The sequence below is a fragment of the Pseudonocardia sp. NPDC046786 genome (genome assembly GCF_040645415.1).
Classification (GTDB): domain Bacteria; phylum Actinomycetota; class Actinomycetes; order Mycobacteriales; family Pseudonocardiaceae; genus Pseudonocardia; species Pseudonocardia kongjuensis.
This window is the reverse complement of record NZ_JBEYYF010000013.1, coordinates 1-182,630: the sequence shown is the minus strand read 5'-3', so window position 1 is coordinate 182,630 and position 182,630 is coordinate 1. Positions and strand designations below refer to the sequence as shown.

At 74.4% G+C, this 182,630-nt stretch carries 185 protein-coding genes, 4 tRNA genes, 1 other RNA gene and 5 pseudogenes; 114 read left to right on the top strand and 81 right to left on the bottom strand.

Features of this window, described 5'->3' with window-relative positions:
• Nucleotides 1-91: 91 nt before the first annotated feature.
• The 6 genes from ABZ881_RS18185 to ABZ881_RS18160 form a co-directional block, all read right to left on the bottom strand.
• Entirely contained in the window at nucleotides 92-1,735 is a 1,644-nt protein-coding gene (locus tag ABZ881_RS18185; protein ID WP_358485922.1) for a cation acetate symporter, read from the bottom strand.
• A gap of 5 nt (nucleotides 1,736-1,740) precedes the next feature.
• Complete coding sequence (locus ABZ881_RS18180; protein WP_358485909.1) at nucleotides 1,741-2,094, bottom strand: DUF485 domain-containing protein; 354 nt, start codon at nucleotides 2,092-2,094, stop codon at nucleotides 1,741-1,743.
• 189 nt (nucleotides 2,095-2,283) lie between these two features.
• Nucleotides 2,284-3,951 (bottom strand): cation acetate symporter, encoded by a 1,668-nt coding sequence (locus ABZ881_RS18175; RefSeq protein ID WP_358485907.1) that lies wholly within the window; start codon nucleotides 3,949-3,951, stop codon nucleotides 2,284-2,286.
• Entirely contained in the window at nucleotides 3,948-4,445 is a 498-nt protein-coding gene (locus tag ABZ881_RS18170) for a hypothetical protein (RefSeq protein WP_358485904.1), read from the bottom strand. Before ABZ881_RS18170 ends, ABZ881_RS18175 begins: the two co-directional genes overlap by 4 nt.
• Nucleotides 4,442-5,287 carry a LytTR family DNA-binding domain-containing protein gene (locus tag ABZ881_RS18165; RefSeq protein ID WP_358485902.1) on the bottom strand — a complete coding sequence of 282 codons (846 nt, stop codon included), beginning with the start codon at nucleotides 5,285-5,287 and terminating at the stop codon, nucleotides 4,442-4,444. The genes ABZ881_RS18170 and ABZ881_RS18165 overlap by 4 nt, the downstream gene beginning before the upstream one ends.
• Nucleotides 5,284-6,414, bottom strand: a complete 1,131-nt coding sequence (locus ABZ881_RS18160; protein WP_358485899.1) for a histidine kinase — start codon at nucleotides 6,412-6,414, stop codon at nucleotides 5,284-5,286. The genes ABZ881_RS18165 and ABZ881_RS18160 overlap by 4 nt, the downstream gene beginning before the upstream one ends.
• A 128-nt stretch (nucleotides 6,415-6,542) precedes the next feature.
• Between ABZ881_RS18160 and ABZ881_RS18155 the strand changes: the two genes are divergently transcribed.
• From ABZ881_RS18155 to nudC, 10 genes are all read left to right on the top strand, one after another.
• Complete coding sequence (locus tag ABZ881_RS18155) at nucleotides 6,543-7,538, top strand: potassium channel family protein (protein WP_344022808.1); 996 nt, start codon at nucleotides 6,543-6,545, stop codon at nucleotides 7,536-7,538.
• A gap of 48 nt (nucleotides 7,539-7,586) precedes the next feature.
• Complete coding sequence (locus tag ABZ881_RS18150) at nucleotides 7,587-8,294, top strand: transketolase (RefSeq protein ID WP_358485897.1); 708 nt, start codon at nucleotides 7,587-7,589, stop codon at nucleotides 8,292-8,294.
• A complete protein-coding gene (locus ABZ881_RS18145; protein ID WP_358485895.1) occupies nucleotides 8,294-9,247 on the top strand; it encodes a transketolase in 954 nt (317 codons plus the stop codon). Before ABZ881_RS18150 ends, ABZ881_RS18145 begins: the two co-directional genes overlap by 1 nt.
• Before the next feature lie 9 nt (nucleotides 9,248-9,256).
• Nucleotides 9,257-10,120, top strand: a complete 864-nt coding sequence (locus ABZ881_RS18140; RefSeq protein WP_358485892.1) for an exodeoxyribonuclease III — start codon at nucleotides 9,257-9,259, stop codon at nucleotides 10,118-10,120.
• 103 nt (nucleotides 10,121-10,223) lie between these two features.
• On the top strand, nucleotides 10,224-11,144 hold the full coding sequence (locus ABZ881_RS18135; protein ID WP_358485890.1) for a DUF4142 domain-containing protein: 921 nt from the start codon (nucleotides 10,224-10,226) through the stop codon (nucleotides 11,142-11,144).
• Entirely contained in the window at nucleotides 11,141-12,013 is an 873-nt protein-coding gene (locus tag ABZ881_RS18130) for a class F sortase (RefSeq protein WP_358485887.1), read from the top strand. The genes ABZ881_RS18135 and ABZ881_RS18130 overlap by 4 nt, the downstream gene beginning before the upstream one ends.
• 49 nt (nucleotides 12,014-12,062) lie before the next feature.
• Nucleotides 12,063-13,343, top strand: a complete 1,281-nt coding sequence (locus tag ABZ881_RS18125; protein WP_358485885.1) for an aldehyde dehydrogenase family protein — start codon at nucleotides 12,063-12,065, stop codon at nucleotides 13,341-13,343.
• A gap of 39 nt (nucleotides 13,344-13,382) precedes the next feature.
• Complete coding sequence (locus ABZ881_RS18120) at nucleotides 13,383-14,705, top strand: pitrilysin family protein (RefSeq protein ID WP_358485883.1); 1,323 nt, start codon at nucleotides 13,383-13,385, stop codon at nucleotides 14,703-14,705.
• 130 nt (nucleotides 14,706-14,835) lie between these two features.
• Nucleotides 14,836-16,221 carry a pitrilysin family protein gene (locus ABZ881_RS18115; RefSeq protein WP_358485880.1) on the top strand — a complete coding sequence of 462 codons (1,386 nt, stop codon included), beginning with the start codon at nucleotides 14,836-14,838 and terminating at the stop codon, nucleotides 16,219-16,221.
• A complete protein-coding gene (gene nudC / locus ABZ881_RS18110; RefSeq protein ID WP_358485878.1) occupies nucleotides 16,218-17,267 on the top strand; it encodes an NAD(+) diphosphatase in 1,050 nt (349 codons plus the stop codon). Before ABZ881_RS18115 ends, nudC begins: the two co-directional genes overlap by 4 nt.
• A gap of 65 nt (nucleotides 17,268-17,332) precedes the next feature.
• On the opposite strand, the gene ABZ881_RS18105 is transcribed toward nudC, so the two are convergent.
• Entirely contained in the window at nucleotides 17,333-17,572 is a 240-nt protein-coding gene (locus tag ABZ881_RS18105) for a mycoredoxin (RefSeq protein WP_358485876.1), read from the bottom strand.
• 104 nt (nucleotides 17,573-17,676) lie between these two features.
• Between ABZ881_RS18105 and ABZ881_RS18100 the strand changes: the two genes are divergently transcribed.
• The 6 genes from ABZ881_RS18100 to ABZ881_RS18075 all read left to right on the top strand — a co-directional run bounded on the left by ABZ881_RS18100 (nucleotide 17,677) and on the right by ABZ881_RS18075 (nucleotide 22,093).
• A complete protein-coding gene (locus ABZ881_RS18100) occupies nucleotides 17,677-18,117 on the top strand; it encodes a hypothetical protein (protein WP_358485873.1) in 441 nt (146 codons plus the stop codon).
• Nucleotides 18,107-18,454, top strand: a complete 348-nt coding sequence (locus ABZ881_RS18095) for a transcriptional regulator (RefSeq protein ID WP_358485871.1) — start codon at nucleotides 18,107-18,109, stop codon at nucleotides 18,452-18,454. The genes ABZ881_RS18100 and ABZ881_RS18095 overlap by 11 nt, the downstream gene beginning before the upstream one ends.
• A 200-nt stretch (nucleotides 18,455-18,654) precedes the next feature.
• A complete protein-coding gene (locus tag ABZ881_RS18090) occupies nucleotides 18,655-20,748 on the top strand; it encodes an ATP-dependent DNA helicase UvrD2 (RefSeq protein ID WP_358485869.1) in 2,094 nt (697 codons plus the stop codon).
• A gap of 202 nt (nucleotides 20,749-20,950) precedes the next feature.
• Nucleotides 20,951-21,214 carry a hypothetical protein gene (locus ABZ881_RS18085; protein ID WP_358485867.1) on the top strand — a complete coding sequence of 88 codons (264 nt, stop codon included), beginning with the start codon at nucleotides 20,951-20,953 and terminating at the stop codon, nucleotides 21,212-21,214.
• A 257-nt stretch (nucleotides 21,215-21,471) separates the two neighbouring features.
• Nucleotides 21,472-21,762: a WhiB family transcriptional regulator gene (locus ABZ881_RS18080; RefSeq protein ID WP_344022473.1), complete on the top strand. Its 291-nt coding sequence runs from the start codon at nucleotides 21,472-21,474 to the stop codon at nucleotides 21,760-21,762.
• Nucleotides 21,763-21,847: 85 nt separating this feature from the next.
• Nucleotides 21,848-22,093, top strand: a complete 246-nt coding sequence (locus ABZ881_RS18075) for a hypothetical protein (protein ID WP_358485865.1) — start codon at nucleotides 21,848-21,850, stop codon at nucleotides 22,091-22,093.
• A gap of 160 nt (nucleotides 22,094-22,253) precedes the next feature.
• Here ABZ881_RS18075 and ABZ881_RS18070 read toward each other — a convergent pair whose 3' ends face one another.
• Entirely contained in the window at nucleotides 22,254-22,673 is a 420-nt protein-coding gene (locus ABZ881_RS18070; RefSeq protein ID WP_358485862.1) for a VOC family protein, read from the bottom strand.
• Nucleotides 22,674-22,753: 80 nt separating this feature from the next.
• On the opposite strand from ABZ881_RS18070, the gene ABZ881_RS18065 reads away from it, so the two are divergent.
• Nucleotides 22,754-23,344 (top strand): TetR/AcrR family transcriptional regulator, encoded by a 591-nt coding sequence (locus ABZ881_RS18065; RefSeq protein ID WP_358485860.1) that lies wholly within the window; start codon nucleotides 22,754-22,756, stop codon nucleotides 23,342-23,344.
• Between the two features lie 30 nt (nucleotides 23,345-23,374).
• On the opposite strand, the gene ABZ881_RS18060 is transcribed toward ABZ881_RS18065, so the two are convergent.
• Nucleotides 23,375-24,703, bottom strand: a complete 1,329-nt coding sequence (locus ABZ881_RS18060) for an AarF/UbiB family protein (protein WP_358485858.1) — start codon at nucleotides 24,701-24,703, stop codon at nucleotides 23,375-23,377.
• A complete protein-coding gene (locus ABZ881_RS18055; RefSeq protein WP_358485855.1) occupies nucleotides 24,700-25,674 on the bottom strand; it encodes a hypothetical protein in 975 nt (324 codons plus the stop codon). The genes ABZ881_RS18060 and ABZ881_RS18055 overlap by 4 nt, the downstream gene beginning before the upstream one ends.
• Nucleotides 25,675-25,899: 225 nt before the next feature.
• On the opposite strand from ABZ881_RS18055, the gene ABZ881_RS18050 reads away from it, so the two are divergent.
• A complete protein-coding gene (locus ABZ881_RS18050; protein ID WP_344022485.1) occupies nucleotides 25,900-26,523 on the top strand; it encodes a M48 family metallopeptidase in 624 nt (207 codons plus the stop codon).
• An 11-nt stretch (nucleotides 26,524-26,534) separates the two neighbouring features.
• Here the strand turns inward: ABZ881_RS18050 and ABZ881_RS18045 are convergent, their stop codons facing one another.
• Together ABZ881_RS18045 and ABZ881_RS18040 are read right to left on the bottom strand one after the other, a co-directional pair.
• Complete coding sequence (locus ABZ881_RS18045) at nucleotides 26,535-28,109, bottom strand: zinc-dependent metalloprotease (protein ID WP_358485852.1); 1,575 nt, start codon at nucleotides 28,107-28,109, stop codon at nucleotides 26,535-26,537.
• Nucleotides 28,110-28,234: 125 nt separating this feature from the next.
• A complete protein-coding gene (locus ABZ881_RS18040; protein ID WP_358485850.1) occupies nucleotides 28,235-29,242 on the bottom strand; it encodes a S16 family serine protease in 1,008 nt (335 codons plus the stop codon).
• A gap of 242 nt (nucleotides 29,243-29,484) precedes the next feature.
• Between ABZ881_RS18040 and ABZ881_RS18035 the strand changes: the two genes are divergently transcribed.
• The 3 genes from ABZ881_RS18035 (at nucleotide 29,485) to ABZ881_RS18025 (ending at nucleotide 32,877) form a co-directional block, all read left to right on the top strand.
• A complete protein-coding gene (locus tag ABZ881_RS18035) occupies nucleotides 29,485-32,397 on the top strand; it encodes a UPF0182 family protein (RefSeq protein WP_344022491.1) in 2,913 nt (970 codons plus the stop codon).
• A 129-nt stretch (nucleotides 32,398-32,526) separates the two neighbouring features.
• Nucleotides 32,527-32,603 (top strand) — tRNA-Met (locus ABZ881_RS18030).
• 197 nt (nucleotides 32,604-32,800) lie between these two features.
• Nucleotides 32,801-32,877, top strand: a tRNA-Met gene (locus ABZ881_RS18025).
• 42 nt (nucleotides 32,878-32,919) lie between these two features.
• Here ABZ881_RS18025 and ABZ881_RS18020 read toward each other — a convergent pair.
• Nucleotides 32,920-33,525: a methyltransferase gene (locus ABZ881_RS18020; protein ID WP_344022493.1), complete on the bottom strand. Its 606-nt coding sequence runs from the start codon at nucleotides 33,523-33,525 to the stop codon at nucleotides 32,920-32,922.
• Between the two features lie 44 nt (nucleotides 33,526-33,569).
• On the opposite strand from ABZ881_RS18020, the gene ABZ881_RS18015 reads away from it, so the two are divergent.
• Nucleotides 33,570-33,794, top strand: a complete 225-nt coding sequence (locus ABZ881_RS18015) for an RNA-binding S4 domain-containing protein (protein WP_344022495.1) — start codon at nucleotides 33,570-33,572, stop codon at nucleotides 33,792-33,794.
• Between the two features lie 4 nt (nucleotides 33,795-33,798).
• Here the strand turns inward: ABZ881_RS18015 and ABZ881_RS18010 are convergent, their stop codons facing one another.
• Nucleotides 33,799-35,862 carry an acyltransferase family protein gene (locus ABZ881_RS18010; RefSeq protein WP_358485846.1) on the bottom strand — a complete coding sequence of 688 codons (2,064 nt, stop codon included), beginning with the start codon at nucleotides 35,860-35,862 and terminating at the stop codon, nucleotides 33,799-33,801.
• 144 nt (nucleotides 35,863-36,006) lie between these two features.
• Complete coding sequence (locus tag ABZ881_RS18005) at nucleotides 36,007-36,816, bottom strand: transglycosylase SLT domain-containing protein (protein WP_358485844.1); 810 nt, start codon at nucleotides 36,814-36,816, stop codon at nucleotides 36,007-36,009.
• A gap of 429 nt (nucleotides 36,817-37,245) precedes the next feature.
• Between ABZ881_RS18005 and soxR the strand changes: the two genes are divergently transcribed.
• A complete protein-coding gene (gene soxR, locus ABZ881_RS18000) occupies nucleotides 37,246-37,716 on the top strand; it encodes a redox-sensitive transcriptional activator SoxR (protein ID WP_358485920.1) in 471 nt (156 codons plus the stop codon).
• Nucleotides 37,717-37,770: 54 nt separating this feature from the next.
• A complete protein-coding gene (locus tag ABZ881_RS17995) occupies nucleotides 37,771-38,529 on the top strand; it encodes a tyrosine-protein phosphatase (protein ID WP_358485842.1) in 759 nt (252 codons plus the stop codon).
• A gap of 9 nt (nucleotides 38,530-38,538) precedes the next feature.
• Here ABZ881_RS17995 and ABZ881_RS17990 read toward each other — a convergent pair whose 3' ends face one another.
• The 3 genes from ABZ881_RS17990 to ABZ881_RS17980 all read right to left on the bottom strand — a co-directional run bounded on the left by ABZ881_RS17990 (nucleotide 38,539) and on the right by ABZ881_RS17980 (nucleotide 40,222).
• Complete coding sequence (locus tag ABZ881_RS17990; protein WP_358485839.1) at nucleotides 38,539-39,510, bottom strand: zinc-binding dehydrogenase; 972 nt, start codon at nucleotides 39,508-39,510, stop codon at nucleotides 38,539-38,541.
• Nucleotides 39,511-39,578: 68 nt separating this feature from the next.
• Entirely contained in the window at nucleotides 39,579-39,971 is a 393-nt protein-coding gene (locus ABZ881_RS17985; RefSeq protein WP_358485837.1) for a hypothetical protein, read from the bottom strand.
• Nucleotides 39,972-39,979: 8 nt separating this feature from the next.
• Nucleotides 39,980-40,222, bottom strand: a complete 243-nt coding sequence (locus ABZ881_RS17980) for a hypothetical protein (protein WP_344022507.1) — start codon at nucleotides 40,220-40,222, stop codon at nucleotides 39,980-39,982.
• Nucleotides 40,223-40,346: 124 nt separating this feature from the next.
• On the opposite strand from ABZ881_RS17980, the gene ABZ881_RS17975 reads away from it, so the two are divergent.
• The 12 genes from ABZ881_RS17975 (at nucleotide 40,347) to ABZ881_RS17920 (ending at nucleotide 50,487) form a co-directional block, all read left to right on the top strand.
• Entirely contained in the window at nucleotides 40,347-41,546 is a 1,200-nt protein-coding gene (locus tag ABZ881_RS17975) for an acyl-CoA dehydrogenase family protein (RefSeq protein ID WP_358485834.1), read from the top strand.
• Between the two features lie 10 nt (nucleotides 41,547-41,556).
• Nucleotides 41,557-42,639: an acyl-CoA dehydrogenase family protein gene (locus ABZ881_RS17970; protein ID WP_358485832.1), complete on the top strand. Its 1,083-nt coding sequence runs from the start codon at nucleotides 41,557-41,559 to the stop codon at nucleotides 42,637-42,639.
• 171 nt (nucleotides 42,640-42,810) lie between these two features.
• Complete coding sequence (locus tag ABZ881_RS17965; RefSeq protein WP_344022513.1) at nucleotides 42,811-43,320, top strand: helix-turn-helix transcriptional regulator; 510 nt, start codon at nucleotides 42,811-42,813, stop codon at nucleotides 43,318-43,320.
• Between the two features lie 32 nt (nucleotides 43,321-43,352).
• The gene (gene prfB / locus ABZ881_RS17960; protein WP_344022515.1) at nucleotides 43,353-44,459 is read left to right on the top strand and encodes a peptide chain release factor 2; all 1,107 of its coding nucleotides are present in this window, start codon (nucleotides 43,353-43,355) and stop codon (nucleotides 44,457-44,459) included.
• Nucleotides 44,456-45,160, top strand: coding sequence for a hypothetical protein (locus tag ABZ881_RS17955; RefSeq protein WP_358485830.1), 705 nt, complete (start codon nucleotides 44,456-44,458; stop codon nucleotides 45,158-45,160). The genes prfB and ABZ881_RS17955 overlap by 4 nt, the downstream gene beginning before the upstream one ends.
• Before the next feature lie 54 nt (nucleotides 45,161-45,214).
• Nucleotides 45,215-45,904, top strand: a complete 690-nt coding sequence (gene ftsE / locus ABZ881_RS17950; protein ID WP_358485828.1) for a cell division ATP-binding protein FtsE — start codon at nucleotides 45,215-45,217, stop codon at nucleotides 45,902-45,904.
• Nucleotides 45,904-46,806: a permease-like cell division protein FtsX gene (ftsX, locus tag ABZ881_RS17945; RefSeq protein WP_358485826.1), complete on the top strand. Its 903-nt coding sequence runs from the start codon at nucleotides 45,904-45,906 to the stop codon at nucleotides 46,804-46,806. Before ftsE ends, ftsX begins: the two co-directional genes overlap by 1 nt.
• A 28-nt stretch (nucleotides 46,807-46,834) precedes the next feature.
• A complete protein-coding gene (gene smpB / locus ABZ881_RS17940) occupies nucleotides 46,835-47,320 on the top strand; it encodes an SsrA-binding protein SmpB (protein ID WP_344022523.1) in 486 nt (161 codons plus the stop codon).
• Nucleotides 47,321-47,458: 138 nt separating this feature from the next.
• The gene (locus ABZ881_RS17935; RefSeq protein ID WP_344022525.1) at nucleotides 47,459-48,406 is read left to right on the top strand and encodes an amidohydrolase family protein; all 948 of its coding nucleotides are present in this window, start codon (nucleotides 47,459-47,461) and stop codon (nucleotides 48,404-48,406) included.
• The gene (locus ABZ881_RS17930) at nucleotides 48,400-49,659 is read left to right on the top strand and encodes a saccharopine dehydrogenase NADP-binding domain-containing protein (protein WP_358485822.1); all 1,260 of its coding nucleotides are present in this window, start codon (nucleotides 48,400-48,402) and stop codon (nucleotides 49,657-49,659) included. Before ABZ881_RS17935 ends, ABZ881_RS17930 begins: the two co-directional genes overlap by 7 nt.
• Nucleotides 49,660-49,824: 165 nt before the next feature.
• Nucleotides 49,825-50,209, top strand: a transfer-messenger RNA (tmRNA) gene (gene ssrA, locus ABZ881_RS17925).
• A gap of 86 nt (nucleotides 50,210-50,295) precedes the next feature.
• Nucleotides 50,296-50,487, top strand: coding sequence for a ferredoxin (locus ABZ881_RS17920; RefSeq protein WP_344022529.1), 192 nt, complete (start codon nucleotides 50,296-50,298; stop codon nucleotides 50,485-50,487).
• A 170-nt stretch (nucleotides 50,488-50,657) separates the two neighbouring features.
• Here the strand turns inward: ABZ881_RS17920 and ABZ881_RS17915 are convergent, their stop codons facing one another.
• The gene (locus ABZ881_RS17915; protein WP_358485821.1) at nucleotides 50,658-51,386 is read right to left on the bottom strand and encodes a VIT1/CCC1 transporter family protein; all 729 of its coding nucleotides are present in this window, start codon (nucleotides 51,384-51,386) and stop codon (nucleotides 50,658-50,660) included.
• A gap of 338 nt (nucleotides 51,387-51,724) precedes the next feature.
• On the opposite strand from ABZ881_RS17915, the gene ABZ881_RS17910 reads away from it, so the two are divergent.
• Nucleotides 51,725-53,251, top strand: a complete 1,527-nt coding sequence (locus tag ABZ881_RS17910) for a cryptochrome/photolyase family protein (protein ID WP_358485820.1) — start codon at nucleotides 51,725-51,727, stop codon at nucleotides 53,249-53,251.
• A gap of 68 nt (nucleotides 53,252-53,319) precedes the next feature.
• Here ABZ881_RS17910 and ABZ881_RS17905 read toward each other — a convergent pair whose 3' ends face one another.
• On the bottom strand, nucleotides 53,320-54,984 hold the full coding sequence (locus ABZ881_RS17905; RefSeq protein WP_358485818.1) for a DUF222 domain-containing protein: 1,665 nt from the start codon (nucleotides 54,982-54,984) through the stop codon (nucleotides 53,320-53,322).
• Between the two features lie 282 nt (nucleotides 54,985-55,266).
• Between ABZ881_RS17905 and ABZ881_RS17900 the strand changes: the two genes are divergently transcribed.
• Both ABZ881_RS17900 and ABZ881_RS17895 read left to right on the top strand, forming a co-directional pair.
• Entirely contained in the window at nucleotides 55,267-55,893 is a 627-nt protein-coding gene (locus ABZ881_RS17900) for a MauE/DoxX family redox-associated membrane protein (protein ID WP_358485815.1), read from the top strand.
• Nucleotides 55,894-56,171: 278 nt separating this feature from the next.
• Nucleotides 56,172-56,906 (top strand): thioredoxin domain-containing protein, encoded by a 735-nt coding sequence (locus ABZ881_RS17895; protein WP_358485813.1) that lies wholly within the window; start codon nucleotides 56,172-56,174, stop codon nucleotides 56,904-56,906.
• Nucleotides 56,907-56,945: 39 nt separating this feature from the next.
• Here the strand turns inward: ABZ881_RS17895 and ABZ881_RS17890 are convergent, their stop codons facing one another.
• Entirely contained in the window at nucleotides 56,946-57,536 is a 591-nt protein-coding gene (locus ABZ881_RS17890) for a hypothetical protein (protein ID WP_358485811.1), read from the bottom strand.
• 112 nt (nucleotides 57,537-57,648) lie between these two features.
• Between ABZ881_RS17890 and ABZ881_RS17885 the strand changes: the two genes are divergently transcribed.
• On the top strand, nucleotides 57,649-59,094 hold the full coding sequence (locus tag ABZ881_RS17885; protein ID WP_358485808.1) for a PLP-dependent aminotransferase family protein: 1,446 nt from the start codon (nucleotides 57,649-57,651) through the stop codon (nucleotides 59,092-59,094).
• A gap of 4 nt (nucleotides 59,095-59,098) precedes the next feature.
• Here ABZ881_RS17885 and ABZ881_RS17880 read toward each other — a convergent pair whose 3' ends face one another.
• Entirely contained in the window at nucleotides 59,099-59,617 is a 519-nt protein-coding gene (locus tag ABZ881_RS17880) for a gluconokinase (RefSeq protein WP_358485806.1), read from the bottom strand.
• Nucleotides 59,618-59,751: 134 nt separating this feature from the next.
• Here ABZ881_RS17880 and ABZ881_RS17875 point away from each other — a divergent pair, with 134 nt between their 5' ends.
• The 3 genes from ABZ881_RS17875 to ABZ881_RS17865 all read left to right on the top strand — a co-directional run bounded on the left by ABZ881_RS17875 (nucleotide 59,752) and on the right by ABZ881_RS17865 (nucleotide 61,787).
• Nucleotides 59,752-60,486, top strand: a complete 735-nt coding sequence (locus tag ABZ881_RS17875) for a FadR/GntR family transcriptional regulator (protein WP_358485804.1) — start codon at nucleotides 59,752-59,754, stop codon at nucleotides 60,484-60,486.
• A gap of 141 nt (nucleotides 60,487-60,627) precedes the next feature.
• A complete protein-coding gene (locus ABZ881_RS17870) occupies nucleotides 60,628-61,464 on the top strand; it encodes a helix-turn-helix domain-containing protein (protein WP_358485801.1) in 837 nt (278 codons plus the stop codon).
• A gap of 250 nt (nucleotides 61,465-61,714) precedes the next feature.
• Nucleotides 61,715-61,787, top strand: a tRNA-Ala gene (locus tag ABZ881_RS17865).
• A 680-nt stretch (nucleotides 61,788-62,467) separates the two neighbouring features.
• Here the strand turns inward: ABZ881_RS17865 and ABZ881_RS17860 are convergent.
• Together ABZ881_RS17860 and ABZ881_RS17855 are read right to left on the bottom strand one after the other, a co-directional pair.
• Nucleotides 62,468-62,843: pseudogene (locus tag ABZ881_RS17860) on the bottom strand (ATP-binding protein); the annotation flags it as partial.
• 109 nt (nucleotides 62,844-62,952) lie between these two features.
• Entirely contained in the window at nucleotides 62,953-63,780 is an 828-nt protein-coding gene (locus ABZ881_RS17855) for a MerR family transcriptional regulator (RefSeq protein WP_358485799.1), read from the bottom strand.
• A gap of 139 nt (nucleotides 63,781-63,919) precedes the next feature.
• Between ABZ881_RS17855 and ABZ881_RS17850 the strand changes: the two genes are divergently transcribed.
• The 3 genes from ABZ881_RS17850 (at nucleotide 63,920) to ABZ881_RS17840 (ending at nucleotide 66,107) form a co-directional block, all read left to right on the top strand.
• Nucleotides 63,920-64,261 (top strand): nuclear transport factor 2 family protein, encoded by a 342-nt coding sequence (locus ABZ881_RS17850; RefSeq protein ID WP_358485797.1) that lies wholly within the window; start codon nucleotides 63,920-63,922, stop codon nucleotides 64,259-64,261.
• Nucleotides 64,258-65,103, top strand: coding sequence for an SDR family NAD(P)-dependent oxidoreductase (locus tag ABZ881_RS17845; RefSeq protein WP_358485795.1), 846 nt, complete (start codon nucleotides 64,258-64,260; stop codon nucleotides 65,101-65,103). Before ABZ881_RS17850 ends, ABZ881_RS17845 begins: the two co-directional genes overlap by 4 nt.
• Nucleotides 65,104-65,600: 497 nt before the next feature.
• On the top strand, nucleotides 65,601-66,107 hold the full coding sequence (locus tag ABZ881_RS17840) for a helix-turn-helix domain-containing protein (RefSeq protein WP_358485792.1): 507 nt from the start codon (nucleotides 65,601-65,603) through the stop codon (nucleotides 66,105-66,107).
• A gap of 65 nt (nucleotides 66,108-66,172) precedes the next feature.
• Here ABZ881_RS17840 and ABZ881_RS17835 read toward each other — a convergent pair whose 3' ends face one another.
• Both ABZ881_RS17835 and ABZ881_RS17830 read right to left on the bottom strand, forming a co-directional pair.
• On the bottom strand, nucleotides 66,173-67,156 hold the full coding sequence (locus ABZ881_RS17835) for a glucosyl-3-phosphoglycerate synthase (protein ID WP_358485790.1): 984 nt from the start codon (nucleotides 67,154-67,156) through the stop codon (nucleotides 66,173-66,175).
• A 59-nt stretch (nucleotides 67,157-67,215) separates the two neighbouring features.
• Nucleotides 67,216-69,177 (bottom strand): acetoacetate--CoA ligase, encoded by a 1,962-nt coding sequence (locus ABZ881_RS17830; protein ID WP_358485788.1) that lies wholly within the window; start codon nucleotides 69,175-69,177, stop codon nucleotides 67,216-67,218.
• Between the two features lie 170 nt (nucleotides 69,178-69,347).
• Between ABZ881_RS17830 and ABZ881_RS17825 the strand changes: the two genes are divergently transcribed.
• Nucleotides 69,348-70,337: an LLM class flavin-dependent oxidoreductase gene (locus ABZ881_RS17825; protein ID WP_344022555.1), complete on the top strand. Its 990-nt coding sequence runs from the start codon at nucleotides 69,348-69,350 to the stop codon at nucleotides 70,335-70,337.
• A 31-nt stretch (nucleotides 70,338-70,368) separates the two neighbouring features.
• Here ABZ881_RS17825 and ABZ881_RS17820 read toward each other — a convergent pair whose 3' ends face one another.
• On the bottom strand, nucleotides 70,369-70,788 hold the full coding sequence (locus tag ABZ881_RS17820; RefSeq protein WP_358485785.1) for a hypothetical protein: 420 nt from the start codon (nucleotides 70,786-70,788) through the stop codon (nucleotides 70,369-70,371).
• A 22-nt stretch (nucleotides 70,789-70,810) separates the two neighbouring features.
• Here ABZ881_RS17820 and ABZ881_RS17815 point away from each other — a divergent pair, with 22 nt between their 5' ends.
• From ABZ881_RS17815 to ABZ881_RS17795, 5 genes are all read left to right on the top strand, one after another.
• Entirely contained in the window at nucleotides 70,811-71,248 is a 438-nt protein-coding gene (locus tag ABZ881_RS17815; protein ID WP_358485783.1) for a hypothetical protein, read from the top strand.
• Nucleotides 71,249-71,444: 196 nt separating this feature from the next.
• Complete coding sequence (locus ABZ881_RS17810; protein WP_358485781.1) at nucleotides 71,445-72,176, top strand: DUF3159 domain-containing protein; 732 nt, start codon at nucleotides 71,445-71,447, stop codon at nucleotides 72,174-72,176.
• Complete coding sequence (locus tag ABZ881_RS17805; RefSeq protein ID WP_358485779.1) at nucleotides 72,173-73,483, top strand: MFS transporter; 1,311 nt, start codon at nucleotides 72,173-72,175, stop codon at nucleotides 73,481-73,483. Before ABZ881_RS17810 ends, ABZ881_RS17805 begins: the two co-directional genes overlap by 4 nt.
• Before the next feature lie 72 nt (nucleotides 73,484-73,555).
• Complete coding sequence (locus ABZ881_RS17800) at nucleotides 73,556-74,272, top strand: MerR family transcriptional regulator (RefSeq protein ID WP_358485776.1); 717 nt, start codon at nucleotides 73,556-73,558, stop codon at nucleotides 74,270-74,272.
• A gap of 382 nt (nucleotides 74,273-74,654) precedes the next feature.
• A complete protein-coding gene (locus ABZ881_RS17795) occupies nucleotides 74,655-75,188 on the top strand; it encodes a helix-turn-helix transcriptional regulator (protein WP_358485774.1) in 534 nt (177 codons plus the stop codon).
• Here ABZ881_RS17795 and ABZ881_RS17790 read toward each other — a convergent pair.
• Nucleotides 75,157-75,510 (bottom strand): nuclear transport factor 2 family protein, encoded by a 354-nt coding sequence (locus ABZ881_RS17790; protein ID WP_358485772.1) that lies wholly within the window; start codon nucleotides 75,508-75,510, stop codon nucleotides 75,157-75,159. The genes ABZ881_RS17795 and ABZ881_RS17790 overlap by 32 nt on opposite strands.
• A gap of 541 nt (nucleotides 75,511-76,051) precedes the next feature.
• On the opposite strand from ABZ881_RS17790, the pseudogene ABZ881_RS17785 reads away from it, so the two are divergent.
• The 3 genes and pseudogenes from ABZ881_RS17785 to ABZ881_RS17775 form a co-directional block, all read left to right on the top strand.
• Nucleotides 76,052-76,177, top strand: a pseudogene (locus ABZ881_RS17785) (hypothetical protein); the annotation flags it as partial.
• A 121-nt stretch (nucleotides 76,178-76,298) separates the two neighbouring features.
• Nucleotides 76,299-76,820, top strand: a complete 522-nt coding sequence (locus ABZ881_RS17780) for a hypothetical protein (RefSeq protein WP_358485770.1) — start codon at nucleotides 76,299-76,301, stop codon at nucleotides 76,818-76,820.
• Nucleotides 76,813-76,995 (top strand): hypothetical protein, encoded by a 183-nt coding sequence (locus ABZ881_RS17775; RefSeq protein ID WP_358485767.1) that lies wholly within the window; start codon nucleotides 76,813-76,815, stop codon nucleotides 76,993-76,995. Before ABZ881_RS17780 ends, ABZ881_RS17775 begins: the two co-directional genes overlap by 8 nt.
• A gap of 24 nt (nucleotides 76,996-77,019) precedes the next feature.
• Here ABZ881_RS17775 and ABZ881_RS17770 read toward each other — a convergent pair whose 3' ends face one another.
• Both ABZ881_RS17770 and ABZ881_RS17765 read right to left on the bottom strand, forming a co-directional pair.
• Nucleotides 77,020-78,189, bottom strand: a complete 1,170-nt coding sequence (locus tag ABZ881_RS17770) for an acetyl-CoA hydrolase/transferase C-terminal domain-containing protein (protein ID WP_358485764.1) — start codon at nucleotides 78,187-78,189, stop codon at nucleotides 77,020-77,022.
• A gap of 37 nt (nucleotides 78,190-78,226) precedes the next feature.
• Nucleotides 78,227-78,658, bottom strand: coding sequence for an ATP-binding protein (locus ABZ881_RS17765; protein ID WP_358485761.1), 432 nt, complete (start codon nucleotides 78,656-78,658; stop codon nucleotides 78,227-78,229).
• Between the two features lie 139 nt (nucleotides 78,659-78,797).
• Between ABZ881_RS17765 and ABZ881_RS17760 the strand changes: the two genes are divergently transcribed.
• The 7 genes from ABZ881_RS17760 to ABZ881_RS17730 all read left to right on the top strand — a co-directional run bounded on the left by ABZ881_RS17760 (nucleotide 78,798) and on the right by ABZ881_RS17730 (nucleotide 83,994).
• A complete protein-coding gene (locus ABZ881_RS17760; RefSeq protein ID WP_358485759.1) occupies nucleotides 78,798-79,625 on the top strand; it encodes a SigB/SigF/SigG family RNA polymerase sigma factor in 828 nt (275 codons plus the stop codon).
• A gap of 217 nt (nucleotides 79,626-79,842) precedes the next feature.
• A complete protein-coding gene (locus tag ABZ881_RS17755; protein ID WP_358485757.1) occupies nucleotides 79,843-80,316 on the top strand; it encodes a hypothetical protein in 474 nt (157 codons plus the stop codon).
• 182 nt (nucleotides 80,317-80,498) lie between these two features.
• A complete protein-coding gene (locus ABZ881_RS17750) occupies nucleotides 80,499-81,200 on the top strand; it encodes an energy-coupling factor ABC transporter permease (RefSeq protein WP_358485754.1) in 702 nt (233 codons plus the stop codon).
• Nucleotides 81,197-81,499, top strand: coding sequence for an energy-coupling factor ABC transporter substrate-binding protein (locus ABZ881_RS17745; protein ID WP_344022592.1), 303 nt, complete (start codon nucleotides 81,197-81,199; stop codon nucleotides 81,497-81,499). Before ABZ881_RS17750 ends, ABZ881_RS17745 begins: the two co-directional genes overlap by 4 nt.
• Nucleotides 81,499-82,230, top strand: coding sequence for a cobalt ECF transporter T component CbiQ (cbiQ, locus tag ABZ881_RS17740; protein ID WP_358485751.1), 732 nt, complete (start codon nucleotides 81,499-81,501; stop codon nucleotides 82,228-82,230). The genes ABZ881_RS17745 and cbiQ overlap by 1 nt, the downstream gene beginning before the upstream one ends.
• Nucleotides 82,227-83,111 (top strand): ATP-binding cassette domain-containing protein, encoded by an 885-nt coding sequence (locus ABZ881_RS17735; protein ID WP_358485749.1) that lies wholly within the window; start codon nucleotides 82,227-82,229, stop codon nucleotides 83,109-83,111. Before cbiQ ends, ABZ881_RS17735 begins: the two co-directional genes overlap by 4 nt.
• Nucleotides 83,112-83,178: 67 nt before the next feature.
• On the top strand, nucleotides 83,179-83,994 hold the full coding sequence (locus ABZ881_RS17730) for an SAM-dependent methyltransferase (RefSeq protein ID WP_358485747.1): 816 nt from the start codon (nucleotides 83,179-83,181) through the stop codon (nucleotides 83,992-83,994).
• Here the strand turns inward: ABZ881_RS17730 and ABZ881_RS17725 are convergent.
• Complete coding sequence (locus ABZ881_RS17725; RefSeq protein ID WP_358485744.1) at nucleotides 83,982-84,797, bottom strand: crotonase/enoyl-CoA hydratase family protein; 816 nt, start codon at nucleotides 84,795-84,797, stop codon at nucleotides 83,982-83,984. The two genes, ABZ881_RS17730 and ABZ881_RS17725, sit on opposite strands and share 13 nt — an antisense overlap.
• Nucleotides 84,798-84,876: 79 nt before the next feature.
• Between ABZ881_RS17725 and ABZ881_RS17720 the strand changes: the two genes are divergently transcribed.
• The 6 genes from ABZ881_RS17720 (at nucleotide 84,877) to ABZ881_RS17695 (ending at nucleotide 90,723) form a co-directional block, all read left to right on the top strand.
• A complete protein-coding gene (locus tag ABZ881_RS17720) occupies nucleotides 84,877-86,058 on the top strand; it encodes an MFS transporter (protein ID WP_358485742.1) in 1,182 nt (393 codons plus the stop codon).
• A 30-nt stretch (nucleotides 86,059-86,088) separates the two neighbouring features.
• Nucleotides 86,089-86,889, top strand: a complete 801-nt coding sequence (locus ABZ881_RS17715; protein ID WP_358485739.1) for a TrmH family RNA methyltransferase — start codon at nucleotides 86,089-86,091, stop codon at nucleotides 86,887-86,889.
• A 39-nt stretch (nucleotides 86,890-86,928) separates the two neighbouring features.
• On the top strand, nucleotides 86,929-88,023 hold the full coding sequence (locus tag ABZ881_RS17710; protein WP_358485737.1) for a histidine kinase: 1,095 nt from the start codon (nucleotides 86,929-86,931) through the stop codon (nucleotides 88,021-88,023).
• Nucleotides 88,020-88,688 carry a response regulator transcription factor gene (locus tag ABZ881_RS17705; RefSeq protein ID WP_358485734.1) on the top strand — a complete coding sequence of 223 codons (669 nt, stop codon included), beginning with the start codon at nucleotides 88,020-88,022 and terminating at the stop codon, nucleotides 88,686-88,688. Before ABZ881_RS17710 ends, ABZ881_RS17705 begins: the two co-directional genes overlap by 4 nt.
• A gap of 120 nt (nucleotides 88,689-88,808) precedes the next feature.
• Nucleotides 88,809-90,308 carry a multicopper oxidase domain-containing protein gene (locus tag ABZ881_RS17700; RefSeq protein ID WP_358485732.1) on the top strand — a complete coding sequence of 500 codons (1,500 nt, stop codon included), beginning with the start codon at nucleotides 88,809-88,811 and terminating at the stop codon, nucleotides 90,306-90,308.
• Nucleotides 90,301-90,723, top strand: a complete 423-nt coding sequence (locus tag ABZ881_RS17695) for a hypothetical protein (RefSeq protein ID WP_358485730.1) — start codon at nucleotides 90,301-90,303, stop codon at nucleotides 90,721-90,723. Before ABZ881_RS17700 ends, ABZ881_RS17695 begins: the two co-directional genes overlap by 8 nt.
• A gap of 30 nt (nucleotides 90,724-90,753) precedes the next feature.
• Here the strand turns inward: ABZ881_RS17695 and ABZ881_RS17690 are convergent, their stop codons facing one another.
• Nucleotides 90,754-91,983, bottom strand: a complete 1,230-nt coding sequence (locus tag ABZ881_RS17690; RefSeq protein WP_358485727.1) for an MFS transporter — start codon at nucleotides 91,981-91,983, stop codon at nucleotides 90,754-90,756.
• Nucleotides 91,984-92,028: 45 nt separating this feature from the next.
• On the opposite strand from ABZ881_RS17690, the gene ABZ881_RS17685 reads away from it, so the two are divergent.
• Together ABZ881_RS17685 and ABZ881_RS17680 are read left to right on the top strand one after the other, a co-directional pair.
• Complete coding sequence (locus ABZ881_RS17685; RefSeq protein ID WP_358485725.1) at nucleotides 92,029-93,213, top strand: ROK family transcriptional regulator; 1,185 nt, start codon at nucleotides 92,029-92,031, stop codon at nucleotides 93,211-93,213.
• 457 nt (nucleotides 93,214-93,670) lie between these two features.
• A complete protein-coding gene (locus tag ABZ881_RS17680; protein WP_085913989.1) occupies nucleotides 93,671-93,826 on the top strand; it encodes a hypothetical protein in 156 nt (51 codons plus the stop codon).
• A 194-nt stretch (nucleotides 93,827-94,020) separates the two neighbouring features.
• Here ABZ881_RS17680 and ABZ881_RS17675 read toward each other — a convergent pair whose 3' ends face one another.
• The gene (locus tag ABZ881_RS17675) at nucleotides 94,021-94,953 is read right to left on the bottom strand and encodes a 3-keto-5-aminohexanoate cleavage protein (protein WP_358485723.1); all 933 of its coding nucleotides are present in this window, start codon (nucleotides 94,951-94,953) and stop codon (nucleotides 94,021-94,023) included.
• Between the two features lie 120 nt (nucleotides 94,954-95,073).
• On the opposite strand from ABZ881_RS17675, the gene ABZ881_RS17670 reads away from it, so the two are divergent.
• From ABZ881_RS17670 to ABZ881_RS17640, 7 genes are all read left to right on the top strand, one after another.
• The gene (locus ABZ881_RS17670; RefSeq protein ID WP_358485720.1) at nucleotides 95,074-95,694 is read left to right on the top strand and encodes a hypothetical protein; all 621 of its coding nucleotides are present in this window, start codon (nucleotides 95,074-95,076) and stop codon (nucleotides 95,692-95,694) included.
• Nucleotides 95,695-95,794: 100 nt separating this feature from the next.
• Entirely contained in the window at nucleotides 95,795-96,841 is a 1,047-nt protein-coding gene (locus ABZ881_RS17665; protein WP_358485718.1) for a leucyl aminopeptidase, read from the top strand.
• Nucleotides 96,838-97,584 carry an Asp/Glu racemase gene (locus tag ABZ881_RS17660; protein ID WP_358485715.1) on the top strand — a complete coding sequence of 249 codons (747 nt, stop codon included), beginning with the start codon at nucleotides 96,838-96,840 and terminating at the stop codon, nucleotides 97,582-97,584. Before ABZ881_RS17665 ends, ABZ881_RS17660 begins: the two co-directional genes overlap by 4 nt.
• Nucleotides 97,585-98,159: 575 nt before the next feature.
• Nucleotides 98,160-98,870 (top strand): GntR family transcriptional regulator, encoded by a 711-nt coding sequence (locus tag ABZ881_RS17655; protein ID WP_358485714.1) that lies wholly within the window; start codon nucleotides 98,160-98,162, stop codon nucleotides 98,868-98,870.
• Nucleotides 98,867-99,886 (top strand): ADP-ribosylglycohydrolase family protein, encoded by a 1,020-nt coding sequence (locus tag ABZ881_RS17650; RefSeq protein WP_358485713.1) that lies wholly within the window; start codon nucleotides 98,867-98,869, stop codon nucleotides 99,884-99,886. Before ABZ881_RS17655 ends, ABZ881_RS17650 begins: the two co-directional genes overlap by 4 nt.
• Before the next feature lie 9 nt (nucleotides 99,887-99,895).
• Nucleotides 99,896-101,338 (top strand): cytosine permease, encoded by a 1,443-nt coding sequence (locus ABZ881_RS17645; protein ID WP_358485712.1) that lies wholly within the window; start codon nucleotides 99,896-99,898, stop codon nucleotides 101,336-101,338.
• The gene (locus ABZ881_RS17640; RefSeq protein ID WP_358485710.1) at nucleotides 101,335-102,276 is read left to right on the top strand and encodes a PfkB family carbohydrate kinase; all 942 of its coding nucleotides are present in this window, start codon (nucleotides 101,335-101,337) and stop codon (nucleotides 102,274-102,276) included. The genes ABZ881_RS17645 and ABZ881_RS17640 overlap by 4 nt, the downstream gene beginning before the upstream one ends.
• Nucleotides 102,277-102,693: 417 nt before the next feature.
• Here ABZ881_RS17640 and ABZ881_RS17635 read toward each other — a convergent pair.
• The 12 genes and pseudogenes from ABZ881_RS17635 to ABZ881_RS17580 all read right to left on the bottom strand — a co-directional run.
• Nucleotides 102,694-104,244 (bottom strand): annotated as a pseudogene (locus ABZ881_RS17635) (cation acetate symporter); the annotation flags it as partial.
• 35 nt (nucleotides 104,245-104,279) lie between these two features.
• Nucleotides 104,280-104,666: a DUF485 domain-containing protein gene (locus ABZ881_RS17630; RefSeq protein WP_358485708.1), complete on the bottom strand. Its 387-nt coding sequence runs from the start codon at nucleotides 104,664-104,666 to the stop codon at nucleotides 104,280-104,282.
• Between the two features lie 78 nt (nucleotides 104,667-104,744).
• Nucleotides 104,745-105,596: an alpha/beta hydrolase gene (locus ABZ881_RS17625; protein WP_358485706.1), complete on the bottom strand. Its 852-nt coding sequence runs from the start codon at nucleotides 105,594-105,596 to the stop codon at nucleotides 104,745-104,747.
• A complete protein-coding gene (locus tag ABZ881_RS17620) occupies nucleotides 105,593-106,246 on the bottom strand; it encodes an isochorismatase family protein (protein WP_358485704.1) in 654 nt (217 codons plus the stop codon). Before ABZ881_RS17620 ends, ABZ881_RS17625 begins: the two co-directional genes overlap by 4 nt.
• Nucleotides 106,243-106,788: a (2Fe-2S)-binding protein gene (locus tag ABZ881_RS17615; protein WP_358485702.1), complete on the bottom strand. Its 546-nt coding sequence runs from the start codon at nucleotides 106,786-106,788 to the stop codon at nucleotides 106,243-106,245. The genes ABZ881_RS17620 and ABZ881_RS17615 overlap by 4 nt, the downstream gene beginning before the upstream one ends.
• Nucleotides 106,785-109,154, bottom strand: coding sequence for a xanthine dehydrogenase family protein molybdopterin-binding subunit (locus ABZ881_RS17610; RefSeq protein ID WP_358485699.1), 2,370 nt, complete (start codon nucleotides 109,152-109,154; stop codon nucleotides 106,785-106,787). Before ABZ881_RS17610 ends, ABZ881_RS17615 begins: the two co-directional genes overlap by 4 nt.
• Nucleotides 109,147-109,962, bottom strand: a complete 816-nt coding sequence (locus ABZ881_RS17605) for an FAD binding domain-containing protein (RefSeq protein WP_358485698.1) — start codon at nucleotides 109,960-109,962, stop codon at nucleotides 109,147-109,149. The genes ABZ881_RS17610 and ABZ881_RS17605 overlap by 8 nt, the downstream gene beginning before the upstream one ends.
• Entirely contained in the window at nucleotides 109,959-111,368 is a 1,410-nt protein-coding gene (locus ABZ881_RS17600; RefSeq protein WP_358485696.1) for an MFS transporter, read from the bottom strand. The genes ABZ881_RS17605 and ABZ881_RS17600 overlap by 4 nt, the downstream gene beginning before the upstream one ends.
• Nucleotides 111,369-111,380: 12 nt before the next feature.
• Nucleotides 111,381-112,649 carry an FAD-dependent monooxygenase gene (locus ABZ881_RS17595; protein WP_344022654.1) on the bottom strand — a complete coding sequence of 423 codons (1,269 nt, stop codon included), beginning with the start codon at nucleotides 112,647-112,649 and terminating at the stop codon, nucleotides 111,381-111,383.
• A 139-nt stretch (nucleotides 112,650-112,788) separates the two neighbouring features.
• A complete protein-coding gene (locus tag ABZ881_RS17590; RefSeq protein ID WP_358485918.1) occupies nucleotides 112,789-113,202 on the bottom strand; it encodes a MarR family winged helix-turn-helix transcriptional regulator in 414 nt (137 codons plus the stop codon).
• 167 nt (nucleotides 113,203-113,369) lie between these two features.
• Entirely contained in the window at nucleotides 113,370-113,630 is a 261-nt protein-coding gene (locus ABZ881_RS17585) for a hypothetical protein (protein ID WP_358485694.1), read from the bottom strand.
• Between the two features lie 89 nt (nucleotides 113,631-113,719).
• Complete coding sequence (locus ABZ881_RS17580; protein WP_358485693.1) at nucleotides 113,720-114,313, bottom strand: TetR/AcrR family transcriptional regulator; 594 nt, start codon at nucleotides 114,311-114,313, stop codon at nucleotides 113,720-113,722.
• Between the two features lie 274 nt (nucleotides 114,314-114,587).
• Between ABZ881_RS17580 and ABZ881_RS17575 the strand changes: the two genes are divergently transcribed.
• Nucleotides 114,588-115,484 (top strand): SDR family NAD(P)-dependent oxidoreductase, encoded by an 897-nt coding sequence (locus ABZ881_RS17575; protein WP_358485691.1) that lies wholly within the window; start codon nucleotides 114,588-114,590, stop codon nucleotides 115,482-115,484.
• A 94-nt stretch (nucleotides 115,485-115,578) separates the two neighbouring features.
• Here the strand turns inward: ABZ881_RS17575 and ABZ881_RS17570 are convergent, their stop codons facing one another.
• Nucleotides 115,579-117,273: a glycoside hydrolase family 13 protein gene (locus ABZ881_RS17570; protein WP_358485689.1), complete on the bottom strand. Its 1,695-nt coding sequence runs from the start codon at nucleotides 117,271-117,273 to the stop codon at nucleotides 115,579-115,581.
• A 90-nt stretch (nucleotides 117,274-117,363) separates the two neighbouring features.
• On the opposite strand from ABZ881_RS17570, the gene ABZ881_RS17565 reads away from it, so the two are divergent.
• The gene (locus ABZ881_RS17565; RefSeq protein ID WP_358485687.1) at nucleotides 117,364-118,374 is read left to right on the top strand and encodes a LacI family DNA-binding transcriptional regulator; all 1,011 of its coding nucleotides are present in this window, start codon (nucleotides 117,364-117,366) and stop codon (nucleotides 118,372-118,374) included.
• Between the two features lie 19 nt (nucleotides 118,375-118,393).
• Here ABZ881_RS17565 and ABZ881_RS17560 read toward each other — a convergent pair whose 3' ends face one another.
• Nucleotides 118,394-119,518, bottom strand: coding sequence for a DUF418 domain-containing protein (locus ABZ881_RS17560; protein WP_358485686.1), 1,125 nt, complete (start codon nucleotides 119,516-119,518; stop codon nucleotides 118,394-118,396).
• A 74-nt stretch (nucleotides 119,519-119,592) separates the two neighbouring features.
• On the opposite strand from ABZ881_RS17560, the gene ABZ881_RS17555 reads away from it, so the two are divergent.
• The 6 genes from ABZ881_RS17555 (at nucleotide 119,593) to ABZ881_RS17530 (ending at nucleotide 124,996) form a co-directional block, all read left to right on the top strand.
• Nucleotides 119,593-120,174, top strand: a complete 582-nt coding sequence (locus ABZ881_RS17555; RefSeq protein ID WP_358485684.1) for a TetR/AcrR family transcriptional regulator — start codon at nucleotides 119,593-119,595, stop codon at nucleotides 120,172-120,174.
• 237 nt (nucleotides 120,175-120,411) lie between these two features.
• Nucleotides 120,412-121,848 (top strand): NUDIX hydrolase, encoded by a 1,437-nt coding sequence (locus tag ABZ881_RS17550; RefSeq protein ID WP_358485682.1) that lies wholly within the window; start codon nucleotides 120,412-120,414, stop codon nucleotides 121,846-121,848.
• Entirely contained in the window at nucleotides 121,848-123,749 is a 1,902-nt protein-coding gene (locus ABZ881_RS17545) for an ABC transporter ATP-binding protein (protein WP_358485679.1), read from the top strand. Before ABZ881_RS17550 ends, ABZ881_RS17545 begins: the two co-directional genes overlap by 1 nt.
• A 171-nt stretch (nucleotides 123,750-123,920) precedes the next feature.
• Nucleotides 123,921-124,133 (top strand): hypothetical protein, encoded by a 213-nt coding sequence (locus tag ABZ881_RS17540; protein WP_344022676.1) that lies wholly within the window; start codon nucleotides 123,921-123,923, stop codon nucleotides 124,131-124,133.
• 16 nt (nucleotides 124,134-124,149) lie between these two features.
• On the top strand, nucleotides 124,150-124,521 hold the full coding sequence (locus ABZ881_RS17535) for a cupin domain-containing protein (protein ID WP_358485677.1): 372 nt from the start codon (nucleotides 124,150-124,152) through the stop codon (nucleotides 124,519-124,521).
• Between the two features lie 49 nt (nucleotides 124,522-124,570).
• Complete coding sequence (locus ABZ881_RS17530) at nucleotides 124,571-124,996, top strand: hypothetical protein (protein WP_358485675.1); 426 nt, start codon at nucleotides 124,571-124,573, stop codon at nucleotides 124,994-124,996.
• Between the two features lie 16 nt (nucleotides 124,997-125,012).
• On the opposite strand, the gene ABZ881_RS17525 is transcribed toward ABZ881_RS17530, so the two are convergent.
• Together ABZ881_RS17525 and ABZ881_RS17520 are read right to left on the bottom strand one after the other, a co-directional pair.
• The gene (locus ABZ881_RS17525; protein WP_358485672.1) at nucleotides 125,013-125,789 is read right to left on the bottom strand and encodes an alpha/beta hydrolase family protein; all 777 of its coding nucleotides are present in this window, start codon (nucleotides 125,787-125,789) and stop codon (nucleotides 125,013-125,015) included.
• The gene (locus ABZ881_RS17520; RefSeq protein ID WP_358485670.1) at nucleotides 125,789-126,844 is read right to left on the bottom strand and encodes an alpha/beta hydrolase; all 1,056 of its coding nucleotides are present in this window, start codon (nucleotides 126,842-126,844) and stop codon (nucleotides 125,789-125,791) included. Before ABZ881_RS17520 ends, ABZ881_RS17525 begins: the two co-directional genes overlap by 1 nt.
• Before the next feature lie 248 nt (nucleotides 126,845-127,092).
• Between ABZ881_RS17520 and ABZ881_RS17515 the strand changes: the two genes are divergently transcribed.
• Complete coding sequence (locus ABZ881_RS17515) at nucleotides 127,093-128,697, top strand: alpha/beta hydrolase (protein WP_358485668.1); 1,605 nt, start codon at nucleotides 127,093-127,095, stop codon at nucleotides 128,695-128,697.
• A 113-nt stretch (nucleotides 128,698-128,810) separates the two neighbouring features.
• The gene (locus ABZ881_RS17510) at nucleotides 128,811-129,422 is read left to right on the top strand and encodes a hypothetical protein (protein ID WP_358485666.1); all 612 of its coding nucleotides are present in this window, start codon (nucleotides 128,811-128,813) and stop codon (nucleotides 129,420-129,422) included.
• Nucleotides 129,423-129,455: 33 nt separating this feature from the next.
• Here the strand turns inward: ABZ881_RS17510 and tgmC are convergent, their stop codons facing one another.
• From tgmC to tgmA, 3 genes are read right to left on the bottom strand one after another with little or no spacing between them, the layout of a single operon-like run.
• Entirely contained in the window at nucleotides 129,456-130,643 is a 1,188-nt protein-coding gene (gene tgmC / locus ABZ881_RS17505; RefSeq protein WP_358485665.1) for an ATP-grasp peptide maturase system methyltransferase, read from the bottom strand.
• Nucleotides 130,640-131,596: an ATP-grasp ribosomal peptide maturase gene (tgmB, locus tag ABZ881_RS17500; protein ID WP_358485662.1), complete on the bottom strand. Its 957-nt coding sequence runs from the start codon at nucleotides 131,594-131,596 to the stop codon at nucleotides 130,640-130,642. Before tgmB ends, tgmC begins: the two co-directional genes overlap by 4 nt.
• Before the next feature lie 7 nt (nucleotides 131,597-131,603).
• Nucleotides 131,604-132,029 (bottom strand): putative ATP-grasp-modified RiPP, encoded by a 426-nt coding sequence (gene tgmA / locus ABZ881_RS17495; protein WP_358485660.1) that lies wholly within the window; start codon nucleotides 132,027-132,029, stop codon nucleotides 131,604-131,606.
• A gap of 125 nt (nucleotides 132,030-132,154) precedes the next feature.
• Here tgmA and ABZ881_RS17490 point away from each other — a divergent pair, with 125 nt between their 5' ends.
• Entirely contained in the window at nucleotides 132,155-132,616 is a 462-nt protein-coding gene (locus ABZ881_RS17490; protein ID WP_358485658.1) for a hypothetical protein, read from the top strand.
• 100 nt (nucleotides 132,617-132,716) lie between these two features.
• Here the strand turns inward: ABZ881_RS17490 and ABZ881_RS17485 are convergent, their stop codons facing one another.
• The 4 genes from ABZ881_RS17485 to boxC all read right to left on the bottom strand — a co-directional run bounded on the left by ABZ881_RS17485 (nucleotide 132,717) and on the right by boxC (nucleotide 138,087).
• Nucleotides 132,717-134,207: an NCS1 family nucleobase:cation symporter-1 gene (locus ABZ881_RS17485; protein ID WP_358485656.1), complete on the bottom strand. Its 1,491-nt coding sequence runs from the start codon at nucleotides 134,205-134,207 to the stop codon at nucleotides 132,717-132,719.
• Nucleotides 134,208-134,281: 74 nt separating this feature from the next.
• Nucleotides 134,282-134,920 (bottom strand): XRE family transcriptional regulator, encoded by a 639-nt coding sequence (locus ABZ881_RS17480; protein WP_344022696.1) that lies wholly within the window; start codon nucleotides 134,918-134,920, stop codon nucleotides 134,282-134,284.
• Nucleotides 134,921-134,938: 18 nt separating this feature from the next.
• Nucleotides 134,939-136,351 carry a benzoyl-CoA 2,3-epoxidase subunit BoxB gene (gene boxB / locus ABZ881_RS17475; RefSeq protein ID WP_358485654.1) on the bottom strand — a complete coding sequence of 471 codons (1,413 nt, stop codon included), beginning with the start codon at nucleotides 136,349-136,351 and terminating at the stop codon, nucleotides 134,939-134,941.
• A gap of 14 nt (nucleotides 136,352-136,365) precedes the next feature.
• Nucleotides 136,366-138,087 carry a 2,3-epoxybenzoyl-CoA dihydrolase gene (gene boxC, locus ABZ881_RS17470; RefSeq protein WP_358485651.1) on the bottom strand — a complete coding sequence of 574 codons (1,722 nt, stop codon included), beginning with the start codon at nucleotides 138,085-138,087 and terminating at the stop codon, nucleotides 136,366-136,368.
• A 235-nt stretch (nucleotides 138,088-138,322) separates the two neighbouring features.
• Between boxC and ABZ881_RS17465 the strand changes: the two genes are divergently transcribed.
• Complete coding sequence (locus ABZ881_RS17465) at nucleotides 138,323-138,586, top strand: hypothetical protein (protein ID WP_358485649.1); 264 nt, start codon at nucleotides 138,323-138,325, stop codon at nucleotides 138,584-138,586.
• Between the two features lie 13 nt (nucleotides 138,587-138,599).
• Here the strand turns inward: ABZ881_RS17465 and ABZ881_RS17460 are convergent, their stop codons facing one another.
• Both ABZ881_RS17460 and ABZ881_RS17455 read right to left on the bottom strand, forming a co-directional pair.
• Nucleotides 138,600-139,043, bottom strand: coding sequence for a GNAT family N-acetyltransferase (locus ABZ881_RS17460; protein ID WP_344022704.1), 444 nt, complete (start codon nucleotides 139,041-139,043; stop codon nucleotides 138,600-138,602).
• Nucleotides 139,044-139,160: 117 nt separating this feature from the next.
• Nucleotides 139,161-140,768, bottom strand: coding sequence for a benzoate-CoA ligase family protein (locus ABZ881_RS17455; protein ID WP_358485647.1), 1,608 nt, complete (start codon nucleotides 140,766-140,768; stop codon nucleotides 139,161-139,163).
• A 144-nt stretch (nucleotides 140,769-140,912) separates the two neighbouring features.
• Here ABZ881_RS17455 and ABZ881_RS17450 point away from each other — a divergent pair, with 144 nt between their 5' ends.
• A complete protein-coding gene (locus ABZ881_RS17450) occupies nucleotides 140,913-142,823 on the top strand; it encodes an AAA family ATPase (RefSeq protein ID WP_358485645.1) in 1,911 nt (636 codons plus the stop codon).
• A gap of 26 nt (nucleotides 142,824-142,849) precedes the next feature.
• Complete coding sequence (locus ABZ881_RS17445; protein WP_358485643.1) at nucleotides 142,850-143,662, top strand: PIG-L family deacetylase; 813 nt, start codon at nucleotides 142,850-142,852, stop codon at nucleotides 143,660-143,662.
• Here the strand turns inward: ABZ881_RS17445 and ABZ881_RS17440 are convergent.
• Nucleotides 143,648-144,784, bottom strand: coding sequence for an acyltransferase (locus ABZ881_RS17440; protein ID WP_358485641.1), 1,137 nt, complete (start codon nucleotides 144,782-144,784; stop codon nucleotides 143,648-143,650). The genes ABZ881_RS17445 and ABZ881_RS17440 overlap by 15 nt on opposite strands.
• Nucleotides 144,785-145,142: 358 nt before the next feature.
• Here ABZ881_RS17440 and ctaD point away from each other — a divergent pair, with 358 nt between their 5' ends.
• Genes ctaD through ABZ881_RS17425 form a run of 3 tightly spaced genes read left to right on the top strand, consistent with a single transcriptional unit; the run spans nucleotide 145,143 to nucleotide 148,883 of the window.
• Complete coding sequence (ctaD, locus tag ABZ881_RS17435; protein ID WP_358485638.1) at nucleotides 145,143-146,897, top strand: cytochrome c oxidase subunit I; 1,755 nt, start codon at nucleotides 145,143-145,145, stop codon at nucleotides 146,895-146,897.
• Nucleotide 146,898: 1 nt separating this feature from the next.
• Entirely contained in the window at nucleotides 146,899-148,164 is a 1,266-nt protein-coding gene (gene serB, locus ABZ881_RS17430) for a phosphoserine phosphatase SerB (RefSeq protein WP_358485637.1), read from the top strand.
• Between the two features lie 56 nt (nucleotides 148,165-148,220).
• Nucleotides 148,221-148,883 (top strand): peptidyl-tRNA hydrolase, encoded by a 663-nt coding sequence (locus ABZ881_RS17425; protein ID WP_358485916.1) that lies wholly within the window; start codon nucleotides 148,221-148,223, stop codon nucleotides 148,881-148,883.
• Nucleotides 148,884-148,904: 21 nt separating this feature from the next.
• On the opposite strand, the gene ABZ881_RS17420 is transcribed toward ABZ881_RS17425, so the two are convergent.
• Nucleotides 148,905-150,440, bottom strand: a complete 1,536-nt coding sequence (locus ABZ881_RS17420; protein ID WP_358485635.1) for an FAD-dependent oxidoreductase — start codon at nucleotides 150,438-150,440, stop codon at nucleotides 148,905-148,907.
• 89 nt (nucleotides 150,441-150,529) lie between these two features.
• Between ABZ881_RS17420 and ABZ881_RS17415 the strand changes: the two genes are divergently transcribed.
• On the top strand, nucleotides 150,530-151,087 hold the full coding sequence (locus tag ABZ881_RS17415; RefSeq protein ID WP_358485634.1) for a TetR family transcriptional regulator: 558 nt from the start codon (nucleotides 150,530-150,532) through the stop codon (nucleotides 151,085-151,087).
• A 38-nt stretch (nucleotides 151,088-151,125) separates the two neighbouring features.
• Here the strand turns inward: ABZ881_RS17415 and ABZ881_RS17410 are convergent, their stop codons facing one another.
• From ABZ881_RS17410 to ABZ881_RS17400, 3 genes and pseudogenes are all read right to left on the bottom strand, one after another.
• A complete protein-coding gene (locus ABZ881_RS17410; RefSeq protein ID WP_358485632.1) occupies nucleotides 151,126-152,031 on the bottom strand; it encodes an alpha/beta fold hydrolase in 906 nt (301 codons plus the stop codon).
• A gap of 78 nt (nucleotides 152,032-152,109) precedes the next feature.
• Nucleotides 152,110-152,355 (bottom strand): annotated as a pseudogene (locus tag ABZ881_RS17405) (Ohr family peroxiredoxin); the annotation flags it as partial.
• An 87-nt stretch (nucleotides 152,356-152,442) separates the two neighbouring features.
• Nucleotides 152,443-154,407 (bottom strand): ATP-dependent DNA helicase, encoded by a 1,965-nt coding sequence (locus ABZ881_RS17400; protein ID WP_358485914.1) that lies wholly within the window; start codon nucleotides 154,405-154,407, stop codon nucleotides 152,443-152,445.
• A gap of 258 nt (nucleotides 154,408-154,665) precedes the next feature.
• On the opposite strand from ABZ881_RS17400, the gene ABZ881_RS17395 reads away from it, so the two are divergent.
• Nucleotides 154,666-155,556 (top strand): thioesterase family protein, encoded by an 891-nt coding sequence (locus tag ABZ881_RS17395; protein ID WP_358485630.1) that lies wholly within the window; start codon nucleotides 154,666-154,668, stop codon nucleotides 155,554-155,556.
• A gap of 90 nt (nucleotides 155,557-155,646) precedes the next feature.
• Here the strand turns inward: ABZ881_RS17395 and ABZ881_RS17390 are convergent, their stop codons facing one another.
• Together ABZ881_RS17390 and ABZ881_RS17385 are read right to left on the bottom strand one after the other, a co-directional pair.
• Nucleotides 155,647-156,210, bottom strand: a complete 564-nt coding sequence (locus tag ABZ881_RS17390; protein ID WP_344022726.1) for an isochorismatase family protein — start codon at nucleotides 156,208-156,210, stop codon at nucleotides 155,647-155,649.
• 8 nt (nucleotides 156,211-156,218) lie between these two features.
• Entirely contained in the window at nucleotides 156,219-157,523 is a 1,305-nt protein-coding gene (locus ABZ881_RS17385) for a nicotinate phosphoribosyltransferase (protein WP_358485629.1), read from the bottom strand.
• A 37-nt stretch (nucleotides 157,524-157,560) separates the two neighbouring features.
• Between ABZ881_RS17385 and clpS the strand changes: the two genes are divergently transcribed.
• Nucleotides 157,561-157,869 (top strand): ATP-dependent Clp protease adapter ClpS, encoded by a 309-nt coding sequence (gene clpS, locus ABZ881_RS17380; protein WP_344022730.1) that lies wholly within the window; start codon nucleotides 157,561-157,563, stop codon nucleotides 157,867-157,869.
• A 22-nt stretch (nucleotides 157,870-157,891) separates the two neighbouring features.
• Nucleotides 157,892-158,443, top strand: a complete 552-nt coding sequence (locus ABZ881_RS17375) for a DUF2017 domain-containing protein (protein ID WP_358485627.1) — start codon at nucleotides 157,892-157,894, stop codon at nucleotides 158,441-158,443.
• A gap of 16 nt (nucleotides 158,444-158,459) precedes the next feature.
• Here ABZ881_RS17375 and ABZ881_RS17370 read toward each other — a convergent pair.
• Both ABZ881_RS17370 and ABZ881_RS17365 read right to left on the bottom strand, forming a co-directional pair.
• Nucleotides 158,460-159,449 (bottom strand): annotated as a pseudogene (locus ABZ881_RS17370) (5'-nucleotidase C-terminal domain-containing protein).
• Nucleotides 159,425-159,745: a hypothetical protein gene (locus ABZ881_RS17365; protein WP_358485624.1), complete on the bottom strand. Its 321-nt coding sequence runs from the start codon at nucleotides 159,743-159,745 to the stop codon at nucleotides 159,425-159,427. Before ABZ881_RS17365 ends, ABZ881_RS17370 begins: the two are co-directional and overlap by 25 nt.
• Nucleotides 159,746-159,878: 133 nt before the next feature.
• On the opposite strand from ABZ881_RS17365, the gene ABZ881_RS17360 reads away from it, so the two are divergent.
• The 10 genes from ABZ881_RS17360 (at nucleotide 159,879) to ABZ881_RS17315 (ending at nucleotide 166,388) form a co-directional block, all read left to right on the top strand.
• Nucleotides 159,879-160,373, top strand: a complete 495-nt coding sequence (locus tag ABZ881_RS17360; protein ID WP_358485622.1) for a M67 family metallopeptidase — start codon at nucleotides 159,879-159,881, stop codon at nucleotides 160,371-160,373.
• A gap of 112 nt (nucleotides 160,374-160,485) precedes the next feature.
• Complete coding sequence (locus ABZ881_RS17355; protein ID WP_344022738.1) at nucleotides 160,486-160,761, top strand: MoaD/ThiS family protein; 276 nt, start codon at nucleotides 160,486-160,488, stop codon at nucleotides 160,759-160,761.
• 65 nt (nucleotides 160,762-160,826) lie between these two features.
• Nucleotides 160,827-161,774: a cysteine synthase gene (locus ABZ881_RS17350; protein ID WP_358485619.1), complete on the top strand. Its 948-nt coding sequence runs from the start codon at nucleotides 160,827-160,829 to the stop codon at nucleotides 161,772-161,774.
• 107 nt (nucleotides 161,775-161,881) lie between these two features.
• On the top strand, nucleotides 161,882-162,496 hold the full coding sequence (locus tag ABZ881_RS17345; RefSeq protein WP_358485618.1) for a rhomboid family intramembrane serine protease: 615 nt from the start codon (nucleotides 161,882-161,884) through the stop codon (nucleotides 162,494-162,496).
• On the top strand, nucleotides 162,493-163,365 hold the full coding sequence (gene murI / locus ABZ881_RS17340; RefSeq protein WP_358485615.1) for a glutamate racemase: 873 nt from the start codon (nucleotides 162,493-162,495) through the stop codon (nucleotides 163,363-163,365). The genes ABZ881_RS17345 and murI overlap by 4 nt, the downstream gene beginning before the upstream one ends.
• Nucleotides 163,362-163,727 (top strand): hypothetical protein, encoded by a 366-nt coding sequence (locus tag ABZ881_RS17335; protein ID WP_358485612.1) that lies wholly within the window; start codon nucleotides 163,362-163,364, stop codon nucleotides 163,725-163,727. Before murI ends, ABZ881_RS17335 begins: the two co-directional genes overlap by 4 nt.
• Nucleotides 163,720-164,130 (top strand): hypothetical protein, encoded by a 411-nt coding sequence (locus tag ABZ881_RS17330; protein WP_344022748.1) that lies wholly within the window; start codon nucleotides 163,720-163,722, stop codon nucleotides 164,128-164,130. The genes ABZ881_RS17335 and ABZ881_RS17330 overlap by 8 nt, the downstream gene beginning before the upstream one ends.
• 8 nt (nucleotides 164,131-164,138) lie before the next feature.
• Entirely contained in the window at nucleotides 164,139-164,924 is a 786-nt protein-coding gene (locus ABZ881_RS17325) for an MBL fold metallo-hydrolase (protein ID WP_358485610.1), read from the top strand.
• Between the two features lie 22 nt (nucleotides 164,925-164,946).
• Nucleotides 164,947-165,750 carry a ribonuclease PH gene (gene rph / locus ABZ881_RS17320; RefSeq protein ID WP_358485608.1) on the top strand — a complete coding sequence of 268 codons (804 nt, stop codon included), beginning with the start codon at nucleotides 164,947-164,949 and terminating at the stop codon, nucleotides 165,748-165,750.
• Complete coding sequence (locus ABZ881_RS17315) at nucleotides 165,747-166,388, top strand: non-canonical purine NTP pyrophosphatase (RefSeq protein ID WP_358485606.1); 642 nt, start codon at nucleotides 165,747-165,749, stop codon at nucleotides 166,386-166,388. Before rph ends, ABZ881_RS17315 begins: the two co-directional genes overlap by 4 nt.
• Before the next feature lie 41 nt (nucleotides 166,389-166,429).
• Here the strand turns inward: ABZ881_RS17315 and ABZ881_RS17310 are convergent, their stop codons facing one another.
• Nucleotides 166,430-166,834 carry a carboxymuconolactone decarboxylase family protein gene (locus ABZ881_RS17310; protein WP_358485604.1) on the bottom strand — a complete coding sequence of 135 codons (405 nt, stop codon included), beginning with the start codon at nucleotides 166,832-166,834 and terminating at the stop codon, nucleotides 166,430-166,432.
• A 131-nt stretch (nucleotides 166,835-166,965) separates the two neighbouring features.
• Here ABZ881_RS17310 and ABZ881_RS17305 point away from each other — a divergent pair, with 131 nt between their 5' ends.
• Complete coding sequence (locus tag ABZ881_RS17305) at nucleotides 166,966-167,592, top strand: VTT domain-containing protein (protein WP_358485602.1); 627 nt, start codon at nucleotides 166,966-166,968, stop codon at nucleotides 167,590-167,592.
• Nucleotide 167,593: 1 nt separating this feature from the next.
• On the opposite strand, the gene ABZ881_RS17300 is transcribed toward ABZ881_RS17305, so the two are convergent.
• The 3 genes from ABZ881_RS17300 to bcp all read right to left on the bottom strand — a co-directional run bounded on the left by ABZ881_RS17300 (nucleotide 167,594) and on the right by bcp (nucleotide 168,834).
• Nucleotides 167,594-167,667 (bottom strand) — tRNA-Leu (locus tag ABZ881_RS17300).
• Complete coding sequence (locus tag ABZ881_RS17295; RefSeq protein WP_358485600.1) at nucleotides 167,667-168,173, bottom strand: HNH endonuclease; 507 nt, start codon at nucleotides 168,171-168,173, stop codon at nucleotides 167,667-167,669. Before ABZ881_RS17295 ends, ABZ881_RS17300 begins: the two co-directional genes overlap by 1 nt.
• 193 nt (nucleotides 168,174-168,366) lie before the next feature.
• Nucleotides 168,367-168,834: a thioredoxin-dependent thiol peroxidase gene (bcp, locus tag ABZ881_RS17290; RefSeq protein WP_358485598.1), complete on the bottom strand. Its 468-nt coding sequence runs from the start codon at nucleotides 168,832-168,834 to the stop codon at nucleotides 168,367-168,369.
• A gap of 243 nt (nucleotides 168,835-169,077) precedes the next feature.
• Here bcp and ABZ881_RS17285 point away from each other — a divergent pair, with 243 nt between their 5' ends.
• Complete coding sequence (locus tag ABZ881_RS17285) at nucleotides 169,078-169,299, top strand: DUF3618 domain-containing protein (RefSeq protein WP_358485596.1); 222 nt, start codon at nucleotides 169,078-169,080, stop codon at nucleotides 169,297-169,299.
• 15 nt (nucleotides 169,300-169,314) lie between these two features.
• On the opposite strand, the gene ABZ881_RS17280 is transcribed toward ABZ881_RS17285, so the two are convergent.
• The 4 genes from ABZ881_RS17280 to ABZ881_RS17265 all read right to left on the bottom strand — a co-directional run bounded on the left by ABZ881_RS17280 (nucleotide 169,315) and on the right by ABZ881_RS17265 (nucleotide 172,423).
• Nucleotides 169,315-170,511, bottom strand: a complete 1,197-nt coding sequence (locus tag ABZ881_RS17280) for an FAD-dependent oxidoreductase (RefSeq protein ID WP_358485593.1) — start codon at nucleotides 170,509-170,511, stop codon at nucleotides 169,315-169,317.
• A 139-nt stretch (nucleotides 170,512-170,650) separates the two neighbouring features.
• Nucleotides 170,651-171,427: a SigB/SigF/SigG family RNA polymerase sigma factor gene (locus ABZ881_RS17275; protein WP_358485591.1), complete on the bottom strand. Its 777-nt coding sequence runs from the start codon at nucleotides 171,425-171,427 to the stop codon at nucleotides 170,651-170,653.
• Entirely contained in the window at nucleotides 171,424-171,855 is a 432-nt protein-coding gene (locus ABZ881_RS17270) for an ATP-binding protein (RefSeq protein ID WP_358485589.1), read from the bottom strand. Before ABZ881_RS17270 ends, ABZ881_RS17275 begins: the two co-directional genes overlap by 4 nt.
• Nucleotides 171,856-172,003: 148 nt before the next feature.
• Nucleotides 172,004-172,423: an STAS domain-containing protein gene (locus tag ABZ881_RS17265; RefSeq protein WP_344022775.1), complete on the bottom strand. Its 420-nt coding sequence runs from the start codon at nucleotides 172,421-172,423 to the stop codon at nucleotides 172,004-172,006.
• Between the two features lie 167 nt (nucleotides 172,424-172,590).
• On the opposite strand from ABZ881_RS17265, the gene ABZ881_RS17260 reads away from it, so the two are divergent.
• Nucleotides 172,591-174,867, top strand: coding sequence for a SpoIIE family protein phosphatase (locus ABZ881_RS17260; RefSeq protein WP_358485587.1), 2,277 nt, complete (start codon nucleotides 172,591-172,593; stop codon nucleotides 174,865-174,867).
• A gap of 276 nt (nucleotides 174,868-175,143) precedes the next feature.
• Nucleotides 175,144-175,695 (top strand): hypothetical protein, encoded by a 552-nt coding sequence (locus ABZ881_RS17255; protein ID WP_358485585.1) that lies wholly within the window; start codon nucleotides 175,144-175,146, stop codon nucleotides 175,693-175,695.
• Between the two features lie 110 nt (nucleotides 175,696-175,805).
• On the opposite strand, the gene ABZ881_RS17250 is transcribed toward ABZ881_RS17255, so the two are convergent.
• From ABZ881_RS17250 to ABZ881_RS17240, 3 genes are all read right to left on the bottom strand, one after another.
• Nucleotides 175,806-176,129 carry a WhiB family transcriptional regulator gene (locus ABZ881_RS17250; RefSeq protein WP_358485582.1) on the bottom strand — a complete coding sequence of 108 codons (324 nt, stop codon included), beginning with the start codon at nucleotides 176,127-176,129 and terminating at the stop codon, nucleotides 175,806-175,808.
• A 241-nt stretch (nucleotides 176,130-176,370) separates the two neighbouring features.
• The gene (locus ABZ881_RS17245; RefSeq protein WP_358485580.1) at nucleotides 176,371-176,817 is read right to left on the bottom strand and encodes an STAS domain-containing protein; all 447 of its coding nucleotides are present in this window, start codon (nucleotides 176,815-176,817) and stop codon (nucleotides 176,371-176,373) included.
• Between the two features lie 147 nt (nucleotides 176,818-176,964).
• The gene (locus ABZ881_RS17240) at nucleotides 176,965-178,278 is read right to left on the bottom strand and encodes a hypothetical protein (protein WP_358485578.1); all 1,314 of its coding nucleotides are present in this window, start codon (nucleotides 178,276-178,278) and stop codon (nucleotides 176,965-176,967) included.
• A gap of 381 nt (nucleotides 178,279-178,659) precedes the next feature.
• On the opposite strand from ABZ881_RS17240, the gene ABZ881_RS17235 reads away from it, so the two are divergent.
• Nucleotides 178,660-179,709, top strand: coding sequence for a PLP-dependent cysteine synthase family protein (locus ABZ881_RS17235; RefSeq protein WP_358485911.1), 1,050 nt, complete (start codon nucleotides 178,660-178,662; stop codon nucleotides 179,707-179,709).
• Nucleotides 179,710-179,715: 6 nt separating this feature from the next.
• Here ABZ881_RS17235 and ABZ881_RS17230 read toward each other — a convergent pair whose 3' ends face one another.
• Complete coding sequence (locus ABZ881_RS17230; RefSeq protein ID WP_358485575.1) at nucleotides 179,716-180,924, bottom strand: hypothetical protein; 1,209 nt, start codon at nucleotides 180,922-180,924, stop codon at nucleotides 179,716-179,718.
• Nucleotides 180,921-181,313 carry an STAS domain-containing protein gene (locus ABZ881_RS17225; RefSeq protein WP_358485573.1) on the bottom strand — a complete coding sequence of 131 codons (393 nt, stop codon included), beginning with the start codon at nucleotides 181,311-181,313 and terminating at the stop codon, nucleotides 180,921-180,923. Before ABZ881_RS17225 ends, ABZ881_RS17230 begins: the two co-directional genes overlap by 4 nt.
• A gap of 237 nt (nucleotides 181,314-181,550) precedes the next feature.
• Here ABZ881_RS17225 and ABZ881_RS17220 point away from each other — a divergent pair, with 237 nt between their 5' ends.
• Nucleotides 181,551-182,015, top strand: a complete 465-nt coding sequence (locus ABZ881_RS17220; protein ID WP_358485571.1) for an acyl-CoA thioesterase — start codon at nucleotides 181,551-181,553, stop codon at nucleotides 182,013-182,015.
• Nucleotides 182,016-182,057: 42 nt separating this feature from the next.
• On the opposite strand, the gene ABZ881_RS17215 is transcribed toward ABZ881_RS17220, so the two are convergent.
• On the bottom strand, nucleotides 182,058-182,630 hold a 573-nt coding region (locus ABZ881_RS17215; protein ID WP_358485570.1), incomplete at its 5' end, for a glycosyltransferase family 2 protein.

Here is a 182,630-nt window from a genome sequence, read left to right as displayed (position 1 = left end):
GGCTCCACGAGTACAACCACCACCGGCCCCACTCAGCAATCGGGAAGGCCGCGCCCATCACCAGGTTGACCAACCTGGCTGGGCATCACAGCTAGTGCGCGCTCGCCTTCGCGATGCCGACACCGGTCAGCGACCGGACCTCCATCTCGGCGTACTTGCTGCCGTCGTGCCGCTTCTGCCCGACGTAGGTACCGATAGCACCCAGCAGGAACGACGCCGGGATCGACACCAGGCCCGGGTTGGACAGCGGGAACAGCATGAAGTCCGCGTTCGGGAAGACGGACGGGGTCGGTGCGTCCGGCCCGCGTCCGGAGACCACCGGCGAGAACACGATCAGCAGCAGCGTCACGGACAGACCGCCGTAGATCGAGAACAGCGCACCGGTGGTGTTGAAGCGCTTCCAGAACAGCGAGTAGAGGATCGTCGGCAGGTTCGCCGACGCCGCCACCGCGAACGCCAGCGCCACCAGGAACGCCACGTTCTGGTTGCGGGCGAGGATGCCGCCCAGGATCGCGACGACACCGATCACCATCGCGGTCCGGCGGGCCACCTTGACCTGGGTGGCCTCGGTGTCCTCGACGTTGCCGCGCTTGATGACGTTGATGTACACGTCGTGCGCGAACGACGCCGACGCGGTGATCGTCAGCCCGGCGACGACCGCGAGGATCGTCGCGAAGGCGACGGCCGCGATCACGCCCAGCAGGATCGGGCCACCGAGCTCGAACGCCAGCAGCGGGGCGGCGGAGTTGACCCGGCCCGGTGCCTCGAGGATCGTCTGCGGGCCCACCAGCGCACCGGCGGCGTAGCCGATGACCAGGGTGAACAGGTAGAACAGGCCGATCAGCCAGATCGCCCACTCGACCGACTTGCGGGCCTCCTTGGCCGTCGGCACCGTGTAGAAGCGCATCAGCACGTGCGGCAGACCCGCGGTGCCGAGCACCAGGGCGAGGCCGAGCGAGATGAAGTCGATCTTCGACAGGGTGGTCGCGCCGTACTGCAGGCCCGGCGAGAGCAGGCCGGCGCCGTCCTCGGGGTTGGCCTCGACGGCCGCGCCGAGCAGGGCGGAGAAGTTGAAGCCGAACAGGGCCAGCGCCCAGATCGTCATCACCAGGGTGCCTGCGATCAGCAGCACGGCCTTGATCATCTGGACCCAGGTGGTGCCGCGCATGCCGCCGATGAGCACGTAGGCGATCATCACGACACCGACGACGGCGATCACCGCGCCCTGTGCGAACGCACCGGACACGCCGAGCAGCAGCGAGACCAGCGCACCGGCACCGGCCATCTGCGCCAGCAGGTAGAAGAACGACACGGCCAGCGTCGAGGTGGCGGCGGCCGCGCGGACCGGGCGCTGACGCATCCGGAACGCCAGCACGTCACCCATCGTGAACCGGCCGGTGTTGCGCAGCAGCTCGGCGACCAGCAGCAGCGCCACCAGCCAGGCGACCAGGAAGCCGACCGAGTAGAGGAACCCGTCGTAACCGTTGATGGCGATCGCGCCCGCGATGCCGAGGAACGACGCCGCGGACAGGTAGTCACCCGCGATCGCGAAGCCGTTCTGGGTTCCGGAGAACCCGCCACCGGCGGTGTAGAAGTCGGCCGCAGTCTTCTTGGCGTGCCGGCTGTTGACGTAGAAGACGATCGCCAGCGTCCCCACCACGAAGACGAGGAAGATGGAGATGTTGAGGATCGGGCTGGCCGCGGCCCCCGGGTCCTGTGCCAGTACCGCGTTCACGCCGCTCACTTCGCCCCCTCGATCTCGTCACGGATCTTCGACGACAGCGGGTCGAGCTTGCGGTCCGCGAAGCGGATGTAGACCACGGTGATCGCGAACGTCGACACGAACTGCAGCAGGCCGAGGATCAGGCCCAGGTTGATGTTTCCGGCCACCGGAATCGCCATGAAGTCGGGCGCGAAGCTGGCCAGCAGGACGTACAGCAGGTACCAGGCCAGGAACCCGGCAGTGACCGGGAAGACGAAGCCTCGGAGCCGCTTGCGCAGCTCCTCGAAGTCGGGGCTGGCCTGCACGGCCGCCCAGTCGGGAGTCGGCGGTGGTGTCCCGCCGGACTGCTCGTCGGACTCGGTCGTACTCACGTATGCCTCCTTGCATAAATCCGCGCGCGGCCACGGACTGCGCACTAGGAAAGGGCTTTGCGGGCGGGGGCGGAACCCCGGATGTCGCTCTCACCCGGACCGTGATGCAAACGGCCGACGACCGGACGATCGGGCGCGGGAGAACTCGACCAGCGGTCTTGACAGTGATGGGGAGGTTGTGCGGTCGGCCTACTCGCGATCGGCCAGATGGAGCCGCAACATCGTATCCTCCGCCCACGCGGGGACAGCGTTCGTCCACGAAATCGTGATCATGACGACGAACGCGAGCGGTACCGAGAGCAGTGCGGGCTGGGCGAGCAGCATGCCCACCGTGCCGTCCAGGCCGAGCAGGGCGCCGAGTGCCATCGCGCCCACCGACGACGCCAGCCCGGTGACCATCCCGGCGTACGCCCCGCGCGCCGTCAACCCCTTCCACCACAGCCCGAGCACGAGCAGTGGGCAGAAGGTGGACGCGGCGACGGTGAAGGCCGAGGTCACGGCGGCGCTGACGTCGATCCGGACCATCAGCAGCGCGGCCGGGACGACAGCTGCCGAAGCGGCCAGGGCGGTCAGCCGCAGCCGGCGCAGACCGGACGGCATGAGGTCGTGGGCGAGCGCGCCGGACAGGGCGAGCAGCAGCCCCAGCGAGGTGGCCAGGAAGGCGGCGAACGCGCCGGCGGTGAGCAGTGCGGTGAGCACCGCGGCGGTGCCGCCGTCGGTGACCCGGCCGGGCAGCGTGACGATCGCGGTGTCGGTGCCCTGGGAGAGGTACAGCTCCGGGGTGAGGACCGTCCCGAGCAGGCCGTAGACGATCGGGAACAGGTAGAACGCGCCCAGCATGGCGACCGTGATGGCGGCCGTCCGGCGGGCACCGCGGCCGTCCGGGCTGGTGTGGAAACGGACGATGATGTGCGGCAGCCCCATTGTCCCGAGCGCGGTGGCGACCAGCACCGACCAGGTCGCGAGCAGCGGCGCCGCGTCCCCGGTGCCGAGCAGCGGCAGCGCCCAGTCCTCCCCGCCGGGCACCGGCAGCGAGGCCCGGTCGCCGCCGAGCTCGGGCACCGCCGCGCCGGCCGGGAAGGTCCAGACCTGGTCGGCGAGCGCCTCGTGCGGCCCGGGGGCGAGCAGGGTGGGCACGCCGTCCACGGTGACCGTCGTCGGTTCGGTGACGACGAGATCGGTGTCCAGCCGGAAGTCGACCGGCGTCTGCTGGGTGAAGTGGGTGAACTCGGGCGGCGCGGCCATGTCGGCGCGCAGCTGCGGTCCGGCGAGCAGCAGCAGCCAGATCGCCGGACCGGCGAAGAGCAGCAGCTTCAGCGCGAACTGGAACGCCTGCACGTAGGTGGCGGCCCGCATCCCGCCCAGCGCGAGCGTGACGCCCACGGCCAGCCCGGACACCACGACACCCACCCAGTAGTCGACGCCGGACACCAGCGTGAGCAGCTGGCCCGCGGCGACGATCTGCGGGACGAGGTACAGCACCCCGATCACCACGACGACGACCGCGCAGAACCGGCGCAGCGACCGCGAGCCCAGCCGGGCCTCGGCGAACCCGGGCACGGTGAGTGCCCCGGTCCGCCGCATCGGAGCCGCGACGAGGGCCAGCATCAGCAGGTAGCCGGCGGTGAACCCGACCGGGTACCAGAGCGCGCCGGTGCCCTCCTTGATGACGAGCCCGGCGACCCCGAGGAACGACGCCGCCGACAGGTACTCGCCGGACACGGCGGCCGCGTTGAGCATCGGCGAGGTGCGCCGGGAGGCGACCAGGAAGTCCGACGTGGTCCGCATCGCGGCGACCCCGCGGGCGCCGATCAGGACCGTGACGAGCAGCAGCGTGACGACGGCGGCGACGGTCACGGGGAGGGGGCCCGGTGGTCGGCGGTGGGCCGGGGCGCGGCGCCGGGGGAGCCCGCGGGGGCGCCGTCCGGGTCGCTGTCCGGCAGCGTGCCGCCGGGGGCTGCGACGGTGTCACCGGCGGGCTCGGTTCCGTCAGGCTCGTCCGGCCCGGCCCGCTCGGCCCGCTCGGCGCCGCGCAGGTGCCACCACGCCAGCAGCGCCAGCAGCGGGTAGGGCAGCCAGGCGACGACGATCCAGCCGAGCGGCAGCCCGGCCACCCGCCACTCCGACAGGCCGGGGGCGACCCGCAGCAGCACCGGAACGCCGAGCAGCAGCAGCGCGCCGCACACCAGCGTCAGCGTGGCCCGCCGCACCTGGGCGCGGCGGGTGCGCCGGGCCAGCTCGGCGCGGGCCGGATCGAGGAGCGTCTCCGGCACCGGCCGGGACGGCACCGGGCGGGACCGCACGCCGGGTTCCGGCGGCGCGGTCACGGCGACCCGGCGCGGGCGGTTCATCGAGGTCCCCGGCCCTCGCCGCCGTCGTCCGCGGCACCGTTGGCGTGCGGGTCGAGCGCCCCGGAGGTGGCCGCCGCCATCAGCTGGTCGCGCAGGTCGCGGGCGTGCCGGCGGCTGACCGGCACGTCCCCGGCGTCGGTGTGCGCGAGCAGCCCGCCGCCGGCGTCGCTGCGCAGCTCCAGCACCGCCGGCAGGTAGAGCAGGAAGCTGCGGTGCACCCGGACGAAGCGGTGCGCGTCCCAGTGCTCCTCCAGCCGGGACAGCGGGATCCGGACCAGGTGCGAGCCGCCGGGGGTGTGCAGTCGCACGTAGTCGCCGTGCGCCTCGACGAACCGGACGTCCTCCCGGCGCACGTACCGGGTGCGCCCGGCCAGTTCCACCGGGAGCACGGCCAGCTCGTCGACCCGGGGGAGCGGCGGCCCGGTCTCGCCGTCCGGCGGTGCGGGCGCCGAGCTGCTCGCGGTCCGCCCGGCGCGGGCCCGGTGCACCCGTTCCAGCGCGTCCGCGAGCCGGTCCGCGCCGACCGGCTTGAGCAGGTAGTCGACCGCGCCGAGGCCGTAGGCGGCGACCGCGTGCTCCTCGAACGCCGTCACGAACACGATCTCCGGCGGGTTCGCCATCGCGGCCAGCACACCGCCCAGCTCCAGACCGTCCATCCCGGGCATCGTGATGTCCAGCAGCACCGCGTCGAACGACCCGGCCGGGATCATGCGCAGCGCCTCGACGGCGTCCCCGGCCCGGGCGACGTGCCCGACGTCCGGGGCGTCGGCCAGCAGCGCGCAGATCTCGTCGAGTGCCGGGGCCACGTCGTCGACGGCGAGTACCCGGAGCCGGTCGGTCACGCGACCACCCCCGGCTGGAACCGCGGGACGCGCAGCACGATGCGGGTACCCGCGCCGGGCGCGGTCTCGATCACCAGGCCGTGCTCCGGCCCGTAGACGGCGCGCAGCCGCCGGTCGACGTTGACCAGGGCGAGCCCGGCCCCCTCGGCCGTGCCGGCGAGCACCGCACGGGCGTGATCCGGGTTCATGCCCGGGCCGTCGTCCTCGACCGCGATCACGCAGACATCGCCCTCCGCCTCGCCGCTGACCTGCACCAGTCCTCCGTCCGGGGTCCGCTCGACGCCGTGCTGCACGGCGTTCTCCACCAGCGGCTGCAGTGCCAGTACCGGGATCGGCACCGGCAGCACCTCCGGTGCCACGCGTACCTGTACCCGCAGGCGTTCACCGAGCACCGCGCGGGCGAGCGTCAGGTACGCCTCGACGGAACGGAACTCGTCGGCCAGCGGCGTGTAGTCGCCGCGTGCGGCGAGCGAGTGCCGGATGAACTCGGCGAAGGTCTCCAGCAGGTCCCGGGCCCGGGACGGGTCCGAGCGGACGAACGACGCGATCGTGGTCAGCGCGTTGTAGACGAAGTGCGGCGAGATCTGCGCGCGCAGCTCCCGCAGCCGGGCCGCCTCGGCGTCGGCGGCGCCCGCCTCCAGCGCCGCGCGCTCCAGGGCGTCGGCGACGAAGCCGGCCGCGCGCCGGGCGGCTGGCAGCCCGACGGCGCCACCGAGCACCAGCACCGGGTCCAGGGCGGCCGGTTCCGGGTCGACCGGCACCGGCAGCGCGAGCAGGTCGCCCTCGGAGAGTCGCCGGCCGCCGGTGCGCGCCCGCAGGCCGAGCGCGAGACCGTCGTCGCGGCCCGGGCCCCACCAGGACTCGCCGCGGCCGGGCACCAGCAGCCCGGCGGCGTCGGCACCGCAGAGCCCGGCGAGCCGGCGCAGCGCGTCGACGGCGGCCGGGGAACCGGCCGGCGCGCGCAGCCCGGTGGTGACGATGACGCCGGTCTCCAGCACCTCGGTGAGGTCCGGCTGCGCGGTCTCGCGGGGCGGCGCGGTGCGGAACCGGTCGGCGAACCGGGGCCGCAGACCGGTGCGGCCGCCGGACGCGCGTCCGCCGCGTTCGGAGTCCCCCTCGGCCGGCACCCGGTCAGAATAGGGTGCGGCGCGCCCCCGCGCGGCGCCCGTCACCGCCCCCGGGCGCTAGCCTGCGCCACGTGATCGGCTCATCCCGCCTCGCCACCCTCGATCCGCAGGTCGAGGGTGCGTTGCGGATGCCGGACGCCCGGTCGGGCCCGGTCCGCTCGCTGGTCACCCGGCTGCTGATCGCGCTGTTCGCGCTCGGTGCGACGACACTGATCGTGTACTTCGGGCGGGACGGGTACCTCGACAACAACGGCGCCGGTGACATCTCGCTGATGGACGCGCTGTACTACGCCACGGTGTCGCTGTCGACGACCGGCTACGGCGACATCGTCCCGGTCACCCCGAGCGCCCGCGCCGTGAACATCGCGGTGATCACCCCGCTGCGGGTGCTGTTCCTGATCGTCCTCGTCGGGACGACCGTCGAGCTGCTCACCGAGCGGTCCCGGCAGTCCTTCCGGATCCAGCGCTGGAGGTCCCGCGTGCGCGACCACACCGTCGTCGTCGGCTACGGGACGAAGGGCCGGGCCGCGGTCGAGACGCTGCTGGGCGACGGCGTCGAGCCGGAGAAGATCGTGGTGGTGGACACCGACCGGGCCCGGCTCGACGTCGCGTCCGGGCTGGGCCTGGTGACCGTGTCGGGCAACGCGACCCGGTCGGCGGTGCTGCGGATCGCCGGGGTGCAGCTGGCGACGACGCTGGTGGTCGCGCTGGACCGGGACGACACCGCGGTGCTGGTCACGCTGACCGCCCGCGAGCTGTCCCGGTCGATCTCGATCGTGGCGGCCGTCCGGGAGGCGGAGAACGTGCACCTGCTGCGCCAGTCCGGGGCCAGCTCGGTGATCGTGTCGGACGAGACGGCGGGCCGGCTGCTGGGCGTCGCGACCCGGTCCCCGGCCGTCGTCGAGGTGGTGGAGGACCTGCTGACCCCGGACGCCGGGTTCGCCATCACCCAGCGCCAGGTGGAGCCGGCCGAGGTCGGCGGCTCGCCGCGGCACCTGCCCGACATCGTGCTGGGCGTGGTGCGCGGCGAGCAGCTCTACCGGGTCGACGCGCCCGCCGTGGACGCCCTGGAACGCGGCGACCAGCTGCTCTATGTGCGCAAGGCGACGCTCCCGGACGACTGACCGGGAAAGCTTGACCTGAACTGAACTTCATATAGCACGGTGGTCGGCATGAGCCCTCCACCAACCACCCCCACCGCGTTCCGCTACGACGACCTGCCCGGGCTGCTGGCCCGGATGACCGGCGACGAGAAACACGATCCCGCCGCCCTGTCCACCCTCGACGTGCTGTGGGTGCTGTACGACCGGGTGCTGCGCGTCGGGCCCGGCCTCGCCGACGACCCGGGCCGCGACCGGTTCCTGCTGTCGAAGGGGCACGGCCCGATGGCGCTGTACGCCGTCCTCGCCGCGCAGGGCCTCCTGGACCCGGACGAGCTGTCCGGCTTCGCCCGGTTCGGCTCCCCGCTCGGGCACCATCCCGACCGCACCCTGGTGCCGGGGGTCGAGATCTCCTCCGGCTCGCTCGGGCACGGCCTCGGCCTGGCCGTCGGGACGGCGCTCGGGCTGCGGCTGGCCGGCCGCGCCGCGCGCACCGTCGTGCTGGTCGGCGACGCCGAGCTCGACGAGGGCTCGAACGCCGAGGCCGTCCAGTACGCCGGCCGGGCCGGTCTGGACGGGCTGACCACGGTCGTCGTCGACAACTCGTCGGCGACCCACGGCTGGCCGGGCGGGATCGCCGCCCGGTTCGCCGTCGAGGGCTGGGCGGCCGTCGACGTCGACGGCCGCGACCACGACGCGCTGCACCGCGCCCTCACCGTCCCGCACGCCGGCCGGCCGCTGGCCGTCGTCGCCCACGTCGAACCGGAGGAGGCCCGCTGATGGCCGCCCCTGTACCTGTCCCTACCCCCGTCCCTGTTCCGTCCTTTGCTCTGCTTACCGGCCCGCAGCGGCCCGCCGACCAGCGGGAACGCTTCTACCACCTGCTGCCCGAGCTGCTCGCCGCCGATCCGCGGGCGGTCGCCCTGCTCGCCGACATCGGCGCCGGACACGTCGACCTGCCGCCGTCGGTCGCGGACCGGATGGTGAACCTCGGGATCCGCGAGCAGCTGCTCGTCTCGGCCGCCGGCGGGCTCGCCCTGACCGGGATGCGGCCGATCGTGCACACCTTCGCGCCGTTCCTCGTCGAGCGCCCCTACGAGCAGCTCAAGCTGGACCTCGGGCACCAGGGGGTCGGCGCGCTGCTGGTCTCGGCCGGCGCGTCCTACGACATGGCGGGCGCCGGCGAGACCCACTTCGGGTCCCGGGACGTGCCGCTGCTCGACACCCTGGACGGCTGGACGGTGCACGTCCCCGGGCACGCCGACGAGGCCGAGACGCTGATCCGGGCCGCGCTGCCCGGCGACGACCGGGTCTACGTCCGGCTCTCCGGCACGTCGAACGCGCGCCCGCTGGGCACCGGGCCGGGCCCGTCGGTGCTGCGCCGGGGGAGCCGGGGCACGGTGGTCGCGGTCGGGCCGCTGGCCGACCGGACCCTGGCCGCCGTCGCCGATCTCGACGTCACGGTGCTGTACGCGGCGACCGTCCGCCCGTTCGACGCCGGCCCGCTGGTCGCGACCCTGTCCGAGCCGGACGTCGTGCTCGTCGAGCCCTACCTGGCCGGCACCTCGGTCGGGCAGGTGTCCGGCGCGCTGGCCGGGATCCGGCACCGGGTGCTCGGGCTCGGCGTCGGGCCCGCCGAGCTGCGCCGCTACGGCACCCCGGCCGAGCACGACGCCGCGCACGGGCTGGACGTCGCGGGCATCCGCCGGTCGGTCACCGCGTTCCTCTCGTAGGGTCGCGGGGTGCGCCTCGCCACCTGGAACGTGAACTCGGCGAAGTCCCGGCTGCCCCGCCTGCTGCCCTGGCTGGACGAACGGCAGCCGGACGTCGTCTGCCTGCAGGAGACCAAGCTGTCCGACGACGACTTCGCCGCCACCTTCGACGATGAGCTCGCCGCCCGCGGCTACGCCGTCGCCCACCACGGTGAGGGCCGGTGGAACGGGGTGGCGGTGCTGTCCCGGGCCGGGCTCGACGACGTCGTGCGCGGCCTGCCCGGCGAGCCGGTGTTCGCCGAGGGCGGGCGCACCGGGCCGGACGCCCGAGCCGTCACCGCGACCTGCGGGGGGCTGCGTGTGACCTCGGTGTACGTCCCGAACGGGCGCACCCCGGACGACCCGCACTACGCCTACAAGCTGCGCTGGCTGGACGCACTGCGGGCGTTGGTCGCGGCCGGCGATCCGGCGACGACGGTGGTCGCCGGGGACATGAACATCGCCCCCACCGACGACGACGTGTGGGACCGCCCGGCGTTCGACGGCGCCACCCACGTCACCCCGCAGGAGCGGGCCGCGCTGGCCGCGCTGACCGCCACCGGGCTGCACGACGTGGTGCGGGACCGCTGGCCCGCCGAGCGTGTCTTCAGCTACTGGGACTACCGGGCCGGCCGGTTCCACCAGGACCAGGGTATGCGGATCGACCTGGTGCTGGCCGGGGACGGTCCGGCGGCCCGCCGCGCGGCGGCCTGGGTGGACCGCAAGGCCCGCAAGGGCAAGCTGCCCAGCGATCACGCGCCGGTGCTGCTCGACCTCGACGAGGCCCCGGACGGCGACATCGGCCCGATGGTGCCGCCGCCGTCGTCCCCGGCACCACTGGTCCGAAAGAAGTAGCCACTCACCGAGACCGCTTGCGACAGGGTGTGGTTCGTATTGCAACGTTCGGAGCAATGCTGATAGCCCACCGCATGTGGATCGCTACTCTCGGGGGAAGACCATGAACCAGAACCGCATCGGCCGCACCGTCGGGGCGTCCGTCGCCGCGTTCGCGCTCGTCGGACTCACCGCCTGTGGCGGCGAGACCCCGTCGATCCCGACCGACCTGCCGGAGGTGCCCGGCATCGGGGACCCGCGGCAGGCGTTCGGCGACGCGCACCAGAAGGCGCTCGGGCTCGCCGCGCTCGGCGGCGTCGGTCTGGAGCAGGGCGTCGGCGAGCAGGTGCAGAACCTCGCGCCGCAGGTCCAGCAGGAGGGCCAGCAGGTCACCGAGCGGCTGCGCGGGCTCGCGTCCGGCATCGGCGTCTCGCTGCCGGACCAGGTCTCGCCCGAGATCCAGGCCCAGGTGGACGACCTGGCGGCCCGGACCGGCGAGCAGTTCGACCAGGGTTGGCTGCAGGCCGCGCAGGAGCAGGTCGGGCAGCTGAACGAGCAGGCGCAGGGGCTGCTGAACGTGCCCGGCCTGCCGCAGGAGCAGATCGACCAGGCCCGCGCCCAGCTGACCAACCTGGGTGAGCTGAAGACGCAGCTGGACGAGGCCGCGGCGGCCGCGGGCGCGGCGACCCCCGGCGGCGACGGCGCGGGCGCTGACGGTCCGGGCACTGATGGTTCGGGCGCTGACGGCACTGATGGTTCGGGCGGCACTGACGGTTCCGGCGGCACTGACGGTTCGGGCGGCACTGACGGTTCCGGCGGCGCCGACGGCCGCTCCGGCTCCGGCGGGGACGGCCAGGCCGCCGGACCGGACGCCGGGGGGCAGGCCGGCGACGGCTCCGGTTCCGCCGGCGCTCCCGCGGTCGACGCGGGCACCGGTGGCCAGGCCGCGTCGCCGTCCGACGTCGCACTGCCGGTGGCGCTCGGCGGCGCCGGGCTCGCACTGCTGGTCGCCGGCGCGGTCCGGCTGCGCCGCTCGCGCGCGTGAGCCCGCGGCGCCGGCGCCCGCGCGAGGGTGCCCGGGGGGCGGCGGTCCTGCTGCTCCTGGGCACCGCGCTGCTGGGCACCGGCGCCGGGCTCGCCGCGGGCGGTGACGGCCCGCGGATCACCGCCGAGGCACTCGGCGAGGTGCCCGCCGGTGCGGCGGCGCCGCTGCGGCCGGTCCCGGCCGCCGCGGCCCTGCCGGTGCTCGCTCCGCCGCCACCGTCGGTCCCGGAGCTCGCCGGCCCGGCAGCCCCGGGCCGCACCGGGGTTGCGCCGCCGCCCGGCGTGGTCCCGCCCGACGGCACCGGGCCCGTCCCGCCGCCGCCCGCCCGCCTGCTGCAGGGCCCGGGCGGCCCGCCGCCCGCATCCCCGCCGCCGCCGTGGCTGGTCTCGGCGGTGCACCCGCTTCCCGCGTCGGCCACCTCCCGCCCGGTGCTTCCGGCGACCCTGGAGCTCCCGGACCGCGGGATCACCGCCCCCGTCGAACCGGTCGGCACCGGGCCGGACGGCGGGATGGTCGTCCCCGAACAGGTCCGGCACGTCGGCTGGTGGGCGCCGGGCGTCCTGCCCGGCGGCGCGGCCGGCAGCGCGGTCCTCGCCGGACACGTCGACTCGCGGACCCAGGGCGTCGGCGTGCTGGCGGTGCTGCCCGAGCTCGCCGACGGCGAGCCGGTCGTCGTCCGCGGCCCGGACGGCCGGTCCGCGACGTTCCGGGTCGTCGCCCGCCGCGAGTACGGCAAGTACGACCTGCCCCGCGACGTGTTCCGCCGCGACGGCGCCCCGCAGCTCGTCCTGATCACCTGTGGCGGCACGTTCGATCCGGTGGCCGGCGGCTACGACTCGAACATCGTGGTCTACGCCGTCCCCGCGTGACCGGGTGTCCGGGTCCGGGGCCCGGCCGGGAGCGCCTACCCTGACCTGCGTGAGCACCTCCACCGCGACCGACACCGCCCTGTCCGGAGACTCCGAGGCCCCGGAGCCCGCCGCCGTCCGGGACGCCGCGCAGCGCGCCCGGGCCGCCGCCCCGGCGGTGCGGGCCGCGGGGGAGGGCCGGATCGACGACGCGCTGCGGGCGGCCGCCGCGCTGATCCGCGGCCGCGCCGTCGAGCTGCTCGACGTCAACGCCGCCGAGGTCGCCGCCGCGGAGCGCAACGGAATGGCCGCCGGGCTGCTCGACCGGCTCCGGCTGGACGAGGAGCGCCTCGCCGGCATCGCCACCCAGCTGGAGGTGCTCGCCGCGACCCCCGAGCCGCCGACCGAGTGGCCGGTCCGCACCCTGGAGACCGGGGAGCGGGTGTTCGAGCGGCGGATCCCGGTCGGCGTCATCGGCGCCGTCTTCGAGGCCCGCCCGAACGTCACCGTCGACGTCGCCTCGCAGGTGCTCAAGGCGCGCAGCGCCGCCGTGCTGCGGACCGGCTCGGCCGCCCTGGCCAGTGCCACCGCGCTCGTCGAGCAGGTGCTGCGCCCCGCGCTGACCGAGGCCGGGCTGCCCGCCGAGGCGGTCCAGCTCGTCCCGCTGCCCGGGCACGCCGGCGCCGAGGCGCTGGTCGGGCTGCCCGACCTGGTCCCGCTGGTCGTCGTGCGCGGCTCCGGCGAGGTCACCCGCAGGCTGACGCTGCTCGGCGCGACCGCGGGCACCCGCGTCCTCGCGCACGCCGACGGCGGCGGCGTGCTCTACCTGGACTCGTCCGCCACCCCGGACGACGTCACCCGGCTGGTCACCGACTCGACCGACCGGCTCGGTGTGTGCAACCGGCTGAACCTGCTGCTGGTCGACCGGCCCGTCTACGACACCCTGCTGCCGGTCGCGAGGGCCGCCCTGGACGCCCGCGGCATCACGCTGTCCGAGCCGCCGCACAGCCACCGGCTCGGCCACGAGTGGGCGCTGGACTCCGGCGCCGAGGCGCACGTGACCGTCGCCGCCGTCGACGGCCCGGACGACGCCGCCGACACCGCCGCCCGGGAGACCTCCGGGCTGGCGGCGACGATCTGCGCGTCCGACGCCGACGTCGCGCAGCGGTTCATCGACCGCTACACCGGCACCGGGGTGTTCTGGAACACCACCTCCCGGCTGCTCGACGGCTACAAGCTGCTCGGCCTGCCGGAGACCGGGATCAACGTCGACCACACCCCCGGCCCGCGCGGCCCGGTCACCTACCGTGACCTGGGTCTGCGCCAGTTCGTGGTGCTGCCGCCCGCCTGAGCGCGGCACTCTGTCGGTGCCGCGGGTTAGCCTCGCCGTGTGTCCGTGACTGATCAGCCCGCTGCCACGCTCCCGCTGCACCGGGCGACGCTTCCGAACGGTCTGCGCGTGCTCGTCGTGCCGGACCCGGCGACCCCGGCGGTCGGCGTCGCGGTGCACGTCGACGTCGGGTTCCGCTCCGAGCCGGAGGGGCGCACCGGGTTCGCGCACCTGTTCGAGCACCTGATGTTCCAGGGCAGCGAGAGCCTGGAGAAGCTGGAGCACTTCCGCCAGGTGCAGTCCGCGGGCGGCATCTTCAACGGCTCCACCCACCAGGACTACACCGACTACTTCGAGGTGCTGCCCGGCGCCGCGCTGGACCGGGCGCTGTTCCTGGAGGCCGACCGGCTGCGCGCGCCGAAGCTGACCGAGGAGAACCTGCGCAACCAGGTCGACGTCGTCAAGGAGGAGATCCGGCTCAACGTCCACAACCGCCCCTACGGTGGCTTCCCGTGGATCCTGCTGCCGCCGGTCCTCTACGACTCCTTCCCCAACGCGCACAACGGCTACGGCGACTTCTCCGAGCTCGAACAGGCGAGCCTGGACGACGCGGCGGCCTTCTTCGACACCTTCTACGCCCCGGGGAACGCGCTGGTCACCGTGCACGGTGACCTCGGCGGGCACGGGGTGGACGGCACGCTCGCACTCGTCGAACGGCACTTCGGCGACATCCCGGCCCGCCCGGTGCCGCAGCGGCCGTCGTTCGCCGAGCCGGTGCCGGGCACCGAGCGGCGGCAGAGCGTGACCGACGCGCACGCCCCGCTGCCCGCGCTCGCCCTCGGCTACCGGGTGCCGGACCCGACCACCGATCCCGACGGCTACCTCGCGCACGCGATGCTGGCCTCCGTCCTGACCGACGGCGAGGCCGCCCGGCTGCAGCGCCGCCTGGTGCACCGGGACGGCTCGGTGACCGACGTGTCGGCGTCCAACGGGCTGATGGGCGGCCCGTTCGACGCCCGCGACCCGGACACGTTCACGATCACCGCGGTGCACCCGGCCGAGGTCACCCCGGACCGGGTGACGGCCGCCGTCGACGAGGAGCTCGACCGGCTCGCCGAGCAGGGCCCGGACACCGCCGAGCTGGCCCGCCAGTCCGCCCGCTGGACGGCGGCGCTGCACCGGGAGGACGACCGGGTGATGTACCGGATGCTCGGGCTCGGCGCCCGGGAGCTGCTCTACGGCCGGGCCGAGCTCGCCCTGGAGCTGCCCGCCCGGCTGGCCGCGCTTGGCACCGCCGACGTCGCGGCCGCGGCCGCGCGGCTGCGCAGCGCGGGCCGTGCGGTGCTGACCGTCGAACCGGCCTCGCCCGGGGTCGCCGAGTGAACCGGGCCAGGCACCGCGCCGCCGCCCGGCCGCCCGGGGGAGCCCGCGCCGTCCACCACACCCGTCCACCCGGCGCCGCCCGCCCCGTCGGGGGCCACGGCACCGCCTACCACCGAGAGGGAGCCGCCGCGTGACCGCCGTCCGCACCCACCGCAGTGCCGAGGAGATCGGCCGCACCGAGCGGGGCCCGCGCGAGCTGCCCGCGCTGGGCCGCACCAGGCCGGTGCCGCTGCCCGAGGTCGTGACCGGGACACTCCCGAACGGGCTGACCGTGATCGCCGCCCGCCGGCCGGGAGTGCCGCTGGTCGAGACCGTGCTGCGGATCCCGGCGGCGTCCCCCGCCGACTCGGCGGACGCCGGATGGACCGCCGGGATGGAGCTCGTCGCCGAGACGATGCTGACCGGCACCGCCTCCCGGGACCGGGTCGGTATCGACGACGAGCTGGCGGGTGTGGGCGGCGAGCTGGGCGTCGGCGTCGATCCGGAGTGGCTGCAGATCGGCGGCTCCGCGCTGGCGTCCGGGCTGCCGGTCGTGCTCGACGTGCTGGCCGACGTGCTCACCGGCGCCACCCACCCCGACGACGAGGTGCTCCGCGAGCGTTCCCGGCTGGCCGAGCGGATCGCGGTGGCCCGGGCGCAGCCGCGCACGGTCGCCCGCGAGGCGCTGATGCGCAAGCGCTTCGGCGACCATCCGATCGTCTCCGAGATGCCCACCGCGGCCGCGGTCGCCGAGATCACGCCGGACCGGGTGCGGGAGCTGCACGCCGGCACCGTCGTGCCCGGCGGGGCCCGGCTGGTGCTGGTCGGCGACATCGACCCGGAGGCCGCGATCGCCGAAGTCACCGCCCGCCTCGGCGACTGGTCCGGCGCGCACCCGGCCCGCCGGCTGTCGCCGCCGCCCGCGCCCGCCGCCGGCGATCTCGAGCTGGTGCACCGGCCCGGGTCGGTGCAGTCCCAGATCCGGCTCACCGCGCCCGGCCTGGACCGCACCGACGAGCGCTACACCGCGTTCCAGCTCGCCAACCTGGTGTTCGGCGGCTACTTCTCCTCGCGCTGGATGGAGAACGTGCGCGAGGACAAGGGCTACACCTACGGCGCGCACTCCGGCCAGGAGTTCGTGCCCGGCGGGGCGGTGCTGGGGCTCGACGTCGACGTCGCGTCCGACGTCACCGCGGCCGCGCTCCTCGAGACCCGCTACGAGCTGGGCCGGATGATCGCCGTCCCGCCCACCGAGCAGGAGGTCGAGTCGGCCCGCCGGTACGCGATCGGGTCGCTGCTGATCTCGCTGGACAGCCAGTCCGCGCTGGCCGGGACGCTGTCCGCACTCGACGCCGTCGGGCTCGGCGTCGAGTGGCTCCGGGACCGCCCGCAACGACTGGAGGCGGTCACCGTCGACGAGGTCGGCGAGGCGGCCGCACAGCTGTTCGCGCCGGCCCGGTTCACCGGCGTGGTCGTCGGCGACGCCGAGGCGATCGGCTCCCGGCTCGCGGCGCTCGGCGGGGTGAGCCTCCGGTGAGCGGCGACCCCTCCCGCCGGGGTGACTTCACCCTGGTCGAGCAGCCCGTGCTCTCCCGCAACGCGCTGGTCCGCGACGAGAACCTGCGGCTCGACCCGGACTACGTGCGCGACTCCTGGCCGAAGGCCCGGGTGGTCGTCATCGACGAGTCCGGGCGCACCCCGGTCGACTGGCAGGTCGACCCGGCCCGCGAGTTCCGCGAGGGCGACGCCGCCGCCTGGGACGCCGCGGCCGGCCGCAACGGCCGGGTCCGCACCCGCACCGGCTCGGACATCGCCCCGGAGCCCCCCGAGGAGGCCGTCCTGCTCGGGGAGGCCGACGGAGTCCCGTACTGGGCGGTGCGGATCGGCTCCGCGAAGACCGCCGACAGCGACGTGTTCGCGGGCGGGCCGGGGGAGTGGACCGACCTGCGGGCGGCCGGGGCGTTCCTCGACCCGCTCGGCTCCGGGCTCCTCACCGGCGCGGTCGCCACCCTGAACTGGCACGACCGGTCCCGGTTCTGCGCCGTCGACGGGACCCGCACCCGTCCGCAGAGCGCCGGCTGGGCCCGCCGCTGCGAGAACGGGCACGAGGAGTACCCGCGCACCGATCCGGCGATCATCTGCCTGGTGCACGACGGCGCCGACCGGGTCCTGCTCGCCCGGCAGCCGGTCTGGCCGGTCGGCCGCTACTCGGTGCTCGCCGGCTTCGTCGAGTCCGGCGAGTCGCTGGAGGCGTGCGTGCAGCGGGAGATCGCAGAGGAGGTCGGGATCGAGGTCACCGACGTCCGCTACCTGGGCAGCCAGGCGTGGCCGTTCCCACGGTCGCTGATGGTCGGCTTCCACGCCATCGGCGACCCGGACGCCCCGCTGCAGCCGGCCGAGGGCGAGATCGCCGAGGCACTCTGGATCACCCGCGCGCACCTGCGGGCCGCGCTCGCCCGCGGGGACTGGGGCAGCCGCGACGACGACGCGGCCGGTCCCGACACCGACCCGGTCGTCATGCTGCCGGGCACGGTCTCGATCGCCCGCACCATGCTGGAGTCCTGGGCGGCGGCCGGGGACTGACCCGCCGACGCACGACGGCGGCCCGGGCAGTACCCGGGCCGCCGTGCCCTCCCCGGTGGCCGGGATCAGACGCCGAGGCGCTGCCTGACCTCGGCGAAGCTCGGGTTGGTCGCCACCGACTCGTCGGGGAACACGACGGTCGGGACGGTGCGGTTCCCGCCGTTGGCCTGCTCGACGAACGCGACCGCATCCGGCTCGCGCTCGATGTCGATCTCGCGGTAGCCGATGCCGGCCTCGTCGAGCTGGAGCTTCAGCCGGCGGCAGAAGCCGCACCAGCTGGTCGTGTACATGGTCAGGTCCGCCATGACCGGTGCAACGGCACGCGAACCGCGGATCTTCCCGGCGCCATCGCTTTCCGATCCGGCAAAACACTTGACTTGCCGACATGGCACATGATTTGGTTGCCGCTATGGAAAACGAATCGGTCGCCCGTGACGCGTTGCGGGATCTGGAGTCCGACCGTGCCGCGCTCGCCGGCCGGATCGTCGCGCCGGCCTGGTTGCACGCCGCGTTCGCGCTGGCCGCCGCGTGGTACGTGCTGGTGCCCGCGTTCGGTGAGTCCGTCCGCGCGCCGGCGGTGTGGGGCCTGGCGCTCGTGCTCCTGGTGCTGCTGTGGCTGCACCGGCGGATCACCGGCATCCGCCCACGCTCCGTGGGCGGCCGGGGATGGGCCGTGTTCGCCGTCGCCTGCGTGGCGGTGCTGGTGCTCCTCGTCGTCTCGCTGGGGCTGGTGGCGTCGCTGTCACCGTGGTGGGCGTTGGCCCCGGCGGTCGTCTGCTTCGGCGTCGTGTACTGGACCAACGTCGCGTTCGAGCGTCTGACCAGGGAGAACCTGCGCCGTGGAGCCTGATCGGAACGAATCGGCCGAACTCGGTTTCGACGACACCATCCACGCCCCCGTGCGGCTCCGGATCAGCGGGCTGCTGCGGCACGTCGAGCAGATCGACTTCGCGGTGCTCCGGGACACACTCGGGATCACCGACGCCACGCTGTCCAAGCATCTGCGGATCCTGGTCGAGGCGGGCTACGCGACCACCACGAAGTCCCGCTCGGCGACCCGGTCCGACGCCCGCCGGATCACCTGGATCGCGCAGACCCGCAGCGGGCGGGCCGCCTTCGACGCGCACGTCGAGGAGCTGCGCCGGATCGCGGCCGGCACGATCAGCGAGTCCGCCCCACCGCCCTGACCGAGTCCGTGGCCTCGCCGAGTGCCGGCGCGATCTCGTACAGCGATCCCGCGCGTCCCCCGGGACCTCGCGCCCTCGACGCCCGCGCCCCCGGCAGCCCGCGGTCCCACCCCCACGTCCCGCCGCGCGCGCGAGCGACCGCGCCGACACCCACGGGCGGGTCCGGCGGAAGTGTCGGAGCCGGGTGTCAGGATGGGCACGTGCCGTCCCGAACCTCCCCCCGCCCCGCCCGCACAGGACAGGTCCCGGAGAGTGCGGACGGGCTGGACCCCGATCAGCGGGCCGCCGTCATCGCGCCGCGCGGCCCGGTCTGCGTCCTGGCCGGCGCCGGCACCGGCAAGACCCGCACGATCACCCGGCGGATCGCGCACCTGGTCGGGCAGGGCCACGTCGCCGCGGGCCAGGTCCTCGCCGTCACCTTCACCGCGCGCGCCGCGGGGGAGCTGCGCACCCGGCTGCGCGGGCTGGACGCCCCGGGCGTGCAGGCCCGCACCTTCCACGCCGCGGCGCTGCGGCAGCTGCGCTACTTCTGGCCGCAGGTGGTCGGCGGGCAGCCGTGGCCGCTGCTCGACGGCAAGTTCCGGCTGGTCGGCCAGGCCGCCGCCCGCGCCGGGGTGGGCACCGACTCGGACGCGGTGCGCGACCTGTCCTCGGAGATCGAGTGGGCCAAGTCGTCGTTGATCGCCCCGGTCGACTATCCGGCCGAGGCGGCCCGGCGCAAGCGCGACGTCCCCGGTTCCGCCGCGCAGGTCGCGCAGGTCTACGCGGGCTACGAGGAGCTCAAGAACGCCGCGCAGGCGCTCGACTTCGACGATCTGCTGCTGCACACCGCCGTCGCCCTGGAGGAGCACGCAGGGCCCGCCGAGGAGTTCCGCTCCCGCTACCGCTGCTTCGTCGTCGACGAGTACCAGGACGTCACGCCGCTGCAGCAGCGCCTGCTCGACGCCTGGCTCGGCGACCGGGACGACCTGACCGTCGTCGGCGACGCCAACCAGACGATCTACACCTTCGCCGGGGCCTCGCCGCGCTACCTGCTGGAGTTCCCGCGCCGGTTCCCCGGCGCCGCCGTCGTCCGGCTGCAGCGCGACTACCGGTCCACCCCGCAGATCGTCTCCTGCGCGAACCAGCTGATCGGCGCTGCCCGGCACCGGCCGGCCGGGTCCCGGCTGCAGCTGGTCGGGCAGCTCCCGCCAGGGCCGGACCCGGACTTCTCCGAGCACGACGACGAGCCGGCCGAGGCCGCCGCGGTCGCCGGCCGGATCCTCACCCTGCTCCGCGACGGCACGCCCGCCTCCGAGATAGCGGTGCTGTTCCGGATCAACGCCCAGTCCGAGGCGTTCGAGCAGGCGCTGTCCGACGCCGGCGTGCCCTACCAGGTGCGCGGCGGCGAGCGGTTCTTCGCCCGCCCGGAGATCCGCCGGGCGATGGTCGAGCTCCGCTCCGCCGCGCCGGAGCAGCGGCCCGGCACCGACCTCGTCGACGTGACCCGCGCCGTGCTCGGCGCCCGCGCCGGGCTCAGCGACGAGCCGCCGAAGGGCGCCACCCTGCGCGCCCAGTGGGAGTCGCTGCTGGCACTGGTCGGCGTCGCCGAGGAACTCGCCGCCGCCGAACCGGACGCCGACCTGGCCCGGCTGTGCACCGAGCTGGACACCCGCGCGGACTCCGCTCAGGCACCCGTCGTGCAGGGCGTCACGCTGGCGTCGCTGCACGCCGCGAAGGGCCTGGAGTGGGACGCGGTGTTCCTGGTCGGGCTGGCCGACGGGACCCTCCCGATCGGCCACGCCGGCGACGACGAGCACGCGATCGAGGAGGAGCGCAGGCTGTTCTACGTCGGGATCACCCGCGCCCGGCGGGTGCTGTCGATGTCCTGGTCGCTGTCCCGGGCGTCCGGGCGCGGGCCGAAGCGGCGGCGCTCCCGGTTCCTGTACGGGCTGATCCCGGACTCGCACCCGGCGTCGCGGGTGGCCGGCGAGCGCCGCCCGGGCGGCGCGCGTCCCCGCTGCCGGGTGTGCGGCACGCCGCTGTTCGGCGGCACCGCGACCAAGCTGATGCGCTGCGACGACTGCCCGTCCGATGTCGATCTCGAGCTGCTGGACCGGCTCAAGCAGTGGCGGGCCGGGGAGGCCAAGCAGCAGGACGTGCCGGCGTTCGTCGTGCTCACCGACGCGACGCTGACCGCGATCGCCGAGCAGCGTCCGGCCGATCCCGCGGCACTCGTCGGCATCCCGGGGATCGGGGCGGCCAAGCTCGACCGGTACGGCGACGCGGTGCTGGCCCTGCTCGCCGAGCGGTAGCCGGACCCCTCTTCGGTCAGCCCCTCGTGAACTTCCGGAGAGAGTTCGGGAAAACCGGTTGCACCCCTGTGCGCGGCACTTCTAGTGTCGACGGCACCGAGTGGAGCACATCGCTCCACCGAGACATGCGCCGTGCGGGAGATCGCACCGTGCGGACACGCCGCAGGCACTGCGACACGGAGACATGGAGGAGGTGGCCGGGATGAACGACTTCGATCTGATCATCCGGACCGGCCCCGCCCTGCCGTGCCCGCCCGCGAGCACCGTCCTGCACCGCGTCGCGCACGCGACGCTCGGCGAGCGTTCCTGGCAGCGGACCGAGGTCGTCGGCGGCCCGTTCCGTACCCGGGAAGACGTCTACGTCCAGCCGGTCGGCAAGGCCACCGTGATCGCCATGGACTTCGGTCCGACCGTCGATGACAAGTCCACATCAGCGTCCGTTCCCGGGCGCCGAGGGGGAACCTGACCCTCAGCGCTCGCGCCGAGTCCCGATCGGGGCCGCGGAACCCACGCACACGGGTTCCACGGCCCCGATTTTTTTGTCCGCATGTCCGTCCCGAGGAAAGCAGATCTGTGCAGAACGCAGGTCCGACAACCGTCCGAGAAGTTCGATCGAGGAGGTCGATCGTGTACGTGAGATCCGCTCCGTGTGACGGCGGAGTGATCCAGGCCGAGAGCGGTGGCGGCTGCTCGTCACCCGCGGGCGGGCATCCGCCCGCCGAGGTGACCGGAGCAGCCGGGCAGTGGTCGGCACTGCCCTGCCGCAACGGCGACGCGGACCTGTGGTTCGCCGAGTCGCCGACCGAGCTGGAGCAGGCGAAGGCGCTCTGCACCGGCTGCCCGGTGCGGGACGCCTGCCTGTCCGGCGCGCTGGCCCGCGGCGAGCCGTGGGGGGTGTGGGGCGGTGAGATCTTCGACCGCGGCCGGGTGATCCCGCGCAAGCGGCCGCGAGGCCGTCCCCGCAAGGCCGACCTGGAGCGCGACCGCGCCTACGCGCTGGCCGCGGGCTGCTGAGACCGACCCCGACAGATCCCTGACAGATCCCGACAGAACCCGACAGATTCCGACCGACGAGGAGACGACCGAGATGAGTCACCTGATGACCGCACCGACGGTGCCCGCCGAGCGACCGACCACCCACGCCGCGCACACCGATCACCTCGTGAACCCGGAGAACGCAATGACGCTCATCCATGAAGCACTGGCGAGATCCCATCAGCAGCAGGCGCAACGGGAGGCCGCGGAGTACCGGCTGGCCCGGCGGCTGTGCGCGGCCCGGCGCTGGACCCGGCTCGCGAACTGGGTCTCCGCCCGCGCCGAGCGGGCCCGGGCCCGCGTGACCTGATCCGGAGCCGCACGGCTGCGACACATGACACCGCCCCGCCCGGACCGGTTCCGGGCGGGGCGGGGCGGTGTTCTCCGGGGCGGCGGGACCGGGGCGGCGCTGCGCCGGCCCGGCACGAGGCGCCCGGACGGTGCGCGTGCCGGCCGTGGTGCCGCCCCGGTCAGCCCGACGCCCCGCCCTCGGCGAAGGCGCCGGCGAACTCCGGTGACGGCGGGATCTCGGTGATCACGTCGACGAGCACCCCGTCCGGCCCGGCGACGATGAAGTGTCGCTGCCCGAAGTCCTCGTCGCGCAGCTCCAACGCGAGCGGCAGACCGCCCTGCACGACCAGCCGCGTCCACTCGGCGTCGACGTCGTCCACCTCCAGGTTCACCAGCACGCCCGCCGCCGATCTCCCGCGGTACGCCTCGGGGATCGTCGGATGGTCGCGGTCGAGCACCGCGATCTCGTGACCCTCGCGTCGCAGGCTCACGTACCAGTCGGCGTCGAAGGTGATCTCGAAGCCCATCGGGCCGGTCCAGAACGCCCGCGCGGCGGCGACGTCGTCGGTGGCGAGCACGGGATAGCAGCTGCTCAGCACGGTTCCTCCCGAGATTTACATACCGTTGGTATGCGAAAAGCTACTGACGTACCATCGGTATGTCAACGACGGGAGACGGCATGGGTGTGCGGGTAGAGCAGCGGGAGCGGACCCGGCGGGCGCTGCTCGACGAGGCGGAGCGGCTGTTCGCGCGGGACGGCTACGGCGCGGTCGGGCTGCCGGCGGTCGTCGGCGGTGCCGGTGTCACCAAGGGTGCGCTCTACCACCAGTTCGACGGGAAGGCGGCGCTCTTCGCGGCCGTCCTGGAACGGGTGCAGGAACGGGTCGCCGAACGGGTGCTCGATGCGGCCCGCGGGCACCCGGACGACCCGTGGCAGCAGATGCTGGCCGGCTGCCGGGCCTTCATCGAGGCCAGCACCGGCCCGGCCACTGCCCGGATCATGCTGGTCGACGGGCCTGCGGTTCTCGGCTGGCCGGCCTGGCGGGAGCTCGACGAGCGCACCTCCGGCCGCCATCTCGCCGCCGCGCTGCGGGTGCTGGTGCAGCACGGCGACCTGGCGCCGCAGCCGATCGAGCCGCTGGCCAGGCTGCTGTCCGGGGCGATGAACGAGCTCGCGATGTGGCTCGCCGGGCCCGGGACGACCGACGCCGACCGGGACGCGGCGCAGGCCGCGCTCGAGCGGACCCTGGCCGGGCTGCGGTCCCGGTGACGGCGCGGCTGCGGTCAGCGGCCGCGCCCGTCAGGAGGCCGCCGGCCCCTCGAACATCTCCGGCTGCCAGTGCTCGACGATCTCCCGCAGCCGCACCCGGGCGTCGAGCTGGCAGAGGATGCCGAGCGTCCCCATCGTCACCCGGTGCACCAGCAGGAAGCGCGGCGGCAGGTTCAGCGACCGCCCGATCGCGGCCTCCGGGCTGCGCAGGTCACCGACCCGCTCGGCCTGCGACTGGATCCAGCGCCGGCTGAAGTGGAACTCGTCGTTCTCCAGCGGCTCGGTGAACGGCGCCAGGTAGCCGAGGATCTGCTCCTGGTCGATCCGGGCGCCGTCGCGGACGAACCCGGCCGAGCGCATCAGCGTCATCAGCTCGGCGCCGCGTCCCTCCAGCGCGTACTTGGTCATCGCCACCAGCTCGGGCGGCATGCCGTCCGGCATCCGGGCGACCGCGCCGAAGTCCAGCACCAGCAACCGGCCGTCGTCGAGGATGCCGAAGTTGCCCGGATGCGGGTCGGCGTGCAGCAGGTGCGTGCGGTCCGGGGCCGAGTAGTGGAACCGGGCGAGCCGCTCGCCGGCGTGGTCGCGCTCCTCCCGGGTGCCGTCCCGGATGACCGAGGACAGCCTGCGCGCCTCGACCCACTCGGTGATGACGGCCTTGGGGGCGGACCCGACCACCCGGGGGACCTTGACGTCCGGGTCGTCGGCGAAGAAGGCCGCGAACTCGCGCTGGTAGCCGGCCTCGTCGCGGTAGTCGAGCTCCTCCTCCATCCGCTCGCGAAGCTCGTTGACCAGGGGCTTGATCTCCATCCCGGGGACCAGCGGCTGCAGGATCCGGCTCATCCGCCCGAGCTGGCGCAGGTCCGAGCGCAGGGCCTCCTCGGCGCCCGGGTACTGCACCTTGACGGCGACCTCGCGGCCGTCGCGCTTCCACACGGCGCGGTGCACCTGGCCGATGCTGGCCGACGCGGCCGGGGTCTCGTCGAACTCGGTGAACCGGGAGCGCCAGGAGCGGCCGAACTGCTGGGTGAGCATGTGGTCGACATCGGCCATCGGCATCGGCGGTGCCGCCGTCTGCAGCTTGGTGAGGGCCTCCCGGTACGGCTCGGCGTACTCGTCCGGCACCGCCGCCTCGAACACGGACAGTGCCTGCCCGAACTTCATGGCGCCGCCCTTGAGCTCGCCGAGCACCGCGAACAGCTGCTCGGCGCTCTTCGCGGCGAGCTGCGCCGAGATCTCGTCCCGGTCGCCACCGGTGAGCCGGCGGCCGAAGCCGGCCGCGGCCCGCCCCGCGACGCCGAGCGGGATGCCCGCGAGCTTGGCGGTACGCGATGCGGTCCGGCGGGGAATGTCGCTCACCCCACGATTGTCCACCCGGGGCGGGGCGGAGCGCACCTCGCGGTGGGTGTTGTCATGGGTGCCGTCCTGCGGATCACCGCTGCATCGCAGGGGCAGCCGGGGCGCCCGCGGAGCGGACGGGCGGTGATCGACGCCAGGTCCGCGGCGAGTTCCAGCTCGGTCCGCCACGACGCGGGCGGGGGGCGCCCGGCCGCCGGGCCGTCCAGCGCGGCGAGAACCTGGGCGACGGCCAGCGCGGCGGTCGCGGCGACGACGTGCGGATCGCCCGTGCGGGGCGCCGGGAGCGCGGCGGACGGGTCGCGGTCGCGGTCCCGGCACTCCGGGCAGGGGCCACCGCCGGGCAGGAGCAGCGGCCCGACCACCCCACGTCCGTTGCGCAGCGTGACGACGAGGTGGACGGCCGCGCTGTCCGGGGCCGCGTCCCGCGCCCCGGCGAGGACCACCAGATCGGGCGGGACCCGCCCGGCCGGCCCGGACCGGACACCCGCGGCGGCGAGCAGGTCGTGCAACGCTCGGGCCCGGCGGCCGTCCCCGGCGGGGAGCCCGGCGGCGACGTCCGCGCCGTCGACCGTCCCGGTCACCCGCGGCAGCACGTGGCCGACGCCGCTGCGGGCCAGCCCGGCGACGACGGCGCTGCCGAGCGCCGAGTCCCCGCGGACCTCCACCAGAGCCGATCCGCGCCGTCGCAGCATCCGGTCCCCGTCGTCCGGGTCGGCGAGCAGCCCGGCCCGCAGCAGGGCGCCGAGCAGCACCAGCAGCGCCGCGCGCCGGCCCGGCGGCAGCGCCGCCCGCAGCTCGGCGACCGTGCGGGGACCGGCGCCGAGCCGGTCCAGCGTTGCCGCGACGGCGGGGGACAGGTCGTCGAGCACCCGGGTCCCGGCGGGCCCGTCGCCGATCCGGCGGGTGCGTGGTCCGGTCGCCACGATGGCGTGATGCGGTGCGAGCGCCAGCCGGCGCGGGAGTTCGCTCATCGGGCCACGGTGGCGGGTGCGGCCGGGTGCGCGTGGCGGAATCCGGCCGGCGTTCGCAGAAGCACACGGGGCAGCACACGGGGCGCCGGGGGCCGGTTCCGCGGCGCGGTCCGGCCGGGGGAGGACGGGACGCCGCGGCCGGCCCGTCGTCCGGAGCCGGCAACCGGCCGGATCGGCCCGTACCGGCGGCTCACATCGGATGTCAGGTCGGCTTACTCTTGTCCCATGGCGAGCTCCCCGGTCGAGGTCCGACGCAGCGCCCGCCGGAAGCGGATGGTCAGTGCGCGCCGCGAGGGCGATCGCGTCGTCGTGTTCATCCCCGGCTGGATGTCCGCCGAGCAGGAACGCGACTGGGTCGCCGAGATGGTCAAGCGGATCGAGGCCAGCGAGGCCCGGCGGCGCTCACCGGGCCGCCGCGGCGACGAGGCCCTGCTGCGCCGGGCGAACGAGCTGTCGGCGCGCTGGCTGGAGGGCCGCGCGACGCCGGTGTCGGTCCGCTGGGTCCCGACGATGCGGACCCGCTGGGCGTCCTGCACGCCCGACGACCGCACCATCCGGATCAGCGAGCGGCTCCGGGACGCCCCCGGCTGGGTCGTCGACTACGTCCTGGTGCACGAGCTCGGGCACCTGCTGTCCGCCGCGCACGACCAGGTCTTCTGGTCGTGGGTGTACCGCTACCCGCGCACCGAGCGGGCGATCGGCTACCTGGAGGGGCTCAACGCCGCCGCGTCGCTCGGGATCACCGGGGTGGACGGCGACCCGGCGACGGCCGACGCGTCCCCGGAGCCCGCCGACGACGCGCCTGCGGTCGCGCTCCAGGACCCCCCGGCGGCCGCCGCGGGCGGCTGAGCCGGACCACTTCAGGAGTCGCGCTTCGGCCCCTCGTCGCCGTCGGACGAGCCGGACGCGTCGGAGCCGCCGGAATCATCGGACGAGCCGGACGCGTCGGAGCCGCCGGGCGGGTCCTGCTCCTTCCGCGCGTCCTCGGCCATCTGCCGCTCCAGCTCGGCGATCGGGTCGTCCGGCACCCCGCCACCGGAGCCACCGCGGACGAACGCGGCCGGGTCGTCCAGGTCGTCCGCCGACGGGATCAGGTCCGGGTGCGCCCAGACCGCGTCCCGGCCGTCGATCCCGCGCTCGTCGCGCAGCAGCTGCCACAGCTCGGACGCGGCCCGCAGCTTGCGCGGCCGCAGCTCCAGCCCGACGATCGTCGCGAACGCCTGCTCGGCCGGACCGCCCGAGGCGCGCCGGCGGCGCATCGTCTCGCGCAGCGCGCCGGCGCCGGGCAGCCGCTCGTCGAGCGCCTCCGCCACGACGGTGTCCACCCAGCCCTCGACGAGCGCGAGCAGCGTCTCCAGCCGGGCCAGCGCGGCCTTCTGTTGCGGGGTGTCCTCCGGCTCGAACATGCCGGACTGCATGGCCTCCTGGATCGACTCCGGGTTCGACGGGTCGATGCCCTGGGCGAGCTCCTCGATCCGGGAGGTGTCGACGGTGATGCCGCGGGCGTAGTCCTCGACCGCGCCGAGCAGCCGCTCGCGGAGCCAGTGCACGTGGGTGAACAGCCGCTGGTGGGCGGCCTCGCGGGCGGCCAGGTAGAGGGTCACCTCGCCGGCCGGGCGGTCCAGGCCCTCGGTGAACCGGGCGATCGCCTCCGGCAGCAGCGCCGCGGTGCGCTCCGGGCCGACCGGGATGCCCAGCTCGGTGGAGGTGAGCACCTCCTTGCCGAGCTGCGCGAGACCCTGGCCGAGCTGGCTGCCGAACGCCATCCCGCCCATCTGGCCGAGCATCGCCAGCATCGGGCCCGCCGCGCTGCGGACCTCCTCGGGCAGGCCCTCGACCCAGGCCGCGGACAGCCGGCGCGCGACCGGGTCGCACAGCCGCTTCCAGGTGGGCATGCCCGCGCGCACCCAGTCGCTGGGTGTCCACGCCTTGACCTCGCCGCCCGCGGACGGGAACTCGGTGGCCGGGTCCAGCCACAGCTCGGCGAGCCGGACGGCCTCGGTCACGGCGGTGCGCTGGTCGTCGGTGAGCGACGACGTCGTCTGCGCGAGCTGCTGGGTGGCGAGCTGGGCGGCGAGGTCGTAGTTGACCGGCCCGCCGTCGCCGGACCCGGTGCCCGCGTGGCTGAGCATCTGGCCGAGCTGGGACAGCATCTGCCCGAGCTGGCTCATGTCGAAGTTGCCGCCCGCGCCGCCCGGCATCCCGGGCATGCCCGGCAGCCCGCCCGTGCCGAACGCCGCGAACGGGTTCTGCTGCTGGCCGGCCGGGGTGTCCCCGGACGCCGGGTGCGACCCGAAGCCGAACGGATCCGGCGGTCCCTCCTGCTCGCCGCCGGACCCGTCACCGGAGCCGGCGGAGGAGTCGGGGCCGCGCCCCTCCTCGTCCTTGTCACGGTCACGGTCGGCGGGGCCGAAGCCGAACGGGATGTCGCTCATGCGTCCCACCGTACGCGGGACGGGGTGTCCGACGCCTCCGCCCGCGGCACCGCGATCCGGTGTCGGCACAGGTCGCCGGGCCTGTTCGCGGGCGGCGAACCGGTACGGGCCGTTCCGTGCCGGGCCTACTCCGTGCAGGACGCCGGCGTGCCACCGGCGTCCAGCGTCTCCAGCGCGGCGACGGCCTCGTCGAGCGTGCCGACCCGGACCAGCTGCAGGCCGTCGGGGGCGTCCGCGGCGGCCTCGGCGCAGTTCGCGGCCGGGACCAGGAACGTCTCCGCGCCGACCTCCTGCGCCTTGATCATCTTGAACCGGATGCCGCTGATCGGGCCGACGACGCCCTCGGCGTTGATGGTGCCCGTCCCGGCGACGAACCGGCCGCCGGTGAGCGGGCCCGGCGTCAGCTTGTCCACCAGCGCCAGGCTGAACATCAGCCCGGCGGACGGCCCGCCGACGTCGCCGAGGGTGATCGACAGCCGCTGCCCGTCGGCGGGCGTCGTCGCCGGGGTGATGCCGAGGAACGCGCGCTCCGGGGCCTCGGGGTGCGGCGCCGGGGTGACGGTCACCTCGCGCGGGGCGGCGCCGTCGCGGGACACCGTGAGCTCCAGCGGCTCGCCGGGGCGTGCGGTGCCGAGCGCGTCGAGCAGCGCCTGGACCGAGGCGACCGGGGCGCCGCCGACGCCGCGGATCTCGTCGCCCACCTCCAGCACCCCGGCGGAGGGGGAGTCGTCGGTGAGCGCGCCGACCGTCACCCGGGTGGGCAGCCCGAGGTGGTTGAGCGCGGCGGCCTCGGCGTTCGCGATCGAGCCGTCGAACTCCTGCTGGTTCTCGGCGGTGACCTCGTCGGTGCTGCGCCCGGGCGGGTAGAGCGAGGACCGCGGCGCGAGCCGGTGCGTCCCGGATGCCCACAGCCCGAGCGCCCGGATCGTGGTGATCCCGTCGGTGACGCCGACGGTGGTCATGTTGAGGTGTCCCTCGGTGGGGTAGGTCGGCAGCCCCTGGGCGGACACCACCGGGGTGCCGTCGACATCGCCGAGGGTGTCGAACGTCGGGCCGGGACCCAGCGCGACGACCGGTGCGGGCAGCACCGATCCGACGACGGTGAGACCCAGCAGCACCAGCAGTGCCGTCACCCACGTCGATGATCGAAGGCCCACGCGCGCACCTTACGGTCGTGATCGGTCCGGGACGCGGCTGGGTGCCGGGCGGCCTGTCCGAACTGTCGTTTTCGTGGTGGGATGGCGGAACCGCCGGGGCTCAACCGGGAACTCACGCCGTCGCCGTAGAGTTGACAGTCGGAGAACCTGCCGTCGCTCCCCGCCGGCCGAATCTCTGCGATGTCGTACCCGAGCTGTGGAGCGTGCCCGTGTCGTCCATGCGGCCCCCTGTGGGAGCGCCGTCGCTGACCCGCCGAACCCGGATCCTGCTGGCCGCCGCGGGCGTCCTCGTAGTGCTTCTGCTCGGTGGCTCGCGGCTGCTGAACTTCTATGTCGACTACCTGTGGTTCGGTGAGGTCGGCTTCCGGAGCGTGCAGCTCACCCGGCTGTTCACCCAGATCGTGCTGTTCGGCGTCGTCGGCCTGGTGGTCGGCGGTCTGGTCGCGCTGACCCTGTGGCTGGCCTACCGGTACCGCCCGGTGTTCGTCCCGGTCTCCGGCCCGGAGGACCCGGTCGCCCGCTACCGCACGACGATCATCCAGCGGCTCCGGCTGTTCGCCGTCGGGGTGCCGGTCGCGATCGGCCTGATCGCCGGCCTGGCCGCGCCGGTGCAGTGGCAGACCGTGCAGATGTTCCTGCACGGCACGCCGTTCGGGCAGGTGGATCCGGAGTTCGGCAACGACATCGCGTTCTACGCGTTCACCCTGCCGTTCATGCGGATGGTGCTGAACTGGCTGTTCGTCGCGATCGCGCTGTGCTTCGTGCTGGCGCTGGTCACCCACTACATCTTCGGCGGCATCCGGCTGACCGGCCGGTCCGGCTTCGTCTCCACCGCCGCCCGGGCCCAGCTGGCCGTGCTGGCCGGCGTGTTCGTGCTGCTCAAGGCGGTCGCCTACTGGTTCGACCGGTACGACCTGCTGTGGTCGAACCGGAACTCGCAGACGTTCTACGGGGCGACCTACACCGACCTGAACGCGGTGCTCCCGGCGAAGCTCATCCTGCTGATCATCGCGGTGGTGTGCGCGCTGGCGTTCTTCGTCGCCGCGTTCCGGCAGAACCTGCAGATCCCGGCCGTCGCCGTGGTCATCCTGGTGATCTCGTCGATCCTGGTCGGCACGGCGTTCCCGCTGGTGCTGCAGCAGTTCGTGGTCGCACCGAACGCGAACGAGCGCGAGGCGCCATCGATCGAACGGAACATCGCGGCCACCCGGGACGCGTTCGGCATCGGCCCGGACAACGTCAACATCGTGCCCTACGCCGGGGAGTCCGAGGCGACACCGGCGCAGGTCCGGGCGGACACCGACACCATCCCGAACATCCGGCTGCTCGACCCGGGCAAGCTGAACCGGACGTTCACCCAGCTCCAGCAGCGACGGAACTTCTACGGCTTCGCGCCGAACCTGGACATCGACCGGTACACGATCGACGGCGAGACCCAGGACTACGTCGTCGCGGCCCGCGAGATGGACGCGAACGCGCTCGTCGGCAACCAGCAGGACTGGATCAACCGGCATCTCGTCTACACGCACGGCAACGGCTTCGTGGCCGCACCGGCGAACCAGGTCAACGAGGCGCTGGAGGACGCGGGCGGCCAGGGCGGCCTGCCGCTGTTCACCGTCAGCGACACCCAGACCCAGGGCCGGATCCCGGTCGACCAGCCGCGGATCTACTACGGCGAGCTGCTGGACAACCAGTACTCGATCGTCGGCGCCGAGGAGGGCACCCCGCCGCGGGAGTACGACTCCGACGAGGCGCAGTACACCTACACCGGCGCCGGCGGCGTCCCGGTCGGCGGGCTGTTCAACCGGGCCGTGTTCGCGCTGGCCTACGGCGAGCGGAACATCCTGTTCAACAGCTCGATCAACTCCGAGTCGAAGATCATGTACGTGCGGAACCCGCGGGACCGCGTGCAGGCCGTCGCCCCCTGGCTGACCCTGGACAACGACCCGTACCCGGCCGTGGTCGACGGGCGGATCCAGTGGATCGTCGACGGCTACACCACGCTGCGGGACTACCCGTACGCCGAGCGGGTCGAGCTCGGCGACGCCACCGCCGACTCGCGGCTCGGGCCGGACGGCCAGCAGCTGCCGAACGAGACGATCAGCTACCTGCGCAACTCGGTGAAGGCCACGGTCGACGCCTACGACGGCACCGTGCGGCTCTACGAGTTCGACGAGAACGACCCCGTCCTGCAGACCTGGGAGAACGCGTTCCCGGGCACCGTCACGCCGCGCTCGGAGATCAGCCCGGACCTGGAGGCGCACCTGCGCTACCCGGAGGACCAGTTCAAGGTCCAGCGGGAGCTGCTGACCCGCTACCACGTGGACAACCCCGGCGAGTTCTTCTCGACGGTGTCGTTCTGGGACGTCCCGTCCGACCCGACCGCGGCCGGCGGCACCGAGGGCGGTGCGCAGGACGCGCAGCCGCCGTACTACCTCTACGCCGGCCTGCCGAACCAGGAGGGCGCGTCGTTCCAGCTCACCAGCGCGCTGGTGAGCCTGCGCCGGCAGTTCCTCGCCTCCTACGTCTCGGCCGCCTCCGATCCGGAGAACTACGGCCAGATCACCGTGCTGCAGCTGCCCAACGAGACCCAGACGCTGGGTCCGCAGCAGGTGCAGGCCCAGTTCCTGGGCTCGCCGGAGGTCTCGCAGGAGCTGAACCTGCTCCGGCAGAACCAGACCACGATCGACTACGGCAACCTGCTCACCCTCCCGGTGGCCGGCGGGCTGCTCTACGTCGAGCCGGTCTACATCGAGCGGGCCGGGCAGGACTCGTCCTATCCGCAGCTCGCCCGCGTGCTGGTGAGCTACGGCGGCCGGGTCGGCTACAACGCCAGCCTGTCCGCGGCGCTGGACGAGGTGTTCGGTGCCGGTGCCGGTGACGCGGCGGGCGGTGCGGCGCCGACCACCGGTGAGCAGCCCGCCCAGCAGGAGCCGCCGGACCCGAACGGTGCGGAGACCCCGGCGCCGCCCGCCGCACCGACCGGTGCCCAGGCGACCGCGGCGCAGGAGATCCGGGACGCGCTGAACGACCTGCGGGCCGCCCAGCAGGCCGGTGACTTCGCCCGCCAGGGCGACGCGCTGGCCGAGCTGGACCGCGCCGTCGAGCAGTTCCAGAACTCCGGCGGCTGAACACCACGCACCCGGCGGGCCCGGGACCCCGGTGGACGGGGTCCCGGGCCCGCGGTGTACGGTGGGGACACAACACAGACGGAGCCACGGGGTCGAGGCCACACGGTCGACACGGCCGGTTCCGTTCGGCGCGGGGTGGAGCAGCTCGGTAGCTCGCTGGGCTCATAACCCAGAGGTCGCAGGTTCGAATCCTGCCCCCGCTACCACCACACGACGGCCCCCGGGATCTCCCGGGGGCCGTCGTCGTGTGCGGGTCGGATGCGCTCGGGCGCAACGGATCCGGTGCACGCGTGGGCCGGCGCCGGGACCCGGACCCCCCTGTGCGGGCGCCGGGAGCGGCGAGGTACTGTGGGGACACAACACAGACGGAGCCACAGAGGTCGAGACGACCGGTTCCGGACGGCGCGGGGTGGAGCAGCTCGGTAGCTCGCTGGGCTCATAACCCAGAGGTCGTAGGTTCGAATCCTACCCCCGCTACCACGATGCGAAGGCCCCCGGAGAGATCCGGGGGCCTTCGTCGTGTCACGGCTCGCGCGGCGCGACCTCCAGCACCCGGTAGCCCTTCTCGGAGACCAGCCGGACCGTCGGGAACCCCTGCTCGTGCTCCAGCCAGCGCTGCAGCGAGTCCGATCCCAGGTTCTTCGCCACGACCAGCCAGGCCCGCCCGTCCGGCATCAGCCGGGGCAGCCAGCGCAGCAGCAGCGCGTGCAGGGCCGGCTTCCCGGACCGGATCGGCGGGTTCGAGTAGATCCCGGCGAACGACAGGTCGGCGGGCACCTCGTCCGGCAGGCAGGCCGTCACGTTGCCCAGTCCGGCGCGCTGCGCGTTCGCCCGGGTGAGGCCCAGCGCCCGCTCGTTGAGGTCCACCGCCCACACCGGCAGCCGCCTGCGGCGCGCGGCGAGGGTGAGCGCGATCGGGCCGTAGCCGCAGCCGACGTCCAGCATCGGCCCGCGGACCGGTGGCATCGGCGCCGCGTCCAGCAGCACCCGGGTGCCCCGGTCGATCCGGCCGCCGGAGAACACGCCGGTGTCGGTCGCGAGGGTCAGGTCCACGCCGTCGGCGTGCAGCCGGACCTCGCCCGGCCGGCTCGCGACCGACGGCGTGGCCGTGAAGTAGTGGTCTGCCACGCCGGTCGATGCTACGGACCCGGGGACCGGCCAGAATGGGGGCCATGACGCCCCCGAGCAGCCCGGCCGACGTCCCGATCCGCGACGAGCCGATCCGGATCGGCCAGTTCCTCAAGCTGGCGAACCTCGCCGAGGACGGCGGGCACGCCCGCGAGCTGCTCGAGTCCGGCCTGGTGACGGTGAACGGCGAGCCGGAGTACCGGCGCGGCGCTCAGCTGCGCCGCGGCGACGTGGTCGCCGTCGACGGCCGGAGCGTGCGCCCGGTGTGAGCCCTCACCAGCCGAGCCGGTGGGTGAAGTGCTCGTCGAACAGCGGGGCCATGCTCTCGGCGTAGGTCGCGGTCAGGTGGTTGTCGTCCATGTAGACGAGCACGTTCCCGATCTCGCTGGGGCAGAAGTCCGGCTCGCAGATCGCCGGGGCGGTGTCGACGAACGAGACGTTCGGCGGGACGTCCGGGAGCAGCGCGTACGGCGGCAGCGGGGCGTAGACGTCCTCGCGGGGCATCCCGCACGCCTCCGCGTGCCTGCCCTCCCGGCCGACGCACTCCGGCACGAAGAACGGCGGCCGCGGGTTGTCCCGGACGGCCACCACGGCCACGCCGGCGTCGTCCATCTTCTTCCAGGCGTCCACGAAGCCCTGCGGGGTGACCTCGGTCAGGCCGGGCCGGACCTCGCGGGTGGCGAGCGTGACGACGGCGTCCGGCTGCTGCTCGGCCAGCTCCTCGGCCACCTCGGCGTTCCACTCGGCGCAGCCGTTCTCGGCCCACTCGGACTCGGCGGTCGTCGAGAACGGGCAGGCGCCGCGGAACATGCCGATGATCTCCCAGTTCCGCTCGGCGGCGACCGGCATCAGCGACGCGACGTACTGCTGGGCGTGCGAGTCGCCGACCACAGCGATCCGCCGCTCGGCCGGTTCCGGGCCGGGCGCCGGGATGGTGCACAGGTGCACCTCGGGCCGTTCGATCGGGTCGCACAGCCAGGTCCCGCGCCGGTAGCTCCAGTCGTCACCGGCCTGCACCAGGGACGGCGCGAGGGCGACCTCCGAGCCCGGCTCCTCGCCGAGCCCGGCGTACTGCACCCCGGCGGTCAGCGCGGCCGCCCCGGGGTGGGTCGGCGACCCGATGTCGACCTCGACCGACGAGCGGGCGGCGGCCACCCCGTACCAGGCGCCGGCACCGAGCAGGACGACCAGCGCGAGCGCGCCGCCGGTGCGCAGCGCCCGCCGCACGTCCAGCGCCGCGATCGGCTGCTCGACGAACCGGTGGGTGAGCCAGGCCAGCACGAACGACGCGGCGATCACCGCGGTGCCCGCGGCCGCCCCGAGCCGGTCGGCGCCGGTGTACACCAGCGTCAGCACCAGGATCGGCCAGTGCCACAGGTACAGCGGGAACGAGATGTCGCCGATCCGGCGCAGCACCGGGCCGGACAGCAGCCGGTCCACACCCAGCGGGTGCCCGGAGCGCCCGGCGACGAGCACCATCGCCGCGGCGAGTGTCGGCCACAGCGCGGCCCAGCCGGGGAACGCCCGGTCCACCTGCAGCAGCACGCCGCAGGACACCAGCGCGACGACGCCGAACCAGCCGAGCGCAGCCCGCGCGGGCGGGGTGAGCTCCGGCCGGTACTCGATCCGGGAGATCCACAGCGCGAGCAGGCCGCCGAGCGCGAACTCCCAGAGCCGGGTCAGCGAGTGGAAGTAGGCGAGCGGCTGGTTGACCAGCGTCAGGTACACCGAGTACGCCAGCGACGCCCCGCCGACGACGACCAGCGTGCCGGTCAGCCGGGCGTGCAGGTCGGCGCCGTCCCGCCGGGCGGCGACCGCGACACCGGCCACCAGCAGGGGCGCGACGAGGTAGAACTGGCCCTGGATGGACAGCGACCAGAAGTGCTGCACCATGCTCGCCGCGTTGTTCATCGCGGCGTAGTCGACAGCGTTGTTGGCCAGCTCCCAGTTCTGCACGAACAGCAGCGACGCGACGGTCTCCCGGACCGTGGGCAGCCACCGGCTCTCCGGGAGCAGGAACGCGCCGGCCGCGATCCCGGTGCCCAGCACCACGGTGATGGCGGGCAGCAGCCGGGACAGCTGCCGCCGCCAGGTCGCGAGCAGGTCGATCCCGCCGCGGCCGGCCGCGCGGTACAGCCCGCCGACGATGAGGAATCCGGTGATCAGGAAGAAGACGTCCACGCCGCCGGAGACGCGATCGAACCAGATGTGGTAGACGACGACCAGGAGGACCGCGAGTGCGCGCAGTCCCTGGAGCTCGGGCCGGAACCGAGACCTCGAACCGTCGCCGCTCGTGGCGGCGCCGGTGCGGGCGTGCGCTCCACCGGGGGAGGTCACGAGCGGGGAGCTCCTCTCGGCCACGGACGTTAAAGCAGATATTACTTTCCACAACGGGAAAGGCGGCCGGCAGGTTCCCCCTGCCGACCGCCGTCACAGTCGTGGCCCGGAACGACACGCCACACCGATGGGGTGAACCGCCGGTCAGTAGCCGATGTACCCGCCGTTCGCGCCGGTCCGGCCGCCCGCCGCGAGGGTGTCGATGCCGTACCGGTCGATCATGTACCGGACGCCGGCGGTGATGTTCGCGATCGGGTGGGTGATGTCCTCGTGCGCGAAGTCCGGGTGCACGTACGCCGCGAACGTCGACGGGATGACCTGCATCAGGCCCTCCGAGGGGGTGCCGCGCAGGGCGTTGGAGTCCCAGTTGTTGATCGCGTCGGGATCGCCGTTGGACTCCTTCATGATGATCCGCTTGAGCCCGGTCGCGTAGGACTGCGACAGGCCCATGTGGTCGAGCGCCTCGGCGATCCAGGCGTCCACGCCGCCCTGCGCGATCAGCTCCTGGAGCCGGGCCTGCTCGGCCTCGCGCTGGGCCTGCGCCTCGGCCGCCAGCCGGTGCTCCTCGGCGATCCGGTCGGCGATCTCGCGGGCCTTGCCCATCGAGGCGATGTCGCCGTCGTCTGCCGGGGCGGCCGCCTGCAGCGCACCGGTTGCGGCACCGGAGTGCTCGAACGAGACCGGGCTGAAGTACCCGGACGGGCTGCCGTCGGAGGTCGCCGTCGCCGACGGGATCGTCGCCGAGTACGCGGCGAGGGTCGTCGCGGCGGTCGACTCCTCGGCCTCGGCCTCGGTGGCAGTCCCGTCCAGCGTGGTCGGGACGATCGTGGCGAACGCGCCGGAGGCGAGCACGCCGAAGGCGGCGCCGGTGGCCGCTGTCGCGGTCCCGGCACGGCGGGCCGCGTGTGCGGCCCCGGGGGAGCGGACGGTGCGGGCACCGGGTGTTGCTGTCACTGCGGGATGGGTCGCCACGGGTCGGGGGAACACGCGGCGGCCACCGGGGGAGCGGTGTCCTGGCAAGGGTTGCCCTTTCACGATCAACGGACGGCACCGAGCACCGAGCGGCCGGGTCGGGGGTCCCGGGCGAGCCGGTCGGGGATTCCGGCTCCTGGCCCGCTCGTGATCGGACCGTGATGACTTGCGGATCACCGTAGAGGGGTCCGCCCGGCAGGTCCAGCCCCGGGGGTGTCGGTCGCCGCGCCGCAGGCACCGCTCACCGAGAAATCGATCTTGAGAGCGGCTGCGGGGCAACCCGGCGGACGGCCGGTCCGCACCGACGGGCGGATGTCGCCGCAGGTGGCCGGAGCGCGACGAACGGCATGATGGTGAACTGAGCTTCAGGATCGGACCGGGAGCCGGACGGTGTCGGAGGGGGTGGAGGAGATGGAGTCGGGCGATCTCCTGACGATCGGCGAGATCGTGGAGCGGAGCGGCTTCCCGCACTCGGCGCTGCGCTACTACGAGCGGGAGGGGCTGATCTCGGCGAGCCGCACCTCGGGCGGGCAGCGCCGATACCGCCGCAGCGTGCTGCGCAGGCTGGCGTTCGTCCGGGCGGCCCGCTCGCTCGGCATCGGGCTGGACGAGGTGCGGGCCGCGCTGGACTCGCTGCCCGCCGAGCGCACGCCGACCCGCGCCGACTGGTCGCGGCTGTCGAAGGCCTGGCGGGGCAGGCTGGACGAGCAGATCGACGCGCTGACCGCGCTGCGCGACGGCCTGGACGGCTGCATCGGCTGCGGCTGCCTGTCCATGACGACCTGCCGGCTGGTCAATCCCGACGACGCGGCGGCCGTCCAGGGCGACGGCGCGCGCCGGCTGCCGCCCGCGCTGCGCAGGCCGCCGGTGCACGGACGGTGAGCCCGGTCGCCGGGGCCTCCCGCGGGAGCGTCCGGCTGCCTAGGCTCGGTGACCGTGACGGATCTGGTGCCGGACCGCTGGCTGACCTTCGACGGCCTCGCCAACGCCCGTGACGTCGGCGGCCTCCCGCTGGCGGGCGGTGGCCGGGTGCGGCCGGGCGTGCTGCTGCGGACCGAGTCCCTGGAGGGGCTCAGCCCGGCCGACGTCGCCCGGCTGACCGGCGAGCTCGGCGTCGTGCAGGTGCTGGACCTGCGCAAGGACGAGGAGCTGCTGATCAGCGGGGCGGGCGCGCTGGCCGGTGCCGGGATCACCGTGCACCGGCTCAGCTTCATCCCCGACTCCGGGCGCGGCCTGCCCGAGCTGGGTGAGGACGCCGACCCGATGGTCGGTCACTACCTGGCCTACCTCGGCGACCGGGGCGCGAACGTGGTGACCGGCGTCCGCCGGATCGCCGAGCGGGAGACCGGCGCGACCGTGGTGCACTGCGCGGCCGGGAAGGACCGGACCGGGGTGCTCGTCGCGCTGGTGTGCTCGGCGGTCGGCGTCCCGCGGGACGAGGTGGTCGCCGACTACGCGCTCTCGGCGACCCGGATCGACGCGCTGTTCCGGCGCTGGACGACCGCCGCCGGGCAGCCGATGCCGGCCTCCGAGGAGATCGACCGGCACCGGCCGCGGGCCGAGGTGATGCAGACCTTCCTGCAGCTGCTCGACGAGCGGTACGACGGCCCCGTCGGCTGGCTGCACGAGCACGGCCTGACCGAGGGCGAGCTGGCCACGCTCCGTTCCCGGCTTCGTGACGATAATACCGGTTGAGCTGCCGGTTCAGGGCACCAGCACGACCTTCCCCCGGGTCCGCCGGGCCTCCAGGTCGGCGTGCGCACGGGCCGCGTCGGCCAGCCGGTAGCGGCTCACCACCGGTGACCACCGGCCGTCGGCGAGCCGGGCGAGCGCCCGCTCCTCGAGCCGGCGCAGCCCCAGGGCGAGGACCGGTGGCCCGAGCGCCACGGTCACGGTGAGCGCCCGCTCCCACAGCTCGTCGGCCCGGAACGGCGTCGGGGCGCCTGCCGACCAGCCGTGCAGCAGCACCCGGCCGCCGGGGGCCAGCAGCTCGAACGCGCCGCGGCCGGCGTCGCCGCCGACGCCGTCGAACACCAGATCGACGCCGCGGTCCCCGGTGTGCCCGCGGGCGGCGTCGGCCCAGCCGGGCCGGTCGTAGGCCAGCGGGACCACCCCGTCCGGCAGCGGTCCGTTCAGCCGGCCGGAGCCGGCCGCGGCGAGCACCGTCACGCCGTCGGCGGCCAGTGCCTGCACCAGCAGCGTCCCGATCCCGCCGGCCGCGGAGGTCACCAGCGCGGTCTCGCCGGCCCGCGGCCGGGCCAGCTCCAGCAGGCCCTCGGTCATCCGCCCGGTGCCGAGCACGGCCACCGCCGCCGCGGCGTCGACACCGGCCGGTAGTCGGTGCAGGTCGCCGGCCGCGGCGACCGCGACCGCGGCGTACCCGCCGGACCCGCCCGGGCCGAGATGGCTGCTGACCCGGGCGCCGAGCAGGCCCGGATCGACGCCCGGCCCGATCGCGTCGACGATGCCGGCGACCTCCCGGCCGGGGACGATGGGCAGGGCGGGCGCCGGGAACGGTCCCCGGTCGTCACCGGCGCGCAGCGTGGTGTCCACCAGGTGCACCCCGGCCGCCTCGACCCGGATGCGCACCCGGTCCGGGCCGGGCTCGGGATCGGGGACCTCGCGCGGGACGAGGACCTCGGGTCCTCCGTGGTCGTGCTGGACGATGGCGAGCATGCGGACCTCCGGTCGTCGCGGGCTGACCGGAGGAGCGTGCGACCTGAAGTCGACGTCAGGTCAAGGGATCAGGGCAGTTCCTCGATCGGGACAAGCGGGTCCAGCTTGCGCAGGGTCCCCGGGTCGCCGGTCACCGCGGGCCAGCCGCGCCGGCGGGCGGCCGAGACGACCTGGCCGGTGGCGATGTCGTCCAGCCCCTGGGAGGCGAGCAGCAGGCCGGCCTCCTGGGCGCTCTCCGGGGAGAGGTCGTGGATCACCGTGTTCGGCAGGCCGAGCAGGACCTGCAGGGCAGCGTGGTGCTCGGCGTCGACCATCGACCAGGCCCTGCCGAGGGCGGTGCTGGGAACCGCGAGCACGATGCCCTCCTCGACGGCGGCCCAGACGAGGGCCCGCATGTAGACGGGGCGGCCGGTCGCGAAGGCCGCCAGCGCTGAGGCATCGAGAACTCGTCCGCCGATCATTGCGCGGCTCAGCCGACGGCCACGGGCGGGATCGGCCGCAGCGAACGCCGCGCCGCATCCAGCTCATCGGCCGGCGGCGGGCCGCCGTAGAGGCTCGCCAGTGTGGCCAAGGACCGGTCCCGGTCCTGCCGGGCCTGGACCGCCTCCGCCACGTAGGCGGACAGGCTCGCTGCTGATCCGCGGGACACCGCGTCCCGCGCTTCCGCTACCAGCTCGGCCGGCAGCGTGACCGTCACCCGCTCGCTGCGCATACCGGAATGGTACTCGCTGCATACCGGACCGGCCATGGCGGCACGCCGGGGTGGCAGGTTACCGGCGGGTATGCAAGATTGCGGCGAGGGACAGCGGCGACTCAACGCAGAACGGGTGCGACACATGGACCTGACCTTCACCCCCGCCGAGGAGGAGTTCCGCAGCGAGCTGCGCTCCTGGCTCTCGGCGCACATCCCGCAGGAGTGGACCCGGCCCGGCTTCTGGGAGTCCCTCGGCGACGACGAGAGCTTCCGGCTGCGCCGCGACTGGGAGCGGGACAAGGCCGACGCGGGCTTCGCCGGGATCCAGTGGCCGACCGAGTACGGCGGCCGCGGCGGCACCCCCGGCATGAAGGCGATCTACGACGAGGAGACCGTCCGCGCGCACGCCCCGCGCACCGTCAACCCGCTCGGGCTGGCGTTCCTCGCGCCGACCGTGATGGCGATCGGCACCGACGCGCAGAAGAAGGAGATCATCGGCCCGCTGCTGCGCAACGAGGTGATCTGGTGCCAGGGCTTCTCCGAGCCGGGTGCCGGGTCCGACCTGGCGGCACTGTCGACACGGGGCGTCCGGGACAGCGACGGCAGCAGTGACGACTTCGTCGTCAACGGGCAGAAGGTCTGGACCACCAACGCCGTGCACGGCGACAAGATCTTCACCCTGGTCCGCACCGAGCCCGGATCGGCCAAGCACCGCGGCATCAGCATGCTGCTGATCGACATGGACCAGCCCGGCGTCACCGCGCGCCCGCTCAAGCAGATGAGCGGGGCCAGCGAGTTCGGCGAGGTCTTCTTCGACGACGCCCGGGTCCCGGCCACCGACTGCCTCGGCGAGATCGGCGACGGCTGGCGGACCGCGATGCTGCTGCTCTCCTTCGAGCGCGGCGCGTCCGGCATCTCCCAGTACACCGAGTTCCGCAGGCAGTACGACGAGATCGTCGCGGTCGCCCGCGCCCTCGGCCGGGACACCGATCCGGTGGTCCGCAACGAGCTCGCCAGGGTGCTCACCGAGCTGGAGTGCCTGCGGCTGCACTCGATGCACGTGCTCACCCAGGTCGAGCAGGGCCGTGATCTCGGCTTCGAGGCGTCGATGACCAAGCTGCAGTGGTCGGAGACGTTCCAGGACCTCTGGGAGGTCTACGACCAGATCCTCGGCGCCGACGCGACCCTCGACACCCTGGGCGGGTGGGACGGCGGCCCGGTGACCGACCTGCGGGCGATGCACGCCCAGGCCATGTGGTCCCGTTCGGTCACCATCTGGGGCGGCTCGTCCCAGGTCCAGCGCAACGTCACCGCCGAGCGCGTGCTCGGCCTGCCGCGGTAGAGGGGTCACCGTGTACTTCGCACTCACCGACACCCAGCGCGAGTTCGACCGGGCCGTGCGCGACTACCTGGCGCAGCGGTTCGACCTGGCCGCCGTCCGCGAGGTGGTGGACGCCGGCACCGCAGGCTCAGCCGGCACAGCCGGTCCGGCCGGCACCGCCGGCACCGCCGACCCTGCTGACACAGCCGGCAACCCGGCGTCGCTGTGGGCCGCCGCCGGCGAGCAGGGCTGGCTGGCCGTCACCGTCCCCGAGGAGCACGACGGTCTCGGGCTCGGCCTGGTCGAGGCCCAGGTGATCGCCCGGGCGCTCGGCGCCGGGGTGGCGCCCGGGCCGTGGCGGGGCACCGTGCTCGCCGCCGAGGCGATCCGGCTGGCCGGCTCCGACGAGCACCGCGCGGCCTGGCTGCCGCGGCTGGCGTCCGGGGAGGCGGTCGGGGCGTTCGCGTCCCGCGGCTCCGCCGCCGGCGGCCTGCCCGCCGTCGAGTACGGCGCGATCGCCGACGTCGTGGTCGCCCCCGCCGAGGACGGCGTGCCCGGCCTGGTGCTCCTCACCGGCGCGTCGGCCACACCGGTCGGCTCCTACGACGGCACCACCCGGCTGGCCAATCTGACCGGCGGCCGCACCGAGCCGCTGCCGGGGGCCGGCATCGACGTCGCCCGCGAGCTGGCGGACCGGGCGACCGTGCTGGTGGCCGCCGACCTGGTCGGCGTCGCGCGCGAGGCGCTGGACCGGACCGTCGCCTACGACCGGGAGCGCGAGCAGTTCGGCGTGCCGGTCGGCTCCTTCCAGGCGATCAAGCACGCGCTGGCCGACCTGCACGTCGGCGTGACGATGGCCGAGCACGCCGCGCTGTACGCGTCGTACGCGGTGCAGGAGGGGCTCGACGGTGCCGATCTCGCCGTCGCCGTCGCGAAGGCCAAGGCCAACGACGTCGCGCTGCAGGCGACCGCGGCGATGATCCAGTACCACGGCGGAATCGGCTACACCTGGGAGCACGAGGCGCACTTCTTCTACAAGCGCGCCCGCCGGCTGGCCGGGCAGTGGGGCGATCTCGCGGTCACCCGCGAGCGGATCGCGGCGCTCACGCTCTGACGCCGCCGGCACCCGGCCCGTCGACAGTGGACCGGGTTCGGCGGTTCGCGCCCGGTGTCCGAAATCGACCCCGGCGAACGGCGGCACCGGCTGGGCCGGAGGGACCGCCGCCCCCGGATCGGGTGCAACGTGGACTCGCGGAGCGGCCCGGTCCGTGGGACCGTCGATGTCATGGCCCCTGTCACACCGGTCAACGCGACCGCCGCCGCACTGCTCGGCCTGCTGCACGGCGGCCCGATGACCGGCGGGCAGCTGGTCACCGCCGCCGGCGAGCGGTTCGGGCTGTTCTTCTCGGTGACCCGCAGCCAGGTCTACCGGGAGCTGCCCGCGCTCACCGAGGAGGGACTGCTCCGGCTGGGCAAGCAGGGCCCGCGGGCCAGCCAGCAGTACGTCGTCACCGCGGCGGGCAAGCGGGCGTTCAAGGCGTGGCTGGCCGCCGGCGGCGACGCCGACGCGGTCCGCAGCCCGCTGGTGCTCCGGCTGCTGCATGCCGGCTCGCTCACCGTGAAGCAGCGCACCGAGCTGCTGCGCGCCGCCCGCGAGGCCTACACCGAGCGGCTCGCCGAGGCGCGCGCCGCCGCGAAGGCCACCACCGACCCGTACGGCAGGCCGGTCGCCGACTTCGCGGTCGCCCACACCCGCGCGATGATCAAGCTGATCGACGCGGTGCCCGAGGACTGAGCGGCCCCGCACGCCGCGTACCCTCGGTCGGCGTGAACCCCGACGTCCAGGCCGACCTGAAGGACCTCGACACCACGCTGTCCAGCATCGAGGCCGTCGCCGACGTGCCCGCGCTCCGGCAGGAGATCGAGGAGCTGTCCGAGCAGGCGGGCCGGCCGGACCTCTGGGACGACGTCGACGCCGCCCAGAAGATCACCAGTCGGCTCGCGCACGCGCAGGGCGAGCTGCGCAGGCTCGACGACCTGCGCCGCAGGCTCGACGACCTCCCGGTGCTCTACGAGCTCGCCGAGGACGAGGGCGACGCCGCCGCGATCGCCGACGCCGACGCCGACCGGGCCCGGCTGCGGTCCGAGATCGCCTCGCTGGAGGTCCGGACCCTGCTGTCCGGCGAGTACGACCAGCGCGAGGCGCTGGTGACCATCCGCGCCGAGGCCGGCGGGGTGGACGCCGCCGACTTCGCCGAGATGCTGCTCCGCATGTACCTGCGCTGGGCCGAGCGGCACGGCTACGGCACCGATGTCTACGACACCTCCTACGCCGAGGAGGCCGGCATCAAGTCGGCCACCTTCGCGGTGCACACGCCGTACGCGTTCGGCACGCTCTCGGTCGAGGCGGGCACCCACCGGCTGGTCCGGATCTCGCCGTTCGACAACCAGGGCCGCCGGCAGACCTCGTTCGCCGGGGTCGAGGTGGCCCCGGTCGTCGAGGTCACCGACCACGTCGAGATCGACGAGAAGGACCTGCGGGTCGACGTGTTCCGCGCGTCCGGCCCGGGCGGCCAGGGCGTCAACACCACCGACTCCGCGGTCCGGCTCACCCACATCCCGACCGGAATCGTGGTGGCCTGCCAGAACGAGCGCTCGCAGCTGCAGAACAAGGCGTCGGCGATGACGGTGCTGCAGGCCAAGCTGCTGGAGCGGCGCCGGCAGGAGGAGCGCGAGCTGCGCGACTCGTTCAAGGACGCCGGCTCGTCCTGGGGCAACCAGATGCGCAACTACGTGCTGCACCCCTACCAGCTGGTGAAGGACCTGCGCACCGAGCACGAGGAGGGCAACCCCTCCCAGGTGCTCGACGGCGAGATCGACCAGTTCATCGAGGCCGGCATCCGCTGGCGCCGTCAGCAGGCCGACGCGTCGTGAGCCGCGGTCCCCGGCCGGCGCTCGCCGTCCTCGGCGCGGTGCTGGCCGTGCTGCTCGCCGGATGCACCGGCGGCGGCGGAGCGGCCGGCGACCCGCCGCCGCCCACCCCGCAGGAGATCGTGACCGCGGCCGGGACGGCGCTCGCCGAGGCCGGGACGGCCCGGGTGGCGGTCACCCTGGACGGGCCGACCGGTCCGCTGAGCGGCGGCGGCCCGGTCCGCTTCGACCCGTTCGCCGCGGACCTGACGGTCGCGCTCGGCACCCGCGGTGCGCACGTCCGGGTGGTCGACGACGCCGCCTGGCTCCGGCTCGGCGGTGCCGAGCAGTGGCAGCCGGTCTCCACCGGGCTGCTGCCGGTCGGCGCGCTGACCGGGGCGCTACACGCCACGTCCGGCCTGCGCGAGGTCACCGAGCAGGGCCCGGCCGAGGTGGACGGCGTCCCGGCGCTGCACTACACCGGCACCGTGGACCTGGCCGCGGCCCGGGACGCCGCGCCCGGACCGGCCGAGGCGACCCGGCTCGACGAGCTCGCCGGGCTGGTCTCGCCGCATCCCGGGTTCGACGCCTGGCTGGGCGCCCCCGGCACCCCCGAGGAGGGCCGGCTGCTGCGGCTGCAGCTGGTGCCGGCCGAGGCCGCCACCGGCGCGATCACCCTGACGTTCGCCGAGCCCGGCCTGCCGGTCGACGTCACCGCACCCTGATCCCCGCGTGTCGTCACCGCTCGTGCACAGCGGGCGGCGGTACCGTCCCGCTCCGTGATCGAGCTGCAGGACGTCACCAAACGCTATCCGGCGTCCGGACGTCCGGCGCTGGACCGGATCTCGCTGACCGTCGGCGCCGGTGAGTTCGCGTTCCTGATCGGGCCGTCCGGATCCGGCAAGTCGACCCTGCTGCGGTTGTTGCTGCGGGAGGACGTGCCGACCTCGGGGACCATCCGGGTCGACGGCCGCGACGTCGCGCGGCTCCCGCGGCGCAAGGTGCCCGGGCTGCGCCAGCGGATCGGCTGTGTCTTCCAGGACTTCCGGCTGCTGCCCAAGCGCACCGTGGCGGGCAACGTCGCGTTCGCGCTGGAGGTGCTGGGGCGCAGGCCCGGCGAGATCCGGGCCGCGGTCCCCGAGCTGCTGGAGATGGTCGGGCTGCAGGGCAAGGCCGAGCGGATGCCGCACGAGCTGTCCGGCGGCGAGCAGCAGCGGGTCGCGATCGCCAGGGCGTCGGTGAACCGCCCGCCGCTGCTGCTCGCCGACGAGCCCACCGGCAATCTCGACCCGCACACCAGCCGGGAGATCATGCAGGTGCTGGAGCGGATCAACCGCGGCGGGACGACGGTGCTGATGGCCACCCACGACGACTCCATCGTGGACGCGATGCGCCGCCGGGTGATCGAGCTGTCCGACGGGACGGTGCTGCGCGATGAGTCCCGCGCCGTGTACGGGGCGGGCCGGTAGTGCGCCCCGCCCTGCTCACCCGCGAGGTCTCCGCGGGCCTGCGCCGGAACGTCACGATGACCGTCGCGATGGTGCTGACCACGGCGGTCACCCTGATGTCGGTCGGGGCAGGCCTGCTCGTGCTGCGCACCATCGACGACATCTCCGCGCTCTACACCGACCGGCTGGAGATCCAGGTCGCGCTGACCGCCGACGTCTCCGGCTCCGATCCGGACTGCTCCGGTCCGGCCTGCGCGTCGATCCGGTCGGCCGTCGAGACCGCGCCGGGCGTCGCCGCGGTGACGTTCGAGTCCCAGGAGGAGGCCTACACCCGGTTCCGGGAGCTGTTCGCCGGGCAGTCGGTGGCCGACGTCGCGCGGCCGCAGTCGCTGCCCGCCACCCTGCGGGTGACGCTCACCGACCAGGAGGCCGGCCCGGCCGCCGTCCGCGCCGCGGTCGCCGAACGGCCCGGGGTGCGCGGCGTGATCGACCAGCGCGACGTCGTCGGGACGCTGTTCGACTTCCTGAACGGCGTGCGGAACGTGGCGTTCGCGCTGGCCGTCGTGCAGGCGTTCGCCGCGGTGCTGCTGATCTCCAACACGGTGCAGGTGTCGGCGTTCACCCGGCGCACCGAGGTGGGGGTGATGCGCCTGGTCGGGGCCACCCGGTGGACGACGCAGCTGCCGTTCCTGGTGGAGGCCGCGATCGCCGGCGCGATCGGCGGCGCGCTCGCCGGGCTCGGGCTGGTGGCGGCCAAGTACGCGGTCGTCGACGACCTGGTCGCGGCGATCGGGCAGGCCGGGGTGATCCCGCCGGTCCGGCTGTCCGACGTGCTGCTGGTGTCGGCGCTGCTGGTGCCGGTCGGCGCCGTCGTCGCGGGCGTCACCGGGTACGTGACGCTGCGCGCTTATGTGAAGGTCTGACGTCGGTGGTCACGGGTACCCTGGCCGCATGAAGGAACAGGGCCGGAAGGTGATCGCGCAGAACCGTCGGGCCCGGCACGACTACGCGATCCTGGAGGAGTTCGAGGCCGGGGTCGCGCTCAAGGGGACCGAGGTGAAGAGCCTCCGTCTGGGCCGGGCGTCGATGGTGGACGCGTTCGCCACCATCGACGACGGCGAGGTATTCCTGCGCGGACTGCACATCCCGGAGTACGTCCGCGGCAGCTGGACCAACCACGAGCCGCGGCGCACCCGCAAGCTGCTGCTGCACCGCGGCGAGATCGACCGGCTGATGGGCAAGACCCGCGAGGGCGGGCTCACCCTCGTCCCGCTGTCGCTCTACTTCAACGACGGCAAGGTCAAGTGCGAGCTCGCGCTCGCCCGCGGCAAGAAGGACTACGACAAGCGCCGTGACCTCGCCAAGAAGGACGCGCAGCGGGAGATCGCCCGCGCCGTCGGCCGTGCGGCGAAGGGGCGGGCGCGGAGCCTGCGCTGAGCGGCGGCGCCGATCCGGCACTGCGCCGGTGGCCCGGCCGATCCGGCACTGCCGGGCCGCCGGTGGCCCGGCCGATCCGGCACTGCCGGGCCGCCGGTGGCCCGGCCGATCCCCGCGCACCGGCCTAGGGTGGACCCCGTGGATCTTCCCGCACCACCCCGCGATGACGCCGACGTCCCGCGCTGGACCGCCGAGCTGGGCCTGCCCGGCCTGGTCGACGTGCACGTGCACTTCCTGCCGGAACGCATGCTGGACAAGGTGTGGGCCTACTTCGACCAGGCCCGCACGCACTACGGCACGGACTGGCCGGTGCAGTACCGGCTGCCCGAGCAGCAGCGCTACGAGGTGCTGGAACGGCTCGGCGTGCTCGCGTTCGCGCCGCTGACCTACCCGCACAAGGCGGGCATGGGCGAGTGGCTGACCGGCTGGGCGGGCGAGTTCGCCGACGCCCACCCGCGGGCGGTCCGGACCGCGACGCTGTTCCCGGAGCCGTCGGTCACCGACTACCTGGGCCGGGCCGTCGAGGCGGGCGCCCGGATGGTCAAGGTGCACGTCCAGGTCGGCGCGTTCGACCCGCGCGATCCGCTGCTGCGCGACGCCTGGGGCCTGCTCGCCGAGGCGGGCGTCCCGGCTGTCGTGCACTGCGGGGACGGCCCGATCCCGGGGAAGCACACCGGGCTCGGGATCTTCGCCGAGGTGCTCGAGGCGCACCCGTCGCTGCGGATCGTGCTGGCGCACGCCGGCATGCCGGACTTCCGCGGGGCGCTGGAGCTGCTGGAGCGGTTCCCGAACCTGGTGCTGGACACGACGATGGTCGGCACCGCATTCTCCGAGCGGATCGCGCCGCTGCCCGCGGACTGGCCGGCCCGGCTCGCCCGGTTCCCCGGCCGCGTCGTGCTCGGGTCCGACTTCCCCAACATCCCCTACCCGTACGCCGAGCAGCTGGCCGCGATCCACGACTGGGCCGCCGCCGAGCCGCGCCTCGGCGCGGCCTTCCTGCGCTCGGTGCTCTACGACGCGCCGGCCGAGCTGCTCGGCGTCCGTGACCGGCTGCCGTCCCCGACCTCCCAGGAGCACCCGTGGTGAACCCGCAGAACGACCCGGCCGGCGGCGCCGCGCCGTCGGAGCCGGTGGACGTCGCGATCTACGGGGCCACCGGTTTCGTGGGTGGGCTGACCGCCCGTCATCTCGCCGAGCACGCGCCGCCCGGGCTCCGGATCGCGCTGGCCGGCCGATCAGAGGTGAAGCTCGCCGCGACCAGGGCGGGTCTGCCGGCCGCAGCCCGGGATTGGCCGTTGATCGTCGCCGACTCCGCGGACCGGGCGGCGACCGACCGGCTCGCCGGCGCCGCCCGCGTCGTCCTGACCACGGTCGGCCCGTACGCGAAGTACGGCAGCCGGCTCGTGGAGTCCTGCGCCCGGGCCGGCACGCACTACGCCGACCTGACCGGCGAGGTGCTGTTCGTCCGGGACACCATCGACCGCTGCCACGGTGTCGCCGAGTCCACCGGGGCCCGGATCGTGCACTCCTGCGGCTACGACTCGATCCCGTCCGATCTCGGGGTGTGGCTCGCGCACACCGCGGCGGCGGCCGACGACGCCGGCGGGCTCACCGAGGTCCGGACGGTCGCCACTATGCGCGGCGGGGTCAGCGGCGGCACCATCGACTCGCTGCGCGGGCACATCGACGCCGTGCGCGCCGATCCGGCGCAGCGGCGGCTGGCGGCCGACCCGCACACGCTCAGCCCGGACCGCTCCGCCGAGCCGACCCCGTCCCAGCCGTCCGACGCCGGACGGCCCGCGCGGCTCGACGACGGCACCTGGACCGCGCCGTTCGTGATGGCATCGCACAACACCCGCATCGTGCGCCGCTCCAACGCGCTGCTCGGTCACGCCTACGGGGCCGGCCTGCGCTACGGCGAGCTGCAGGGCTGCGGGAAGGGCCCGGCCGGTGCGCTCGCCGCGGCCGGGATCACCGGCGGGCTCGGTGCGCTGGTGGGCGCCTTCATGGTCCCGGCGGTCCGGCCGCTGCTCGACCGGGCACTGCCGTCGCCGGGTGCGGGACCCTCGGAACGGACCCGGGAGCGTGGCTGGTTCCGGATGGACGTCCGGGCCCGGACCGAGTCCGGCCGCCGCTACCGGGTGACGGTCGCCGGACCGGGCGATCCCGGCTACGCAGCGACCGCGGTGATGCTCGGGGAGAGCGGGATCGCGCTCGCCACCGGCGGCGCCGCACTGCCCGGCCGGGCGGGGTCGCTGACCCCGGCGACCGCGATGGGGGACGTGCTCGTCGACCGGTTGCGGGCGGCCGGGCACACCTACCGGGTGGCGCCGGGGTGAGCCGGGACGGGGGCCGTGCCGGCCGGTCGCCCGGTCCATCGCCGCACCCCGGCCGGGCCGCCGCGCCCGGAGCGGAACCGGAATGATCCGCGGGGCGCGGGGCGTTATGCTGTGTGTCCGCGCGGGTACGCCCGGGCGGACACCAGGTGGACACCTACCTGACCAGGGGGTGAACGGTTTCGACTCCGATCGTTGATCGAGGTGAAGCGTGCCGAGGAAGGCGACGATGATCTCGTTAACCATGCGTCGCAAAAAAATAAGTGCCGACAACAGTCGCACTGCCCCGCAGAGCGCTTACGCGCTCGCTGCCTGATCACCAGGTAGGGGCTGTCGGGCCGGAGGCGTCCCCGCTCCGGATCCCGGCATCATTCAGGGGACTCACCCTGCGGCTCGGCCGCGGAGCCGCAGGGGACATCTCACAGCGGCTGGGATCGTCACACCGGCTTGTTCGCGTGACCGGTGGATCCGAGTAGAGACGAAGCGAACTGCGCACGGAGAAGCCCTCGTGAACCGACGGAGGACCCGGGTTCGATTCCCGGCACCTCCACCACCAGTGCGGCGGCCCCGTCCCGGACCATCCGGGACGGGGCCGCCGTCGTTCCTGCGGGACGGGTGGTGCGGTGGGACCCTGGTGGCATGCATGTCTCCGTGGACAAGGATCTCTGCATCGGTGCCGGGCAGTGCGTCGTCACGGCACCGGACGTGTTCGACCAGGACGACGACGGCATCGTCGAGCTGCTGACCGAGCACCCCGCCGAGACCGACCGGGACGCGGTCAAGGAGGCCGAGCACGTCTGCCCGGCGCGGGTGATCGCCGTCGAGGACTGAGTCCGTCGGAGCCCGGGCCTCGGCCGGGTACCGGGTTCTGGTGGCCGCGCGGGTACCCCGTGCTGCCCCGGTTGCCCGGTCGCTGTCGTGCGCCGTGCTGCCGCGGTTGCCGGGGCTGTCATCCGTGGTGCTGCCCGGTGCTGCTGCCGGTGGTGCGCTGCTGTGCTGCGTCAGGCGATCCCGACGCCGATCAGCATGCCGACCAGGTAGGTCGCGCCGGCTGCGATGGCGCCGAACGCGAGCTGGCGCAGGGCCGCACCCCACCACGTCCGCGAGGTGAACCGCGACGTCAGCGCCCCCGCGACGAGCAGGCCGAGACCGCCGATGGCCAGGCCGAGGGCCAGCGACGAGAAGCCGAGCAGGAACGTCACCAGCGGGATGATCCCGCCGACCACGAACGCCGCGAACGACGACGCCGCGGCCACCCACGGCGACGGCCTGCTGTCCAGGCTGACGCCCAGCTCCTGGGTGAGGTGCACCCGCAGCGCCAGCTCGGGATCGGCGTGCACTTCCCGGGCGACGGCGGCGGCCGTCTCCTCGGACAGGCCCATCTCGCGGTAGGCCCGGGCGAGCTCGTACTGCTCGGCGCGCGGGTGCCGGCCGAGCTCCCGCCGCTCGACCGACGCCTCGGCGTCGACGGCGTCGTTCTGGGTGCCGACCGACGCGAACTCGCCGAGCGCCATCGAGAAGGCCCCGGCCACGACCCCGGCCATCCCGGTCAGCACGATCAGGTCGCGGTCGGCGCCGCCGCCACCCACCCCGGCGATGAGCGCGATCGTGGTCACGAGGCCGTCCATCGCACCGAACGTCGCCGCCCGCAGCCAGCCGCCGGACACGTCCCGGTGACCGTGGTCCTGTTGGTGCTCGGCGAGTTCAGCGGCCAGTTCCGGATCCTCCATGAGCCGTGATGATAGGCCGGTGACCTGCGCGGACAAGGTCGTGAACGGGTGGCGTCGATGCCGCGGAGGGGCCGGCTGCCAGCCCCGGCGTCGGTGTCCGGGGCTCCTGCCCGGCGTCGTCACCGGCGTCCGGCCACAGCCGCGCCGGCGGCACCGTCGCCGGCACGCCCGGCACGCCCGGGCGTCCCCAGCGTCCCGCGATTCTTAGTGTCCCCGTCGTCCCCGTCGTCCCCGCCGTCCCTGTTGTCCCGTTGTCCGTGTTGTCGCCGGTGTCCGCTGTGGCATCGCCCGGGCCGGTCCGGCGCGCGGTTCCGCTCGGCCGGCTCGACACTGGATCGATGGCGAGCACCTCCCGCACCCCGGAGCGTCGGTCCGGCCCGGACGACGACCGGGCCCCGTTGTGGCTGTTCGCCGACCAGCTCGGACCCCACGTGTGGGACACCGACGAGCACGCCGGCCGGGAGATCGTCCTCGTCGAGTCGGCACGGGCGCTGGGCCGCAGGCGGCACCACCGGCAGAAGCTGCACCTCGTCCTGTCGGGGATGCGGCATCTCGCCGACGAGCTCGGCGACCGGGTGACCCTCCTGCGCACCGAGAGCTACCGCGAGGCGCTCGAGCGGATCGGCAGACCCGTCGTCGTGCACCAGCCGACGTCGTTCCCGGCGTCGGACATGGTGCGCCGGTTCCGGACGGAGGGCCTCGTCGCCGGGATCCGGCCGACACCGACGTTCGCCCTGTCGAAGGAGGAGTTCGACGACTGGGCCGGTGACCGGGACACCTTCCGGATGGAGGAGTTCTACCGGGCGCAGCGGGAACGGTTCGACGTGCTGGTCGACGGCGACGGTCCGGTCGGGGGAACCTGGAACCTCGACCGGGAGAACCGCGAGCACCCGCCGAAGGGTGCGACGACGCTCGGGGTTACGCCGCCGTGGCAGCCGTCCGAGGACGGGATCGACGAACAGGTCAGGGCCGAGCTCGACGCGACACCGTGGCCGATGACCGGCTCGGACGGTCCCCGGCGGTTCGCCGTGACCCATCGCGAGGCGACGACCGCGCTGCAGCACTTCGTCCGGCACCGGCTCGACCCGTTCGGCCCCTACGAGGACGCCGTGCTGGCCGGGGACTGGGCGATGGCGCACTCGCTGCTGTCGGTCCCGATGAACCTCGGCGTGCTGCACCCGCTCGACGCCGTCCGCGCCGCGGAACGTGCCTATCGCGACGGCACCGCCCGGCTCGCCAGCGTCGAGGGGTTCGTCCGGCAGGTCCTGGGGTGGCGGGAGTACGTGTGGCAGCTGTACTGGCGGTTCGGCCGCGGCTACACCCGGCGCAACCAGCTGCGGGCGCGCTCGCCGCTGCCGGACTGGTGGGCCGATCTCGACGCCGACGCGGTCACCGCGAGATGCCTGTCGTCGGCACTCGCCGACGTCCGGGACCGCGGCTGGACCCACCACATCCAGCGCCTGATGATCCTCGGCAACCATGCCCTGCAGCGCGGATACCGGCCTGCGGAGCTCAACGAGTGGTTCGCGACCCGGTTCGTCGACGGTTTCGCCTGGGTCATGCCGGCCAACGTGATCGGGATGAGCCAGCACGCCGACGGGGGCCGGATGGCCACGAAGCCGTACTCCTCGGGCGGCGCCTACATCGACCGGATGACCGACTTCTGCGGTGGCTGCGCGTTCGACCCGAAGGTGCGGGTCGGGGAGAACGCCTGCCCCTACACGGCCGGCTACTGGCAGTTCGTGCACCGGCACCGTGACCTCATGGCTGCGAACAACAGGACCGCGCGGGCCGTCGCCACGATGGACCGGCTGAAGGACCTCGACGACCTGCTGGAACAGGAGTCCGCCCGCGAGCAGTACTGAGCCCCGGAGACGGGGTCGGTCGCACCGGGAGCGCCGGTCCGGACGTCCGGTCGCGCATGGCCCGTGCATCAGAACGGTGCCTCGGCGGTGCCCTGGGCGAGCCGCGCGGCCAGCCCGGGATCGCGCAGCAACGCGAGCACTCCCGGGCCGCGCCCGCCGGCGCCATCCGGACCGGCCCCGCCCGGGCCGTGTGCGAAGGAGCCGGCCGGCTCCGGCTCGGACCGGTGGACGTGGCCGGACGGAGTGGTCCACTCGGTGGTCCCGTCCGGCATCAGCACGGTGCGCCATCCGGGCAGGTGCTTGAGGACGTGGTGCGAACGGCACAGTGGATGCAGGTTGTCGGCGCTCGTCGGGCCGGCGCCGGACCGCGGATCGTGCGGGACCACATGGTCGAGATCGCACCGATGTGCCGGCACCCGGCATCCCGGATGTGCGCATCTGCCGTGCCGGGCACGGACCAGCTCGGCCAGGGCGACGCCCGGCCGGTACGCGGTGGTGTCCCGGTGCACGACGTGCCCGGCCGGATCGGTCAGCAGCCGGTACCAGACGCAGGCCGGATCGAAGGCCAGCGCGCGGGCGTCCGAGACGGGGAGCGGCCCGTACCCGGCGAGCTCGGCCGGCCCCTCGGACCGGCCGAGGAGCGCGTCGAGCGGGACGGTGACGTTGATCCGGACGGACACCGAGTTACGGACGGGGTCGTAGCCGCCGGAGGGTGCGGCGGCCGGCCCGGCGCTGCCCGCTCCGGCGCTGGTCGGTCCGGTGCTGCTTGGTCGGGCGTTGCTGGGTTCTGTTCTGGCCGGGTCGGCGCCGCTCGTGGTGGCAGCGCCTCCCGGTCGGCTCGCCGTGGTGCCGGCCCCCGGGCCGGGCCATCCCGTCTCGCGCAGGACGAGATCGGTCAGCACGTCGGTCCGGCGCTGGTCCATCGTGCGGGGATCGGAGGTCCCGCACCGGCGGGCGTGCTCGTCGAGCACGGCGTAGACACCCACCGCGGCCGCGGCCGGGAGGAACACCCGCAGTGTCGCCATCCCCTGAGGCTCGGCCTGCAGCTCGACCGACCGCGAGCGGATCGCGCGGTCCCGGCGCCGCGCCGGGAGCTCACGATCGGCGAGCGCCGTCAGGAAGCGGTCGATCGCGACCCGCAGCTGCCCGACCGTCTGTCGTGGGGCGGCCGGGAGCACCGCGGCCTGGAGCCGCGCGGCCTGCTCGTCGGTCAGGTCGGCGGTACCGTCGAGGATCTTCCTGGCCTTCACCGGGGTCAGCAGCCCGGCCCTGGCCAGCTCGGTGGTGGGGCCGTGCACCGGCTCGTGCAGACGGCGGGCGTGCTCGAGGCGACGCAGCATCGCGGCACCGGTGAGATGCAACATCAGCTGGATCTCGGCCGTCGCCGACCGGGAGGCGTGACCGACCGTGTCGAAAGGCCCCGGGGGTCCGTCGGCCGAATCCCGATCGGTGAGGAGCCGGGCCATCGCGGCCTCCGCGTCGGTGACGAAGGAGGCCATCTCGGCATCCTGAACGGTCTGCAGCCAGCCGATGACGCGTTCGAGGGCACCGATGCGCTCCAGGCGATCGCCGCCGGTCGCGGACCGGTCGGGTGGTCGCGCCAGGACCGTGACGAGCGCGGGACCGGGGACGCGCTCGGAGAGGCGGACGGGCCCGGTCACGGTGGTGGTGAGGGTGGCCGGGGACGCATCGGTGTCGGCATCACCGCAGGCAGTCGCCATGTCATCGAACATGTGGTCGATTCTCGCGTACCGGACCGACAGTTTCGCGACGATCTGACGGCCTGTGGACAACTCGGCGATTGTTCACCCGGATGGAGTGAGAGGGCTCCGGCGCCGCTCATCCAATGGGGAGCCGGTCGGTGGAGAGGTCTGGCCGGTCCGTTCGAGGGCGGGCGGGCGTGCGCGGCCCGGTGGGACCCGGTGCTGCCGGTGTCCCGCCGGGAGCAGCCGGCCCGGTGTCGTCCGCCCGGACGTGTGAACCGGCCGGCGGGAGCCTCTCGCTAGGCTCCCGCCGTGAGATCCGCCCGCCTGCTGGACGTCGTGGGCACCGCCGTGCGGCTCGGTCTGGCAGTCGTGTGGCTGGTGTCCGGTGGCGCCAAGCTGGCCGATCCGTTGCAGGCGGCGGTCGCCGTCGACGCGTACGAGATCCTGCCTGCGGGTGCCGTGCCGGTCGTCGCGACCGTGCTGCCGCTGCTGGAGCTGGCGCTCGGTGCGCTGCTGCTGCTCGGCGTCGGCACCCGGCTGGCCGGGGTGGTCAGCGTGCTGCTGCTGCTCGGGTTCGTCGCCGGTCTGGTGCAGGCGTGGGTCCGCGGCCTGTCCATCGACTGCGGGTGTTTCGGTGGCGGCGGACCGGTGGAGCCGGGGGAGGAGCGGTACCTCTCGTCGCTGTTGCGCGATCTCGGCTTCCTGGCGCTCGCGCTGTGGGTGTCGGTGCGTCCGCGCACATTGCTGGCGGTGGACCGGATCTGGGACGGAGGTGGACCTATGAGCGACGCGGACGGTGACCGGGTGCCCGACGAGACGGTGGTCGGCCGGCGCGCACCCGGCTCGTGGCCGGATGTCGACGGCACCGCGGTCGACGACTGGCCGGGTGCGGACACGGCGGATCCGGAGCATGCGGGGGACGACCGGGGCCGGTGACGGGCCGACGTGGCCCAGGTGAGCAGAGCAGCGGCCGGGTGGGTGCGGACGGGTAGCGCCGGCCGGCGGGCGGGCCCGGTGGGTGAGCCCGGTGGGTGAGCCCGGTGGGTGAGCAGAGCAGAGCCGGTGGGTCCGGGAGCGGCGGGCGCGGTACCGGCCCGGTGGTGAGCAGAGCAGGAGCGGGTCCGGACCGGGACCGGGGCGGGGGACCGCGACCGGCCGGCTCCCGGGACCGGTGACACGTCCGGTGCGAACGGCGGCACGGAGAGGGAACAGCGATGGGACAGTCGGAGCGGGAGCGGCGGGCAGCCGCACAGGCGCGGCTGCAGGCGGCCGGGATCACCCCGCCGAAGGAGCCCGGCGGCGCCACCCGCGCCCTGGTGATCGGCGCCGTGGTCCTGGTGTTCGCGCTGGTCACGGGCCTCTACCTGGCGTGGCAGAACTTCACCGCCGGTGCCGAGCCCGCGTACCCGGTCGCCCGGGACGGCGCCGTGGTCAGGGCGGGCGACCAGGCCGCGCCGGTCACAGTCGACGTCTACGAGGACTATCTCTGCCCGACCTGCCAGCAGTTCGAGCGCATCTACCGCGACCAGCTCACCCGGGCCATGAACGACGGCATGGTCAAGGTCAACTATCACACGATCGCCATCCTGGACGACCGTTCGGCGCCCCCCGGCTACTCCACCCGGGCCAGCAACGCGGCGCTCTGCGCGGTCGACGCCGGGATCTACCCGGCGTACCACTCCCGGCTCTACGTCGACCAGCCGCGCCAGGGCACCGCGGGCCTGTCGGTCGAGCAGCTGACCGCGCTCGGCACCGAGCTGGGCGCGACCGGGGACTTCGACGGATGTGTCGCGGGCCAGGCGGGGACGCAGTCGATCGTCGACGCGACGGAGGCGGCGATCGCGAACCCGGCGGCCGCCCCCGGTGGCCGGTTCGCCACCCCGACCGTGCTGGTGGACGGCCGGATGGCCGATCTCACGAACTCCGACTGGCTGTCGAACATCACCTGACCGTCACCTGGCCCGACACCGGCCACCGGCTGACGCCGCTCACCGGGACGTCCGGACGGTGAACCAGGGCAGGAACCACTGGACCAGCGGTCCGACGCCGAGCGCGTAGACCACGGTCACCAGGCCGAAGGTGCCACCGAGTAGCCATCCCGAGAGCACCACCGTCACCTCGATCCCGGTCCGCGCCGCGCGCACCGAGCGCCCGGTGCGGGCCGCGAGGCCGGTCATCAGGCCGTCCCGCGGGCCGGCCCCGAGGCCGACCCCGATGTAGGCGGCCGTCGCGGCGGCGTTCAACACGATCCCGGTGACCGCGAGCCCGGCCCGCGCCCAGAGCCCGTCCACCACCGGTACGACGGCGAGCGCGCCGTCGACCGCCAGCGCGATCACGACGACGTTGGCGAGGGTCCCGATACCCGGCCGCTCCCGCAGCGGGAGCCACAGCAGCAGCACGACCACCCCGGTCACGGCGACGACGACACCGATCGAGAGGCCGGTGCGCAGCGCCAGCCCCTGGTGCAGCACGTCCCACGGCATCGAGCCCAGACCGGCGCGCATCATCAACGCCATCGAGAGCGCGTACCCGACCAGCCCGAGCACGAGCTGCACCAGCCGCCGGCGTCGCCGGGGCATCCGCAGAGACCACCGCGTGCCGTCCTTCCATCCGATCGTCACGTCACGGCATCCTGCCCCTGAATTGGTGTGTCGTCTGCAATCCAATCGAGCAGAAGTGGACTGAAGCAAGATGGACGGAATCGGAGCGGCCGCGCTGGCCGAGCTGTGTGGCGAGGTCCGGGGCGGGCGCGGGCCGGCGTACCGCACGCTCGCCGACGCGATCCGGGTCCTGGTCGGCGACGGGCGGCTGCCGGCCGGCACCCGGCTCCCGGCCGAGCGGGCGTTCGCCGAACGGCTGCGGGTCAGCCGGGTCACCGTCACGCACGCCTGCCGCGAGCTGCGCGAGGAGGGCTGGGCGGACGCGCGGCAGGGATCGGGCACCTGGGTCCGGCTCCCGGACGGCCAGGCCGGCGTCGACGGGGCCTGGGTGCCCGGCCCGCCCCGCGGCGGTGTCATCGACCTGGCGCACGCCGCCCCGGCCGCCCCGCCGGGCATGTCCGGGTTGGTGCAGCGGGCCGTGCGGCGGCTCGACGGCGAGCTGGCCGGGCACGGGTACGGCCCGGACGGCCTGCCCGAGCTGCGCGAGCGGATCGCCGCCCGGTTCACCGCCCGCGGCGTGCCCACCGATCCGGACCGGATCGTCGTCACCGGCGGCGCGCTGCACGCGATCGGGATCGCGGTCGCGGAGCTGACCGGCGCCGGCGACCGGGTGCTGGTCGAGCACCCGACCTACCCCTCCGCGCTGGACGTCCTCGCCGACGCCGGCGTCCGGCCGGTCCCGGTCGCGCCCGGGCCCGGCATCGAGGACGCGTTGCCGCGGGCCGCCCGGCAGACGGCCGCGCGGGCGGCGTACCTGATGGCGGACTTCCAGAACCCGACCGGCCGGCTGCTCGGCGACGACAGCCGCGCCCGGCTGCTGCACCGGCTCGCCCGGCAGGGGACCGTGGCGATCGTCGACGAGACGTTCGCCGAGCTGGACCTGCGGGAGGGGGTGCGCTCACCGCTGCCGTGCGCGGCGCACGCGCTGCGCGACGACGACGTCGTCACCGTCGGCGGGGCCAGCAAGATCGCCTGGGGCGGGTTGCGGCTGGGCTGGATCCGGGCGGCCCGGGAGCCCGCCGCGCGGATGCGGCGGCGGCTGGCCCGCGCCCAGATCGCGCAGCCCGTGCTCGAGCAGCTGATCGCGGTCGAGGTGCTGGACGCGATCGACGGCATCCGGGCCGAGCGGACCGCCGAGCTGCGCCGGCGCCGGGACCGGCTGGTCGGCGAGCTCGCCGCGGTGCTGCCCGAGTGGCGTCCGGTCGTTCCCGACGGTGGTCTGGTGCTCTGGTGCGATCTCGGCGCGGAGCTGTCGACGGCGTTGACGGCGGTCGCGCCGCGGCACGGGCTGACGCTCGCGCCCGGCCCGAGGTTCGGTACCGGTCACGCCTTCGAGGACCGGCTCCGGTTGCCCTTCACCCATCCCGGCCCGGTGCTCGCCGAGGCGGTCCGGCGGCTCCGCCGGGCGCACGACGAGATCGCCGGGACGTCCGCCGGTGCCGGACGTCCGGCCGGGCCGGCACCGGTCGTCGTGTAGCGCCTCAACCCAGGTCGGCGGCGCCGGCCTCGACGAGCTCGCCGACCGGGGCGTCGATGTCCAGGGTGGTGCCCGCCTCCCCGGCGGCGAGCGGCTCGAGCGTGTCGAGCTGGGAGGTGAGCAGAGCAGGCGGCATGAAGTGCCCGGCGCGCCCGCCCATCCGGGCGGCGAGGACCTCGCGTCCGCCGGCCAGGTGCAGGAAGGCGGTGCGCGGGGCGTGCGCCCGGATCCGGTCCCGGTAGCTGCGGCGCAGCGCCGAGCAGGCGACGACCAGCCCGTCGTCGTCGTGGCCGGCCAGCTCGGCGCCGACGGCGTCCAGCCAGGGCCACCGGTCGTCGTCGGTGAGCGGGACACCGGAGCTCATCTTCGCGACGTTCGCCGGGGGGTGCAGGCCGTCGGCGTCGGTGAAGGCGAGGCCGAGCCGCTCGGCGAGCGCGGCCCCGACCGTGGACTTGCCGGATCCCGACACCCCCATCACCACGATCAACGGTGGTCGCTGGACGTCCTGCGGCTGGTGCGTCACTGCAGCGGCTCCTCGGGGTGCGGCACCGGACGCGAGCCGGACTGCCCGGCCGGTACCGACCAGCCTGCGTCATAAGTACTACTTATTCAAGATCGTATCGATTCAGATATGCCGAATGTGCGAGCATGCGGGGGATGAACGACGGGAGCGAGATCGGTGCGGGTCTACATGCCGACGTCGTCGACCGGCTCGGGGCGCGCGTCGCGGGTGGCGGGATCCCGCCGGGCACCGTCCTGCGGGCCGACGAGCTGGGCGAACGCTACGGGGTCTCGCGGACCGTCGTGCGCGAGGCCGTGCGGGTCCTCGAGTCGATGGGGCTGGTGCAGAGCCGCCGCCGGGTCGGGACGACGGTCGCCCCCCGCGAGCACTGGAACGTGCTCGATCCGCGGGTGATCCGCTGGCGGCTGGACGGGGCGGAGCGGGCCGGGCAGCTGCGCTCACTGTCCGAGCTGCGGCACGGGATCGAGCCGGTCGCGGCGCTGCTCGCGGCCACCCGGGCGACCCCCGAGCAGTGCGGCGAGCTGGTCGGTGCGGTGATGGACATGACCGTGCACGGCCGCAGCGGCGATCTCGCCGCGTACCTGGGTGCCGACGTCCGGTTCCACCGGACCCTGCTCGCCGCGTCCGGCAACGAGATGCTCGCGGCGCTGGGCGACACGGTTGCGGAGGTGCTCGCCGGCCGGACCCGGCACCACCTGATGCCAGACCGGCCGGAGCCGGCGGCGATCCGGCTGCACGGCGACGTCGCCGACGCGGTCCGGTGCGGCGACGGCGCCGCCGCGGAGACGGCGATGCGGGCGATCCTGACCGAGGCCGCGTCGGCGATGAGGACGGACGGCATGGACAGCGGGGCGGCGCCGGATCAATGATTGTGATGAAGGGGAGCAGTGCCCCGTAGCACTCGATCGTTCACGATCGATTCATTCGCGGGCCCTGCGTGCCGGGGCCGCGTCGCGGTGATGGCACCGGACGCACGACGGCGTCGAACGATTGATTGAGATGATCCCGCAATGTCCGTGCAGCACGTGACCGGAGAGCTGCAGCGCCTCGGCATGTCCGGCTACGAGGCCAAGGCCTACGTGGCGCTGGTCCTCGCCGCCGAGCCGGTCAACGGCTACGAGGTGGCCAAGCGCTCCGGGGTTCCCCGGAGTACCGTGTACGAGACCCTCGGCAAGCTCGTCGGGCGCGGCGCGGCGTACGAGGTGCGCACCGACGACGACTCGGTCGGCTACGTCCCGCTCCCGCCGCGCTCGCTGCTGGAGCGGATGCGCCGCGAGTTCGACCGCACCATCCAGGTCCTGGAGGACGAGCTGCCCCGGCTGGCGACACCGCCGCCGGTCCGGCTGGTGCACTCCCTCGCCGAGCGCAGCACCCTGATCGAGCGGGCCGAGGACGTCGTCACCGCGGCCGAGGGCGAGCTGTACATGTCCGGCTGGCCCGACGACCTCGACGCGCTCACCCCGGGCGCCCGCCGCGCCGAGGAGCGCGGCGTCGCCGTGCGCCGGGTGGTGTTCGGTGACGACGGCGACCCGGTCGGCTGGACCACCGAGCACCGCTACTCCAGCCCGGAGGCGGTCGAGGAGAACCTGGGGCAGCGGCTGCTGGTCGTCGTCGCGGACCGCAGCCAGGCGGTGATCGGCGGGCTGACGGCGGACCGCACTTGGGGGCTGTACACCGACGACCCGGCGGCCGTCCTGCTCGCCGTCGACTACGTGCGGCACGACATCGCGATGCACGTCGTGGCCGACCGCTACGCCGATCACGGGTTCGACGAGTTCTGGACCGGTGACCAGGCGCTGCGGCGGCTCCGCGGGTCCGCCGGCCCGGACCGGGGGTGTACCGGCTGATCCGGTCCGGGCCCGGTTCCCGCCGACGACGCCGGGGCCGGCGACGGCCTCCCGGCGCCGGGGGGCCGGCCCGGGGCCGGAGTGTCACCGGCGATCGCCGTGCCGTCCGGGGAGGCCGCGGGGAGCGGGGGTGGACAGGGTCGTCCGAGGTCGGAGCGCGGTGGCGGCGGCACGCCGGCGGGCCCCCGCGGAACAGGCACCCCCCTGTCCGGGGCCGGGACGGCGCCGTGTACTGTTCTGCATGTCGCAAGGGGCTGTGGCGCAGCTGGTAGCGCACTTGACTGGCAGTCAAGGGGTCAGGGGTTCGAATCCCCTCAGCTCCACCCTTCTTCACCAGCCAGAACTTCGGTTCTGGCTTTTGTTGCCCGCTGGACAGCTACGGCGGACAGCAACGTTCTCGGCAGTCCAGCGCGTCATCGAGCTGTTCGAGTGCGACGCGTTGGGTCTCTGGAATCACGTGGCCGTAGACGTTCATGGTCATCTCGATTGCGGAGAGACGTGCTGGAAAGCGCGGCCCCTCAGTACAGCTTGATCGCAGGCCGGAACCAGTTCGATGGTTCCGGCCTTCTACGTTTCCGGCCCGTCCCGGCCCGTGGTTCCGGCCGGTGTGCCCGTCGGCGCCGGGTGTCGGAGGGGGCCCACGACCTGGCGCGATCTCACCGCGATACGGTCCAGGAGATCGATCTCGTGGAGGTGCCGCACGATGCGGGTCCCGGCTGGCGACATGCAGGCGGGGGAGCCGGAGCCTCCGCCGGCCCACGACATGGAGTGTGCCCCGGGTGCTGCCCGTGACGACGAGGAGCAGGTCGGCTCCGCTGCGGATCGGCGTCAACCACGGGGCGCAGGTGGACGCCGTCGTCCCGGCGCTCCTGAAGGGCGACGCCGACGACCGGGAGGTGCGCCGGGTGTCCGGGGACGGGCTGTGGTGTCGGTTGGTGGACGACCTGACGTGTCGTAGGCCCGGGCGGGATCATGACACAGCTGCGGGGACAGCGGACAGGGTTCTGTCCTTGAGCCGGTAGCTGGGTCCGTTGATGGCGACGACGTCGCAGTGGTGCAGGAGCCGGTCGAGGATGGCGGTGGCGATGACGTCGTCGGTGAGACTGGCCCCATTCGGAGAAGGTCTTGTTGCTGGTGAGGATGATCGAGTCGCGTTCGTAGCGGCGGCTGATCAGCTGGAACACCATGTTCGCCGCGGCCCGGTCGCAGGGCAGGTAACCCACTTCGTCGAGGACCAGGACCGAGGGCCGTAGGTAGGTCTGGAGCTTGCGGGCGAACCGGCCGGCGGTTTCGGCGGCGCGGAGTTGACGGACGCAGTCGTCGAGGCTGGCGACCCCGGCACCGAGGCCGAACGCGGTGGCGTTCGCCAGGCCGAGCACCAGGTCCTCGAGTTGGGGGGCGTAGTGGATGCGGGCGGCATCACCCGGTGCGGGGTTGAGCCAAGCCCCCGTAGCTGCCGAATCGCTCGTGCAAGCTACTGATCTCCTTTCACGTCGATGACGCAGTGGTGTTGAAGATCGGCCAGCAGATCTCGGTGGCGGTGAACCGGGCCGGATCTGTGGGGGTGCCGCCGAAGTAGTGTTCGCGGATGGGCCCCGGGCTGCTGATCAGGTGCTCGTTGACGTAGATTCCCAGGGCTGCGTAGCTGCGGTCGATGCTGTCGTGGCCGCCCGGGTGGGTGAGCACCGCGAACTCCGTGCGGGGAAGGCTCTCGGCCTGGACACCCTCGGGCGGATCGCCGGCGGGTGGTGCGGGGACGAACATGGTCGCGCGGCCCTGCTCCTCCAGAAACAGTGCTCTCTCGTAGAGGCCGCCGGGCACCACCGCGGTCGGTGTGCCCGCGGCGGTGGCGACAGCCCGGTGCAGGGTCCTCAGCGTCGTTGCGAACCAGTCCTCGATCTCGGAGACGTCGATGGTGGCGCTGACGGACCAGACGACGGATGCCGGCTCGTGGCGCAACGTGACGTCGGTGGGAGGACTCGCCGGGGCGAGCAGCTCACGCAGCGCTCCCACGGTGTCGCGGGTCTGCGCGAGCGCGGCCTCCATCCGTTCGAGATGGACGGTGATGATCTCAGTGCGGGCCCCGGCGTCGTCAGTGCTCAGGAGCGCCTTGATGTCGGGGATGGACATGCCCAGCGAGCGGAACCGGCGGATGATGTGCGCATGATCGACCTGGCTGGTGTCGTAGAAGCGGTAGCCGGTGTGGGGGTCGACCTGGGTCGGTTCGAGAATGCCGATGTCGTGATAGTGGCGTAGCGCTTTACGGCTCAGACTGGTCATCAGTGCGAAGTCACCGATCGAGACCTGGGCTCCCATGGCTTCCTCCTCTACGTTGCGTCGTCCACCTCGGATGAGAGCGATCCTGAAGCCTTCCCCTAGGGCAAGGTCAACGTCACTGCGGGCTCGCAATCACGGGGTTGACCTTCCCCTCACGGGAACCTTCATCGTCGGGCCCATGACCACAGCAGAATGGGACGCGCTCCCAGGAACCGTGAAGACCTTCATGGCCGCACTCGACGCCCAGGAGTTCGATCGGGCGCTCGCCACCTTCACTTCCGATGCCGTGGTGACCGATGACGGCCGAGACTACGCAGGCACCGACAAGATCCGGACCTGGCTGGCGACGGCAGTCACCGAGTACACCTACACGGCCACGTTCACCGGTGCGTCGGCTACCGACGGAGGCGTCGACGTCGGGCAGCATCTGGAGGGCGACTTCCCGGGTGGGGTCGTCGACCTGAACTACCGCTTCACGCTGGATGGCGCAGCGATCCGTCGGCTGGTGATCGAGCCGTGACGCGACGGTGGTTCATCACCGGCGGCACGCCGGGCAACTTCGGGATGGCCTTCGCCGAGGCGGCGCTCGACACCGGTGACCGCGTGGTGTTGACGTCCCGCCGCCCGCAGGAGTTGGCCACGTGGGCGGACAGATACGGCGACCGCGTCCTCGTCGTGCCGCTGGAGCTCACCGATGCAACACAGGTGCGGCGCGCGGTCAAGACAGCCGAGGAGCGCTTCGGCGGTATCGATGTGCTGGTCAACAACGCAGGCCGTGGGTGGTACGGATCCATCGAGGCGATGGACGAGTCGGCCATGCGAGCGATGTTCGAGCTGAACTTCTTCGCCGTGCTCTCCGTGACCCGTGCGGTGCTGCCAGGGATGCGTGCCCGCGGTGACGGGTGGATCGTCAACGTGTCGTCGGTTGCCGGACTCGTATCGGCGCCCGGATTCGGCTTCTACAGCGCAACGAAGCACGCGATCGAGGCCATCACCGATGCGTTGCACGACGAGGTCGCCGCACAGGGGATCTCCGTGTTGACCGTCGAACCGGGAGCGTTCCGAACCAACGCCTACGCTGGATTCGCCAACGAAGCCGTCGAGGAGGCGATCCCGGTCTATCACGAGATGCTGGAGGAGGTCCGGGCCGCCTTCATCGGGATGGACGGCGAGCAGCCCGGCGACCCGCGCCGCGGTGCCCGCGCGGTGATCACGGCGATGTCCCAGGACCCGCCGCCCCGCCGGCTGCTCCTGGGCAACAGCGGATACGACGCCGTGGTCGATGCGCTCGAGAAGAACCTTGCCGACATCCGGGCGAGCGAAAGCCTCTCTCGCAGCGCGGACTTCCCCGCCCAGCCGTGATGCCCTGGAGGTTGCATTGCCTGGCATCGGCTGGTGATGCCAACGGACGAAGGTCTCCGGTTGTGTGAAGTGGAACCGTCTAGGAGCCGCCTCACTGACCGGAGGCCTTCGTGTCTCACGCCCCACGTTGGTCGTCCCCCGTCTCGTGGAAACGCTGATTCGGGCCCGGCGAGGAAGCGGGACAATGTCTGACCATGTCCCCGCAGGAACGACTCCGATGTGGACTACGGGCGGGCCGTCGAGCTGTATGAACCCACTCAGGGTGCCTCGGTGAGGGCGTCGCCGCCGACCTGGTCGTCGACACCCTGACAGTCGCCGCTCGGGCGCGCGGAGCCTGACTCTGGCGACCTTCCAGCCCGACCGCGGCAAGGGGGTCTACGCCTCATTACGCCAGACTGAGCTCGGAGCAAACTGGGCGTGACCCGCTCGATGGGTGCGGTCGGGTCCAGCGCCGACAACGCTCTGGCCGAGTCGTTCGCCGCCCAGAAGCGGGAAACGTGCTCGTCGACGCGGAGTGGACCGACGCGGTCGGCATCGACCGGATCCTCGAGGAGTCCGGGGTCGCCAAGGGCTCCCTCTACTACAACTTCAGCGGCAAGGCGGAGCTGGTCACCGAGTACTACCTCCGCCAGCACGCCCGGTGGGTCGGGCGGATCGCCGACGCGGCGCAACGGCAGGAGCACCCTCGATCGACGACCCTCGCGATCTTCGACGAGCTCGGCACCATCTTCACCGAGCCCGATTTCCGTGGCTGCGCGCTGAACAACTCCTCCGCCGACACCCGTTCCGGGAGCCCGAAGGACCTGGCCGTCCGGAAGTTCCGTTCCTGGCTGCACGCGCTGTTCCGCGAGCCGGTGACGGAGCTCGGCGTCGACGATCCCGATCAGCTCGTCGCCCAGCTGGTGCTGCTGCTCGACGGCGCGAACGTCGCCGCGAACTCCGGCTCCACCCGCACGGCCGCCGGCTGCGCGAAGGCGATCGCGGAGGCGATCCTGCCCGGCTGACCCGCAGACGACACCGGGCGGGCACAGGTGCTGCGCGCGGTGCGGGCGTCCGGGGTCGCGTACTGCTACGAGGAGATGACGGTCGGCGCGGTCCCGGTGGCCGCTCCGGTGCCCGCCGGCCGGAGATCGCACATCGGGGGCCGGTCGGTGCCGTCCACCCGGTGCTCCTGCGGAACCCACCGCCCCCCGGACCGGCCGAACTGGACGATGCTCGGCGCACCCCCCGGCGAGCCGGTCCCGTCGCGGCGCAGCACCGTGTCGACGATCTGCCGGGCCATCACGCCGAGCTCGAGCAGCGTCCGGTTGCGGTGCTTCCGCACGCCGAGATCGACCTGCGCGATGGCGTCCAGCCCGCGCCGGTGCAGGGTGTCGATCAGCAGGCCGATCTCGACGCCGTAGCCGGCCGCGAACGGCAGCGACTCCAGCAGTTCGCGGGTGGCCGCGTACTCGCCGCCGAGCGGCTGGACCACCCCGGCCAGATCGGGCTGCAGGGCGGCCAGCAGCGGGCGCACCGTGAGCTCGGTGACCCGGCCGCCGCCGGTCGCGGCCTCGATCCCCGCCAGCCGCAGCGGGCGCCGGTAGAAGCCTTTGACCAGGGCGATCCGGTCGTCCTGGAACAGCGGTTCCAGCAGCGAGCCGACGAGCGCGGCCGGGTCGGCCTCGACCAGGTCGGAGTCGACGAACACCAGGACGTCACCGGTGGTCGCGGCCAGCGAACGCCAGAGCACCTCGCCCTTGCCGGGGCGGACCGGCACGTCCGGCAGCGCCTCCTCGCGGGTGACCACCCGGGCCCCGGCGGCGGCCGAGACCTCGCGGGTGCGGTCGGTGGAGCCGGAGTCGACGACCACCACCTCGCCGACCAACGGATCCGGGCCGCGGGTCAGCGGCACCAGCCCGGCGACGAGCGCGCCGACCGTGGCCTCCTCGTCCAGCGCCGGCAGCACCACCGAGACGGTCCGGCGGTGCCGGGACGCCCGCAGCCGGTCGACCGGCATCCCCGAGTCGTGCCAGGTCCGGCGGCCGAACCAGCTCCGGACGTGGTCGTCCACCGTGCAGTCCTCCTGGACGGGATGACGGGAGGGACGACGATCGTATCGGCGCGCGCCGGTCAGCCCGTCCGCCGGGCCCGGCGCCGGGCGAACCCGGCGTACCAGCGCAGGGTGTCCGGGTCGTCGACGGAGGCGATGTTCGCGGCCTTCTCCAGCGGCCGCCCGGCCAGCAGCTTCTTGATCGGGACCTCGAGCCGCTTGCCGCTGAGCGTGTGCGGCACGCCGGGCGCCTCGATGATCTCGTCGGGGACGTGCCGCGGGGTGAGCCGGGACCGCAGGGTGTCCACGACGGTGGCCCGCAGCGCGTCGTCGAGCACGTGCCCCTCGGCGGGGACGACGAACAGGCCGAGCCAGTAGCCGTCGTCGGGCTCCTCGACGCCGACGACCAGGGTCTCGGCGATCTCCGGGAGCGTCTCCAGCACGTCGTAGAAGTCGCTGCTGCCCAGCCGCACACCGTGCCGGTTCAGGGTGGAGTCGGACCGGCCGTGGATGGACACGTCCCCCTCGGGATGGAAGGTCACCCAGTCCCCGTGCCGCCAGACCCCGGGCCAGGTGTCGAAGTAGGACTCGGTGTAGCGCACCGCGTCCGGGTCGTTCCACAGGTACACCGGCATCGACGGTAGCGGCTGGGTGAGGACGAGGTCCCCGACCGTGCCGACCACCGGCCGCCCGTCCTCGTCCCAGGAGGCGCAGTCGACGCCGGCCAGCCGCCCGCCGATCCGGCCGACCCGCACCGGGGCGTACTCGTTGCCGCCGACGAACGCACCGGAGATGTCGGTGCCGCCGCTGGTGGAGTCGATCCGCACGTGCGGGCCGACGTGCTCGAGGATCCAGTGGTAGCCCGCCGACGGCAGCGCCGAGCCGCTGACCATGACGTGCCGCAGCCGGCCCAGGTCGTGCTCGGACCGGGGCGACACCCCGGTGCTCGCGGTCGCGGTGACCACGGCGGCGCCGAGCAGCAGGAGGTCCGTGCGGGTGCGGGCGGCGACCTCGAACACGGCGCCCGCCGGGTGACCGGGGCTGCCCTCGTACAGCACGATCGTCGCGCCCCGGGTGAGCGCGCCGAGCTGCATGTTCCACAGTGCCCAGCCGGTGGAGGTGAAGGCGAACATCCGCTCGCCCTCGCGCAGGCCGCAGTACAGCCCGGCCCACCGGAGGCCCTCCAGGGTGATCCCGCCGTGCCCGTGCACCAGGCCCTTGGGCAGCCCCGTGGTGCCGGAGGTGAACAGCACCCAGAGCGGGTGCGAGAACTCGACCTGCGCGAACTCGAGCGGGGCGGGCTCGGCGAGCAGCTCGGCCCACGGCGTGCTGCCGTCCGGGGCGGGCCGGTCGGACAGGTACGGGACGTGCACCACGTGCCGGACCGTCGGCAGGTTCGCCCGCAGCTGCGCGACGACGTCGCTGCGGTCGATCTCGCGGCCGTTCCAGTGGTACCCGTCGGCGGCGACGAGCACGGTCGGCTCCAGCTGGGCCAGCCGGCCGATCGTCCCGTCGGCGCCGAAGTCGGGGGAGCAGCACGCCCACACCGCCCCGACGGCGGCCGTGGCGAGCACGCCGATCACCGCGTGCTCGGTGTCGGGCAGGTAGGCGGCGACCCGGTCCCCGGGCCGCACCCCGGCCCGGCGCAGCCAGGCCGCGGCCGCGGCGACCGAGCCGCGCAGCTCGCCCCAGGTGATCTCCCGGGCGGGCCCGCCGCCCTCCTGCAGGCACACCAGCGCGGCGGCGTCGTCCGCCCCGTGGCGCAGCGCGTGCCGCGCCCAGTTCAGCCGGGCCCCGGTGAACCAGCGGGTGTGCGGCATCGGATCGGCGGTCCGCACCTGCGTCCACGGCGTGGACAGCTCGACCCGGTAGTACTCGACGACGGCGGTCCAGAACCGGTCGATGTCCGCGACCGACCACTCCCAGAGGGCGTCGTGGTCGGGGAAGCCCCGGCCCTCGCGCTCCTGCAGCCAGTCGAGGAATCCGCGCAGCGCGGACGACTCGACGCGGGCGTCGGACGGGCTCCACAGGATGTCGGTCATCCTCGGAACATAGGGCTGCGACGCCGTCCGACGGCCCCGGTTGAGAATGCGTTGAGATCCACATGACGCGGGGTTGAGCGGACCGCGGGAAGGTCGGTCCTGCATCCGCGTGCGCCGGTCCTGCAGGCCCGGACCGGGCGCCGACGACGACGTGTCGAGGGGACCGACCGATGAAGCTCGCTCTCTACCTGCCCAACTTCCGCGACCACGTCACGGTGAAGGAGCTGGAGGACCTGACCGTCCTCGCCGAGGACCTGGACTTCGACTCGGTCTGGACACTGGACCGGATCATCGTCCCGGAGAGCTCGGACCGCCTGGAGCTGCAGTACCCGTTCGGCATGATGGACGACCTGCCCAGGGGGCTGCCGGTGGTCGCGGCCGGCAAGTGGTTCCAGGGCATGACGCTGATCCCGTGGCTCGCCGCGAAGACCGAGAAGGTCCGGATCGGCATGAGCATCATCGACACCCCCTACCGCTCGCCGGGCGTGCTGGCCGCCGAGCTCGCCACCCAGGACCACCTCGCGAACGGCAGGCTGAACGTCGGCGTCGGCTCCGGCTGGATGCCCGAGGAGTTCGCCGCCGCCAGCGCCGCGCACCTGTTCCCACGCCGGCACGCGCACGTCCGCGAGACGATCGAGATCATGCAGGGCATCTGGTCGAACGAGCTGTTCGAGTACCACGGCGAGTTCGCCGACTTCCCGCTCTCCGGCTTCGGCCACAAGCCGGTCCAGCAGCCCGGGCCGCCGATCTTCTTCTCCGGCCTGAAGGACCCGAAGCGCTCGGCGAAGCGGATCGCCAAGTACGGCCTGCAGGGCTGGATCGGCATCCAGGACTCGCCCGAGGACATCCGCCGCTGGAAGGGCGAGATGGAGCGCGAGCTGGGCGAGCTCGGCCGCGGCTTCCCGGACGGCTTCGAGATGTGCAGCATGATCTGGTTCGTCATCACCGACGAGCCGATGGACCAGACCCCGGCGGGCAAGGCGACGAACCTGCTGGCCGGCAACGCCCAGCAGATCGAGGACATGCTGAAGCGCTACAAGGAGGCCGGGATGACGATGCCGCTGCTGTGGCCGCCGTTCCGCGACGTCCCGACCAGCAAGACCCTCGACGACCTCAAGCGGCTGAACGAGGAGATCCTGCCGAAGGTCAACGCGAGCTGAGCACCGGCCTCGCAGCGGCCGGCGGGGTGGCTCACCGGAGCCCCTGCCGGCCGACCAGGACCGCGAGCACCGCCTGGACGACGACGTAGCCGACGACGAACGGCAGCATCACCAGCGCCGGGTGCGCCGCGCCGGGATCGGGCAGCGGCACCAGCCAGGCGACGCCGACGACCAGGCCCGAGTTGAGCAGCGAGAGCCGCGCGTAGCCGAACCCGTCGCCGTCGGCCTGGCGCCGGGCGAGCTCGAACACCACCATCAGCCGGAACAGCACGCCGACCAGCAGCGCCGCGAGGACCGGCGCGCCGACGGTGTAGCCCTCGCCGAGCACCCGCAGCACCGGCCACCCGAGTGCCGCGCCGAGCACGAGCAGCGGGACGAACACCGTCAGCATCCGGCGGCGGGTGGACCGGGCGAGGTCGGCGGCCCGGTGCGGCTCGCGGGCGGTCTGCACGGCCGGCGACCAGCACGAAGTCGTGGACGACGAACACGCCCCAGCCGGCGCAGCCGAGCACGAGCAGCAGCAGTCCCCAGCCGAACGGGGCGTCACCGGCGGCGATCTCGGCGACCCGCGGGACGACGAGCCCGTAGCCGAGGCCCACCAGCCCGGACAGCGGCATGATCAGGAGCAGGCTGCCGAACACCAGGCGGACCGACCTGCGCCCGGCGCCCGGGAGCCGGCGCATGAGCCCGATCCTGAGGTCGAGCTGGGCGGCGCCGCCGATCAGCTGCATCGCCGAGACGAACTCGGTGGCCCGGCCGACCTCGTCCTGCGGCATCAGCCAGGTGGCGATCACGACGCCGAGCAGCCCGGCGACGGAGTTGAACGCCGACGTCAGGGTCAGGGCGAGCGAGTCACCGGGCCCGCCGCCGCCCTGGTCGACGGCCGGGGGCGGGGGAGGCACGGAGCGTGACGCTACGGGAGGGCGCGGGACCGCGACCGTGACCCCGCGGCGGTGTGCGCCGGTCCCGCCCCGCCCGGCCCGGCCGGGGAGCGCGCACCCGGCCCGCACGCGTCGGTGACCTGGGTCACTGGCGGTTGAGTGTGCCGCGACGGCATCGACTCTCCTGGTTCCCGGATCACCGGGACGAAGGGGAGGACGAATGTCCATGACCGGACGACAGGACGACACACGGCCGGACGACGAGGCCGGCACGGGGCCGCTGCCCGTCGTCGGGCAGGCCGGGCAGGCCGGGCCGGGCCGGCCGGGCGGCCGGGCCGGGGCGCCGAAGGACCCGGCCGAGATGACCCTGCTCGACCACATGGGCGGCCCGATGGGGTTCGTCTACTCGGCGATCCCGGTCGTCGTGTTCGTCACCGCGAACGCGTTCCTGTCGCTGTCGCTGACGATCGGCATCGCGGTCGGATCGGGCCTGGCGCTGTTCGGCTACCGGTTGCTGCGCGGTGAGCGCTTCGCGCAGGCCGTCGGCAGCCTGCTCGGGGTCGTGCTCGCCTCCGCGCTGGTCGCGGTCACCGGATCGGCACGGGACTTCTTCGCGATCGGCATCTGGGTCTCGCTCGCCGGTTTCGTGTTCACCCTCGGGACCGTGCTGGCCCGGCGGCCGATCACCGGGGTGGTGTGGAACCTGGTGCACGGCGGCACCCACGACTGGCGGGCCGACCGGCCCACCCTGCGCGCACACGACATCGCGACGCTGGCCGCGGCGCTCGTCCTCGGCTCCCGGTTCGCGATCCAGCAGTGGCTCTACGTCACCGAGGCCACGACCGGGCTGGGCGTCGCCCGGGTGGTGATGGGCACCCCGCTGACGATCGTGGCCGCACTCGTCGTCGTGTGGGCGTTCCGGCGCAGCACCAAGCGCCTCGTCCCGTCCGGCCGATGAGCGTCGCCGGTGTCCGGCGCAGCCCGGCGGTGTGGCTGACCTCGTACGGGCTGTCGTTGCTGGGCAGGGGCATCGCCGCGGTGGTGCTGCCCCTGCTGGTGCTCGACCGCACCGGCGACGTGCTCGCCGCGGGCGTGCTGGCATCGGTGTCGACGGCCGCGTCCGCGCTGACCGGGCTGGTCTCCGGGCTGCTGGTGGACCGGGTCGACCGGCGGACGGTGGCGGTCGCGTCGGACCTGCTCGCCGCGCTCGCGCTGGCCGCGCTGCCGCTGGTGGACCTGCTGTGGGGGCTGAACCTGGCCTGGTTCCTGGTGTTCGGCGTGCTGCTCGCGATGATCCGGATCCCGGGGATGACCGCCCAGGAGACGCTGCTGCCCGCACTGGTGCGGCTCGGCGGCACCGCCCCCGGCCGGTTGGAGCGGTGGATCGCGATCCGGGAGAACCTCGGCAACGTGCTGCTGCTCGCCGGGCCCGGCGCCGGTGGGCTGCTGATCGCGCTGCTCGGCCCGGCGCCGTCGGTGCTGTGGGTGACGGCCGTGTCGAGCGTGCTCGCCGCGGCGACGACGCTGCTGCTGGACCCGCGGGCCGGCCTGATCGCCGGCCGGGCCCGGCAGGCCGCGCGCGGCGCGCTGCGCGGGGCGATGTCGGACCTGGTCGCGTCGTGGCGGTTCCTCGCCCGCACCCGGCTGGTGCTCGGCGCCACGCTGGTGTCGGCGGCGCTGGTGGCGGTGCTCGCGTCGCTGCAGACGACGGTGCTTCCCGCCTACTTCGTCGAGATGGACCTGCCAGCGCTGACCGGGCTGACGCTGAGCGCGCTGGCCGGCGGCGGCGTCGTCGGGTCGGCGCTGTACGCCGCGCTGGCCGGACGGGTGCCGCGCCGGGTGTGGTTCGTCGTCGGGATGATCGGGTTCGGTGTCGGGTTCGGGCTGGTCGGGAGCCTGGCCGCGCCCTGGCTGGTGCTCGCCGCCGCCGCGCTGGTCGGGCTCACCAACGCCCCGGTCGCCGCCATCCTGGGCGTGCTGACGATCGAGGCGACCCCGGACCCGATGCGCGGCCGGGTGCTGGGCGCCCAGAACACCCTGGTGCTGGCGGCGCCCGCGCTGACCGGTGCGCCGGTCGCCGCGGTCGCCTCGTTCGCCGGGCTGGGCGTCGCCGGGATCGTGCTGGCCGCCGTCGCGGCGGGCACCGCGGTGGTCGCGCTGGTCGCGCCGGCCTTCCGGCGGCTGGACGACCTGCCGGACCCGGACGACGCCGCGCCGGGCCCGGACGCGGGCACCGTCCCCCCGGTCCCGGCCGCGGGTTCCTGACGGTGGCCGCGGTGCGCCGCCGTGCGCGCGAGGGCTTGACCATGCCGTCGGGGCACGGTGTGGAGTGGGGTCATGGCCTGGAGCACCCGTGAGATCGCAGACCTGGCCGGCACCAGCCTCCGGGCGGTTCGGCACTACCACGAGGTCGGGCTCCTCGCCGAACCCGAGCGGCTCTCGAACGGATACAAGCAGTACGGCGTCGTGCACCTGGTCCGGCTGCTGCGCATCAAGCGGCTCGTCGACCTGGGCTTCTCGCTCGGCCAGATCGCCGGTATGGGCGACGACGACCACCATCCCGCGCAGGCGCTGCGCACCCTGGACGCCGAGCTCGCCTCGACCATCGAGCAGCTGCAGCGGGCCCGGGTCGAGCTCGCCCTGATCCTGCGCCACCGCACCTCCACCGACCTGCCGCCCGGGCTCGTCCCGACGGCCGGGATGTCCGAGGCCGACCGGTCGCTCGTCGCCGTCATGAGCCGGGTGCTCGGGTCGCAACGGCTGGACGCGTACACGGAGCTTCTGCGCTCCGCGACCTCCGACCCGACCGACGGCGAGTTCGACGAGCTCCCCGCCGACGCCGACGCCGACGTCCGCAGCGACCTCGCCCGCCGGATGGCCCCGCACATCCGGCGGATCCGGAAGGAGCATCCGGGGGTCGGCGCACCGCTGGCCGGGGACCGGCCCGAGGACCGGCTGGCCGCGCGGACCGCGGCGACGGCGATGCAGGAGCTCTACAACCCGGCCCAGCTCGACGTGCTGCGCCGGGTCCGCGAGCTGATCGAGGACGCCTGACACGGCCGGTGGTGACTCCCCGCCCGGCCGGCGATGACACGTGACCTGCACGGACGGCAACTTCCCCGGTCATGCGGCTGCGCGGCCGGACGACCGGCTCCGAGCCCTGTCCCGGCTCCTGGACGCTGTGCCTGCCCGAGCCGGTCCGGGTCGCGCTGGCCGTGGTCGCCGCGGATCCGACGGGTGACGCGGAGCTGGTCACCCGGGCGCTGGCCGGGCTCGACGTCACCGCCGTGCCCGCGCTCGACGCGGGCGGGCCCGCGGCCGGGCCGGCTACAGCGCCGAGTCGGCGTTCCTGGCGGCGGCCGCCGATCTCAGCACCGATCCGGAGCTGCGGGCGGAGCCCCGGTTCGCGGCCGGTGTCGCGGCCATCCGGGCCGGGATGCCGGAGCGGGCGGACGCCGTGCTGCGGCAGGTCCCGTGCGGTGCGGGCACGCTGCCCGCGGACGTCGTGACCCGGTGGGTACCGGTGGGCGGCGCCCAGGTGCAGCTGGTCCGGACCGCCTGGGCGCACCTGCTGTACGGCGAGTGGCTGTGGCACAGGCGCCGGCGCACCGACGCCCGGTGCGAGCTGGCCGCCGCGCAGGCGCTGTTCACACAGATGGGGGCGCCGCGGTTCGCCGAGCGCGCCCGCACCGAGCTGGCCGCTGCCGGGGCGGCCACCCGGCCCGCCGCGGACCGGTCGATCGCCGGACGCCCGGAGCTGACCCCGCGGGAGCACCGGATCGCCCGGCTGGCGGCGGCCGGGTCGACGAACTCGGAGATCGCCGCCGAGCAGGTGATCAGCGCGAACACCATCGAGCACCACCTGAGGAAGGTGTTCGGGAAGATCGGCGTGCGGTCCCGCCCCGAGCTCGGGGCGGCCGGGTTCGTAGCCCGTGAGATCAGCCGCCGAGCAGGGTGTACAGCCCGCTGATCCGGCCGTCGGTGACCAGCACGACGTCGGTCCCGGTGACGACCGGATCGCCGCCCTCGGGGCCGAACCGCCAGTCGAGCACGCTCAGCCCGCCCGGGTTCTCGCGGACCTGCGCCAGCGCGAACCGGAACCCGGGCGCCCCGTCGAGCAGCGCGCCGGCCTTGGCCACGACGGCGGCGGGCCCGCGGACGGTCCCCTCGGGATCGTGGAAGGCCACATCGGCGGTGTAGATCTCGTCGCCGGCCCGGGCCCGCGCGGCGGGATCGCGCTCGTCGAAGACCTCGAACAGGTTGCGCTGGGCGAGCTCGGCTGCGGAGGTCATGACGGTTCCCCTCGGTCGGCGGGCACCCTGGGTGGCGTGACCGGGCCGCACCATCCCAGGGCCGCGGCGGCCCCGTGTCAAGCGCCTCACCCGACCGATCCTGTCAGCGTGAACATCCGGTGGTCACGGGGTCCGTCCGGACCTCGCCAAGGCGGTTGATTCAAGAACGGCGACACGACGACGAGGTGGTGGGCGTGCACGAGCTCAGGGACTTCCCGCGCCGGGAGAAGCGGGCGGGCGCCACCCCGTGAGGGGCGTGCGGGCGCTGGTCGTCGAGCGACCCGGTGAGCTGCGGGTGGCCCCTGTGCCTCAGCGGGTACGACGAGACCGGCTTCACCCGCCCCGGCGCGTGCGCCGACGAGCTGCGGCTCCCGGCCCGGCTGCTGCACGTGCTGCCCGACGACGCCGACCTGCGCGGCGCCGCGCTCATCGAGCCCGCGGCCTGCGTGGCCGAGGCGGTGCTCCCTGATGAAGGTGCTGTCCGGGGTGCACCCGGCGGGGAGCTACGAGGGCGAGATCCCGCACGCACCGCGGGGCGGCGGCGCTGCTCGGCGAGGTCGGGCTGGACGAGAGCCCGTCCACCCCGGTCGGCCGGCTCGGCGTCGGCAAGCAGCAGCTCGTCGAGATCGTCAAGGCGATGGCGAAGGACGTCCGGCTGCTGATCCTCGACGAGCCGACCCGCGGCATCGACGTGGGCGCCCGCTACGAGATCCAGGTGATCATCAACCGGCTGGTGGAGGCCGGGAAGGCGGTCCTGGTCATCTCCTCCGAGCTGCCGGGTGGTGCTGGTGATCCTCAGCGTGCTGGTGCTGGCCCACGGCCTGATCACCCGGCGCACCGTGTTCGGCAGGCACGTCTACGCGATCGGCGGGAACCTGGCCGCGGCCCGGCTGTCCGGCGTGAAGGCCAGGGCCGTCACGTTCTGGATCTTCGTGAACATGGGCTTCCTGGCCGGGATCGCCGGGGTCATCTACTCGGCCCGGTCCAACGGCGCCCAGCCCGCGGCCGGGACGATGTTCGAGCTGGACGCGATCGCCGCCGCCTTCATCGGGGGCGCGGCGGTGACCGGCGGCGTCGGCACCGTGGTCGGCGCGCTGGTCGGTGGGCTGATCATGGCGGTGATGAGCAACGGAATGCAGCTGATGGGCGTCGACCAGTCGATGCAGTCGGTCGTCAGGGGCTGGTGCTGCTGGCGGTCGCGTTCGACGTCTGGAACAAGCGCCGCGCGCGCGGCACCGGGTCGTAACCCACCCGTCAGCCGGGAGCGGTGTGGACGGAACACGGGCCGGGCACAGTGCAGGTATGAGTGAGAGCAGCAACCAGCACGCCGACGTCTCCTGGCCGCACCCGGGCAGCGAGTCCGCCCGCCTCGGCGGGCACTACGCCCCGGCCGACGGTGCCGCCGACCGGTCCGCCCGCGAGCACGACGGGCGGCCGGCCGGCGACCGGGCCGGCCGTGCGGTCCGGCCCGGTGCGCGCGGCTGACCGGCCGGTCCGTCCCCGGCACCCTCAGCCGGTCGCGCCGTCCCACAGCGCCAGCAGGGCGCTCCGGCGCTCGGCCCGGTCCAGGCCGCGCAGGTCGGCGGTGCCGCGCTCGGTCACGACCACGTCGACGTCCTGGGACGGGGTGCTGACCGGCCGGGACAGCCGCCGCACCAGCGTCGGCGCGCCGCGGTGGGCCGAGGCGAGCGCGATCACCGACAGGCCGTCGCCGCGCACCCCGGCCGCGGCGAAATCCGGGTGCCCGCCGATCATCCCGGCCGCCGAACGGCCCAGACCCTCGACGTTGACCTGCCCGTCGACGTCGATCTCCAGCGCCGCGTTCAGCGCGATCAGCGGCGGCGCCCCGGCCGCGGAGAGCCGGCCGATGTCGTGCGTGTGCTCCACCGGGTGCAGCAGCGCCCGCCCGTCAGCCCAGTCGTAGAGCCGCCGGGTCCCGGCCAGGTAGGTGCTGACCGGCCGGTCCAGCAGCAGCCCGCGGGCGTCCAGGTCGACCACCGGATCGGGCAGCAGGCCGGAGTCGAGCCGCACCGGGACCTCGATGGCGGCGGCCATCGCGGCGGCGAGCCGGCCGGGGCCGACCTGGATCCGGGCCCCGGGCGGGACGAGCGCGGCGACCCGTCGGGCGATCGCCCCGTCGTCCGCGGTGGGCGGCGGCACGGTGAGCTCGGCCGGGCCGTCGCCGGTCTCCGCGACGACGGTCACCGCGTCCGCGGGCAGCGCGGGCCCGGCGTCGGCGCACGGGCTGCCGTGCGACAGCACCGCCGCGACCGGCACCCCGGCCGCCACCAGGCCGCGCAGGTAGCCGACCTCGGCGCCGAACCGCAGGCCGTCCGGGCCGCGGACCACGGACGCGACGAGCACGTCGGGGCGCAGCGGACCGCGCAGCAGCGCGGGCACCGCCGACAGCCGGGCCGGGACGAGGTGCGCGGCGCCGGACTCGACCGCCGCCCGGGTGCCGGGCCCGCCCATCACGACCCGGACGTCGTCGAACGCAGCCGGATCGAGATCCGGCGTCGGCACCGGATGCCAGCCCAGCACGACCGACACGCCGCGGCCCGCGGCGACCCGGGACAGCGGCCCGTGCAGCGCCCGCGGGGTGCCGCAGCCGTCGGCCAGCGCGACCCGGCTGCCGGGGCGGACCAGTGCGGCGAGTGCGGACTCCGGACCGTGCGTCATGGGAACAGCATCGGCCACCGGGCGCCGGGGCCCGCGGTCAGGTCGTGCAGACGCCCGGGCAGCGGCCGAGCGTGCGGTGCAGCGTGACGGTGGTGCCGTCGGCGCCCGGCCGCACGGAGACGTCCTCGGCGCAGGCGGTGATCATCAGCAGTCCGCGGCCGCGGTGGCCGTTGTCCTCCGGCGGGTCCCGCCAGCAGCCGTGGTCGGACACCTGTACGCGGACCCGTGGGCCCGGCCGCTGCACCTCGGCGCGGAGCGTGACGGTGCCGTCGGCGCCCAGCGGGTCGTCGCCGTAGGCGTGCTCGACGCTGTTGGACACCGCCTCGTTCACCGCCAGCACCAGGTCCGACGCCGTCTCGCAGGCGTGCTCCGCGCCGCACAACGACGCCAGCCACCGGCCGACCTCCCGGCGGGCGCGGCGCGCGGCGCGCGGCTCGGCGGTCAGTTCCAGGACGAGGTGCGCGGCCATGAGTCGGCGTACCCCGCCGGGCGCCCGGCAACGCGTCCGTTGCGGGACGGGGTGCATCACATCCGTTCGACTCGCGGGCCGCGGGGCGTGGGCATACCGTCGCAGACGATGGGTACCTGTCGTCGCCGCGGGGAGCGGCATGGCTGAGGTCGATACCGTGGGCCGGGACGATACCTACGCGCACCTCGAGGCCCCGCTGCGCGCCTTCGCCGCCGCCGCCCCGGACGATCCCGACCGCGACCGGCTGCGCGACGAGCTGGTGCGCGGGTTCCAGCCGGTCGTCACGCACATCGCGAACCGGTACCGGCAGCGCGGCGAGCCCGTCGACGACCTGGAGCAGGTCGGCGCGATCGGCATGATCAACGCGCTGGACCGGTTCGATCCGGCCCAGGGCACCCCGTTCCTGGCGTTCGCGGTCCCCACCGTCACCGGCGAGATCCGCCGGCACTTCCGGGACCGTACCTGGTCGATGCGGGTGCCGCGGCGGCTCAAGGACGTCCAGGCCCGGCTGGGCCGGGCCCAGGAGGAGCTGTCGTCGCGGCTGGGCCGCGCGCCGCGGGTCTCCGAGCTCGCCGAGCACCTCGGGATCGGCCGCGAGGAGGTCATCGAGAGCCTCCAGGCGCGGGAGGGCTACCGGGCCGACTCGCTGGACCAGCTGGTGGGGCAGACCGACAGCCCGCTGGGTGACGTCGTCGGCGGGATCGACACCGGCCTGGACGCCGTCGACGCCCGCGAGTCGCTGCGCCCGGCCCTGCGCAAGCTCCCGGAACGCGAGCGCACGATCCTCATGCTGCGCTTCTTCGGCAACCGCACGCAGACCCAGATCGCCGAGCAGGTCGGGCTGTCCCAGATGCACGTCTCGCGGCTGCTCGCGCGCACCCTGGTCACGCTGCGCGGGCATCTCGCCGAGGAACCGGCGGCGGACGCCGGCGACCGGGACCGGCCACGGCTCCCGGAGGCCGGCTGACCGGATCGGGTGCCGTGTTTCGGCGCGGTGACCGTGGGTACTCTCCCGAGTTCCACGCACGTCGCCGTCCGTTCGTCAGCGCGGCCGGTCGTGCCATACCGAGTTGGTCCGTGCCGGAGTGCCGAGCGCGCCGCCGACCCGGCGGTACCGGCCCCGGTCCGGCACCGCCGGCGCGTCGCCGCGCCCGGCCCCGCCGTCGGAGCAGGGGAGGACCGTGATGGCCAAGAAGGCAGACAAGAACAAGAAGGCCGAGAAGGCCGAGAAGGACAGGAAGAGCAAGAAGATCGAGTCCGCGAAGAAGGACGTGAAGAAGGCCCGCCGCGCGGAGGAGAAGAAGGCCGAGCAGGCCGTCCGCGACGCCGCCAAGGCCGAGAAGAAGGCCAAGGAGCAGCGCAAGGAGCAGGAGCGCGCCGCGAAGGCCGAGAAGAAGGCGGCGAAGAAGGCCAAGGCCGCCCGGCTGGAGAAGGTCACCAGCGCGAAGGCCGCGGAGAAGGCCGAGCGCAAGGCCGCCGAGAAGGCGAGCGAGAAGGTCGTCGCGGAGAAGCCGGGCACCGGCGTGGGCACCCCGGAGACGGACCCGTCGGCGAAGGAGGCCCGCCGCCGCGAGGCCGAGGCCGCCGCCGCCCGGATCGCCGAGGCGGTCAGCAGGAAGGTCAACGGCAGCCGGCCTGCGAAGGCCGGAAAGGCCTGATCAGGCCCGGAAAGGTCCGGGCCGCACCGGTACCGCCGCGCCCGGGTCCGCACGAGCGGGCCCGGGCGCGGCGGCGTCCGGGTGATCTTGCGCGACCAAACGCATGAGTAAATGTTCAGTCTTGCACCTTTACATCTCGCAGTCGTAGCGTTCCCTCGTCCGAGCCCACGAGGAGAACTGCCGTGCACATCGCCGAGGGATACCTGCCACCGCTGCACGCGGCGGCCTGGACCGTGGTCGCCGCCCCGTTCGTGGTGCACGGCGCACGCGCCGTCGTCGTACGGGTGCGTGAGGACCCGGACGCCAAGCTGCTCCTCGGCGCCGCCGGGGCGTTCACCTTCGTGCTGTCCGCGCTGAAGATCCCCTCGGTGACCGGCTCGTCGTCGCACCCGACCGGCACCGGGCTGGGGGCGGTGCTGTTCCGGCCCCCGGTGATGGCGCTGATCGGCACGGTGGTGCTGGTCTTCCAGGCCCTGCTGCTCGCGCACGGCGGGCTCACCACGCTCGGCGCGAACGCGTTCTCGCTGGCCGTCGCCGGTCCGTGGATCGCCTACGGCTCGTACCTGGCGGTCCGCCGGCTGGGTGGCACGCTGGGGCCTGCGGTGTTCGTCGCGGCGTTCCTGGCCGATCTCGGTACCTACACCGTCACCAGCGCGCAGCTGGCACTCGCCTTCCCGGACCCGACGTCCGGCTTCGGCGGCGCGTTCCTGGCCTTCGCCTCGATCTTCTCGATCACCCAGATCCCGCTGGCCGTCGCCGAGGGCCTGCTGACCGTGCTGGTGGTCCGGCTGCTGGTCCGGATCACCCCCGACGAGCTGCGCAGGCTCGGCGTGCTGCGCCCGCGCGACACCACCGGAACCGAGCAGACGGAGGCCACGGCGTGAAGCGTTCGACACTGGTCAACCTGCTGCTCGTCGTCGCCGTCGTGGCGCTGTTCGCGATCCCGGCGCTGTTCGTGCCCGGCGAGTACTCCGGCGCCGACGGCCAGGCGGGCGACGCGATCGACGCCACCGGGTACGAGCCCTGGTTCGAGCCGGTCTGGGAGCCGCCGTCCGGCGAGATCGAGTCGGGCATCTTCGCGATCCAGGCCGCCGCCGGCGCGGGCGTGCTCGGCTACTGCCTCGGCGTCGCCCGGACCCGCTCGCGGCAGCGCAGCGGCTCCGCGCCCGCCGCCGAGAGCTGATGCTGCTGATCGACGAGACCGCGTACGCCGGCCGCTGGCGCTCCCGGCACCCGGGGGAGAAGGCGTTCCTGGCGCTCGGCCTCCTCGCGCTGGCGGTGCTGCTCCCTCCCTGGCCCGGCGCCCTGCTCTGCGGCGCCGCCGCGCTCGGCCTGCTGCTCGCCGGCGCCCGGATCCCGCTGCGCACGGTCGGCAGGCTGCTCCGGCTGCCGCTCGGGTTCGTGCTGGTGGGGGCGCTGCCGCTGCTCGTGACGGTCGGCGGCGATCCCTGGCTCGCCCCGGCGCCGGGCGGCCCGCTGCGCGCCGCCGAGCTCGTCGGCCGGGCGATGGCCGCGGTCGGCTGCCTGATCCTGTTCGCCGCGACCACCCCGATCGCGGACACCCTGCCGCGGCTGCGGTGGCTGCCGCGGGCGGTCACCGAGATCGCCCTGCTGATCTACCGGATGCTGTTCCTGCTGCTCGACTCGCTGCGCGCGGTCCGCGAGGCGCAGACCCTGCGGATGGGGTTCCGCACCCGCCGGGCGACGTTCCGGTCGCTGGCCGGGCAGGGCGGCGCGGTGTTCGTCCGGGCGTTCGACCGGGCCCGCAGGCTGGAGGCCGGGCTGGCCGTCCGCGGCTACGACGGCGAGCTGGCCGTGCGGGTCACCTCCCGGCCGGCGTCGCGGGCGTTCGTCGCCGCGAGCGCGGTGCTGCTCGCCGGGATCGTCGCCGCCACCGTGGTGGTGCTGCGGTGACCGCGCCGGTGCTCGAGGCCCGCGATCTGGTGTTCGGCTACCGCGGCGGCCCCCCGGTGCTCGACGGCGCCGATATCGCCGTGTGCCCGGACCGCAGGCTCGCCGTGCTCGGCCCGAACGGCGGCGGCAAGACGACGCTGTTCCGGCTGCTGCTCGGGCTGCTCCGGCCGCGCAGCGGGGAGGTGCTGCTCGACGGCGAGCCGCTGGACCGCAGCCGGCGCGGGCTGGTCCGGCTGCGGGAGAGCGTGCAGCTCGTCCTGCAGGACCCCGACGACCAGCTGTTCGCCGCCGACGTCGGGCAGGACGTCTCGTTCGGCCCGCTCAATCTCGGGCTCGACGACGACGAGGTGGCCCGCCGGGTGGCCGGCGCGCTGGCCGCGGTCGGTGCCACCGAGCTGGTCGACCGGCCCACCCACCAGCTCTCGTTCGGGCAGCGCAAGCGGGTCGCGATCGCCGGCGCGCTGGCGGTGCGGCCGCGGGTGCTGGTGCTCGACGAGCCGACCGCCGGGCTGGACCCGGCCGGCGTCGAGGAGCTGGTCGCCGTGCTGGCCCGGCTGCACCGCGACGGGACCGCCGTCGTGCTGTCCACCCACGACGTCGATCTGGCCCACCGGTGGGCCGACGACGTCGCCGTCGTCGCCGGGGGCCGGGTCCGGACCGGTCCGGCGGACCAGGCGCTGGGGGACGCCGCGCTGCTCGCCGGGGCCCGGCTCGGGCCGGCCTGGGCGCCCGCGGTCGCCCGGCTGCTCGCCGAGCTCGGCCACGACGGGCCGCCGCCGCGTACCGCCGCGGAGCTGCACGACCTGCTCGACGGTCCGGCCGGTCGCACGGGGCGGGCGGAGCGCAGTGCCGCGGACGGACGGCCGGCCACCGGGCGGTGACCGGGGGCGCCCCGCCGCGAGCTGCTCCGGTTGCGTGGTGAGGTGTTCGGGCGAGAGGGTGACGCAGGTGAGCGTCCCGGAGTCGGCCGACGAGCCGGACCTCAGCCTCCCGAGCTCCGCCCGGATCTACGACTTCCTGCTCGGCGGCGGGCACAACTTCGCCGTCGACCGGCAGCTGGCCGAGCGGATCCTGCAGGTGGTGCCCGCCGCCCGGGACACCGCGGTGGCCAACCGGGCGTTCCTCGGCCGGGCCGTGCGGGCCTGCCTGGACCGCGGCTGCCGGCAGTTCCTCGATCTCGGGTCCGGCATCCCGACGGTCGAGGCGGTGCACGAGACCGCCCAGCGGTACGACCCGTCCGCCCGGGTCGCCTACGTCGACACCGATCCGGTCGCGGTGGCGATCTCCCGCGACGTGCTCGCCGGCTCCGATCGCGCGACGGTCACCGCGGCGGACCTGACCGACCCGGACGCGGTGCTGTCCGCGCCCGGCGTCGCAGGCCTGCTCGATCCCGCGGAGCCGACCGCCGTGCTCGCCGTCTCGGTGCTGCACTACGTCGCCGACGACGACCTGGTGGCCCGGCTGATCGGGCGCTACTGCTCCGCGTTCGGCCCGGGCAGCATGATGGCGCTCTCGCACGGCAGCACCGACGTCGACGATCCGGCGGCGGTCGCCGGGACGGTGGGCATGCAGCAGCTGGCCCGGGACAGCGGCCATCCGCTGGTGCTCCGGGACCGGGGCGTCCTGCGCCGGGTCACCGCGGCGGTGGACCCGCTCGAACCGGGCCTGGTCGACATCAGCCGCTGGCGCTGCGACGAACCGGTCCCGGGGCCCGTCCTCGGGATGTACGCGCTGGTCGGGGCGGTGCGCGCTCAGTCCCGGTAGACCCCGGGGCGCTTCTCCAGGAACGCGGTGACCGCCTCCTGCAGGTCCGCCGAGACCAGCGCGCCGCTGTTCCAGGTGGCGATCTGGTCGAGACCGTCGGCGATCGAGTGGTCCCGGGCGTAGGTGATCGCGTGCTTGGTGCCGCGCAGCGCCAGCGGCGACTTCGCGGCCAGCTCGGCGGCCAGCGCGGTGACGCCCTGCTCGAGTGCGTCGGCGTCGTCGAACACGCTGTTGACCAGCCGCAGCTGCTGCGCCTCGGTGCCGGACACCGGGCGGCAGGTGTAGGCCATCTCCCGGGCGATGCCCTCGCCGACGATCCGCGGCAGCCGCTGCAGGACGCCGACGTCGGCGGCCAGCCCCATGTCCACCTCCTTCAGCACGAACGACGCGTCGGCCGTCGCGTACCGCAGGTCGCAGGCTACGGCCAGGTCAAGACCGGCGCCGAGACAGACGCCGTGCACCGCGGCGAGCACCGGCTTGCGGCAGTGCTCGACGGCGGTCAGGCAGTCCTGCAGGTCCAGGATGGTCCGGCGCAGCTTCTCCGCGCCGTGCCCCGGGGAGGGATCGGACGCGGTCTCCTTCAACCCGCCGAGCATCGCGACGTCGATCCCGGAGCAGAAGTGCCTGCCGTTCCCGCTGATCACGACCACCCGGGCGGACGGGTCGGCGTCCAGCTCGTGCATCGCGTCGCGCAGCCCGGACCACATCGGCCCGTGCAGCGCGTTCGCCGCCTCCGGCCGGTCCAGGCGCACCCGCGCGATCCCCTCGGTCACCTCGACCGCGATGCCCGTCGGCTCGCCCATGGAGTGCACTCCCTCGTGTCCGGTGTCGGTTCCGGGCCGAGGCTACCGCGGAGTAACCCGCGACTGACAGGATGCGCTGGTGCAACGGGGCAGCGCGGCCGGCCGGCCGGACCGGATGTGGTGGGTGGCCTGCGGGCTGTTGTTCGCGGCCGCGTTCGGCACCAACGTGCCGACCCCGTTGCTGCTGGTCTACCGGGTCGAGCTGGATCTCGCACCGAGCACCCTGGCCGCGATCTTCGGGGTCTACGCGCTCGGGCTCGCGCCGTCGCTGCTGCTCGGCGGGCCCGCGTCGGACCGGTACGGCCGGACCCGGGTGCTGCTGCCCGCCGCGGTCGGCGTGGCCGGGGCGTCGCTGCTGTTCCTCGGCGGCGCGTCCGCGCTGTGGCTGCTGTTCGTCGCCCGGTTCGTGCAGGGCCTGGCGTCCGGCGCGATCTTCTCGGTGGGCAGCGCCTGGCTGCAGGACCAGGCCGGGACGGCGGGCGCCGCGCGGGCGGCCCGGGCCGCGTCGGTCGCGCAGAGCGCGGGATTCTGCCTGGGCCCGCTGTGCTCCGGGCTGATCGCCGCCTACGGGCCGTGGCCGCTCACCCTGCCCTACCTGGTGCACGTCGCGCTGCTGGTGCCCGCGGCCGGTGCGGTGCTGCTGGTCGCCGGTGTCACCCGCCCGGTCGGCGACGGGCCGCGGCGCGGGCTGCTGCCCCGCCCCGGTCTGGCAGCCCCGGCCCGGCGGACGTTCGCCCGGGTCGTCGTGCCGACCGCGGTGTGCGTGTACGCGTTCCCGTCGGTGGCGGTCACCGTGTTGCCGCTGCTGCTGCCCGGGATCACCGGGCTGGTCGCCTTCACCGGGCTGCTCGCCGCGCTCACCCTCGGCACCGGCACGCTGGTGCAGCCGTTCGCGCACCGGCTCGGCGTGCGCACCGGGCCGGTCGGTGCCGCGCTCGGCGCGCTCGGGTTCGGCGTCGGGGCGCTCGCCGCGCCCACCGGATCGGTGCTCGCCGTCGCGGTCGCCGGGGTGCTGCTCGGCGCCGGCGGCGGACTGTGCCTCAACGCCGGGCTGACCCTGGTCGGGCGGCTGGCCCCGGCGTCCGGCCGGGGCGCGGCGAACGGGGTCTTCTACACCGCCGCCTACGTCGGGTTCGCGATGCCGTTCCTGGCGACCGCGTTCGTCGGGGTGGACGCGCTGATGTGGCCGCTGCTGGTGCTCGGCGCCGCGGCCGCGGTGACGGCCGGCTGGCTGGCGCTGCGGATGCGCGCCGCCTGCTGAGCGGGCCGCACCGCGTCCTACCCTCGTCGGGTGCCCGACCTGACCAGCACCGCCAACCCGCGCGTCAAGAACCTGGTCCGGCTGCGCACCCGCCGGCACCGCGACGCCGCGGGCGTCACCCTGATCGAGGGGCACGACGAGCTGGCACTCGCGCTCGACGCCGGCGTCCGGCCGACCGAGGTGTACTGGGCGCCCGACCTGGTGGCCGATCCCGGGCTGCTGGAGCGGATGCCCGGCGCCCGGACGATCTCGGTCAGCCCCGAGGTGTTCGCCCGGATCGCCTACCGGGAGTCCCCGGACGGCTGGCTCGCCGTCGCCGACGCCCCCGGCCGCCCGCTGGACGAGCTGGAGCTGCGCCCGGACGCGCTGGTGCTGGTCGCGGAGGGGATCGAGAAGCCGGGGAACGTCGGCGCGATGCTGCGCACCGCCGAGGCGTGCGGGGTGGACGCGGTCGTGATCGCGACCGCGGACCGGGCCGGCACCGACTTCGCGAACCCGAACGTGGTGCGGGCCTCGAAGGGGACGGTGTTCGCGGTGCCGGTCGCCTCGGCGTCCTCGGAGGAGGCGCTCGACTGGCTGCGCCGGCGCGGGCTGCGGGTGCTCGTGACGACCCCGGCGGGCCGCACCGAGCTGGGCGCCGCCGATCTCACCGGGCCGTCCGCGCTGGTCATCGGCACCGAGGCGACCGGCGTCACCGAGCTGTGGCACGACGGCGCCGACGAGACCGTGGTGATCCCGATGCAGGGCGCCGTCAACTCGCTGAACGCCTCGATCGCCGCCGCGGTGGTGCTGTTCGAGGCCGTCCGGCAGCGCCGGGGTACGTCGGCGTGATGACGCGCCGGGCCCTCCCCGCTGCGTAGCCTGCGCGGCATGCCGACCGCGCGCGATGTGCTGGTGGCGGCGGTCACCGCCGCCGTGGCGGTCACCGGTGCGCTGCTCGGCGACCCGTCCGGGCGGCCGCTGCTGCCCTGGGGGATCGTGCTGATCGGGGCCGCGACGGTGGCACTGTGCTGGCGCAGCCGGTTCCCGGTGCCGGTGCTCGGCGCTGTGATGGTGCCGACCGCGCTCTACTACTGGCTCGACCATCCCGACGGGCCCGCGTCGCTGCTCGTCGCGGTCGCGGTCTATACGGTCGCCAGCCGGGTGAGCTGGCCGCGCGCCGTGCTGACCGGGCTGATCGTGGTGCTGGCCTGGGCGGGCACCGAGGTGCTCGTCGTACGGAACCCCCCTGATCCGGTCGACCACTACGGGTGGATCGCCGTGACGGTCGCGCTCGGCGTCGCGGTCGGCGCGGTCCGCCGCGCCGCGGAGCTGTCCGCGGAGCAGGCCGAGGAACGGCTCGCGCGCCGCGTCGAGCAGGAGCGGCTGCGGATCGCCAGGGACGTGCACGACGTCGTCTCGCACAGCCTGTCCATGATCGTCGTGCAGGCCGGCGTCGGTGCGCACGTCGCGGCCCGGCGGCCGGAGGAGGCGGTGGCGGCGCTGCTCCGCATCCGGGACGCCGGCACCGACGCGCTGCGCGAGCTGCGCGGCACCCTGGAACTGCTGCGTGAGGGCCCCGAGCCGCCCGCCGACCCGCCTGCGCACGGCCTCGAACGGCTCGACGAGGTCATCAGCGCGGGCCGGTCGGCCGGGCTGGACGTCACCGTCACCGGTGACCCCGGACCGCTGCCCGACGGCGTGGACCGCACGGTGTTCGCGATCGTCCGGGAGGCGGTCACCAACACCGTGCGGCACGCGCCGGTGGCGTCCCGGGTGGAGGTGTCGATCATGCGCGACGCCGGCCTGCTGCATGTGCGCGTCGCCGACGACGGCGGGCCGCCCGGGCGCCCGGCCCGTCCGCCCGGCCAGGGCCTGCGCGGTCTCGCTGAGCGGGCCGAGGCGTTGGGCGGGCGGGTGCGGGCCGCGCCCGCCGCGGAGGGTTTCGTCGTCGAGGCGGAGCTGCCGGACGGGAGCCGGGCGTGACCGGGGACGTCCGGGTGCTGCTCGCCGACGACCAGCCGCTGATCCGGGCCGGACTGCGGGTGCTGTTGGAGACCGAACCCGGCTACGCGGTCGCCGGCGAGGCCGCGGACGGCGCGGAGGCGGTCCGGCTGGCCCGGGCGCACCGGCCGGACGTGGTGATGATGGACGTCCGGATGCCCGGCACGGACGGCCTGGACGCCCTCGAGGCGATCGCCGCGGATCCCGCGCTGGGTGGCACCCGGGTGGTCGTGCTGACGACCTTCGACCTGGACGTCTACGTGTACCGGGCACTGCGCGCCGGGGCCAGCGGCTTCCTGCTCAAGGACACCGAACCGGTGGCGCTGCTGCGCGCGATCGACCTGGTGCACGCCGGCGAGGCGCTGCTCGCACCGTCGGTGACCCGGCGGCTGATCACCGAGTTCGCCCGGCACGGCCCCGCGGCGCCACCGGGCCAGGATCGGCTCGCGGTCCTGACCCGCCGGGAACGGGAGGTGCTCGCCCTCGTCGGCACCGGCCGGACCAACGGTGAGATCGCCGCCCAGCTGGTGATCAGCCCGGCCACCGCGCGCACCCACGTCGGGCGGCTGCTGACCAAGCTGGACGCCCGGGACCGGGTGCAGCTCGTGGTGATCGCGCACGAGGCCGGGCTGGTCGGCCGCCGCTGACGCGCCCGGCCGGTGGGGTGACCCCGGGGCCGGCCCCGGGGTCGTACGTCGGTGCGGGTAGCGGTGGGTGACGTCGTCGCGCCGACGCGCCGGACCGGTGCTGCGGCGAGGCTCGTCGCCATGACCCGACGGATCGGACGCCGTGGCTTCCTCGGCCTCGCCTGCGCCACCGCCGGCGGAGTGGTGCTGGGCGGCTGCGCGGGCGTCCCGGCATCGCCGCTGCCCGCGCCGGCGCCCCGCCCGCTGGCGATCCCGCCGCTCGCCCCCTCGACCACCCGCGACGGCGTCCGCACGTTCGCGCTGACCGCCGCGCCCGGGACGAGTGCGTTCCACCCCGGTGTGCGGACCCCCACCTGGGGCTACGGCGTGGCGTTCGGCGGACCCACGATTCGCGCATCCCGCGGTGAGCGGGTCCGCGTGCACGTCACCAACGGCCTGCCGGAGACCACCTCCACGCACTGGCACGGCATGACGCTGCCCGCCGAGCACGACGGCGGACCGCACGCCCCGATCGAGCCCGGCGCCACCTGGAGCCCGGAGTGGACGATCGAGCAGCCGGCCGCGACCCTCTGGTACCACCCGCACCCGCACGGCGTCACCGAGCGGCACGTCCACCGGGGGCTGGCCGGACTGTTCCTCGTCGACGAACCGGACGGTGCCTCCCCGCTCCCGCACCGGTACGGCGTCGACGACATCCCGCTCGTCGTGACCGACCGGACCTTCACCGCGGACGGGGAGTTCGAGACCCGCCGGCGCAGCGCGCACGGCCTGGTCGGGGACACGCTGCTGGTGAACGGGACCGTCGCGCCGTACCTGGCGGCGTCGTCGTCCCGGATCCGGTTGCGGGTGCTCAACGCGTCACCGGCCCGCTGCTACCGGTTCGCCCGGTCCGACGACCGTCCGATGGTGCTGGTCGGGACCGACTCCGGGCTGCTGGCGGCTCCTCGGACGGTCGGCTCTGCTCTGCTCACCCCCGGTGAGCGGGCCGAGCTGCTGCTCGATCTCGACCCCGGCCGTCCGGTGACGCTGCGGTCGCTGCCGCAGGATCTCGGTGCGGTGTCCGGCACGGAGCGCTCGATCGGTGCCATGGACACCCTCGACGTCCTGCGGATCCGGCCGGCCGGTGTGCTGGAACCGTCGGCACCGCTGCCCGGCGCGCTGCCGCACGAACCGGATCCCGACGAGTCCGCGGCGAGCCGGGTACGCCGCTTCGAGCTCGGCAACGACGTGATCAACGGCCGGGCGATGGACATGACCCGGATCGACGAGATCGTGCACGCCGGCGCCACCGAGGTCTGGGAACTCGCCAACGTGCACTCCCGTCCGCACAACATGCACGTGCACGACGCGCGCGGCCAGGTGGTCGAGGCGGACGGGCGGGCGGTCCCACCGGGGCAGCGGAGCTGGAAGGACACCTTCTACGTCCCGCCGCGGACGGTGGTGCGGGTGCTCCTGCGGTTCGGCAGGCACCCGGACCCGGCCCGGCCGTTCATGTACCACTGCCACCTGCTGTACCACGAGGACCAGGGGATGATGGGCCAGTTCGTGCTCGTCCCGGAGGGCACCGATCCCGGTTCGGTGCCGCGCACCCCGGTCACCCACGGTGCGGATCATGGGTGAGCGCGCCCGCCTGCTCGCGACCCTTCCGTTCCGGGTGTGGGCCGTACTGCACGCGGTGCTGGTGCTGGCCCAGGTCGGCCTGGCCGGGGCACTGCTCGACGCGGCGCTCGGCGCACTGGCCTGGCACGGCGGGATCGGCGGCTCGCTGATCCTGGTGGCGATGGTGCAGACCGTGCTCGCGGTGCCGGCCGCGTGGCCGGGCCGGATGCCGGGATGGCCGGTCGCCGTGAGCGCGGTCCTCGTCGTCGCCGACACCGCGCAGGTCGCCGTCGGGCACCTCGGTCTGCTGGCGGTGCACGTGCCGCTGGGGGTGGCGATCGTCGTCACCCAGGTGGTCCTCGCGGCACGGGCCCTGCTGCCCGCCGACCGCCGAGATGCGCGTCAGCGTCCGGGAACGATCTCTGCGGAACACTGACGCGCATCTCGGCGGTGCCGGACGCGGGGATCAGCCGGTGCGGGCCGGGATCCGGTGCTGGGCGGCGAGCTCGGTGCGCTCCATCCGTACGGCGACGTACAGCGCGGCCAGCCCGAGCAGCGGCAGCACGGTCGCGACGGCGGCGGGCGAGGTCCAGCCCCAGCCGGCGGCCAGGACCAGGCCGCCCAGCGCGGCGCCGAGCGCGTTCGCGACGTTGAACGCCGCGTGGTGCAGGGCGGCGCCCAGCGTCGGGCCCTCCCGGCCGGCGTCCATCAGCCGGGTGGCCAGTGCAGGGGTGGTCGCGGTCGTGGTGAACGCCAGGGTGAACAGCGCGACCAGCGCCATCACCGCCGACGACGCCGTCGCCGCGGACACCGTCATCGACACCGCGGCCGAGCCGAGACCGGCGGCGATGGTGCGCACCGGGGCGATCTCGGCGAGCCGCCCGCCGACCTGGTTGCCCAGCGTCATGCCGATGCCGAACACCGCGAGCGCCACCGGCACCGCGGCCTCGGCCAGGCCGGACACCTCGGTGAGCACCGGCGTGATGTAGCTGTAGACGGCGAACGAGCCGCCGAAGCCGGTCGCGATGACCGCCATCGTGATCCACACCTGGCCGCGGCGCAGCGCCGACAGCTCGCCGAGCACCGAGCCGCGACGCTCGTCGCGCACGTCGGGCACCAGCCACCAGACCGCGGCCATGGTGACGACGGCGATCGCGCCGGTCGCCAAGTACGCGGCGGGCCAGCCGGCGGCCTGGCCGAGCCAGGTCGCGCCCGGGACACCGACCACGTTCGCGATCATCAGGCCGCTCATCACGGTGGCGATGGCGCGCGGGCGGCGCTCGCGCGGCACCAGCGAGGCGGCGAGCACCGATGCGGTCCCGAAGTAGGCGCCGTGCGGGAGCCCGGCCAGGAACCGGGTGGCGACGAAGGTGCCGAACGTCGGCGCGAACGCCGAGGCGATGTTGGTCAGCGCCAGGGCACCGGCCAGCGCCAGCACCAGGTGCTTGCGCGGCCATCGGGCGCCGAGCACGGCGAGCACCGGCGCGCCGACCACGACGCCGAGTGCGTAGGCGCTGATCGCGGTGCCGGCCTGCGGCACGGTGGCGCCGAGGTCCGCCGCGAACGCGGGCAGCAGGCCCATCGAGGCGAACTCGGTGGTGCCGATGGCGAGCCCGCCCAGCGCCATCGCGAACAGCGCGGGGCCGGGCTTTCCGGTGGTGGGAGAGTGGTGAGAGGGTGTGGGCAGGGTTTTCATCGCCCCACGAGAATAAAGAGCGCGGGCCAGGAGGTGTCAAACGAGATGGCGTCGGTGTCAGCCGATTCACGTCCCGGTCGCGCCGAGACCGACCGCTGGCGGGCCAGCGCCGAGGTGCTCGCCGAGATCCGCCGCGAGCCCGGCCTGACCCGGGTCGAGCTGGCCCGGCGGCTGCGGCTGGCCGGGGGATCGGCCACCGAGATCACCGCGCGACTGCGCGAGCTGGGCTGGGTCACCGAGGAACGGGCGCCCTGCGGCGGCCGCGGCCGCCCGACGACCCGGCTGGTCCCGAACCGCGCCGGACCGGCGGTCGTCGCCGTCGACGTCCGGTTCGAGGGCTGGCGGGCCGGTCTCGTCGGGCTGGACGGCGAGCCGGTCGCGGTGCGGTCCGGCCGGCACGCGCGCCGGGAGCCGGACGCCGTCGCCGCCGAGCTGGACGGGATCGTCGGGACGCTGGTCGCCGAGCACCCAGGCCCGGTCGCCGCGGTCGGGATCGGGGTCGCGGCGACGCTGCTCGACGAGCACCTCGCCCAGGCCGCCGGGCAGGGCTGGAGTCCGCTCGACGTCCGCCGGATCGGCGCCGGGCAGGGGCTGCCGGTGCTCGCCGGCAACGACGCGAACCTGGCCGGGGTGGCCGAGGTCCGCGACGGCGCCGCGGCGGGCGCCGGGACGGCGCTGTACCTGACCGTCGAGGTCGGGATCGGCGGTGCACTGCTGCTGCGCGGCCGGCCGCAGTCCGGGTCGCGGGGCGCGGCCGGGGAGTTCGGCCACCTGCCCTTCGGCGATCCCGGCCGGGACTGCCCGTGCGGGGCCCGCGGCTGCTGGAACTCCGAGGTCGACGGCCGCGCGCTCGCCCGGATGCTCGGCGAGCCGGAGCCCGACGACCCGCACGGCTCGGCGGTCGCCGTGCTGGACCGGGCCGCGGCGGGGGAGGAGCCCGCGGCCCGCGCCGTCGCGCATGCCGCCGCCCGGCTCGCCGCCGGGACCGCCGGCCTGGTCAACGCGCACGACCCGGAGATCGTGGTGCTCGGCGGGCTCGGGACGGCGCTGCGCGGGGCCGCGCCGGACCGCTTCGCGCAGGCGTACCGGGCCGGGCTGATGACCTTCCACCGGGAGGATCCGCCGCCGGTCGTCGACGCCGCGCACGTCACCGACGGGGTGCTGCGCGGGGCCGGGGCGATCGCGCTGGACCACGCGACATCGGCGGCCGGGCTGGCGGCGCGGGCGTAGGCCGGGCCGCCTCGCGCCCCGGGGAATCGCGCCCCGTCGGATCCGCTAGTGCCCCGGCCACGTCGCCGCACCCCGGCCATGTCGCCGCACCTGCTGTACACGGTGCGGGGCCGGTGACGGGGTGCGTTGTTGCGGGCCCGGTGATGGGCTCGCACCCCGGTCGTGACGTCGCACCCCGTTTCGGATGTCGCACCGTGGACAGCAGGTGCGACGACGTCACCGGGGTGCGATGACCCCGCCGGGTGCGCCGCTGCGCCGCTGATGGGTGGCGGGACGCTGCTCGGGTGTGCCGCCGCCGCCGGGGTGCGCCGCCGCGCCCCCCCGGCGATCGCTCGCCGACGGAGTCCCGGAAAACCCCGACCGAATGTCACGATCCGACCATCGGAACCGTTCCCCGTGCTGCGCGCCGGGCCCGCCCCGGGTACTTTCCTCCCACATTCTCGGGAGGGAACTGGAAATGATCATTCTCGGCATCATTCTGCTGCTGGTGGGCTACTTCACCAGCATTCCGCTGGTCACCACGATCGGCACGATCCTGGTCGTCGTCGGCGTCGTCCTGCTCATTCTCGGGGCGATCGGCCGGCCGGTCGGTGGTCGCAAGGCCTGGTTCTGACCAGGCCGGTCGCGACCGGAGGGCGGCGCCCGACCGCCCGCGGGAGCAGACCGGCAGCGCAGCCGCACAAGGGGTGCGGCCCCGGACCGACCGGGGTCGCGCCCCTTGTTGCGTATCGGCTCGAAAACATCACCCGAATCAATGTTTCGGCCCGGCCCGAGTGGGTACCGCGCCGGATTTCCGGGAAATCCGGATCATGAATTCCCGGCGTCCGTCGGAAGACCGAGGATGCGACGTGCGGTAACCGGGTCGGCAGGGGTCGCACCGACCCGGTCGAGCAGCCGCAGCGCGTCCTCCAGGAGCTCCCGGTTCGACGGCGTCGCGGGGCCCGCGTAGTCCTCCAGGCCCACCCGCAGGTGCCCGCCGCGGCGCACCGCCGCCTCGGCCAGTCCGGACGCCACCACGTCCCCGCCGAGCACCGCGACCGACCACGGCAGCCCGGACGGCTCGAGCAGCTCCAGGTACGCCTCCAACGCGGCCGGGGTCGGCGGCAGGCCGAACTGCAGCCGGTCGGCGAAGTACAGCTTGACGATCGCGCCCGGCGGCACCCGGCCGTGCCGGTGCAGGGTCAGCGTGGTCCGCAGGAAGCCCGGCTCGAAGATCGAGATGCTCGGCCCGGCCGCCAGCTCGGCGGTGCGCGCGAACATGTACTCCGTGTCGGCGAACGAGTTCTGGTAAGGCTCCGGCGCGGCGGCGTCGGGGCAGCGGCCGTCGTCGAGCAGGCCGACGTTCACCGAGCCCGGATCGACCAGCGTCAGCCCGCCCATCCGGCGTCGCGCCAGCTCCTCGACGTGCGCCCACCGGCGCCGCACCGGGATGTCGCGGGCGCCGGCCGCCATCGTCGGGTACAGCAGCGCCGCCGGGTGCCGGTCGAGCACCGGCTGCCACGCCGTCAGGTACGGCTCGACGGCGTGCACCCCGTCGATGGTGAACATCGGGTCGTCGTTGTGGTTGTGCACGATCGCCGCGCCGCGGCCGAGCGCGTCCAGCGCCTGCTCGGTGACCTCCGCGGGCGAGCGCGGAACGTACGGGTTCCGTTCGCGGGTGGTGCTGCCGTTCAGGGCCACTTCCAGGATCACCGTCGAGTCCACGCCCGCCAGCATCACCGGCGCGCGGGGCCCGCGCATCTCCCGTCCATGATCCCCGTCCCGGGGGCGTCGAGGCTCCTCGCGCGCTCCTGCACTCCCGGGATGGGGATCATGGACGGGCCTGCTCGCCCGGTCTGCAGGGGTCGTAGGGTCGGACGCGTGAACGGGAGCCGTGCACCGCTGCCGCGTCGACGTCTCCGCGGGGTCCGGTACGGCCTGGCCGCCGTCGTCGCGGCGCTGATGCTGTCCGGCTGCGCCGACCAGCCCGATCCGCTGAGCCAGGGGCCCGAGGGGGCCGCGCCCGCCGACGGGCTGACCCAGGTAGTGGAGCTCACCGCGCAGCGGGCCGGCCTCGCCGGGCAGGCCGCCCTCGCCGAGCTCGACGCCGGCGCTCCGGTGCCCGACCCGGGTGCGGACGCCGCCGTAGTCCAGGAGGCGGCGGAGCGGGCGGGCGTGGACCGGCAGTGGGTGGCCCGCGTCGTGGCCGACCAGGTTGCGGCGAGCGCCCAGGTGCGCGACGGGCTGCTCCGGCAGTGGGCCGAGCGTCCGGAGTCCCGGCCCGGCGGGCCGGCCGACCCCGCCCGGGTGCGCGGCGAGTTCGGCCGGATCGACCAGGAGCTGATCGCCGCGCTGGCGGTCGCGGCCCCGGCGCGGGTGCACGAGGACTGCCCGGCGTCGCTGGCGCAGGCCGCCGTCGCGCAGGCCGAGGGCCTCGACGACCTGCACCGCGGTGCGCTCGGCCGCGGCCTGACGTCGGTCTGCGACGGCACCCCGGACTGACCGGCATCCGCGTGACGGTCGTGTTTCCCTCGCCCTCAGGTATTGCGTACCCGGATAGTACGTGCTCGGATTAATAGCCGGAGACACGGAGGTGGCCGTAGTGGACCAGAACCTGTTCAACGACATCTGCCTGCAGCAACTGACGCTGTCCGGGGTGCACGAGGGCGAGACCGTCGTGGTGCTGACCCGCGGCGGCGAGCGGGCCGAGTACGCCGACGCGTTCCTCTGGGCGATCCAGCGCCTGGGCGCGACCGGCTATCACATGCGCCTGCCGTCCCCGGCGAGCGCGGGCGGGGCCTGGGCGGTCGGCGACTCCGGGCTCGGGAACATCCCCCTCGCGGTGGACGCCCTGAAAGCCGTCGACATGGTCGTGGACTGCACGTTCCTGCTGTTCAGCAAGGAGCAGTTCGCCATCCAGGACGCCGGCACCCGGATCCTCACCGCCGTCGAGCCCCCGGAGCTGCTGGCCCGGCTGATGCCGACCACCGAGCTGCGCGAGCGCGTCGAGACCGGCGCCGAGCTGCTGGCCAAGGCGTCGTCGATGCGGATCACCAGCCCGCACGGCACCGACGTCACCTACCAGCTGGGTATGTACCCGACGCTGAGCGAGTACGGCTACACCGACACCCCCGGCCGCTGGGACCACTGGCCGGCCGCGTTCGTGTTCACCGGCGGGTCGGACACCGGCGTCGACGGGAAGATCGTGCTCGCCCCCGGGGACGTGCTGCTGCCGTTCAACACCTACGTCCAGACTCCGGTGGAGATCACCATCGAGGAGGGCTTCATCCGCGACATCCGCGGTGGCGCCGGCTCCTCGGGCCTGGACGCCGACCTGCTGCGCTCCTACATCGAGAGCTTCGACGACCCGCGCGGCTACGGAATGAGCCACGTCGGCTGGGGCCTCGACGAGCGCGCGCACTGGCACGGGCTGACCCAGTTCCCCGGCGGCATGGGGATGGAGCTGCGCAGCTTCTACGGCAACGTGATGTTCTCGATCGGCCCGAACAACGAGCTCGGCGGTCCGAACGACACCGCCTGCCACTTCGACATCCCGATGCGCGGTAACTCGCTGTACCTCGACGACGAGCTGATCGTCGACGCCGGCGAGCTGACCGTCCCCGAGATGCGCCCGGTGGAGAAGCGATGAGCCGCGACCATCATGTCGGCATGATCGTCCCGTCGTCGAACCTGACGATGGAGACCGAGCTGCCGCGGATGCTGGCTGCACGCGAGGCCGAGATCCCCGGCGAGCGGTTCGTGTTCCACGCCGCCCGCGCCCGGATGCAGCACGTCACGCCCGAGCAGCTGCGCGCGATGAACGCCCAGGCCCAGCGGGCCGCCGCCGAGCTGGCCGACGCCCGGCCGGACGTCGTCGCCACCGCCTGCCTGGTCGCGATCATGGCGCAGGGTCCCGGCTACCACTGCACCGCCGAGGACGACATCACCGCGGCGCTGCGGGCCGAGGGCTCGGACGCGCCGGTGGTGTCCAGCGCGGGCGCGCTGCTGTCCGGGATCGCGGCGCTCGGGGCGCGCCGGGTCGCGATCATCACGCCGTACCTGGAGCCGCTGACCAAGGCCGTCGCCGACTACCTCGAGGACGAGGGCGTGGAGGTCGTCGACTCGCTGTCGCTGCAGGTGCCCGACAACCTGGCCGTCGCCCGGCTCGATCCGGCCGACCTGCGCGAGCATCACCGCAAGCTCGACCTGACCCGGGCCGACGCGCTGGTGCTGAGCGCCTGCGTGCAGATGCCGTCGCTGCCGTCGATCCAGCCGGTGCAGGACGAGATCGGCATCCCGGTGCTGTCCGCGGCGACCGCGACGACCCACCGGATCCTCACCGAGCTGGGCCTGGAGGCCCGGGTGCCGGGCGCGGGGGCGCTGCTCGCCTGATCAGCAGGCCCTGCGGGGCCGGGTTGGTGCCTCGGCTGGTCAGCAGGCCGGCGCGATCGGGTCGACGGCGAGGGTGCGTGGGTCGACCCGGCCCGGTGCCGGCACCCGGCCGCGTCGAGCACCTCGACGGTCGTGGGGTCGGCGAACCGCGCGGACCGCGGGTCGGGCCCGCGGCCGTCCACACCCGGCCCTCCTGACGGTCGCGACGCCGAGGACCGCTTTCACGGCCGCGGCCACCCGCACGGCCGGGCGCCCGAGCACCCATCCGGCGGCGGCCGCGAGCGTGACGCACATGCCGGTCGCCCGGAGCGCGCCGATGTGTACGAGGTTCCACGGGTCGGCGAACGCGACCCCGGTCGGCGCGGCCGCGACCACCGCGGTGATCCCTGCGCTGACTCCCGCTGCGCCGGCCGCGCGGCTCCGGCGGCTCATCGGGCCGCGGCGACGCCGGGTGCGCTCACGTCGCCGACCCCAGTGGCCCGGGGCCGGACCGGGCGGGGCCACTGCTCGCGGGTCGGCCGTCGCCGGGCACCAGGCCCTGGACAGCGCCGGGGCCTTCCTGTACATGTTTGTACATGTCCGCTCAAGGAAGTCGCTCCAAACGCGGCCGGCTCGTCGAGGATCTCGCGAGCCGCATCCGTTCCGGGCGCCTGGGGGCCGGCGAACGGCTGCCGGGGGAGAACCAGCTCGCCCGGGCCTACGAGGTCTCCCGGGGCACCGTCCGCAGCGCGCTCGCCGAGCTCGCCCGCCGTGACCTGATCACCACCGAGACCGGGGTCGGCTCGTTCGTCACCTTCGACGGCGCCCCGCTCGACCAGCGGCTCGGCTGGGCCCGCGCGCTCGCCGGGTCCGGCGCCGAGGTCGGCACCGAGCTGCTCGGCATCGAGCCCGGCGGCGACCCCGACCTGGCCGGACCCGAGGGGCCGCTCGTCGTCGTGCGACGGCTGCGGCGGGCCGGTGGACGGCCGGTCTCGCTGGAGACGGCGTCACTGCCCGCGACCGGGGCGCTCGCCGACCTGCCCGTGCGCGGCCTGGTCGAGGACTCGATCACCGCCACGCTGCGCGCGGCCGGGCTGCACGGCACCACCGGCGAGCAGTGGATCTCCGCGGAGCCGCTGGACGCCGCCGACGCCGAGTCGCTGGAGCGCCCGGCGGGCACGCTGTTCCTGCGGGCCGTACGAGTCACCCGGGATCCCGCGGGCGGCCTGGTCGAGCACGTCGTCAGCCTGCTGGACCCGCAACGGTTCCGGTTCCACCTGGCGTTCGGCGCCGGGGAGGAGCGGTGAGCGGCGAGCGGGACCGCGCAGTCGGTGCGCTGCTCGGGCTCGCGGTCGGTGACGCGCTCGGCATGCCGACCCAGTCGCTGTCGCGGTCGGCGATCGCCGAGCGCTACGGGGTCGTCGACCGCCTCCTCGACGGCGCCGACGACCAGCCGGTCGCGCCGAAGCTGCCCGCCGGGACCGTCACCGACGACACCGAACAGGCGCTGCTGCTCGCCCGGATCCTCGTCGAGCACGACGGCCGGGTCCCGCCCCGGGTGTTCGCCGCCCGGCTGGAGGCGTGGGAGCAGGAGATGATCCGGCGCGGGTCGCTGGACCTGCTCGGCCCCTCCACCCGCCGCGCGTTGACCCGGCTCGCCGGCGGCGAACCGCCGGAACGCGCCGGGCGGGACGGCACCACGAACGGTGCCGCGATGCGGGTCGCCCCGGTCGGGATCGCGCGCGCCGGGGCCGGGCTGCTGGACGCGGTCGTCGAGTCCGCCGTCGTCACCCACCACACCGCCCCCGGGATCGCCGCCGCGGCGGCGGTCGCGGCGGCCGTCTCGGCCGGGGTGTCGGGCCTGGGGCTCCCCGCGGCGCTCGACGCCTCGGTCGCGGCGGCGCGGGACGGCGCCCGGCGTGGGGGATGGGCCGCGGGGGCGGACGTCGCTGCCCGGCTCCGCTGCGCCTACCGGACGTTGCCCGGCCTGCCGCCGGACGAGCTCACGGACACCGTGGCCGACGTCGTGGGGACCTCGGTCACGGCGACCGAGTCGGTCGTCGCGGCGCTGGGCCTGGCCGCGGCACTCGGCGACGACCCGCGGGCCGCACTCGTCACCGCCGCCTCGCTCGGCGGCGACACCGACACGGTCGCCGCGATCTGCGGAGCCGTACTCGGCGCGGTGCACGGTGCCGCGGGCCTGCCCGCGGACCTCACCGCGACCGTGCGCCGGATGAACCGGCAGCTGCTCGACCCGCTCGACGACCTCGTCGACGGCCTGCTCACCCTCCGGGCACGGGCCCGGGGCGTCACCGCCCGATAGGAGGCCACGATGGCCACCGGAACCACCGACGACACCGTGCCGTCCACCGGCACCCTGGAGACCCGCGGAATCGAACCGGTACCGGTCGCCGAGCGGAACGGTCGCCCGAGCCAGCTGTTCTGGGTCTGGTTCGCCGCGAACATCTCGATCCTCGGCCTGCCGCTCGGTGCGACGCTCGTCGCGTCCGGGCTGACCGTCTGGCAGGCGGTCCTGGCGGCCGTGGTCGGCGCGGTCGGGTCGTTCGCGATCGTCGGGGCGGTCTCGATCGCCGGCCGCCGGGGCGGGGCGCCCGGGTTGACGCTGTCCCGCGCGGTGTTCGGGGCCCGCGGCAACATCGGTCCGACGCTGGTCTCGCTGCTCTCCCGGCTCGGCTGGGAGACGGTGAACACGACCACGGCCGCGTTCGCGCTGCTGTCGCTGGTCACGATCGTCGCCGGGACCAGCCCCGCGGCCAAGGACCATCCGGTGATCACGATCGCCTGCATCGCGGTGTTCGTGCTCTGCACCGTGCTCGTCGCGGGTCTCGGACACGGGTTCCTGGTGCGGGTCCAGCGGTGGGCGACGTGGGTGTTCGGAGCCCTGAACATCCTGGTCGGCGGGTTCCTGGTGGCAACGGTGGACTGGGCCGCGGTGGCCTCGGCGACCCCGGCACCGGCCGGTGCGGTGATCGCCGGCATCGGCGTGATCGCGGCCGGGACCGGGATCGGCTGGGCGAACGCGTCGGCGGACATGTCCCGCTACCAGGCGCCGTCGGTGCGGGCCGGTTCGCTGGTGCTCTCCGCGGCCGCCGGAGCCGGGATCCCGCTGGTGCTGCTGATCTCGCTGGGCAGCCTGCTGGCCGCGGGCGATCCCGGGCTGGCCGACGCCGCCGACCCGGTCGCGGCGATCCGGGACCTGCTGCCCGTCTGGATGGCGATCCCGTACCTGATCGCCGCGTTCGGCGGGTTGCTGCTGTCCAACCACCTGTCGGTCTATTCGGCCGGGCTCACCACGATCACCCTGGGGATCCGGCTGCGTCGGGTCTACGCGGTCGTCGTCGACGTGCTGGTGACGTTCGTCGGGGCGATCTACTTCATGCTCGTGGCCGAGGGCTTCTACCCGCCCTTCATCGCCTTCATCAGCGCGCTGGCCATCCCGATCACCGCATGGGTGGGGGTGTTCGCCGTCGACATGCTGCGTCGCAGGCACTACGACCCGGTGGCGCTGATGGACACCTCGCGGACCAGCGGCTACTGGTACCGCGGCGGCGTCGAGCCGCGCGCCACCGGTGCGTGGGCGGTGGCCATCGTCGTCGGCTACCTGTTCGCCACGGTCGGGCTGTCGTCGGATCCCTGGTTCACCGGCCCGCTGGCCGGCACCTGGGTCGGGGAGAACGGCCTGGCGTGGGTGGTCACCTTCGTCGTCGCGGCCGGCGGCTACGCGCTGCTCGGCGGGGCCCGGGAGCGCCGGTGACCGGCCGGCTCGTGCACACCGGCCAGGTGCTCGTCGACCTGGTGATGCGGGTGCCGTCGCTTCCGCCGCGCGGCGGGGACGTGCTCGCCGAGGACACCGCGATGCTGCCCGGCGGCGGTTTCAACGTGGTTGCCGCGGCGGCCCGGGCCGGGGCGGACGTCGTGTACGTGGGCGGGCACGGCACCGGTCCGCGCGGCGACCTGGTCCGCGCGGCGCTGGCCGCCGAAGGGGTGGCGCTCGGCGGGGCGCCCTCGCCGGACGCCGACACCGGGGTCTGCGTGGTGCTCGTCGAGCCGTCCGGGGAGCGCACCTTCGTGACCGGTGGCGGCGCGGAGGCCGCCCCGGCCGGGAGGTTGCCGGCCGCCGGGCCGGAGGACCTGCTGTACGTGAGCGGGTACAGCCTGCTGGTCCCGGAGAAGGTCGCACAGGTGCTGGACGCGGCCGACCGGTCCGGCGCGGCGGGGGCTTCCGGCCGGGTGCGTGGCGCCCGCGTGCTGCTGGACCCGGGACCGCTGGTCACCGACATCCCGAAGGCGACGTGGGAGCGGATGCTGACCCGCACCGCCGTGCTCAGCTGCAACGCCCGGGAGGCCCGGCTGGCGAGCGGTGAGCCGGACCTCGCCGACGCCGGCCGGGCGCTGGCCCGCCGGCTGCCGGACGGCGCCGTCGTCGTGGTGCGGGACGGCGCGACGGGATGCCTGGTCGTCGACGACGGCCGGGTGCAGGCCTACCCGGCGCCACCGGTCCGGGCGGTGGACACCACCGGAGCGGGCGACGCGCACTGCGGCGTGCTCGCGGCCGAACTGCTCGGCGGCGCGGAGCTGCCGGAGGCCGTGCGGCGGGCGAACGCCGCCGCCGCGCTCGCGGTCACCCGGCACGGCCCGGCGACCGCGCCGGGCCGTGCCGATGTGGACGCGCTGCTCGCGCACAACCGCTGAGCCGGCGGGCGCGGTCGCCCGCCCCCGCCGTGCGCCTGCCGCGTGCGGTCAGCCGTCGGTACGCCGATGGTGCTGCGGTCCGTGGGCATCGGTCCCGGGGCGCCCGCGCCGGTCGCGCCCGAGCCGCAGCTGCGGCTCGCGGGCCGGCGGACGCGTCGTCGCGCCCCCCGCCGGGCGCCGGGTCCCGGACGGGCCCGGCCACGGTGCCGTCCCGGTGGCCGGGTGCGCCCGCGGTGGCGCACCGTGGGGGGTGTGCACGGCGGGCGGGGCCCGGTGCGCACCGGTCCGGGCCGGCGGGAACGGTGCCGACGACGGCGGCCCCGGCGTGTCCGGGTCCGCCGGGTACGGAGCCGACGACGACGGTGCCGGCCCGGACGGCTCCGGCGACGGCGCGGCCGGCGCGGACGGGTCACCGGGCACCGGGCGTTGCTGTCCGGCTCCGGTCAGCGCGCGGACCGACATCTGCGCGAAGCCGGCCTCGTCGGGACGCTCGCGGCCCAGGACCGAGCCCAGGTACCCCAGCAGGAACCCGGCGGGCACCGACACCAGGCCGGGGTTCGACAGCGGGAACCAGGCGAAGTCCACGTCGGGCAGCATCGACGTCGGCGAACCCGACACCGCGGGCGAGAACACGATCAGTCCGAGCGTGACGGTGAGCCCGCCGTAGATGCTCCAGACCGCACCGGTCGTGGTGAACCGCTTCCAGAACAGCGAGTACAGCAGGGTGGGCAGGTTCGCCGACGCGGCCATCGCGAACGTGAGGGCGGCGAGGAAGGCGATGTTCTGCCCGTTCGCGAGGATCCCGCCGGCGATGCCGACGATCCCGATCACGACGGTGGTACGGCGCGCGACCCGGACCTCCTCGGCGGCGGTGGCCCGGCCGTTGCGCAGCAGCTGGGCGTAGACGTCGTGCGCGAACGCCGCCGACGCGGCGATCATCAGGCCGGCGACCACCGCGACGATCGTCGCGAAGGCGACCGCCGAGACCAGCGCGAGCATGACCGGCCCGCCGATCTCCAGGGCCAGCAGCGGCGCCGCCGAGTTCACCCCGCCGGGCGCGGCCAGGATGGTCTCCGGGCCGACCAGGGCGGTGGCCCCGTAGCCGATCACCAGCACCAGTAGGAAGAAGCCGCCGATCAGCCAGATCGCCCAGACCACGGACCTGCGGGCCTGGCGGGCGTCGGGCACGGTGTAGAAGCGCATCAGGATGTGCGGCAGCCCGGCCACGCCGAGCACACCGCCCACCGCCAGCGACACCAGGTCGAGGTTGGCGGTCAGCCCGCCGCCGTAGAGCAGCCCCGGCGCGAGCATCGCCTCCCCGCGCGGGTGGTTCTCGACGGCCGCGCTGATCAGGGCCGGCAGGCTCAGGCCCGAGGTGCCGAGCACGAACGCGGCCATCGCCAGCCCGGTCGCGAGCAGCAGGCACGCCTTGACGATCTGGATCCAGGTGGCCCCGCTCATGCCGCCGATCAGCACGTAGCCGATCACCACGGCACCGACGGCGGCGATCATCGCCGACTGCCCGGCCCGGTCGGTGATGTCGAGCAGCAGCGCGAGCAGCCCGCCCGCGCCGGCGAGCTGCCCGAGCAGGTAGAGCGTGGAGATGACCACGGCCGACGTGGCGGCAGCCGCGCGGACCGGACGCCGGCGCAGCCGGTGGCCGAGCACGTCGGCCATCGTGTAGCGGCCGGTGTTGCGCAGCAGCTCGGCGACGAAGAACAGCGCCACGAGCCACGCGACGAACGCCACCACGGCGTAGACGAAGCCGTCCGGCCCGGCGACGGCGACCGCGCCGACGATGCCCAGGAAGGTCGCCGCCGACAGGAAGTCGCCGGACAGGGCGAGACCGTTCTCCGGGCCGGTGAATCCGCTGCCGCCGGTGTAGTAGTCCCGGGCCGCCGACGACCGCCGCCGGACCCGCAGCACGAGCAGGAAGGCGAGCACGATGAACGCCGAGAAGACCAGCATGTTGAGCAGCGGGTCACCGGTGGACACGGCGGGGTTCACCGGTGACCCCCCTCGAGACGGTCGCGGATCTCGTCGGCGAGCGGGTCGAGCCGGCGACCCGCGTAACGCAGGTACGCTGCGGTGATCGCGAAGGTCGACACGAACTGGCCCACGGCCAGCAGCAGGACCAGCGTCATGTCCCCGATCACCCGGGTGCCGAGCAGCTCGGGGGCCCACGCGTTGAGCCCGATGAACGCGAAGAACCAGGCGAGGAACCCGACGGTGGCCGGGAGCAGGAAGCGGCGGTGCCGGGACCGGAGCTCGGCGAACTCGGGGCTCCGGGCCGCCACGGTCCACACATCCTGCCGGGCCGCGACCGGCGGGCGCTGCGGCGTTCCGGTGACGAACTGGGAGGTCGGCGTCGTTGCCGTCGCGCTGTTCACACGCTCCGTAACGAGTTCATCAGCTCTCAGTTACGAAAGGAGGTTGATGACACCCGCTCGCAGCAACGGCCCCGACGGTCAGCGCACGAGCGGTTCCAGGGCGGCGCGCAGCAGCTCCCGCGCCCCGGCCGGGTTGTCCCAGAAGACCATGTGCCCCGCGTCGGGCACCGCGACCAGCTCGGCACCCGGGTTCGCGGCGGCGATCTCCGCGGCCCCGTCGGCGGTCACGACGGGGGAGCCGTCCCCGTGGAGCACGGTGGACGGCGCCGGCACCGACGGCCAGACGTCGAAGAAGTCCTCGCTCTCGAAGCCGGCGTGGGTGGCCCGGATCGCCGTCTCGTCGCACGACGACAGCCAGCGCGCCCGCAGCGCCTGCTCGGCCCGCGGCCAGCGCGGCCAGGCCCGGGCGACCTCGTCGGCGTCGGTGCCGCGGACGGCCTCGGCGAGCTGGCCGAGGAACGCGTCCAGGGTGGTCGGGTAGGGCCCGCGGCCGGGACCGGACAGCGGCGGATCGACCAGCACGGTGCCGCGCAGCGGCCTGCGCAGCGCGGTGACGGCGGCGATCCGGGCGCCCATCGAGTGCCCGAGCAGCACCGGCTCGGCGCCCAGGTCCAGTTCGGACAGCACGGCGAGGGTGTCGGAGGCGTAGTCGTCGAGCGTCCAGGAGGTGCCGGAGTCGGACAGCCCGCGGCCGCGGACGTCGAGCACCAGCGGGCGGCAGAGGTCGTTCAGCTCGCGGGCGACGAAGTCCATCGTGATCGCCGGGCTGGTGATGCCGGGCAGGATCAGCACCGGCGTGCCGGTGCCCTCGTAGTCGAGCACGTGCAGCCGCAGGTCGCCGTTGCGGACCCAGCGGGACACGGCCTGCACGTCGGCGAGATCGGCCAGCGCGTCCTGCCGGACCTGGCGGGTGGTGAGCGTGCCGGTCACAGGAGCCCCTTCAGGTAGCCGACGGCGTCGTCGAGGTCGATCACGTCGCCGTACTTGGCCTCGATGTCGAACAGGTTCGCCTCGTGCGGCCCGGCTGCGCGGTCGCCGACGCAGTCGCGCGGCACCAGCACGTCGAACCCGGACTGGACGGCGTCGACCACGGTGGCCCGCACGCAGCCGCTGGTGGTGGCGCCGCAGATCAGCACGGTGTCCACCCGGGCCGCGGTGAGGAACGACGCGAGGCCGGTGCCGAAGAACGCCGATGCGCCCTTCTTGGTGATCAGGTTGTCGGCCGGGTCCACCGGCAGCCGGGCGTCCAGGGCGACCGCGGCCGAGCCCTCGGCGAGCCCGCGCAGGCCGGGCGCCTTCGCCGGCCACGGCAGCGCGTCCAGCTCGGCCGGGTGGTAGGCGACCGTCGTCCAGACGACCGGGACGCCGGCCGGGCGGGCCGCCCCGACCAGTGTGGACGTCGCGGCGACGACGTCGGTGAGATCGGCGCCGGTCGGGTACTGCGGGTCGGTGAACCCGTTGCTCAGGTCCACCACGACGATCGCCGGCCGGTCGCCGCGCCGGGCCCGGCCACCGAACCCGGCGCGCCGGTAGGTCGCGTCGGTGTCCTCGCCGTGCAGCCCGGTGTCGTGTGTGCTCATGCGGTGCTCCCAGGATCGGGTCGGGGTGCGGCGGCCGGCACCGGGTCCAGTGCGGCCTGCAGGGCGGCGCGGCGGCGGGACGCGCAGTCGTCCACCGCGTCGATGATGGTCTCGTAGCCGGTGCAGCGGCACAGGTTCGAGGCGACCACCTCACGGATCTCCTCGCGGGTCGCGTGGGGCTCCTCGGCCAGGTAGCCCTCGGCGAGCATCAGGAATCCGGGCGTGCAGAAGCCGCACTGCAGGCCGTGGTGCTCGCCGAAGCAGCGTTGCAGGTCCGACAGCTCGCCGTCCGGCCCGGCCAGCGACTCGACGGTGCTGATCGCGGCGTACTCCACCTGCGCGGCGAACAGCAGGCAGGCCCGTGCCGGGGCGCCGTCGACGAGCACCGTGCAGGCCCCGCAGATGCCGTGCTCGCAGCCGACGTGGGTGCCGGTCAGCCCCAGATCGTGGCGCAGCACGTCGGCGAGCGTGCGCCGGGGCGGGATCGCCAGGTCGTGGCGCTCCCCGTTGACGGTCAGCTCGACCAGCTGCACGTCGGTCACGATGCCTCCCGGTTGAGTGCGGCGTACAGGTCCGCCCGTGCCAGTGGGGTGTGGTCCAGCTCGACGCCGGTGTGCCGCAGCGCGTCGTTCACCGCGTTGAGCACGGCCGCCGGGGCGCCGATGGTGCCGCCCTCGCCGGCGCCCTTCGCCCCGTTCGCGGTGAACGCGCACGGTGTCTCCAGGTGCTCGATCCGCACGTCCGGGATCTCGGCGGCGGTCGGCACCTTGTACTCCATGAAGCTGGGCGTCAGCGGCTGGCCGAGCTCGTCGTAGGTGACCTGCTCGAACAGCGCGCCCGCGATGCCCTGCGCGATGCCGCCGCGGGCCTGCCCCTCGACCACCCGCGGATGGATCGCGACGCCGCAGTCCTCGACGCAGACGTAGCGCAGGATCTCGACGCCGCCGGTGCCCGGATCGAGCGCGACGACGCAGCCGTGGGTGGCGTTGGAGAAGGTGCCGTCGCCGGCGACGTCGAAGGAGGCGGTGGCGGTGAGCCCGGGCCCGACGTCCTTGGGCAGCAGGTGCGCGCGCAGGTAGGCGACATCGGCCAGCTCGGTGAACGGCAGCGTGCGGTCCCCGGCCCGCACCCCGCCCGCGCCGTCGAGCTCGCAGACGTCGGCGTCGACCCCGGCGAGGTGCGCGGCCAGCATGCACAGCTGCTCGCCCAGCTTGTCGGTCGCGGCGGCGGCCGCGGACCCACCGATGGTCACCGAGCGGGACGCGAACGAGCCCCAGCCGTAGGTGATCCGGTCGGTGTCGCCCTGCACGATCGTGACCTTGTCGTAGCCGATGCCGAGCCGGTCGGCGACGATCTGGGCGAACGTCGTCTCGTGGCTCTGGCCGTGCGACAGGGTGCCGGTGGTGACCGTGACGGTGCCGTCGAGGTCCATCGTGATCTGCGAGATGTCGAACCCGGGGACGACCTGCATCCGCCGCTGGGCGAACGCGCCGGAGCCGTAGCCGGTGCGCTCGGAGAAGCAGGCGTAGCCGATCCCGACGACCCGGCCGTCGTCCGGCGCGCGGCCGGGCCAGCCCTCGTCGCGCAGCACCTGCTCGCACAGGTCGAGGGACTCCCGGTAGGAGCCGGGATCGTAGGTGACGCCGTTGATCCCGCGGTACGGGAACTCGGTGATCAGGTTGCGTCGCCGGACGTCCAGCGCGTCCAGCCCGAGCGTCCGGGCGGCGCGCTCCATCAGCCGCTCCATGACCATCACGTACTGCGGCCGGGACACCCCGCGGTACGGCGCGGTGGGCGCCTTGTTCGTGGTGATCGCCCGGCCGCGCACCCGGTAGGCGGGCACCCGGTAGACGCTCGGCATCTCGGCCGAGGCCATCAGCGGCTCGATGCCGGCGGTGAACGGGTAGCAGGAGTAGGCACCCATGTCGCAGACGACGTCGGCGTCCAGGGCCAGGATCTCGCCGTCACGGGAGAACGCGGCCCGCGCGGTGTAGTGCTGCTCGCGGGCGAGGAAGCTCGCGGTGAGCGCCTCCCGCCGGTCCTCGATCCACTTGACCGGGCGGCGCAGCAGCCGGGCGGCGGCCGCGGCGGCGATCTCCTCCCGGCCGACGACGCACTTCTGCCCGAACCCGCCGCCCATGTCCGGCACGGTGACCCGGACCTGCCGCTCGGCCAGCCCGGCGCACCGGGCCAGCACGGTGCGGACCTGGTGCGGGACCTGGGTGCAGGTGCGCACCACGAGCTGTTCGTCGCGGTCGTCCCAGTCGGCGACGACGCCGCGGGTCTCCAGCGGCAGCGCGTTCTGCCGCCCGGTGCGGGTCTCGACGGTGACGACGACCTGCTCCGACGAGGCGAGGGCCGTGTCGAGGATGCTGTCGATGCCGTCGGTGGCGAACAGCGACACGTCGACGAGCACGTTGCCGGGCGCCTCGTCGTGCACCGGCGGGCCGTCCGCGGTCAGCGCGGCGGCCTCGGTGACGACCGGCGGCAGCGGCTCGAGCTCGACCAGCGCGGCCTCCACGCCGTCCTCGGCGGCGTAGGGGTCGGTGGCGAGCACGATCGCGACCGGCTCGCCGGCGAACCGGATCCGGTCCCGGGCGAGCACCGGCATCGCGGTCGGCGTGAACTCCTCGGCCGGCCGGTCGAGCAGCGCGGTGATGTCGCCGAGCCCGAGATCGGCGGCGTCGAACGCGGCGACGACGCCGGGCACCGCGCGGGTCCCGGTCAGGTCGACCGAGGTGAGCAGAGCATGCGCCTCGGTGCCGCGGACGAACGCGGCGTGCAGCATCCGGGGCAGCGTGATGTCGTCGACGAACCGCCCGCGCCCGGTGAGCAGACGCGGGTCCTCCCGGCGCGGCACGGACGCGCCGACCCAGGTGCCGTCGCGGCGCAGGCCCGGCTCACCCATCGAGGGCCCCCGTCCCGGCCGGGCCGGGCGCGCCGGCCGCGGCCCGGGCCCTGGTGACCAGGGTGCGGACCAGCCCGCGCCGGTAGGACGCCGGTGCGCCGGGCTCGTCGCGCAGGTCGAGTGCGTCCGCGATCGCGGCCGGCGATCCCGCGTCGCGGACTAGCACCGGGACGGTGCCGACGCCGCCGAGCACGACCGATCCGGTGTCCAGGTCGATCCCGGCGGCGACGACGGCGAAGTCGCCGCGCCGGTCGGCGTACTCGGTCAGCGCCGCCCGCGGTGCGGGGCGGGGGAACACGATCTCCACGATCACCTCGTCGGGGTCCAGCGCGGTGGTGAAGGGCCCGAGGAAGAACTCCCCGGCGGCGATCTCCCGCCGGCCGGCGGGCCCCTCGGCGACGACGACGGCGTCCAGCAGCGTCGCGAGCAGGCACCACTCGGCGGTGGCGTCGGAGTGTGCGATCGAGCCGCCGACCGTGCCGCGGGTCCGGATCGGCAGGTGCCCGACCCAGCGCATCGCGTCCGACAGCACCCGGAAGTCCGGGCCGAGATCGGCCTTCTCCACGGCCCGGTGCGTGGTGAGCGCGCCGATCCGCAGCGCGTCGCCGTCGCGCCGGATGCCGGCCAGCCCTGGCACGTGCGTGATGTCGACCAGATGGCCCGGGCGGGCCATCCGGAAGTTCATCATGGCGACCAGGCTCTGCCCGCCGGCGAGCACCTTGGGGTCGTCGTCGGCCAGCTCACCGAGCAGCGTCACCGCGTCGCGCACCGAGGACGCCCGGTGGTAGGTGAACGCGGCGGGCTTCACGTCTTCTCCACCGCCGGGGCGGCTGCGGGCTGGTCGACCTGCTGCTCGGTGCCGGTGATCCGGTCCAGCTCCAGGCCCTTGGTCTCCGGCGCGCAGAGCGCCATGAAGATCACCGCGGCGACGACCAGCAGGGCCATCACGGTGAAGGTCAGCGGCAGGCCGAGCACCGGCCAGAGCAGCGTGCCGAAGATCAGCGGGACGAACCCGGTGACCGCCCGGCTGGACGACGACGCCCAGCCGAAGCCGGAGGCGCGCAGCTCGGTCGGGTACAGCTCGGAGACGTAGGCGTACATCACCGGGATGACCACGAGGGCGAAGAAGCCGAACACCGCGATCGTCGCGATCGACGCCGCCGCCGACTCCATGACCAGCGAGAACACGACCAGCGACAGCGCGGCCAGCGGTGCCGCGACGCCGATCACCCACTTGCGCCCGACCAGCTCGACCAGCAGCACCGAGGTGATGACGCCGAGGATGCCGACCGCGTTCATGATCGTGGTGGAGGCGAACGCGGCCACGTCGTCCATGCCCTGCGAGCGCAGGATCGACGGCATCCAGGACAGGGCGGCGTAGTAGACGACCATCACCGAGATGAACAGCGACCAGGCGACGCCGGTGATCCGCGGCGAGAACGCCCAGACCATCCTGAGCTGCTCGCCCAGCGAGGCGAGCCCCTTCTTGCGCGAGGTCGTCGCCTCGGGCGCGGCGGTGGTGATGACGTAGGCCTCGGGCGTCGCGCCGGTGCGCCGCACCATGTCGTCGATGACCTCGCGGGCCTCGGCCTCACGGCCGGTGCGGGCCAGGTAGAGCGGGGACTCGGGCACGCCGCGGCGGACCCAGAACAGCAGCAGCGCGGGCAGCACCATCAGCGAGAGCATCCAGCGCCAGTTGCCCTCGACCGGGACGAGCAGGGTGGCGGACACCCCGGCCATGGTGGCGCCGACCGGCCACCAGCCGTCCATCGCGGCGAGGATCTTGCCGCGCAGCTTCCTCGGTGAGAACTCGCTGACGATCGCGTAGTCCACCGGGATGCATCCGCCGAGGCCGAGGCCGGCGATGAAGCGCAGCAGCAGGAAGATCTCCCAGTTCGGGGAGAGCGCGCCGAGCACGGAGAACAGCGCGAAGATCAGCAGGGTGATGCTGAAGACCTTCTTGCGGCCCATCCGGTCGGCGATCGTGCCGAACGCGACGGCACCCACCGCCATGCCGATCAGGTTGGCGGTGGCGACCAGCCCGCGCTGGCCGGTGGAGAGCCCGAACTCGAGCCCGAGCAGCGGGGTGAGGAAGCCGTTGAGGGCGACGTCCCAGGCGTCGAACATGTAGCCGAGGCCGCCGATGATGAAGATCTTGCCCTGAACCCTCCACCGCCAGGGCAGGTCCTGGACGACCTGGTCTCCGGTACGCATCGTGAGTGCTCCTTAGCGGGCGAACTGGTAGGTGATGGCCTCGTTGTCGGGATCGTGCAGGGGGGAGCCGCGCCACAGCCAGTCGTAGGACACGTCGGACTCCCCGTCGAAGCGGCGCAGCTTGTCGTCGCGCTCGCGCTGCTCCGGGCCGTCGGGAAGGTGGTAGAACGCCATGTTCTGCAACGACGCGTCCTGCACCATCCCGGCGTGTTTCGCCCGCCGGTGGACGTAGCGTGCCAGCGCGCCGTCGATGCCGGACCGGCCGGCGGCGGCGAGCTCCTCGGCCAGCACGGCGGCGTCCTCCATCGCCTGCGAGGCACCCTGGGCCTGGTAGGGGAGCATCGCGTGGCAGGCGTCGCCGAGCAGGGCGACCCGGCCGTCGATCCAGACCGGGTCGCGGCGGCGCCGGTACAGGGCGAACGCGGCGACGTCGTCCTTGGCCTTGGACAGCATCGCGGGCACCCGGTCGTCCCAGTCGGCGAACGCCTCGACCATCTCCTCGGCCGAGGCCGGCGCCGTCCAGTCCCGCTCGACCCGGTCGGTGCACGGGACGATGGCGACGACGTTGAGGTACTCGCCGCGGCGGATGACGTAGTGCACCAGGTGCTTGTCCGGCCCGTACCAGATCGTGGAGTGGTAGCGGTCGACCAGGAAGCGGGTCGCCGGGTCGGCGGCGATCAGGTCACCGGGGATCAGCGCCCGGTAGGCCATCTCGCCGGAGAAGGCCAGCGTGTCGTCGAACCCGGCCAGGTCGCGGACCGCGGAGCGGATCCCGTCCGCACCGACCAGCACGTCGCCGGGGAACCGGTCGCCGCGGCCGGTGACCGCGACCGGGCGGTCCGGCTCGGTACGGTCCAGCTCGACGACCTTCGCGTCGGTGTGCACCTCGACGACCGGGCCGGGCCCGTCCGGGTCCAGGCAGGCGTCGAGCAGGATCCGGTGCAGGTCGGCGCGGTGGTAGTGCCAGTAGGGGGCGCCGTAGCCCTCGACGACGGACCGGCCGAGCGGGAGCTGGGCGATGATGCTGCCGTCCGCCCACCGGCGGCGGACCTGGTCCTGCGGCGCGGTGTGGATCCGCTCCATCTCGCCGCGCAGGCCCAGCCCGATCAGCACCCGGCTCGCGTTCGGCGCGGTCTGGATGCCGGCGCCGACCTCGCCGAGCTCCGGCGCCGCCTCCAGCACGGTCACCCGGCAGCCCTGCTGGCGCAGGGCCAGCGCAGCGGTCAGCCCGCCGAGGCCGCCGCCGACGACCGTGATCTGCAGGGACTGGCTCGGTGCCACCGCTACCTCCTCGGATTCCTGTGATGCAGCCCGCATCGGGAACTAATCCGAGCACGTACTATCCGGATACGCAAGAGTTTGCCGAGGAGTGAATCGGACCGAAACCGGGGTTGATCTCCCGTTCACACGGGAGCGCGGCTCACCCGGGGTCGTCGAGCGGCGGCAGCTCGGCGACCGCCTCCCAGTGTGCGCCGAGCGTGTTGAGCAGGCCGGCGATCTCCCGGCGGCGGCCCTCGGGGACGGCCGCGAGCAGCTCCTGGTCCAGCCGCCGGGTCCGCCGGGTCACCTCGGCGAGCGCGGCGGCGCCGTCGTCGGTCAGCGAGAGTAGCTTGCGCCGGGCGTCGTAGGGCGACTCGGTGCGGGCGATCAGCCCGCGCCGCTCGAGCCGGCGGCAGACGTCGGCCATCGTCGAGGTGTCCAGCGCGACCGCGCCGGCCAGCGAGCTCTGGTCGGAGTCGGGATAGGCCCGGACCGCGGACAGCACGGCGAACTGCGGGCCGGTCAGGACGCTGTCGACGTGCCGGTTCCAGGCGGCCAGGTACGCCTGGTACATCCGGCGGGAGCCGTACCCGGGCGCGGCGACCAGGTCGGCGGGCGGGGCGGCGGACCGCGCCGCCCGGCTGCTGGTGCTCGACGGCAGCGTCTCGCCCACTGAAACCCTCCGGCGTCGATCCGGACCGGGTGTCCGGAACTGCACACCGATCTTACGTGTTCGGACGATCACGCCGGGTGCCGGCTCCGCCGCCGCAGCCGGACCGCCAGTGCGTGCAGGCCCACGTTCAGCACTGCCGGGCCGAACGCGGCGGGCCACCACAGCAGGGCCGGGAGCCGGTCGTAGAGCTCCGGGCTCGCCAGGTGCGCCCACGACCAGGGCAGGCCGAGCCCGATCAGCGGGAGCCCGACCAGGCCGGCGCCGATGTTCGCGTCCGGCCCGGCGCCGGCGATCCGGAGCGCGCAGAACGCGGCGAGGAGGACGGCCACCAGAGCCGCGTGGGTCCGGACGGTCCACATCGGGCGTCGGTCACGGGTGTGCACTGTCACATCCTGCCGTGCCCCGGTGCGGCCCCGGCTCAGTGCCTGCGCAGCCCGTCCACCAGCAGGTCCAGCAGGCGCCCGGCCTGCTCCCGGCCCTGCGGGTCGGCGATCGCCATGCAGATGCCGCTGGTGCCGACCAGTACGTCGGCCGCATCCACGTCGGAACGCAGTGTGCCGTCGGCCACACCGGCCTGCTGCAGCATGCGCACCGCCTCGACCATCCGCTCGCGGCTCTGCGCGAACGGGTTCCGGCCGCACGCGACCAGCGCGTGCAGCGAGTCCGCGAGGTGCTTCTTGGTGATCACGTAGTCGACGAACCGGTCCATCCAGGCGCGCAGCGCCCGGTCGGCCGGGAGCTCGGCGAGCAGCTCGCCCGCGGCCGCGCAGAGCCGGTCGAGCTCGTTGCGGTAGACGGCCTCGACCAGCGCGTCCCGGTTGGGGAAGTGCCGGTACAGGGTGCCGATGCCGACCCCCGCCTCCTTGGCGATGCCGTCGAGCGTGGTGGCCGGGCCGCCGGTGCTCTCCGCGGCGAACGCCCGGACCGCGGCGGCGAGCAGCAGCTCCCGGTTGCGCGCGGCGTCCGCGCGCAGCGCGGTGCGGGTCCCGGATCGTCCGGTGCCGGTGGGCATGTCGTGCCTCCTCGAACGCGATCGGCTCCACGATACGGCTTGCGATCCGGAGGATGCTCCGGATAGAGTTCCGAGTCATGCGGAGGATCCTCCGCTTTATACACCCGGATCCGCCCCGGCGCACCGCCGCATCGCAGCCGCCCGTGCCGCCGTCCGAGGTTTCCGGTGCTCAGAAGGGATCAATGCCATGTTCGTCCGGCCCGCATCCGTCCGATCCCAGCAGGTTCCGTCCCGCCCCGTCTCCGCACTGCCCGTGCCGGTGCCGCCCGCGGGTGTGGCACCCGCCGGTGCCGCGCCCGCCGCGGCCGGTGTCCCGACCGCCGCGCAGGTCCTCACCGGAGTGGACCTGACCGGCCGTCGCGCCGTCGTCACCGGCGCCGCCGCCGGCGTCGGCCTGGAGACCGCCCGCGCGCTCGCCGGCGCCGGCGCCGAGGTCACCCTCGCCGTGCGCGACGCCGACGCCGGTGCCGTCGCCCGCGCCGCGATCGTCGCCGAGACCGGCAACGACCGGGTCGCGGTCGGCGAGCTCGATCTCGCCGACCAGCGCTCCGTTGCCCGGTTCGTCCGGCTCTGGGACGGCCCCCTGCACATGCTGGTCAACACCGCAGGCGTGTCCGCCGTCCCGCTGACCCGCACCGCCGAGGAGGAGTGGGAGCTGCACCTGGCCGTCAACCACCTCGGGCCGGCCGCGCTCAGCTCCGGCCTGCACTGGGCGCTGGCGGCCGTCGACGGCGCCCGGGTGGTCAACCTGTCGTCCAGCGCGCACCTCACCGCGCCGTTCGATCTGGAGGACCCGCACTTCATGTCCACCCGCTACGACAGCGCGCTGGCGCTCGGCCGGTCCCGCACCGCCGCCGTGCTGCACGCCGTCGAGGCGACCCGGCGCTGGTCCGGCGACGGGATCGTGGTCAACGCGGTCGCCCCCGCCGCGGACCGGCTGACCCCGCAGCAGGGGGCGGCGACGGTGGTGCTGGCCGCCGCGTCGCCGCTGGCCGGCGGGATCAGCGGGCGCTACTTCGAGGACCTCGTCGAGGCCGGGCCGGCCGATCCGCGGACCGGCCGCGGGGTCGCGGCGCACGCGCTGGACCCGGTCGTGGCCCGGCGGGTGTGGCGCTGGACCGAGCGCACGCTGCGCGAGACCTGGTTCTCCGGGCTGCCGGTGGTGGCCTGAGTGACCGGTGACACGCGGATCGGTCCACCCATCGGACCATCCGGACATTCCGTCCGGACGGCGACCGGGGAACCGGTCGCCGCCCGGATCGGGCTCACGAGCGGAGCCAGACCGCGGTGTCGGCGGGGACCTCACCGCGCGCGGTGAGCGGTCCGCTGGTCAGCATCACCTCGGCGTCCTCCGGCAGCGAGACCGGCGCCGCCGACACGTTCACCAGCGCGGTGAAGCCGCCGTCGCCGTCGTCGGAGACCCGGGTGAAGGCCAGCGTGCCCTCCGGCGACGGCTGCCAGCTCAGCGTCCCGCCACCCAGCGCCGGATGCGCGCGGCGCAGCGCCAGCGCGTCCCGGTAGAGGTTCAGCACCGAGTCCGGATCGGCCGCCTGGACGTCCGCCGCGTGCCGGGCGAAGACGTCCGGCTGCGGCAGCCAGGGCCCGGGCCGGGTGGGGCTCACGTCGCTGAACCCGTGCCACGGCCGCCCGGCCACCCAGGGCAGCGGCACCCGGCAGCCGTCCCGGCCGCGCAGGGTGTGCCCGGACAGCTCCCAGGTGGGATCGTCGAGCCGGTCCACCGGGATGTCCTCGACCTCGGGCAGGCCGAGCTCCTCGCCCTGATAGAGGTAGGCCGTGCCGGGCAGCGCGAGCATCAGCAGCGTCGCCGCGCGGGCCCGGCGCAGGCCGAGCCCGGGATCCGCCGGCAGGTCGAGCACGTCGTCGAGGTTCCACCCGCGGCCGGCCTCGGGCTTGCGGGACAGCCGGTTCGGGTGCCTGCACACGTCGTGGTTGGACAGCACCCAGGTCGCGGGCGCGCCGACGGCCGAGTTCTCGGTGATCGCGTCGTCGATGTGGGAACGCAGGTCCTCGGCCAGCCAGGCCGCGGTCAGGAAGTTGAACGAGAACGCCGTGTGCAGCTCGTCCGGGCGCAGGTAGCGGGCCAGGCGCTCCGGGTCCGGCACCCACGCCTCGGCGACGAACACCCGCGGCGGGTCGTAGGAGTCGCCGATCTGCCGCCAGGACCGGAAGACCTCGTGCACGCCGTCCCGGTCGAGATAGGGGTGGCCGCCGTCCTGGGCGTCGTTGACGCCCTCGACGACGTCGGGCAGCCCGGGCTCCTTGATCATCGCGTTGGCCACGTCCACCCGGAACCCGTCGACGCCGCGATCGAACCAGAACCGCAGGGTCTCCTCGAAGTCCGCACGCACCTGGGGGTGCTCCCAGTTCACGTCCGGCTGCCGGACGTCGAACAGGTGCAGGTACCACTGCCCGTCGGTTCTGTCGGGGCCGTGTTCGGGCAGCCGCTCCCAGGCGGGTCCGCCGAACATCGAGCGCCAGTTGTTCGGCGGCTCGGCGCCGTCCGGGCCGCGGCCGTCGCGGAACAGGTAGCGCTCCCGCTCGGGCGAGCCGGGACCGGCGGTGAGCGCCTCCCGGAACCAGGCGTGCTCGTCGGAGTGGTGGTTCGGGACGATGTCGAGCAGCACCCGGATCCCGCGCTCGTGCGCCTCGGCGATCAGCGCCTCGGCCTGCGCGGTGTCGCCGAACATCGGATTGACCGCCCGGTAGTCGGCCACGTCGTAGCCGCCGTCGGCGAGCGGCGAGGGGTACCAGGGGTTGATCCAGATCGCGTCGACGCCGAGCCGGGCCAGGTGGTCGAGCCGGTTGCGCAGGCCGGCGATGTCGCCGGTGCCGTCGCCGTTCCCGTCGGCGAAGCTGCGGATGTACACCTGGTAGACGACGGCGTTCCGCCACCACTCGGCGGTCGCCTCCGGGCTGCGGGCTGGGTCGTGGGCGGTCATGCCTCTCCCCGGGTCGGAAGTGTGTCTCACGGTGTTTCACAATGTTCCATGTTGTTGCAACGTCTGTCGAGGCGGGAGCAGACTGGCGTTGTGACCCAGGAGCGGGCAGGGCCGCGCGACGTGCCGCGCCGGGCCGGGGTGCGGCGGGTGGCCGAGCTCGCCGGGGTGTCCCCGGCCACCGTCTCGCGCGCGCTGCGCCCGGGCACCCCGGTCTCCGCGGACACCCGCGAGCGGGTCCGGCGGGCCGCCCTGTCGGCCGGGTACCGGCTGCCGGCGCGCTCGCTGACGGTCGCGGTGCTGGCCCGCTTCCCCACCCGCTGGTTCTTCGCCGAGGCGGTCGCCGGCGTCGAGTCCGTGCTGGCCGCCGCCGGGCACCTCACCCAGCTGCACAACGTCGGCGACCCGGCCGGCCGGGCGCACTTCTTCGCCACCCTTCCGGTACGCGGACGGGTGGACGGGCTGATCGTCGTCGCCTCCGCACTCGACGACGCCGAGCGGAGGGCGCTGGACGATCTCGGTCTGCCGGTCACGGTGGTCGGCAGCGACATGCCGGGGCGGCCCCGGATCGGGATCGACGACCGGGCCGGCGCCCGGGCCGCCGTCCGGCACCTGGCCGGGCTGGGGCACCGGGAGATCGCGCTGGTGTCGTTCGACCCGTCCGAGGCCTGCGGCCGCACCACCACCCGGGACCGCCGGGACGGCTGGGCCGACGCGCTCGCCGAGTCGGGGATCGCGCCGGAGCCGGTCCTGGAGGTCGGGGCCGACGTGCCGGCCGGGGATGCCGCCGCCGGGCGGCTGCTGTCGCTGCCGCGCATGCCCAGCGCGGTCTTCGCGATGTCCGACGAGGCCGCGCTCGGCGTGATCCGGACGCTGCGCCGGGCCGGGATCGACGTGCCCGGACGGGTGTCGGTGATCGGGTTCGACGACCACGAGATGGCCGCCGTCGCCGATCTCACCACGATCGCGCAGCCGGTCCGCCGGCAGGGCGAGCTCGCCGCGCGTGCGCTGCAGGCCGTCGTCGCCGGGGAGGAGCCGGCCGATGTGGAGCTGCCGACCCGGTTGGTGGTGCGGGGGACGACGGCGCCACCGGGCCGAGCCTGATCCGGTGCCGGGCAGCGGCTCAGCGGGTGGGTTCGACCAGCCTGCGCAGCAACGCCTCCGCCGGGCCGGGTCGCCCGGCGCGCTCGGCGGTCGCCGCGACGCCGACGGTGACCGCCCACACCCCCAGGCCGATCCCCGCCGCGCCGGCCGGGCCGACCGTGCCGCCGAGGTCGAGCAGGTACGGCTCGAACAGCAGCAGCCAGGCCACCGACTGGGCGAGGTAGCAGCTCATCGAACGCCGGCCGCAGGCGACGAGCGCCCCGGTCACGCCGGTGCGCGGCCGGGTGGCGAGGTGTGCGGCGAGCAGCCCGATCGCGGCGGCGTAGCCGAGCCCGCCGGCGTATCCGGTGAGCGTGTGCAGGGCGCCCGCGGCGACCGCGCCGACGGTGTCGGGTGCCCAGTACCCGGTGGTCCGGGCGGCCTGCGGCAGCGCGCCGAGCACCGCGACCGCGATCCCGGCGGTCGCGGTCCGGCGGAGCGGGGCCCGATGTGCCGCCGGGTCCTCCAGCAGTCCGCGCCGGGCGGCCCACATCCCGATCAGGAACGGAGCGGCCGCCATCAGCGCGTTCAGCGGGGTCAGCACCGGGAACACGGTCAGCCGCAGCAGTGCCGACGACAGCGGATCGGCCGGCAGCTCGGTGCCGCCGGTCGGATCGGGCACCGCGAGGACGGCCCCGTACGCCGATGCGCCGACGATCCCGGCGAGCCCGGCCAGGACCAGCAGGTGCGGTCCGGGTGCGCGCAGCATCCCGGCCAGCACCAGGGCGAGCAGTCCGTACGCGGCGAGGATGTCACCGGTGAACAGCAGCGCGGTGTGCGCGATCCCGAACGCCACCAGCCACCGGCCGCGCCGGCGCAGCACCCGGCGTGCCCCGTCCGGGCCGAGCCGCTCCTCCCGGCTCCGCAGGATCTGGACCAGGCCGTAGCCGAACAGCGCGGCGAACATCGGATACGCACGGCTGTCGACGAGCAGGGTGAGCGCGGCCTGGGCGGCCGTGTCCACCATCGGCGCCGCACCCGGCAGCGGTGCGAGCACCCGGCCGGTGAGCAGCTGGGCATGGGCCAGCGCGATCAGCGCCAGCATCAGCCCGCGGGCCAGATCGGGTGCGAGCGCACGCTCGCTGAGTGTCCGGGAGACGGGCACGATGACTCCAGATAAGATACGGAACAGTATCTAGATAAAGTAAGATACGAATCCGTATCTAACAAGGAGGGCGAGTGGCGGCACGTACCCGACGCCGTGGCGACCAGCTGGTCGCGGCGCTCTACGAGTCGGTCCTCGCCGAGCTCGACGAGGTCGGGCTCGGCCGGCTGACGATGGAGGGGGTCGCCCGCCGGGCCGCGACCGCCAAGACCACCCTCTACCGCCGCTGGCCGACCCCCGAGGCGCTCCTGCTGGAGGCCATCGGCGCCGCCTACCCGGTGGAGCAGCCGTCGCCGGCCGCCGACGACCTGCGCGGCGACCTGATCCGCGCGCTGGAGCTGATGCTCGAGTGGGCGCGGCACCCGAGCGCCCGGGCCGTGCAGGCCATCCTCGCCGACCGGCGCCGGGTGCCCGAGCTCACCGCCGGTCTGCACGAGGTCTTCGACGCTTCCGGCCGCCGGTTCACCGCGACCGTGCTGCACCACTACGCGCGGCTCGGGCAGCTCGATCCTGCTCTGCTCACCCCCGTCGTCGAGGACATCGGCGAGGCGCTGGTGTTCAAGCACGGCCTGGACACCGGGGAGGAGCCCGGCCGGGAACGGCTGGCGGAGATCGTCGACCAGGCGATCCTGCCCGCGGTCGGGATCGGCCGGTGAGTCGTGCCGCGCCCGCACCCCGGTGTCCACCGCGCACCCCGGAGTCGTCGCCGCACCCTTTCCAGCGGGTGCGGGAGCGGGCGGGGGTGCGGGCCGGCGCGAGGCGGGGTGCGCGGTCGCCGTCGGGGTGCGGCGACCGAGGGGTAGGCCTCCGCGCTCGGTCCTGTGTGGCCGGATTACCTGCCCTTAACCTTCGCGCAGCGTGCTCCTACGGGCCGTTCACCCACGGTTGTCGGCGTGCAGAACCCGATCGCGGACACCGCGCCGCCCAGCAGCCCACCCGTCCGGGCGGCCCGTCCGGTACCGCCCGGGACCGGGGCCCTGGCCCGGGCCCGGCTGGCCGGCAGCGCCGCCGCCGCGGCCTGCTGGCTGCGGGCGGTCGGCGAGCCGGGCGGGGGTGATCCGGCACCGGTCGCGGCCGCCCTCGATGCGCTCGGCACGTTGCGCACCGAGCTGCGGTCGCTGCGCCCGCTGCTGGACCGGGGGTATGCGGTGCGGGTCCGGGCAGTGACCGACGCACCGGCCCGTGCACTCGCCGTCCGGCACGATCTCGACCACCGGATCGTCCTGCTCGACGCTGTGACCGGTGACCCCGAGGCCGGGGTGCTGCGCGATCAGCTGGTCCGGGCCCGCAGGCGCGCCCCGCTCGCCGTCCTCGACGAGGGGCTCCGCTCCGATCTGGACGAGCTCGCCGCCGGACGCATCCCGCTGCGTACCGACGCCCCGCTCGGCGATCCCGAACTCCCGGCGTCGGTACTGCTGCCGCCTCTGCTGCACCGCCGGTTCCGGAAGCTGGTGCGGACCGCCCCGGGGGCCACCGCCGACGTCCTCCGGCGGGCCGCCGAGCTGCGGATCGTGCTCGCGCTGGCGACCGCAGGCGGTCTCGACCGCACGCGGGTCGCGAACGAGCCGATCGGGCCGACCCTGCCCGTCCCGACCGGGACCATGCCGACGGGGGCCGCCCGGACGGGAACCGAGCAGTCGGGGAGCGGGGCGACCGCCCCGCGCACCCCCGCCACCCCACCGGACCCGGCCGGACCGGGCCTCCCGGCCGTCGATGCGGCCGCGGCCGCACTGCTCGACCGGGCCGCCGCCGTCCGGAACGCCGAGATCGCGGCCGAGCTGGCCGCCGAGCTCCCACCCGGCCCGGCGCGGGACGCGCTCGACCGGATCGCCGCCGCCCGCCCGGAGCTGCCCGCCGCGCTCGCCGCGCTGGCCGGGCTGCGCGATCTCCTGCCGGTCGACGTCGACGGCCCGGCCAAGCGCGCCGCGGGCGGGGTGCTGCTGCGGCCCGGCCCGGACGGCCCCGAGGTGCTGCTCGTGCACCGGGTCCGGCACGGCGACTGGTCGCTGCCCAAGGGCGCCGTCGCACCCGGTGAGTCCGATCTGGAAGCCGCGCTGCGCGAGGTCCGGGAGGAGACCGGCCTGCGCTGCCGGGCCGGCGCCGAGGTGACCGGTGTCCGGTACCGGGACCGCAACCGCCGGGCCAAGCAGGTCCGCTACTGGCTGATGACGCCGCTCGCCGGTGCCGGCTGCCCCGATCCGTCCGAGGTGGACGGTGTCCGCTGGGTGCCGCTGGCCGACGCGCAGCAGTGGACCTCCCGGGAGCGTGACCGGGTCGTGCTGGACGGCGTCGCCCGTGAGCACGCCGACCGGCCGGGGCGGGTGGCCTGATGATCGCGACGCTGTGGCGGTTCCGTGCCCTGCTCGCCGGGCACCGGATGCGACTGGCCGGTGGCGGCGCGCTGACCGTCGTCGCGGCCGGGCTGGCGCTGCTGCTGCCGTGGCCGCTGGCCGTCGTCGTGGACTCGGTGCTCGGTGGCGCCGGGGTTCCCGACCTGCTCGAACCGCTCACCCGGGTGGTCGGCACCGGTCCCGGGCTGGTGTGGGCGTGCGCGCTCGCGCTGTGCCTGGCCGCCGCGGCCGGGGCGGCCGCGACCTACGGCGCCGAGCGGGTGCTGGCCGGGGTCGGCGAGCGGATGCTGGCCGACCTGCGGCAGCGGCTGTTCGCGCACCTGCACGCGCTCGGCCTGCGCTACCACGAGGGCCAGCGGATCGGGGATCTCGGCAACCGGCTGACCGCGGACACCTCCACCGTGCAGACGCTGCTCGTCGCGGTGCTGTCGGTGCTGCTGCCGAACGCGACGCTGCTGGTCGGGATCGTCGCGGTGACCCTGGTCGTCGATCCGGCGTTCGCGCTGCTGTCGCTCGCGGTGGGGCCGACGCTCTACGTCGTCCTGGTGCACTACCGGAAGATCATCAAGTCCTGGGCGGCCGTCGCCCGCGCCGCCGAGGGCCGGGTCGCGGCGCACGCCGCCGAGTCGCTCGGCGCGATCCGGCTGGTCAAGACGTTCGCCGGCGAGGACCGCTCGCAGGCGCGGTTCCGCGGGTACGGCCGGGAGCGGATGGTGGCCGGTCTGGCCCGGGTCGACCACGCCGCCCGGTTGCCCGCCGTCGTCGAGGTGCTGGTGCACGCCGGACGCGCGGTGGTGCTGCTCGCGGGCTCGCTGCGGGTGCTGGACGGGTCGATGGACCTCGGCGTGTTGCTGGTGTTCCTCACCTACAACGAGCGGCTCTACCAGCCTGTGCGCCAGCTCGCGAAGCTGCAGACGACGATCAGCAAGGGGCAGGCGTCGGCGGACCGGGTGTGCGAGGTGCTCGACACCGCACCCGAGATCGTCGACACGCCCGGCGCCCGGCCGCTGCCCCCGCTGCGCGGGCACGTCGAGCTGCGTGACGTCCGGTTCGGCTACGACCCGGCGCGACCGGTGCTGGACGGCGTCTCGATCGTCGCCCGGCCCGGCGAGAGGGTCGCGCTCGCCGGACCGACCGGCGCCGGGAAGTCGACGATCGGCGGGCTGCTGCTGCGGCTGCACGACGTCCAGTCCGGCGCGGTCCTGCTCGACGGGCACGACGTCCGCGCCGTCACCGTCCGCTCGCTGCGCGACCAGGTGTCGGTCGTCCCGCAGGAGCCCGTGCTGATGGCCGGCACCATCCTGGACAACATCGGCTACGGCGCCCCGTCGGCGTCCCGCGCGCAGCTGGTCGCGGCCGCCCGGGCCGCGCACGTCGACGAGTTCGTCGTGCGCCTCCCGGACGGCTGGGACACCGTGCTCACCGAACGCGGGTCCACCCTGTCCGGCGGGCAGCGGCAGCGGATCGCGATCGCCCGCGCGCTCGTCCGGGACACCCCGGTCGTGCTGCTCGACGAGCCGACGTCCGGACTGGACGCGGTGTCGGAGTCGCTGGTGATGGCCGGTCTGGAACGGCTGACGGCGGGCCGCACGGTGATCGTCGTCGCGCACCGGCTGTCCACGCTGCAGTCCGCCGACCGGATCCACGTGCTGGACCGGGGCCGGATCGTGCAGTCCGGCACGCACGCCGAGCTGGTCGCCGCCGACGGGCTGTTCCGCGACATGCACCGGCTGCTCACCGACGCCCCGGCGGACCCGCCGGCACCGGGTGACCCCACCGGCCGCCCGGCGCCGGGGGTCCCGGCCGGCCGCCCGGCCGCGGTCGACCCGGCGACGGTGTGGCTCACACCGGGGCGCACCGCGGGCCGGTGGATCGCGTGAACGCGGGCGGGCCCGGCCGCCGGGCCGGGGGCCGGGACCGGCGCCGGGGACCGGGCCGCCGGGCGTGGCCGGGCGGGGACCGGACCGGCGCGGCGCGTGGTCACCGGGCCGCAACCGTCGCCGTTGTCGGGGGTTCGTGGTTCCCTCGTCGGGGGAACCGGGAGGTGGGCCGTGGTCAGGGTCGACGGGCACTGGCGGAACCGCAGCTGGGTGCGCACGCACTACCGCCATCCGCTTCGGCCGGAGGCCGACCAGACGGTGCTGATCTTCCCGCGGGCCCGGCTGCTGCGGCCGGACCTCTCGGCGCACGGCGGGCCGTTCCCGTCCTCGCCGGTCGGCGGCGCACCCGGGCCGCGGCTGCCGGCGCCCCGGCCGCCCTCCTGAACCGGGCGGGGGCAGGATGGTCGGCGTGCCACGACTGATCGAGACCGCGAGCCGGGTCACCGCCGCCGGGACCCCGCCGAAGACCATCGACGAGTACGTCGGCCGGGTGAACACCGGCACCGACGCGCTGTCGGTCGCGCACATGAGCAGCCCGTCCGGCTGGGCCGAGCCCGGCCAGACCCCCGAGTTCGACGAGTACACCCTCGTCCTGCGCGGGGAGCTGCGCGTCGAGCACACCGGCGGCGAGCTGACCGTCCCCGCCGGCAGCGCCGTGCACACCGCGCCGGGGGAGTGGGTGCGCTACAGCTCGCCCGGGCCCGAGGGCGCCGAGTACGTCGCGGTCTGCCTGCCCGCCTTCGAGATCGGCACCGCGCACCGGGACGACTGATCCCGGCGGGCCGGTCGACAGCGGACGCCGCGGACGGTAGGTGTGGGGTGTGCTGAACCGGACACTGCTGGGATCCGCGCTGGTCGCCGCGCTCGCCCTGGCCGGCTGCGCGGACCCGCCCGCGGGCGCGGGTGGCCCGGCCGGCGACGGCCCGCGCCCGGCCGTCGCCGGGGACCTCACCGGCGGCCACTGGTACCCGGCCGACGGCACCGCGCAGGGCCGCGCGTTCGCCGAGTTCGCCGCGGACGGGAGCTGGACCGGCTCCGACGGCTGCAACGGTCAGAGCGGCACCTGGGCTCTCGACGACAACGGCAGCTTCACCGGCACCGCGGGCACGAGCACCCTGATCGGCTGCGAGAACGTCCCGGTCGCGTTCTGGATCGACGAGGCGGTCCGGGCCGGGACCGACGACGGCGACCTGCTCCTGCACGACGCGGCGGGGGAGACGGTCCGGCTGGTCCGCGAGCTGCCCTGACCGGCCGGAAGACCGCTCAGCGGGGGATCGGCAGCCAGCCCAGGACGTCCCGGATCCGGGCGTCCCAGTAGGCCCAGTCGTGCTCACCCGGCCCGTCGTGGCCGGTCACGTGGAGCCCGGCGGCGCGGGCGGCCGCGGTGAACCGGACGGACTGGTCGTGCAGCGGGTCCCCGGTGCCCGCGCAGACGAACAGCGGCGGCACCGCGGCCGGGTCCGCCCGCCCGACGAGCGCGAACAGGTCGGCGTCGGTGCCGGTCACCTCCTCGCCGCCGAGGATCCGCTCCCAGATCCGCGGGTCCTCCTCGCGCGGCGGAGACCGCACCAGCTCCGCGACGTCCAGCGCCCCGGACAGCGACGCCGCCGCCCCGAACCGGCCCGGCTCGCGCAGCGCCCAGCCGATCGCGCCGTAGCCGCCCATCGACAGTCCGGCGACGAACGTCCGTGCCGGATCACCGGACACCCGGAAGAACCGGGCGACGAGCTCCGGCAGCTCCGTGCACACCCAGGTCCGGTAGCGGCCGCCGTACGCCTGGTCGAGGTAGAAGCTGCGGTGCACCTGCGGCATGACGACGGCCAGCCCCAGCTCGTCGGCGGACCGCTCGATCGCGGTGTAGCGGGTCCAGGCGGTGTCGTCGTCGGACAGCCCGTGCAGCAGGTAGAGCACCGGCGGCGGCGCGTCCAGGTCGCGCACGCCGGCCCCGATCCGGGTGCGTGACGGCTGCGGGAGCAGCACGGTGAGCGAGGTGGCCAGCCCGAGCGAGTCGGCGACGACGTCGCAGCGCAGCCGCGCCATCAGCGCACCCCGGCGAGGAAGTCGCGGAGCACCCGGGTCCAGCGGGCCTCGGCGTCGAACAGCGGCCCGTGCCCGGACCCGTCGAACCACTCGGTCCGGACGCTGCCACCGGCCCCGGCGTAGCGCTCCAGAACGGTCCGGATCTGGGTGACCATCTGCTGCGGCGGGAACTCCGCGGAGCCCGGCCAGCCGGGGATCAGCCCGGCCCGGCCGAGGGTGCCCGCCTCGAGCATCGAGCCGTCGGCGACGATCAGGTCGTCGCTCCCGTGCGTCCACAGCACCGGCGGTTTCGGGTCCAGGTCGACGATCCCGTCCCAGCGCAGGTGCTTCGGCGACAGAGCGTTGAGCACCCCGGAGCCGCCGGGGGCGAACCCGGGCCAGTGCGGCGACGACGCCGCCGAACCCGGGTAGCCGCCGTCGCCGATCGTGGTCAGCAGGATCTCCTCGACCAGCACGTCCTCCCGCTCCGGGGACAGCCGGAACGACGGCGACCAGTACGTCCGGCGCATCACGTTCCGGATCGAGAACGGGCTGTCGGCCGAGGAGTCGCGCTCGCGCAGCCGTCGTACGAACTCGGGGTTCGCGCCGGCCGCGCCGGAACCGGCACCGTCGGGGCGCACCGGAGTGCCGTCGTCGCAGACGCCGCCGTAGCCGTACGGCCCGACCGGGTCGACCAGCGTCAGCGACGCCGCCGGACGGGTCAGCGCGAACCGGGCGATCGCGCCGCCGCCGGTGGACCAGCCCACCAGGTGCGGGGGCGCGTCGACGCCGAGGGTGCGCAGCAGGGCGTCGACGTCGTCGGCCCAGTCGTCGAGCCCGCGGGTAGCGTCCAGCGGGGCGGGCTCGCTGCGGCCGAACGAGCGCATGTCCGGCGCGAGCACCCGGAACCCGTCCCCGGCGAGCGCCGGCATCACGTGCTCGTAGAACCGGCCGGTCGAGAGGTTGCCGTGCACCAGGACCAGCGGCGGCCCGTCGGACGGGCCCGCCTCCAGCAGGTGGATCCGGAGCCGGTCGGTCGGTACCTCGCGCGCACGTACGCCGGGCAGCAGGTCCACGCCCGGATCCTCGCGGCGCCCGTGCGGCGCGGTCAAGGACCGCCGCGGAGCCGGTCGCCGCCCGGCACCCGACCGGGGGAGCCGCTCCGCGCGGCGTGCACGCGTCGCCCGTTCCGGGGCCGTTCGTCCGAGTCCGTTACGCCGATCGCGTCCCTCTGCGGCGTGACCGTTGTGGACACGTGGTTGCGGGTGGCAACGTCGCGGCCCGACGTCGGGGGCGGGCGCGAGCCCGGGAGCGGGGGCCACACGTGCGCAGGACGACCGTCAGCAGGCTCGTCACGACGGTGCTCGCCTGCGCGGTCCTGACCGGCGCCGGGGTGCCGGGACGGACCGCCGCGCCCGCCGCGCCCGTCACGCCTGCTGTGCCCGCCGCGCCCGCCGGGCCCACCGGGCCCGTCGCGCCTGCTGTGCCCGCCCCGCCCGCCGGGCAGATCTCGTGGGGGCCGTGCCCGTCGCCGCCGCTGCAGCAGGCCGGGGCGGAGTGCGGGTTCCTGCCGGTGCCGCTGGACCACGCCGATCCCGGCGGCGAGCAGATCGAGATCGCGGTGTCCCGGGTGCGCCACACGGTGCCGGACGCGCAGTACCAGGGCGTCATGCTGGTCAACCCGGGCGGCCCCGGCGGCCCCGGCCTCGGGCTGAGCCGGCTCGGCGGCGCCGTCCCGGGCAACGTCGGTGCCGCCTACGACTGGATCGGCTTCGACCCGCGCGGCGTCGGCACCAGCAGGCCGGCGCTGAGCTGCGATCCCGGCTACGGCGGCTACGACCGGCCCGACCACCGCCCGGAGCACGGCGCCGAGGCCGCCTGGCTGCCCCGGACGCAGGAGTACGCGCAGGCCTGCGGCGAGCGCGGCGGCGTGCTGCTGGAGAACCTGCGCACCGAGGACACCGTCCGCGACATGGATCTGCTGCGCGCCGCGCTCGGCGCCGAGCAGATCAACTTCTACGGCTTCTCCTACGGCACGATGCTCGGCCAGGTCTACGCCACGACGTTCCCGGACCGGGTCCGCCGGATGGTGCTCGACGGCGTCGTCGATCCGCGGGCCTGGTGGTACCAGGCGAACCAGAACCAGAACGTCGCGTTCGAGCGCAACATCGGGGTGTTCTTCGACTGGGTCGCGAAGAACGACGCGACCTACGGCCTCGGCGACTCCGGCGACGCGGTCGAGGCGCTCTACTACGAGATCGGTGACCGGCTCCGGGCCGAGCCGGCGGGCGGGCTGATCGGCCCGGCCGAATGGACCGACATCTTCCTCAGCGCCGGGTACAACGTCGGCGCCTACACCCGGGTCGCCGACGCCTTCGTGGCCGGCACCCGGGGCGACGCCGCCACCCTGAAGCAGGCCTACGACCAGGCCGGGTCGCCGACCGACGACAACAACTACGCCGTCTACCTGGCCACCCAGTGCACCGACGCCCCGTTCCCGCAGGACTGGGCGACCTGGAAGGCCGACAACACCGAGACCGACGCCGTCGCACCCTTCGAGACCTGGGGCAACGCCTGGTACAACGCCCCCTGCCTGGACTGGCCGGTGCCGCCGGGCCCGGCGCCGGAGGTGCGCGGCACCCTCGCCGAGGGGCCGTTGCTGATCTCCGAGACCTACGACGGCGCCACCCCCTACGAGGGCGCGCTGCAGGCCCGCCGGACCTTCCCCGGGTCATCGCTGGTCGAGGGGCTCGGCGGGCACACGCACTCGGCGTCGCTGTCCGGGGTGTCCTGTGTCGACGACGCGGTCGCCGCCTACCTCGCCACCGGTGCCCTGCCGGAGCGGACCGGCGGCGACGGGTCCGACCTGCAGTGCCCCGCGGTGCCGCCGCCGGACCCGGTCGCGCCCGCCGCGCCGCCCGGGAGCTGACCGCCCCGGCCCCGCGCGCCGAGATGCAGCTCACGGGGCGCTGGGGCGAGCAACGACGGCGCTGAGCCGCATCTCGGCGCGCGGGGCCGGGGCGGGCGCCGCATGCTGGGACGATGCCGGTGGGCGGGCTCGATCCCGTGGCGGACGTCCTGGTGCCGCTCGGGCTGCTGCTCACCGTGGTGACCACGGTCGGCACCGTGCACCGGCTCAAGGGCAAACCGTGGCTGGCGCTGCTCGCCCCGCTGTCGGTGGTGTCGGTGATCGGGATCGCCGGGATCGCCCGGGTCGCGCGACCGGACTCGCCGTGGGCCCGCTGGCGCTACTCGCCCGACCGGATGGGACAGGCCCGGATCCGGTTCGGCCCGGGCGGCGCCGGCCCGGAGCCCCGGTGGGATCCACCCGCCACCGCCGGATTCGTGACGGTGCTGGCCGGGGTGGTCGCGGGCGTCCCGGCCGGTGCGGTGACCTCGTTGGCGGGCGGGGTGATTGTGGTGCACGCGCTGCTCGCGTCGGTGGGCCGGGCGGCGTCCCTGCGGGTGTGCCGGTGGACGGTCGGCGGCGCCGCGGCCGGGCAGGCGATGGCCGTCGCGCTCCTGCTGCCGGGCCTCGGCACGCTCCCGGGGATGGTGACGACGACGGTGACCGGGGCCGGCTTGGCGTTGCTGCGACCGCGGGCCGGCCCGGGGGTCGATGCACTCGATCCCGGCGAACCGCTCACCCGGTGAGCCGTGCGTCCGTCCGGCCGGCGCCGTCCCGGGTCAGGTCGTCGATCGGTGCCAGGTGTGGGGGCCACCGGGGTCGTCGAGCCACACCCGGTGACGGTCGGGCGTGACCGAGATCCCGAGGCGGGTCCGGTGCGGGGAGCCGGCCGCGACCCACTCGTCGTGTGCGTCCTCGATCAGATCCCACAGACGCTGGGGCCCCGCCTGCTCGACCTGCTCGGTGGCGGGATCACGGTAGGCCCACGACCCGTCGGAGTGCAGGAGCCATTGCACCGTTCCGCTGTCCCGGTGCAGCGTGACGCGGGTGATGCCGGGATGGCGCAGTCCGGCGAGTACGGCCCAGCCGGGGGCGGGATCGGGGACCGACCCGGTGCGGCGCACGTTCCGTCTGTGCCCGTCCGGGCTGGTGGCGGCCGCTCGGAGCAGCACGTCGACCGGGAGCGGCACCTCGGTCCGGGTGGGCATGAAGTGAGCATCGTCGGCGGTCAGACGGCCGTGCGCGTGACCGTGGTCGTCGACGACCAGCCGCACCATGAGCCCGGCCCCGAGGCCGTCGTTCAGGCTGGCGACGATGATGCCGCCGGGTCGCGTCTGGGCGACCCATTCCGACGGGACTGCGGTCACCCCGTAGGTCGCGATGACCCGGTCGAACGGTGCGCGGTCCGGGACCCCGTGAGTGCCGTCGCCGACGGCCAGGTGGGGCCGGAGCCCGTGGTCGTGAAGGACGCGGCGTGCGTGCTCGGCGACGACGGCGTCGTACTCGATGCTGGTGACCAGGCCCGCGCCCAGGCGGTGGCACAGCAGCGCCGTGTTGTAGCCGGTGCCCGTGCCGAGTTCGAGGACGTGCTGACCGCCGGCGACGTCCAGGGACTCGAGCATGCCGGCCATGAGGCTCGGCTGCGAGCTCGACGAGGTCACGGTCCCGGTGACCGGTCCGTGGGCTCGGGTGTGCCCCCAGCGTGTCCCGTCGGAGTCGAGCTGCGTCGTGATCGGCTCGTCGGCATAGGCGAGATCGAGCCACCGGGGATCGTCGGCACCGATGGCCTGGTGAGCGCCGCGGTCGGGGGTGAAGGCGAACGCCCGTGGCACGAACAGGTGTCGCGGAACCGTCTCGAACGCCTCGCGCCATGCCGCACTCCGCAGCCAGCCACCCTCGACCAGAGTGCGGACGAGTTCCCGGCGCCGGTCCCGGGTGGGATCGGAACTCGTCGGTCCGGTTCTCATCGCTGCTCCCCGGTCGGTGTCTCGGCGATCGCGGACGCGATCGGCGCTCCGGTGGCATTCTCGAGCCACGCCCACTGTCCGTTGGGGTTCACTTCGAGAAACGTCCACTGTCCGTCGTGATCGACCACGAAGTCGATCGCGGCGAACCGCAGACGGAGCGCATCCATCAGCGTCGCCACCGAGGTGCGGACGCCGTGGGGGATCTCGACGACGCGGTAGCGCAGGCTCGGGTAGTCGCTGCGCCAGTCCTGATGTGCCGCAGCGGACTCGGCGTCGATCCGGATTGCGAACATCGTCGCATCCACGACGGTCAGCCGGATCTCGTGCTGCTTCTGCACCCACGACTGGAAAAGGTGCGCGGTCGCGGCGACGCTGTCGTCGATCTCGTCGACCGTGACACGGTTGGTATAGGTGAGCTTGTGCTCGCCGGCCTCGCCGAGCACGCCGCCCGCCAGCGGTTTGTAGATCGCGGACTCGACCGACGAGACGAATGCGCGAGCGTCCGCCGCGTCGTTGGTGATGATCGGGGTAGGTACCACGAGTCCGGCGCGGGCGGCGAGCTCGAGCTGGACCGGCTTGTACTCGGCGGCCGCGATCGCGAACGGGTGGTTGAGCCACCGGGGGAGCGCTGCGAGCAACCCGCCGAGACCACGTCGGGCCTCGCGCCTCGCCCAGCGTCGTTCGTGCTCGCCGAGATCACCGGACAACTCGAACGTGCTGGGACGGCGGTAGCAGGCGCAGCCGATCTCGTCGAGTGCGACGGACGTCCCGGGCAGCCGCAGCCGACCCGCCCAGCCTCGGTCGAACCGTGCCGTCACCGAGAGGCGGGCCGGGAACTCGCCGGGATCACAGCGGAACACCGGGTGCCCCCGCCGGTTCAGTTCGTCGACGACATGGTCGGCGGTGATGTCGTACGGGTCGGTGAGGACCAGGACGGGCGCGGCCACAGGCATCGCCCGGTCAGTCCTCTCGGTGGTCGGTGTCGGAGTCCATGCCACCGTGCCCGTCGGATGTCCGAGTGCTCGTCGGGCCGTCGGTGTGCCTACCGAAAGCCGGTGTTCCCGCCGAGTCGATACACACCTGCCGGTCGGTGTCGTAGCGCAGGCTCGACAGCTGGACGGCCTCGACGTGTCGGGGCACTACCGCATATCGCATCCCGAACGGCCGGATGACGCTGGGAGCCGCGGCGCACGGCTCGGCGCGAAGGAACGCGGCACCCAGCGGGATCAGGGTGTCGGCGTCGAAGAGCGGATCCACGGCATTCGTGGGCGTCATGTGGTCCTCCTCCTGAGCTGGTGCGTGACGACGCACAGTGTGGAGGAGCGTCGTGGTCAGCGGGGCCGATTCGCGGGCACCGGCGCCGCAGGGTCGATCGGCCTGCCGCATACCCGGCACCGGCTCCACCACCACCCGACCCGGGCCGTCCGCCCCGTCGGCGTGCCGCCCATGGGACCGTGGTCCGAGCCGATCAGGACAGCTGACAACCGGTGACAGGGCACTGTGGAGGTGGCGTGTCCCGAGCGATCACGGTGACCGGGACCCGCGAGGTCACCTCGGAACCGGACGCCGGTCTCGGCGCGGTCTTCGCGGCCTACCTGCTGCCCTTCGCGACGTCGTCGAGCACCGTGCACCTGGGCGGCGCGGCGGGCATCGACACCGCAGCCCTGGACTGGCTGGCAGCTCACACCGGTGCTGCGCTGATCGTCGTCGTCCCGTGCACGGTCGCCGACCAGCCCGAGGTGGCGGCCACGGCCGTCCGGCGGTGGCAGCGGCGGGGCAGGCTCGCCGGCGTCGTCGAACTGGGAGCCCGACGACCGGGCACCGGCGCCTTCCACGCCCGGAACCGGTGGATGGTGGACCGCAGCGACCTGGTGATCGGTTTCCCCCGGGGCGACGATCCGTCGAGCGGGACCCGGTACACGCTCGGCCACGCCGCCCGTCTCGGGCTGCCCCACCTGGTGGTGCCGGTGTGAGCCCGGGGCACAGGTTCGCGACGGCTGCGTGAGCGCCGCGCCCGGCGGCGACGTCGGCTGACCGTGTCGGTGGCGGTGGCCGGCGCCGCCGCTCCGGCGATCAGCCGTTCGTCTCCCCGGCGGGCGCCGCTGTCCGGTGGTGCCACAGCAGCGCCGTGTACAGCGCCCCGCCCAGCGCGGCCCCGATCACCCAGGCGATCCCGCTCAGGTCGGCGAGCGCCGGGACCCACACCGCGGCGAGCGAGAACGTCCCGGCCAGGCCGATCGCGACGAGCGCGCGGACGTTCCATCCGTGGCGGTAGTGGTAGCGGGCGTCCGGGTCCATCGTGAACAGCTCGGCGACGCGCACCGAGCGGCGCTGGATGATGTAGTAGTCGGCGATCAGCACGCCGTAGAGCGGCGCGAGCAGCGCGCCCAGGGTGTCGACGAACGTCGGCAGGCCGATCTCGTCGATCATCGCCACCCACAGCCCGCCGATCACGAAGCCGGCCGCCGCGGTGAGCAGCCCGCCGGTGCGGAAGCTGATCCGGCTGGGCGCCAGGTTCGCCAGGTCGTAGGCGGGCGGGATGAAGTTCGCGACCAGGTTGATGCCGATCGTGGCGACCACGAAGGTGACCGCGGCGATGATCGTCAGCACCGGGTTGCCGACCAGCCCGACGATGTCGGCCGGGTTGGTCAGCGGCTCGCCCTGCCCGTTCTGCAGCACGATGAAGGCGCCCGCGGTGATGAACAGGCTGAGGAAGGTGAACAGGGCCAGGCTCACCGGCAGCCCGGTGAAGTTCCCGATCCGCATCGACCGCTCGTCGCGGGCGAACCGGGCGAAGTCGCCGTAGTTCACGACGACCGCCGAGAAGTAGGCGATCATCGTGCCCATCACCCCGACGAACGCGCCGACCGCGGCCCAGCCCTGCACCTCGGTGTTGTCGAAGATCGCGCCGACGGCCGGGAGCAGCTGGTCACCCGCCTGCACCCAGATGACCGCGAGCAGCGCGATCATCACGACGTAGACGGCCGGGCCGGCGAAGTTCAGGAAGCGCTCGATCCACACGATGCCGCGGGCGAACAGCGCGATCTGCAGCACGGCGACGACGGTGTAGGACAGCCAGTCCACCCAGTCCATGCCGAGGAACGTGGCCCGCCCCGGATCGGCCACGAACGCGTTGATCGCCAGCGCGACCGCGGTCGAGGCGAAGTAGGTCTGGGCGCCGTACCAGAAGATCCCGACGACGCCCCGGACCAGCGCGGGGAACCGCGCACCGCGCACGCCCATGCTCGCCCGGGCCATCACCGCGTACGGGATCCCGTACCGGACGCTCGGCGTGCCCGACAGGTTGACCAGCAGGTTCACGAACGCGCCGGACAGCACGATGGCGGCGAAGACCCACCAGCCGTTGATCCCCGCGGTGATGAACAGGCTGGCGGCCAGCGTGTAGCCGGCCAGGCTCTGCACGTCGTTCGTCCACACGTTGAAGATCGGGAACGGGCCCCAGCGCCGTTGCGCGGCGGGCAGCGGTGCCAGGTCGTCGTTGTGCAGGGTCGGATGCGGGTCGCTGCCGACATCGGAGTGCGTGTTCAGGACGGCGTCCGTCATGGGGGCTCCCGGGCCGAGTGTTTCGGACAACCGTGAAGCTATGGCTTAAAACGCCTGGTGTGGTTGCCGCCGGGTTAACCCTCTCGGAGGTCGACCGTGGCCCAGATGGCCACCGCGACCTCGCCGGTGCCGTTCTCCACCCGGTGCGGCCGTCCGGCCGGGAACGAGATGGTGCCGCCGGCCGGGACCTCGACGGCACCGTCGGGGAACCGGAAGGTGAGCCGGCCGCGGACGATGCAACCGGTGTCGTGGCCGTGGTGGGTGAGCATCTCGCCGTCCGGCGCGGACGACGAGCCGGGCGGGTAGGTCGACTCGAACAGGTCCAGCCCGGGTAGCGCGACCGGGGTGAGCCTGCGGTAGGTCACGCCGTCGCCGAGCTGTGCGTCCGCCGAGGGGAGGGCGACCTGCACGCCCGGCAGCGGCTGCGAGGTCTCGGCGCCCCCGGCGTCGTCCGAGCAGGACGGGCGGCGGGTGAACACGGCGTCGTCGAGTGCCGCCGACACCGGCACCCCGAGTGCGCCGACGATGTCGATCAGCCGCTTGACCGACGGCTGCCGGGTGCCGACCTCGATCTGGGACAGCGCGCTCGCCGAGATCCCGATCTCCCGGGCCACCGAGGTCAGGGAGCGGCCCGCGCCGGTGCGCAACGCGCGCAGGCGCGGGCCGACGGCCTCCGGGAGCGAGGTCTGCAGGGTCCGGGGACTCTCGGTCACGGGCCCCAGCATGCCCGCTCAGGCGAAGTGCACGTACTCGTACTCGAAGGGCTTGCCGTTGATCCCGTTCGACGGCGGCGCGATCCAGCCGGCGATCTTGCCCGGCTCGTAGACCGGCCGCATCAGGTTCTGCACGTGCGTGCGGTCCGCGTCCGAGGGCAGCCAGTCGTCCTTGCGGGCGGCCCAGGCGTCCGCGCCGACGACGTCGCCCTTCGGCGTCACGTGGTGCCCGGAGAACAGCCCGACCTCCCGGTTGAACCCGACGTGCGGCAGGTGGACCCGGTCGTCGAACCCGTTCTTCTCGAGGATCTTGTTCCAGCGCTTGATCCCGGACTGGCAGTCCTTCACGTACTCGTTGCGCAGGTCGAGGTTCAGCGCCAGCAGCGCAGGCACCTCGTCGGTGACGATCCCGCCGTCGCGGACCTGCTCCATGCCGTAGCCGTCCTCGGTGAGGACGTGGTCGTCGCGGCGGCGCTCCTCCTGCCAGCGGCCCTTGAGTCCGGCGGTGAAGTAGTTCGCGGCGTTCGTGGACTGCTCGGAGCCGAACAGGTCCAGCGACACCGAGTAGTGGAAGTTGACGTACTTCTGGATCACGTTCAGCGGGACGCCGCCGTGCGGGGCGATGTCGGCGGTGTCGTGCTCGCGCATCAGCTCGCAGGTCCGCTGGACGACGCGGTCGATGCCGGTGGTGCCCACGAACATGTGGTGGGCCTCCTCCTTGAGCATGAACTCGCAGGTCCGCGACAGCGGATCGAAGGCGGACTCCTTCAGCGTGCCGAGCTGGTACTTGCCGTCCCGGTCGGTGAAGTAGGTGAACATGTAGAAGCTGAGCCAGTCCGGCGTCTCCTCGTTGAACGCGCCGAGGATCCGCGGCGAGTCGAGATCGCCGGAGTTGCGGTGCAGCAGCGCCTCGGCCTCCTCGCGGCCGTTGCGGCCGAAGTAGGCGTGCAGCAGGTAGACCATCGCCCAGAGGTGCCTGCCCTCCTCGACGTTGACCTGGAACAGGTTGCGCAGGTCGTAGAGCGACGGCGCGGTCTCGCCGAGCCGGCGCTGCTGCTCGACCGAGGCGGGCTCGGTGTCGCCCTGGATGACGATCAGGCGCTGCAGGTCGGCCCGGTACTCGCCGGGGACCTGCTGCCAGACCGGCTCGCCGCGGTTCTCGCCGAACGCGATCCGGCGGTCGTCGCCCCGCTCGGCGAGGAACACGCCCCAGCGGTACTCCTCCATCGCGACGTGGCCGAACTGCGCCCAGCCCTCCTTGCCGACGTCGACGGCGGTGCGCAGGTAGACGTCCTGGGTCGGGACGGCCGGGCCCATCGTCTTCCACCAGTTGATGAAGTTCGGCTGCCAGGACTCCAGCGCGCGCTGCAGCTTGCGGTCCCCGGCCAGGTCGACGTTGTTGGGGATCTTCTCGGTGTAATCGATGGACACAGCTCGACGTCCTTTCAGACGCGCTTGCGGTCGAAGTCGGCCCTACGGCCCGTGCCGTACTTGCGCAGCGCCCCGTCCGGCCCGGAGGCGTTGGGGCGGATGAAGATCCAGTTCTGCCAGGCGGTGAGTCGGGAGAAGATCCGCGACTCCATCGTCTCCGGCCCGACGAAGCGGTGGTTGGCCTCCATACCGGTCAGCGCGTCCGGGCTCAGAGCCGCCCGCTCCTCCAGCATGATCCGGACCTCGTCCTCCCAGTCGATGTCGTCCGGGGCGTCCGTGACCAGCCCCAGCTCCAGCGCCTCACGGGCCTCGATCCGGCGACCGGTCTCCTGCCGCAGCTTCGCGACGTGGTCGTCGTCCCCCCAGAACCGGGAGCCGAGCCGGGACAGCCCATTGGCCATGCCGAACACACCGAAGTTGGACGGTGACAGCATGATCTGGGCCTCGTCACCCTGCTCGTTGTCCTCCTCGTCGAGCGTGCCGTCGAGCATGTACTGGCGGTCGCAGGCGAACGCCAGCTCCAGCAGCGCGCCCGCGAAGCAAGAGCCCGGCTCGATCAGCGCGATCAGCGACCTGCTCGTCACGTCCAGGCGCTTGAGCACGCGCTTGAAGTAGTGCTGGATCTCCGCGACGAGCCAGTCGGCCCCGGCGTGGTCCGCGATCACCCGCTCGAACGCGAGCGCGTCCTCCACGTCTCCGCGGGTGCGGATCACCCACGTGCCCAGCTCCAGCTCGTTGGTGCGCAGACGGAGGATCAGGTCGTCCAGCTCGCGGGTCATGGCCAGCGGCCAGAACTCGGCGCCGAGCTCGTGCACCCGGTCCAGCGACTCCGGCACGCCGCCGTCCGGTCCGTCCACGGTGATCTCCACCAGGCCGCGGTCGCGGTCGAAGCGGGCGCGGACGTGGGGGTACTCGATCCCGTCGGCGGTCTCGGTGCGCTGCAGCGGCGGCAGCTCGATCCCCTGCTCCGCGGGCAGCCGGGTGGACGCCCGGGCCGCGGCGACGGCCCGCTCGCGGACCGTCTCGTCCCACTTCCGCTTGGGGACGACCTCGTCGACCAGCTTCCACTCGACGGCCTGCCGCCCGCCGAAGCCCTCGGACTTCGTCGCGAACACGTCCGCCCGGTCCTTGCGGACCTTGCGCTTGTCGGTGACCCGGGTGAGCCCGCCGGTGCCGGGCAGCACACCCAGCAGCGGGACCTCGGGCAGCGCCACGGTGGACGAGTTGTCGTCGATCAGCAGGATGTTCTCGCAGGCCAGCGCCATCTCGTAGCCGCCGCCGGCCGCGGTGCCGTTGACCGCGGCGATCCAGGTCTGGCCGGAGTGCTCGGTCGCGTCCTCGATGCCGTTGCGGGTCTCGTTGGTGAACTTGCAGAAGTTCACCTTCCACGGGTGCGACGAGCCGGCGAGCATCCGGATGTTCGCGCCGGCACAGAAGTTGCGGTCCTTGGCGCTGGTCAGCACGACCGCTCTGACCTGCGGATGGGTGAACCGCAGCCGCTGAGTGATGTCGTAGAGCTCGATGTCGACGCCGAGATCGTAGGAGTTCATCTTCAGCTCGTAGCCGGGGACGAGGCCGCCGGCCTCGTCGACGTCGAGCTTCACCCAGGCGACCGCCGGGTCCTCGGCGTCGATCTCCAGCTGCCAGTGCCGGTAGTGCGACGGATCCCGGTCGAAGTCGATCGAGGGGCTGTCGGCCGGGGTGTTCGCCTCGGTGGTGGGGCCGGCATCGGTCATGGGACGGGCGCCTCCTCGCGTCGTCGCGGCGACCAAAGACTACAGGGCAGTGACGCCGCGACGAAAGTGTGTGGAGTGTTCGCGTGTTCGCCATTGTGACCCGTGCCCCGGCGATCGGCCGGCGGCCGGCGGCTGTGGCGGTGCCGCGGGCCGGCCCGTCCCGCCGCCCGGGATCGGCTGCACGTGGGATCCGGCCACGTCCGGGCCGCCGTCCGGGGTGCCGGGACCGGGCGCCGTGGTGCCCGTCGTCCTGGTCGGTGCGCCCGAGCCGGGCGACTACCGGAGGATGGTCGAGGCGCTCCGCGGGCCGGGCGGGCCGGGCGGGCGGGCGGCGGTGGACGTCGACGTCGACGGACGCACCGGCGCGCAGTTCGACCTCGGCGGGGTCGGCTGCTCGGTCGCGGTCGACCTGGATCCCGGCGTCGTCGTCGTGACGACCGGTGCGGGGTGCGACGCCGCCCGCGCGATCGCCGGAGTCGCTGCGGACAACGCCGGCTGACGCTGCCGGGTGGTCAGCGCGCGGCCGACGCCGCGGTGAGCGGCAGCTGCTTGCGGAGCTCGCCGACGTCGTTGCGGACGAAGCCGTGCGCGGCGAGCCACCCGGTGACCGGCTCGGGATCCGGGTGGCCGTCGGGCACCACGTTGTAGATGTAGTTCAGGCCCCGCCGGGCCGCCTCGTGCTCCAGTCGGGACAGCACGAACGAGCCGACCCCGCTGCGCTGCGCGTCCGGCCGGACCAGCACCAGGATCTCGGCGTCGCCCCAGGACTCGTCCAGCCGCCCGTAGGCGACGGTGTCCCCGGCCGCGTCCTGCACCCGCCACCACTCGTCACCGAGCGCGTCCCCCACGGCCGGGGTGCCCAGCCCGAACAGGGCCGGTGACAGTCCCGCCAGCACGGCCGCCTTGCGGTCGTCCCAGCTCGCCGGGGTCTCCGGGATCCACTCCCACACGTCCACTCCGGCCTCCTCGCCGTCGGCTGCACATCCGGTGCCGTCCCGAGTGAACCCGCTCGATCGGGTCCCGCCAAGGGTGCGTCGCGAATAGCGACACCCGGCCCGCCGATCCGGGTCTCCTCAGACCACCGGCTCCGGCTGCGCGGCCAGCCCGGACGCCTGCTCGCGCAGCCGGAACCGCTGGATCTTCCCGGTCGGCGTCTTCGGCAGCTCGTCCACCGCGACGACCATCCGCGGCCTCTTGAACGCCGCCAGGCCCTCCCGGCAGAACGCCACCAGCTCGTCCGCCGACGGGGCGGCCGCGGGATCGCGCGGCACCACGAAGGCGACCGGCTTGTCCAGCCCGTCGGAGTCCGGCACCCCGACGACGACCGCCTCGGCCAGCCCGGGATGCTCCAGCAGCCGGGCCTCCACCTCGCCGGGGGAGACCCAGATGCCGCCCACCTTGAGCACGTCATCGGCCCGGCCCAGGCAGGTCCACGAGCCGTCGTCGCCGCGCACGTACTGGTCGCCGGTGCGCATCCAGCGGCCCTGGAACACCTGCCGGTTCACCTCGGTGCGGCACCAGTAGCCGGTGCACACCGAGTCGCCCGCCACGTAGAGCATGCCCTGCTCGCCGGGGCCGTCGATCACGCTGCCGTCCGGCCGGCGCAGCTCGATCTCGTAACCGGGCACCGGGAACCCGGAGCTGCCCGGCACCACCTCGCCGGGCCGGTTGGAGATGAAGATGTGCAGCGCCTCGGTGGACCCGATGCCGTCGAGCACCTCGAAGCCGTACCGCTCGGCGACGCCGCGGAACATCCGCACCGGCAGCGCCTCGCCCGCCGAGACGCCCAGGCGCACCGTGGCGAACCGCTCCCGTGGCAGCCCGGCGGCGATCAGCGGGCCCCAGAAGCTGGGGACGGCGAAGAACAGCGTCGCCGAGTGCTCGGCGGCCAGCCGGGAGTACCGCTCCGGATCCGGCCGGGACGGCTCCAGCACCGCGCAGGCGCCGACCGACAGCGGGAAGAACATCGAGTTGCCGATGCCGTAGGCGAAGAACAGCTTGGCGACGGACAGGCAGACGTCGCCCGGCCGGATGCCGAGCACCTGCGCGCCGTAGGTCTCGCACACCGAGCGGATGTCGGCGTGCCGGTGCATCGCGCCCTTGGGCTTGCCGGTGGTGCCCGAGGTGTAGAGCCACAGCGCCTGCGACTCCGTCCAGGTCGGGTGCGGCTGCGCCATCGGTCCGCCGGCGGCGACCAGCTCGTCCCAGGTCAGGGACTCGGCCGCGGTGCCGGTCGGGAGGCGGTCCCGGCCGGTGAGCACCACCCGTTCCACGTCGGGTGCGCCGTCGACGGCCTCGGCGAGCGCACCGGCGAACGCGGCGCCACCGATCACCGTGGTCGCCCGCGAGTCCCGGACCAGGACGCCGAGCTCCCGGCCGGTCAGCATCGTCGACGACGGGACGGCGACCGCGCCGCACCACATGGTGGCCAGGATCGCGAGATAGAGCTCCACGTCGTCGGGCATCACCAGCAGCACCCGCTGCTCGGGCCGGACACCGGCCGCGCGCAGCGCGCCGGCCAGTCCGCGGACCCGGTCGGTGAGCTCGGCGTAGGTCAGTGATCCGCCCGGGAAACGGACGGCGGTGCGGTCGCCGTCCCCGGCCGCCACCCGGGCGGCGGTCAGGTGGGCGGCTGCGTTGAACGACGGGAAGGGCTGGTCAGCACGGACGACGTCGGCCATGGTGGGGTGGCTCCTGTGCCGGTTCGGGAGGCTGTGATGCTACACACGTGACGTGTGGCGTCAACGCTTCGTAGACCGTTCCGTTCGAGCGCCCGGATGTGATGAGCTGGCCCGGTGACAGCGTTGTCAGGTCAGGATCTGTCGGTGGGCGCGGCCCGCAACGGGACGCGGACCCCGGTGCCCGTGGTCGGGCTGGACCGCGAGCGCGAGGTGCTCACGGTCGCTCTGGACACCGGCCGGCACGTGGTGCTGGAGGGCCCGCCGGGCACCGGCAAGTCGACCCTGCTGCACGCGATCGCCCGCGGCTCCGGGCGGCGGATGGTGTTCGTCGAGGGCAACGCCGAGCTGACCCCGGCCCGCCTGGTCGGCACCTTCGACCCGGCCCAGGTGCTCACCGAGGGCTACACCTCGGCGGCGTTCGTCGACGGCCCGCTGCTCACCGCGCTGCGCGAGGACGGCCTGCTCTACCTCGAGGAGATGAACCGGGTCCCCGAGGAGACGCTGAACGTGCTGATCACGGTGCTCACCGAGGGTGAGATCAGCGTCCCGCGGTTCGGCACCGTCACCGCCGGTCCCGGCTTCCGGCTGATCGCGGCGATGAACCCGTTCGACGCGGTCGGCACCGCCCGGGTGAGCCAGGCGATCGCCGACCGGATGTGCCGGGTGGTGCTCGGCTACCAGCCCGAGGACGCCGAGCGGCTGATCACGTCCGCGGTCACCGGCCGGCCCGCGCCGGCCGTCGCGCTCGCGGTGACCCTGACCCGGCGCACCCGCGGGCACGCCGACGTCCGGATGGGCTCGTCGGTCCGCGGCGCCATCGACCTGGCACACGTCCTGACCGGGCTGGCCGAGCTGCGCGGCGAGTCACCGCCCGCCCGGGACACCGCCCGGGACGCCCTGCACGCCGCGCTGTCCGGCCGGATCCGGATCGCCGACGGCGTCGAGCGCACCCCGGAGTCGGTGCTCGACGAGATCCTCGACGACGTCTGGCCGCCGGAATCCGACGCCCCACCGGAACAGCCCGATCCGGCGGAGGAGACGGACGGTGATCAGGGAAAAGCCGACGGCCCGGCGCCCGCTGACGGCGCGCCGGGCACCCCGTCCGCCGGTCCGCAGCAGCCGGGCCGCAGCCCCCGCCCGCCACGCGGGCCGCGCACCCTGGGCCGCGACCAGCTGGCGTCGCGGCACGAGGATTTCGCCGAGGTCTCGCCCGGCCTCGGCGAGCTCGACGAGGGCGCGTTCGACGACGCGCTGGCCCGCGACCCGGAGGCGGCCGCCGCGCTGCTCGCCGATCTCGCCGTCGCCACCGACGCCGAGCTGCGGGCCAGGGCCCGGCGGATCGCCGGGCGGGTGTTCCTGCGGCTCGGCCGGGTCGGCCCGGCCCGCTCGCGCGGCACCCGGCGGCTCGGCCCGCGCCGCGGCGGGCACGGCGATCTCGATCTCGACCGCACCCTGGACGGCTGGCACCCGGGCGCGGGCCCGCCGCGCCCGGAGGACCTCGTCACCCGGGACTGGACCGCGCACCGCCGGGCGATCTGCCTGGTCGTGGACGTGTCCGGGTCGATGCAGGGGGAGGCGGTCGCGCTCGCCGCGGTCGCCGCCGCCGGGGTGGTGCTGGCCTGCACGAACGGCGGCGCGGGCGGCTCCGCGCAGGACCCGGGGGTGCTCGCCTTCGGCTCCGGGGTCCGGACCCTGGCCACCCACGATGTGCCGCGCCCGGCGCAGGACCTGGTCGCCGAGCTCGTCGCGCTGCGCGGGCACGGCACCACCGATCTCGCCGCCGCGCTGCGCGCCGCGTCCGGGCAGCTGGCCGGCGCGGTCGCCGAGGAGCGGACCGTCGTGCTGCTCTCGGACTGCCTGCACACCGCGGGCGACGACCCGCTCGGCGCGCTCGCCGGGATCGACCGGCTGCACGTGCTGCTGCCCGCCCCCGGCGGCCCGGACGCCGACGCGCGCCGTGCCGCCGGTGCACTCGCCGCCCGCGGCGGTGGCCTGTGCGTGCCGGTCGCCCGGCTCGGCGAGGTCGGTGCCGCGCTGACCCGCGTCCTGACCTGATCGCGGGCTGCGTAGGCTCGCGCCACGTGGGGACACTGGTCAGCTTCCATGCCCATCCCGACGACGAGTCGATCGGCACCGCGGGCACCCTCGCCAAGGCGGCCGCGCTCGGGCACCGGGTGGTGCTCGTGTTCGCGACCCGCGGCGAGCTCGGCGAGCCGGTCCCGGGGGTGCTCGCCGACGGCGAGCAGCTCCCGGTGCGGCGCTCCGCCGAGTGCCACGAGTCGGCCCGGGTGCTCGGCGTGTCCCGCGTCGAGTTCCTCGGCTACGTCGACTCCGGGATGATGGGCGAACCCTCCAACGACGCGCCGTACTGCTTCTGGCAGGCCTCGGTCGAGCACGCCGCCCGGCGGCTCGCGCTGATCCTCGAGGAGGAGGAGGCCGACGTCCTCACCACCTACGACGACAACGGCGGCTACGGGCACCCGGACCACATCCAGGTGCACCGGGTGGGCGCCCGCGCCGGCGAGCTGGCCGGGGTGCCGGTCGTCGCGCAGAACACCACGAACCGGGACTGGCTGCTGCGCGGCATGCGGGGCCTGCAGAAGGAGCGCGGCGCCGACTTCGAGCTGCCCGAGATCACCGACGACCCGTCGTTCGGCAAGCCGGAGTCGGAGATCACGCACCGGGTCGAGGCCGTCGAGTACGCCGAGACCAAGCGGGCCTCGATGCGCGCGCACGCCAGCCAGATGGGCCCGGACCACTTCATGCTGACGATGCCCGATCCGGTCTTCGCGATGGGGCTCGGCACCGAGTTCTACATCGTCGCGCCCCCGCCGAACCCGGCGTCCGCACCGGAGATCTGGACCGAGGTGTTCGAGCCGCTACGCGGCGACTGAGCGGGCGGCGTCGCGGCGCGGGACGAACCGGTCCCAGGCGTCCATCAGGGCGCCGTGCGCCGGCCGCTCGACGAGCCGGGTGAGCAGCCAGCCCAGCACCAGCGCGGTGCCCAGCATCGCCGCCGACTGCAGCGTCGGCCCCACGCCGACGTCCTGCAGCCGCCGCATCAGTACGTAGCCGATCGTCTGGTGCACCAGGTAGACGCCGTAGGAGATGCCGGCCAGCCGGCGCAGCGCGAGCGCGACCGGCGCCGGCGTCCGCGATCCGGGGTTCGGCAGCCGGGACACCAGCGCGAGCACCGCGATGCCCGCGCACACCCCGGCGACGGCGACCGGGTCCACTCGCAGCACGCCGTCCGGGCCGGGCGCGAAGCCGTGCAGGAACTGGGCCACGCCGCACACGGTGAGCAGAGCAACGGCGTGCGCCGGACCCGTCCGGCGGGTGGACCACAGCCAGATCGCGATGCCCGCGACGAACAGGTGCAGCCGGTGGAACCCGAGCCCGTCGACGACGATCTCGTACCACCGCGGCGGGTCCGGCAACCCGCCCGGCGCGGCCCGCAGCGGCCACAGCAGCAGCGGCACGAGCACCAGCGCCCACAGCAGCATCCGGAACCGGCGGCCGCCGCCCCAGCGGGTGGTGCTCAGCACGGCCGCCGCGGTGAAGGCCATCAGCTGCAGCGGCAGCGTCCAGTAGGCCGGGTCCAGCCAGGGGAAGCGGGCGTCGTCCCAGTGCCCGAGCATCAGCCAGTTGGTGACGATCTCGCGGGCCGGCGGCTCCGCCCAGCCGTCCGGGCCGAGGAAGCGCAGCGTCAGCCACGCCACCGGCACCACGACCAGGAACGCCGGCAGCAGCCGGGCCACCCGGGCCCACCAGTACCGGCCGGGGGAGTGCCTGCCGAGGGTGGCGCAGGCGAAGTAGGCGGAGACGACCAGCAGCAGGCTGGCGCCGACCTGGTGGTCGAAGGAGAACCGGCGGTCGATCAGCTCCGGATGCAGCACCGGCCCCAGGTGGGTGGCGTGGTAGGTGACGACGAGCAGCACCAGCCCGATCCGCAGCGCGTCCCAGCCGGGCTCGCGGCGGGTGCCGGTGCGCCCGGCGTTCGGAGACGTCACGACCACCCCGACACGGTAGGAAGCCGGCGCCCAGGCCCCTCGGCCGCCCCCGGTCCGCACCCCGTTGCAGTGGGTCACACCGGGCGCGGCGGGTGCGGAACGGGGCGCAGGGGTGCGATCCGGCGGACGGCCGGCGTGGTCGAGGGCACGAACGGGGTGAAATCGGACCCGGCGGTGCGCCCGGGGGGTGTTCGTTCTACCCTCCGTAGAGCACAATCGGCGCGCGCCGTGCGGCCCGCCCGGAGCTCCCCAGTGCCAGCCGCTGTGGATCTCCGGGCCCGGTCGGGCGTCGTCCGCCGGTCGGGAAGTAGAGTCCTCCCGTCCGCGAGGACGTGCTCAGGTCAGGCAAGTGCAGGAGGACCAGGTGACAGCCGTCGAGCCGAAGCCGATCTCGACGCGCCAGTATCCGGCGCGGCGAGAGGGCAAGGGGTCCACGTTCCTCAGGATGCTGAGGACGACCGACCCCAAGGACATCGCGATCCTCTACATGGTCACGTCGTTCGGCTTCTTCGCCGTCGGCGGCGTGATGGCGCTGCTGATCCGCGCCGAGCTCGCGCGTCCGGAGCTGCAGTTCCTCTCGACCGAGCAGTACAACCAGCTGTTCACCATGCACGGCACGATCATGCTGCTGCTGTTCGCGACGCCGATCGTGTTCGGCTTCGCGAACTACATCGTGCCGCTGCAGATCGGCGCGCCGGACGTGGCGTTCCCGCGGCTGAACTCGTTCTCCTACTGGTTGTTCCTGTTCGGCGGCCTGATCGTCGTCTCCGGTTTCCTGACCCCGGGTGGCGCCGCCGACTTCGGCTGGTTCGCCTACACCCCGCTGTCCGACGCGGTCCGCTCGCCGGGCCCCGGCGGCGACCTGTGGATCATGGGCCTGGTGGTGTCCGGCCTGGGCACGATCCTCGGTGGCGTCAACTTCATCACCACGATCGTCTGCATGCGCGCGCCCGGCATGACGATGTTCCGGATGCCGATCTTCACCTGGAACATCTTCATCACGGCGATCCTGATCCTGATCGCGTTCCCGATCCTGACCGCGGCGCTGCTGGGCCTGGCCGCCGACCGGCATCTCGGGGCGAACGTGTTCAACCCGGAGAACGGCGGCGTGGTGCTCTGGCAGCACCTGTTCTGGTTCTTCGGCCATCCCGAGGTCTACATCGTCGCGCTGCCCTTCTTCGGCATCGTCTCCGAGATCTTCCCGGTGTTCTCCCGCAAGCCGATCTTCGGCTACAAGGGCCTGATCTTCGCGACCATCGCGATCGCGGCGCTGTCGGTCGCGGTGTGGGCGCACCACATGTACGCCACCGGCGCCGTGATGCTGGCGTTCTTCTCCTTCACGACCTTCCTGATCGCCATCCCGACCGGCGTGAAGTTCGTGAACTGGATCGGCACCCTGTGGAAGGGCAAGATCACCTACGAGACGCCGATGCTGTTCTCGGTCGGCTTCCTGGTGACGTTCCTGTTCGGCGGCCTGACCGGCATCCTGCTCGCGATGCCGCCGGTGGACTTCCACGTCTCGGACAGCTACTTCGTGGTGGCGCACTTCCACTACGTGCTCTACGGCACGATCGTCTTCGCGACCTTCGGCGGCATCTACTTCTGGTTCCCGAAGATGACCGGCCGGTTCCTCGACGAGACCCTCGGCAAGATCCACTTCTGGCTGACGTTCCTCGGGTTCCACCTGACCTTCCTGGTCCAGCACTGGCTGGGCAACGAGGGCATGCCGCGCCGGTACGCGGACTACCTGCCCTCGGACGGCTTCACCACGTTGAACACGATCTCCTCGATCGGCGCGTTCATCCTGGGCGCCTCGACGCTGCCGTTCGTCTACAACGTGTTCAAGAGCTACCGGTTCGGCCGGATCTGCGACGTCGACGACCCGTGGGGCTTCGGCAACTCGCTGGAGTGGGCGACGTCCTCGCCGCCGCCGCGGCACAACTTCACCGAGCTGCCCCGGATCCGCTCCGAGCGTCCGGCGTTCGACCTGCACTACCCGCACCTGGTCGAGAAGGCGCGCGCCGAGGCGCACGTCGGCAACCGGGCGCACCCGACGGAGGTGCTGGCCAAGGAGGTCGGCAAGGAGTCCTGGCCGGACGACGACCCCAAGTCCAACTGAGGTGACGGGCGGAACCGCCGCCTCCGGTCCGCCCCGGCCCACCGTGCTCGTCACGGTGACCGGGCCGGACCGGCCGGGTGTCAGCTCGGTCCTGTTCGCGGCGCTCACCGCGGCCGGGGTCGAGCTGCTCGACCTGGAGCAGGTCGTGGTGAACGGCAGGCTCACCCTCGGCGCGCTGGTCGTGCCCGAGGGCGACCCGGAGGACCTGCTGGAGTCGGTCGGCGAGGCGATGGACTCGATCGCGATGTCGGTTCACATCGAGATCCAGCGCGACGGCGACGTGACCGCCCGCCCGCCGTCGACGCACGTGGTCACGGTGCTCGGCCGGCCGATCACGGCCCGCGCGTTCGGCGCGATCGCCGCCGAGCTCGCCGCGGTCGGTGCCAACATCGACGCGATCCGCCGGGTCGCCGACTACCCCGTGACCGGGCTCGAGCTGCTGGTCTCCCCGGTGCCCGACGGCGACCCCGACGCCTACCCGCCCGGGACGCTGCGCAAGCGGCTGGTCGGGGTGGCCCGGCAGGCCGGCGTCGACGTCGCGGTGTCCCGGGCCGGGCTGGCCCGGCGCAGCAAGCGGCTGATCGTGTTCGACGTCGACTCCACCCTGATCCAGGGCGAGGTCATCGAGATGCTGGCGGCCCGGGCCGGCGCGGACGTCGAGGCACAGGTCCGGCGGGTCACCGAGGAGGCGATGGCCGGGCAGCTGGACTTCACCGAGTCGCTGACCCGGCGGGTCGCCGTGCTGGAGGGGCTGCCCGCCTCGGTGGTCGACGAGGTCGCCGCCGAGATCGAGCTGACCCCCGGCGCCCGGACGACGATCCGCACGCTGAAGCGGCTCGGCTACCGCTGCGGCGTAGTGTCCGGCGGGTTCACGCAGGTCATCGCTGGTCTCGCGGACGAGTTGAAGCTGGACTTCGTCGCCGCGAACGAGCTGGAGATCGTCGACGGCAGGCTCACCGGCCGGGTGAGCGGCGAGATCGTCGACCGGCCTGGTAAGGCGGTGGCGCTGCGCCGGTTCGCCGAGGCGCACGAGATCCCGGTCGAGCAGACGATCGCGGTCGGCGACGGCGCCAACGACATCGACATGCTGTCCACCGCCGGCCTGGGGATCGCGTTCAACGCCAAGCAGGCGCTGCGCGACATCGCCGACACCTCGGTGTCGGTGCCCTACCTCGACGTCGTGCTGTTCGTGCTGGGCATCACCCGCAACGAGGTGGAGGCCGCGGACGCCGCCGAGGGCGTGCTCCGGCGGGTCCCGATCGCGTGAGCGGCGTGCTCGGCCTGCTGGCCGACCACTACGGCACCGGTGCCCGGCGCCGGGAGATCCCGCCGGAGGCGGACGGGATCGTCCGCGCGATGCCGGTGGTGCTGCGGATCGAGCGCGATCCGCTGCCCGGCCGGACGCCGCTGCTGGAGGCCGCCGCGACGGCCGCGCTCGCGGTCTGCCTGGACCCGCGGTCCCAGGAGGGCGGGGAGTGGCACGACGTGGTGCTGCCGTGGGTGGACGGGCGGATCCGCAAGATCGCCCGGCGGGCCCGCGGCGCGCACTGGCGCGCCGTGCAGGAGCTGCCCGGGGTGACGGTCGGCATCGACGGCGCCGAGGCGCGGGCGCTGTTGCCCGGACCGGTGGACGACGTGCCGAAGGTGGTGTCCCGGCTGCAGATCGGCGGCACCGAGCTGGAACCCGACGAGCCCGGCGCGGCCCCGGACGGCGCCCCGCTGGTGCTGCTGAACCCGCACGTGGCGATGACCGTCGGGAAGGCCGCGGCCCAGGTCGGGCACGCCACCATGATCCTCGGCGCGGTCCGCGGCTGGCCGGTGGCCGAGCCGGCCGACGTGCCCCGCTGCGCCGTGCGCACCCCCGCCCCCGGCGAGTGGGACCGCCTGTTCGCCGACCTGGCCGGCGGCGCCCCGGAGCTGGTCGCCGTCCGCGACGCCGGCTTCACCGAGGTCGATCCGGGCACCGTCACCTGCCTCGCCCGGTGAGGGGACACCGGAGTAGCCCGATCACGGCCGGGCAGCACTGGTGTGCCGCTCGCCGTCGCCCGGCGGGACGGTGAGCAGAGCAACGGCGGGATCGGGGCCGGCCCAGCCGATGTAGCCGTCCGGGCGGACCAGGTGCGGGACGACGCCGGGGACGGTGAGGGTGCGGACGCCCGGTCCGGGTGCGCGCAGCCGGGCCGCGCGCTCCGGGGTGACGGCTGCCCCGGGTGGTGCGACGAGCACCGGATGCCCGCCGCGCAGCGCCTCGTGGAGCCGGGTGCCGTCCGTCCCGGTGACGTCGGCGGCGCGGGTGCCGACCAGCCGGTGCGCGCCACGCGGGCGCCGGTAGGCGATCCCGGTCCCGGTGAGCTGCCCGCGGATCCGCCGCCCCGGGCCGGGGAGCGCGAGCAGTGCGGCCACGATCCGGTTGCGCAACGCCCTGGCGATCCGCGGCCGCAGCATCGCCGCCCGGATCAGGCCGCCACTGGTCCGCAGCACCGTCCGGCCGACCGGGTGCCGCTCGTCGTGGTAGCTGTCGAGCAGCGCGTCCGGCGCGGTCCCGCTCAGCACGGCCGCCAGCTTCCAGCCGAGGTTCGCGGCGTCCTGCAGGCCGGTGTTCATGCCCTGGCCGCCCGCGGGGGAGTGCACGTGCGCGGCGTCCCCGGCGAGGAACACCCGACCCACCCGGTACCGCTCGACCTGGCGCTCGTCGCTGTGGAACCGCGACATCCAGCGCGGATCGCGCATGCCCCGGTCGGTGCCGAACACCGCGCGGGAGATGCCGGCGACCTCGTCGAGGGTGACCGGCTCGTCGTCCGGGCGCTCGACGCGGCGGTCGCGGGCGATCACCCGGAACCAGCCGTCGCCGTAGGGGACGACGAAGCAGAACCCGTCGGCGTTGCCGTCGGCGGTGAGCACGTCCGGTGGCGGGTCGTCCATCCGGACGTCGGCGAGCACCAGCGAGCGGGCCACCGCGCGACCCGGGAAGCCGAGGCCGAGTGCGGCCCGCACGGTGCTGTGGTGACCGTCGGCGCCGACCAGGTAGCGGGCCCGGATCGCGCCGGTCGGGCCGGTCGCGCCGGCCGGGCTGGTCGGGCCGGCGGTGCCCCGGACCGTGCCGGAGCGGGTCCAGGTGACGGTGACCCCGTCCCCGTCCTGGACCAGGTGCTCGACCCGGATCCCGTGGTGCAGCCGGGCGCCGGCGGCGAGCGCCCGCTCCCGGAGCAGCAGCTCCACCCGGTACTGCGGCACGACCAGCAGGAACGGGAACCGGCTGGGCAGCCCGGTGAGATCGACCGTCGCCCGCCCGAACAGCCGGAACTCGTCGAGCCGGGTGCCGAGGGCGACGAGCCGGTCGGCGAGATCGCGGGCGTCGAGCTGTTCGAGGGTGCGGGCGTGCACGGCGAACGCCCTGGTGAGCCCGGACGGCTCGGTGCGGCGCTCCAGCACCGCGACCCGGACGCCGGCCTCGGCGAGATCCCCGGCGAGCAGCAGACCCGTCGGCCCGGCCCCGACGACGACCACGTCGGTCTCCGGTGCGGGGATGTCGAGGGTGCTCATGACGGGTTCCCTTCTGCCAACAAATGTTTGCCAACGACTGTAGGCGTTGCTGGCGCAGTTGCCAACGCCCGTTGGCATACGATGGCCGCATGGCCTTCACCGACCGCTCCCGGCCGGCCCGCGACGCGATCCTCGCCGCCGCCCGCCGTCGCTTCGCCGACGAGGGCTACGACCGCGCCACGGTCCGCGCGATCGCCGGTGACGCGGGGGTCGACCCGTCGATGGTGATCCGCTACTTCGGCAGCAAGCGCGAGCTGTTCACCGCGGCCGCCGAGTTCGACCTGCGGCTGCCCGACCTCACCCGGGTGCCGCGCGCCGACGTCGGCCGGACCCTCGCCGAGCACCTGCTGCTGCGCTGGGGGAGCGACGACGCGCTGGCGATCATGCTGCGCGGCGCGGTCACCGACGACGCGGCCGCCGAGCGCACCCGGGAGATCTTCGCCGGCCAGCTGCTGCCTGTGGTCGCCGCGCTGACCGGGGACCCGGCCGGGGCGCCGGAGCGGGCCGGGCTGGTCGCCACCCAGGCGCTCGGCGCGGTGCTGTGCCGCTACGTGCTGCGGTTGCCGCCGGTCGTCGCGCTGCCGGACGCCGAGCTGGTCGGCTGGCTCGGGCCGACCCTGCAGCGCTACCTGGTCGGCGAGCGCTGAGCGCGGGCGCCGGTGCGGGCGGGCGACCGCCGGCCGGCTCAGGCCGGCCGGCGCCCCGGCCCGGCCGCGTCGACCTCGTCGGCGAGGCCCAGGACACGGCTGGTCACCAGCTCCGGGAACTCGCCGTTGAGCGCGTGCCCGGCGCCGTCCACGATCTCCACCCGGGCGTCGGGCAGCAGCGCACGGGCGCGGTGTGCGGAGCGGCGGGCGTCGTGGGTGCGGCTGTGCCCGCCGAGCAGCGCGAGCACCGGGACCCGCAGTCCGCGCAGCTCGTCGTCGGTGGGCAGCGCGGGCGGCGGCGTGACGTTCCGGAACCCGCCCGCCGCGGCCACCGTCAGCCGGCCGATCGGGCCGTCGAACAGCTCGTCGCCGGTGCCGACGATCCAGCGCAGTGCCCGCCGCCGCAGGCGCTCCGGCAGCCCGGGGACGGTGAGCAGGCCCGCCACGACCAGGCCGGGCCGGATCCGGCCGAGCACCTGGGTCGGTTCGATCAGCGACAGCGACCCGACCCGCCCCGGGGCGCGCAGCGCGACCTGCACCGCGAGCCAGGCGCCGACGGACTGGCCGACCAGGTGCGCCGGGCCGGTGCCGAGGGTCTCCAGCAGCTCGTCGAGCCAGGCCGCCTGGTCGTCGGCGGTTCGGATCGGCCGGGTCTGCCGGGACGGGCCGGCGTCGCCCAGCGGCTCGACGGCGTACACGGTCCGCCGCCGGGCCCAGCCGGCCAGGTTCGGCAGCCACAGCGCGGTGGTGCCACCCCGGCCGGGGAGCAGCACCAGCGGCGGGCCCGCCGCGGAGCCGAACCGGTACACCCGCACCGTGCCGAACACGGTGCGCAGGTCCTCGGTCCCCTCCGGTGCCGGCAGCAGTGCCATGGCCGCGTCGTAGAGCTCGCGGAACCGGGTCTCGGCCTCCGGGCCGGTGAACCGGCCCACGTCGGTCGTCATGCGGGCAGCCTGCCCGGCCGGGCCCCGCCGCGGACGTGCCGGAGGTCATGACCGGCCTCCTGGCCGCGCCGCCGCTCAGACGGTCGCGGTCACCGACACGTCGTCCGGGACGGTCTCCTTGCGCGTGCGGGCGGCGAGCCGCAGGGCGCCGTGGAAGCAGGCGGCGTACGCGGCGGCGAACAGCTGCTCCGGGTTGGTCGCGCCGCCCGGTCCGCCCAGCTCGGGCGGCATCCGCAGGTCCTGGTCGATGAAGCCGTCGTCGGAGCGGGCGTGCCCGTCCCGGCCGCCGCCGGTGGACGTGGCCTCGGTCGTGCAGGTCGGCATGCGGATCCCCTTGCCCGTCGGAACAACCCAGATCGGTTGTGCACACCTATCTGAGCGGAGGAGTGCGCGCCGGGCGGGTGCGCGACGTCACTCCCCGCGCAGCCGGCGCAGCGCGCCCTGCACCTTCTCGCTGTCGGTGGTCTCCCAGAACGGCGGCAGCGAGGCCCGCAGGAACCCGCCGTAGCGGGCGGTGGAGATCCGCGGATCCAGGATCGCGACCACGCCGCGGTCGTCGGTGGAGCGCAGCAGCCGCCCGGCGCCCTGGGCCAGCAGCAGCGCCGCGTGCGTCGCCGAGACGGACAGGAAGCCGTTGCCGCCGCGCGCGTCGGTCGCCTTCTGCCGGGCCGCGACCAGCGGATCGTCCGGCCGTGGGAACGGGATCCGGTCGATGATCACCAGTGACAGCGACGGGCCCGGCACGTCCACCCCCTGCCACAGCGACAGGGTGCCGAACAGCGAGGTCTCGTCGTCCTCGGCGAACCGCTTGACCAGCAGCATCGTCGAGTCGTCGCCCTGGCAGAGCAGCGGCGTGTCCAGCTTGGGCCGCAGCGCCTCGGTGGCCTGCTTCGCCGCCCGGGTCGAGGAGAACAGGCCGAGCGTGCGGCCGCCCGCCGCGCGGACCAGCGCCTCGATCTCGTCGAGCGTCTGCGGGGCGAGCCCGTCCCGGCCGGGGGCGGGGAGCCGGCGGGCCAGGTAGAGGATGCCGGAGCGGCCGTGCGCGAACGGGGAGCCGACGTCCAGGCCGGTCCAGCGCGGCGCCTCCGGGTCCTGCACCGGGCCGTGCCCCTCCTCGGTGGCCGGCGGGGTGTCGCCGCGCTCCTTCGGCTGCGCGGCCGGCAGGCCCCACTGCCGGGCGAGCGCGTCGAACGAGCCGCCCAGCGCCAGGGTCGCCGAGGTCAGCACGGTGGTCCGGGTGTTGAACAGGCGCTCGCGCAACAGCCCGCCGACCGACAGCGGCGCGACCCGCAGCACCTTGTACCGGCTGCCGTCGGGCCCCTGCTCACCGAGCCACACCACGTCGTGGCGCTTCGCCGGGTCGGCCTCCTTGAACGTGTCGACCAGCCGCACCGCGGTGTCGGACACCTCGTCGAGCAGGGCCAGTGCGAGCTTGCGGGCGGCGGCGCCCTCCGGATCGGCATCGTCGCCGCGGCGGTTCCCGCCGAGCGCCTGCCGGCAGCCCGCCGCGGCCGAGAGGATCGCGTTCAGCGCGCCCGAGACGGGCCCGGGCAGCGCCTCCCAGCGGGCCGGCGGCAGGTCCTCGAGCACCGCGCCGAGGCCCTCGCCCGCCTCGGCGAGCCGGTCGGCCTGCTCCTGGTCGACGAGCCTGCCGCAGCGCCGCGCGGCGGCGGCGACGGTGCCCGCGGTCAGCTCGGCGGTGGCCGCGCCGGTGACCCGGTCGACCAGCTCGTGCGCCTCGTCGACGATCACCACGTCGTGCTCGGGCAGCACCTGGGCCTCGCCCATCGCGTCGATCGCGAGCAGCGCGTGGTTGGTGACGACGATGTCGGCCCGCCCGGCCGCGGCCCGCGCCTTCTCGGCGAAGCAGTCCTCGCCGACCGGGCAGCGGCTCGCCCCGAGGCACTCGCGGGCGGTCACCGACACCTGCCGCCAGGCCGGCTCCGGCACGCCGGGGACCAGCTCGTCGCGGTCGCCGGTCTCGGTGTCCGACGCCCACTCGTGCAGCCGCTTCACGTTCCGGCCCAGCGCGGAGATCGCGAACGCGTCGAACAGCTGGGCCTCCGGGTCCTCGTCGTCCCCCATGTCGCCGTGCAGCTTGTTCAGGCACAGGTAGTTGCGCCGGCCCTTGAGGATCGCGAACGTCGGCTCCCGGCCCAGCACCTTCTTCAGGCTCTTCGCCACCCGCGGCAGGTCCCGGTCGACCAGCTGGCGCTGCAGCGCGATCGTCGCGGTCGACACGACGACGGTGGTGTCCCGGGCCATCGCGTGCCGGATCGCGGGGACCAGGTAGGCCAGCGACTTGCCGGTGCCGGTGCCGGCCTGCACGGCCAGATGCTCGCCCGAGGACAGCGCGCGGCGCACCGCGTCGGCCATCCGGTCCTGCCCCTCGCGCCGCGAACCGCCGACCGAGGACACGGCCGCCTCCAGCAGCTCGTGCACACCGGGCAGATCGCGGGTCGCCACGGGAGCGGACACGGGAGCGGGCACGGACCGAGGCTACCGAGGCCCACCGACACCCCGGGCCCCGACGGGACACGACGCCCGGGCACGCGCCGTGACAACACCGTGCACCACGTGTGATATTGGACGCCGGTGGCCGGTGAGCGGCGACACAGCGTCACGATGGACGCTGTGACAGCTTCCTTGACCTCTCACAGCAACGTCGAGCCCGGCGCGTTCCCGGTGCTGATCGAGCACGAGGCCCGCTACGCCGATCTGGACCCGAGCCGCCGGATCGGCCGGGACGCCCTGGTCCGCTGGTTCGAGGACGCCCGGGTCGCCGTCGAGCGCGAGACCTTCGGCGCCGATCTCGTCGCCCGCCTGCAGTCGCGGGTGCGGCTGCTGCTCGCCGCGGTCCGGGTCGACGTGCTCGCCCCGCTGACCGTCGCCGGGTCGTACCGGATCGGGATCGGCGTCAGCCACGTCGGGACCACCTCGTTCTCCTACCGCTACGCCGTGTTCGCCGGGGACGACCTGGTCGCCACCGGCGAGTCCACCTCGGTGCACACCGACGGCGAGAAGCCGGCGCCGCTGACCGACGAGGTCCGCGCCTCGCTGGAGCCGCTGCGGATCGACGGGCCCGCCTCAGCCCGCCCCGAGCGCGGCGAGGCCCGCCTGGTCCGGGAGAACTACCCGTTCCGCTGGGACGCCCGGGTCCGGTTCACCGACCTGGACACCAACCGGCACGTCAACAACGTCGCGCTGGCCGCCTGGTATCTCGACGGCCTGGCCGAGCTGCACGCCGACGTGCTCGGCTACCCGGTGGGGGGGCCGCTGGACGGGCTGTCGCCGTCGACGCTGTCGGTGCAGTACCTCGACGAGGTCCACTACCCGGGCATCTACCAGCTGCGGGTCGGCGTCGAGGAGATCGGCGAGGACACCGTCCGCTACGTCTGCGGCCTGTTCGACGAGCGCCGCTGCATCGGGCTCGCCGAGGCGGAGGGTTTCCACCACGCCCCCGGTGAGGACGGCGACCCGGTCCGCCTGGCCGAGGCACTCGCCCCCTTCCGCTTCGCCGGCTGATCCACCCCGGGCCCCGCACCACTCGGGTTCGGCCGGCGCCGCACAGGTTCGAGCCTGTGCGGCGAGCCGGCAACCTGTGCGGTCAGGGGGTCAGGGGGTGACGACGTGGACGCCTGCGTCGGTCAGGGTGGACAGGGCGGTGCGGGTCGTCTCCGGTGAGACCCCGGCGCAGTGCGCGAGCAGCACCCTGGTCGCCAGCCCGAGCCGGGCCGCGTCGAGCGCGGTCGCGCGGACGCAGTGGTCGGTGGCCAGCCCGACCACGTCCACCTCGGTGACGCCGCGCTCGTCCAGCCAGTCGGCCAGCGGCACCCCGGACTCGTTGTCGCTCGCGCCCTCGAAGCCGGAGTAGGCGCTGGTGTAGGCGCCCTTGTCGAAGACGCACTCGATCGGCGCGACGTCCAGCAGCGGATGGAACGAGGCACCCGGCGTCTGTGCCCGGCAGTGCGGCGGCCAGGAGTCCACGAAGTCCGGGGTGTCGCTGAAGTGCGGGCCCGGGTCGACGTGCACGTCCCGGGTCGCGACGACGTGGTCGTAGCCGCCGTCGCGGGCCAGCGGGCCGATCCCGGCGGCGACCGCGGCGCCGCCGTCGACGGCCAGCGCGCCGCCCTCGCAGAAGTCGTTCTGGACGTCGACGACGATCAGTGCGCGTGCCATGGGTGCTCTCAGTGCTCCGTCACGAAGGTGGTGGGGATCGCGGGCTCGCCGCGGGACAGCTTCAGGCCCTCCCACGGTACGGCGACCAGCGCCGTCCGCAGCCGCTCGCGGGCGTCGTCGAGGCCGGCGGCCGCGGCGTCCGGGGTGAGCTCGCCGGAGCGGACCAGCGGCACCGGGAGCTCCCGGTCGTGCGGCCCGGCGGCGGGCGGGCGGCCGTGCGGGAACACGACCTCCTCGACCGCGGTCCCGGTCGGCTTGAACCGGCGCAGCGCCGACTTCCGGCCGCCCCGCGACTCCTTCGACGTGGACCGCTTGCTGACCGGCCGCCCGTCCACCTCGACCAGCTTGTAGACCATCCCCGCGGTCGGCGCCCCGGACCCGGTGACGACCGAGGTCCCCACCCCGTAGGAGTCCACCGGCTCGGCCCGCAGCGAGGCGATCGCGTACTCGTCCAGATCGCCGGACAGCACGATCCGGGTGCCGGTCGCGCCCAGCGCGTCGAGCTGCTCGCGGGCCTGGTGGGCCAGCTCGCCCAGGTCACCGGAGTCGATCCGGACCGCGCCCAGCCCGGTCCCGGCCACCTCGACCGCGTTCGCGATGCCCTTGCGGATGTCGTAGGTGTCGACCAGCAGCGTGGTCCCGGTGCCCAGCGCGGCGACCTGGCTGCGGAACGCGGACTGCTCGTCGTCGTGCAGCAGCACCCAGGCGTGCGCCGCGGTCCCGGCGGTCGGGATGCCGTACCGCCGGCCGGCGGCCAGGTTCGACGTCGTCGCGAAACCGGCCAGGTAGGCCGCCCGCGCCGCGGCGACGGCCGCCTCCTCATGGGTGCGCCGCGAGCCCATCTCGATCAACGGCCGGCCGGCCGACGCGGTCACCATCCGGGCCGCGGCGGACGCGATCGCGCAGTCGTGGTTGTAGATCGACAGGGCGAGGGTCTCCAGGATCACCGCGTCGGCGAAGGTGCCGGTGACGGTCAGTACCGGGGAGCCGGGGAAGTACAGCTCGCCCTCCGGGTAGCCGTCGATGTCGCCGGTGAACCGGTAGCCGCGCAACCAGTCCAGCGTCACCGGGTCCACCACCTGGGCGAGCAGCTCCAGGTCGGCCGGGCCGAACCGGAACCGGTCCAGCGCCGCGAGCAGCCGGCCGGTGCCGGCGACGACGCCGTACCGGCGGCCGTCCGGGAGCCTGCGGGCGAACAGCTCGAACACGCAGGCGCGCTCCGCGGTGCCGTCGGCGAGCGCGGCGGCCACCATCGTGAGCTCGTAACGGTCGGTCAGGAGGGCGGTGCTGCCCTCCGGGACGGGGCCGGTCATGGCTGGAGCCTATGCCCGTTGTGTCACCATGGGGCGCATGACCGCGCCGTCCCCGTCGCCCACCGAGCAGGTCTCGCCGGACGTCGACCCGGCTGTCGACGACGCCGCCTCGCCCGACACGCCGTGGCAGGCGATCGTGTGGAACGACCCGGTCAACCTCATGTCGTACGTCACCTACGTGCTGCAGAAGGTGTTCAACTATCCCGAGCCCAAGGCGAACGCGCTGATGCTCGACGTGCACCACAAGGGCCGGGCCGCGGTGTCCTCGGGCGACAAGGACACCGTCGAGGGACACGTCGCGCAGCTGCACGCGGCCGGCCTGTGGGCCACCATGCAGCGCACATGACCCCGGCTGTGAGGTACCGCACATGAACGGCTGGAAGCGCACCGGCCGCGGCGAACGGGTCCGGTACACCTCCGGGTTCTCCGGCGAGGAGGCTGCCGTGCTGCGCGGCCTGTTCCAGGAGGTCCGCCAGATGCTCGCTGGCCGGGCCGCACTCGCGCCCACCGACGAGCTCGCCGAGCTGACCGGGATCCGCACCGGGCCGACCACCCGGCCCACCGACCGGGTGCTGGCCCGGCTGCTGCCCGACTTCACCACCGAGGACTCCGACCTGGCGGGCGGCATGCGGTCGCTGCACGAACCGGCGCTGATCGAGGCGAAGGACGCGGCGGCGGGGACGGTGCTGGACACGCTGCCCGAGGCGGGCGGCCGGATCGAGCTCACCGCCGGGCAGGCCGACGCCTGGCTGGCCGCGCTGAACGACGTCCGGCTGGCCCTGGGCACCGCGCTCGACGTCAGCGAGGACATGCCCGAGCAGCTGCCCGACGACGATCCCCGGGCCCAGCACCTCGGCGTCTACCACTGGCTGACCTACGTCCAGGACTCGCTGGTCCGGGTCCGGCTCAAGTCCCTGTAGCGGCCGCCCGGCCCGTTCAGTCCCGGGTGACCCGGTCGGTCAGCGGCGCCGCCGGCCCCGGGTTGGCCTCCAGGTACCCGACGAACGCGTCCAGTTCGACCGGCCCGCCCACCAGATCGGTGCCCGCGGTGAACGCGTCGAACCCGTCGCCGCCCGCGGACAGGAAGTTGTTCACCGCGACCCGGTGGCTCCCGGCGTCGGTCACCGGTGCGCCGTCCAGCTCGATGCCGGTGACCCCGTCGCCGGCGACCGACTACCGCAGGTTCGACGACGTCTGCAGGACCGTGGGCCCGTCGTCCACCGTGAACTGCTGGTCCAGCACCGCGCGCAGCTGCGCGCCGGTCAGCGTCATCGTCTGCAGGATGTTGCCGAACGGCTGGACGGTGTACGCCTGCCCGTAGGTCACCCGGCCGTCCGGCCCGGGCACCAGGTCGGCGCGGACCCCGCCCGGGTTGGTCAGCGCGAGCTGCGCACCGTCCCCGCGGGACGCGGCCAGCTGCGCGTCGGCGATCACCGTCCCCAGCGGGGACAGACCGGACGGCACCGCGGCCCGGGGCAGCGGCCCGGCGAGCGTCCCGACCGGGCGCTGCGCGATCGGCTCCGATCCCTGCACCGCGGCGTCGACGATGCCCTGCGCGACCGGGTCCGGCGCGACGTCGCGGGTGACGATCTCGTTGCGCGCGGTGGTCGCCGCCCGGTCGACGTCCCCGTCGCCGGTCAGCGCGAGATCGACCACCGACACCAGCCTGCCGAACGACAGGCCCTGCACGAACGGCCGCGGCGCCCCGGCCGGGTCGGTGACGCTGCACACGTACTGCTCGTGCGAGTGCGCGGAGAACACGGCGTCCACGTCGGCCGAGACGCCGGCCGCGATCGCCGAGCCCGGCCCGCCCGGCTCCAGCGCGCAGCTGCCGGGGCCGCCGGACCCGGTTCCGTCGCTCTGGTGCACCAGCAGCACCTGGGCGTGCACGCCCTGCGCGGTCAGCTCGGCCGACGCGGCGTCCATCGCGGCGATCTCCTCGCCCACCTCGATGTTCCGGATCCCGTCCGGCCCTCGTCGAACTCGTGGTTCCCGGCCGCCGAGGCGGCCACGCCCATCGCGTCCAGCAGCTCGGTCGTCGGCTCGTCGCGGAACAGCGCCGAGGCCAGCGGCGACGCGCCGACGTTGTCCCCGGAGGACAGCAGCACGGTCGCCGGTCCGCCGGCCGCCGACCCGACGTCGGCGGCCAGTGCGGCCGTGAGGACCAGCGCGAACACCGCTGCCAGGACGATGCCGGTCCGGCGACCGGAGGAGACGGGCATGACCGGCAGTGTCGCGGCGCAACCCCGCGCGCGCCGTGGGCGGCGTCACAACCGGGCCTGACGAGCCGGTGAACGTCGTCCCCCCGGCCCGGGGACGTGCGGCTCGGTGTGCGCGCAACGTATCGTGATCGGCGTGCTGGCCATCCGAGCGGACCTCGTCGACGAGATCGTCGCGCACGCCCGGCGGGATTTCCCGCTGGAGGCGTGCGGCCAGCTCGTCGGCCCCGACTCCGGTGAGCACCCCGAGCGGTACGTCCCGATGACCAACGCCGACGGGATCGAGAGCGACTTCGCGTTCGCCCCGGCTGAGGACATCCGGCTGGAGCGCGCGCTGGACGCCGCGGGCGAGCGCCGCATGCTGGTGGTGCACTCGCACACCCGGGTGCCGCGCCGGCCGATGACCGACAGCGGGCTGCCCGAGGCGTACCCCTCGGTCAAGGACATCGCGCAGATGGAGTGGACGCCCGACCAGCACTGGCTGATCGTGGCCCTCGCCACCGCCGACGCCCGTCCCGAGATCCGGTCCTTCCACCTCGCCGGCGACGCCGTCGTCGAGGACGAGCTGGCGGTCGTGGAGTCCTACATGTTCGCCCACACCGGATCCGACGACGTCCCCGACCGGAGCTGATCCACCCTCCCCCCGCACCCGCGGGCGAGGTCACGCGGGAATGGCGCCGGACACCGGTTGCGTTGCCGCGTACAGAGCACGACCGAGCAACCGACCAGGAGTGATCACCGAGATGGCCGTCTCCGTCTCCATCCCCACCATCCTTCGCACGCACACCGGCGGCGAGAAGACCGTCGAGGCGAAGGGTGACACCGTCTCCGCGGTCATCGACGACCTGGAGTCGCGGCACAGCGGCATCAAGGACCGTCTGATCACCGACGGCAAGCTGCACCGCTTCGTCAACATCTACGTCGACGACGAGGACGTCCGCTTCGCCGGTGGCCTGGAGGCCCCGGTCACCGAGTCGTCCACGCTCACCATCCTCCCGGCCGTCGCCGGCGGGCGCTGAACAGCAGTCCGGATCCCGGGTGCCGGGCGGTGGACCCGCCCGGCACCGGTCCGTGAGGAGGACCTGTGCGTTACGACTCGCTGTTGCAGGCCGTCGGCGACACCCCGCTGGTCGGGCTGCCGTCGCTGTCACCGTCGGCCGAGGTGCGGCTCTGGGCCAAGCTGGAGGACCGCAACCCCACCGGCTCGATCAAGGACCGGCCCGCGCTGGCGATGATCGAGGACGCGGAGAAGCAGGGCCTGCTCACCCCCGGCTGCACGATCCTGGAGCCGACCTCGGGCAACACCGGCATCTCGCTGGCGATGGCTGCGAAGCTCAAGGGCTACGAGCTCATCTGCGTGATGCCGGAGAACACCTCCGAGGAGCGCCGCCAGCTGCTCGCGATGTACGGCGCGCAGATCATCTCCTCGCCGGCGGCAGGCGGCTCCAACCAGGCCGTCGCCGTCGCCAAGCAGCTGGCGGCCGAGCACCCGGACTGGGTGATGCTCTACCAGTACGGCAACCCGGCCAACACCGACGCGCACTACCGCGGCACCGGCCCGGAGATCCTGCGCGACCTGCCCTCGATCACCCACTTCGTGGCCGGGCTGGGCACCACCGGCACCCTGGTCGGGGCCGGCCGGTACCTGCGCGAGCACAAGCCGGACATCCAGATCGTCGCCGCCGAGCCGCGCTACGGCGAGCTCGTCTACGGGTTGCGGAACCTCTCCGAGGGCTTCGTCCCCGAGCTGTACGACGAGACCGTGCTGACCGGCCGGTTCTCGGTCGGCAGCTACGACGCGCTGCGCCGCACCCGCCAGCTCGTCGAGCAGGAGGGCATCTTCGCCGGGATCTCGTCCGGGGCGATCCTGCACGCCGCGCTGGGCGTCGCGAACAAGGCGCTGGATGCCGGCGAGCGGGCCGACGTCGTGATCATCATCTGCGACGGCGGCTGGAAGTACCTGTCCACCGGCGCCTACTCGGGGGATCTCGGTTCCGCCGCCCAGGGCATCGACGGGCACCTCTGGGCCTGAGCCCGGTACGTCCGACGGCAGGAACGCGGCAGGAACGCCGCCGGAACGCCGGACCGGAACCGGGCAGGACGGGTGAATCGGGCAGGTCCGCCGGTACCGTCGGGGACATGACCGCCTACCCGTCCGGCCGGGCCCCCGCCCGGGTGCTCCCGCCCGAGCCGAGGCGGGCCGCGGGGCTCATGCTGCTGTTCACCGCGGCGCTCTACCTGTTCGAGGCGATCGACGTCGCCTCCGGCCAGACCGTGGAGCTGGCGGGCGCGATACATCCGCGCGACACGGCGGGGCTCGCCGGGATCCTCACTGCCCCGCTGCTGCACGACGACTGGGCGCACCTGATCGCGAACACCCTGCCGTTCCTGATCTTCGGGTTCCTCGCGATGTCCGGCGGGATCGCCCGGTGGTTCTCGGTCACCGCGACGATCTGGGTGATCAGCGGGCTCGGTGTCTGGCTGGTGTCGCCGGCCCCGGTGATCGGCGCCTCCGGCATCGTGTTCGGCTGGTTCCTGTTCCTGCTGGCCCGCGGCTTCTACGCGCGCAACGGTCGGCAGGTGCTGCTCGCGGTGGTGCTGTTCCTGTTCTGGGGCTCGTTGCTGTGGGGCGTGCTGCCCTCCGATCCGTCGGTGTCCTGGCAGGGCCACCTGTTCGGGGCCATCGGCGGCGTCGTCGCGGCGTCCTGGGTGGCGAAGGCCGACCGGCGGGCCGCCCCTACCCTGAGGGCGTGAGCAGCGCTCGGAACGGCGGCCCGGATCTCGACGCACCGATCGGGATCTTCGACTCCGGGGTCGGCGGGCTCACCGTCGCCCGCTCGGTGATCGACCTGCTGCCCGCCGAGCAGCTCGTCTACGTGGGGGACACCGCGCACAGCCCGTACGGGCCGAAGTCGATCGCGCAGGTCCGCCGGCACGCGCTCGCGATCGGCGACGAGCTGGTCGAGTCCGGGGTGAAGGCGCTGGTCATCGCCTGCAACACGGCCTCGGCAGCCTGCCTGGCCGACTTCCGCGAGCGTTATCCGGTGCCGGTCGTCGAGGTGCTCCGGCCGGCCGTCCGGCGGGCCGTCGCGGCCACCCGCAACGGCCGGGTCGGGGTGATCGGGACGCTGGCGACGATCGCGTCCGGTGCCTACCCGGACGCCTTCGACGCGGCCCCCGACATCGAGGTCACCTCGGTGGCCTGCCCGCGGTTCGTCGACTTCGTCGAGCGCGGGACGACCAGCGGCCGGCAGGTGCTCGGGGTCGCCGAGGGCTACCTGGAGCCGCTGCAGCGCGCCGGGGTGGACACCGTGGTGCTCGGCTGCACGCACTACCCGCTGCTGTCCGGGGTGCTGGAGATCGTGCTCGGCCCGGACGTGACGTTGGTGTCCTCGGCCGACGAGACCGCCCGCACCCTGGTCCGCACCCTGCACGGCCGCGGTCTGCTGCGTGACGGCGCCGACGACATCGCGCCGCCCGCGCCGCACCGGTTCCTCGCCACCGGCGACCCGGAGCCGTTCCGGCGGCTCGGCCGCCGCTTCCTCGGCCCGGAGATCGGCGCGGTGGTCGGCAGAGCCGGTGCACGGGCCGCCGAACCCTCCGGGGTAACGTCGCGGCCGTGATCGGTGCGCTGGTCCTGGTGATCACGGTGGCCCTCGCGGCCACCGCGTTGTTCGGCCTGGTCACGACGGTGACCAGCAGGCCGCCGGGCCGGGTGCACCGGATCGCGGTCGGGGTCTGCGAGGCGCTGATCGTGGCCCAGGCCGCGATCGCGGCCTACCGGGTGCTGGTCGATGGCGTCACTCTCCCCGAGCAGACCACCTTCCTGATCTACCTGGTGGTCGCGGTCTGCGTACTGCCGATCGCGCTGCAGTTCGCCACCGCCGAGCCCAGCCGCTGGGGCGGCGCCGTGATCGCCGCCGGCGCGATCGGCACCCTGGTCGCGGTGCTGCGCCTGCAGGGCCTCTGGATCCCCGGTGCCTGACCGCGGCGAGGTGCGCGCCACCGCGACCGGTCCCGGCCGGGTGCTGATCGCCGTCTACGGGATCTTCGCCCTCGCCGCGACGGCCCGGGCCGGGGTGCAGATCGCCGAACGCTTCGACGAGGCCCCGCTGGCGTACTCGCTGTCCGCGGTGGCGGGCGTCGTCTACATCCTGGCGACCGTCGGGCTGGCCGGCACCGGGCCCGGGTTCCGCAGGCTGGCCTGGTTCGCGGTGGTCTTCGAGATGATCGGGGTGCTGCTCGTCGGCGCGTTCACGCTGCTCGTGCCGAGCGACTTCCCGCAGGAGACGGTCTGGTCGTACTTCGGCATCGGCTACGGCTTCGTGCCGCTGGTGCTGCCCTTCGTCGGGATCTGGTGGCTGCGCCGCACCGCGCGAACGGGTTAGGGTCGCGCATGCGGCTGATCGTGCTCGGGTGCTCCGGCAGCGGCCCCGGTCCCGGGTCCCCGGCGTCCGGCTACCTGGTGGAGGTGGGCGGCACCCGCCTCACCCTCGATCTCGGCAACGGCACCCTCGGCGCGCTGCAGCGCCATCTCGATCCGTGGTCGCTGGACGCGGTCGTCTTCAGCCACCTGCACGCCGACCACTGCTCGGACTTCGCCTCGCTCGTCGTGCACCGCCGCTACCACCCGCGGCCGCCGTTCGACGCCGGCGCGTCGCCGCTGCCCGTGCACGCCCCGGCCGGCGCGCACGACCGGTTCGCCCGCGCCTACGCGCCGACCGCCGACGAGCTCGCCGGGACCGACCTCACCGACGTCTTCACCTTCCACGATCTGGTCGCCGGCGGTGCCCGCACGATCGGCACCGGCGACGACGAGGTGCGGCTGACCGCCGTCCCGGTCGTGCACCCGTGCCCGGCCTTCGCGCTGCGCGTCGAGCACGGCGGGCGGGTCCTCACCTACTCCGGCGACACCGGCGCCTGCCCCGGTCTGGTCGACGCCGCCCGGGACGCCGACCTGCTGCTCTGCGAGGCGAGCTGGCCGCACGGCGCGGCCAACCCGCCCGGTGTGCACCTGTCCGGCCGGGAGGCGGGCGAGCACGCCGCGACGGCCGGTGCGCGCCGGCTCGTCGTCACCCACGTGCCCGCCTGGTACGACCGCGACGAGCTCGCCACCGAGGCGAAGGACGCCTTCGACGGACCGGTCGAGGTCGCCACGGCGGACGCGGTCTTCGACGTCTGAACCCGCTTCCTACGATGGGCGGGTGACACGAGTAGAGGGCAGAGCGGACGGACGGGCGGACGACGAGCTGCGCCCCGTGACGATCACCCGGGGCTTCCAGAAGCACCCGGCCGGGTCGGTGCTGGTGGAGTTCGGTGACACGAAGGTGCTGTGCGCGGCCAGCGTGACCGAGGGCGTGCCGCGGTGGCGGAAGGGATCCGGCCTCGGCTGGGTCACCGCGGAGTACGCGATGCTGCCCTCGTCGACCGACACCCGGTCGTCGCGGGAGTCGGTGAAGGGTCGCGTCGGCGGCCGCACACACGAGATCTCCCGGCTGGTCGGCCGGTCCCTGCGTGCCTGCATCGACCTGCGCGCGCTCGGCGAGAACACGATCGCGATCGACTGCGACGTGCTGCAGGCCGACGGCGGCACCCGCACCGCCGCGATCACCGGCGCCTACGTGGCGCTCTGCGACGCCGTCACCTGGCTCGGCGAGCACGGCAAGCTGTCCGACCCGAAGCCGATCTCCTGCCAGGTCGCGGCCGTGTCGGTGGGCGTCGTCGACGGCCGGGTCCGGCTCGACCTGCCCTACTCCGAGGACTCGCGGGCCGAGGTCGACACGAACGTCGTCGCCACCGAGACCGGCACGCTGATCGAGGTCCAGGGCACCGGGGAGGGCGCCACCTTCGCCCGCAAGACCCTGGATGCGATGCTCGATTCGGCGCTCGCCGGGATCGAGCAGCTCGCCCGGCTGCAGGTCGAGGTGCTCGTCGAGCCGCACCCGAAGCTGGCGGCGGAGCGGGCGGCCACCGCGGAGCAGGCCGCGGGCGGGGACGGCGCCGAGTGACCCGCGTCCTGCTCGCGACCCGCAACGCGAAGAAGCTCGTCGAGCTGCGCCGGATCGTCGCCGCGGCCGGGCTGAACGGCATCGAGATCCTCGGCCTCGCCGACGTCGACGAGTTCCCGGAGGCCCCCGAGACCGGCGCGACGTTCGCCGAGAACGCGCTCGCGAAGGCCCGCGACGCCGCTTTCGCCACCGGCCTGCCCGCGATCGCCGACGACTCCGGGATCACCGTCGACGCCCTCAACGGGATGCCGGGGATCTTCTCCGCCCGCTGGGCCGGGAAGCACGGCGACGACGGCGCCAACCTGCGGCTGCTGCTCGCTCAGACCGAGGACGTGCCGGACGAGCGGCGCGGGGCCGCTTTCGTGTGCGCCGCCGCGCTGGTCACCCCCGCCGGGGCCGGTGCCGCGGCGCTGGCGCCGGGCGACGGTGTCCCGGGCCGGATCGTCGTGCACGGCACCTGGCGGGGGACCCTGCTGCGGGCCCCGCGCGGGGAGAACGGGTTCGGCTACGACCCGATCTTTGCCCCGGAGGGGGGCCGCCGCTCCTCGGCGGAGCTGTCCGCCCAGGAGAAGGACGCCGCGTCGCACCGGGGACTGGCCCTGCGCGCGCTGGTCCCGCACCTGCGGGCCGCGACCTGAGCCGCGGCTCCACTCCTCCTGCCGGGGGCGGGGCGGCCCGCTCACTCCGGGGGCGGCTCCGCCAGCACCCGCTGGGCGATCTTGAACGCCGAGTTGGCGGCCGGGACGCCGCAGTAGATCGCGGTCTGCAGCAGGATCTCGACGATCTCGGCGTCGGCGAGCCCGTTGCGCCGGGCGGCGCGCAGGTGCATCTCCAGCTCCGCCCAGTGCCCGTGCGCGATCAGCGCGGTCAGCGTCACCGCGGAGCGCATCCGCCGCTCCAGGCCCGGCCGGGTCCAGATCTCGTTCCACGCGTAGCGGGTGATCAGCTGCTGGAACTCCGCGGTCGTCCCGTCGGTGTTCGCCAGCGCGGCTGCGACGTAGTCGGCGCCGAGCACCTCGCGGCGCACGGCGAGGCCGTCGGGGTCCAGCTCGGAGGGGTCGATCCCGTCGTTCGCGGTGCTCATGATCCAAGCTTCTCACGGTGCGATGACCGGTACGTCCTCCTCGCGCGAGGCGTGACGCCGGTCGCGCCGACCGTCTGAGTACCGTTCCTCCCGTGCGGTGGTGGCGTCCCCTTCTCGGTTGTCTCGGGCTGGTGCTCGTGGCCAGCCTCGTGGTGATGGTGGCGCGCGCCTACGGGCTGTCCGTGGTGCCGCAGTTCGGCGAGGTGCGCCGGGTCGTCGAGGCCGCGGGCCCCTGGGGGCCGGTGGTGTTCGTGCTGCTTCAGGTGCTGCTCAACGTGCCGCCGTTCCCGCGCACGGTGTTCACCGTGTCCGCGGGCGTGCTGTTCGGCGCGGCCGTCGGCACCGCGCTCGCCCTCGTCGCGACGGCGCTCGCCGCGGTCGTCGCGTTCGCCCTGGTCCGGCTCACCGGCGGCGGGATCATCGGGCGCTGGGCCGAGCACCCGCGCGCGCTGTGGGTCCGGCAGCGGCTGGACCACCACGGCACCCTCGCCGTCACCTCGATGCGGCTCATCCCGATGGTGCCGTTCGCGGTGATGAACTACCTGTCCGGGCTGTCGGCGGTGCGGTTCTGGCCGTACCTGGTCGGGACCGTGATCGGGTCCACGCCCAGCACCGTGGCGATCGTCACGCTCGGCGACGCGGTGACCGGGCACGTGCGGCCCTCGCTGCTGCTGGTCTCCGCGCTGTGCGGGGTGCTGGGCCTGGCCGGGGTGGTCCTGGCGGCCCGCCGGCCGATCCCGGAGGAGCCCGCGGGCTGAGTGCCGGCGACGGGAGTCGAACCCGCACTTGCAGGGACCTAAACCCTGTCTCTCTGCCATTTGGAGTACGCCGGCTAGTTCTTTCGGCTGCACCAGGTGTCGGTGAGCGCGTGGCAGTTCGGGCACAGGATACGGAGGTTCTCCAGCCGGTTGTCAGTGTGGTCGCCGTTGATGTGATCGAGCCGGAGCGGGATCGGCGCCCCGCACCACTGCTCCAGGCCACAGCGTTCGCACCGCTCCGACTTCAGGCTTTCGGCGACGAGCCTGCGGCGGAGGACAGAGCTGGTCCGGTCGTCGGAGTCGCGGACCAGGATCTCCGCCAGCGGCCGGGCCCGGCGCATCGGGAAGCGCCGCCCGCGGGCCCACGCCCGGCCGGTGAAGTGGCCGGTGTCCAGGCCCAGGCTACGGATGTGGGCACTGACCGCCCGGAACATGCCGCCGCTGGGTGTGTAGCCGAGCCTGCGCAGCACCCCGTGCACGCTGCTCTCCGCCGCGACCGCATCGACGAGCTCGGCGTCGGTGTAGCGGCGACGGTGGTTGTGGTGAGCGGGATCCGTCGCCCCCCGGGATGTGCCCGGCATCGGCCCCGACCCGCACGATGTGCGCCCGCAGCCAGTCGCAGCGGCCCGGCCGGATGCCGAGCAGTCGGCACACCTCGCTCAGCCTGCTCGAGGCCGCCACCGCGGCGACGAGCTGCGCGTCGGTCCACCGGCGGGCGCGCGGCATCACGCACCGCGGCGTCCGCCGTCGCCCGCGCGGCGGACCGCGGGCATGTCAGACCTTCCAGTCCTTGCGGAGCTTGGCGACGTGGCCGGTGGCCCGGACGTTGTACTTCGCGTCCTCGATCGTGCCGTCCTCGCCGACCAGGAACGTCGAGCGGATCACGCCGGTCACCGTCTTGCCGTACATGGTCTTCTCGCCGAACGCACCCCACGCGGTGAGCACCTCTCGGTCCGGGTCGGACAGCAGCGGGAACGTCAGCCCCTCCGCGTCCCGGAACTTCGCGAGCTTCGCCGGCATGTCGGGGGAGATGCCGATGACGTCGATCCCGGCGCCGTCGAGGTCGGCGAGGTTGTCCCGGAAGTCGCAGGCCTCCTTCGTGCAGCCGGGGGTGCTCGCGGCCGGGTAGAAGTAGACGATCACCTTCCGGCCCCGGTGGTCGGAGAGCGAGACGGGCTTGCCGTCGGCGTCGTCGAGGGTGAAGTCGGGGGCGGGGTCGCCCGCCTGCAGCCGGGTACTCATGACGCCAGCCTGCCACCCGGTGGCCGCGGCGCCACGGCGAGTGTGCAGGCTGTGCACAACTCGTTCGTCCAGGTGCCGGTTGTGGACCGACGCGGCCCGTCGCGAGCGGGTGCCGGGCACGGTGGCTACGGTGTGGGCCACGCCGCCCGCGCCGAGCCCGACGATCCGGCTCCGGTGCGGTGGCGAGCAGCAGGAGAGTCCCGGGCGCGCACTGTGCGCACCGGCCGAGTCGGAGGAGACGTGGTGGCCCGCGACCCCGAGAACATCCAGCGCGAGATCGAGAAGACCAGGGACGCGCTGGCCGACAGCCTGGACGCGCTGGCGGACCGGGCGAACCCGAAGAACCTGATCGAGGGGGGCCGGGAGCGGATCGCCGAGAAGCTGGCCGACCCGAAGATCAAGTACACGCTGATCGCGGTGGGCACGCTGGTCGGGCTGGTGGTGATCCGGTCGATCCTGCGGTGAGCGGGCCCGTCCGGCTCAGGTGAGGGTGTCCCGGAACTCCAGGGTGGCCGCCCGGTCCGCACCTGCGGCGAGCGGCTTGCGGTAGCGGGCGATCCGCCGGGCCGCCCCGAACCCGACGACGGCGACCAGCTCGTCCCCGCGCAGGTAGCCGACCGTGGTGCCCTTGACGCCGCCGCCGTCGAGGCCGTCGCCGTGCAGCGGCAGCAGCGCGTCGGCGAGGTCCGGCCGCCCGATCAGCTGGATCTTCAGCCCGAACTGGTCGGACCAGAAGTAGGGAACGGTCGGCGGCGGGGGCTCGGCCCCGGTGATGTCCCGGGCGACCACCGCGGCCTGGTCGGCGGCCGACGTCCAGTGCTCGTGCCGGGCGCGGCCACCGAACCGGGGATCGGTCCAGGCGGCGGCGTCGCCGACCGCCCAGACGCCCGGCAGCCCATCGACCCGGCCGTGCTCGTCGCACGGGATGCCGCCGGTGAGGTCCAGCCCGGTCGGCTCCAGCCAGCCCAGGGCGAGCCGGCCACCGATCCCGACGACGATCTCGTCGGCGGTCAGCACGGAACCGTCGGACAGGGTCGCACCGGTGTCGGTCAGCGACGTCACCGTCACCCCGCAGCGCAGGTCGGCGCCCGCCTCGGAGACGAGCCGGGCGGCGAGCGCACCCACCTCGGCCCCGAGCACCCTGGCCATCGGCACCGGGCCGGTCTCCAGCACGGTCACCGCCAGCCCGCGGTCCAGCGCGGTGCTCGCCACCTCGGCGCCGATGAACCCGGCGCCGACGACCAGCAACGACGACGCCCGGGTGAGCGCGTCGCGCAGCGCGTCGGACTCCTCGACGCTGCGCAGCACGTGCGCGGACGGCGGCTGGCCGTCGAGGGTGCGCGGTGCGACACCGACGGCGAGCACGATGGCGTCGGCGTGCAGGGTGCTGCCGTCGTCGAGCTCGATCTCGCCGGGACGCAGCGCGACCGCGGCGCGCCCCAGGTGGGTCCGCACGCCCAGCTCGGCGAGTCCCTCGGCGGCGATCAGGTCGATCCGCGCCCGGTCCCACTCACCGGCCAGGTACTGCTTGGACAGTGGCGGCCGGTCGTAGGGCAGGTGCTCCTCGGCACCGACCAGGCTGATCCGGCCGTCGAACCCGGTCCGGCGCAGGCCCTCCACGGTGCGCAGCCCGGCCAGGCCCGCTCCGACGACCAGTACGTGCTCCGGTCCACTCACCGTGCCCCCTCACGATCGGTGCCGGCACCACTGCCGGCCGTTCCGGATGATCCTCGCCTCCCCGGGCACGGTTCGTGCGGGGGCATTCGTCACAGCAGGGTCGATGACAGCAGCGCCGCCCACAGCAGCTCCCCGGCGCTCACAGTGTCCGGTCGTCCGGATCGAGCCGGTTGCGCAGGCGGGTGAGGGTCTGCGACAGCAGCCGGGAGACGTGCATCTGGGAGATGCCGACCTCGTCCGCGATCTGGGTCTGGGTCCGGTTCCCGAAGAACCGCAGCATCACGATGGTGCGTTCGCGCGGCGCCAGCTCGGCGAGCAGCGGGCGCAGCGACTCCCGGTAGTCCACCCGGTCGAGCTCGGCGTCGGCGTCGCCGACCAGCTCGCCGACTGTGGCGCTGCCGTCCTCGGAGGACAGCATCTCGTCGAGCGAGGAGCTGCGGTACGCCTCGGCGGCCTCCAGGCCCTGCAGGACCTCGCTGACCGGCAGATCGAGGTGCTCGGCCAGCTCGGACGGTCGCGGGGCGCGGCCGAGCCGCTGGGACAGCTCGGAGACCGCCCCGTTGATCGAGACGTGCATGTCCTTGAGCCGCCGCGGCACCCGCATCGACCAGCTCTGGTCGCGGAAGTGCCTGCGCACCTCGCCGGAGATGGTGGGCACGGCGAACGAGAAGAACTCGCCGCCCTTGCCGGGATCGAACCGGTCGATCGCGTTGATCAGGCCGACGGTCGCGACCTGGACCAGGTCGTCGAGCGGCTCGCCGCGGTGGTTGAACCGGCGCGCGATGTGCTGGGCGACCGGCAGGTAGCCGGTGACCAGCCGGTCCCGCAGGCGCTCGCGGCGCGGGTCGTCGGCGTCCAGGCTCGCGTACTGCTCGAGGAGCGGGGTGAGGTGCGCGTACTCGGGGTCCGCCGTCACAGCCCGGGCCCGGCGAGTTTGTGCAACCGGATGGTGAGGGCCCTGCGGCCCCCGTCCTCCTCACCGGTCTCGATCGCGACCTGGTCGGCGAGTGTCTGCAGCACCCGCCAGCCGAAGCTGTCGGTGGGGAGCTCGGTGGCGCCGCCGGTGACGACCTGTGCGGAGACGTCGATCCGCTCGCCGTGCACGTCGAAGGTGCACCGCAGGGAGGAGCCGGGCGCGGCGAGCCCGACCAGGGTCGCGCACGCCTCGTCGACCGCCATGCGGAGATCGGAGATGGCGTCGAGATCGAAGTCGGCGCGGGCCGCGAGGTCGGATGCGACGGCGCGCACCGTCGGGATCAGCGCAGGCCGGGCGGCCGTCCGGATCTCGACCGTCGGCGCGGTGCCCTGGTCGGCGGTAACGCTCGGGGAGTCCTCCTGGGCCACGCTGGGACGTCCTTTCATCGGCTCGCTGTGCATCGGCTCGCTGTGCATCGGCTCGCTGTGCGTCGGCTCGGTGTCCGTCGGCTCGGTGTCCGTGGACGGGGTGCATGATGGCGCGCCGCGGCGCCGCGTGCAGGGCGGGGGAGGGCGGTCACGGCCCGGGGATGCCGGACCGGTCCGGGACGACGGTGAACAGCTGCGCGGAGCCGGTGACCTCGAGCGGGCGGAGCACCGCCCGGCTGGTCGCCACCACGAACAGCCTGCGGTCGTCGCGGGCGGCCTGCCGGGCGGTGTGGATGAGCGCGCCGAGGCCGCTGGAGGCGAGGAAGGTGACCCCTTCCAGATCGATCGCGATCTGCCGGTCGCCGCGGTCGAGGAGGTCGTCGAGCGCGGCACCGAGATGCGGTGCGGTGAGCGTGTCGATCTCACCGGCCACGCTCAGCACGGTGAGGCCGCTGCGGGGCGCGGAGAACGACAGCTCGAGGCCGCCGGGGACGCATCCGGGACTGCCTGCCGGCTCGCCGTCGTCCCTGGACGGCTGCGCCGAGATCGATCCGGGCAGGGGGATCACCTCCAGTCGGGTCGCGGTGCGGCATCGACTCGTCGGGGCGCCCCCGCCGTGTTCTCGACGGGGCCTTGCGGACACGGTCACGACCGCCCCCGAGGGGGGCGGCTCCGGCGACGATACCGGCCGGTCCCGGCAGGCCGTGCCGGGCGCCTGGCTCTAGGCTCGGCGGGGTGAACCGGTACCCCGACCCCGGCCCGGTCGCCGCCGGCCCGCCGCCCGAGAAGGCCGTCGACCGCGCTGTCGACCAGGCCGTCGCGCTGTCGACCGGGCTCCTCGGCGACCGGTCCGCGACGCCGCCGATGCCGCACGTCCGCGGGGACACCAGGGTCGCCGTGCTGATGATCGACATCGGTGCGCGGCGGGTCGTCTATGCCAACACCACCGCCCTGGAGCTGCCCGGGAACGAGCTGGCGCTGCCGGTCGGCGTCCGGGAGTGGGCCGATGCGGTGCGGCTGACCGACCCGGACGGGCGTCCGCATCCGGCCGGGGCCTCCCCGCTGGACCGGATCGCGGCGGGCGAGCAGGTGCCGGGGGAGCCGGTCGCGCTGCACGGCCCGGGTGCCGTGCCCGACCGCGACGGTGCCCCGGTGGACGGCGGCGACGGTGCGACCGCCGCGACCAGCCTGGTCTGGATGACCGGGTTCGCGCTGGCCGATCCGGCGACCGGGGCCACCGACACCTACGACGGCGCGCGCAGCCGGGCGCTGGTCGTGCTGCTCCCGCTGGCCGGGCCGGGAGACCTCGACCGGGACCGGATGGAGTTCCTGCGGGACCGCGCCGTGCTCGCCACCGAGATGTCGTTCACCATCTCCGATCCGCAGCGCGAGGACGATCCGCTCGCCTGGGTCAACCCGTCGTTCGAGCGGCTGACCGGGTACCCGCTGGACGAGGTCGTCGGCCGCAACTGCCGGTTCCTGCAGGGGCCGAACACCGACCGCGCCGCGGTGGCCCGGATCTCCCGCGCGCTGCGCGAGCGGCGCCCGATCACCGAGGTGCTGCTGAACTACCGCCGCGACGGTACGGCGTTCTGGAACCAGATCTCGGTGTCGCCGGTGCTGGACGGCGAGGGCAGGCTGGTCAACTTCGTCGGGGTGCAGAGCGACGTCACCGAGCGGGTGATCGTCGAGCAGGAACGCCGGGCCGCGCTCGCCGAGGCCGAGGAGGCCCGCGCCCAGCTCCGCCTGCTCGCCGAGGCCACCACCCAGATGACCTCGGCGTTCGACGTCGGCGACGTCTGTTCCCGGTTCGCCCGGATCGCGGTGCCCGAGGTGGCCGACCTGTGCACGGTGGACCTGCTCGACGCGCCGGACGGCGACACCCGCCGCCGGCTCGGCGTGGCCGCCCGGGACGTCGCCGACGAGGGCCTGCTGGTGCGCTCCGGGCCGCTGGGCACGTCGTTGCTCGAGGAGCCGGCCGCGGCAGCGGTCCGGGCCGGCCGGCCCTACCTGATCGGCGAGCTGCCCGAGCACGGCGGCGACGCCCACCCGGACGACCCGGTGGCAGCCGAGGAGTACGAGCGGCTGCGGCTGCGCAGCGCGATGGTCGTGCCGATGCTCGGCCGCGGACGGGTGCTGGGGCTGGTCACCTTCCACACCCAGTTCCCGTACGGCCGCCGCTACACCCACCGCGACCTGCACCTGGCCTCCGACCTGGCCGGCCGGGCCGGGCTGGCGCTGGACAACGCCCGGCTCTACGAGGTGGAGCGGGCCGCCGCCGCGACCCTGCAGCACAGCCTGCTGCCGGCGCTGCCGGAGGTGCCCGGCCTGCACGTCGCGGCGCGGTACGTGGTCGGCGCGGACGGCAACCAGGTCGGCGGTGACTGGTACGACGTGCTGCCGCTGCCGGACGGCTCGGTGGGCGCCGCCGTCGGCGACGTCGTCGGGCACGATCTGGCCGCCGCGGCGGCGATGGGTCAGCTGCGCGGTGTGCTGCGCTCCTACGCCTGGGGCGGTGACCGGCCGGGCTCGGTGCTGGACCGGTGCGACCAGCTCGTGCAAGGCCTGGACATCGCCGCGATGGCCACCGCGGTGTACGCCCGGCTGGGCCCGGCGGGCCCGGACGGCTCCCGGGAGCTCACCTACGCCAACGCCGGGCATCCGGCGCCGCTGCTGGTCGAGCCGGGCGGGGAGCTCGTCCGGCTGGACGCGCACCACTCACCGATGCTGGGCGCGGTGCCCGAGTTCGGCCACGCCTCCGGGCGGAGCCGGGACGAGGCGACGCTCACCTGTGCCGCCGGCTCGCTGCTGGTCTTCTACACCGACGGCCTGACCGACGTCGTCGGCGAGGACGCCGACCACCGGGCCGATCTGCTGGAGCGGACGGTCGCCGAGCTCGGCCGGGACGCCACGCCGGAGGCCGTGGTGGAGCGGGTGCTGGAGACCTGCCGTCCCGACCGGCTCGACGACGACATCGCGCTGCTGGCGATCCGGCTCGACGGCTGCGGCTGACCCGGACGGCCGACCGGCGGTCACGGAGCGCTGTCCACCGCCCGCCGGACGTGTGAGACCGTTCGACCGTCCGGCCGCCGATCGCTACCGGTGGCCGTCCGCGGTCACTTTGCGGCCGTATGACGCAGTGCGGTGCGGGAGGGTCGCGATCGTCGGCCATCCGCTCGCGGCGCGCGCGCATCCACTCGTCCGGACGGGGGTGTGCCCGGTGCGCCGCAGCGCCCCGTCCGCGGTCTAGTGTCCGGCGAGGGAGCAGCTGGCGGATCCGGAAGGCGCGTGATCGTCGTGGGGCAGGACGTGGTCCGGCCGCGCAGGCTGGTGGCCGTGGCGCTCACCGAGGCCGAGTCCGCCCGGGCCGGCGGCACCCTGGCCGAGCTGTCGGGCAGCGCGGGGGAGACCGACCTGCTGGTGGTGCGGACCGACCCGGCCGGCGGGCAGCGGCTGGTCGAGCCGGCCGACGCCGAGGACTACCCGGGCGACGGCGAGTCTGCCGAGCCGGAGCCGATCACGATGCCGGTCACCCGGGTGCCCTCCGGGAAGGTGCGGCTGCACCGGCTCGGGCTGCGCTGGACCCTGCAGGACGGTGACGAGGAGGATCTCGTCGCCGCGCTGTCCGAGCTGGTCGGCTTCGATCCCGACGAGGACACGTTCTGCGTGGCCCCGGCCGCCACCGGTGCGGTGGCCGATCCGGAGATCGAGGTGGTCCGGCGGGCCGTCCGCCGGGTGGCACGGGTGTACGGGCTGCCGGTGCTGCCCTACCGGCCGCTGGGCTGGGCCGGGCCGGCGCAGGACGACGCCCGCGCGGCCCCCGCGGTGCCCGGGGACTGATTGCCGGGCGGCTGCCGGGCGCGAGGGCCCGGAACGGTGCGCAGGCTCCGGCCGTGGGACGTATGCGGTCCGCGAGAGCAGGACGGTGCGCGCGGGCTCGCGGTACCCGCTCAGCCCGCGGCGGCGACCAGGCCCGGCACGTCCGCGGTACGGGCGCTGTCCCGGCGCTCGAGGACCGCGCGCCGCTCGGACTCGCCCAGGCCGCCCCAGACACCGAACGGCTCCCGGCTCGCCAGCGCGAACCGGCGGCACTCCTGGATCACCGGGCAGCTGCGGCAGACCTGCTTGGCCTGCTCGGTCCGCCGTGACCGCGACGGGTTGCGCTCTCCGTCGGGATGGAAGAAGACCGCGCTGTCCATCCCGCGACACGCTCCGAGGCGCTGCCACTGCCACTCGTCGTCCATCGGACCGGGAAGCCGGGAAATGTCGCTCACGTGCTCACCTCGTCGTTCGGCACCCGGGGGGCGGCTGCTGTTGCCACCCGGTTCCCTACGGCGCCCCGCGGCAAACGTGCCCGACCCGGGGGTCGGCTTCACGAGGGGGTGTTGCCGACCTTCCGGTCGCGGTGGTGCCATCCGGTTCGGGACCATCGGCCCTGCTCACGGCCCGGTCACCGGACACGGGCACGGCCGCCGGTTGCCTGACGACGATAAAATATGACCTACGTCACACTCCTCAGGAGTTCAGTGCCGCGGGCACGTCGTCGTGGATGTCGAACAGGTGATGCAGCCCGGCGATCCCGATCGGCCGCAGCACCCGTCGTTCGGTGCACGCGATCCGCAGCTCGACCCCGGTCCGGTGGGCCTGCTCGCGCAGCTCGATCAACGCGGCGAGCCCGCTGGTGCCGAGGAACCGCACGCCGTCGAGGGCCAGCACGACCAGCTCGACCGACGGGATCCGGTCGGCGACCGCCGCCCGCAGCTCCGGGGCGGTCAGCATGTCCAGCTCCCCGCTCACGGTGACCACCACGACCCCCTCGGCGGGGGTCGTGGTGCCGATCTCCAGGCCGTCCGCGGGATCGACGTCCTCGGGGCCGTCGGCCTGCGGCGGCGCGTCGGTCCGGGTCGTCCCACCGGGTGCGCCGTCGGTGTCACCGGGGCCTGGGCGGCGGGGGTCGGTCATTGGCACGACGGTAGGCACCCGGGTGCGGGCGCGCCACTCGGGGGGACTGCGCCGTTCGGGGCTGCCGCGAGCAACGATCGGCCCAGCCGAACCGGGCGCCGCCGGGGTCGCCGCCGGTGCGTGCGGCGGCCCCGGCGCCCCGGCCGTTCAGTCCTCCGGATCCGGTACCCGGACCTCCGGTCGGACGCCTCCCGGCTCGTCCGCGGGCAGCGCCCCGGCGGGCACCCGCTCGCCCGACGCGTCAACGTGGTCCGCCCCGCTGGGCGCCCGGTGGCCGGACGCGTCGGCCTGGCCCGCCCCGGCGGGCACCCGGTTGGCGGACGCGTCGGCCGCGCCGGGGCCGGCGGATCCGCCTGCGGGGTCGCGGTCCCCGGTGCCCTCGGCCGGGTCGCCGGTGCCGCCGTCGGGCCCCTCCGGCTGCTCCGGTCCGCTCCCCGGTGCCCGCTGCGCGGGCAGCGAGACCACGGGCAGCTCCCCGGTGTCCGGCCCGGTGCCCCCGGCCGGGCCGGTCGCCGACGCCGGATCGCGCAGGGCGTGCGCGGGCGCCGGGCGGGGCCGCGGGGACGCGGTGCCCGGCACGACCGGGACCGGGCCGGTGTCCGCGGGCTGCGCACCCGCGGGCCGCGGCGCGGCCTCCCGCGGGCGGTCCAGCGGCGGCGGCCCGTCGAGCTTGCCGATCTCCGCCCCGAGCAGGGCGTGCACCCGGGCCAGCTCGGCGCGCACGCTGCTGCGCAGCCCGTTGACGTGGGCGTGCATCGACGCCGCCGTGTCGGCGACGAGCTCGCTGTCCCGGCGCGCGGTCGCCCCCGCGGCGCGGGCCCGCTCGACCTCGGCCCGGGCGTCGCCGGTGATCCGCACCGCCTCGGCACGGGCCTCCGCGGTGATCCGTGCGGCCTCGGCGCGCGCCTGCTCGCGGAGCGCCTCGGTCTCGGCGCGGACCTGCTCGCGCAGTGCCTCGGCCTCGTCCCCGGCTTCCCGGCGGCGCTGGTCCGCCTCGTGCTGGGCCATCCGGAGCACCTTGTCGGCGCGCATCCCGAACGTCTCCGGTGGCGCGGCGCGGACCCGTTCCAGCTCCGCCGCGAGCGCCTCGGCCCGCTGCTCGGCCTCGGCGCGGGCGATCTCGGCCTCGGCCAGCGCGCGCTCGGTGGCGGCCAGCCGGACCCGCAGCTCGTCCGGCGCGGGAACGGGGCCGGCGCTGTCGGCGCCGTCGCCACCGCGGGTCAGCGCAGCGTCGTCACCGCGCGGCAGCGCGCCGGTCCCGCCGCCCGTGGTGGACCGGGTCCGCTCGTCGTCGCGCACGTCGTCCGCCTCGGTATCCGGGCCGCCGCCCATACCGCGCCCGGCCGCCGGGGTCCCGGCCGCACCGGCGCTACCGCCCGGACCGGCGCTGCCCTCGAGGCTGTCCAGACCGTCCGGGCCGGCGGTGCCGTTGCGGCCGTCCCGGCCGGTCGTGCCGCTCACGCCGGCCGTGCCGCCGTCCCTACCGTCCACGCTGCCGCCGTTCCCTTCCGATGCGGCCCCGGAGTGCCTGCGCCCGAGGAACTCGCTCCACCGGTCCGCCGTGCCGCCCGGGCGCCGCTCGCCGCGCATCCTGCTCACGCTGTCCTCACGGTGCGTCAGTCTCGGTGTCCGGACCGTTGCCGTGCAGCCCCCGTTCGGCGGACGGAGCCGGTCCGGCGGCCGACGGCGGGTGACGCTGTCCGGCAGGCCGACCGGCGATTCCGGACGCCGGCCGCCGGTCCGGACGACGATCCCGGCGGCCGGCCGGGGTCGCCTAGGCTCGGCCCGGTGCAGCCCGTCGACCGATCCTGTGCCCGTACCCGCGCCTGGGTGGACGAGGCGATGCGCCGGGTCCAGGCCGACGCGAACCGGTCCGCCGACACCCACCTGCACGTGCTGGAGCTGCCCGCCGACTGGGGCGTGCACGTCTACCTGAAAGACGAGTCGGTGCACCCCACCGGCAGCCTCAAGCACCGGCTGGCGCGGTCGCTGTTCCTCTACGGGCTCGCGTCCGGCTGGATCACCGAGGGGACCACGGTGGTCGAGGCCAGCTCCGGTTCCACTGCGGTGTCCGAGGCGTACTTCGCGCGGCTGCTCGGGCTCCCGTTCGTGGCGGTGATGCCGCGCTCCACCAGTCCGGAGAAGGTCGCGCTGATCGAGCGCGAGGGCGGCCGCTGCCACTTCGTGGAGCACGGTGTGCAGGTCTACGCCGAGGCGGAGCGGCTGGCGGCCGAGTCCGGCGGGCACTACCTGGACCAGTTCACCTACGCCGAGCGGGCCACCGACTGGCGCGGCAACAACAACATCGCCGAGGCGATGCTCGGCCAGCTCGCCGAGGAACCGCATCCGGTGCCGGAGTGGATCGTCGTCGGTGCCGGCACCGGCGGGACGTCGGCGACGATCGGCCGCTACCTGCGGTACCGACGGCTGCCGACCCGGCTGGCCGTCGTCGATCCGGAGAACTCGGCGTTCCTGAACGGCTGGGCGCTCGGCGCCCCGGATCACGCGACCGGCCTGCCGTCCCGGATCGAGGGGATCGGGCGGCCGCGGATGGAACCCAGCTTCGTGCCGTCGGTGATCGACCGGATGTTCCCGGTGCCGGACGCCGCCAGCATCGCCGCCGCCCGGCACCTGCGCGAGCTCACCGGCCGCTGGGTGGGCGGCTCCACCGGCACCAACCTGTGGGGCGTCTACCAGCTGGTGGCCGAGATGGTGCGCGCCGGGCGGCGGGGCAGCGTCGTCACACTGATCTGCGACGGCGGCGAGCGGTACCGGCACAGCTACTTCGACGACGACTGGGTCGCCGCCCAGGGGCTGGATCTCGCCCCGTACACCTCGGCCATGGAGTCGTTCCTGGCCACCGGCCGCTGGGAGCCGCCCACGGCCGGGTAGCGGCGTTCAGCCGGGCCCGAGCAGCGCCGCGGTCGCCAGCAGCCGCCGCTCCGATCCCGGCCGCCCGACCAGCTGCACGCAGGCCCGGCCTGCGCCGGGGTGCACCGGGGTGACCAGCGAGGGCAGCCCGGCGAGGTTCCACACGGCCAGCCCGGTCGATCCGGCGCCGGCCGGTCCGGCGGTCGCGGGCAGCAGGGCGGCCTCGGCGCCGGACGCGTCCAGCCAGCCGATCATGCGCTGCCGCCAGGACGCGGGGGTGGCCGGTCGCAGCCCGCCGAGCCGGCGCACCCGGCGGCCCCGGCGCAGCGCGCTGCGGGCCGCCCGCGGCAGCTGCGCCGGATCGAGCTGCAGGTCCTCGACCCGGCGGGCCAGCCCGGCCTGCCTGCGCCGGGCGCCGTGCACCGGCAGCACGACCCGGTACGGCGGGTCGGCGGCGACCAGGCCGATCCCGGCGGCGTCGAGCAGCCGGATCGCCCCGTGCACCCCGGCCGCGGCCGCCGGATCGGCGAACCGGGTCCGCCCGGTGCGCAGCGAGCAGGCGAGCGAGCCGACCGGCGGGCCCGGGTCGGGAGCCGGGCCGTGGCCGTCGCGGGCGGTGGCGAGCGCGTCCAGCACGATGCGCAGATCGGCCGGGCCTGCGGCGACCAGCGTGGTCTCGGCCAGGCCGGACCAGCGGCGTTCCTCGCCGGGTGGCAGCGGGAGCACCCGCCGGCCGGGCTTGAGCGCGGCCAGGCCGTGGGCGGCCGCGGCGGCCCGCAGTGCGCCGTCGCCGTCGATCCCGATCCCGAGCGGCACGGTGCCGTCGGCGACGGCGGCCGCCGTCGCCCGGCCGCCGGGGGAGCCGTCCGGGCCGATCGCGAACGCCGCGGTGCGCGCCCGGCCGGCGATCAGCGCGCCCGCGGCGCGCAGCAGGCGGACCGGCTCGTCGCCGCGCCCGGCGATCGAGATGCCCTCCTCCACCGCGGCCGCGACGCCGGCGAGCGGCAGCGCGAACCGGTCGGCGCGGCGGTCCACGGCGGTGGCCGCCGCCCGCAGCGGCTCGGCGTCGACGGTGAGCAGTGCGGGAACGGGATCGGCCCGGCCGAGCGCGCCGAGCAGTGCGTCGGCGATCCCGGCCGCGGTCCGGCGGCCGGCCCGGACGTCGTCGGCCGTCCGGCCGAGCACGCCGGGTGGCGCCGGGTCGGTGCGCAGGCTCATGGTGCGGGCCCGGGTCACGCCGTCCGGAGCGCCTCCGGGACCCCGTCGGCGACGTCGAACAGGGACAGCAGGCTGGTCGCTTCCAGCGCGCGGGTCACGGCGTGCGAACCGCACACCAGCCGCAGCCTGCTGTCGGCGCCCTCGGCCTTCTCCTTGGCCTCGACGAGCGCGGCCAGCCCGGCCGATCCCAGGAACGTCACCTGGGACAGGTCCACGACGAGCAGGCCCGTGGCCGCGATCTGATCGGTCAGCCGCTCGGTGAGTACGGGTGCGGTCATCGTGTCGATCTCGCCGTGCACGTGGACGACGACGGCGCCGCCCGCGTGCTCGACCACCTCGAAGCGGACGACCTCGCCGACGTCGGGGCCGTGCTCGTCCCCCACCCCGGTGGGCGTCTCACTGCTCATGTGCCTCGTGCTCCCTCGACAGTCGTCGCCGTCGGCGGGCCACCCGCGCTCCGCGGGGCCTCACCGTGAGTGACAACCGGCCGCCGTTGCTTGACGTGCCGTTGGTGCTTTTCAGGTCCCACCCTAGTCAGGACGGCCCTTCACCCTACGGCCGCGGTCGGGGGTCGCACAAACGTTCCGCGCGCCCGGGTGAGTGACGTTCCACGGGCTGCCGGTCGGGATGCCAGGGTGGCGTCCATGAGCGCAGAGCAGGCCGCCCGGTTCGCTGTCCGGATCGGGGTACGGAGCTACGAGATGGACGTGAACGGGCACGTCAACCATGCCGTCTACCACCAGTACGCCGAGCACGCCCGGATGGAGCACTTCCGCGCGAGCGGGTTGTCCGAGCACGCACTGGCGGGCCACGGGCTGACCGTCGTCCTGTTGTCGACGACTGTTCACTTCCGCGCCGAGCTGCGCGCCGGTGAGACCGTCGACATCGACTCGGGGATCGCGTTCACCCGGCGGAAGCCGTTCACGATGAGTCACCGGATCCGGCGGGTCGCCGACGGCGCCGGGACACCGGTGGACCAGCTCGCCGCCGAGGCGGAGTGCACGATGGGCGTGCTGGACCTCGGCACCCGGCGGCTGGTGGCCGATCCGTACGCCCGGCTGAGCGCGGTCGCCACGAACCCGGCGCTGCTGGGCCCCGAGCCGGACTGAGGCCGGGCGGACCGAGCCGGACCGAGCCGGACCGGGCCGGGCTCAGGCCGGGATGACGGGCGGCTGCTCGGCGGCCGGCTGCCCCGCGACGACGACCGACGGCGCCCGCCCGATCAGCGGCGGCACCGCACCGCCGGCCCGGCGCACCGCGCGCCGGGACCGCAGGTAGGCGCGGGGTCCGGTGAGCAGGCCGCGGGTGCGGGTCTGGTCGGCGTCGGTCGGGATGGCGTCGCCCGCGCCGGCCTCGCGGGCCGAGATGTGCCGCAGCCGGACCAGCGCGGCGGGCAGCCGGCGCAGCGCGACGGCGCGGCCCTGCGGGGACAGCGCGACCTTGGCCAGGAAGCTGCCCAGCCCGACGGCGTAGCCCTCCAGCTGGGCGCGCAGCGCGTCCTGGTCGGGGCGGTGGTGGTGCCACAGGTAGGCGCCGGGCGCGTAGCCCAGGACGTGCCCGGCCAGGATCATCCGGACCAGGAACTCGCAGTCCTCGCCGCCGTGGGTGGGGGTGCCGGGGCCCATCGCTTCGTCGAAGCCGCCGACCGAGCGGGCGGCTGCGGCGCGCACCGCGAGGTTCGCGCCGATGCCGAACAGGCCGGGGGCGAACGGGAAGATCGGCGA

Excerpts from the sequence above, each read along its gene's own strand:
- ABZ881_RS18170 (WP_358485904.1), bottom strand. The coding sequence starts at position 4,445 with ATGAACCGCCCGCGCCGGGTCGCCGTGACCGCGCCGCCGGAACCCGGC.
- ABZ881_RS18155 (WP_344022808.1), top strand. The coding sequence starts at position 6,543 with ATGCCGGACGCCCGGTCGGGCCCGGTCCGCTCGCTGGTCACCCGGCTG.
- ABZ881_RS18150 (WP_358485897.1), top strand. The coding sequence starts at position 7,587 with ATGAGCCCTCCACCAACCACCCCCACCGCGTTCCGCTACGACGACCTG.
- ABZ881_RS18145 (WP_358485895.1), top strand. The coding sequence starts at position 8,294 with ATGGCCGCCCCTGTACCTGTCCCTACCCCCGTCCCTGTTCCGTCCTTT.
- ABZ881_RS18135 (WP_358485890.1), top strand. The coding sequence starts at position 10,224 with ATGAACCAGAACCGCATCGGCCGCACCGTCGGGGCGTCCGTCGCCGCG.
- ABZ881_RS18105 (WP_358485876.1), bottom strand. The coding sequence starts at position 17,572 with ATGGCGGACCTGACCATGTACACGACCAGCTGGTGCGGCTTCTGCCGC.
- ABZ881_RS18100 (WP_358485873.1), top strand. The coding sequence starts at position 17,677 with ATGGAAAACGAATCGGTCGCCCGTGACGCGTTGCGGGATCTGGAGTCC.
- ABZ881_RS18085 (WP_358485867.1), top strand. The coding sequence starts at position 20,951 with ATGAACGACTTCGATCTGATCATCCGGACCGGCCCCGCCCTGCCGTGC.
- ABZ881_RS18075 (WP_358485865.1), top strand. The coding sequence starts at position 21,848 with ATGACCGCACCGACGGTGCCCGCCGAGCGACCGACCACCCACGCCGCG.
- ABZ881_RS18065 (WP_358485860.1), top strand. The coding sequence starts at position 22,754 with ATGGGTGTGCGGGTAGAGCAGCGGGAGCGGACCCGGCGGGCGCTGCTC.
- ABZ881_RS18055 (WP_358485855.1), bottom strand. The coding sequence starts at position 25,674 with ATGAGCGAACTCCCGCGCCGGCTGGCGCTCGCACCGCATCACGCCATC.
- ABZ881_RS18050 (WP_344022485.1), top strand. The coding sequence starts at position 25,900 with ATGGCGAGCTCCCCGGTCGAGGTCCGACGCAGCGCCCGCCGGAAGCGG.
- ABZ881_RS18045 (WP_358485852.1), bottom strand. The coding sequence starts at position 28,109 with ATGAGCGACATCCCGTTCGGCTTCGGCCCCGCCGACCGTGACCGTGAC.
- ABZ881_RS18035 (WP_344022491.1), top strand. The coding sequence starts at position 29,485 with ATGCGGCCCCCTGTGGGAGCGCCGTCGCTGACCCGCCGAACCCGGATC.
- ABZ881_RS18015 (WP_344022495.1), top strand. The coding sequence starts at position 33,570 with ATGACGCCCCCGAGCAGCCCGGCCGACGTCCCGATCCGCGACGAGCCG.
- soxR (WP_358485920.1), top strand. The coding sequence starts at position 37,246 with ATGGAGTCGGGCGATCTCCTGACGATCGGCGAGATCGTGGAGCGGAGC.
- ABZ881_RS17990 (WP_358485839.1), bottom strand. The coding sequence starts at position 39,510 with ATGCTCGCCATCGTCCAGCACGACCACGGAGGACCCGAGGTCCTCGTC.
- ABZ881_RS17985 (WP_358485837.1), bottom strand. The coding sequence starts at position 39,971 with ATGATCGGCGGACGAGTTCTCGATGCCTCAGCGCTGGCGGCCTTCGCG.
- ABZ881_RS17980 (WP_344022507.1), bottom strand. The coding sequence starts at position 40,222 with ATGCGCAGCGAGCGGGTGACGGTCACGCTGCCGGCCGAGCTGGTAGCG.
- ABZ881_RS17975 (WP_358485834.1), top strand. The coding sequence starts at position 40,347 with ATGGACCTGACCTTCACCCCCGCCGAGGAGGAGTTCCGCAGCGAGCTG.
- ABZ881_RS17965 (WP_344022513.1), top strand. The coding sequence starts at position 42,811 with ATGGCCCCTGTCACACCGGTCAACGCGACCGCCGCCGCACTGCTCGGC.
- smpB (WP_344022523.1), top strand. The coding sequence starts at position 46,835 with ATGAAGGAACAGGGCCGGAAGGTGATCGCGCAGAACCGTCGGGCCCGG.
- ABZ881_RS17920 (WP_344022529.1), top strand. The coding sequence starts at position 50,296 with ATGCATGTCTCCGTGGACAAGGATCTCTGCATCGGTGCCGGGCAGTGC.
- ABZ881_RS17915 (WP_358485821.1), bottom strand. The coding sequence starts at position 51,386 with ATGGAGGATCCGGAACTGGCCGCTGAACTCGCCGAGCACCAACAGGAC.
- ABZ881_RS17910 (WP_358485820.1), top strand. The coding sequence starts at position 51,725 with ATGGCGAGCACCTCCCGCACCCCGGAGCGTCGGTCCGGCCCGGACGAC.
- ABZ881_RS17905 (WP_358485818.1), bottom strand. The coding sequence starts at position 54,984 with ATGTTCGATGACATGGCGACTGCCTGCGGTGATGCCGACACCGATGCG.
- ABZ881_RS17895 (WP_358485813.1), top strand. The coding sequence starts at position 56,172 with ATGGGACAGTCGGAGCGGGAGCGGCGGGCAGCCGCACAGGCGCGGCTG.
- ABZ881_RS17890 (WP_358485811.1), bottom strand. The coding sequence starts at position 57,536 with ATGCCCCGGCGACGCCGGCGGCTGGTGCAGCTCGTGCTCGGGCTGGTC.
- ABZ881_RS17885 (WP_358485808.1), top strand. The coding sequence starts at position 57,649 with ATGGACGGAATCGGAGCGGCCGCGCTGGCCGAGCTGTGTGGCGAGGTC.
- ABZ881_RS17875 (WP_358485804.1), top strand. The coding sequence starts at position 59,752 with ATGAACGACGGGAGCGAGATCGGTGCGGGTCTACATGCCGACGTCGTC.
- ABZ881_RS17870 (WP_358485801.1), top strand. The coding sequence starts at position 60,628 with ATGTCCGTGCAGCACGTGACCGGAGAGCTGCAGCGCCTCGGCATGTCC.
- ABZ881_RS17855 (WP_358485799.1), bottom strand. The coding sequence starts at position 63,780 with ATGGGAGCCCAGGTCTCGATCGGTGACTTCGCACTGATGACCAGTCTG.
- ABZ881_RS17850 (WP_358485797.1), top strand. The coding sequence starts at position 63,920 with ATGACCACAGCAGAATGGGACGCGCTCCCAGGAACCGTGAAGACCTTC.
- ABZ881_RS17830 (WP_358485788.1), bottom strand. The coding sequence starts at position 69,177 with ATGACCGACATCCTGTGGAGCCCGTCCGACGCCCGCGTCGAGTCGTCC.
- ABZ881_RS17825 (WP_344022555.1), top strand. The coding sequence starts at position 69,348 with ATGAAGCTCGCTCTCTACCTGCCCAACTTCCGCGACCACGTCACGGTG.
- ABZ881_RS17810 (WP_358485781.1), top strand. The coding sequence starts at position 71,445 with ATGACCGGACGACAGGACGACACACGGCCGGACGACGAGGCCGGCACG.
- ABZ881_RS17805 (WP_358485779.1), top strand. The coding sequence starts at position 72,173 with ATGAGCGTCGCCGGTGTCCGGCGCAGCCCGGCGGTGTGGCTGACCTCG.
- ABZ881_RS17800 (WP_358485776.1), top strand. The coding sequence starts at position 73,556 with ATGGCCTGGAGCACCCGTGAGATCGCAGACCTGGCCGGCACCAGCCTC.
- ABZ881_RS17795 (WP_358485774.1), top strand. The coding sequence starts at position 74,655 with ATGCCGGAGCGGGCGGACGCCGTGCTGCGGCAGGTCCCGTGCGGTGCG.
- ABZ881_RS17790 (WP_358485772.1), bottom strand. The coding sequence starts at position 75,510 with ATGACCTCCGCAGCCGAGCTCGCCCAGCGCAACCTGTTCGAGGTCTTC.
- ABZ881_RS17775 (WP_358485767.1), top strand. The coding sequence starts at position 76,813 with ATGAGTGAGAGCAGCAACCAGCACGCCGACGTCTCCTGGCCGCACCCG.
- ABZ881_RS17770 (WP_358485764.1), bottom strand. The coding sequence starts at position 78,189 with ATGACGCACGGTCCGGAGTCCGCACTCGCCGCACTGGTCCGCCCCGGC.
- ABZ881_RS17765 (WP_358485761.1), bottom strand. The coding sequence starts at position 78,658 with ATGGCCGCGCACCTCGTCCTGGAACTGACCGCCGAGCCGCGCGCCGCG.
- ABZ881_RS17760 (WP_358485759.1), top strand. The coding sequence starts at position 78,798 with ATGGCTGAGGTCGATACCGTGGGCCGGGACGATACCTACGCGCACCTC.
- ABZ881_RS17755 (WP_358485757.1), top strand. The coding sequence starts at position 79,843 with ATGGCCAAGAAGGCAGACAAGAACAAGAAGGCCGAGAAGGCCGAGAAG.
- cbiQ (WP_358485751.1), top strand. The coding sequence starts at position 81,499 with ATGCTGCTGATCGACGAGACCGCGTACGCCGGCCGCTGGCGCTCCCGG.
- ABZ881_RS17725 (WP_358485744.1), bottom strand. The coding sequence starts at position 84,797 with ATGGGCGAGCCGACGGGCATCGCGGTCGAGGTGACCGAGGGGATCGCG.
- ABZ881_RS17710 (WP_358485737.1), top strand. The coding sequence starts at position 86,929 with ATGCCGACCGCGCGCGATGTGCTGGTGGCGGCGGTCACCGCCGCCGTG.
- ABZ881_RS17700 (WP_358485732.1), top strand. The coding sequence starts at position 88,809 with ATGACCCGACGGATCGGACGCCGTGGCTTCCTCGGCCTCGCCTGCGCC.
- ABZ881_RS17695 (WP_358485730.1), top strand. The coding sequence starts at position 90,301 with ATGGGTGAGCGCGCCCGCCTGCTCGCGACCCTTCCGTTCCGGGTGTGG.
- ABZ881_RS17690 (WP_358485727.1), bottom strand. The coding sequence starts at position 91,983 with ATGAAAACCCTGCCCACACCCTCTCACCACTCTCCCACCACCGGAAAG.
- ABZ881_RS17685 (WP_358485725.1), top strand. The coding sequence starts at position 92,029 with ATGGCGTCGGTGTCAGCCGATTCACGTCCCGGTCGCGCCGAGACCGAC.
- ABZ881_RS17680 (WP_085913989.1), top strand. The coding sequence starts at position 93,671 with ATGATCATTCTCGGCATCATTCTGCTGCTGGTGGGCTACTTCACCAGC.
- ABZ881_RS17675 (WP_358485723.1), bottom strand. The coding sequence starts at position 94,953 with ATGCGCGGGCCCCGCGCGCCGGTGATGCTGGCGGGCGTGGACTCGACG.
- ABZ881_RS17660 (WP_358485715.1), top strand. The coding sequence starts at position 96,838 with ATGAGCCGCGACCATCATGTCGGCATGATCGTCCCGTCGTCGAACCTG.
- ABZ881_RS17655 (WP_358485714.1), top strand. The coding sequence starts at position 98,160 with ATGTCCGCTCAAGGAAGTCGCTCCAAACGCGGCCGGCTCGTCGAGGAT.
- ABZ881_RS17645 (WP_358485712.1), top strand. The coding sequence starts at position 99,896 with ATGGCCACCGGAACCACCGACGACACCGTGCCGTCCACCGGCACCCTG.
- ABZ881_RS17620 (WP_358485704.1), bottom strand. The coding sequence starts at position 106,246 with ATGAGCACACACGACACCGGGCTGCACGGCGAGGACACCGACGCGACC.
- ABZ881_RS17610 (WP_358485699.1), bottom strand. The coding sequence starts at position 109,154 with ATGGGTGAGCCGGGCCTGCGCCGCGACGGCACCTGGGTCGGCGCGTCC.
- ABZ881_RS17600 (WP_358485696.1), bottom strand. The coding sequence starts at position 111,368 with ATGCGTACCGGAGACCAGGTCGTCCAGGACCTGCCCTGGCGGTGGAGG.
- ABZ881_RS17590 (WP_358485918.1), bottom strand. The coding sequence starts at position 113,202 with ATGTACCAGGCGTACCTGGCCGCCTGGAACCGGCACGTCGACAGCGTC.
- ABZ881_RS17580 (WP_358485693.1), bottom strand. The coding sequence starts at position 114,313 with ATGCCCACCGGCACCGGACGATCCGGGACCCGCACCGCGCTGCGCGCG.
- ABZ881_RS17570 (WP_358485689.1), bottom strand. The coding sequence starts at position 117,273 with ATGACCGCCCACGACCCAGCCCGCAGCCCGGAGGCGACCGCCGAGTGG.
- ABZ881_RS17545 (WP_358485679.1), top strand. The coding sequence starts at position 121,848 with ATGATCGCGACGCTGTGGCGGTTCCGTGCCCTGCTCGCCGGGCACCGG.
- ABZ881_RS17535 (WP_358485677.1), top strand. The coding sequence starts at position 124,150 with ATGGTCGGCGTGCCACGACTGATCGAGACCGCGAGCCGGGTCACCGCC.
- ABZ881_RS17525 (WP_358485672.1), bottom strand. The coding sequence starts at position 125,789 with ATGGCGCGGCTGCGCTGCGACGTCGTCGCCGACTCGCTCGGGCTGGCC.
- ABZ881_RS17510 (WP_358485666.1), top strand. The coding sequence starts at position 128,811 with ATGCCGGTGGGCGGGCTCGATCCCGTGGCGGACGTCCTGGTGCCGCTC.
- tgmC (WP_358485665.1), bottom strand. The coding sequence starts at position 130,643 with ATGAGAACCGGACCGACGAGTTCCGATCCCACCCGGGACCGGCGCCGG.
- tgmB (WP_358485662.1), bottom strand. The coding sequence starts at position 131,596 with ATGCCTGTGGCCGCGCCCGTCCTGGTCCTCACCGACCCGTACGACATC.
- tgmA (WP_358485660.1), bottom strand. The coding sequence starts at position 132,029 with ATGCGGCAGGCCGATCGACCCTGCGGCGCCGGTGCCCGCGAATCGGCC.
- ABZ881_RS17485 (WP_358485656.1), bottom strand. The coding sequence starts at position 134,207 with ATGACGGACGCCGTCCTGAACACGCACTCCGATGTCGGCAGCGACCCG.
- boxC (WP_358485651.1), bottom strand. The coding sequence starts at position 138,087 with ATGACCGATGCCGGCCCCACCACCGAGGCGAACACCCCGGCCGACAGC.
- ABZ881_RS17455 (WP_358485647.1), bottom strand. The coding sequence starts at position 140,768 with ATGGCCGACGTCGTCCGTGCTGACCAGCCCTTCCCGTCGTTCAACGCA.
- ABZ881_RS17420 (WP_358485635.1), bottom strand. The coding sequence starts at position 150,440 with ATGAGCACCCTCGACATCCCCGCACCGGAGACCGACGTGGTCGTCGTC.
- ABZ881_RS17415 (WP_358485634.1), top strand. The coding sequence starts at position 150,530 with ATGGCCTTCACCGACCGCTCCCGGCCGGCCCGCGACGCGATCCTCGCC.
- ABZ881_RS17410 (WP_358485632.1), bottom strand. The coding sequence starts at position 152,031 with ATGACGACCGACGTGGGCCGGTTCACCGGCCCGGAGGCCGAGACCCGG.
- ABZ881_RS17400 (WP_358485914.1), bottom strand. The coding sequence starts at position 154,407 with ATGGCCGACGCGGTGCGCCGCGCGCTGTCCTCGGGCGAGCATCTGGCC.
- ABZ881_RS17390 (WP_344022726.1), bottom strand. The coding sequence starts at position 156,210 with ATGGCACGCGCACTGATCGTCGTCGACGTCCAGAACGACTTCTGCGAG.
- ABZ881_RS17385 (WP_358485629.1), bottom strand. The coding sequence starts at position 157,523 with ATGACCGGCCCCGTCCCGGAGGGCAGCACCGCCCTCCTGACCGACCGT.
- clpS (WP_344022730.1), top strand. The coding sequence starts at position 157,561 with ATGACCGCGCCGTCCCCGTCGCCCACCGAGCAGGTCTCGCCGGACGTC.
- ABZ881_RS17375 (WP_358485627.1), top strand. The coding sequence starts at position 157,892 with ATGAACGGCTGGAAGCGCACCGGCCGCGGCGAACGGGTCCGGTACACC.
- ABZ881_RS17365 (WP_358485624.1), bottom strand. The coding sequence starts at position 159,745 with ATGCCCGTCTCCTCCGGTCGCCGGACCGGCATCGTCCTGGCAGCGGTG.
- ABZ881_RS17355 (WP_344022738.1), top strand. The coding sequence starts at position 160,486 with ATGGCCGTCTCCGTCTCCATCCCCACCATCCTTCGCACGCACACCGGC.
- ABZ881_RS17345 (WP_358485618.1), top strand. The coding sequence starts at position 161,882 with ATGACCGCCTACCCGTCCGGCCGGGCCCCCGCCCGGGTGCTCCCGCCC.
- ABZ881_RS17325 (WP_358485610.1), top strand. The coding sequence starts at position 164,139 with ATGCGGCTGATCGTGCTCGGGTGCTCCGGCAGCGGCCCCGGTCCCGGG.
- ABZ881_RS17310 (WP_358485604.1), bottom strand. The coding sequence starts at position 166,834 with ATGAGCACCGCGAACGACGGGATCGACCCCTCCGAGCTGGACCCCGAC.
- ABZ881_RS17295 (WP_358485600.1), bottom strand. The coding sequence starts at position 168,173 with ATGCCGGGCACATCCCGGGGGGCGACGGATCCCGCTCACCACAACCAC.
- bcp (WP_358485598.1), bottom strand. The coding sequence starts at position 168,834 with ATGAGTACCCGGCTGCAGGCGGGCGACCCCGCCCCCGACTTCACCCTC.
- ABZ881_RS17245 (WP_358485580.1), bottom strand. The coding sequence starts at position 176,817 with ATGACCGACCCCCGCCGCCCAGGCCCCGGTGACACCGACGGCGCACCC.
- ABZ881_RS17235 (WP_358485911.1), top strand. The coding sequence starts at position 178,660 with ATGCGCCGGGTCCAGGCCGACGCGAACCGGTCCGCCGACACCCACCTG.
- ABZ881_RS17225 (WP_358485573.1), bottom strand. The coding sequence starts at position 181,313 with ATGAGCAGTGAGACGCCCACCGGGGTGGGGGACGAGCACGGCCCCGAC.
- ABZ881_RS17220 (WP_358485571.1), top strand. The coding sequence starts at position 181,551 with ATGAGCGCAGAGCAGGCCGCCCGGTTCGCTGTCCGGATCGGGGTACGG.